This window comes from Paenibacillus bouchesdurhonensis (genome assembly GCF_900155685.1).
Lineage (GTDB): Bacteria > Bacillota > Bacilli > Paenibacillales > Paenibacillaceae > Fontibacillus > Fontibacillus bouchesdurhonensis.
Genome location: NZ_LT732548.1, coordinates 1,916,505 through 2,114,300 on the forward strand (window position 1 = coordinate 1,916,505; position 197,796 = coordinate 2,114,300).

144 protein-coding genes, 4 pseudogenes and 1 other annotated feature (1 of these 149 cut by a window edge) are annotated in these 197,796 nt (G+C 49.0%); of the genes and pseudogenes, 124 read left to right on the plus strand and 24 right to left on the minus strand.

Going from position 1 to position 197,796, the window contains the following annotated elements; genetic code table 11:
- From CZ379_RS12935 to CZ379_RS12980, 12 genes and pseudogenes are all read left to right on the plus strand, one after another.
- Positions 1-84, plus strand: the final stretch of a protein-coding gene (locus tag CZ379_RS12935; RefSeq protein WP_110931997.1) for a carbohydrate ABC transporter permease. 750 nt of this gene lie to the left of the window's left edge; only the last 84 of its 834 coding nucleotides appear in the window; the start codon falls outside the window, past its left edge; it ends in the stop codon at positions 82-84.
- A 478-nt stretch (positions 85-562) separates the two neighbouring features.
- On the plus strand, positions 563-1,945 hold the full coding sequence (locus CZ379_RS12940; protein ID WP_407668667.1) for an ABC transporter substrate-binding protein: 1,383 nt from the start codon (positions 563-565) through the stop codon (positions 1,943-1,945).
- A 120-nt stretch (positions 1,946-2,065) separates the two neighbouring features.
- Positions 2,066-2,953 carry a carbohydrate ABC transporter permease gene (locus tag CZ379_RS12945; protein WP_110931998.1) on the plus strand — a complete coding sequence of 296 codons (888 nt, stop codon included), beginning with the start codon at positions 2,066-2,068 and terminating at the stop codon, positions 2,951-2,953.
- A gap of 27 nt (positions 2,954-2,980) precedes the next feature.
- Positions 2,981-3,823: a carbohydrate ABC transporter permease gene (locus CZ379_RS12950; RefSeq protein ID WP_110931999.1), complete on the plus strand. Its 843-nt coding sequence runs from the start codon at positions 2,981-2,983 to the stop codon at positions 3,821-3,823.
- A 59-nt stretch (positions 3,824-3,882) separates the two neighbouring features.
- Positions 3,883-5,286, plus strand: a complete 1,404-nt coding sequence (locus CZ379_RS12955) for an arabinan endo-1,5-alpha-L-arabinosidase (RefSeq protein ID WP_110934359.1) — start codon at positions 3,883-3,885, stop codon at positions 5,284-5,286.
- A 46-nt stretch (positions 5,287-5,332) separates the two neighbouring features.
- Positions 5,333-6,301, plus strand: coding sequence for a glycoside hydrolase family 43 protein (locus CZ379_RS12960; protein ID WP_110932000.1), 969 nt, complete (start codon positions 5,333-5,335; stop codon positions 6,299-6,301).
- A gap of 64 nt (positions 6,302-6,365) precedes the next feature.
- Positions 6,366-7,853 (plus strand): alpha-N-arabinofuranosidase, encoded by a 1,488-nt coding sequence (locus CZ379_RS12965; RefSeq protein WP_110932001.1) that lies wholly within the window; start codon positions 6,366-6,368, stop codon positions 7,851-7,853.
- A gap of 230 nt (positions 7,854-8,083) precedes the next feature.
- Positions 8,084-8,620: pseudogene (locus CZ379_RS27170) on the plus strand (S-layer homology domain-containing protein); the annotation flags it as partial.
- An 813-nt stretch (positions 8,621-9,433) separates the two neighbouring features.
- Positions 9,434-11,833: pseudogene (locus CZ379_RS27175) on the plus strand (LamG-like jellyroll fold domain-containing protein); the annotation flags it as partial.
- A gap of 195 nt (positions 11,834-12,028) precedes the next feature.
- Positions 12,029-12,487, plus strand: a pseudogene (locus CZ379_RS27180) (LamG domain-containing protein); the annotation flags it as partial.
- Positions 12,488-12,909: 422 nt separating this feature from the next.
- Complete coding sequence (locus CZ379_RS12975) at positions 12,910-14,460, plus strand: response regulator transcription factor (RefSeq protein WP_110932003.1); 1,551 nt, start codon at positions 12,910-12,912, stop codon at positions 14,458-14,460.
- 504 nt (positions 14,461-14,964) lie between these two features.
- Entirely contained in the window at positions 14,965-17,805 is a 2,841-nt protein-coding gene (locus tag CZ379_RS12980; protein WP_110932004.1) for a glycoside hydrolase family 3 protein, read from the plus strand.
- Here the strand turns inward: CZ379_RS12980 and CZ379_RS12985 are convergent, their stop codons facing one another.
- Positions 17,806-18,708 carry an AraC family transcriptional regulator gene (locus CZ379_RS12985; protein ID WP_110932005.1) on the minus strand — a complete coding sequence of 301 codons (903 nt, stop codon included), beginning with the start codon at positions 18,706-18,708 and terminating at the stop codon, positions 17,806-17,808.
- Between the two features lie 134 nt (positions 18,709-18,842).
- On the opposite strand from CZ379_RS12985, the gene yicI reads away from it, so the two are divergent.
- The 8 genes from yicI (at position 18,843) to CZ379_RS13025 (ending at position 37,522) form a co-directional block, all read left to right on the plus strand.
- A complete protein-coding gene (gene yicI / locus CZ379_RS12990; RefSeq protein ID WP_110932006.1) occupies positions 18,843-21,164 on the plus strand; it encodes an alpha-xylosidase in 2,322 nt (773 codons plus the stop codon).
- Positions 21,165-21,564: 400 nt separating this feature from the next.
- On the plus strand, positions 21,565-23,352 hold the full coding sequence (locus CZ379_RS12995) for a sensor histidine kinase (protein ID WP_110932007.1): 1,788 nt from the start codon (positions 21,565-21,567) through the stop codon (positions 23,350-23,352).
- A gap of 117 nt (positions 23,353-23,469) precedes the next feature.
- On the plus strand, positions 23,470-24,450 hold the full coding sequence (locus CZ379_RS13000; protein ID WP_110932008.1) for an ABC transporter permease: 981 nt from the start codon (positions 23,470-23,472) through the stop codon (positions 24,448-24,450).
- Between the two features lie 14 nt (positions 24,451-24,464).
- On the plus strand, positions 24,465-25,364 hold the full coding sequence (locus CZ379_RS13005) for a carbohydrate ABC transporter permease (RefSeq protein WP_110932009.1): 900 nt from the start codon (positions 24,465-24,467) through the stop codon (positions 25,362-25,364).
- A 191-nt stretch (positions 25,365-25,555) separates the two neighbouring features.
- Positions 25,556-27,286 (plus strand): ABC transporter substrate-binding protein, encoded by a 1,731-nt coding sequence (locus CZ379_RS13010; RefSeq protein WP_110932010.1) that lies wholly within the window; start codon positions 25,556-25,558, stop codon positions 27,284-27,286.
- 111 nt (positions 27,287-27,397) lie between these two features.
- The gene (locus CZ379_RS13015) at positions 27,398-29,827 is read left to right on the plus strand and encodes a glycoside hydrolase family 95 protein (RefSeq protein WP_110932011.1); all 2,430 of its coding nucleotides are present in this window, start codon (positions 27,398-27,400) and stop codon (positions 29,825-29,827) included.
- A gap of 210 nt (positions 29,828-30,037) precedes the next feature.
- Complete coding sequence (locus CZ379_RS13020; protein ID WP_110932012.1) at positions 30,038-31,003, plus strand: M15 family metallopeptidase; 966 nt, start codon at positions 30,038-30,040, stop codon at positions 31,001-31,003.
- Positions 31,004-31,357: 354 nt separating this feature from the next.
- Positions 31,358-37,522 (plus strand): S-layer homology domain-containing protein, encoded by a 6,165-nt coding sequence (locus tag CZ379_RS13025; protein ID WP_110932013.1) that lies wholly within the window; start codon positions 31,358-31,360, stop codon positions 37,520-37,522.
- Positions 37,523-37,692: 170 nt separating this feature from the next.
- Here the strand turns inward: CZ379_RS13025 and CZ379_RS13030 are convergent, their stop codons facing one another.
- On the minus strand, positions 37,693-38,532 hold the full coding sequence (locus CZ379_RS13030; RefSeq protein WP_110932014.1) for an AraC family transcriptional regulator: 840 nt from the start codon (positions 38,530-38,532) through the stop codon (positions 37,693-37,695).
- Positions 38,533-38,659: 127 nt separating this feature from the next.
- Here CZ379_RS13030 and CZ379_RS13035 point away from each other — a divergent pair, with 127 nt between their 5' ends.
- On the plus strand, positions 38,660-40,696 hold the full coding sequence (locus CZ379_RS13035; RefSeq protein ID WP_110932015.1) for a beta-galactosidase: 2,037 nt from the start codon (positions 38,660-38,662) through the stop codon (positions 40,694-40,696).
- Between the two features lie 299 nt (positions 40,697-40,995).
- Here the strand turns inward: CZ379_RS13035 and CZ379_RS13040 are convergent, their stop codons facing one another.
- A complete protein-coding gene (locus tag CZ379_RS13040) occupies positions 40,996-42,069 on the minus strand; it encodes a M42 family metallopeptidase (protein WP_110932016.1) in 1,074 nt (357 codons plus the stop codon).
- 265 nt (positions 42,070-42,334) lie between these two features.
- Here CZ379_RS13040 and CZ379_RS26210 point away from each other — a divergent pair, with 265 nt between their 5' ends.
- The 36 genes and pseudogenes from CZ379_RS26210 to CZ379_RS13225 all read left to right on the plus strand — a co-directional run bounded on the left by CZ379_RS26210 (position 42,335) and on the right by CZ379_RS13225 (position 82,966).
- Positions 42,335-42,496 (plus strand): hypothetical protein, encoded by a 162-nt coding sequence (locus tag CZ379_RS26210; RefSeq protein WP_199925600.1) that lies wholly within the window; start codon positions 42,335-42,337, stop codon positions 42,494-42,496.
- Positions 42,497-42,597: 101 nt separating this feature from the next.
- Complete coding sequence (spoVAC, locus tag CZ379_RS13045) at positions 42,598-43,098, plus strand: stage V sporulation protein AC (protein ID WP_234404902.1); 501 nt, start codon at positions 42,598-42,600, stop codon at positions 43,096-43,098.
- A 2-nt stretch (positions 43,099-43,100) separates the two neighbouring features.
- Positions 43,101-44,123: a stage V sporulation protein AD gene (gene spoVAD, locus CZ379_RS13050; RefSeq protein WP_110932017.1), complete on the plus strand. Its 1,023-nt coding sequence runs from the start codon at positions 43,101-43,103 to the stop codon at positions 44,121-44,123.
- Positions 44,120-44,470 carry a stage V sporulation protein AE gene (spoVAE, locus tag CZ379_RS13055; protein ID WP_055107326.1) on the plus strand — a complete coding sequence of 117 codons (351 nt, stop codon included), beginning with the start codon at positions 44,120-44,122 and terminating at the stop codon, positions 44,468-44,470. Before spoVAD ends, spoVAE begins: the two co-directional genes overlap by 4 nt.
- Before the next feature lie 787 nt (positions 44,471-45,257).
- Positions 45,258-46,214: an AAA family ATPase gene (locus CZ379_RS13060; protein WP_110932018.1), complete on the plus strand. Its 957-nt coding sequence runs from the start codon at positions 45,258-45,260 to the stop codon at positions 46,212-46,214.
- Positions 46,215-46,218: 4 nt separating this feature from the next.
- On the plus strand, positions 46,219-47,469 hold the full coding sequence (locus CZ379_RS13065) for a DUF58 domain-containing protein (protein ID WP_110932019.1): 1,251 nt from the start codon (positions 46,219-46,221) through the stop codon (positions 47,467-47,469).
- Complete coding sequence (locus CZ379_RS13070) at positions 47,466-49,712, plus strand: DUF4129 domain-containing transglutaminase family protein (RefSeq protein ID WP_110932020.1); 2,247 nt, start codon at positions 47,466-47,468, stop codon at positions 49,710-49,712. Before CZ379_RS13065 ends, CZ379_RS13070 begins: the two co-directional genes overlap by 4 nt.
- Before the next feature lie 130 nt (positions 49,713-49,842).
- Positions 49,843-50,367, plus strand: coding sequence for a YqeG family HAD IIIA-type phosphatase (locus tag CZ379_RS13075; protein ID WP_110932021.1), 525 nt, complete (start codon positions 49,843-49,845; stop codon positions 50,365-50,367).
- Entirely contained in the window at positions 50,343-51,491 is a 1,149-nt protein-coding gene (gene yqeH / locus CZ379_RS13080; protein WP_110932022.1) for a ribosome biogenesis GTPase YqeH, read from the plus strand. The genes CZ379_RS13075 and yqeH overlap by 25 nt, the downstream gene beginning before the upstream one ends.
- 47 nt (positions 51,492-51,538) lie before the next feature.
- A complete protein-coding gene (aroE, locus tag CZ379_RS13085) occupies positions 51,539-52,408 on the plus strand; it encodes a shikimate dehydrogenase (protein WP_110932023.1) in 870 nt (289 codons plus the stop codon).
- Positions 52,409-52,474: 66 nt separating this feature from the next.
- Positions 52,475-52,765, plus strand: coding sequence for a ribosome assembly RNA-binding protein YhbY (gene yhbY / locus CZ379_RS13090; RefSeq protein ID WP_110932024.1), 291 nt, complete (start codon positions 52,475-52,477; stop codon positions 52,763-52,765).
- A gap of 21 nt (positions 52,766-52,786) precedes the next feature.
- Positions 52,787-53,380 carry a nicotinate-nucleotide adenylyltransferase gene (locus tag CZ379_RS13095; RefSeq protein WP_110932025.1) on the plus strand — a complete coding sequence of 198 codons (594 nt, stop codon included), beginning with the start codon at positions 52,787-52,789 and terminating at the stop codon, positions 53,378-53,380.
- Positions 53,364-53,939 carry a bis(5'-nucleosyl)-tetraphosphatase (symmetrical) YqeK gene (gene yqeK / locus CZ379_RS13100; protein ID WP_110932026.1) on the plus strand — a complete coding sequence of 192 codons (576 nt, stop codon included), beginning with the start codon at positions 53,364-53,366 and terminating at the stop codon, positions 53,937-53,939. Before CZ379_RS13095 ends, yqeK begins: the two co-directional genes overlap by 17 nt.
- A gap of 37 nt (positions 53,940-53,976) precedes the next feature.
- The gene (gene rsfS, locus CZ379_RS13105) at positions 53,977-54,324 is read left to right on the plus strand and encodes a ribosome silencing factor (RefSeq protein ID WP_110932027.1); all 348 of its coding nucleotides are present in this window, start codon (positions 53,977-53,979) and stop codon (positions 54,322-54,324) included.
- Positions 54,321-55,238 (plus strand): CvfB family protein, encoded by a 918-nt coding sequence (locus CZ379_RS13110; protein ID WP_110932028.1) that lies wholly within the window; start codon positions 54,321-54,323, stop codon positions 55,236-55,238. The genes rsfS and CZ379_RS13110 overlap by 4 nt, the downstream gene beginning before the upstream one ends.
- A 141-nt stretch (positions 55,239-55,379) precedes the next feature.
- Positions 55,380-56,153 (plus strand): class I SAM-dependent DNA methyltransferase, encoded by a 774-nt coding sequence (locus CZ379_RS13115; RefSeq protein WP_110932029.1) that lies wholly within the window; start codon positions 55,380-55,382, stop codon positions 56,151-56,153.
- Positions 56,154-57,515: 1,362 nt separating this feature from the next.
- On the plus strand, positions 57,516-58,817 hold the full coding sequence (locus CZ379_RS13130; RefSeq protein ID WP_110932030.1) for an extracellular solute-binding protein: 1,302 nt from the start codon (positions 57,516-57,518) through the stop codon (positions 58,815-58,817).
- Between the two features lie 116 nt (positions 58,818-58,933).
- A complete protein-coding gene (locus CZ379_RS13135) occupies positions 58,934-59,833 on the plus strand; it encodes a carbohydrate ABC transporter permease (protein ID WP_110932031.1) in 900 nt (299 codons plus the stop codon).
- Positions 59,830-60,669: a carbohydrate ABC transporter permease gene (locus tag CZ379_RS13140; protein ID WP_110932032.1), complete on the plus strand. Its 840-nt coding sequence runs from the start codon at positions 59,830-59,832 to the stop codon at positions 60,667-60,669. The genes CZ379_RS13135 and CZ379_RS13140 overlap by 4 nt, the downstream gene beginning before the upstream one ends.
- A gap of 127 nt (positions 60,670-60,796) precedes the next feature.
- Entirely contained in the window at positions 60,797-62,572 is a 1,776-nt protein-coding gene (locus CZ379_RS13145; RefSeq protein WP_234404903.1) for a family 43 glycosylhydrolase, read from the plus strand.
- A gap of 34 nt (positions 62,573-62,606) precedes the next feature.
- On the plus strand, positions 62,607-63,920 hold the full coding sequence (locus tag CZ379_RS13150) for an ABC transporter substrate-binding protein (protein WP_110932033.1): 1,314 nt from the start codon (positions 62,607-62,609) through the stop codon (positions 63,918-63,920).
- A gap of 9 nt (positions 63,921-63,929) precedes the next feature.
- Entirely contained in the window at positions 63,930-65,762 is a 1,833-nt protein-coding gene (locus CZ379_RS13155) for a cache domain-containing sensor histidine kinase (protein WP_110932034.1), read from the plus strand.
- Positions 65,763-65,784: 22 nt separating this feature from the next.
- Positions 65,785-67,419: a response regulator gene (locus CZ379_RS13160; protein WP_199925601.1), complete on the plus strand. Its 1,635-nt coding sequence runs from the start codon at positions 65,785-65,787 to the stop codon at positions 67,417-67,419.
- Positions 67,420-67,479: 60 nt separating this feature from the next.
- Positions 67,480-69,267, plus strand: coding sequence for a glycoside hydrolase family 2 protein (locus CZ379_RS13165; RefSeq protein WP_110932036.1), 1,788 nt, complete (start codon positions 67,480-67,482; stop codon positions 69,265-69,267).
- Between the two features lie 289 nt (positions 69,268-69,556).
- Positions 69,557-70,372, plus strand: a complete 816-nt coding sequence (locus CZ379_RS13170) for a sugar phosphate isomerase/epimerase family protein (protein WP_110932037.1) — start codon at positions 69,557-69,559, stop codon at positions 70,370-70,372.
- A gap of 211 nt (positions 70,373-70,583) precedes the next feature.
- Positions 70,584-70,772: a helix-turn-helix domain-containing protein gene (locus CZ379_RS13175; protein WP_110932038.1), complete on the plus strand. Its 189-nt coding sequence runs from the start codon at positions 70,584-70,586 to the stop codon at positions 70,770-70,772.
- Positions 70,773-70,865: 93 nt separating this feature from the next.
- Positions 70,866-72,590: a ribonuclease J1 gene (rnjA, locus tag CZ379_RS13180; protein WP_110932039.1), complete on the plus strand. Its 1,725-nt coding sequence runs from the start codon at positions 70,866-70,868 to the stop codon at positions 72,588-72,590.
- A gap of 188 nt (positions 72,591-72,778) precedes the next feature.
- Positions 72,779-73,963 carry a M20 family metallopeptidase gene (locus CZ379_RS13185; RefSeq protein ID WP_110932040.1) on the plus strand — a complete coding sequence of 395 codons (1,185 nt, stop codon included), beginning with the start codon at positions 72,779-72,781 and terminating at the stop codon, positions 73,961-73,963.
- A 4-nt stretch (positions 73,964-73,967) separates the two neighbouring features.
- Positions 73,968-74,177, plus strand: a pseudogene (locus tag CZ379_RS13190) (MFS transporter); the annotation flags it as partial.
- A 296-nt stretch (positions 74,178-74,473) separates the two neighbouring features.
- Entirely contained in the window at positions 74,474-75,850 is a 1,377-nt protein-coding gene (locus CZ379_RS13195) for a PTS transporter subunit EIIC (protein WP_110932041.1), read from the plus strand.
- Positions 75,851-76,027: 177 nt separating this feature from the next.
- Entirely contained in the window at positions 76,028-77,062 is a 1,035-nt protein-coding gene (locus CZ379_RS13200) for a LacI family DNA-binding transcriptional regulator (protein WP_110932042.1), read from the plus strand.
- Between the two features lie 12 nt (positions 77,063-77,074).
- The gene (locus tag CZ379_RS13205; protein ID WP_110932043.1) at positions 77,075-78,499 is read left to right on the plus strand and encodes a 6-phospho-beta-glucosidase; all 1,425 of its coding nucleotides are present in this window, start codon (positions 77,075-77,077) and stop codon (positions 78,497-78,499) included.
- Between the two features lie 29 nt (positions 78,500-78,528).
- Positions 78,529-80,409 (plus strand): oxidoreductase, encoded by a 1,881-nt coding sequence (locus CZ379_RS13210; protein ID WP_110932044.1) that lies wholly within the window; start codon positions 78,529-78,531, stop codon positions 80,407-80,409.
- A 41-nt stretch (positions 80,410-80,450) separates the two neighbouring features.
- Positions 80,451-80,945: a PTS sugar transporter subunit IIA gene (locus CZ379_RS13215; RefSeq protein WP_110932045.1), complete on the plus strand. Its 495-nt coding sequence runs from the start codon at positions 80,451-80,453 to the stop codon at positions 80,943-80,945.
- 219 nt (positions 80,946-81,164) lie between these two features.
- Positions 81,165-81,449, plus strand: a complete 285-nt coding sequence (locus tag CZ379_RS13220) for a helix-turn-helix domain-containing protein (protein ID WP_234404904.1) — start codon at positions 81,165-81,167, stop codon at positions 81,447-81,449.
- A 149-nt stretch (positions 81,450-81,598) separates the two neighbouring features.
- Positions 81,599-82,966 (plus strand): XRE family transcriptional regulator, encoded by a 1,368-nt coding sequence (locus CZ379_RS13225; protein WP_110932047.1) that lies wholly within the window; start codon positions 81,599-81,601, stop codon positions 82,964-82,966.
- A 207-nt stretch (positions 82,967-83,173) separates the two neighbouring features.
- On the opposite strand, the gene CZ379_RS13230 is transcribed toward CZ379_RS13225, so the two are convergent.
- Positions 83,174-84,031 carry an AraC family transcriptional regulator gene (locus tag CZ379_RS13230; RefSeq protein WP_110932048.1) on the minus strand — a complete coding sequence of 286 codons (858 nt, stop codon included), beginning with the start codon at positions 84,029-84,031 and terminating at the stop codon, positions 83,174-83,176.
- 255 nt (positions 84,032-84,286) lie between these two features.
- Here CZ379_RS13230 and CZ379_RS13235 point away from each other — a divergent pair, with 255 nt between their 5' ends.
- From CZ379_RS13235 to CZ379_RS13245, 3 genes are all read left to right on the plus strand, one after another.
- A complete protein-coding gene (locus tag CZ379_RS13235; RefSeq protein ID WP_234404905.1) occupies positions 84,287-86,566 on the plus strand; it encodes a glycoside hydrolase family 127 protein in 2,280 nt (759 codons plus the stop codon).
- Between the two features lie 728 nt (positions 86,567-87,294).
- On the plus strand, positions 87,295-88,791 hold the full coding sequence (locus CZ379_RS13240) for an alpha-N-arabinofuranosidase (protein ID WP_110932050.1): 1,497 nt from the start codon (positions 87,295-87,297) through the stop codon (positions 88,789-88,791).
- 6 nt (positions 88,792-88,797) lie between these two features.
- A complete protein-coding gene (locus tag CZ379_RS13245) occupies positions 88,798-89,085 on the plus strand; it encodes a hypothetical protein (protein ID WP_110932051.1) in 288 nt (95 codons plus the stop codon).
- A 201-nt stretch (positions 89,086-89,286) separates the two neighbouring features.
- Here CZ379_RS13245 and CZ379_RS13250 read toward each other — a convergent pair whose 3' ends face one another.
- The gene (locus CZ379_RS13250) at positions 89,287-90,189 is read right to left on the minus strand and encodes an ArsR/SmtB family transcription factor (protein WP_110932052.1); all 903 of its coding nucleotides are present in this window, start codon (positions 90,187-90,189) and stop codon (positions 89,287-89,289) included.
- Between the two features lie 276 nt (positions 90,190-90,465).
- On the opposite strand from CZ379_RS13250, the gene CZ379_RS13255 reads away from it, so the two are divergent.
- Positions 90,466-92,709 (plus strand): helix-turn-helix domain-containing protein, encoded by a 2,244-nt coding sequence (locus CZ379_RS13255; protein WP_110932053.1) that lies wholly within the window; start codon positions 90,466-90,468, stop codon positions 92,707-92,709.
- 111 nt (positions 92,710-92,820) lie between these two features.
- On the opposite strand, the gene CZ379_RS13260 is transcribed toward CZ379_RS13255, so the two are convergent.
- Positions 92,821-93,705, minus strand: a complete 885-nt coding sequence (locus CZ379_RS13260) for a carbohydrate ABC transporter permease (protein ID WP_110932054.1) — start codon at positions 93,703-93,705, stop codon at positions 92,821-92,823.
- Between the two features lie 407 nt (positions 93,706-94,112).
- Between CZ379_RS13260 and CZ379_RS13265 the strand changes: the two genes are divergently transcribed.
- The 5 genes from CZ379_RS13265 (at position 94,113) to CZ379_RS13285 (ending at position 100,934) form a co-directional block, all read left to right on the plus strand.
- Positions 94,113-95,018, plus strand: coding sequence for an ABC transporter permease (locus tag CZ379_RS13265; RefSeq protein ID WP_110934362.1), 906 nt, complete (start codon positions 94,113-94,115; stop codon positions 95,016-95,018).
- A 111-nt stretch (positions 95,019-95,129) separates the two neighbouring features.
- Positions 95,130-96,647, plus strand: a complete 1,518-nt coding sequence (locus CZ379_RS13270; protein WP_110932055.1) for an extracellular solute-binding protein — start codon at positions 95,130-95,132, stop codon at positions 96,645-96,647.
- Positions 96,648-96,748: 101 nt separating this feature from the next.
- Positions 96,749-97,861 (plus strand): glycoside hydrolase family 88/105 protein, encoded by a 1,113-nt coding sequence (locus CZ379_RS13275; protein ID WP_110932056.1) that lies wholly within the window; start codon positions 96,749-96,751, stop codon positions 97,859-97,861.
- Positions 97,862-97,901: 40 nt separating this feature from the next.
- Entirely contained in the window at positions 97,902-99,269 is a 1,368-nt protein-coding gene (locus tag CZ379_RS13280; protein ID WP_110934363.1) for a glycoside hydrolase family 28 protein, read from the plus strand.
- A gap of 81 nt (positions 99,270-99,350) precedes the next feature.
- Positions 99,351-100,934, plus strand: coding sequence for a glycoside hydrolase family 43 protein (locus CZ379_RS13285; RefSeq protein WP_234404906.1), 1,584 nt, complete (start codon positions 99,351-99,353; stop codon positions 100,932-100,934).
- Between the two features lie 131 nt (positions 100,935-101,065).
- On the opposite strand, the gene CZ379_RS13290 is transcribed toward CZ379_RS13285, so the two are convergent.
- The gene (locus CZ379_RS13290) at positions 101,066-101,911 is read right to left on the minus strand and encodes an AraC family transcriptional regulator (protein WP_110932057.1); all 846 of its coding nucleotides are present in this window, start codon (positions 101,909-101,911) and stop codon (positions 101,066-101,068) included.
- Positions 101,912-102,082: 171 nt separating this feature from the next.
- Here CZ379_RS13290 and CZ379_RS13295 point away from each other — a divergent pair, with 171 nt between their 5' ends.
- Positions 102,083-103,471 carry a family 4 glycosyl hydrolase gene (locus CZ379_RS13295; protein WP_110932058.1) on the plus strand — a complete coding sequence of 463 codons (1,389 nt, stop codon included), beginning with the start codon at positions 102,083-102,085 and terminating at the stop codon, positions 103,469-103,471.
- A 151-nt stretch (positions 103,472-103,622) separates the two neighbouring features.
- The gene (locus tag CZ379_RS13300; protein ID WP_110932059.1) at positions 103,623-104,777 is read left to right on the plus strand and encodes a glycoside hydrolase family protein; all 1,155 of its coding nucleotides are present in this window, start codon (positions 103,623-103,625) and stop codon (positions 104,775-104,777) included.
- A gap of 167 nt (positions 104,778-104,944) precedes the next feature.
- Here the strand turns inward: CZ379_RS13300 and CZ379_RS13305 are convergent, their stop codons facing one another.
- Positions 104,945-105,982 (minus strand): LacI family DNA-binding transcriptional regulator, encoded by a 1,038-nt coding sequence (locus CZ379_RS13305; RefSeq protein ID WP_199925602.1) that lies wholly within the window; start codon positions 105,980-105,982, stop codon positions 104,945-104,947.
- A 278-nt stretch (positions 105,983-106,260) separates the two neighbouring features.
- Here CZ379_RS13305 and CZ379_RS13310 point away from each other — a divergent pair, with 278 nt between their 5' ends.
- The 6 genes from CZ379_RS13310 to CZ379_RS13335 all read left to right on the plus strand — a co-directional run bounded on the left by CZ379_RS13310 (position 106,261) and on the right by CZ379_RS13335 (position 113,769).
- Positions 106,261-107,694, plus strand: coding sequence for an L-fucose/L-arabinose isomerase family protein (locus tag CZ379_RS13310; RefSeq protein WP_110932060.1), 1,434 nt, complete (start codon positions 106,261-106,263; stop codon positions 107,692-107,694).
- A gap of 24 nt (positions 107,695-107,718) precedes the next feature.
- Positions 107,719-108,570, plus strand: coding sequence for a transketolase (locus tag CZ379_RS13315; RefSeq protein ID WP_324616435.1), 852 nt, complete (start codon positions 107,719-107,721; stop codon positions 108,568-108,570).
- Positions 108,571-108,572: 2 nt separating this feature from the next.
- Positions 108,573-109,511, plus strand: coding sequence for a transketolase family protein (locus CZ379_RS13320; protein ID WP_110932062.1), 939 nt, complete (start codon positions 108,573-108,575; stop codon positions 109,509-109,511).
- A gap of 12 nt (positions 109,512-109,523) precedes the next feature.
- Positions 109,524-111,098, plus strand: coding sequence for a glycerol kinase GlpK (gene glpK / locus CZ379_RS13325; protein ID WP_110932063.1), 1,575 nt, complete (start codon positions 109,524-109,526; stop codon positions 111,096-111,098).
- A gap of 102 nt (positions 111,099-111,200) precedes the next feature.
- Positions 111,201-112,781: a glycoside hydrolase family 43 protein gene (locus tag CZ379_RS13330; protein WP_110932064.1), complete on the plus strand. Its 1,581-nt coding sequence runs from the start codon at positions 111,201-111,203 to the stop codon at positions 112,779-112,781.
- A 76-nt stretch (positions 112,782-112,857) separates the two neighbouring features.
- The gene (locus CZ379_RS13335; protein ID WP_110932065.1) at positions 112,858-113,769 is read left to right on the plus strand and encodes a nucleoside hydrolase; all 912 of its coding nucleotides are present in this window, start codon (positions 112,858-112,860) and stop codon (positions 113,767-113,769) included.
- A 66-nt stretch (positions 113,770-113,835) separates the two neighbouring features.
- Here CZ379_RS13335 and CZ379_RS13340 read toward each other — a convergent pair whose 3' ends face one another.
- The 4 genes from CZ379_RS13340 to CZ379_RS13355 are packed head-to-tail and all read right to left on the minus strand — an operon-like array spanning position 113,836 to position 117,703.
- Entirely contained in the window at positions 113,836-114,870 is a 1,035-nt protein-coding gene (locus CZ379_RS13340) for a Gfo/Idh/MocA family protein (protein WP_110932066.1), read from the minus strand.
- Position 114,871: 1 nt separating this feature from the next.
- A complete protein-coding gene (locus CZ379_RS13345) occupies positions 114,872-115,633 on the minus strand; it encodes a sugar phosphate isomerase/epimerase family protein (RefSeq protein ID WP_110932067.1) in 762 nt (253 codons plus the stop codon).
- A 44-nt stretch (positions 115,634-115,677) separates the two neighbouring features.
- The gene (locus tag CZ379_RS13350) at positions 115,678-116,841 is read right to left on the minus strand and encodes a Gfo/Idh/MocA family protein (RefSeq protein WP_110932068.1); all 1,164 of its coding nucleotides are present in this window, start codon (positions 116,839-116,841) and stop codon (positions 115,678-115,680) included.
- 13 nt (positions 116,842-116,854) lie between these two features.
- The gene (locus tag CZ379_RS13355) at positions 116,855-117,703 is read right to left on the minus strand and encodes a sugar phosphate isomerase/epimerase family protein (protein ID WP_110932069.1); all 849 of its coding nucleotides are present in this window, start codon (positions 117,701-117,703) and stop codon (positions 116,855-116,857) included.
- Between the two features lie 123 nt (positions 117,704-117,826).
- Between CZ379_RS13355 and CZ379_RS13360 the strand changes: the two genes are divergently transcribed.
- The 7 genes from CZ379_RS13360 to CZ379_RS13390 all read left to right on the plus strand — a co-directional run bounded on the left by CZ379_RS13360 (position 117,827) and on the right by CZ379_RS13390 (position 127,215).
- A complete protein-coding gene (locus tag CZ379_RS13360) occupies positions 117,827-118,678 on the plus strand; it encodes an AraC family transcriptional regulator (protein ID WP_110932070.1) in 852 nt (283 codons plus the stop codon).
- A 233-nt stretch (positions 118,679-118,911) separates the two neighbouring features.
- On the plus strand, positions 118,912-120,519 hold the full coding sequence (locus CZ379_RS13365; RefSeq protein ID WP_110932071.1) for a response regulator: 1,608 nt from the start codon (positions 118,912-118,914) through the stop codon (positions 120,517-120,519).
- 11 nt (positions 120,520-120,530) lie between these two features.
- Entirely contained in the window at positions 120,531-122,291 is a 1,761-nt protein-coding gene (locus tag CZ379_RS13370; RefSeq protein WP_110932072.1) for a cache domain-containing sensor histidine kinase, read from the plus strand.
- Positions 122,292-122,491: 200 nt separating this feature from the next.
- Positions 122,492-123,823 carry an ABC transporter substrate-binding protein gene (locus tag CZ379_RS13375; RefSeq protein ID WP_110932073.1) on the plus strand — a complete coding sequence of 444 codons (1,332 nt, stop codon included), beginning with the start codon at positions 122,492-122,494 and terminating at the stop codon, positions 123,821-123,823.
- A 76-nt stretch (positions 123,824-123,899) separates the two neighbouring features.
- Positions 123,900-124,826, plus strand: a complete 927-nt coding sequence (locus tag CZ379_RS13380; protein ID WP_110932074.1) for a carbohydrate ABC transporter permease — start codon at positions 123,900-123,902, stop codon at positions 124,824-124,826.
- Between the two features lies 1 nt (position 124,827).
- Positions 124,828-125,664 (plus strand): carbohydrate ABC transporter permease, encoded by an 837-nt coding sequence (locus tag CZ379_RS13385; protein WP_199925603.1) that lies wholly within the window; start codon positions 124,828-124,830, stop codon positions 125,662-125,664.
- Between the two features lie 96 nt (positions 125,665-125,760).
- A complete protein-coding gene (locus tag CZ379_RS13390; protein WP_110932075.1) occupies positions 125,761-127,215 on the plus strand; it encodes a glycosyl hydrolase family 28 protein in 1,455 nt (484 codons plus the stop codon).
- Positions 127,216-127,317: 102 nt separating this feature from the next.
- Here the strand turns inward: CZ379_RS13390 and kduD are convergent, their stop codons facing one another.
- Genes kduD through kduI form a run of 3 tightly spaced genes read right to left on the minus strand, consistent with a single transcriptional unit; the run spans position 127,318 to position 129,732 of the window.
- Positions 127,318-128,070: a 2-dehydro-3-deoxy-D-gluconate 5-dehydrogenase KduD gene (gene kduD, locus CZ379_RS13395; RefSeq protein WP_110932076.1), complete on the minus strand. Its 753-nt coding sequence runs from the start codon at positions 128,068-128,070 to the stop codon at positions 127,318-127,320.
- 24 nt (positions 128,071-128,094) lie between these two features.
- A complete protein-coding gene (locus CZ379_RS13400) occupies positions 128,095-128,865 on the minus strand; it encodes a DeoR/GlpR family DNA-binding transcription regulator (protein ID WP_110932077.1) in 771 nt (256 codons plus the stop codon).
- A gap of 33 nt (positions 128,866-128,898) precedes the next feature.
- Positions 128,899-129,732 carry a 5-dehydro-4-deoxy-D-glucuronate isomerase gene (gene kduI, locus CZ379_RS13405; RefSeq protein ID WP_110932078.1) on the minus strand — a complete coding sequence of 278 codons (834 nt, stop codon included), beginning with the start codon at positions 129,730-129,732 and terminating at the stop codon, positions 128,899-128,901.
- Between the two features lie 249 nt (positions 129,733-129,981).
- Between kduI and CZ379_RS13410 the strand changes: the two genes are divergently transcribed.
- Positions 129,982-131,637, plus strand: a complete 1,656-nt coding sequence (locus tag CZ379_RS13410; RefSeq protein WP_110932079.1) for a hypothetical protein — start codon at positions 129,982-129,984, stop codon at positions 131,635-131,637.
- Between the two features lie 77 nt (positions 131,638-131,714).
- Positions 131,715-131,970 (plus strand) — a binding site (T-box leader).
- 53 nt (positions 131,971-132,023) lie between these two features.
- Entirely contained in the window at positions 132,024-134,465 is a 2,442-nt protein-coding gene (leuS, locus tag CZ379_RS13415; protein WP_110932080.1) for a leucine--tRNA ligase, read from the plus strand.
- Positions 134,466-134,473: 8 nt separating this feature from the next.
- On the opposite strand, the gene comER is transcribed toward leuS, so the two are convergent.
- Positions 134,474-135,340: a late competence protein ComER gene (gene comER / locus CZ379_RS13420; RefSeq protein WP_110932081.1), complete on the minus strand. Its 867-nt coding sequence runs from the start codon at positions 135,338-135,340 to the stop codon at positions 134,474-134,476.
- Between the two features lie 110 nt (positions 135,341-135,450).
- Between comER and CZ379_RS13425 the strand changes: the two genes are divergently transcribed.
- The 6 genes from CZ379_RS13425 (at position 135,451) to holA (ending at position 142,657) form a co-directional block, all read left to right on the plus strand.
- Positions 135,451-136,059, plus strand: a complete 609-nt coding sequence (locus CZ379_RS13425; RefSeq protein ID WP_234404907.1) for a ComEA family DNA-binding protein — start codon at positions 135,451-135,453, stop codon at positions 136,057-136,059.
- Positions 136,060-136,073: 14 nt separating this feature from the next.
- The gene (locus CZ379_RS13430) at positions 136,074-136,592 is read left to right on the plus strand and encodes a deoxycytidylate deaminase (RefSeq protein ID WP_110932083.1); all 519 of its coding nucleotides are present in this window, start codon (positions 136,074-136,076) and stop codon (positions 136,590-136,592) included.
- A gap of 110 nt (positions 136,593-136,702) precedes the next feature.
- A complete protein-coding gene (locus tag CZ379_RS13435; RefSeq protein WP_110932084.1) occupies positions 136,703-139,360 on the plus strand; it encodes a ComEC/Rec2 family competence protein in 2,658 nt (885 codons plus the stop codon).
- Positions 139,361-139,520: 160 nt separating this feature from the next.
- On the plus strand, positions 139,521-140,069 hold the full coding sequence (locus CZ379_RS13440; RefSeq protein ID WP_110932085.1) for an RNA polymerase sigma factor: 549 nt from the start codon (positions 139,521-139,523) through the stop codon (positions 140,067-140,069).
- Positions 140,066-141,310 carry an anti-sigma factor family protein gene (locus CZ379_RS13445; RefSeq protein WP_110932086.1) on the plus strand — a complete coding sequence of 415 codons (1,245 nt, stop codon included), beginning with the start codon at positions 140,066-140,068 and terminating at the stop codon, positions 141,308-141,310. Before CZ379_RS13440 ends, CZ379_RS13445 begins: the two co-directional genes overlap by 4 nt.
- A gap of 327 nt (positions 141,311-141,637) precedes the next feature.
- Positions 141,638-142,657 carry a DNA polymerase III subunit delta gene (gene holA / locus CZ379_RS13450; protein ID WP_110932087.1) on the plus strand — a complete coding sequence of 340 codons (1,020 nt, stop codon included), beginning with the start codon at positions 141,638-141,640 and terminating at the stop codon, positions 142,655-142,657.
- A 90-nt stretch (positions 142,658-142,747) separates the two neighbouring features.
- Here the strand turns inward: holA and rpsT are convergent, their stop codons facing one another.
- Positions 142,748-143,020: a 30S ribosomal protein S20 gene (rpsT, locus tag CZ379_RS13455; RefSeq protein ID WP_110932088.1), complete on the minus strand. Its 273-nt coding sequence runs from the start codon at positions 143,018-143,020 to the stop codon at positions 142,748-142,750.
- A 173-nt stretch (positions 143,021-143,193) separates the two neighbouring features.
- On the opposite strand from rpsT, the gene gpr reads away from it, so the two are divergent.
- The 4 genes from gpr (at position 143,194) to CZ379_RS13475 (ending at position 147,447) form a co-directional block, all read left to right on the plus strand.
- Positions 143,194-144,207: a GPR endopeptidase gene (gpr, locus tag CZ379_RS13460; protein WP_110932089.1), complete on the plus strand. Its 1,014-nt coding sequence runs from the start codon at positions 143,194-143,196 to the stop codon at positions 144,205-144,207.
- 282 nt (positions 144,208-144,489) lie between these two features.
- Positions 144,490-145,770: a stage II sporulation protein P gene (locus CZ379_RS13465; protein WP_110932090.1), complete on the plus strand. Its 1,281-nt coding sequence runs from the start codon at positions 144,490-144,492 to the stop codon at positions 145,768-145,770.
- Positions 145,771-145,809: 39 nt separating this feature from the next.
- Positions 145,810-146,226, plus strand: a complete 417-nt coding sequence (locus CZ379_RS13470; RefSeq protein ID WP_110932091.1) for a hypothetical protein — start codon at positions 145,810-145,812, stop codon at positions 146,224-146,226.
- A 135-nt stretch (positions 146,227-146,361) separates the two neighbouring features.
- Positions 146,362-147,447, plus strand: coding sequence for a LacI family DNA-binding transcriptional regulator (locus CZ379_RS13475; protein ID WP_234404908.1), 1,086 nt, complete (start codon positions 146,362-146,364; stop codon positions 147,445-147,447).
- Between the two features lie 69 nt (positions 147,448-147,516).
- Here CZ379_RS13475 and CZ379_RS13480 read toward each other — a convergent pair whose 3' ends face one another.
- The 4 genes from CZ379_RS13480 to CZ379_RS13495 all read right to left on the minus strand — a co-directional run bounded on the left by CZ379_RS13480 (position 147,517) and on the right by CZ379_RS13495 (position 152,129).
- The gene (locus CZ379_RS13480) at positions 147,517-148,707 is read right to left on the minus strand and encodes a glycoside hydrolase family 130 protein (RefSeq protein WP_110932092.1); all 1,191 of its coding nucleotides are present in this window, start codon (positions 148,705-148,707) and stop codon (positions 147,517-147,519) included.
- A 22-nt stretch (positions 148,708-148,729) separates the two neighbouring features.
- Positions 148,730-149,869: an AGE family epimerase/isomerase gene (locus CZ379_RS13485; RefSeq protein ID WP_110934368.1), complete on the minus strand. Its 1,140-nt coding sequence runs from the start codon at positions 149,867-149,869 to the stop codon at positions 148,730-148,732.
- Positions 149,870-149,927: 58 nt separating this feature from the next.
- Positions 149,928-150,893: a glycoside hydrolase family 113 gene (locus CZ379_RS13490; protein WP_110932093.1), complete on the minus strand. Its 966-nt coding sequence runs from the start codon at positions 150,891-150,893 to the stop codon at positions 149,928-149,930.
- A 201-nt stretch (positions 150,894-151,094) separates the two neighbouring features.
- Positions 151,095-152,129, minus strand: coding sequence for a substrate-binding domain-containing protein (locus CZ379_RS13495; RefSeq protein WP_110934369.1), 1,035 nt, complete (start codon positions 152,127-152,129; stop codon positions 151,095-151,097).
- A gap of 372 nt (positions 152,130-152,501) precedes the next feature.
- Here CZ379_RS13495 and CZ379_RS13500 point away from each other — a divergent pair, with 372 nt between their 5' ends.
- The 18 genes from CZ379_RS13500 to CZ379_RS13585 all read left to right on the plus strand — a co-directional run bounded on the left by CZ379_RS13500 (position 152,502) and on the right by CZ379_RS13585 (position 178,088).
- Positions 152,502-153,836, plus strand: coding sequence for an ABC transporter substrate-binding protein (locus CZ379_RS13500; protein WP_110932094.1), 1,335 nt, complete (start codon positions 152,502-152,504; stop codon positions 153,834-153,836).
- 105 nt (positions 153,837-153,941) lie between these two features.
- Complete coding sequence (locus CZ379_RS13505) at positions 153,942-154,817, plus strand: carbohydrate ABC transporter permease (RefSeq protein WP_110932095.1); 876 nt, start codon at positions 153,942-153,944, stop codon at positions 154,815-154,817.
- 1 nt (position 154,818) lies between these two features.
- Positions 154,819-155,652: a carbohydrate ABC transporter permease gene (locus tag CZ379_RS13510; protein ID WP_110932096.1), complete on the plus strand. Its 834-nt coding sequence runs from the start codon at positions 154,819-154,821 to the stop codon at positions 155,650-155,652.
- Positions 155,653-155,688: 36 nt separating this feature from the next.
- Entirely contained in the window at positions 155,689-156,711 is a 1,023-nt protein-coding gene (locus CZ379_RS13515; protein ID WP_110932097.1) for a glycoside hydrolase family 130 protein, read from the plus strand.
- A gap of 131 nt (positions 156,712-156,842) precedes the next feature.
- Positions 156,843-157,802, plus strand: a complete 960-nt coding sequence (locus CZ379_RS13520) for an acetylxylan esterase (protein ID WP_110932098.1) — start codon at positions 156,843-156,845, stop codon at positions 157,800-157,802.
- Positions 157,803-158,100: 298 nt separating this feature from the next.
- The gene (locus CZ379_RS13525) at positions 158,101-162,876 is read left to right on the plus strand and encodes a glycosyl hydrolase (RefSeq protein WP_234404910.1); all 4,776 of its coding nucleotides are present in this window, start codon (positions 158,101-158,103) and stop codon (positions 162,874-162,876) included.
- A 252-nt stretch (positions 162,877-163,128) separates the two neighbouring features.
- Complete coding sequence (gene lepA / locus CZ379_RS13530; protein WP_110932099.1) at positions 163,129-164,946, plus strand: translation elongation factor 4; 1,818 nt, start codon at positions 163,129-163,131, stop codon at positions 164,944-164,946.
- Positions 164,947-165,092: 146 nt separating this feature from the next.
- Positions 165,093-166,292, plus strand: a complete 1,200-nt coding sequence (hemW, locus tag CZ379_RS13535; RefSeq protein ID WP_110934371.1) for a radical SAM family heme chaperone HemW — start codon at positions 165,093-165,095, stop codon at positions 166,290-166,292.
- A 70-nt stretch (positions 166,293-166,362) separates the two neighbouring features.
- Entirely contained in the window at positions 166,363-166,830 is a 468-nt protein-coding gene (locus tag CZ379_RS13540; protein WP_110932100.1) for an N-acetyltransferase, read from the plus strand.
- Between the two features lie 103 nt (positions 166,831-166,933).
- Positions 166,934-167,968 (plus strand): heat-inducible transcriptional repressor HrcA, encoded by a 1,035-nt coding sequence (hrcA, locus tag CZ379_RS13545; protein ID WP_110932101.1) that lies wholly within the window; start codon positions 166,934-166,936, stop codon positions 167,966-167,968.
- A gap of 49 nt (positions 167,969-168,017) precedes the next feature.
- Positions 168,018-168,635, plus strand: coding sequence for a nucleotide exchange factor GrpE (gene grpE / locus CZ379_RS13550; protein WP_234404911.1), 618 nt, complete (start codon positions 168,018-168,020; stop codon positions 168,633-168,635).
- Positions 168,636-168,704: 69 nt separating this feature from the next.
- Positions 168,705-170,552 carry a molecular chaperone DnaK gene (dnaK, locus tag CZ379_RS13555; protein ID WP_110932102.1) on the plus strand — a complete coding sequence of 616 codons (1,848 nt, stop codon included), beginning with the start codon at positions 168,705-168,707 and terminating at the stop codon, positions 170,550-170,552.
- Between the two features lie 149 nt (positions 170,553-170,701).
- Complete coding sequence (gene dnaJ / locus CZ379_RS13560) at positions 170,702-171,823, plus strand: molecular chaperone DnaJ (RefSeq protein WP_110932103.1); 1,122 nt, start codon at positions 170,702-170,704, stop codon at positions 171,821-171,823.
- Between the two features lie 651 nt (positions 171,824-172,474).
- Positions 172,475-173,587 carry a slipin family protein gene (locus CZ379_RS13565; protein WP_110934373.1) on the plus strand — a complete coding sequence of 371 codons (1,113 nt, stop codon included), beginning with the start codon at positions 172,475-172,477 and terminating at the stop codon, positions 173,585-173,587.
- 98 nt (positions 173,588-173,685) lie between these two features.
- Positions 173,686-175,317: a DcuS/MalK family sensor histidine kinase gene (dcuS, locus tag CZ379_RS13570; protein ID WP_234404912.1), complete on the plus strand. Its 1,632-nt coding sequence runs from the start codon at positions 173,686-173,688 to the stop codon at positions 175,315-175,317.
- Positions 175,314-176,027, plus strand: a complete 714-nt coding sequence (locus tag CZ379_RS13575) for a response regulator (protein ID WP_110932105.1) — start codon at positions 175,314-175,316, stop codon at positions 176,025-176,027. The genes dcuS and CZ379_RS13575 overlap by 4 nt, the downstream gene beginning before the upstream one ends.
- A 249-nt stretch (positions 176,028-176,276) precedes the next feature.
- Entirely contained in the window at positions 176,277-177,704 is a 1,428-nt protein-coding gene (locus CZ379_RS13580; RefSeq protein ID WP_110932106.1) for an FAD-dependent oxidoreductase, read from the plus strand.
- 33 nt (positions 177,705-177,737) lie between these two features.
- On the plus strand, positions 177,738-178,088 hold the full coding sequence (locus CZ379_RS13585) for an FMN-binding protein (RefSeq protein WP_110932107.1): 351 nt from the start codon (positions 177,738-177,740) through the stop codon (positions 178,086-178,088).
- A gap of 70 nt (positions 178,089-178,158) precedes the next feature.
- Here CZ379_RS13585 and CZ379_RS13590 read toward each other — a convergent pair whose 3' ends face one another.
- Positions 178,159-178,437: a YxcD family protein gene (locus CZ379_RS13590; RefSeq protein WP_110932108.1), complete on the minus strand. Its 279-nt coding sequence runs from the start codon at positions 178,435-178,437 to the stop codon at positions 178,159-178,161.
- 3 nt (positions 178,438-178,440) lie between these two features.
- A complete protein-coding gene (locus CZ379_RS13595; protein ID WP_110932109.1) occupies positions 178,441-178,905 on the minus strand; it encodes a hypothetical protein in 465 nt (154 codons plus the stop codon).
- 197 nt (positions 178,906-179,102) lie between these two features.
- Between CZ379_RS13595 and CZ379_RS13600 the strand changes: the two genes are divergently transcribed.
- The 8 genes from CZ379_RS13600 (at position 179,103) to CZ379_RS13635 (ending at position 185,507) form a co-directional block, all read left to right on the plus strand.
- Positions 179,103-179,471, plus strand: a complete 369-nt coding sequence (locus CZ379_RS13600; protein WP_110934374.1) for a hypothetical protein — start codon at positions 179,103-179,105, stop codon at positions 179,469-179,471.
- A 31-nt stretch (positions 179,472-179,502) separates the two neighbouring features.
- Entirely contained in the window at positions 179,503-179,670 is a 168-nt protein-coding gene (locus tag CZ379_RS13605; protein ID WP_110932110.1) for a YfhD family protein, read from the plus strand.
- A 175-nt stretch (positions 179,671-179,845) separates the two neighbouring features.
- The gene (locus tag CZ379_RS13610) at positions 179,846-180,973 is read left to right on the plus strand and encodes a Gfo/Idh/MocA family protein (protein ID WP_110932111.1); all 1,128 of its coding nucleotides are present in this window, start codon (positions 179,846-179,848) and stop codon (positions 180,971-180,973) included.
- Between the two features lie 85 nt (positions 180,974-181,058).
- Positions 181,059-182,024 (plus strand): 50S ribosomal protein L11 methyltransferase, encoded by a 966-nt coding sequence (prmA, locus tag CZ379_RS13615; RefSeq protein ID WP_110932112.1) that lies wholly within the window; start codon positions 181,059-181,061, stop codon positions 182,022-182,024.
- 6 nt (positions 182,025-182,030) lie between these two features.
- Complete coding sequence (locus tag CZ379_RS13620; RefSeq protein ID WP_110932113.1) at positions 182,031-182,714, plus strand: site-2 protease family protein; 684 nt, start codon at positions 182,031-182,033, stop codon at positions 182,712-182,714.
- A gap of 91 nt (positions 182,715-182,805) precedes the next feature.
- Positions 182,806-183,570 carry a 16S rRNA (uracil(1498)-N(3))-methyltransferase gene (locus CZ379_RS13625; protein ID WP_110932114.1) on the plus strand — a complete coding sequence of 255 codons (765 nt, stop codon included), beginning with the start codon at positions 182,806-182,808 and terminating at the stop codon, positions 183,568-183,570.
- A 3-nt stretch (positions 183,571-183,573) separates the two neighbouring features.
- The gene (gene mtaB, locus CZ379_RS13630) at positions 183,574-184,914 is read left to right on the plus strand and encodes a tRNA (N(6)-L-threonylcarbamoyladenosine(37)-C(2))-methylthiotransferase MtaB (protein WP_110932115.1); all 1,341 of its coding nucleotides are present in this window, start codon (positions 183,574-183,576) and stop codon (positions 184,912-184,914) included.
- Positions 184,915-185,075: 161 nt separating this feature from the next.
- The gene (locus CZ379_RS13635; protein WP_110932116.1) at positions 185,076-185,507 is read left to right on the plus strand and encodes an NUDIX hydrolase; all 432 of its coding nucleotides are present in this window, start codon (positions 185,076-185,078) and stop codon (positions 185,505-185,507) included.
- On the opposite strand, the gene CZ379_RS13640 is transcribed toward CZ379_RS13635, so the two are convergent.
- Positions 185,504-186,547: a Na/Pi cotransporter family protein gene (locus tag CZ379_RS13640; protein ID WP_110932117.1), complete on the minus strand. Its 1,044-nt coding sequence runs from the start codon at positions 186,545-186,547 to the stop codon at positions 185,504-185,506. The genes CZ379_RS13635 and CZ379_RS13640 overlap by 4 nt on opposite strands.
- Positions 186,548-186,708: 161 nt before the next feature.
- Here CZ379_RS13640 and CZ379_RS13645 point away from each other — a divergent pair, with 161 nt between their 5' ends.
- The 5 genes from CZ379_RS13645 to CZ379_RS13665 all read left to right on the plus strand — a co-directional run.
- Entirely contained in the window at positions 186,709-188,079 is a 1,371-nt protein-coding gene (locus tag CZ379_RS13645; RefSeq protein ID WP_110932118.1) for a class I SAM-dependent rRNA methyltransferase, read from the plus strand.
- Between the two features lie 258 nt (positions 188,080-188,337).
- Positions 188,338-191,862 carry a helicase-exonuclease AddAB subunit AddB gene (gene addB, locus CZ379_RS13650; RefSeq protein ID WP_110932119.1) on the plus strand — a complete coding sequence of 1,175 codons (3,525 nt, stop codon included), beginning with the start codon at positions 188,338-188,340 and terminating at the stop codon, positions 191,860-191,862.
- Positions 191,859-195,851, plus strand: a complete 3,993-nt coding sequence (addA, locus tag CZ379_RS13655; RefSeq protein WP_110932120.1) for a helicase-exonuclease AddAB subunit AddA — start codon at positions 191,859-191,861, stop codon at positions 195,849-195,851. The genes addB and addA overlap by 4 nt, the downstream gene beginning before the upstream one ends.
- Positions 195,852-195,889: 38 nt before the next feature.
- Positions 195,890-197,074, plus strand: coding sequence for an exonuclease SbcCD subunit D (locus CZ379_RS13660; RefSeq protein ID WP_110932121.1), 1,185 nt, complete (start codon positions 195,890-195,892; stop codon positions 197,072-197,074).
- A partial coding sequence (locus tag CZ379_RS13665; RefSeq protein WP_199925604.1) for an AAA family ATPase occupies positions 197,071-197,796 on the plus strand: 726 nt, incomplete at its 3' end. The genes CZ379_RS13660 and CZ379_RS13665, both read left to right, overlap by 4 nt.

Here is a 197,796-nt window from a genome sequence, read left to right on the forward strand (position 1 = left end):
TCGATTATTCCTATTTTCATTTTGTTTGTAGCTTTTCAAAAGTATTTTATTGATGGAATGACGGCTGGAGCGGTGAAGGGCTAATTATAAAATAAAATAAAAGAATGGCTGATCTCCTGATTTTTTCACAGCACCGATAGGTGCTTTTTCTTCATATTCCCTAAATTCAATATCCAAATTCCTTTTTTTTGTTTTACATAAGCATAAATAATTGATGTAAACAACGAATAAGAGCTATCAATTGCTATAGAAAAACCGCCTGCAGAATAAAAAAGGATAGTAAAATAATTCTATGTATTATATATTTATATAAAACTAATAACGAAATAACGGGGGTGAATCGATGGTTATAGGCTATTTATAGCCCGAAAAGGAATTAATTTTATAAAACTATAAAAAGATTTAGATTTTATTGTTTACATTCGTTCTCCTATATGTTATTTTATATTTGCAAGCGGATTCATTCAAGTCTTACAAAACCATTTTAAGTTTAATTAAAACTGGCAGCGGATTAACATTTATATTTCATATAGTGTTAAATCAATATTCATTAGGAGGGTTTATGGTGGTCAAGAAAAAAAGTTGGTTTATGCTAGTTTCGCTCATTTTCATCCTCTCTACCGTGTTAGCGGCCTGTGGAGGCAAAGAGAACAGTGAAGCAGGAAGCAGCAACGGGGGTTCCGGGAAAGCCACTGAGACGAAAGAACTGACATTTATGTACCGTGGGGGTACCGACGAGCAGAAAGCGTATACAGAAGTCGTCAAGAAATTTGAAGAGGATCATCCTGGCGTCAAAGTAAAAATGGTCGTTACAGCAGCAGACCAATATGCCACGAAGCTGAAAGCAGCGATCACGGGTAATAAGGTGCCTGACGTGTTCTATTTTGAATCGGGCGACTTGAAAGCTTACGTGAATAGCGGCATTCTTAGGAACCTCACGCCTTATCTGAACTATAGCGAAGACATTAATCTCGATAACATTTGGAAATACGGTGTGGACTTATACCGCTACGATGGAGAAATGGCTGGACAAGGCGATATTTATGGCATGCCGAAGGACGTTGGTCCATTCGCTTTAGGATATAACAAGACGATGTTTGAAAAAGAAGGAATTCCTTTCCCGGACAATGACGTTCCGATGACTTGGGATGAGTTCATCGAAGTCAATAAGAAGCTGACGAAGGATACTAATGGGGATGGAAAGATTGATCAATATGGGACAGGCTTTAACGTGAACTGGGTATTGCAGTCTTTAGTCTGGAGTAACGATGCGGACTGGATCGATGAGACCAAAACCACAGTAACGATCGATGATCCGAAATTTGCGGAAGCGCTGCAGTTCTTCGCTGACATGCAAAATGTTCATAAAATTACGCCTTCCGCTGAAGATGCGCAAACATTGGATACCTACCAACGCTGGATGAAAGGTGAGCTTGCTTTCTTCCCGGTAGGACCTTGGGATATGAGTACTTATGAAGGACTTCCGTTTGAATATGATCTAATGCCTTACCCTGCGGGTTCGACAGGCAAATCGGCCACTTGGATCGGATCGCTTGGAATCGGGGTTTCGGAGAAAACGAAGTATCCAGAAGAGGCAGTTGCACTAGTTAACTATTTGACGGCGTCGAAAGAAGGCATGGAAATGCTGGTCAACGCCAAGGTGCAAATTCCGAACCTGATTGATATGGCTGAGGAGTGGGCTGCGGATACTTCGACTAAACCGGCAAACAAACAGGAGTTCCTCGATATCGTTGGAGATTATGGCCGAGTGCTGCCGGGTCACTACACTTATAATGCCGAATGGTACAACTTGTTCTTTACAGATATTCAACCTGTGATTGACGGTAAAATGACGGCTGAGGAATATGTGAAGCAGCAGCAGCCGAAGATGCAGAAGCTTCTGGATAAAGCGATTGAACAGGAGCAAAAATCGAAGAATAAATAATGAATCTGCAAGTTTAGTATTGTATTAATCCAGTATGCAAAATGATGTTAGTCACTGAGGTTACTATACAAAGGGGCTAGCATCATTTTCATTCTGGCATCCGAAATAGAGGTGAACCGCATGAAAACCAAATCAAATCTCTATCGAAAAGAAAAATTATATGGATTGTTGTATGTTTCTCCTCCTGTTCTGGGCTTTCTGCTATTTACTTTGTTCCCTGTAGCGTATTCATTTTACGGTTCGTTTACGGATTGGGACGGTCTGGGGCAAATGGACTTCATTGGACTAAGCAACTTCAAGGATTTGCTCACGGATGAGCTGTTTCATAAGGCAAGCTTCAATACGATATATATGATGATCGGAATTCCGATTGGTATCCTACTAGCGCTGCTGCTTGCCCTCGGTCTAAATCGGGGCATCCCAGGAACGACAACGTTCCGGGTTATTTACTATGTACCGGTCATTTCTTCGCTGGCAGCGATTTCGATTATGTGGAGCTGGGCGTTCAACGGGGACTATGGACTAGTGAACCAATTCCTTGAGTTGTTCGGCATTAAAGGCCCTAACTGGCTGATGAACAAGCATACGGTCAAGCCTGCACTCATTATGATGACGGTATGGAAAGGCCTTGGCTACACGATGCTCTTGTATTTGGCCGCTCTGCAAAGCGTTCCGCGTTCCTATTATGAAGCGGCTGAACTGGACGGGGCTAACGGCTTCGCCGCCTTCCGTCATATTACTTGGCCGATGGTTAAACCGGTCACCTTTTTTATCGTAGTAACGAACATTATCGGAGGATCGCAAATTTTTACGGAAATCAACATTATGACTTCCACAGGGGGGCCGGAATATTCGTCGGCATCCGTCGTATTTTATATTTGGCAGAAGGCCTTTAGTAACCTGCAGATGGGTTATGCCTCCTCCATGGCAGTCGTTCTGGGCGTATTCATATTTATTGTGACCCTGATTCAATTCAAAATGAACGAAAAATCATCCTTTGATATTTGAGCATGAGGGAAAGGAGAGAATATGAATATGTCTCATTCGACTAGAATCAAACTGACGAACACGATCATTTTCATCGTCTTGGCGATCGGAGCCATCTTTATGATTGCACCGCTCCTATGGATGCTATCTACTTCTATTAAACAAAAAATGGACGTATTTGCTTTGCCTCCGGTGTGGATACCCAGCAATCCGCAGTGGGGCAAATATTTAGAAATATGGGAAGCTGGCCCGCTCCTTAGCGGGATTAAGAACAGCGTAATTATAGCGGTTTCGGTCACGGTTGTCGGTACATTCACCTCAAGCCTGGCTGCATTCTCGTTCGCTAAGCTTAGATTTCCAGGCAAGAATCAAATATTTCTTATGCTGCTGTCGGCTATGATGATTCCTTATCCCGCGGTGATGATTCCGCAATTTATGATGTTCTCTAAAGTGGGCTGGATTGATACGTTGCTTCCGCTTATCGTCCCTGGTTTATTTGGCAACATCATTATGATTTTTTTCTTGCGACAATATTTGATCAGTATCCCGAATGAGGTTATTGAAGCGGCCAAAATAGATGGCAGCTCTTACTTCCGACTGTTCTCGGTCATCACGTTTCCGCTGATTAAGCCGGCTGTGGCCGCTCAGCTTATTTTATGGTTTATGGGAATATGGAATGATTATTTGGCACCTATTATTTATTTGAGCTCTCCGGAAAAAATGACGTTGCAGCTTGTGATAGCCAACTTTAATGCAACGTATGCCATACAGACGGATTACCCGCTTATCATGGCGGCTTCCGTTATCGCTCTGCTGCCGGTGTTGATCATCTTCCTCGTGTTCCAGAAACAAATTATCGAGTCTGTCGCGATTTCTGGAGTCAAAGGATAAGCGGGGCTGCAAGGCGGTGTATTCATATGAAATTTCCAAAAAAGGCGGTGCTGCTAGGAATGTCCATATTATTGCTTGTCGGCGCAATGGGCTGTGCTGGAAAGGGGACGCCGCATCCGACATTTCCCGATCCCCCGGATGCAACGGCAATGTACGATACGTCTGTGCTTCACGCTGAGGAGAAATGGACGATCAATAATGCCCATGATCCAGGCATTATTAAGACAGATGACGGCTACTATGTATTCTCGACGGATGTGAAGGTCGGGGGCGAGCCAAGGCCAGGGGTGATGGTTCGCAAATCCAAGGATCTTGTTCACTGGCAGTGGGTCGACTATGCTCTGCCAGGTATTCCGGAAGAAGCGGGAGCTTGGTCTGGCGCGGTCAATCTATGGGCACCCGATGTCGTAAAGCACGGTGACGAATATCGGCTCTATTATTCCGCTTCCACGTTTGGCAGCAGGCAATCCATGATTGGCATGGCCACCTCTAAATCGATAGAAGGGCCTTGGGCGGATCAAGGGGCTGTGCTTAAAACGAGAAGCGAGGATGTGCTGAACGCCATCGATCCCAACATTATTACGGACGCCGAAGGGCGCATGTGGATGGTCTATGGTTCTTTCTTCGGAGGAATTCATATCATGGAGCTTGATCCCTCTACAGGAAAACCGATCGAAGAAGGATTCGGAAAGACATTAGCTGTGCGAGATCCTATCACCGAGGATGGAGCGGTTGAGGGTCCATATATTATCTATAACGAGAAATTCAAGAAATATTTTTTGTTCGTCTCCTATGACTCTTTATTCGAAGATTATAACGTGCGAGTCGCCCGTTCAGACAGCATTACAGGGCCTTATGTCGATTATAATGGCCGGGAAATGACAGATACGGAGTTCGAGCCGCAATATGAGGTCGGCAATAAAATTCTCGGCGGTTATAAATTCGGCGAGGATGAGGGATGGATTGCGCCTGGCCACAATTCCGTTCTTAAGGATGGTGACGATTATTATATCGTTCACCATGCCCGTGGAGAGGTAGATAAACATTGGTCATACCTTCACATCCGCAAAATTTTATGGACAGAGGACGGATGGCCAGTCGTTTCGCCGGAGAGATATGCCGGAGAGAAGGAGCAGGACATCCCGGAAGCGCTGATTGCCGGAGAATGGGAACGTATTGAGATTGATCCGTTTATCGATGGAATGGTAGAGTCCGACCCTCTTACCTTACATCCGAGTGGGAATCTGGAAGGCAGGCGTGGCAAGGGGACATGGACATTTGACGGACAGCGGACGCTGAGCCTCACCTGGAATGATGTTCAAGAAGGCGAAGGGCGTAATTGGAGTGTTCAACTGCTTCCTTCATGGGATTGGGAGAAAGGCATTCAAACACTAGTGTTTACCGGATTGGATGAACGTGGAATTTCAATCTGGGGCAAGCAAGAGGCCCATACAGAGAGCTGAGCTTGCCCCGGACTTAATAATATAATTCCAAAAGGAGAAACCAGAAATGACGACAAATCAGGAATTTATGAATCCAATTGTAGAGCAGAGGGCAGATCCTTGGGTTTATCGACATAGCGACGGATACTACTATTTCACTGCATCCGTCCCAGAATATGATCGTATCGAAATTCGCAGATCTCTAACTATTCAAGGTCTCGGGGAGGCAGAGCCTGTTGTCGCTTGGCGAAAATATGACACCGGACCGCTTAGCGCCAACATTTGGGCTCCAGAAATTCATTATATCCAAGGGAAATGGTATATCTACTTCGCTGCTGCGCGAACGACGGAGACCAAGGACGGGCTCTTCGATCACCGGATGTACGCGCTTGAGAACAGCTCTGCCAATCCGCTTGAAGGAACTTGGGTGGAGAAAGGGCAGGTTCGTACCCGTTGGGAATCTTTCGCTTTGGACGCAACGGTGTTCGAACACCGTGGAGACTTGTACTATGTCTGGGCGCAGAAGGATCCTGAAATAGACGGCAACTCGAATATGTACATTTCCAAAATGAGCAACCCATGGACGCTGACAGGGGAGCAGGCGATGATTTCTACACCGGAGTATGATTGGGAAATTATTGGCTTCAAGGTAAATGAAGGAGCCGCCATCTTAAAGCGCAACGGGAAAATTTTCATGAGCTATTCAGCGAGTGCCACGAATCACAATTACTGCATGGGTCTCTTGTACGCCGATGAAGATGCGGATCTGCTTGATCCGATGTCTTGGTCCAAATCCCCTGTTCCCGTCTTTCAAACGAATGAGGAGAATGGACAATACGGCCCAGGGCATAACAGCTTTACGGTTACGGAGGACGGACGTGATGTTATCGTCTACCATGCCCGCAATTATAAGGAGATTACAGGTGATCCACTCTATGATCCTAACCGGCATACACGCGCCCAAATCTTCCATTGGAACGAGGATGGGACGCCGAACTTTGGGGAACCCGTGCCGGACGCGCAGCGTACTCGCTAACGGATTGCCGTTCGGTTGTAAATTCGCTAAAGGACAATGATAAAAAGATCTGGAGGGCATCGCTTTGAAGAACAATGTGATCGTCAACGCGGATATTCGCAAAGGAACCATCAATAAGAACATTTACGGTCATTTCTCTGAGCATCTTGGCAGATGTATTTATGAGGGGATTTGGGTAGGGGAAGATTCCCCTATCCCCAATACGAAGGGAATTCGCAATGACGTTCTGGAAGCATTGAAGCAAATCAAAGTACCGGTTCTGCGCTGGCCGGGAGGCTGCTTCGCTGATGAGTATCACTGGAAGGACGGTGTCGGGCCTAGGGAAAACCGCAAGCGCATGGTGAATACGCATTGGGGCGGCGTGGTCGAGAATAACCATTTTGGAACCCATGAGTTCATGCTGCTTTGCGAATTGCTGGAATGCGAGCCGTATATTTGCGGCAACGTAGGAAGCGGAACGGTTCAGGAGATGTCGGAATGGGTCGAGTATATGACCTTTGACGGCGAATCTCCGATGGCGAACTGGAGAAGCGAGAATGGCCGGGAAGAGCCGTGGAAGCTGAAGTATTTTGGAGTGGGGAACGAAAACTGGGGTTGCGGCGGAAATATGCGCCCGGAATATTACGCTGATTTATATCGCCGTTATCAAACCTATGTACGCAATTACGGGGAGAACAAAATTTATAAAATTGCCGGCGGGGCGAACGTGGACGATTTCAACTGGACTGAAGTATTAATGAAGAATGCGGGCTGGCTCATGGACGGTTTAAGCCTGCACTATTATACGATCCCAGGGGACTTCTGGCTTGGTAAAGGATCGGCCCTCGATTTCCCGGAAGACGAGTGGTTCATCACGATGAAGAAAGCTCTTCATATGGATGAATTGATTAGCAAGCACAGCACGATCATGGATAAATATGATCCAGACAAACGCGTAGGCATGATCATTGACGAATGGGGCACCTGGTTCGATGTCGAGCCGGGAACGAATCCGGGATTCCTGTATCAGCAGAACACGATTCGAGATGCGCTGGTGGCCGGCTTGCACTTCAATATTTTCCATAATCACTGCGACCGCGTACAAATGACGAATATTGCCCAGACCGTCAACGTGCTGCAGGCGATGATCCTTACGGAAGGCGAGAAAATGATTCTGACGCCGACCTATCATGTGTTCGATATGTACAAAGTCCATCAGGATGCCGAACTGCTGGCCGTTGACTCGACGTTCGGCGAGTACGAATACAATGGCGAGAAGCTGCCGCAAGTCACAGTATCCGCTTCAAGAGATGGAGCTGGCAAAGTTCATATCAGCCTTTGCAATATTGATCATCAGCAGGAAGCCGTGCTTGACCTTGAGCTTCGCGGCATCGAAGCTGCCGGTGCGAAGGTCTCCGGAACGATCATCACGGCGGACAAGATGAATGCGCATAATACTTTTGAACAGCCTGAAGCTGTTAAGCCGGCGGAATTCACGGGGGCTGCCGTACAAGGCAATAAGCTGGCAATCAAGCTCCCGGCCATGTCTGTAGTTACGATTGCGGTAGAGTAATTGTTCATATAACCAAACGAGAACCGGCAGCGAGAGAGAGCACTATCATCATCTGACACGCTGTCGGTTCTCCTGTTTTGTCTGCTATGCCCGTTATTGCGGTTGTGTTTACGGTATTATCGATATCGTTCATGCATGCAACATGCTTAAATCATTTTAATGAGGGGGAAATCTACTTGAAGCGAACTTTTCGTAGGCTGTTGGCAATCCTATTGACCCTGGCTATGCTTATGCCTGTCACGGCCTTTGCCGATTACAGCGACTCCGCCAGTGCTGAAAGCGGGGCTAGCGCTATTAGCGATGTGAAGGGGCATTGGGCCGAACAGACATTTGCCGCCTGGCAGCAAAAAGGGCTGGTTCATGGCTATGGCGACGGGATTTTTAAGCCGAACCAGGCGATTACGAGAGCCGAATTTGTTGCACTGATCAATCATGTATTTCAGTTTTCGGAAATGAAGGAGATTACTTTTGCGGATATAAGCTCGGGACATCCATATTATTCGGAAATTCAGAAAGCGGTTTCAGCTGGACTTCTAAGCGGATATGAGGATGGAACGATCCGTCCCGGCGCTTTAATCACTAGGCAGGAAGCGGCTGTTGTACTCGCAAAAGCCTTTGAATTGAAGCTAACCGCCTCTGATTCGGTGCAGCTTCAGGATGCAGGCGAGCTTCCTGCGTGGAGCAAAGCGGCGGTAGCTGCGCTGTTGAACGAAGGGTATGTCAGCGGATATCCTGACCATACTTTCAGAGGCGGCAATTCCATGACGAGAGCCGAGGCACTGGTTATGCTGAGCAAGCTCTCCGGTGCGGTATTTAACCAAGCCGGCTCGTATTCAAACGGCATATATCAGAATGCGGTAATTAATCGTTCGGACATCGTTTTGAAGAATGTGACGATTCAAGGCAATTTATATTTAACGGAAGGAATTGCCGAGGGGGATGTAACGCTTGAAAATGTGAAGGTGCAGGGCAAAGTGTATGCTCACGGTGGCGGAGAGAATACGATCGCTTTTACCGATTCCGAGATTGGTCAAGTTATCGTAAATAAGCGAAACGGTCAAATTAGATTGGCTGCGAGGGGAAATACGAAGGTTCAGCAGGTCATTGCCCTGTCTGGTGTCAAGCTGGAGGAAGAAGCATTGGCCGATGGGGCTAAAGGGTTCATGCAAGTGATATTGGATGAGGCTTTAACTGCTGGCTCAAAGATCCGACTCGCTGGGGATTTCGATGAGGTGGAAGTTCGTTCGTTGTCTGGGGCTGACATTAGCCTGTTAAGAGGCCTGATCAAGAAGCTGGTTCTCCGTCAGCAAGCTGGACTGAATGTGGAGGAAGGCAGCGTGATCGAAGAAGTCGTCTTCCATATAGACAAGACGGTAGCTGTCAGCGGTAAAGGAAAGATTCATTCGGATGACAAAAGACTTGTTCGCAGCGACGAGGAGGAAACGAAATCCGGGTCTGGCGGCACAGGCGCTTCTGCGGGGTCAGGCTCAAGCTCGTCATCGGGCTCAAATCCGTCGCCAAGTCCGTCGCCAAACCCAAATCCAACACCGAACCCGTCTCCCAATCCTGAGCCTGGGGCAAAGCCGGCCTTTACCGAGGTATCGGTGCATGACCCATCAATTATCAAGGATGGAGACACCTATTACGTATTCGGCTCCCATATCGAGGCGGCCAAGTCCACCGATTTGATGAACTGGACTCGATTTACGAATGGCTATAGCACGCCGGATAATGTGATTTTTGGCGATCTATCCCAAAATTTAGCGGATTCGTTTGCCTGGGCCGGAGAGAATGATTCCGACAGTAAAGGCGGCTTTTCCGTCTGGGCTCCGGATGTCTTCTGGAATGAGCACTACGTAAATGAGGATGGGACTACGGGCGCTTATATGATGTATTACAGCGCCTCCTCCACATATATCCGTTCTGCGATCGGTTATGCGGTATCCCAAAATATCGAAGGGCCTTATGAGTATGTGGATACGATCATTTATTCCGGCTTCACGAGAAACGAAGCCTATGATGCGGATAGTCAGGTCAATAAGAAATGGGACAATACGAATATCCAGACGCTAATCGATGATGGCATCTTGGCGGAGATTAACCCGAATTGGTTTAGCAGCAACGGAGCCTACAATAACAGTATGTATCCAAATGCAATCGATGCGACATTGTTCACTGACCATGATGGCAGGCTTTGGATGACGTACGGCTCCTGGTCAGGCGGAATCTTCGTGCTTGAGCTGGATCCGCAGACAGGTCAGGCGATCTATCCGGAGCAGGATGGAAAGACGGCGGATGGACGGCTGATTGATCGCTATTTCGGTACCAAAATCGCGGGCGGTTATACAAAGTCAGGGGAAGGCCCGTATATTATTTATGACGAGAAATCCGGCTATTATTTCTTAAACGTAACCTATGGCTGGTTGGGAGCAGACGGCGGCTACAATATGAGATTGTTCAGGTCGACCGAGCCGGACGGTCCATATGTGGATGCGGCAGGCCAGAATGCGGTTCTTCCAGGCAATACGGACAACTCTCCCTACGGTATTAAAATGATCGGCAATTTCCTGTTCGAGCGGCAGGTTGGGGAGCCGGGAACGGGGATCGGCTATGGCTATGCATCGCCCGGGCATAATTCAGTGTTTTATGACGAGGAGACCGGGAAGTATTTCCTCTTGTTCCATACTCGTTTTCCGCAGAGAGGCGAAGTCCATGAGCTTCGCATCCACCAAATGTTCATGAATAAAGACAACTGGCTTGTAGTCGCTCCGGAGCGTTATGCTGGGGAGACGATAGAAGCGGTGAACGCCAATGACATCATTGGCGAATATAAATACGTGAATCATGAGCTGGCCTATTCCGGCAAGATTGTAAGTGCCGTGAATATCCAACTGAATGAGGACAAGACGATTACAGGTGATGTTACAGGAACATGGGAGCTGCAGAATGAGCACCAAGCTGTAGTTACCGTCGATGGAGTCCGCTTTGACGGAGTGTTCGTTCGTCAATGGGATGGGGCTCTGGAGCGTGAAACGATGACATTTACCGCCATTTCATCTGCTGGAGAGACCATTTGGGGCATTAGGCAGCCGGAAATGACGGATGAGCAAATTGTGGCAGCCGTACAAAGCGCCTTAGATCTTGGCGATACGAGCCGGGTGATGACTCACCTTGCGCTTCCTGCAAAAGGGGCTCGCGGCGCAGTCATTTCATGGCAAACCTCGGATGAGACTGTCATCACCGACAAAGGCGTTATCTCTCCGCCGGAGGTTGGCGAGTCGGATTTGACGGCTACCCTCACGGCAACCATTACGAAGGGGACGGCGACCGCAACCAAGACGTTCTCCATCGTGGTCATGCCGATCGACCCTGCGTATGGCTTGGCGGCACAGTACTCCTTTGAAGGGGATTTGAGCGACTCCAGCGGCAACTTTGGCACAGGTACGGTCACAGGCAACCGGATCGATAACAGCAGTGGCACAATAACCTATAGTGATGGGGTTACTGGAAAAGCTGCGGTGTTCGATGGGAATTCAGGCATTAAACTGCCGAACGGATTGATTTCTAGCGACCGTTATTCGGTATCGATGTGGTTGAATGTTGAGCAGCACACACAATTCTCTACTAGCTTCTTTGGCGCAAAAGCGGATGATAGCTGGATCAGCCTTGTGCCGCAGTCCTGGGATAACAACACGATGCTGTGGGCAGGCGAGGCGTGGTATGACGCGACGACCGGCTCGAGAATCCGTGCCAACGAATGGCACCATGTAGCCTTTACAGTGGATCGCGGAACGGTGAAGGTTTTTGTCGACGGCGTACAGAAATTTTCAGGTACAGGCTTTCCGAATGTATTTACGGATGAGCAAGGAACCTTCGGCCTAGGCGTGAATTGGTGGGATATCCCATTTAAAGGCATGATGGATGAGGTGCGGATTTATAACGTACCAATTACAGCCGAATTAGTGACTAAGCTGTCGCAGGAGCATCAGCCTGAGCAGGAAGAGATTGCTCCTGAACTAGTGGCTAAATTCTCTTTCGAGGACGACCTGCTGGATTCGGCGGGCAGCTTCGGGGCAGGAACGGTCATTGGCGATAAAATTGGCTCTCCGGCGGGTGGCGCAATTGGCTATGAAGCTGGTGTATCTGGAAAGGCAGCCGTCTTCGACGGCGCTTCGGGGGTTCTTCTTCCGAAAGGGTTGATTTCTAGCAACAGCTACTCTGTGACAATGTGGGTGTACGGGGAGGAGCTTGAAGCCTACACGCCAGCCTTCTTCGGAGCCCAGAACGGAGATAGCTGGATCAGTTTTCAGCCGAAGGGTCATGATGACGCTGACAACAGTTCCATGGTATGGTCGGGATCGGACTGGTATGATGCGGGAACCGGCGTGCAGACCATACCGAGAGAGTGGACGCATTTTGCGTTTACTGTCAACAAGGGCAATATCACCGTGTACGTGAATGGAGAAGCGAAATTTACGGGTACTGGCTTCCCGGATGTGTTCCTGGATGAACAGGGAACCTTTAGTTTGGGAGTGAACTGGTGGGATGCTCCGTTTAAGGGAATGATCGACGAGCTGCATATTTACAAAGGAGCGATTACGGCGGATGAAGTAGCGGCGCTGGCTTCTAGTTAGATTTATAACACAACTAGGCTGACCATAAGCAGATAAGCTCTGCGATGGGTCAGCCTTTTGTGCGTTTGGCAGCACAATTGCTAGGGAATCAAGACAGACAGCCTCTCCTGCTCAATTAACTTTTAGTGAAAATGGCATTTATAACTTATAAGACTTTATTGCCCAACAAAGTTACGTTAAGCCGTTCTCCTTACTGTAAATCAACGATGCAATCTAGATTCAGCTAATTATTCCCTGCGAAAGTTGAATAGTGAATATCAAAATAGTGCAACAAATGAACAGGATTATGTAGGCAAGTAAAAGTAATTGGGTATATGATTAATGAAAGCGCTTAAATTACGACTGTTATTTGTTATGACAGTTTATTTGTGTTGGAGATGCTGTGCGAGTATATATAAATAAATACAGGGGAGGAGTTCTGGATGATCGATGTGCTGATTGTCGACGATGAGCCCAAGCTGAGAGAAGGTCTTCGCACGTTTATCGATTGGGAAGATCTTGGTTACCGGGTGGTGGATACAGCGGCTAACGGAAATGAAGCTCTGGAGAAGTATGCCGTTTGCCAGCCAGAGCTGGTTATTGCCGATATAAGAATGCCAGGCATGGATGGGCTGCAGTTAATTGGGCGCCTTCGAGAGCAGAATCCTCTGCTACATATATTGATTTTAAGCGGTTACGCGGATTTTGATTATGCCAAGAAGGCAATTGCTCACCGGGCAGACGGTTATTTGCTGAAGCCTGTTGATGAAGATGAATTGGTAGAGTACCTTCATGGAATCAGGGCGGCCATTGAGGGCGAACGAGCCTCGGAGGAATGGCAGCATGCTGCTAAGGAATGGACGAGAGAAGCTTTGATTCAGCTTCTGTTGACGGAAACGGAGCATACATCGGAGGATCGTCGTCAGTTAAAGGAGAGGGCGGAAGAGCTCGGGGTATTGTGGAATAACTATCAGGTACTGCTAGTCGCTTTGCATGACGAGCTTACGGAATCCGTGCTTTATTTGCTGAGAAGAGCGTTGGTCGAGAGCATTGAGCTGGTTGATCGGGGCTGGGTGTTCGAGCATTATGGACAGGTCGGCGTACTGCTGAAGGAACCGCTTTTGGCTGTTGAGAGAGAAGGGGTATATCGCTCCATCGAAGCAGCGGTAGGAGAGACGGGAGTTGAGTTCACCGTAGCGCTGGGCTCCAAGGTCAGCTCATTAGATGAAATCGCCGATTCTTACAGCGTCGCACGCGAACTGATTAAACTGCATTTTTTTCTAGATGATGGGAAGCTGCTATGCGAGGAGGATGCGCATAGTGAGTATGAAGAGGGGTGCTCCGAGGTTCTCCCATCAGAAACTCTAGCCGATCAAATTTATTATGCCGTCGATATCGGGAATGCGAAAGCTGTGAAATCGCTAGTAAGGCAGGCAGGGCGCACCTTGGTTGTGGAAGGGTTTACGGAAGACGAAATCAAGCGCCGCTTCGTGGAAATTTTGACCTGTGTCATGGGCAAAGGCCTTAAACAGCATCCTGAGCTCCAGCAGCAAAGCAAGCAGTATTCGGACATGCTGGCAGGAATTTATCATCTGCGGAGCATACAGGCCCTTTATGATAAGACCGATTACTTCTTGCAGCAGATAATGACGCATTTGGGCGAGAATGATAAGCACCGCGAGGTAAAAATCATGCTCGACCTGATCGAACGAAATTACAGCGATAATCTGAAGCTGGAGACGCTGTCGGGCGTTCTAAACTACAATAGCGCATATTTGGGGAAGCTGTTCAAGAATGAGACGGGGGAATACTTCAATACCTATCTCGACAAGGTGCGGATTGAGAAAGCGAAATCTTATCTCGAAGACGGCCTCAAGGTTTACCAAGTGGCGGAGAAAGTCGGTTACACAAATGTGGATTATTTTCATTCAAAATTTAAAAAATATGTAGGCACATCTCCGTCCGCTTATCGCCGACATGCGAGCAGCGAGTGATCAGATGGCAGAACAGCAGGTCGGCATCCAAATAGGTAAGTAATCCATATATCACTTTCGCGTCTTTCCAAGCGTAACTTGGGAAGACTTTTTTTGTCCATACTTTTCTAGTACATAACTAACTGGATTCCTTGTAATAAAATGATACAGCCTGGCTCCGGGCCTGGAATTAACCGGATTTCTTGAAGCTAAAAATAGTATAAAGACTCTATAAGTTGAACAGTTATGTTTTAGATACTGTAAATACAGCTAATTTGAGAAGCTGTTCAAATGGATTGAAAATAAATACAGGAAATCCATTAAACTCAGCCGCTAGCATGGCAAGCATGTTTGGCACAAGTCTTCTTGATAGACGGCGAACTCGAACTAAGATTATTATATGAAAACATGACTAATATTCCGTGTATGAAGTCTTTATCGCGCAAGCTATGATGACAGTATGGGAGGACGGGGCAAAGTAGCCCAGCGTTTAAAAGCGCTTTCAACTATTGAAATCATACAGAAATGAGGTCATTCTACGTGGAGCAATATGTTAAATTTCCTTTTCAGAATCCAGACTTGCCGTTAGAGGAGCGGGTAAATGATCTAGTGTCCCGATTTACGCTGGAAGAGAAAATTCAATTGATGTGTCAGTACCAGGCAGAAATTCCCCGGCTTGGCGTAAAAAAATATAAGCATGGCACCGAGGGGGCACATGGCGTGGCTTGGCTTGGCGAAGCTACTGTGTTTCCGCAGAATACGGGCTTGGCCTGTACTTGGAACCCTGAGCTCATGCATGAAATCGGTGAAGTCATCGCGGATGAAGCGAGGGTATATTATCAGCGCGATCCGGCTATTAACGGTTTGACGATTTGGTCGCCAACGGTCGATATGGAACGCGACCCTAGATGGGGCAGAACGGAAGAGGCTTATGGCGAAGATCCATACCTGACTGGGCGCTTGGCCACGGAGCTTATCAAGGGAATGCAGGGGGATCATCCTTTCTATTATAAGACGGTTGCAACCTTGAAGCATTTCTATGGCAACAATAATGAAATTGATCGCGGCAGCGCTTCGGTTAGCATCGATCCGCGGAATAAGCGCGAGTACTATTTGAAAGCGTTTGAAGCACCGTTCCGTGAAGGGCGGGCAGGCTCGATGATGACCGCATATAACGGCGTCAATGGTACGCCTTGCAATCTCAATCATGAAGTCAACGACATTGTGAAGGGCGAATGGGGCATGGACGGCTTTGTCGTCGGTGATGCCGGAGACGTGCTTGGAACAGTTATGGATCATGGTTATATCGAGTCCTATGCAGAGGCGGTAGCGGGCTCGGTGAAAGCGGGCATCGACAGCATTACCGATGAGCAGGACATATCCTTTCAGGCGCTCCGCGATGCTCTGGAGCAGCAGCTTTTAAGCGAAGCCGACTTGGATCATGCGCTGCGAAATACGTTCCGGGTGCGTTTCCGTTTAGGAGAGTTCGACCCGGCTGAACGCAATCCTTACAGCAATGTACCTGAATCGAAGCTTTGCGCGCCTGAGCATGCGGCTCTATCGCTAAGAGCGGCGCGGGAGTCTGTCGTTCTGCTCAAGAATGAGGGTCTGCTGCCGCTCTCGAAGGAGAAGGGTTCGGTTGCTGTGATTGGACCGCTTGCTAATGAAGCCTATACGGATTGGTACAGCGGTACGCCCGCATACAAAATCACGCCGCTGCAAGGCGTTGCCGAGCAGGTAGGAATGAATCGCGTTCATTTCTCCAACGGAAATAACCGTGTTCGTCTTCGTTCGGCTGAGACTGGCAGCTATATATCGATTGCTTCAGACGGCGGAGAATTGAGAGCCGATGTTAAGAATGCGGACGAGGCGGAAATTTTCGAATGCACGGACTGGGGCTGGGACAATCTTACGCTGCGAGCGTTGAGCAGCGGAAAATTCGTCACCGAGCGCGAACACGAGCAGGGCGGAGGTCTTGCGGCATCTGCGGAGGAGGCTCGGGGCTGGTTCGTTAAAGAGGCATTCAGCTTCGCTAAAGGCGAGAAAGATGCGCTTGTGATGAAGTCCTGGGAAGGCAGGCCGATCATCGAGGACGAGAGTAAACGCCTGGTTGTGGCGGGAGAAGAGCAATCCGTGTTTGCCGGATTTTATGTTGAAGTGGTGCAGAACGGAGTGGAGGAGGCCGTGAAAACGGCGAAATCCGCAGATACTGCGATTGTTTTCGTCGGCAATAGCCCATTTATTAATGGAAAAGAAACAATCGATCGCCCCGACATTACGCTGCCGCATTCCCAGCAAGCTTTGATTCAAGCCGTGTATGCTGCTAACCCGAATACGGTCGTAGTCATCGTTGGCAGTTATCCGTTTGCCGTCAATTGGGAGAAGGAGCATATTCCCTCACTAATATTTACTTCGCATGCGGGCCAGGAGCTTGGACATGCCGTTGCAGACGTGCTGTTTGGAGAATACAACCCGGCGGGACGGCTTAATATGACTTGGTACAAATCAGCCTCCGAACTGCCGGACATCATGGATTATGACATCATTAAAGGGAAAAGAACTTATCAATATTTCGAGGGTGAAGTACTGTATCCGTTCGGTCATGGATTAAGCTATAGCGAGTTTGCATACAGCAATTTAAAATTGAGCGCCTCTGCTGTGTCCGCAGGCGATTCCGTAACAGTAACGGTTGATGTTCATAATACGGGGCAGTTGGATGGTGATGAAGTTGTACAGCTATACGTCCGGGCAGGCCAATCCCGGGTAGTACGGCCGCTTAAGACGCTAAGCGGATTCCGCCGCATGCATCTCGCGGCAGGCGAGAAGAGTACGGCAGCCTTCGAGCTCAGCAGCACGGATCTGGCGTTCTGGGATGTGACACGGGATCGTTACTGTGTAGAAAGCGGAACGTATACGTTGATGATCGGGCGTTCGGCGGGGGATATCGTGCTGGAGGCGACGCTTGAGGTCGATGGGGAACGCATTCCGCCGCGTACGGCCGCCGCACCGGTACGGGCGGTTAACTATGATAATTATGAGGGTGTCTTTGTAGATGAGTGCTGTGAAGGCGGAGAGAGCGTCGCCTGCTCGCAGGGCGACGGTTGGATCGCGTTCCATGACGTTGAATTCGGAAGCAAGGCCGAAGTTTTTGAAGCAAGAGTATCCGGGTCGATCAAAGGCGGGGAGATCGAGGTTGTTCTGGACAAAATGGACGGAACTGCCACAGCCGCATGCCGAGTACTGCCAACGGGAGGCGCGCAGGCATGGACGACAGTATCCGTCCCGGTTGAAGCCGTGTCCGGACGGCGGGATTTGTACCTGAAGCTCAAAGGCGACGTGCGAATAAGCTGGTTCCGGATCGTATAATTAACTGCTGATCGATTCGAGCAATCTTTTTCGGAATTCGGAAGGCGAGCAATTCATGGCCTTCCGGAATACCCGGATGAAGTAGCTGATATTGTCGTAACCGACTTCCAGCGCAATGTCGGATATTTTGCGGTCAGGCTCCCTGAGCAGTTCGACGGCTTGGCGAATCCGATAGGAGTTAATGTAATCCATCGGGGTTTGCCGGGTCATGGATTTAAAGAAACGGCAAAGCTGCCCTTCGCTCATGGGGATTAGCGCAGCTAATTCCGATAGACGTATTTGCTGGTCGTAGTTTTGCTGGATGTATAGGATAACTTTTTTTAGCCGCTCGATTTTGAATGAATCATTGCTGTTGCTTGTTGCACGGTTACACAATTGGTCGCGGCCCGCCATATCCGAAAGCATGAGGTAAAGATGCCCTTTGACAGAACCCTCAAATCCGGGAGTTCTCGCTTCGCAGCTGTTCATCATGGCTGTTAGATGCTGCAATAAGGACTTGCCGTAATCATGCTTCTCGGAGATATGACGGGGGAACGTGGCCTTTCTTTCTTGCAGGGGGAGAATTAAATTCTCCTGAACAGCGTCATAATAAGCACTGGATAGCATATTCGTTCCAAACACTAGGGTAAAGAAGGAGCAGCCCTGATCCCCATGAGCGTGCGCGGCATGAATATCACCGCCATCGATGAATACGGCTTCGCCTGCCCGCACGAGGAAATAATCGGTGTCAACCTGGAACAGCGTCTCTCCTTCCAGACAGTAGAAGAATTCAGCCTCTTCATGCCAGTGGCAATCGATGACGTGTTCGCCTGGGCCAAATTGGTACCAATAGGTGCCAAATGGCAATCTTTCGTCGCCATGGATTTTACTTTCCTTCAGAGAACGGCGCATTGCTTGATCCATTTCTCTCACCTCGTCAATTTTGTGTTATAAAATCATTATATTATGTTAGAAACGGGGGTTTTTTATCAGTATAATGCAAGTATAGAATGTTTTACGCAAGATTACAATGAATACAGAAAGGCGGTTCTTTAACGATGAAATTTACAGATGGTAACTGGTTGATTCGTGAAGGAATTACACTGTCTCCAGCAGTTCAAGCACATGATTTTTCGATTGCAGATCATAAACTGACGGCCTATGCATCAACAACTCCGATTCATGGCCGCGCTAATACGATTAACGGTCAATTGCTGACCATTCAGTTCCACTCCCCGCTGCCAGGCGTAATTGGCGTGAAACTGGTACATTTTGCTGGCACCGTGGATCACGGCCCTCATTTTGAGCTGGCTGGCGGCAACGGTGATCATGTTCAGATTAGTGAAAATGATGACTATGCCGAGCTGAAGAGCGGAAATCTGAGCGTTAGAGTGAACAAGGGGCCGCAATGGTCTGTTGACTTCTATCGGGGTTCCGAACGTATTACGGGCAGCGCGTTCAAATCCATGGCTCATGCTGAAGAAAGCGGCGGCGCCGTGTATATGCGTGAAGAGCTTGATCTTACGGTTGGCGAATATGTATATGGCCTCGGAGAGCGTTTCACTTCGTTCTTGAAGAACGGCCAAGTGGTAGATATTTGGAACAAGGACGGCGGCACAAGCTCGGAGCAAGCTTACAAGAACATTCCTTTTTATATTACGAACAAAGGGTATGGGGTATTTGTCAATGATCCGGGGGCTGTTTCCTTTGAAGTAGCATCGGAGAAGGTAAAGAAGGTACAATTCAGCGTTCCTGGCGAATCGCTCGAATATTTCGTAATTGACGGACCTGAGCCGAAAGAGGTTCTGAATAAATATACGGCGTTGACAGGCAAGCCGTCTTTGCCGCCTGCATGGACATTTGGTCTGTGGCTGACTACGTCGTTTACGACGAATTATGATGAAGCGACGGTTAACTCTTTTGTAGATGGTATGGCGGAGAGAGATTTGCCGCTGCACGTCTTCCACTTCGACTGCTTCTGGATGCGCGAATTCCACTGGACGGATTTCAAATGGGACGAGCGTACCTTCCCGGATCCAGAAGGAATGCTGAAGCGCCTTAAAGAGAAAGGGCTAAAAATTTGCGTATGGATTAACCCATATATCGCGCAACGCTCCGCTTTGTTTGAAGAGGGCAAGAAGCATGGCTATCTTGTGAAGAAGCCTAACGGCGACGTATGGCAGTGGAACCTATGGCAGCCGGGCATGGCGCTCGTTGACTTCACGAATCCTGATGCATGCGAATGGTTCGCCGGCTATCTGCGCGATCTCGTAGATATGGGCGTAGACAGCTTCAAGACGGACTTCGGTGAGCGGATTCCAACGGATGTCGTCTACCATGACGGATCTGATCCGGTGAAAATGCACAACTATTACACTCAACTGTACAATAAGGTTGTATTTGAAGTACTGGAAGAGAAGCTTGGCAAAAATGAAGCAGCCCTATTCGCCCGTTCGGCTACAGCTGGCGGACAGAAGTTCCCGGTTCACTGGGGCGGAGACTGCTATGCGGATTACGAGTCGATGGCAGAGAGCTTGAGAGGCGGATTGTCGCTTGGCGTGTCCGGCTTTGGCTTCTGGAGCCACGATATCGGCGGATTCGAGAATACGGCGCCTGTCGATGTATTCAAGCGCTGGCTCGCATTTGGCCTACTGTCCAGCCACAGCCGTCTGCATGGCAGCAGCTCGTATCGGGTGCCATGGGCTTATGACGAAGAAGCTGTTGATGTAACGCGCTTCTTTACGAAGCTGAAATGCCGTCTGATGCCGTACTTGTTCGACACGGCGGTCGAAGCTACGGAGCTTGGCGTACCGACTATGCGGGCGATGTTCTTGGAGTTCCCAGAAGATCCGGCAAGCGAAACGCTTGATCGCCAATACATGCTTGGTGATTCCGTACTAGTAGCTCCGGTATTCAGTAAGGAAGGGGATGTAACCTACTACCTGCCAGAAGGAAAGTGGACGCATCTCTTGACAGGCGAAACCATCGAAGGTGGAAAATGGCGCAAAGACAACTATGACTTCTTCAGTCTGCCGCTCTTTGTACGTCCGAACTCCATCCTGGCTCTGGGCGCCAACGATACTAAACCGGACTACGACTTCGCACAAGATGCAGACGTGAGATTGTATCAAATCGAAGACGGTGCGCAGGTATCGCGTAAGGTACGCAGCGTTAAAGGCGACACTGACCTGGAGATCGCAGTATCGCGTTCAGGCTCTACGCTTAGCATTGCGGCAGAAGGCGCAGGCAAGCCGTTCAGCATCAGTCTGCACGGAATGGGTGAAGCAGCCTCCGTTCAAGGCGGCCAGCTCAGCGCTGACGGCAGCATTGAAGTAAGTGCGTTCAGCGGCAAAACGGAAATTCAAGTTACCCTTAAATAAGTCGGGTTCAGGGATCGATTGGCTTGTTAGAATGATGATGAAATAGACTTAATGAGTTGGAACATAATGTGTTAGATAATAGCACGTATAGACATGTGGAAATATCCCCTATTTATAGGGGATATTTTCCGCTTTTTTAGCATTTTGGCGCAATATATCGTCTTTCAAGGCTGCTTTTCCGTAATATCTATAGTTTTTCTTCCAGTGGCAGACCGTTCCCTTTTAGTCATAGCCCGGCTTTGTCATAATAGAATAATAAGCTATAGCGCGGCCAGTAGGCCTAGGCGGTAGCTGTATCTTAATAGATATGTACAAATACCGGAAGGGGCTAGTCAAAATGATGGATGCTGAAAATAGAGATGCAAAGAAGCATTAGAAAATAAGGGGGTGGTGAATCATTATGGGAACCCAAATTGTGCGTTTATTGAATGATCTTAAGTTGAAGCACAAATTGCTGATTACTTATATCGTGGTCGTTATGCTTCCTGTTTTAATTATTGGGGGAGCGGTAACCGGTTATTTTCGGGCGCAGGCGATGGATCGGGCAATTAAGCAAACTACGAACGATGTGCAGAAAATTAAGAGCCAGCTGGCGACAATGCTTCGTGTGCCGACAGACATTTCCAATACGATTATGTTTGATAAAACGCTGCAGAGAATGGTAACTACGGAATACCCTAGCGTACTTGAACTAACCAAAGCCTATTTGGCATATGAAGATTTCAAGGATTACGTCAAGCTTTACCGAGAAATTTCTGCGATACGTTTTTATTACGACAATCCGACGCTCATCAACAATATGGAGCTTATTCCGCTAGAGGAAGCTAGCCGTTCAACTGTGTGGTATCAGAGGGCGATGCAAACGAAAAGCATAAACTGGTTCTATATTCATGATGAAGAGGATGTCCCTGTCCGCAAATTAAGTTTGGTGCGGCAAATTCCTTTTCCGGAGTACCGCTCGAGTGGAGTGCTGATGGTCGTGTTGGATCAGGAGGAATTAAACCGGATGCTGCGGCAGGAGCAGTTTGAGACACTGATCTTCGATGAGCAGGGATACATTATTGCCGGCAAAAATCCAAAGCTTGTAGGACAAAACATAAACGATCTGGATTATGGTATCGATTTGCATCAACAGGTGAACGGAGCGCACAAGATGGAGGTCAATGGCGAGCCATCCTATTTGGTTAGCGAGGATTTACTTCCGGAATCCAGCGTAAACGGCTTGAAGATTGTATCTGTCTTTACAACTGATGCCATTGTAAAGGGTGCCAATACCGTTAGTTTTTTGGGCCTGATTTTTGTAATGCTTGTATTGCTGATCGCTCTGCTGTTTGTTTATATCGTGTCATTTCTTATGACAAACCGATTGCTGCGTTTAAGCCGTCACTTTAATCGGCTGGCCTTAGGCGATCTCGCCGTCGTATCTTCCGTAGACGGAAATGATGAAATTGGGCAACTATCTCGACAGTTCAATTATATGGTTGAGAGCATCAAACTGCTGATGAATCAGGTTGTAGAGAAGACGGAGCAGAACAATTCCCTAGAAATCGCGCAAAGGGAAATTAAGCTGAAAATGCTGGCCAGTCAAATCAATCCGCATTTTCTGTTTAATGCGCTTGAATCGATTCGGATGAACGCCCATATGAAAGGCGAGAAGGAAATCGCTAATGTCGTTCGCCTGCTCGGGAAATTGATGCGTAAAAATCTGGAGGTAGGACGGGAGCAAATTACTTTGAAGGAAGAACTGGATATGGTTCGCTCCTATTTGGAAATCCAAAAGTTCCGCTACGAGGATCGATTGAATTATGAGTTAATGATTGATCGTAAATTAGAGGGGATTTACATGCCGCCCCTAATTATTCAGCCGCTCGTGGAAAATGCCGTTGTGCATGGAGTCGAGAATAAGGAAAGCGGAGTCAAGGTGAAGTTGATCATTCAGGCAGTGGGCGAGCATGCGGAAATTATGATCGAGGACGATGGGGTAGGGATGACTCTGGAACGACTCGAAGAAGTGAGGAATTCGCTTCAAGGATCGGAAGCAGGAGTGGATAATCGTATTGGCTTAAGCAATGTTCAGCAAAGACTCACAATGACCTTTGGTGAACAGCATGGTCTAAATATTTCCAGTAAATACAATAAAGGCACACAGATTTCTTTCACAATTCCCTTAAAAAGGGGACATATCTAATTATCGCTGGTGAATGTCTAATTTCTATATGGTTTTCTCTGAAATCTGTCGGGTATTACCTAACCTTCTTCTAGTTTATCTTTAATATATAGTCAGAAGGGGGGATTGGACAGACAAATGAAGACGCTCTCAGCGCAAGCCGATACTAGAAATGTAAGCGCAACCCCTGAACCGCCGAAAAAGCGGAAGAAAGGAATATGGCGAACAGTAGTACGGCAAAGATACCTTTATATGATGTCCGTACCATTCGTAATTTGGTTGTTTGTATTTAACTATTTACCGATCTGGGGCTGGACGATGGCATTCCAGAATTATAAACCGTCCAAGTCATTTTTTGATCAGGAGTGGGTCGGCTTAAAGCACTTTGTGGATCTATTCCAGGACGAGAGGTTTTACCTCGTTCTAAGAAATACGCTGGCGATGAGCGTGATGGGATTAATTGCGGGCTTCGTTATCCCAATCGCTTTTGCGATATTTCTGAACGAATTGCGGGGGAAATATTTTAAACGAACCGTCCAAACGATATCTTATTTACCTCACTTCGTCTCATGGGTCGTTGTGGCGGGGATTATTACAAAGATGCTCTCCATTGATGGAGGGATTGTCAACGAGATTTTGCTTGCACTTCATATTATAGATGAACCCATTCAATTCATGGCCCAGGGCAAATGGTTTTGGGGGATTGTAACCGTTTCCGACGTGTGGAAGGAGACCGGTTGGAACGCGATTATTTATTTAGCAGCGATCGCTGGAATTGACAGAGAGCTATACGAAGCAGCAAAGGTAGATGGTGCGGGTCGTTTCAGACAAATGTGGAATATTACTTTGCCGGGAATCCGGACAACCATTTCCGTATTGCTGATTATGTCGATCGGTCACTTGATCGGTATCGGCTTCGAGAAGCAGTTCCAGTTAAGCAACTCGCTCGTAACGGATTATTCGGAAGTTCTCGATTTGTATGCATTGAATTACGGTATTAACATCAGTCGGTTCTCTTATGGTACGGCAATAAGCATGTTTACTTCTGTAGTAAGTATCTTCCTGTTGCTTACAGCGAACGGTATCATGAAGAAAACAACAAAAGAAAGCATCATGTAGGGGGAGGAAATAAAATGGCAAGTAAAGCATTCGACTCCACCAAATCCGATCGAATCTTTGATGTTTTCAATTTTATAATCATGACGATGATTATGATCATCACGTTGTATCCATTTTTGAACGTGCTGGCGATATCGTTAAATGATTCTACGGATACGGTTCGTGGGGGTATCTATCTGTGGCCGCGTGAGTTCACCTTGGAGAATTACAAAACCATTTTCAGCTACAGCAGCTTGATTCAAGGCTTCAAAATTTCGATTTTGCGTACACTGTCAGGAACTGTTCTTGGCTTAATAAGCAGTTCGATGCTCGCGTATACACTGAGTCGGCAGGATTTTCAGTCAAGAAAATTTATCTCTACATTTCTTGCAATGACGATGTATGTTTCCGGCGGGTTAGTTCCGACTTACATGCTAATGCGGCATTTGGATCTTATCGGTACGTTCTGGATTTATATTTTGCCTGGCATTGTCAGCGCATTTAACGTCTTCGTTATCCGTTCTTTCATTGATGGCTTGCCTTATGCATTACAGGAGTCGGCAACGCTGGACGGAGCAAATGATTTCACGATTTTTTACAAGGTTATTCTCCCGCTTTGTAAGCCGGTATTGGCAACGATCGCATTGTTTCTTGCGGTGGGACAATGGAATTCCTGGTTTGATACCTACTTGTATAACGGTAACAAATCACATCTGACTACACTGCAGTTTGAGTTAATGAAGATTCTGCAGAGTACGAACCAAGGAGCTAACATGATTAATGCTAATGATATGGCGAATCAAATGGCTCAAGTATCTCCTGAATCGATCAAGATGGCGATTACTATAGTCGTTACATTACCAATCTTGTTTGTGTATCCTTTCCTGCAGCGTTACTTCGTGTCCGGTATGACGTTGGGTGCCGTCAAGGCATAAATGGTCTGGAAGTTCAATTCCGCCGCCTAATTCTGAAGCGGCGGAACTAAACTACGCAGCATAATCATCACTAGGAATAGACTCGAAAAATTTAAACTCGGCCATAGTCTGCTCATAACATTGGTATACGCAGGGGGATAACCTGTTATACAAATATAGCTTGTGATTATTACATGAGGGGGAAAGTAGAAATGAAATGGAAAAGTCCTAAGACGATAGCGGTACTTTTACTGGCAAGTACGATGCTGCTCAGCGCCTGCGGAAGCTCAGGCGGCGATGGCAAGAATGCAGGGAATGGTAATACGGGCAATACAAATCAAAGTAGTGAAGCGGCAAATGATACAAGTCCGATCACATTTACATTCTTTGGCGCAGATGCGAGTCCGAACTGGAATAACATGCAGGACGACATTGGTAAAGTGATTACCGAGAAAACAGGAGTAACAATCGACGCTGAATACGACGTCGGTAGCGGCGGCGGGGACAACAAGCTTGCCCTGATGACAGCAAGCGGCGACGTTCCGGATATGATTTTTGCAAAAGGCAACTTGTCCAGCCTGGTAGATGCTGGCCTTGTTATCGACATGGCTCCACTTATCGAAGAGCATGCTCCAAACATTAAGAAGATTTTTGGCGACAACATGAACCGTTTGAAATACAGCAATGAAGATCCTTCCATCTATTCCCTTACGACGAACATGGGGGTGGATCAGCAATCATTTGATGCTGGCGGAGGGTTTGAAATACAGCAACGTGTATTGAAGGAGCTTGGCTACCCGAAAATCCGTACGGTGAAGGACTTCGAGAATGCACTGAAGCAATATGTGGAGAAGCATCCGACAACGGATGGACAACCTACGATACCACTTACTTTAAATGCTGATGACTGGAGAATTATGATTACGGTTACAAATCCGGCATTCGCAGCAACAGGTGCGCCGGATGACGGCGAATACTATGTGGACCCGGAAACCTACGAGGCTAAGCTGCACTACAAACGTCCGGAAGAGAAAGAGTATTTCCGCTGGTTGAACCATATGTACAATGAAGGACTGCTTGATAAAGATACTTTCGTGCAAAAGGATGACCAGTACAAAGCAAAAATTGCCAGCGGACGTGTTCTCGGTCTAATCGACCAGGAGTGGGGATATCAAGATGCTGAAAACGCATTAAAAACAGCTGGCAAGGACGAATACACATATGCGCATTTCCCTGTAACATTGACTGAGGAGTATGTCGATCACTCCTTCCAATCAGCAGGTGTTGACGGTTATGGCATCAGTATTACAACTGCTTGTAAAGACCCGGTTCGTGCGATTAAATTCTTGGATTGGATGTCTTCTGAAGAAGGCCAAATTCTCAGAAACTGGGGAATTGAAGGAAAGCATTATACTGTAGATGCAGAGGGAACACGTATCATTCCAGATGAAATTATTCAAAGAAAAATTAACGACATGACGAATTTTACTAAGGAATCAGGCGTGGGATTGTACTTGATCTTCGGCGCTCGTTATGGTGACGGTGTAAAAGATTCAACAGACAACTACTATACAACGAATTTCCCTGAGCAAATCGTAGCTAACTATACACCGGCCGAGAAGGAGACATTGGAAGCTTACGGTGCGACAACCTGGAAGGATCTGTTCCCATCGGAGGATGATTTCCCGGCGAAAGAGTGGGGCGCACTGTACAACATGCCTGTTCCTACAGATGGCGACTACCAAATTATCTTCAAGAAAACGCAAGATATCGTTCGTAAGCGGATCCCGGAAGCCGTTCTGGCAAAACGTGAAAACTTCGACAAAATCTATGATGATTTCCTCGTCGAGCTGGATAAGGCTGGTGCGGAAAAAATGGAAGCCGAGTATACGGAGCTTGTTAAAGCAAGAGTGGCCCTGTTCACAGGCAAAGACATTAAATAATGGAGTAGTTTTCGATTGATAAATTTATGAAAACTGTATAGTTTGGATCAAGAAAAGGCCCGTATTTACTCGGGCCTTTTCCCTAAGTTTGCACATCTCGGAGGGGAGAAAATGAGCAGAGACAGCCAGTTCGGCAATGGGGATACAAAGCTGTGGTACAATCAGCCCGCCTCCCGTTGGGAAGAAGCACTTCCCGTCGGAAACGGAAGGCTCGGGGGGATGGTGTTTGGCGGGGAGCGCAGCGAACTGATTGCCTTGAATGAAGATACGCTGTGGTCAGGCTTTCCCCGCGACCAGCACAATTATGATGCGCTTCGTCATTTGCAGAGAGTACGCGAATTAATATTTGCAGGAGAATATAGAGAAGCGGAGCAACTGATCGAGGCGAAAATGCTGGGCAAGCGTACGGAGTCTTATCAGCCGCTAGGCAATTTGAAATTAGAGCATTTGGGTATTGGGGCGATCACGGATTATTATCGGGAACTGGATTTGGACACAGGCATTGCCACGGTGACATACCGTGCTGATGGTACTCGCTTTGTAAGAAAGGTATTTGTCAGTGCAGTAGATCAGGTGTTGGTTGTACATCTGACAGCAGAGGGGCAGAAGACGATCCAGCTAGGCATCGCTCTAGATTCTCTGCTCCTGCACAGCGTCGGCGGATGTGCTGAAGGGGACGGGCTTGTCATGCGTGGTCAGGCTCCGAGTCATATCGCTGACAATTATAGGGGAGATCATCCTCAGTCCATCCTTTATGAAGAAGGGCTCGGGTTGTCCTATGAAGTGCATCTGCGTGTGCTGCATGGCGGCGGGACTGTGATTGTACGGGATGATGATGGACAGCTAGAGGTCTCCGGCGCAAGCTCAGTAATGCTGTTGCTCGCAGCGGCGACCGATTTTGCCGGTTATGGCATCATGCCGGGTGTGGCCAAAGAAGTAAGCATTGCGGATAAATGCAAACAGCCGCTGCAAACCTCGCTTGAGCAAGAGTACGAAGCGCTGCTTCGCAATCATGTCGAGGATCATAGAAGCTTGTTCCGCCGGGTAGAGCTGAAATTGAACTCGGAATTGAAGCCGGTGTCTCAGCCTGAGCCGGGCACGATGCTGGAATCGAATAGGCTGGATAACAGCTTGTTGCCGACTGACGAACGTCTAAAGGGGTATCAGTCGGGTAAGCCCGATCCGATGCTGGAGGTACTGTATTTTCAATATGGCCGTTATTTATTAATGGCAAGCTCCAGGCCGGGCACGCAGCCAGCCCATTTGCAAGGAATATGGAATCCGCATATGCAGCCCCCTTGGAATAGCGATTACACGACGAACATTAATACCGAAATGAATTACTGGCCCGCGGAAATCTGTAATTTAAGCGAGCTGCACGAGCCCTTGTTCGACTTGATCCAGGACTTAAGCGAGACGGGAGCGCGGACGGCACGGATTCATTACGGCTGTCGCGGCTGGACCGCCCATCATAACGTGGACTTATGGAGGGCCGCTACGCCGTCGGACGGGGAGCCGAGCTGGGCGTTCTGGCCGATGGGCGGGGTATGGCTATGCCGGCATTTGTGGGAGCATTATGCATTTAATCTGGATAAAGAATTTTTAGCAGAAACGGCTTATCCATTAATGAAAGGCGCGGCCGAATTTTGTCTTGACTGGCTTGTTCCGGGGCCAGGCGGAGAGCTTGTCACTGTCCCTTCGACCTCCCCCGAGAATAAGTTTTTGACGAAGGAAGGGGAGCCTTGCAGTACATCCGCAGCTTCCACGATGGATCTGTATCTTATTCGGGAATTGTTCGAGCATTGCATGCAGGCAGCCGAGCATCTGGACATCGACAGAGAGTTTGTCCATAGGCTCGCTGAAGCATTAGAACGCATGGCCAAGCCTTCAATCGGCCCGGACGGACGATTGCGGGAATGGAGCAAGGATTACCAGGAAGCCGAGCCGGGGCATCGTCATGTATCGCATCTATACGGTCTGTATCCTGGCAGTGCCATCACGCCGACTCGCACGCCGGACTTTGCAGAGGCGGCAAGGAAATCACTGGAGAGCCGGATTACCCAGGGCGGGGGCCACACGGGCTGGAGCTGCGCCTGGCTGATCAATCTGTATGCGCGATTAAAAGACGGAAATGCAGCGTATCGTTTCGTGAATACCTTGTTGTCCCGTTCGACGTATCCGAATTTATTCGACGATCATCCGCCGTTCCAAATCGACGGCAATTTCGGCGGAGCGGCTGGAATTGCCGAGATGCTGCTTCAGAGCCACGAGGGGACGATTGAGCTGTTGCCTGCACTGCCTGAAGCTTGGCCGAGCGGCCGCTTCAGCGGCCTGAAAGCGAGGGGAGGCTTTACAGTTAGCGCGGCCTGGGAGAACAGCCGCCTGAAATCAGCTGACCTGACTTCCAGTGTGACAGGGTGGTGCTCAGTTCAGTATGCGGAGCCTTTAAGTGTTCAGGCGTCGGACGGAACCAGCGTGAGCACGGGGGGGCGTTTCTGGGCCGAAGCGGGTGAGACATACTTGATTCAACTACAGAACTAGGGGCATTATGACCGTTGGGTCGAGTGCTTGCTGGATCGGCCTGTTGACAACGGATATAAAAGGCTATACTATGCAGTCATCTAAGCAATAAGGAGTGTTACTGTTTCAATCTGGCACCACCAAATCCTTAAATGTAAGAGGAGCATATTCTCTATGCATTTACTGATCTTGGTGGTTTTCTTGTTTCCTAGGACGAAAGGGGGAGATCATATGAGCAGAAAATGGTTAACAATAGGCTTAGGCTTGGCAGCATTATTGGCAGTATTACTGGCAGGATGTTCATCTACTCTTAAGCTAGTAGACGAACAGAATTTATCTATCGAGGCAACATCTGAGGAAACGGGAGCAGGCGAGCACGCAGAGGAACAAGCGTTTTCTGGAGGGGCTGGAAGTTTGGAAACAGAGCAGGGCTCCGAGCAAGAGGAGAAGGAAGCTGAATCAGACCTTGTGGGCGATCAAGCAGAGATTGGGCAAATTTCCGAGCAGGAAGGGGAAGAGGCTGAGTCAGAAGCAGAGGCTGGTCAAGCAGGAGATCATCCGGCTGTCGAGATTGCGAAAGCGCGAAAGCTGCCCGAGGGTTTTGTTTATGTGGACGAGGTACTTAAGCATGCCTTCTATGAAATTCGCTATTATGGAGAATACAACTTTGTTGGACAGCCAATCGACGGCTATCATGCGCCGTTTGCTATTTTAAGTGAGCAAGCAGCAAATGCATTAAAAAAGGCAGAGCAGGCATTGGAGCCGCTTGGCTATGCCTTGCTCATTTATGATGCCTATCGTCCGCAAAAGGCGGTAGAGCATTTTGGTCAATGGGCGGCAGATGAGCGGGATGTTAAGATGAAGGAGGAATTCTATCCAGACATTGACAAGAAAAATGTGTTCAAGCTGGGCTATCTTTCACACCGATCAGGTCATTCGCGCGGCAGTACTGTTGACTTAACACTAGCTGATCAAGAAACAGGAGAGCCGCTTGACATGGGCGGAATACATGATTTCTTGGGCGAGATTTCTGCGCATGATGCAGCAGGCTTGACAGAAGCGCAGGCAGAGAATCGGTTGCTGTTGAAAGAAACGATGATGGCTGCCGGTTTTAAACCGTACCGTAAGGAATGGTGGCATTATACGTTGAACAACGAGCCGTATCCAAAGAAGTATTTTGATTTTGATGTGGAATAGCGAGCGATGCGCTCAATTTATAGAAGACAGTAGGCGGTGGCTGTTTAAGCTGCTGCCTTTTTTGCTGAAAAAATTTAATCCTTGAAAACGAACCATCAGCCTATGAATAGAAGCTGCCAGTGCAAGCTGCTTAAATAACCCGCATATAAGTCTTAAAAAACTTCATTCATCCTCAGTTAAGGCGATGTTAATCTTAGAACGAGCAAAAAACAAGGATTGAGGATAAGTGCTTAAGAAACGGAGAAATTGGAATCTATGCTGAAAATACTTAGGGGAGGCGATGTTGATTCAGAATTATGACTTTTTGAAAGATAAGATGTCGGTGAATAGAAAATAGTTCCATGGAGGTGCAGTATGAAAAGCACGATTAATTTTAACAATTTGTGGAAGCGCTTACTAATGATTTGTCTTGCCGCACTAATGCTTGTACCTTATGTGACCATACAACCCGTATCCGTTTCGGCTTCGCCTGGCAGTGATTATCAGGTTGAAATTTTTGAAAGTGAGAGCAATGGCTTTACTCATCCTGGCATTGGTGTAACTAAATCTATACTTGAGAACATGAGAACCCAGGTATTAGCGAAGAAGGAGCCGTGGTACTCCTATTATCAGGCTATGACGGTATCTTCCGCGGCTTCGAAGACGGTGACTTCAAGCAATGCCAGCTCTAGCGACCCTACGAAGCCAGCCTCATATGCGTTCAATAGCCAAGGCTTCAATTCAAGGTTTATTCAGGATGGATTGAAGGCGTATACACAGACGTTAATGTATGTGGTCACGAGTGAAGAAGTTTATCGTAAAAATGCAATGGAGATTATTCGTATTTGGTCTCAGATGGATCCAGATCAGTATGAGTATTTTAATGATGCTCATATCCATACCGGTATTCCGCTGAATCGAATGGTTACCGCCGCAGAAATTTTAAGATATACCAGTTTCCAGGATGAGTCACTGGCATGGACGGAAGAGGATACCGCCAATTTTACCAATAATCTAATTAACCCAGTGATTGAAACTTTTCAGCACGATAACAACCATTTTATGAACCAGCATCTTTATCCGCTTCTCGGTTCAATGGCAGGCTATATCTTTACAGATAATAGAGAAAGATACGATGAAGCTGTTGAATGGGCGACTGTCAATAAAACGGCGCTTAACCAAGGCTTCAACGGCTCGATTAAGCGTTTATTCCGCTTAGTTGAAACGAATGAGGCGACTGGAGAAGCATTGGATTCGCCAAGAGTTCAACATGTGGAGATGGGACGAGATCAGGCTCATGGCGCAGGTGATTTAACCAACGCAGCGATTTTGGCACGGATGTTTTATGCTCAGGGAACTAAAGTAGATCCGATAGAAGGTACAGTATCCGGGGAGGATCATGCTGTAGGATACTATGAATTTTTGGATGATCGTGTGCTGAAGGCTGCAGATTACTTTTGGCAGTTTATGCTAGGGCATGATACACCGTGGACACCTGTGGCACATTCGATTTTTCCGGACGGAGAAGTTAAAGGCATCTATTATAAAATTTCCGATTTATATAAGGGTAGAACTAATACGGCTCTGTTTTGGGATATGTATTACTACTACAAGTATGTAAGAGATGTGGATGTGGCGGAGGAGGCGCCGTATTTTTATGAAGCATTTGTGAAGCGGAATCCTTCCAATTATTACTATCAGGGCAACTTTACACAGGCTTGGGAAAGCGTGGACGGCGGCGGAGATTTTTGGCTTTATATTCCGCAGGAAGCCGAGGTGGAAGGGACACGATATTTGCCTAAAGAGCAAGATGCAGCATTTGTTGAGCTTGAAGAGCGGTATACCGCTTTTGATCAGAGCACACAGGTTACGCAGGATGCAGAAGTTTCGTATGTGGAGTTTAACTCCACTTCTGAGGGAAGTAAAATTGCTGTTCATAATCTTGCTTTTGGAAATCGAGGCAGTTCAAGCCTTGTCGGAGTGAAGTTTCGAAGCAATGGTCCGGCTGTATTGGAGCTGAGCACTGGCTTCAATGCTGAGCCGTATCATACATTAACCTTGCCAGATACACAAAATGAGTGGAGATATATGACCTTTGACATGGGAATCAGCCATGTTTCATACGGTCAACTGCATGGAGATTTCAGCTTGGTTTACATGAATGTAAAAGGCGAAGGCACGACAGTGGGAATTGATCACTTCCACGTCAAGGCAGGGGAACAGCTGACTCCGCCCATTTTTAATACTGGAAAGTCGGATTTAGCCATCGATGTGTTTGTCGGAGCGCCATTGCAGTTGGACTTCTCTGCGACCGATTCTGGTTCGTCGGATGCTTTGACGTATAACATGGCTGATCTTCCGAACGGAGCTTCATTAAATGCGAATACTGGAGAATTTTTGTGGCAGCCACTGCAATCCGGAAGCTACTCTTTTGTAGTAGAAGCATTTGATGGCACTACCCTAGAGACCAAGAATGTAACGATAACGGTAGCTGTTGATCGAGCCGCAGCAGTCGAAGCGATCCGTTCTCTGTATGATCCGAATATGCTTTATGAGACAGCATCACTCCGCTATTTTAATCAGGTGTTGTCTGAGACGGAGAACCAGCTAGAGATTGCTAATGATCAACAATTCGTAGAGCAGTTGAAGTCCTTGAAGGCAGCGGCCGAAAATCTTCAATGGCTTACTCCGCTGTTGAAGGATGGAAGCATGGATTATAGCCATATTGTCACCTCTACCTTTGGAGACTCCATCTCTCTTCTTGTGGATGACAATGATAATTCGTTTCCTGTCTACTCGTTGGCGCCGGATCTTTATCATGTTGTAGACTTTGGCCCCGATTATAAGGTTACAGCAGAAGCTTTCGGGTTTGAAGGCAGAATGAATTTTGATGATCGAATGGCTGGTACAACGGTTTATGCCTCCAATGACGGAGTTAACTGGACAAGAATAACACCAGGACAAACAGCATTTACTAGTGAAATGTCGATGATCGAGGTGGCAAAGGAATATCAAAATTCTCAATTTCGTATGTTCAAAATCCAGATGATTGATCCGCAGCCAGATGTTTTGCACGGCAAGATTTCCAATATGCTGGAGTTAAGCGAGTTTAGATTTTTCGGGCTGCGTCATGAGACGAATAATCAATTAGCATCTGTAGCAATTAGCTCTGAGCAGGGTGTTAAAGGAAGAATTGTAAAAGGCGATAACGTCAAGCTAACGTTTGAAGCGAAGGAAGAAATCAGTGATGTTCGAGTCATGATCCAGGGGCTGGAAGCGGGTACTCAGACTGAGGATAATATCCACTTTACCGCTGTTGCAGCAATGGGAGACGAGGCCGCAACCGGGACGATTGCATTCTCTATCGATTATTTGACCCATGATGGAGCAGCAGGGGACACGGCATATTTTACTACCGATGGCTCCAAGCTGTTTCTTGCTGACGAGTCGGATTTGCTCAGCGATATACTGGATAGGGCTAACCTTATCGACTCTACCGCTGGCAGAGCGGCAGCGGACACTTTGAAGCAGACAGGCTATTTATTTGACAATGATATCACCACCTTCTCCGACTATCGCTTTAATGGCGGTGGAGCGGGAGGTTATATTACCTTCGATTTTAAAGAAGGGAATGTGGTTGAACTAAGCAGCATAGATCTGCTTGCCAGACAGGATCAGTACTATACGAGAATACGTGGTACGGTAGTGCAAGGCTCTAACGATAACGCGACATGGACGACAATTAGCAGCGCAGCGTCCTCCATGGAAGAGTGGCAGCAATTGAAGATTACGGAACCAGGCTCATACAGATATATTCGTTTATACAATTCCAGCGGCTGGTTCGGCAATATGGCTGAAGTTAAGCTTTATGGTTCTGTTACATCTGTGAGCAAGCTTGAAACGGTATCGATCAGCTCGGAGCAAGGCCTGCGAAACAGAATTGTCTCGGGGGACACCGTTAAATTGTTGATTCAAGCGAAAGAAGCAATCAGCGATGTGCAAGTTATGATTCAAGGGCAGGAAGCTGTAGTCAGTACGGAGGATGGTGTGAACTATACAGCAACTGCTGTTATGGAGCAAGGAGTGCCAGCAGGACTGGTGAACTTCAACATTAACTATAGGCTGCAGGATGGAAGCGACGGTTTTCCGATTACATCTACAACGGATTTCTCTTCATTGATCCTTGTAGACGAGGCGAATGCCATTGACAATGTGACAAGCATTAGTGACTTAATCGATTCTACTACAGGCAGAACAGCAGCGGACACACTGAAGCAAGTAAACAATTTGTTTGATAGCAATGCAAGCACGAATTCGGATTTCCGTGCAGGCAGCAGTTCAGGCAGTGGCAGCTATATCATTTTTGACTTCAGGGATGGCAATGCTGTTCAACTATCCACTGTTGAATTGCTGGCCAGACAGGATCAGTATTTTACGAGAATAAAAGGAACGGTAGTCCAAGGTTCCAACGATAATGCAACATGGACAAACTTAACGGTTCCAGCAGCATCAACAATGGAATGGCAAACACTTTCTATCAGCGAGAGTGCACCGTACCGTTACATTCGGATATATAACTCTGGTGCATGGTTTGGCAATATGGCAGAGCTGCGTTTGCACAAATCAGAGCCGGTAGCATTGTTGAATTTGACGATCGCGCCAGAGACCGTTTCGTTAAAGGCGGGTGATACGCAAGCGCTGAGCGTCGCAGCGAACTACTCGGATGAAACGCAAGCAGATGTCACTGCAACCGCAAGCTACAGTACGAGCGATGAGGCCGTCGCGACGGTAAGTGAAGCTGGTGTGGTCACGGCGGTAGCAACAGGTACGGCGGTGATCACCGTAACGTATGAAGGCGAGAGCGAAACGGTAGATGTAACAGTAACGTCAGCACAGGAGCCAGAACCGGAGCCAGAGCCGATAATATTGGAAGGTTTGACGATCGCTCCAGATTCCGTTTCGTTAAGGGTTGGAAGTACGCAAGCGTTAAGTGTAACAGCTAACTATTCGGACGAAACACAAGCAGATGTAACGCCAACTGCAAGCTACAGCACGAGTAATGAGGCTGTGGCGACGGTCAATGAAACTGGCGTAGTAACAGCCTTATCAGCAGGCATATCGGTAATTACGGCGACGTATGAGGGCGAGAGCGCGACGGTAGGAGTGACGGTAGCGTTAGTGCTAGAGCCGGAACCAGAGCCAGAGCCGGTAATATTGGAAGGTTTGACGATCATGCCAGATTCCGTTTCGTTAGGAGTTGGAAGTACGCAAGCGTTGAACGTCACAGCGAACTACTCAGATGAAACACAAGCAGATGTAACGCCAACAGCAAGCTACAGTACGAGCAATGAGGCCGTGGCGACGGTCAATGAAGCTGGCGTAGTGACAGCCTTATCAACAGGCATATCGGTGATTACGGCGACGTATGAGGGCGAGAGCGCGACGGTAGGAGTGACGGTAGCGTTAGTGCTAGAGCCGGAACCAGAGCCAGAGCCAGAGCCGATAACATTGGAAGGTTTAACGGTAACCCCAGAGTCAGTATTGTTAAAGGCTGGAAGGACACAAACACTGAAAGTCACAGCAAACTATTCAGATGATACGCAAGCAGAGGTTACTGCAAGCGCAAGCTACACCACAAGCAACGGGGCCGTGGCAACGGTAAGCGAAGCTGGCGTAGTGAGAGCAGTGTCAGCAGGCACAGTAACGATTACAATAACTTTTGAAGGCAAGACCGAAACGGCAGAGGTAACGGTCATAGCTAACACAAGTGGCGGCAATACAGACAGCTCGGGAGGTAGCAACACGTCACAGCCAACAGAACCTGCTGCTCCAACGGAACCAGCAGAACCAGCAGAACCAACCCAGCCAGAAACAGCAGAGCCAGAAGCAACAAAGCCAGAACCATCCAAACCAGAAGCAGCAGCGCCAGCTGAACCAACGCCAGCACGCCCTGTGTTCAATGATAAAGTTGATCAGGCTTTTGTTCGAGCAATGGTTGAACGTGGGCAAAATGCTCCTGCCGTAAGCTTCAATGACGTGTCTCGATCATCTTGGAGCGCTACAGTAATTGAGCGGGCAGCTCGTATGGGCTTCGTGCTGGGCTTTACGGATGGTACGTTTAGACCAGATGCCAGTGTTACTAGAGCAGAGTTTGCAACAATGGTAGCTAAAGCTTTTGGACTAACACCCACAAGCAATGCGTTATTCTCAGACACACAAGAGCATTGGGCAGCGAAAGAGATTGCAGCATTGAAGGAGCAGGGCATCCTTGCGGGATATAGTGATGGCACATTCCGTCCTAGTCAGCAAATTACTCGTGCGGAAATGGTAGCAATTCTTGCTCGTTTAACGAATTATGTGCCAGCAGAATCATCCCTATTCTCTGATATTGAATCTAGCTGGGCAGCAGATGCGATTGATGCGTTTGCTGTGGCTGGAATCGTGTCAGGCAAGGGAGACGGTAAATTCGCCCCTGCTGATGCAGCATCTCGCGCGGAGGCTGTTGCGTTCATTGTTCGTCTACTAGATAAGTTGAACTAACCTTATATTTCTCTGCCTTATAGGCCCTTTAATCCATGGTTCAACTTATATATATATGCTATAGTTTAAAATTCAAAAATGCATCCGCTTATTTGCAAGACTGCCCAGAAGATGGAGATCCCCGTCTTCTGGGCCCTTTTTCCTTTTTAAAAGAAAATCGTCGCAACGAATTAAGAATACACTTTGCGAAAATGCTGTGGTGTCATACCGGTATTCTTGCGAAACGTAGCGACGAAATGGCTTGGATCTCGAAATCCGGTATGCTCCGCAATCGCGGCGACCGTTAGCTCAGAGCGTCCGGCCAGCAGTTCCTTTGCCTTGTGTATGCGCATCTGCACAAAATAGGCGTATGGCGACAGTCCAAAGGCTCGCTGAAATAATTTGCTTAATTGGCGTCCCGACATCTGAGCGATTTCAGCAAAATCATCTAGTCCGACATCGCTGTCGCTGAAGCTTTCCTCCATCCATTTTAATACGGGGATTAGCCTTTCAATATTGCGGGAAGTATACATCTGATTTATTTGACCGTATTTGCTCAGCATGCCCAAAAAACGATAGGCATCGATCGACGTTTCGAGTCCGAACATATCTGTGTCTGTATCGAGTCTGGCGAGCATATGACTCAGCAGGGTAACGAATGTTGAATCGGTATCAAGGCGGTATTGCGATGAAGTCTGCACGCCAAACGAAGATATAATTTGCGCAGCCGCCTCGCCGCCAAAGGTCAAATAATAGGTGCGCCATCCTTCTCCTGGAGAGGATGCTTCGTAGCTATGGGGCAGTCCAGGAGGCAGCAGCACTCCTGTCCCTTCGGTCAGCCTGATTGTTTCGTTGGCATAGTTGAGAGTGCCCTCGCCTTCCTCAGTTTGAATCCAATGATACTTCGGATAACCGTCTGGCCGCGCGATGGGCTCCTGTTCGGGATTGTAGCCGATGCTCTCTACGCTAATCGGCAGTCCGGAAGTGCCGGACGGCGAGAATACGAAGCGGCGCATCGCTTTTGTTGTCAATCGGATCACCTGCTTAAATAGAGTTCCATATTATTATATCCCTAATCAATATTATTATATATATAGCATCAAGCAAAGAGATTACAATGATAATATAATTATATTTCATTAAAGGATGTGTATCGCATTGATTAATGATAAACTACCGAAAATTTGGTATGGCGGAGACTATAATCCAGAGCAATGGGGACCGGAAGAGTGGAGCGAGGATGACCGCATGTTTAAGCTGGCGGGCATAGATGTGGCGACGATTAACGTGTTCGCCTGGGCTCTTCTGCAGCCGGATGAGGAAACCTACGACTTTTCGACTTTAGATGCAACGATGGATCGTTTATACAATAATGGCGTGTACGTCTGCCTGGGAACCAGCACGGCGGCTCACCCAGCTTGGATGGCCAAGAAATACCCAGATGTGACGCGCGTGGATGTACAGGGTAGAAAACGCAAGTTCGGCGGCAGACATAACTCCTGTCCAAACAGCCCGACCTACCGCAAGTATTCCGCCCTTATTGCCGGGAAGCTGGCCGAGCGCTACAAGGATCATCCGGCCCTGCTCATTTGGCACGTGTCAAATGAATACGGAGGCTACTGCTATTGCGATAACTGCGCCAAAGCTTTCCGCGTATGGCTCAAGAAGCGCTACAATACGATCGAGAACTTGAACAAGGCCTGGAATACACGTTTTTGGGGACATACGTTCTATGAATGGGATGAAGTCGTTCAGCCGAGTGAACTGAGTGAAGAGTGGGATGGAAATCGCACGAATTTCCAAGGGATTTCCCTAGATTACCGCAGATTTATGTCGGACAGCTTGCTGGAGTGCTACAAGCTGGAGCATGACGAGATCAGGAAGCATACCCCGAATATTCCGATCACGACGAATCTCATGGGAACCTATCCAGAGCTGGATTATTTCAAATGGGGCAAGGAAATGGACGTCGTCTCCTGGGACAACTATCCTTCCCTGGATACGCCGATCAGCTTCACGGCGATGAGTCATGATTTGATGCGCGGACTTCGCAGCGGTCAGCCGTTCATGCTAATGGAGCAGACACCAAGCCAGCAGAACTGGCAAGCGTATAACTCGCTGAAACGCCCGGGCGTTATGCGTCTGTGGAGCTATCAAGCCGTGGCGAGAGGCGCGGACACAGTAATGTTCTTCCAATTGCGCCGCTCGGCGGGAGCCTGCGAGAAATACCATGGCGCCGTCATTGAACATGTCGGACACGAGCATACACGTGTATTCCGGGAGTGTGCCGAACTTGGACGCGAGTTGCAGCAGCTGTCCGATAAACTGATTGATGCGAGGACGCAAGCCAAGGTAGCCATCGTCTACGATTGGGAGAACCGCTGGGCTACAGAGCTGTCAAGCGGGCCGACCGTAGCTTTGAAATATGTTGACGAAGTTCATAAATATTACGACGCACTTTTCAACCTGAACATTGAAGCCGATATGGTAAGCGTGGAAGAAGATTTCAGTAAATATGATCTTGTCATTGCTCCCGTGATGTACATGGTCAAACCCGGCTTCGCGAAAAAGGCTGAGAATTTTGTCTCCAAAGGCGGAACGTTCATAACAACCTTCTTCAGCGGCATTGTTAATGAGAATGATATTGTGACGCTTGGAGGTTATCCTGGAGAACTCCGCTCCCTGCTGGGCATTTGGGCCGAGGAGATTGATGCTCTGTTCCCGGATCAGAAGAACAGAATTGTTATGAAGCAGCCATGGGGAGAACTGCAAGGCGAGTATGATTGCGGTCTGCTCTGTGACCTGATTCATTCCGAAGGCGCGGAAGTTCTGGCCGAATACGGCGATGATTTCTATCAGGGCATGCCAGTGCTCACGAAGAATCAATTTGGCTCCGGTCAAGCTTATTATGTGGCCAGCAGCCCGGAAAAATCCTTCCTGCAGGGCTTCCTGTCCAATCTGTGCGCGGAGAAAGGGATTAAGCCTCTGGTCTCGGCTGGAGAGGGCGTAGAGTCTGCTCGCCGCGTAAAGAACGGGAATGCGTATCTATTCTTGCTCAACCATAATGCAAGCCCGGCAGAGGTGCAAATCGGTGAAGCCGAGCAGAAGGATCTTCTTACGAACGAGACGGTTAAAGGTACAGTTACAGTGCCGGCTCGCGGCGTAATGATCTTAGAGAGTGCTTATCAATCATAAATAACGGTGTCCGAAAAGGAACGTGCGGAGCTGTATGACTTATATCTCGCGCTCATTATGTATATTGAATGTGCATATCGACAGTACGCCGACCGGAATCATCAACAGTGGGCGTTCGAGCAATTACAGAATTGCTTGTCAAAGCTTCAGCGTTAAAATGTAAAGGCGACATGTGGAGAGCGGGCACACACCCTGCGTCTGTGACTCTGAATCAATTAGTCGGCGGAAGCCTAGCATATAGAAAAGTATCCAAAGGAAAGGCGCTTGCTCCATGGCAAGCGCCTGTTCAACTTATATCATCAGCTGTTTTCGAGAATCGTGTTCAACGTGCTGCGGTCTAGCCCTTGAACGAGCTTGATTAGCAGCTCTTTCGCTGCTGCGTAGTCGTCCGTATGAATGATCGAAGAGGAGGTATGGATATAGCGGGAGCATATGCCGATGACAGCGGATGGAACGCCAATGCCGCTTAAATGCACCTGCCCTGCGTCGGTGCCTCCTGGCGAGACGAAATATTGGTATTTGATGCGGTTCGTATCCGCCATGTCCTGCACATATTCGAGCAGGCCCCGGTGCGTTAGCATGGTCGGATCGTAAATACGCAGCAGTGTTCCCCCGCCGAGCTTGCCGAAAGCCCGCTTATCTCCGGTCATATCGTTTGCGGCACTGGCATCCAGGGCGAAGAAAATATCCGGCTGAATCAGATTGGCAGCCGTTCTAGCGCCGCGCAATCCTAGCTCCTCCTGTACGTTAGCTCCACAATATAGAGTGTTCGGGAGTTTCTTATCGTGCACCGCTTGCATCAGCTCAATGGCCAGCCCGACTCCATAGCGATTGTCCCAGGCTTTCGCCATGATTTTCTTCGGATTGGCCATTGGGGTAAATTCGCAAATTGGGACAATTTGCTGGCCTGGCCGAATGCCAAAGGATTCCGCTTCAGCGCGATCATCCGCTCCGATGTCGAGATACATCGTTTTAAGATCTACGGGCTTGTTGCGCGTGGCTTCATCCAATAGATGCGGCGGGGTAGACCCGACTACGCCGATAATCGTCCGTTCGGAGGTAATAATCTGCAGGCGCTGAGCCAACACCGCTTGGCTCCACCAGCCTCCGAGCGGTTGAAACGTGATCATGCCGCTGTCTGTAATGCCGGTGACCATGAACCCCACCTCGTCCATATGAGCGGCTACCATGATTTTAGGGCCCTGCTCATCTCCGCGAATAACACCGAACAGGCTGCCTAGCCGATCCTGTACAAATTCCTCCGTATATGCTGATAGCTTCTCCTTCAATAAAGCCCGAAGATTTTTTTCGAATCCTGGAGCTGCTGGAAATTCAGTTAATTGTTTGAATAGCGATCGTGTTTGTTCGTTCATCTTCTGTGTCTCTCCTTCCGTCTATATTTAGTATGAACCAGCTTTTCTGGATTGTCTATGCACCCTCACTTTTGGCAATGCATATATTGCATGAGAGCATGCTGGGAGTCATAGGGAGGCAAATGCGATGGAACGATATTCGAAGGACTGGCTATTGATTTGCTTATTGTTCATTTTGCTCGTTATTGTGCTTCAATATTTGTAGGATTCGCCAAGAAAACGATCACGGCATCGTAATCTCCTTGGTCAAAACGGCTGTAGGCGAATGCGAATAGGGAAACAGTTTCTACAGCCGGGTAAACATGCTGAAATATCGATCGGGGTTAGAGCCGCGTCCAACGGACGCGGCTCTTGGCGCTCGGCTCTTGGTACTCTGGAGCTTGATGCTCTGGAGTACTTGACGATATGGATGATTTACCAAACATAACAAGCGTTGATCTGGCGAATAATATGCGGCAAAGAATGAATTAACACGACAAATGGCTGTTTTTTTATATGATGCATAAATGTAGAAAGGAGGAATGGCGATTGCCTGCCAAGAGCAAATCTGGATCTAGAGTTAAGCTTAATTCCTTATCGATGAATGAGCAGGAGTACAAAGAGCTAGCCAAGCAGCACAGACCGAAGACGAATATCGTCGGAAACTGTCTCAAGGCCTTCCTAGTAGGCGGCACAATCTGCTTGATCGGCCAGTGCATTCAACAATTGTTCATGACATTTACCAAAATGACGTCCCAGGAGGCAAGCAGCCCTACTGTTGCCGTATTAATCATTATTTCCGTCGTTCTGACCTCGCTGGGGGTATACGATAAAATCGGACAATGGGCGGGAGCCGGGTCGGCGGTGCCTGTTACGGGCTTTGCGAACTCGATGTGCTCGTCGGCCATTGAATCTAAGGCGGAAGGAATCGTACTTGGTGTCGGCGCCAATATGTTCAAGTTGGCAGGTTCGGTTATTGTGTTCGGCGTAGTGGCTGCGTTTGCTGTAGGTGTCGTGCATGTCATTTTTGGATTGGGGGGCGTGCATTAGCAATGTTAATCGGCTCGCAAACCTGGAGGTTCGACTCTAAACCTGTCATCATCGGCGCGTCTGCAGTCGTTGGCCCTGAAGAAGGAGCTGGCCCGCTGTCGGCTGATTTCGACTTCAGCTATGACAATCTTGAAATTGACGAGAAAACGTGGGAGAAGGCTGAGCGCAAGCTGCTGGAGCACGCCTCCGCTCTAGCGCTTGTTCATGCCGGGATTTCCAGGGACGAGCTGCAGTTTTTTATCGGCGGGGACTTGATGAATCAAATCATTAGCACCACATTTGCAGCGAGAAAGATCGCGGTTCCTTATCTTGGCGTATTCGGAGCCTGCTCCACCTCTATGGAAAGCCTTGCCCTGGCTGCGCTTATTGTCGATTCAGGAGGGGCACAGTACGCGATGGCTGGAACCGCCAGCCATAACTGCACAGCGGAGAAACAGTTTCGTTATCCGACCGAATACGGCTCGCAGAAGCCGCCGACTGCACAATATACGATTACGGGCGCGGGTTGTGCCGTCGTATCTGCACAAGGCTCGGGGCCGAGAATCACCCATGCAACGATCGGAAAAATTCAGGATCTCGGCGTGAAAGACCCCTTTAACATGGGAGAAGCCATGGCTCCGGCTGCGGCAGATACGATCGTAGCCCATTTTCGCGATACCGGCCTTACCCCGTCTGATTACGATTTGATCGTTACAGGGGATCTGGCTTCCGTCGGACATGCCATTGTCAAGGATATGCTGAGCAAAGACGGACTATCCCTGGCTGGAACGGAATTTAACGACTGCGGCCTTATGATTTATGACCGGGAGAAGCAGCCTTATGTCTTGGCTGGAGGCAGCGGGTGCGGATGTTCTGCAGTAGTCGCTTACGGACATATTCTGAAAAAATTAAAGCAACGAGAGCTGAGCCGCGTGCTCGTTATTGCGACAGGAGCCTTATTGTCTCCCTTGTCTTATCAGCAGGGGGAGAGCATCCCCTGTATCGCACATGCGGTCGCTCTGGAAATGGAGGAAAGCGAAAAATGATATTTCTGTGGGCGTTTATCGTCGGAGGATTGTTCTGCGTCGTCGGACAATTAATGTTCGACGTGCTTAAGCTGACTCCGGCTCATACGATGAGTACATTAGTTGTGGTGGGTGCCGTTATGGATGCGTTTGGTTGGTATGATCCACTCGTTAAATTCGCAGGGGCAGGCGCCTCTGTTCCGATTACAAGCTTTGGAAATTCGCTCGTTCACGGCGCTTTGACCGAGCTGCAGAAGGATGGCTGGATCGGGGTTATTACCGGGATCTTTGAAGTCACCAGTGCCGGTATATCGGCAGCGATAATATTCTCATTCCTCGCAGCTCTTGTCGTTCGTCCAAGAGGATAAATTGTTAAGCAATTACAGCATTACCCTTGAAGTACTCCAGTTTGTGAGTGGTACACCCCGAAAGTCAGAGTAAAATCTAACTTTCGGGGGTATTTTTATAAAGGGGATTTGTAAATGCAACTTGCAGGAAATAGACATGGTGCAGGAAATATTGCATGAAATATCGTACGTGCAAGAAATATCGAAACGTACATGTGCGAAAGCTAATAACTGGATTTCATGTATTTAAATGATGCGATATATCACCGAACAAGCAATTAACTGGATTCGTTGTATTTATAAAGAAGCAATAGTATGAGTAACGGTGAAAATTAGACACTTGATGCACGGAATCCCTATTCTTCGGAAACTTTGCCCAGAGATTCAAATAGGTGCATGGAATCCATTTATATATCAGATTCGCATCCTTTTTCCGGCAAAGTTGTGTGTGAAGAGCAACAATGTGTATATATGCTTTACGGGTTGGTGAAAAATTACAACCAACAAACGCGCATACAGTAGGCACGGGGTTGCATACAACCAACAAATGTGCATACAGTCGCATGTGTAATCCATGGGCTGCTTCTATGCTCACTGCCAACTGTGTTCCAGCGGCCGACCGCGAATCCTGCCAGTCGCTGTATTTTGCGCGTTGACTGGCAGGCTGTCCACCGCTAGCCTAAAAAATCAAAACTTTAGAGCGACGCCGCGAGGCGTTTTTCTTATGTAGGCAGAGTGTACTTCCCCTCCCTGATTCATGTACAATAAGTATAAGTGTGACGAATTATGTCTGGGGAGGGAATTATTGATGCCCGTAAGAGAGCAATCGATACAAACGATGTCTGCTGTCCGAGCGAACCTAGAATCTTGCATATTGGGGAAAGAGTTCGAAATAACCCTTCTTCTCACTGCTCTTCTTGCTGGAGGCCATGTATTAATAGAGGATGTGCCTGGAACAGGGAAAACACAGCTGATTAAAGCGATGGCGAGATCTATGAGCGGAGACTATCGACGCATCCAGTGTAATCCTGACATTTTGCCGAGTGATATTACCGGTGTGTCCGTATTCCATCCGCATGAAGAACGTTTTGTATTTCGACCGGGACCGGTCATGACGAATATTTTGCTTGCGGACGAAATAAATCGAGCGACGACGAAGACGCAATCAGCCTTGCTTGAAGTGATGGAGGAACGCAGTGTAACTGCGGATGGACATACATATGAGCTCCCGCATCCATTTATGCTCTGTGCCACGCAAAATCCGATCGACTTCGAGGGAACCTACATGCTTCCGGAAGCTCAGCTTGACCGTTTTATGATGAAAATAGCGATGGGTTACCCGGATGCGGCGACGGAAAAAGCCATGCTGCAGTACCATACCAAAGGCCAGCCGGTCGATCAGCTTCAAGCGGTAACCACCATGGATGAAATCGCCGCTATTCAAGAAGAGATTCGCGATGTTTATCTGAGCGATGCCTTAAGTGATTATTTACTTAACATCGTACGCCGCACCCGGGAACATGATGCCGTCATCCTTGGGGCCAGTCCGCGGGCTACGCTTGCTTTTGTGATGGCGGTCAAAGCGTATGCCTTCCTGCATGAGCGGGATTACGTCATTCCCGATGATATCAAGATGCTAGCCACTTATGTATTGGGGCACCGGATTTTGCTTCGTCCGGAGGCTCGTCTTGGCAGCATGAGCTCCCAGCAGGTGCTTCAGCAAATTATTAATCAGGCGCATGTGCCCGTATCGTCGGTAGGTTAATACGATGCGCGCCCTGCTTAATACGTGGAAATCAGGCTTGCGTTCATGGAAGCTTTGGAGAGTGGCCTCATTATGGCTTATTTGTTTGCTCTATTTATTATTCCAAGGCGGGAAAACTTCATTTATGCTGTTCGCGATGGTTACCCTTCTTGTATGTTATTGGCTCCTTAGCGGCCTCGGTGGAATAAGGCAAGTCAAGGGAAGCAGAACCATGATGTCGCTGGAGGGAGAGCAGTTTCTGCTGCAGGCAGGGGAACAGGCGCAGATCAAGCTTCATCTGCGGCTTCCGCGGCTGATGCCACTGCCTTACATTATCGTTCGTGAGGTCATGAAACGTCATAACGGAGATTCTTGGGCCTTCGAGGATAGCGTCGTTCCTCAGGTGCGCGGCGAAGCGGTGCTCGTATATAACACCCCGCCGCTAGAACGGGGGAAATACGAATTTGTCGGTACGGAATGTACATCTGAGGATATTTTTGGATTAATGGAGCATCGAGGAACATTTCAGGCCAATGGACAATTTCGCGTGCTCCCAAGAACCGTATTTATCCCGAATTGGCAGCTCTATAGCCGAAATTCAAGACTGCCTGGACCGGAGACGGCCATATCCAATTCCCGCCGCGAAACAACGCAAATTAACGGGGTGCGCGATTACGTATATGGCGACCGGATCTCAAGAATTCATTGGAATGCTACAGCCAGGACTGGAACGTGGAAATCGAAGGAATTTGAGCATGAGTCCCTACCGAAGACCGTACTAGTCCTGGATGCGCACAAGATTGGCTACGCTAGTACGCAGCAGCTTGAATTAGCGGTATCCGTCACCGCCTCTTTACTGGAGTACGGGTCTCGGGAAAGGATCAGTATGGGGCTATGCACGCTGGGGAAAGAGCTTTGCAGATTTGCGCCAGCCGAAGGGTATATCGAGCGTCAGCAAATGATTCACCATTTGGTAGATATCGATGCGGACGGTTACGGGAGCCATAAACGCAGGCTGGAGGAGATACGTGAATTTTTCCCGGCAGGCTCTTTCTTTATATTGATCAGCCCGCTGGCGGATGAAACAGCGATGAGTATACTGAACTGGGCAAAGACCAGGCAGATGACGCCCTATCAAATCGAGATCGGGGCTTCGTCTCAAAGGGAAGCAACACGGTCGCATTGGCAGTCGGCCCTGCACAACCGGGGAATAAAAGCCGTTCATGTCGCCTCATTGCAGGATTTTCCCGCCGTGATGGGGGGAGGGCTGGCATGAACAGATCGATTAAGCAGGCTGAGCCGACATGGTACAGACTCTCCGTTATTGTTTGGATGATGATTATTGCCCTGCAGTGGATTGATTATACGGAGCCGATTTGGTTCCAGGAGACGACAGTTCTGGTGACGGCTACGTTGATTGCCGTTGCCTTATGCGAAGCCTTGCTGCATTTCCGACCATGGCTCAACTGGACGATCAAGGCTCTTGCTGCCGCAGTCATTCTTAGAATTGTTTTGGGCACTTATATTTATTATCCTTACGGCCCGATATTTCCGGATCAGGCTCGTCAATTATTAGCGTATGCATCGCCTTACATTTGGTTTTCCTTGGCCGCTTGGGGATTGTTCGATTTGTTGATCCGATTGCTGACCGACAGGGCCAGAGTCATGATTTTCCTGAGCTTCAATTTGCTCGCGTTCACGATACTGGACTCTTTTACTTCCTATTATCTATGGGGAAATGTGGCATGGCTCGTATTTGCCGGTCTTGGCTGGCTCGTGTGTCTCCACTTTCGCAAGTTTCAGTTGAAATATCCCCATGGGTGGGTGAAACTGCGCAAGGAACCGCTTAAAATTACGCTGAATATCGTAGTTATATTTGCTTCGGTGCTCCTGATCGGTGTCAGTATGCCTTCAGTATCACCTACTTTAACCGACCCGTACTCCGCCTGGAAAAAAAGAACCACTCCCGTGCAGGCTCCCGGGCCGGGAGCTATTTCGCCAAGCGAGGTAAGCGAAATTACGACACCGAAATCTCCGGAAGAGGTCTTGTCCGGTTACAGCCGAGACGATACCCGTTTAGGAGACGGGTTTGACTTCAGTTACAGCCCTGTCATGAATGTTACTTCGGATGTCCGCTCTTATTGGCGGGGGGAAACGCGCCGGATCTATACTGGTGCAGGCTGGGCTGACCTAAGCAAGGAAGGCCGGGATACGCATTTTTACGCGGGAGGAGCCCAGAGCGAACCATTGGTTAATCGCGAAGCGGGCAAGATACAGAACCGCAAGGTAGAGCAGATCGTGACGATGCAGACGGATCGTGCCTATCCAGTTCTGTTCGGGGGTTACTCCATCAGCAGTGTTGAGGTGCTGGATGTGGAAGAAGACGTACGGCCGCGCATGAACTGGGCAAGCGAGGAAGCGGAGCTCCATTGGAACGGCTTCCGTGGAGCTGAGCTGGGCTATAATTATCCGAAGCGGTACAAGGTCGTTGCTGAGATTCCGATCATTCCAGTGGAAGAATTAAGGCTAGCTGCCTATGACACGCTATATCCCTCCCGCCGCGTAGATAGCAAATACTTGCAAATCCCGTCGGGGTTTCCGGAAAGAGTGCGCAACCTGGCGGAGGAGGTAACAGCGGAGGGAAGCACTCCCTATGAGAAAATGGAGCTTCTGCAGGCGTATTTGAGGCAAAATTTCGAGTATACGAATAAGCCGGATCTGTCCCGAAAACAAAGCGATGATTTCGTCGATAGCTTTTTGTTCGAAATTAAACAGGGCTATTGCGATTACTATTCTACCTCTATGGTGATGATGGCTCGTTCATTGCAAATCCCCGCCAGATGGGTAAAAGGCTATGCACCGGGCAGCATGCCCAGCATCGAAACGCTTCAGCGTTTTCCGGAAATGGATAGCGGTTATAGAGTAAGCAACTCCGATGCTCATTCCTGGGCAGAACTGTACTTCGGCGAAGAGTATGGATGGATTCCGTTTGAAGCGACTCCAGGCTTCGATTCGGCGCTGCTGACGCCGGAAGAGGAAAGCACGGAGACATGGGCGGAGGAGTTGGAAGAGCAGGACGAGAGCAGCGAGGAAACATCCAGCATATTGGATGATGTTGATCCACGAACGCTGCGCTGGGTTTTTGGCGTATCGATTACTGTTCTTGCCTTGTCTGTTATTTATCTTTTTCGTTCAGAGCTGCACCTAGCGCTATTACGAATCCGTCTTGGGCGCAGTTTAACCTTAGGGGAGAAAATTTCCTTTGAAGTGCTCGGCGCGGTGCGGAAATTAAGACGTCATGGACTCTACAGAGAAGAGCATGAGACGATGAGGGAATCGTTCAGCCGCTGGGAAGTAAAGCAGCCGGAATTGTCGCACTTGCTTCGTCCTCTACTGGTTAGCTTCGAGAAAGCCAATTACAGCCCGGAAACCGTCAAGCCGGAAGATTGGCAGGGAGTAAAGGAGCTTTCCCGCAAACTATACAAAGCGGTGCGAGCTAGAAGGAATTCGAGGTTATAACAAGGAATTGTATCTTCTTCCGAAATGTCCCCGGGTGCGCTTGCAACGGGGGCGTTTTCTTTTTTAAAATATAAGGAAGTCGGGGGAAGATTGTGGTATAGTTTGTCGTATGAAACCGAGGTGAATGTATTTGTTTGAAAGATTTTTGCCGAAGCTTAGAGTAAACAGTGTTTTTGATATCGACTTGGAGAGTCTTTACGCGCAAGGGTACCGGGGAATCATTACAGACTTGGATAATACCCTCGTTGGAGCAAAGGCTCCATTAGCGACGCCCGAGCTCGTGGAATGGTTTGAAAAAGTGAAGAAATTCGGGTTTAAACTTGTCATTGTGTCAAACAATAATCTGGACAGGGTATCGAGGTTCGCTACCCCTTTGAATATTGAATTTGTGCATGCGGCGAGAAAGCCGTTAGGCGCTCCCTTCCATAGAGCACTAAGCATGATGGGACTAGCCCCTAAGGAGGCTATCGTTGTCGGCGATCAGTTGATGACCGATGTGTACGGGGGCAACCGTCTGGGGCTGTACACTGTACTGGTGCTGCCGATTGCCGTTACCGAAGAAGGCTTCGGTACCAGGTTTAACCGCCGGCTGGAACGAATCGTCAAGCGTCGGCTTCATAAGAGCGGATTATGGCTGGAGGAGGAAAGAAAGTGAGAGAGGAACAGGGCGTGTTAAACGCCGAACGCTGCAGCGGCTGCGGCATCAAACTGCAGAGTGAGCATAAGGATCAGCCGGGATACATTCCGGCGCAGGCGATCCAGAAAGAAATCGTGATTTGCCAGCGCTGCTTCCGGATCAAAAATTATAACGAATCCTCTTCTATTACAGTGGAGCAGGATGAGTTCTTGAGATTGCTGAGTCAAATCGGTGGCAAAGAGGCGCTGGTCATTCATATCGTGGATATTTTCGATTTTCAGGGCAGCATCATTTCCGGCTTGCAGCGGTTTGTGGGCAACAATCCCGTACTGTTGGCGGTGAATAAAATCGATCTGTTGCCGAAAGTGACCAACTGGAATAAAGTCCGAAACTGGGTGCAGAAGGAAGCGAAAGAAGCCGGCATCAAGGTAGAGGACATCATTCTGTGCAGCGCGAAGCAGAGCAGCGGGTTTGACCGGCTGCTGGATGCCGTAGCAGAGTACCGCGGCAATCGCGATGTATATGTGGTTGGCGCGACCAATGTAGGAAAGTCGACATTGATCAATCGGCTTATTCGCGATTACAGCGATTTGGATCAGGAGCTGACGGTTTCGCGTTATCCGGGAACAACGCTGGATATGGTACATATTCCATTGGATGATGGTCACTCTATCATAGATACGCCGGGAATTATGTACCCATCCCGTTACAGCGAGCTTGTGAGTCCGGAGGATTTAGGCGCGATACTGCCTGACAAGCCGCTTAAACCTGCCGTATATCAGTTGAATGAAGGGCAGAGCTTGTTTTTTGGCGGCTTTGGACGTTTTGACTTCATTCAAGGTGAACGTCAATCCTTCACTTGCTTCGTGAGCGGGCGAGCTCCGATTCATCGGACGAAACTGGAGAAAGCGGATGAGCTGTTCGAGACGCATGGCGGCGAGCTTTTGTCCCCGCCTGCTCGCGAAAATCTGCACAAGCTGCCAGCGTGGACGCGGCATGAATTTCGAATTCCAAAGAACAGCCGCTTAGATGTATTCATCTCAGGATTAGGCTGGATCAAAATCAATGGAGAGACGGGGGCTGTTGTTGCTGCCCATGCTCCAAAAGGCATCAAGGTCATGGTTCGTCCTTCGTTGATTTGACGCGAGTACGGGCGTGCGGAGGTTTGGATAAGGAGGTTGATTCAATAATGGGTAATGAGATGAAGGGGCGTGGCGAGCTGCCGTTGCTGTTTGGCGTCATGGGAGATCCGATAACCCAGACGAAATCTCCAGCCATGCATACTGCGGCGCTCCAGGCTGCAGGCCTCGAAGGCACCTATGTGCCGCTTCATGTGAAGAAGGAGCAGCTTGCGGATGCAATTAAGGGCATTGCTGCTCTAGGTTACCGCGGCGTCAATGTGACTGTGCCTCATAAAGTGGATGTCATGAATTATGTGGATGTAATTGATGAAGCGGCGAAGCAGATCGGCGCCGTCAACACCATCGTTAATGATGGCGGTATTCTTACCGGCTACAACACGGATGGGATCGGCTACATTCGGTCACTTAAGGAAGAAGCCGCCCCTGATTTGTCCGGCAAGCATGTGCTTGTTATTGGCTGTGGCGGGGCAGCGAGGGGCATTGTCTATGCATTGTTGCAGGAGAAGCCGGGGAAAGTAATCATCGCTAACCGCACGAGACAAAAGGCTCAGGAGCTTGCGGATGAATGGGTTCATTTGGGAGCTGTCAGCGCGTGCGGCATGGAGGAGCTGGCTGATACGATTCAGAAGAACCATATTGACATCGTCATTAATACGACCTCCGTTGGAATGTATCCAAATGCGGGCGAGCTGCCGATGCCAACCGAGCTTCTTATGCCTCATATGGTTGTGAGCGATCTGATCTATAATCCGCTAAAGACCGAGCTGCTGAGCAGGGCGGAGTCGATCGGCTGCCGCATTCATAACGGACTAGGCATGTTCGTGTATCAAGGCGCTTACGCCTTCGAATATTGGACGGGCCGTCCTGCACCAATTGAGGCGATGCGCACGGTTGTTTTAAACAGTTTACAGGTATGATGATTATTTTTATATCACTTATTTTAAATAGGCAGTACATTTGAATGCTAAGGGGTTTTGTATTTAATGCTTACGGGAAAACAAAAACGCTATCTGCGCAGCTTGGCGCACCATCTACAGCCGATTTTTCAAGTCGGGAAAGGCGGTACGAACGATCAGGTCATTCGCCATATTTCCGAAGCGCTGGAACGCCGTGAATTAATCAAGGTTTCGATTCTGAACAACAATCTGGACGACCCGCAGGAAATCGCCGCTGAGCTGGCTGAAGGTGCAAATGCAGAGCTAGTGCAGCTTATCGGCAGAACGATCGTGCTGTACAAGGAATCGCGGGATTATAAACAAATCGAGCTGCCTTAAGCTGAGCCTGGAGGGATAGGAATGAAGAAGGTCGGCATTATGGGAGGCGCATTTGATCCGATCCATCTCGGGCATCTGCTGGCTGCCGAAAGAGCCCGCGAGCAGTTCGATCTGGAGGAGATATGGTTCATGCCTTCGAATACGCCTCCTCATAAGCATCAATCCGGCGTCAGCGGAGAGCAGCGTCTTGCTATGGTGACCGAAGCGATCCGCAGCAATCCGGCGTTTAAGCCGCTGGACATCGAACTGCGCCGGGGCGGCGTTTCTTACACCGTTGACACGATCAAGGAGCTCCGGAAGCAGCATACCGATTTGGAGTTCTATTTCATTATAGGCGCGGATATGGTCAACTATCTTCCGAAGTGGGAAGGCATTGACGAACTGACAGAAATGTTGAATTTCATCGGTCTGCAGCGCCCGGGGAGCTTTTTGGAGCTAGATACATTACCGCCGTTCATACAAGATGCCGTTCATTTGGCGGAAATGCCTCTGGTCGATATTTCGTCCAGCATGATTCGGAGTCGTCTGATCGCAGGTCATTCCATCAGATATATGGTGCCGGATTCGGTGTATGATTATATGACGAGGAGCGGATTGTATGGACTTCACTCGTGAAGAATTAATGACTGCGGTATCCGGTCAAATGCCTGAGCGACGTTGGGGACATACGTTAGGTGTGATGGAATCCGCGGTTGCGCTCGCTCACCGCTACGACGAAGATCCGCAGCGGGCCGATTTAGCGGCGCTGCTGCATGATGTGGCTAAATATTGGCCGATCGATCAGCAAGAGGCCGTGATTCGCGATCATCAGCTCAATATGGAGCTGCTTGATTACGATAAACAGCTTCTTCACGCAGAGGTAGGCGCTTTTGTAGCGAAGGAGAAGTACGGAGTACAGGATTCCGGCGTGCTGGATGCGATTCGCTATCATACGTCGGGACGCATCGGGATGACTAAGCTGGACAAAATCATTTGCCTTGCCGACTACATTGAGCCGGGACGGGATTTTCCGGGCGTGGATCGCATTCGCGAGCTCGCTGAGCACAATCTGGAGGAGGCGCTCGTAGCAGGGCTGGATTCGACGATATCCTTCCTGATCGAGAAACGGAAGCGTATTTTTCCGATGACCGTATTGGCGCGTAATGATTTGATTGGGCAAATAAGCCGTAAATAAATCACCTATACAACAATAATTCGGGAGGTTCGTATGAATGCCAATTTCACCTAAACAATTGTTAGACCTTGCCGTACAAGCGGCAGATGAGAAAAAAGCAATGGACATCGTGGCGCTAGATTTGAAGGGAATTTCGCTCATTGCGGATTACTTTGTCATTTGTCACGGTAATTCGGATATACAAGTTCAATCCATAGCGACGGAAGTTCGCAAGCAGGTTCAGGAAGCCGGCGTGGACATTAAAGGAATCGAAGGCATGGATACTGCCCGCTGGGTGCTGATGGATCTTGGAGACGTGATTGTGCATATTTTCCATCGGGATGAACGGGAGTACTATAATATAGAGCGGCTTTGGTCAGATGCTAAAGTCGTGGAGACGGTATGAGTCTAATCGCTGGTACTGTCGTATCTTTGTCAATTGACCGTGAGGTGTCGCCTTATGGTTATTTTCTAACGAATGGCATGCAGGATGTGCTGCTGCATTATTCCGAGCTGACCCGTGAAGTGAAGCCCGGAGAGACGGTAGAGGTATTCCTGTTCTATGATACCGAAGACCGTCTAGCTGCAACGATGAAGAAGCCTTATTTAACGTTAGGCGAGCTTGCATTGCTGGAAGTGGCGGATGTTCATCCCCGTCTAGGCTGCTTCCTCGAAATGGGGCTTGGCCGTCAATTGTTGCTGCCGATTCGGGAGCTGCCGGAACTGCGCGAACTACATCCACAGGTGGGCGATACCGTCTACGTTATTATGGAGCATGACAAGCAGGGCCGATTGAAGGCCAAACTTGCCGGGGAGCAGGAGCTGGCTCCAAAAACATTTCATGCCCCGACGACGTGGAACAATGAGTGGACCGATGCTATTGTGTACAAGCCTTTGCAAATGGGCACCTTCGTTATCGTAGAAGGGGGCGTGCTTGGCTTCGGAGTGATCGGCATGATTCACTCTTCGGAACGAAGTCGAATGCTCCGGCTTGGGGAGCGGGTTAAGGTTCGAATCGCCCATATTCGTGAGGACGGGCGAGTCAATTTGTCCATGGCTCCGCGCAAGGAGATTGGGCGGAACGAGGATTCGGAGCGGATTTTGACGTATTTGCAGGAGCGTCCTGGCGGAGGCATGCCTTATTCGGATACGACGCCGCCGGATTTGATCAAGCAGCGGTTCGGGATCAGCAAGTCGGCGTTCAAGCGAGCGCTCGGCAAGCTGATGAAGGAAGGCAAGGTTACCCAGAAGGAAAATTGGACCTATTTGGTGAAGCCGGAATCGGATGAAGTTAGTGAGCGGGGTGCCAAGGGCGAGTAAGTGTAGCAAGCATTCATTTGGATGCAGCGGTATACAGAAATGGAATGGATCAATGTACGATACATTATTGTGAAGTTGCAGTATAGTCATCAATGAGCCAAGTAGCATCATTCAGTGGGTTGCAGAAAGTCAGGTGACAGCGTGTTATCTTATCGTAAATTTGCCTATGTGTATGACGAGTTGATGGAAGACATGCCTTACCCGGAGTGGCTTCGTTTTGCGCGAACTGCCTGGGAACGATTAGGCATGCCGCGAACGGTGGTCGAGCTCGGCTGCGGCACAGGGAGCATCACGATACCTCTAGTGAATTCAGGGTTTGAAGTGACAGGCATCGACCTGTCAGCGGATATGCTTGCTGTCGCCCGGCGCAAAATGGGGGGAACCTCGCAGGGCGTGCGATTGTTCCGCGAGGGCAGCGTTCGGTGGGTGCAGCAGGATATGAGAGATTGGGAGGTGCCGGAGCCGGTAGACTCCGTTATATCCTTTTGCGATTGTCTCAACTACCTGTTGGAGAAAGACGATATCATTCGAACGTTCCAAAGAACGTATAATGGGCTTAAACCCGGAGGAACCTTTTTGTTTGATGTTCATCATCCAAATACATTAAGACGTTATGATGAAGAACAGCCGTTCATTTACGACGAGCGTTCGGTATCCTATATTTGGACTTGCGAGCGCGATGCGGCAAGGGACGAAATTCAGCATTATTTATCCATCTTCGCCCGGGAGGAAGGCAGCGGCCCTGACATGTACCGGCGGTTTGAAGAGACGCATATTCAGCGGGCCTACGACCCGGTATGGATGAAGAGTGAACTGCTTCGCTGCGGCTTTCGGGAGGTTACGATCTATGCCGACTTCGAATGGGTTGAGGCGGTTGATGATGCCGCCCGTTTGTTCTATGTGGCTGTGAAATGACGATATGATGCGGAACCAGCCATACAGCAAATCATAAACAGGCCACCCCTAGGGATCCCTTTGGGGGCCTGTTTTAGTTTGTCAGTTAGATAAGTTGAACTATTGAATTCATGGTGGGGCAAGTACGAAAGATGTTTCTACGGTCACTGTTGCTCCTAGATTTTTAGGATTATGAAGATTCATAAAAGGTAAAAATCCAGTCACAAAGGCGACCACTACCGCATGCTCTCGCTGCAGCTTTCTTTCAGTTTCTTTGGAGTCATTTTCTACTTTGCCTACATCTGCATCCCATTCTTTAATTCCTCTTATATAGAAAAGTCTTAATGGTCGTGAGCGACGCTAAAATGATCTAATGGTTGCCAGCGAAGCTATTTGGGTAAAAATGAGGTTTGCAAAATGTAACGGTTGCCAGCGACGCTATTTCCTGTTTTTTCGTACGCAGAGGGGCTGTTTCGCCCAATTAAGCGCGCATACAACCGTTAGATAAGAAACCTGCGTTTTTTGGGTCGATTAAGCGCGAGGACAACCGTTAGCATAGCACTTGTGCGGGCAGGTCGCGTTCGTCCAAGGCTACCCCGTTGGTCAAGTATTGCTACCCCATTCAAGTACTGGTTTTTAGGTTAAGCCGGAAATCCTCCAGCTAGGTTCTCGTTATTCATAAACCGATGTTTTATATCGACATAATAGTAGGTCAAAAACAAAAAGGTCAACCGACGAGATGACTCCACGCTCGAAGGAACAAAACGAAGAGATAAAAAAACGATTAAGATTAAGTAAAAGACAGCCACGCCAAAAGGCCACAGCCGGGTAAAACCCTCCGACATGTTCATTGAAGTTGTGCCGGTTGTAGGAGCTTGGCATGATGAATAAGTGTGTTATCTAACACGCTGACGATTTTGCCGTTTGGGTAATGAGCAATCACCTTCTGAAGAAAGCACAAAAAAGTCTCTGCTGTGTATAGGGGCTTGTTATTCCGTGAGCATCTGCAATATCTCGTCTTGGTAACTTCGGGCATTTGCGGTCACTATTACTGGCTGATGTTCGCTTTATGGTTGAGTTTACGACGGATTTCTTAATTGTACTAGTATTTTGAACTATAGGCGCTTCTAGATCCATGAGATTCTCATGATTTAGAGGCGCCTTTGGCATTCCTAAAAAATTGACCCTACCACCTAAAGATATGACATGTTTTTGGTTTCCAATCCCCGATAAGATGAAATCAAGCAAGAGATTGAACATTTTGCATCAATAGCGCCAGAGCGACAACAGCTTTGGAGCACCAAGTGCAGCACCAGCATCCAGAGTATCAAGCAACAAGCATTGCAAGAAACAGGCAACTAAGACATTTAGGGGGTTAACAAGATGGGGAAAAAATTAAGAAAACCGGCAGCGCTGCTATTGTCACTATTTCTGGTTATCGGGCTTGCGGCTTGTGGCGGTAAGGATTCCAGCGGCGGAGGGAATTCTGCTGCGGTGAATGGCGGCGGGGAAGCTTCAGGCGGAAAAAGCCAGGCGAAAACCGATATTTTGTTCTGGAGTCCATTCTCTGGAGCGGACGGCCCGTTCATGAAGAAGATCGTAGATAAATATAACTCTTCTCAAGATCAATACAAGGTCAATTTCGTTATTCAACCGAACGGAGAGTACTACAAGCAGCTTGACGTTGCGCTCAGTACAGCGAAAGAACGTCCGGATCTCATGATCATGCACGTGGATAATGTACCGACTTACGTAGATAAAGATCAGTTGCAGCCGCTGGACGATATCGCTACTACTGCAGGAATCAGCAAAGGGGATTTCGCCGAAGCGCCGGTCGAATATTCTACGATCGATGGTAAATGGTATACCATACCTCTCGATATTCACCCGGTCATTATGTATTACAACAAAGATTTGTTTGAAAAAGCAGGCATAAGTGCCCCTCCAACCAATCGTGCTGAGTTTGAGGATGCTGTCGCTAAATTAACAGATAAAGACAATGGCGTGTATGGCTATGTGCTTCCTACGCTGTGGCCGCAGCAGTTCATTTTCCCATCCCTAGTATGGCAAAATGGCGGCGAGCTGTGGGATGGCAGTGACGTAGCCTACAATTCACCTGAAGCCGTAGAGATGGTGTCCTGGATGCGAAGCCTCGTTGATCAAGGTTATTCCCCGGGCAATGTTCAGCAGGATGGAGAAAACACCTTGTTCCTGCAAGGAAAAAACGCGATTCAATTCAACGGGCCTTGGATGAAATCGCAGTTTGATGAAGCAGGTTTGAATTATGGCGTGGCTTCAATTCCACAAATCGGAAATGTTAAAGCAGCAGCTTATGCCGGCTCTCATGGCTTCGTAATTCCTAAGGCATTAAGCGATGAGGCCAAGCTGGCAGGCATCGGCGACTTCTTGAAATATGTAGCAGATAACTCGATTGAATGGGCGGAATCCGGTCAAGCGCTAGCTTCCAAGAAAATGGTAGAAAGCGAGGAGTTCCAAAAGCTTGAAGTTCAGAGCAACATTGCCAAGGGCTTTGCGGATGTGCAATTTGCACCGAATGTACTCAACTGGGGAACGATCTCTGAGCCGATTTGGGGTGAACTGAACAATGCGCTGCTAGGCAAGAAAGAACCGCAAAAAGCCATGGACGATGCCGTAGCCAAATCACGGCAGGCCATGAAAAATTAACTACCCGAAGTGAAGTGAATTCAGAAGGAGACGGGAAATAGGCGGCAGCTGCTCTCTCGTCTCCTTCGATTTTCTAGGCAAATGAAGCAATGCCCCAGGGCGGGAGGGATTAATCTATGGTGAAAAGCTGGCACTCAAAATTAACGTCATCTTTGTTCGTGCTGCCGTATTTCATTTGTTTCGCTGCTTTCTTATTGTTTCCGATACTTTATGGCGTGTATATCAGCCTACACAACTTCGAGCTATTATCGCCGGAGCATGATTTTGTGGGCTTGAAGCATTACATCACCATTTTTACGCCGGGCACTTATTTGAACAGCTTGTTCTTTAACGGGCTATGGAACACGATCCAGTTCGTTATTTATTCCGTGCCGCTGTTAATCGTGGTCGGGCTCGGACTTGCAATGCTCCTACAGCATCTTCCGGGAAAAATTCGCGGCTTGTTCCGCACGTTTTATTTTTTGCCGTATGCACTATCCGCGTCGGTCATGTCGGTCATTTGGCTGATGATTTTTGATACCAACTCGGGTTTTTTAAACACCCTGCTGATGAAGCTGAATATTCCGGCGATTCCTTGGCTGACTGACCAGCCGTGGGCCTGGGTGTCGCTGATAACGACAACTTTATGGTGGACGATCGGCTTTAATATGATTATTTTCATTAATGCCTTAAATCAGGTGCCGGAAGATTTCTATGAGGCAGCCTCGCTGGACGGTGCAAATGCCTGGGATAAGTTCATTCACATTACGCTGCCAACTATCAAACCGGTGATGCTATTCGTGATGATCACGTCCACGATCGCTTCGTTTAACGTGTTCGCCCAACCGTTTTTGCTCACCCGCGGCGGCCCGGGAGACAGCACAAAGGTGCTGTTGATCAATGTGCTCGATCAGGCGTTCATTCGCAAGGAAATCGGCTCGGCTTCGGCAATGGCCATCTTAATGGCACTGCTCATTATGATCATATCGATTGTGCAATTCAGAATGACTTACGGTAAGAGGGGGGAAGAGTCATGAGCATGAAACGGATGAAGACGCTGCTGCTGGTTCTTCTTGCTTCGCTCATTGCCGTTGTATTCCTGCTGCCGCTCGTATGGATGATATCGACGTCCTTTAAGAATGATTTTGAAGCGTTGTCCGGCAAAATGAACTTTATTCCGCTTAAGCCGACTTTCGACAACTATATTAAAGGGTTCAGCGGAGAATTGATGAACGTTCCGATCCTGCAATGGATCACGAACTCGCTGATGGTCGGAATCGCGGGAACGGCGATCGTTCTGCTCATCGCTTCTATGGCAGCGTTTGCCTTAGCCAGATTGAAGGATCTTCCACTGCGCAGAACGCTGCTGTCCATGTTTATCGCTTCGCTGATGATTCCCGGCGTACTGACATTTTTGCCGATGTACATGGAATTTAATGCGCTAGGGCTGATCAATACGTACGCTGCGCTTATACTGCCGTACACGGCAGGCGCTTTCGGCGTGTTCTTGCTGTATCAGTTCTTTATTTCCTTTCCGAAGGACATTGAGGAGGCTGCCCGGATCGACGGGGCGAACAAGTGGAAGCTGTATACCCGCATCATGCTGCCGTCCTCGGTATCGATTATGGTGACGCTCCTTATTTTTACGTTTATGGGGATTTACAATGATTTTGTCTGGCCGCTCTATGCAACGACATCACCGGAGATGCGCACCATTACGGCAGGAATCGCCATGATGGCTCAAGGCAGCTATACCCAATCCTACGGCAAGCTGATGGCTATGACCGCAGCAGCTGCTATTCCGGTCGTTATCATTTTCATTCTGGGACAGCGTTCCTTCGTTAAGGCTATTACACAGTCTGCGATCAAGTGATCCAGTAACAAATCAATAGCAGGTCACTAACAAATGAACAGCTCAACCAAGCGCAAATCAGCAAGTCAAAGGATGAAGGAAATAAAGAAACTAAGGTTCGTTTAAAGCTGGTTATGAGGTGAAGTCCATGAGAGACAGCCGATTGCTGCGGAGACGCAGGATGATGTATATGGCGGCCTTGCTCTTAGGCATCGCCGTCATCGTTATAGTAGGAGTGATTACGATGAGAGAGACGGACAGCGGCATGGCGGACGGAAAATACAACGGACGCGGGGGTACGTTCAAAAATCCGCTGATCGAGATGGACACCCCCGATCCTAGCGTTGTATACAAGGATGGATATTATTACATGACGTTCACCCATAACGGAACAGATGTCATGGTCATGAAATCCCGAACGATTGATTTCAAGCAGGCGGAGAAGAAGGTGGTCTGGTACCCGCCGATTGGAACGATGTACTCGGCGAACCTCTGGGCCCCGGAAATCCAATATATCCGCGGAAAATGGTACATTTATTTCGCGGCGGACGACGGACAGAATGAGAATCACCGGATGTACGCGCTGGAAGCGGTCGGTGAAGACCCGCTTGGCGAATACGAATTCAAAGGGCAAATTACGGACGAGACAAATAAGTGGGCCATCGACGGCCTGGCGATGGAGCATGAAGGACAGTTGTATTTCGTCTGGTCTGGCTGGGAAGAGGACGTCAATGTTCGGCAGAACACGTATATTGCGCCGATGAGCGATCCTGTGACGATCAGCGGGCCGAGGGTGCTGCTGTCCTCGCCGGATCAGGAATGGGAAATGGCTGGCGGCCCGCCCTACATTCAGGAAGGTCAAGCGATTCTATACCGGAATGGCCGCGTATTTATCGTGTATTCCGGTGCAGGAAGCTGGACGCCGTTCTACAGTCTTGGCCTGCTGGCGCTGAAAGAGGGCGGCAGCCCGCTTCAGCCGGAGGACTGGGAGAGATCAACTGAGCCGCTCATGACGATGGACGAGACCGCCGGCGTGTATGGCCCGGGGCATAATTCTTTTGTCAAGTCGCCGGACGGCACGGAGGATTGGATCGTCTACCACGGCACGACGAGCCCTACCGACGGCTGGAATAATCGCAAGGCCCGGGCGCAGCGCATCAGCTGGAATGAGCAGGGACTGCCGGAGTTCGGCAAACCGCTGTCCTTGGAGACGGCAATACCGCTGCCGTCGGGATCGGGCGTTATCCGGGCCGAGCATGCTAATCGGGACGGAGACCGTATCAGCTTCGGAAAGGTTGCGGCAGCAGTCCCTGTGGAACTGCCCTTGTTAGTCCATTACAAGAACGAGACGGGCGCCTCTCATACACTTGAGGTGTGGGTGGACGATTTCCAAGCGGGGTCGTTAAAGCTGCCTGCAATCCCCTCGGACAAGGTGGGTTATGCCTACGGACGCATTCGACTAGAAGCGGGAGGCGGCGAGCTGGTTCTGAAGGCGGCTGGGGCCGGCATTACAGATGATATCTTAGGCCAAATCCAAGCGATCGAGCTGACGAGATATGAAGCGGAGGCAGCATCCTCCGGCCTTAAAGATGCGGCAAACACTGATTTGTCCGCCTCCGGCGAGGGTGTGATGAGGCTGACAAGTGAGCGGGGTTCGTCGGTGACCTTCCGGCCGATTCATGTCCCAGAAGCCGGCAAATATCGCTTGATCCTCGGCGTCTCCAATCCCGGGGAAGGGGAGCGAACCCTCGAGTTCAATGTCAATGGCAGCAAAGGAGCGAAGCTGGCAGTTCCAGCAACGGGACGAAATATTTTTACAGAAGTTGTGTTTGAAGGAAAGCTGCGAAGAGGTGATAATGAAATTACAATCAAAGGGGCTTCGGGTGATTTGAGCCTCGATTATATGGACATTATCGCGGATTAGATTGTAACTTTCTGCGTTGTTAGGAGACGTGAATATGAAGAGACATCACTGGAGTAAATACCGCAGCAGAGCAACGATTGGATTTATCTCATGGATCGTACTTTTGCTATTGCTGTCTGGATGTACGGGACAGAACTCGGGAACGGCGCCGATATCGAAGCCTTCTCATGTTGTTCGCTTGGAATACTGGACGCCATTTAGCGGCGGAGATAACCAATTCATGACTCAAATGGTGGAACTATTCAACGAGGAGCATCCTGAAATCCAGGTGATTCAGAAAAATTCGCGTCTTGACGACTACTATTCTCGCTTGAAAACAGCCGTATTGTCCGGCAATGCGCCCGACGTAGCTATCGTCCATTCAACGATTATGCCTCAGTTCGTTCAGAACGGATATGTGGAGAAGCTGACGACGGAGGCTAAAGATATCGGCATCGATTGGAAACGCTTTAATCCGAATATTCTCCGCTCGGTCATGTATGAGGATGAATATTACGGAGTACCGCTTGACACGCATGCTCTGGTCATGTATTACAACAAAAATTGGCTGTCCAAAGCAGGGGTGCTGGATGAGGCGGGAAGGCCGGTGATTCCGAAGGGAGCGGCCGGATTCAAGTCTTTCCTGGAGCAAATTCGACGGACGGTTCCGTCCGATATCGCTCCTCTTGCCCAGCCGAGCACGCGAATCGATTCGGTCTGGTTATGGTGGAGCTTGTATAACCAAATGGTGGATGGCGGGCAGTTCTACAGCGAAGACGGAACGGGGGTCGTGTTCAATAATTCTGCTTCTTTAACGGCACTGAGCTTCGTGAATGACCTGTACAAGGATGAACTGATTCCCCCCGATATCAACGATGCTTTCCAATTATTCTATGACGGAAAAGCGGCGGTGCTGATTACAGGCATGTGGGGAACGGGCGCTTTTGAGAAAACGCAGGGACTTCATTTCGGAGTCATTCCGATGCCGACATTATATGATCATCCCGCGGTGTGGGGAGATTCGCACAGCCTTTCCATTCCCAAGAAACGAGGGATGACGGAAGAGAAGAGAGAGGCGGTTCTGACTTTCGCGAACTGGATCGTAGGGCATGGTGATATGTGGGCCAAGGCAGGGCATGTTCCCAGCATGACCGAGCTCACAAGGTCTGAAGTGTTCAATGAACTCGAATATCGGAGCGATTATGCCGCTACCGCCAACTACGTTGCTTACTGGCCAAGAAACGCCAAACAGTGGAGCATTAACGAACGGATCATCAATGAATTCGAGAGAATGATCTACGGGTACCAAACGCCGGAGGAAGCGCTCGATGCAGCCGTTAAGAAAATCAATGCGGATTTGCGCAAGTGAGGGACAGCTATGATGAGACTACGACGAGCAATACAATGGCTCAGAAATTTGAAGCTGGCACAGAAATTGATCCTCATAAATTCCGTGCTGATCGTGATTCCGCTTGGAGCGCTTGGCGTCTATGCGTTTTCCAGCTTTCGGGGGACGCTTGAAACCAACGTAGGCGAATCCCAGCTGCAGACGATGAAGCAGGTTACGCTCAATATCGACACCTATATGGAGGAATTAAACCGATTGTCGCTGATGCCCTATCAGTATCAGGATATCCTCGATTATTTGGCATCGGAAAGAAAACCCGGCGCATCCCTTGGTTTGGAAGAAATCAGTTTGCTTAATAACTTCGTATCCAAGGTATTTCTGAATGGACGAATCGATATTATGGGCGTTTCGCTTTATGGCTCCAAAGGAGCGTCCTATGTCGTCATGCCGGAGAGCCAATATGTTACGACATATAAGCTGGATGAGGATGCGGAATGGATAAAGGAAGCACAGGGGCAGTTCGGAGAGCCGATCTTTCTGACGACCCATGAGCTGAAGTCTACGAGCGGCTCGGTCTACGAGGTATTTTCCATTGTAAGAGAGCTGCGCAGCTTTGATAGCGGGAAGCCGCTAGGCTATGTCGTGCTTGACGTCGATCCGGCGGTCGTAGGGCAAATTTTGGCACAGGTGCAGCTTGGGCGCAGGGAATCTCTTTATATTACGAATTCAAAAGGGGACCTCGTCATCCGCAAAGGCTCCGTTGTTCCAGAGGTTGACGGCGCGGTTACCCCGTTCCGCGGGGAAGGTGTGACTCATCTGGAGGCGGACGGCGAACGGTTGCTTGTCTCTTATGCCACGTCCGAGCTGACGCAGTGGACGACTGTCGGGGCTGTGCCGGTCTCCGAATTGATGCAGGACAGCCTGCAGGTTCGCAACTCGATTACGATTATGGGAATCATTTGCGTGGGGCTAGCGATGCTATTCTCGGTATTTACGGCATACCGGATTACGCTGCCGATCCGCAAACTGAGCCGTTTGATGAAAAAGGTAGAGAAGGGCCAGCTTGAGGTGGCCTTTCCTGTGAATCAATGGGATGAGGTAGGGCAGCTTGGGAGCGCATTCAATAAAATGGTGTCTCGATTAAGCGAGCTGGGCTACCTGCTCTATGAAACTGAAATTCGGGAGAAGGACGCGCAGATCGCTGCGCTGCAGAGCAAGATCAACCCCCATTTTCTCTACAATACGCTCGGATCGATCAGTATGTATGCCGAACTGGAGGGAAGCAAAGAAATTACAACGATGACGAATAACTTAAGCCGTATTCTGAGGTACTCTTTAAATGCCCACCAGTCAGGGGTCGTTCTGAAAGACGAGATCGAGCATATTCGGCGCTATATGGCGATTCAGAAGCTGCGTTACGATGAGCGGCTGCATTTCAAGCTCGAGATCGCAGCGGAGGCGTTGGACTGCGCCGTCATTCCGCTTATGATTCAGCCGATCGTTGAGAATTCCTTCAAGCATGGGCTGGACAAAGGGATAGGCGAGGGACGGATCTCCCTAACCGGAGAAATTCAAGAAGGGCTGCTAAGGCTGACTGTGGAGGATGACGGAATCGGCTTAACTACTACGCAGCTGGATCATATCCGGCGCCAGCTTGCCTATTCCCGCGATCTCGGCGGGGAGACGGGCAACGGACTTCTCAATGTGCATCGTCGCATTGTGCTTTGTTACGGCGAAAGATACGGCCTTACTATCGATAGTATGCCTTACCAAGGGGTTCGCGTCACCTTGGCGATCCCGGCCAAGCATATGTCAACGAATGAGGAGAATCAGGAATCGGCTGTTTTTCATTCCACATCATGAGCTAGCTAAGGAGGAACATCTTATGCCAAAAATTCTGATCGTCGATGATGAGAAGATATTTCGCAAGGGGCTGCGGGCTATGATTACGTCCTTAGATCCGGAATGGGAGGTCGTAGGCGACGCTTCCGACGGCTATGAGGCTCTGGATCGCGCAGAGGTGCTGCAGCCCGATGTTATATTAACCGATATCCGCATGCCGCGGATGGACGGCATTGCATTGCAGCGGGTCGTGAAGGAGCGGTTCCCGCAGATAGAATGTGTTGTAGTCAGCGGATATGAAGATTTTACTTATGCGCTCCAGTCGATGAGATACGGGGCCAAGGATTATTTAATGAAGCCGGTAGAGCGGAGCGAGCTGGGGCGGATTCTTGGCAAGCTGAAGGAGGAGACGGCTAAGCGGGGAAGCTCTTCGGCGGCGAGGTTTGATCGGGAGGAGAACGAGCTTATCCGCCGACATGTCAGCGAGTCCGTTATTGCGGGATTGATGCGGGGGAAGGTACAGCAGCATCATGTGGATTTGCTGCGCAAGATCGGCGTTGATTTCGATCAGCCTTATTATTGCTGTTTATTGATTAAGCTCGACAAGGGCTCCATAGGCTCAGAGCGGTATTTAAAGGCCGATCCCTCGTTGTTCCAGCTCTATATCCGCCAGTTCGTGCAGGAAATGGTCAACAGACGGATGAAGGGCTACAGCCTTGTCCTCTCTGATTCCGAGGTCGCAGCCATCGTCAATTTGAACAGCAATGACAGCCTTGAATTGATTGAACTGGCCGAGTCGATTCGTCGACAGATTACCTCATTATCGAATCTCACCGTAACGATCGGTGTCGGCCGGATGGCCGAAGGGGTCAACTCGATCTCGGACTCTTACCGGGATGCCGAAATCAGCCTGCTATACCGTTTGATCGTTGGGGGCGACAAGGTGCTTCATTATGATGCGATCCGCCGGGATCATGATTTATATCTTGAAGTCGATACCGAGTCCTGGGGAGAGATGGAGCGTGCCGTTCTGGAAGGACGGGCGGAGGAAGCCGCCAGACACGTGGAATCGGAGATCGGCAGATTGTGCCGGCAAGCGACGAGCCCTGAACTCATTTACCAGAAAATATGCAAGCTGCTCATCCATTTCTACGAAGCGGCCGAGAAGCTGAATTTGACTAAGGCATGGCTGAGCGAGCGCGATATTCGCAGCCTCATATTCGATGTGTGCTCGATAACGTCAAGCGAAGAGCTGATGATCGAATGCCGTATGTTGCTGACGGGGCTGGCTGGCTGTATCGCCGAGTCCAGGCTCGAAATCGAGCATGATCCGGTGGATCAGGCGCTGCAGTATTTGGATTCTAACTTCCATAAGCCAATTACATTGAACGAGGTAGCGGGGCAGGTGCATTTAAATCCGGCTTACTTCAGCTCATTGTTCAAGCAGCGTACAGGCACTACCTTCGTAGAACGATTGACGGCGATTCGGATTGAAGAGGCGAAGCGGCGGCTTATGGATACCGACGATATTATTGCGGCCATCGCCGAGGAGACCGGATTTCCGAATTTGCGACATTTTTACCGCGTGTTCAAGCGGGAGGCTAAGCTTTCCCCGAAGGATTACCGCCGGAGATTCCGCACTGGAATGCCGGATCAGCAATGCAGCGATCACGGATGACTGTATGGATTCTGGCATGACGCGATGAATATAACTTAAACTAACAGGAGGAATGAGTCAGTGACTAACATCCATAACAATAAATCGGTTCCGCGTGAGGAATACCCAAGACCGCAATTTGTTCGTGCTGATTGGCTGAATTTAAACGGGGAGTGGGAATTCTCCTTCGATGATGATCGAATCGGAGAGCAGGAAAAATGGTATGGGAATGATTTTCAGGCTCCATATCCGCATTCGATCATAGTTCCCTTTGTGTTCCAAAGCAAGCTGAGCGGTATCGGCAACCCGGAGTTCCACGATGTTGTATGGTATCGCCGAAGCTTCGATTTACCAGAAGCGTGGAGCGGTAAACGGATTGTGCTTCATTTCGGAGCGGTCGATTACCTAGCGAAGGTATGGGTTAACGGTCAACTGGCCGCGGTTCACGAAGGTGGGCACACGCCGTTCCAGGCCGACATTACGAGTTTACTCGTTGCCGGAGTCCAGACGATCACTGTCCGAGCGGAGGATTTCAGCAGGGACATCACGCTGCCGCGGGGCAAGCAGTATTGGCTGGAAGATTCGGCGAGTATTTTCTATACGCGAACTACGGGAATTTGGCAGACGGTGTGGCTTGAGCCCGTAGATCAGGTGCATCTGAAACGAGTCGCCCTAACTCCGGATATCGACCGGAATGAAATCCAAGTGCATACCTTTGCAAATGGCGTGCAGAACGAAAGCGAGTTGGAGCTCGAGGTCACGGTGTCTTTTCAAGGGGAACGGATTGCATGCGATCGCTACAAATTGCTTCGCCCGGAGGAGAAGCGCAGCATTCATCTCCATGATTTCGCGGAGCATGGGCTTGGACGGCAGTGGTCGCCGGAGCATCCGAATCTGTACGATATTTCGTTCAAGCTGGTTGTTGGCGACCGCGTATTGGATGAGGTGAACAGCTATTTCGGCATGCGGAAAGTGTCTATCGAAAATGGAAAGCTGTGCTTGAACAACCGCCCGTATTATCAACGGCTTGTATTGGATCAGGGATATTTTGAGGAAGGCATTCTCACCGCGCCAAGCGACGACGATTTGAAGCGGGACGTCGAGCTTGCCAAAGAAATGGGCTTCAATGGCGTGCGCAAGCATCAGAAGATGGAGGATCCTCGCTTCCTGTATTGGTGTGATCAAATCGGCATGCTTGTATGGGGCGAAGCTGCTAATGCCTATGCTTACTCCGAGAACTATGTGCGCCAGTTTACGAGCGAATGGCAGGAGATCATTCAGCGGGATTACAACCACCCTTGTATCGTAACCTGGGTACCGCTGAATGAGAGCTGGGGAATTCCGAATGTGCAGATTGATGCGAAGCAGCAGCAGCACGGCCTCGCCATGTATCATCTAACGAAGTCGCTTGATCAAACGCGGCCTGTCGTGTATAACGACGGCTGGGAGCATATGACGACGGATCTGGTGACCATCCATGATTATGAGAGCCGCCGCGAGATCCTGGAAGCCAGATACGAAACAGTAGAATCCACGCTTGAAGCCATGCCAGCGAATCGCCGCATCTTCGTGGGCGGAGCAGCTTATACCGGCCAGCCGATTCTTGTGACAGAATTCGGCGGCATTGCCTTCAAGGCGAGTGAATGGGAAGGCTGGGGATACTCAGGCGCGGATAGTGAAGAGGACTATATAGAACGGCTTAAGGATGTCGTTGAGCCGATGTATTCCTCTTCCGTAGTACAAGGTTTTTGCTATACTCAGCTGACGGATGTCGAGCAGGAAATTAACGGGCTTCTGACGTATAACAGACAGCCAAAAGCTCCATTAGAGCAAATTCGGCAAATTATTATGGGTGCCCGGCGGGATTGATTCTTTGGATTAAGCCAACTTAATAGGCGGGTTTGGAAGCTAGAGCTGGCGCAGGATTGAACTGCGCCAGCTTTTGTTGAATACCTGGCATAGTTGAAATCTGCAGGAAGCTTTATATGCTTAATAAATAGCTGTATAATTTAATTGGAGAATTTCCAAGTATCGCAAGTGAACAGAGCAAGCAGAGCATATCAATCATCGAGTAGTAGCGCTTGGCCTATTTCCGCCTTGTCGGATTCCAGTATCTTTACAGTCAGCCAGGAGCATACTTCAATCAAAGGAGAATATCATGAAAATTTCTGTTTTTTACAATCATGTTCTGACAGCGAGCGAACAAACAGGAATGAGCGTAGAGCAAGTGCTAAGTCGGGTGCGCGGGTTCGGCATCGAAGCGGTCGAGCTTGATCTTGATGAGGTTAAGCCAAATAAAGTTGAGATGAAGAAGCAGCTTCAGGGTGCGGACATTTCTGTGGCTTCCATGTATGCATTTTTTGATTTTGGCAAAGTTCCGGATGCTGAGCCTGGATTTCGTTTTATTGATACGGCCGAATATTTAGGCGCTGCTAAAGTACTGGTTATTCCTGGTTTCATTGATGAAAGGGAAGAAGCCAAGGAGCGGGAAATTGCCTTGAATCGTATGGTCGGCGTACTGCGGGATATGTGTGATTATGCCGAGCAGAAGAAAATAGTTGTTACGATGGAGGATTTTGACGACGCTCGCGCACCTTTCTCTTCCTCGGATGAATTGCTTTGGTTCATGGAGCAGGTTCCGAAGCTTCGCTGCACTTTCGATACAGGTAATTTTATTTATCGCGGGGAAAATGAATTAGATGCTTTCGAGAAGCTTAAGGATAAGATCGTTCATGTTCATTGCAAAGACCGTTCGCTGGACGCACAAAGCGGAGGAACGCCAAAAATAAGTACAAATGGAACAAAGTTATTCCCTTCTCCAGTAGGATATGGCTGTATTCCTATGGAGGAAATCATCCATCGGCTAATCGCTAGCGGTTACAGCGACACTATGGCGATCGAGCACTTCGATGCAGTGGATGAACTGGCCTATATGCAAAAATCAGCTGAATGGCTCGGGGACAGGCTGAACTAGTTGAGAACCATATTTTTGCAATAACCATAAACTACATCATAAAAAATAGTTGTCGAGAATTTCTCGACAGCTATTTTTTTTACCTGTTCAGCATAGGAGTCATTTCTAAATTGTTTCGCCCCTCGAATCGATTTGGAAAAATAATTAGTTATTATGAGTATAATTGAGTATAATTGAATACAAACCAATGTTCTATAGAGGAGATATTTCTATGGATTCGGAGATCGAGATCATGACGATAGCTCAGGTTGCAAATTATTTGCAGCTTAGTGAGGTAACAACCTATAAGATGGTGAACGAGGGAGTCATTCCGGCTTTTAAAATCGGCAGGCATTGGAGGGTCAAGAGGAGTGATCTGTTTGATCTGATTGAACGGTTGAAACATGGTGAAAAACTATAGAGAGTATCTAAATTATAGAGAGCCATACAATACTATCATAAAGTCCGGCCCGACAGGTGACCGGTATTTTGCAAGAGAGGAATTAAGCACATAATGAATGAAGAAGCTAGTAAAACTGCGAAGACTACGAAGACAGCGAAGACACAGCGCCGTCCTAAATCGTCTCCCCCGCCGGTTCGGATTTTTGCGTTGGGCGGCTTGGGAGAGATCGGTAAAAATATGTACGTTGTGGAGTACAAAAATGAACTTATCATCATCGATTCGGGCTTGAAATTCCCCGATTCGCGCCTATCCGGAATAGATTATATTATTCCCGATATGAGTTATCTGGTTGCCAACAAGCATAAAATCAAAGGTCTGTTTATTACACATGGACATGAGGATCATATTGGAGCTATTCCGTTTCTGCTGCGGCAGCTGCAAATCCCGATTTACGGAGGGCCGCTGACGATTGGCCTCGTTCGTGCCAAGCTGGAGGAATACCGCTTGCTCGGACAAGCCGAGCTGCATGTATTTCATGAGAACGACAGATATGCATTCCAGCATCTTGCCGTTCATTTCTTCAGAACGACGCACAGCATTCCTGACGCTTTTGGGATCGTCGTGGACACGCCATACGGCCCGGTCGTGCATACCGGGGATTTCAAGTTTGATTTCACACCGGAAGACAGGCCTGCCGATCTGTCCAAGATGGCCAGCGTCGGGAGTGAAGGTGTTCTGGCGCTGCTAGCCGACAGCACGAACAGCGAACGGGAAGGCTTTACTCCTTCCGAGCGCAAGGTCGGCAATGCGATTCTTGAATCGTTCCAGCAATGCGAGGGACGCATATTGTTCGCTACGTTTGCTTCCAACGTGCACCGCCTGCAGCAGGTAGTGGAGGCCGCGATGCAGTGCGACCGCAAAATCGCCGTCATTGGCCGGAGCATGGAGAAGGTATTTACAATCGGACAGGAGCTGGGATATATCCGGGTGCCCGATGGCATGCTCATCGACGTGAAGCATATTGACCGTTATGAGGATAACCGGGTGCTGATTGTCTGTACGGGCAGCCAGGGAGAGCCTAATGCCGCGCTGAGCCGAATCGCTTCCGGGGCGCATCGCTCCGTGCAAATTTACCCTGGGGATTCGGTTATATTCTCTTCGTCTCCGATTCCTGGCAACGAGCAGAACATTAATCGCAGCATCGATATGCTGATGCGGGCAGGCGCTAATGTCATTTACGGCTCGATCATTGATATCCATACTTCGGGTCATGGCAATCGGGAGGACTTGAAGCTCATGCTCAGCATCATCCGTCCGAAGTATTTCATTCCGATTCATGGGGAATACCGCATGCTGTTGGCTCACCGCGCTCTCGCGATGCAGACGGGGCTGTCGGAAGACCGCATCTTTGTCATGAATGTGGGGGACACATTGTCTGTGTATCGCAATCGCGCCAAGAAAGGCCGCTCAGTTCCATCCGGAGATGTCTTTATTAGCAATGGCGAGATGCGAACCTTTGAGGACGAGCTTGTGGAAGAGCGGGGCGAGCTGGCGCGAGAGGGCATCGTCATCGTCGTTATGACGATTGACGCTGAGACAGGCCAAATTTTGGCGGGTCCGGACATCGTGACTCGCGGCTTTGTCTACATGCAGGACGCGCGTCCGCTGCTGCGGCGAGCAGAAATGACGCTGAAGCGCAACCTGTCCAAGCAGGGGGAACGTCAAGAATACAATCGTTCGGATTGGGTGCGGTCGACACACCGGATCATGCGCAGATTTTTCATGAAGGAAGTAGGCCGAGCACCACATATCATGCCTTCTATTTTAGAAGTTTAAGTTATAAAAAGAGCCTTCCCGACAGGGAGGCTCTTTTTTGCTTGTCGATGGAAACGGAAAGAAGGAAAAAGCATTTCTTTTTTTATCCTGAGAGTTTCAGTAAAGAGTATGAAGATGACCATAATCAGGTAATATACATATAGCCAAAATGAAATTGCCTTACAGGAAAATGAAGGAGGCTACTCTATATGAAAGAGCAATTATTTCAAAGACTGCGTGAAAAAAAAGAGCAGATCATCGAAATTAGGCGTTATTTGCATGCCCATCCTGAGTTATCCTTTCACGAAGATAATACAGCTAGGTATATTGCTGATTTTTATGCCGGTAAGGATTGCGAAGTGCGAAACCATGTCGGCGGAAATGGAGTTGTCGTTACGATTGATAGCGGCAAACCTGGGAAAACAATTGCTATCCGCGCTGATTTTGATGCGCTTCCGATTATGGAGGAGACAGGCCTTCCCTTCGCTTCGCAGAACCCTGGTGTTATGCATGCCTGCGGCCATGATGGGCATACTGCTTACATGCTAATTCTGGGAGAGACCTTGATCGAAATGAAGGATGAACTCCGGGGAAGGGTTGTTATTTTGCATCAGCATGCGGAAGAAAAGCCGCCGGGCGGAGCAGTACAAATGATCAAGGACGGCTGCCTGGAGGGGGTCGATCATGTGTTTGGCATCCATGTCATGTCGACGATGGAGACGGGCAAAATATATTATCGCGAAGGAAATATACAAACCGGACGTGCTTATTTCAAAGTGAAAATAAACGGCAAGGGCGGACACGGATCCTCGCCTCATATGGCCAATGATGCGATCGTGGCCGGCAGCTATTTTGTTCAGGCTGTGCAAACGATTGTTAGTCGGCGCTTGAATCCGTTTGATGTAGCGTCGATTACAATCGGCTCCTTCGATGGCAAGGGAAGCTTCAATGTCATTAAAGATTCCGTTGAACTAGAAGGCGATGTAAGGGTAATGACGGAGGAAACCAGAGAGCTGGTTGAACAGGAAATTCGCCGCAAGCTGGAAGGATTGCAGGCCATGTCCGGAATCACATATGAACTGGATTACCAGAATGACTATCCGGTGCTTTTCAATGATCCGGAGTTGACGGAATTTGTAGCGGAGTCGTTAAAGAATAGTTCGATCCCTGGTGTGACGGGGGTGGAGCGATGCGAACCTCAGCCGCCGTCTGAGGATTTCGCCTACTATGCCCAAGAACGTCCAAGTGTATTTTTCTATGTTGGGGCGATGCCGGCAGACGGCAAATATTATCCTCATCACCATCCTAAATTTGATATTAATGAGGACTGTATGCTTATTGCCGCTGAAGCGATGGGAGCTGTAGTTATAGACTATCTAAGAGAGGACGACTAATTATATGGACACTCCATACCATGGCAGCAATAAGCTAATTCTCGGGATCGTATTCGGGGTAATTACATTTTGGCTGTTTGCTCAATCGATGGTTAACATTGTACCTGCCGTGCAGGCGGATCTGGGAATATCGCTTGATATTATTAATATCGCGATCAGTTTGACGGCTTTGTTTTCCGGAATATTAATCGTTGTTGCCGGAGGACTGGCCGATGTGAATCAAATTTTCGGCATCCACTTAGAGTAATATATAGATAGGCCTCAGGGTGTAAAAGATTAAGATTGTCCCAATCGTTATCGTTCGATGATGCTTTAAAACAATAATTTTTTGTGGAAACGGTTTATTGACAAGTCGATTTTTGTCGTATATACTTTGCGTGTAAGTTAATGCGACAGTCGCTTGCTGCATTTCTGAAACGTTTCAGTTCACGAAAGTTATTTTTTTTGGATATTTACTGTAACGTTTCAGTAAATGTCCGCACACTTAAAAAAGTTGCCGAGGTGACGAAGATGAGCAATAAAGAGCTCGCATCAGAAATTATTAAATTTGTAGGGGGAAAAAGCAATGTTTCGAACTTAATTCATTGTGCAACACGTTTGCGTTTTGAATTAAAAGAGGATTCTATCGCTGACCTGGAAAGGATTAAAGCACTGCCTAAGGTACTTGGCGTCATGCAAGCGCAAGGCACAACTATGGTTATCATCGGGCCGCTTGTAAACGAGGTGTACACCGAAATTGTAGAGCAGTTGGATCAGAATCAGGCAGACGGGCAGACCAGCGCTTCTACTCCACAGAAAGAAAACGGGAGTAAAAAATCATGGTTTGATAAACTGCTTGCGACCATTTCGGCTATTTTTACACCTTACATTCCCATTTTGGCTACTTCCGGGATTATCAAAGGGTTAATTGATATTTTGGCCCAATTCGATATTCTTCCCGCTACAAGCAATACTTATTTAATTTTGGCTGGTGCGGGCAATGCTTTAATCTACTTCTTCCCTATCCTGCTGGCTTTTACGGCGGCTCAAAAATTCGGCGCGAATCCTTATATCGGCGCGGCGATTGGTGCGGCTCTCATGGAGCCAAACATCACGGGAATTACGACGACAGGCAATGTTATCGACTTTTTAGGCATTCGTTTTACCGCAATGAACTTTTCTAGCACGGTCATCCCGATTATTTTGGCAATATGGGCTTATTCACATCTGGACAAATTACTAAAGAGATTTTTACCGAAAGCTTTGCAATTTATCTTCGTACCGCTGCTGTCCATGGTGATAATGGTTCCTTTAACATTAATGGTTTTCGGACCCGTTGGCGGATTTATGGCAAATATGATCGCGAATGGATACGAATTATTACTTCACTCCAACGATATTATCTTTAATGCGATTTTCGGTGCTTTGTTCATTTATGTCATCATGCTCGGTGTTCATTGGGTGATTCTGCCGCTTCAATTATCTTATCTTGCAGAGCACGGAATGGAGTATACCCTCGGCTCCGGCGGACTAGGAAACTATGCATTGCTTGGCGTATGTCTTGCCGTGCTGGTCATCTCTAAAAATAAAGAAGAGAGGGGCATCGCCAGTTCATCGGCCTTTGTCAATTTTCTATCGGGTGTTACAGAGCCAGGCTTGTATGGGGTTGTAATGAAGAATAAGAAATACTTTATATCCCTCTCGCTTGGTGGTTTGATCGGAGGCATCATCTTTGGAGCGACTGGCAGTTATATTACGAATTTTGCCTTTACCGGATTATTCGGACTTCCAGCCTTCCTGTCATCACCGACAGCCGTTACTTACTTCATCAGCGTTTTTGTAACACTAGCTGTATCCTTTATTACAACAATTCTTTTAAGCAAAAAAGGGTTCAAACTTAGGAAGTAAAGAAGTAATGCCTGTTCGAGTGAATGAATGAAGTTGGCAGCCGAAACGATATTCAACATTCGTTAGAGTATCTGAAGCGTTTGTCACTCTATTATCCCTATGCAGCAATAGTTAATTTCATTAAAACGTTCTATGATAGTATGAGTGCGGATAAATAGGCGTGAGGTGCAAAGTAAAATGGCAACTATAAAAGATATTGCTAAACTTTTGGGGATTTCAGTTTCGGCTGTCTCCATGGCTTTGAATGACAGTCCTGAAATAGGCGATAAAACGAAGAAAAGGGTAAGGGAAGCTGCAAAACAGTTGAACTATGTGAAAAACGGTACGGCGATCGATTTACAGCGGCAAAAAACGAATATTGTCCTGTTTATAACAGATAACCCAACCCGTCCTTATTTCACGGATTCTTTGCAGGTCGTACAAAATGAACTGATGATGAAAGATATCGACCTGGTCATTATTACTGCCAACAATAAGCATATAGGCACGGCGGAGCGATTTATTTCAGAGAATAGGGCAGACGCGGTGATCTGTATGTCAAAATTTATTCCCGACGATTTCGTCAATATGTATGCCAACAAGAATATGCCGATTTTTGTCCTCGGAAGAAAATCGGATTTAATAGCGAACGAATTTGTGGTAAATGTTGCCCTTGATTATGAGCGCGTCGGTGAGGATATTACAGAATATCTTATCCAGAGAGGACATCGGAAAATCGCATTTGTTAGGGGAAGCAAGACATCGGTTGGTACGAAATACCGGTATGAAGGATACTTGAGAAGCCTGAAAAGGTTCGGCCTGAAAGTTGAGAAGAACCTTATTTTTGAGGCGAATGGAAGCGACTATGACCAAGGATACCATACGACAGGCAAAATTATAGAAAAAATCATTTCCAAGCAAATTGATGCCATCTTTTACGCTACAGATGATTTGGCGGTTGGAGGCTTGCAAAAACTGCTGGAAAAGGGGATTTCCGTCCCGGATGATGTTTCGATTGTAGGCTATAACAATTATCCGATTTCTAAAATGGTTACTCCTCCGATCACGACAGTAGACCTGCACCAGCAGAAGATCATGAGAAGAGTCGCCAAAGCGTTGATCGGGATGATGGACGGGAGCAAGACGAAGGAAGATATCGTGAAAAGATTGCAGAAGGATGCGATTTTCCATTCAGAAATTATAGAAAGAGGTTCTGTGAAAAATAGAGAGTAGGGAGAGAACCATATGTTGAATCAGAAGCTGCCGGATGATTTTTTGTGGGGTGGGGCCGTATCTGCTAACCAATGCGAAGGGGCATGGGATATAGGCGGAAAAGGAATAAGCACGGCGGATGTGGCTGCCGCCGGAAAGCACGGCCAGGGTAGATTGTATACGGAAGGCATCGTTGAAGGCGTGTACTATCCGAATCATCAGGCCATTGATTTCTACAATCGCTATAAGGAAGATATTGCCTTGTTTTCAGAGATGGGATTCAAGTGCTTTAGAACAAGTATTCACTGGACAAGAATATTTCCGAATGGCGATGAGACAGAGGCGAACGAGGAAGGATTGGCGTTTTACGATCGGGTATTTGATGAGTGCTTAAAGCATGGAATTGAGCCGATCGTCACCATTTCTCACTATGAAACTCCATTGTATTTGGTTGAAAAATACGGTTCCTGGACAAACCGGAAAATGATCGATTTTTATGTAAAGCTGTGCAAAACCTTGTTCGAAAGATACGCTTCCAAAGTGAAATATTGGATGACCTTTAATGAAATAAACGTAATTACTCTAAACCCGATGATTGCTGCGGGAATCCGCACCGATAAGTATGACAATCCAGAGCAAATGATGTATCAGGCCGCCCATTACCAATTAGTGGCTAGTGCGAAAGCCGTTAAAATAGGCCGTGAAATCAATCCTGATTTCAAAATTGGCATGATGATGCTGTACCCACTATCTTATGCGGAAACATGTTCCCCAGAAGACAACCTGGAAAATATGCATAATATGGATCTTCACTACTATTTCTCCGATGTGCAAACCAGAGGCTATTATTCTCCGAAAGCACAAAAATTTCTGGAACGGAAACAAATCGCGTTGGATATCACGGCAGAGGACAAACTGGATCTGCTGGCTGGAACCGTTGATTACATCGGAATCAGCTATTATATGTCGCTTGTAACAAGTGCAAACCCGGAAAGGAAAATTAAAGTGAAGGGCAATATGCTTGAGGGTATTGTCAATCCTTATTTGGAAAAAAGCGACTGGGAATGGCAAATTGATGGAGTAGGCTTGCGGATCAGTTTAAATAACCTGTATGACCGGTATCAGTTGCCGATATTTATCGTGGAGAACGGTCTTGGCGCAGTTGACGAGAAGATCGAGGGCGCCATGATTCAGGATGACTACCGCATAGATTATCTCAGAGAACATATTGCCCATATGAAGGAAGCGATTTTGACAGATGGCGTAGATGTGATGGGTTATACCGTGTGGGGATGCATCGATCTCGTGAGTGCATCGACTGGGGAAATGAAAAAAAGATACGGCATGATTTATGTGGATCGTAATGACAAAGGTGAAGGAACCTTAAGGCGGGAACGGAAGAAGTCATTCCATTGGTATAAAAATGTGATTCTGTCGAATGGCAGTTCTTTGGATTAACTTCATATAGAGACAGAGGAGTGGTACACATGAAATTCCCCAATCTTTTCAAACCGATTAGAATCAAAAATGTAGTGTTCAATAACCGGATTATCGCGACCCCTGCGGGTCCATATCATGATAAAGCGATTGGCGGCGCTGGTGTGATCATTACGGGAAGCGTCAATGTTAGCAGGAAGAGAGCGAGCTACTCCCGGCCGGACGAGCCTTATGCTTTTGACAAATACCAAATAGAAGCCACGAGAAACCGCGTCATTATTGCCCACCAGGCCGGGGCCAAAGCTTCCTTGGAGCTGATTCACTCCGGACAATATGCGCGTGTCGACGATTACGCGATCGGTCCGATTGATATGGTCAGACAAGACGGGACCATCGTTAAAGCGATGGACGAGCAAATGATGGATGAGGTCGCAAACGATTGGGCGGAAACGGCTAGGCGGGCCAAAGAGACCGGTTTCGATCTGGTTATGCTTCATTTCGCGCACGGCTGGCTGCCTGCCGAGTTTCTCTCGCCGCTGTTTAATAAGCGGACAGACGAGTACGGCGGTTCCTTTGAAAACCGAATTAAATTTCCCAAAATGATCGTAGAGCGGGTTCGCCAGGCCGTCGGGCCAGATTTTATCGTGGATATGCGGATCAGCGCCTCTGAAGTTGTAGATGGTTCCATTGAATTCAAGGACGTTCTGGAATTTATCAAAATTATAGAAGACAAAATCGACATGGTTCATATCTCAGCGGGGCTTGACATCAACTACGAAGGAAATGTTCATATGGCTCCAACTATTTTTAAAGAGCATATGCCGAATGTGGAGTGGGCAGCCGAAGTGAAACGGAATGTCAGCATTCCAGTGACCGTTGTCGGGGCGATTATGAATCCGACCGAAGCCGAATCGATTATCGCCGAGGGAAAAGCTGATTTTGTAGCCTTAGGACGGCCGCTTATCGCCGACCCGTTCTGGCCCCAGAAAGCCAAAGAAGGCCGTGATGAGGATATAGTTCCTTGCCTGCGCTGCCAATATTGCTATCATATATCGACCGAGAGAAAAAATGTGGGCTGCTCCGTCAACCCTAGATATATGAGACCTGACCTCGTGCCCCTGGAACTGCCGAAGGCGAAGAAGCAAAGGAAGGTCGTGATCATCGGCGGCGGGCCAGCCGGGATGAAAGCCGCTCTCGTCGCGGATGAGCGGGGGCATGAAGTGATCCTGCTGGAAAAGGGAGATGCACTCGGTGGAGCGCTGCGTTATTCCGAATATGAAGAACTGAAAATTGACTTGTACAATTACATGAAATATCTTATCGTCCAGATGAATAAATCCAAGGTGAAGGTTCAATTGGGGGTAGAAGCGACACCGGAGCTGGTAAAAGGGCTCTCCCCGGATGCCATCATCATTGCGGTAGGCGCCCATCCATTCACGCCGCCGATTAAAGGAGTGGAACTGGATCATGTTTATGGCGCGCTGGATGTTTATACCCGAATGGATGAAGTGGGCCACGATGTGGTTCTCATCGGTGGCGGTTCTACTGGCTGCGAACTAGGCATCGAACTGGCGCGACAAGGGAAAAACGTTACGATTATGGAAGCGGGCGATATCCTGGCGAAGAACGGGAACATTCTATATCGCGTTGGACTAAGACAGACGATGGATAAAGAAAAGACCCTCCATTCCAAAATGAATGTCAAAATCAAGGAAATTACCGAAGAGGGCGTTGTCTATGAAGAAGCAGGAGAACAGAAGCACCATCCGGCTCAAACTGTAATTCTCTCAACGGGCATGAGAACTAATCCGAACTTGATTGATTCGTTCTACGGAATCGTTCCGGACACCTTTATCGTCGGGGATGCCAACAGACCGAGAAATGTGATGGATGCGACAAGAGAGGCCTACCTGATTGCCAAGAACCTCTAATCATAAATAGAAATTAAGCTGAGTATTATGGAGGCAATGTTATGTTTGGACGTAAAAAGAAGAATCCCCCCCAGGCTGTATTGGAAATTCCGGCGCCGTTGTCCGGCAAGATTATACCGTTGGAGCAGGTGCCGGATGAAGCCTTTTCCAGCAAGGCGATGGGTGAAGGCATAGCGGTTGAACCCGATGCAGGCAAGGTGTTTGCACCGTTTGCAGGGAAAATTGCACATATTATGGAGAAAAGCAAACATGCGGTTCTGCTGGAGCATGCTTCCGGCGCGCAGATTTTGATCCATGTCGGAGTGAATACCGTTTCACTCAAAGGCGAAGGCTTTACCGCCCATGTAAACAATGGAGACAAGGTCGAGAAAGGCCAGCTGCTGCTGGAATTCGATATCCCTGCTATTCAGCAGGCAGGATATCCCGTAATTACACCGGTCATTGTCCCGAATGGCCAGGAATCTGTCAACAAGGTTGAAGTTGTGTCGGAGATCGCAAATCCGCAGCAGGAGACCGTCATACGCATTTATTTCTAATACAAACTCCCCTTCGTCGAGGTTATCGCGAAGGGGAATTTGTTTACTGGTAGGAACAGAATCAAAGGAGTTTTTCATCATATAAATTGTAAATGACAGCTAAAATGTTATCAATCTTATCTTTTATTCATGGATTTACATCGGGCTTCATTGAAGCCCTTCTTGGGGAATGCTGGCGGTAGATCCGATACGATCGCGGAACGAGTTATGAGGTATTTAATGAAAAATACGGAGAGAGATTTTGATGCCCAGGCTTTAAGCAAACACTTGAATTTAAACTATAGCTACATCTCGTCCGCTTTTAAGAAGCAGACGGGTCAAAGTGTTATCGAAGCCCATACGAAGCTGCGAATAAATAAAGCCATTGAGCTAATGAAAAATAGCTCGTTGATCGTTTCTGAAATTAGTGACAAGCTAGGCTTCACGAATCCCTACTACTTCAGTAGGGTATTTAAAAAAAGTGTTGGGGGAATCGCCGACGTCTTATATGAAACAAATTTATAAGACATAAAGCTGAGAAGGGGCAATGTTTGAAAAAAATTAATTGACCACCAGTACATATTTTCGTATAATGTGTAAAAATATAGGAGGTGGATTCTTTGCTTTTTTCTAATATGTAACTTTATGTCGATACATAGGAAGGAGGAGCCTGAATGACGAATGGATCCACGATTCGTTCTGTAATTGAACAGGAACTAGAGCGTAGAGGTTACTCTTTGAGCAGTTTTTCCAGCCGCTCGGGAATAAATCGCGGGACACTCAGCGCCATTCTAAACGGAAACCCTCCCAAGCCCATTGCCATAAGCCAGCTGGATCTAATAACGGAAGCCTTAGAGTACCCTGAAGGCCACTATTATCCGTTGTATGTCGATGAATGCGTAGATTCAGATCAACCAAATCGGCGAAGACTCAAGGCATTCCTACTCCGTTGTGCGGAAGTGGGACAGAAGGAATGCATTCAAGAGGTGCTTAATTGCATTATAGAAAATTTGAACTATATTCCGATGATCTTTGATATTGGCGAGGAACTTTACGAGAAAGGGCTGCGTGAGGAATCCCGGCTATTCTACAATGTAGTGATCGAGAGCGAGAAGTACCAGCATTCCGAGCGGCTAGCCATCAGCCATTATCGAATTTTTCGGTTATCGTTGGGGGATGATACAGAGGCTAATCTGATTGCGGCTACACGATTTGAGCTTTACTTGCATCGATTACCTGAGGATTATCAATTGGACGGATTATTACATCTGACCAATGTTTATTTGACATTGCAAAAATGGGAATTGACTGAAATATATGCTGATGAGCTAATAAAGCTTGCAAAAGCGACATATAAAAATTATGAGAGAGCATTTAAACAATCTAAAGAGTTTCAGTTTAGAGCAGAGAGACATCTTGTCGTTTATTATGGACAAGGATATCTGTTAAAGGGCGTTTCATTACAGCTTCAAAGAAAATATGAAAATATGGAGGAGTATATAGCCGCTTATGCTGATTTAAGCTGGTTTATTGGGTTGAATGAATTAGGCAAGCACGAAGTTGAGAGATTTAAATTATTTGCTAAATTAAATATGTACAACTTACAGGTTTTACGGGGAGATCAATCAATAATCCCAGAATATATTAATTCAGTTAAGAAGTATCCTTATGAAATACTACCTAGCTTGCGGGCTATAGTTGAGGCATCAAATATGCATGGTTTTTTTATAGATGATGTGCTTGAACAGTTTGATATAGATACGGAGTTATATGATCAGATTGATAATTATTATAAACCAGAGGTAAGCAGGGATAGGTATTTGAGATTAAGCTACCAACTATCTTTATATTCTTTCAGAAAAAAGGATTATAAGGAAGGAATAGAGAAATCATTATATTCGCTTAAGTATGCTATTCTTCTTAAAAACCATTTTTATTTTATGAAAATAGTACCTTTATTTGAGCGATACAGATCATTTGCAACGGGGGAACAGCTCAAGGAATACGAAAAATTATTAGAGGAGGTGTTGAAGGATGCGTAATTGGTTTATGGCATTTATTATTGTCATTAGTTTAGGCTCCGGTTTACTGGGAGGGACTGTGAATTCATCCAATCCGATAAAACCATTCGAACATGGAGCAGGTACCTAGTTATTAATTAAGGTAAAACTGCGCATGAGCTAACAGAGCTACATAATCACAAAGCCAGCTAGCAGAGAATCTGCTAGCTGGCTTTGTGTTCTCGTATCTCACTTATAAAACAACAAACGATTCGCATAAGCGTTACGGTACTCGGTTGGGGTGAGGCCGGTCATTTGCTTGAACGATTTCATGAAATGATGGCTGTCATGATAGCTAAGCTGCATCGCAATTTCATGGATTGTTTGGTTCGTATCGGTGAGCAGAAAGGAGGCGGCTTCGATTTTTTGCTGCAAAATATATTGCTTCAACGATACTCCAGCGATGCTGGAGAACAGGTGGGACAAGTATTTCACGTTATAGCCGAAATGATCAGCGATCTGGGACACTTTGAGAGGCTCGTAACGATGCCATTGGATATAATCGACGATATCGTTGTAGAGCTGCAACTGCTTCAGCTTGCGATTGGGGCTTATTTCCTTGCGGAATAACTGGTTGTACAGCTCGCAGAGAATCGTCGTTGTCATGTAATTGCTTAGTGTTTGTTCCCGGTAGCTGCGCACGGCATCCTGGAGTTGCTTCATCAGGACGAGGATTTTGTCCGCGCTCCGCAGCGTACCTTTACGGGGAATGACGATGCTTCCGGCCTGATGTTCATGCTCGGTCGTAAGGCAAGTCTGTAAGTCAGCTGCTCCATTGAACGGGGTGAAATGCAACCAATAGAAGCTGCAATCCGAGGCCTGATATCCATACTGCTTCGCACGAGGAGGCATAAGCAGAAAGTCTCCTTCCTCCAGCACGTAACGCTCCTTTTCATCCGCAATATATAAAGAACCTTTGGTTTGCACGAATAACTCGTAATCCATTAGCACTCTGCTCATATGGATCCAATCCGGCGACGGTGAAGTGAATTTCCCTGTCATGATCATATTTAGCGGTTTTTCCACATTAAATAGATAGCCACTCATGCAAAGTATCCCCCTATAAATCTGACATTTTAACACTTGATTCTAAGTCGTTATTGACAGTTTTGAATTTTAATATGACGATAACTATCCACTTTAACAATATCATTAACGATATCACTTCTAAATGAATATTCCTACAGTAAAGATAAACACCTAACCTTTTTACATTGATTCGAACGTTTCGCTATTTACCCTAGCAACCCCAAAACGCTAATCTGGAGTTAGTCATTAATCTGAGGAAAAAGAGGGATGAAGATGGAGACGAACTTGAGACGTGATGTGCTTAAGGATTTTGGGTTGCAACGGGTTGTATTGACGGGGGATTATCATGTCAACGCTTTTGCCAAAGAGTTGCAATATTTGAACAGCTACGATGTAGACCGGCTGCTGGCCGGCTTCCGGGAGAACCGGGGCCTAGAGCCAAAGGCGCAGAAATATCCCGGCTGGGAGGATACAGAGATCCGCGGGCATACGCTGGGTCATTTTTTGACAGCGTGCTCGCAAGCCTATGAGAATACACAAGACGCAGCTCTGCTGGAGAAGCTGGAATATATGATGTCCGAGCTGGCGGAGTGTCAATTCGAGAGCGGGTATTTGTCGGCTTTTCCCGAGCAACTGATTGAAAATATTGAAATGAGGCAGCCTGCCTGGGTGCCTTGGTATACGATGCATAAGATCATCGCCGGATTGATCTCCGTTTATCATGCGACGGGCTCCCAAACGGCTTACGATACGGTGGTGAAGCTTGGGGATTGGGTCGCCTCGCGGACATCCCGCTGGAGCAATGAGCTTCAGGCTACCGTGCTGGCCGTGGAATACGGGGGAATGAATGACTGTCTCTACGATCTATACAAAATTTCCGGGGATGCGAAGCATCTGGATGCAGCCCATAAATTCGACGAGCTTCCTTTATTCGAAGCGATTCAGCAGGGCCGGGACATTTTGAGAGGCAAGCATGCCAACACGACGATCCCTAAGTTCCTGGGGGCGTTAAATCGCTATTTGGTGCTGGGAGAGAGCGAACGCTTCTATCTGGAAGCGGCGCAGAGCTTCTGGGATATGGTCGTGTACCATCACAGCTACATGACCGGCGGCAACAGTGAGTCCGAGCACTTCGGTGAGCCGGACATCCTGAACAGCAAGCGCTCCGATATTACCTGCGAGACGTGCAACAGCTACAATATGTTAAAGCTGACGCGTGAGCTATTCAAGCTGACTGGCGATGTGAAATACAGTGATTTCTATGAGCGAAATTACGTGAATGCGATATTGTCCTCACAGCATCCGGAAACGGGAATGACGATGTATTTTCAACCGATGGCAACCGGGTATTTTAAAATATACAGCTCGCCCTTTGAGCATTTCTGGTGCTGCACAGGTACGGGGATGGAGAGCTTTACGAAGCTCAATGACAGCATTTATTTTTACGCAGGGAACACGCTTTATATCAATCAATACGTTAGCTCCAAATTGAATTGGTCGGAGCAGGGAGTAAAGCTTACGCAGCGATCAGAAATTCCCGAGTCGGATGGGGTTGCGTTGACACTGGAAATTGAGGATGGCCGCAAAAAGTTGGATCTGCATCTGCGTATTCCTTATTGGGTTTCAGGCTCGATTGGGGTGAAGGTGAACGGTGAGGCAATTCAGTGGAGTACTGAAAAGCAACATATCGTAATCGATCGGGAATGGAGCCACGGTGACGTAATAACGCTGACGCTGCCCATGAAAGTCATCATCTCCCGGCTGCCGGACAACCAGAATGTCGTGGGCTTCCAATATGGGCCTATCGTGCTTAGCGCTGGGCTTGGTACGGAGGATATGACGCAGGCGGCAACCGGAATTATGGTAAGTGTGCCAACGCGAAAAATGCTCGTCAAGGACTTCATTATTCCCAGGGAAATGACGCCGGAAGAATGGTTAAGCAACATTGAGAACCATCTAGTAAAACGGGGCAATGAGCTCGCATTCGAGCTGCGAAACACGGACGAAGACGAACGGCTGGTGTTTACGCCGCATTACAGACAGCATCGCGAGCGGTATGGCATCTACTGGAACATCGTGGCTGCGGATTCCGATGAACTGAAGCAGCACTTGGAGCGGGGGCGGCAGGAGCAGCTTATTAGAGAGGCGACCATCGATAGTGTACAGGTCGGAAATGATCAATATGAGCTGGAGCACGGGATTAAAGGAGAAGAGACCTTTGGCGGCGCCTGGGATGGCCTGAATGGCCGGGTGGCTCATGTTGGAGGCTGGTTCAGCTACAAGCTGGCCGTGAGTCCGGAAGTAGACAATCTGCTGCAGGTGACGTACTTCTCCATTAATCATGACCGGGTAATGAATATTTACGCCAACGGCGAACTGCTGGCCAGCGAGAGAACACCGGTTGAGCGCAAACGTGAATTTTTCACCAAGCAGTATCCGATCCCAGCCGAGCTTCTTCAAGGAAAGCGGGAGATGGAGTTCAAGTTCGTCCCGGAAGGTGATCTGAACGGCATTTACGGCGTGCTTCGAACGATGAAACCAATTGAGGAATAGTAGCTTTAATCTAAAGGCGATTTTAGGGAGCTGAGGGCAGCTCGTTCTAAGGTCGCCTTTTTATATGGTGAGAATGACATTAAGTCGGTGAGATGGGGGGGAATTACTAGAAAGGCTATATAGTATAAGCGTTTAGCGCTTTGCTGCCTAAACCAACTGTATTTGCTGTATTTAATTCAGGGAGTCTGGTGCAGGATGTACAATTAACTGGATTTCTGGAGGTTATCACCAAAATATTTGGCTAGGAAGGCGATAAGGCGAGGTTTAAATGCATGAAATCCAGGTATTTCTCAAATCGGTCACATTGACCAATAAATAGTTGCAGAAATCCAGCTAGGTATAGGTCGATACAGCGCAGCGAGTGGGCACCTAACAGTAATCCGCTCAACTCAGTTATCATATGTCTCTACAGTAAAGAAGGGGCAGCGCATTAGCTGCACATTTATTTGAAAGTAACGACGGGTATCTTGTAATCGTTAAATTAATCGCAAAATATATCATGAAGCATAACGTTAAATTTATCGCGTAAATGATGTGCTTGAGGCCTGCGGCAGATGGCGGAAGAATTACCTTGGATCATTAGATGATTATAGCAAGAGGGAGCAACTTACCCACCGATTTTAGCATTTTACGACCGGTTGACGAACGATCGGGAATATGGCTATAATGTTTATGTAAGTATTAATTAATTAATATAAATATTAATGATTAGAAAGGCGGCTGTTCCCATGGCAAACCGTGCAGTACTTAACACTGATTTACGCAGAGGCACCATTAACCGCAATATTTACGGTCATTTCTCCGAACATTTGGGACGATGCATTTATGAAGGGATTTGGGTTGGCGAGGATTCCCCGATTCCGAATACGAACGGAATTAGAAACGATGTCGTGCAAGCGCTTAAGCAAATTAAAATTCCAGTGCTTCGCTGGCCTGGCGGTTGTTTCGCCGATGAATATCACTGGAAAGATGGCATCGGGCCTAAAGAAAACCGCAAAAGAATGGTTAATACACATTGGGGCGGCGTAGTAGAGAACAATCATTTCGGGACTCATGAATTTATGATGCTGTGCGATCTGCTCGAATGCGAACCGTATATTAACGGAAACGTAGGGAGTGGTACCGTCCAAGAAATGTCGGAATGGGTAGAATACCTGACCTTTGGCGGCGTATCGCCAATGTCTGAGCTGCGTCAGGCTAACGGACGCAAGGAACCGTGGAAGGTGACTTACTTCGGAGTCGGCAATGAGAACTGGGGCTGCGGCGGAAATATGCGCCCGGAATATTACGCGGATTTATATCGCCGCTATCAGACGTACGTCCGTAACTATGACGACAACAAAATTCACCGAATTGCCTGCGGGCCAAACGTAGACGATTATAACTGGATGGAAGTTCTGATGCGGGAAGCATCCCGGTTCATGGACTCTATTACATTGCACTACTATACGGTTCCAGGCGCTACCTGGGAGGATAAAGGGCCTGCTACAGGCTTTGAGACGGGCGAATGGTTCACGACGCTGGAGAAGGCGCTGCATATGGATGAGCTTATTACGAAGCATTGCGTAATTATGGATAAATACGATCCGGAGAAGCGCGTTGGCCTCATTGTCGACGAATGGGGAACGTGGTACAACGTTGAACCGGGCACTAATCCAGGCTTCTTGTATCAGCAAAACACGATTCGCGATGCACTGGTAGCCGGTCTAACCTTCAACATCTTCCATAAACATAACGAGCGTGTACAGATGGCGAATATTGCCCAGACGGTGAACGTGCTGCAGTCGGTTATTTTGACCGAAGGAGAGAAGATGGTGCTTACGCCTACATATCATGTGTTTGATATGTTCAAGGTACACCAGGATGCAGAGCGGATTGATCTGGAACTGGACGGCGGTAGCTATTGTTTTGATGGTCGGGAGATTCCAGCGGTTACCGCATCGGCGTCGATAAATGCCGACGGAGTAATTCATATCAGCCTGTGCAATACAAATCATGCCGAGAAGTCGATTGTTTCGGTCGATATTCGCGGCTCCAAAGGCCAGTCCTTCGAGATTGCAGGAACCGTGCTTAGCGGGGAAAGAATAGATGCGCACAACACGTTCGATGCCCCGGATACTGTAGCCCCTCAACCGTTCCGTGGCTTTACATTGGAGGGTGACCAGTTGACGGCCGAATTGCCGCCGATGTCTGTTACTGTCCTAGCGCTAACTCCAAAGGCATAGGCGGATATGGCATCGTCATCCTGCAAAGGCTGCCGGGAAGAATATAAAGTCACAGAGGAGCAGATCAAGCGTATCCTAGCCTCTTCGGCATTTGCTCCGGAGAAATGCGTGCCGGATGAAGTTTATGCACAGCGCTTAGAACTTTGCAGCACCTGTCCCAAGCTTCAAGACGGAGTAACCTGCCTCGTCTGTGGCTGCATCATTCCAGTAGTGGCCAAGCTGAAAGAGAGAGAGTGCGCCTTGCCGGGTCAAAGACGGTGGGGAGCTTACCGTGAAGGAGCGGCGTTAAGCTAATATACCAACTGAGTCATTTGCCTGCAAAATCAGAATCCCCGATCTTTATGATCGGGGATTTTTTCTATGAAAGCTGACTACTGAAACGCAACGCTATCTCGATGCTGCCACCGTCACAAGATTCGCACTGTCTCCATTCTGCATATCTGGCACTGGCATGAGCGGTATACCGAATTTTGAGCGATGATCATAAACTTGTCTTTAACGATAGTAGAGCTCAAAGATCAGATGCTCATTGTAATTGCCGAAGCCTTTGCCGAAGAGGGTCAAACCGCCAACATGTTCGGCGTCAGCCTCGACGGACAGCTTGAACGTCCATTGCTTATGAAGGATGTGGACATCTTTCAATGTAACGTCGGATAATTTCAATCCATCCATATATGTTCCTTCATGCGTAATGCGCAGCTTCTTGAGCAGTCCGTATTGATTGGTCTGATGATGCCACCAGCCAGGTGTATACTTGCCTCTCCTATCCCCGTAATCGCCAGGACTCGTCCAATAGCCTAGATGGACTCCGTTCAGACTGAACGTAATATCCGAGGGCCAATTATTATTCGTGTTTGGCGCTTCAGAAGCGATTTCCATCGTAATGACAAGCTCTTCGGGCTGCTGGCTCGATAATAAGAAATTAGGGATCTTATATTCGATAAACCCTTTGCCGAACCACAGAATACCGGCATTAGTCCGTTCCTGATCCCAGAAATGTCTAGGATCGTCAAAGCTGCCGATGATATGATCGACCGTAGCAAGACCGCATGTCGGTTCAATCACAAAGTCGGAGTAATGACCCACCGGAATTTCGGTGCGATGGTATTTATACTCATTTTCCTCCTTGCGGGGAATGACAATTTCGATGCTTTCGACGGCAAGGGAGCATATTTTTTGCAATCCATTTCGACCAGGAGCCATTTCACTGGAAATGAGGCCCGCGGCCTCTAGTTTGCGAACATGCATCGTCATAATGGCGCTGCTGAGCTGCAGCGCTTCAGCTAGTTCTTTAATATTCATAGGCTGCTCAGTGAGCAGGGTCAATATTTTTAGTCGTACAGCGCTGGATAACGCTTCATATACGGGAAGTGATTGTTCTGTAAGATTTAACTTCATTAGAGTTATGCCTCCATTATTTACTTTGTTTATATTTATGTTATATGATTAATGGTTCTGTTATTTAAATGTTCTATTTCTATTGTAGTTGATGCCGCCCAAATAGGAAAGCCTCTAATGGACCAGAACACCGGTCGAAGGCCTTCGATGAGGCTGCGGGCTATTTTTTGAATCGTTAGAAATCCCTATGTCCCGAACAGATTGTAAGCGCTATAATAGTATTTATCTGACCATTCAGCAGGTGAAATGATCAATATGGACTTAAGGAGTGGAGCAATGAGAAAGAGCAAGACTTTTTACAACGTTTTCATTCCTATTCTCGTCTTGAGTATCGGATTGGTTATCGGCTTTGGAAGCTATATTTATTCGTCTACGATTCGTTCGGTAGCCGATCGCGTGGGGGAGAGTCATCAAAGCTTAATTACGCAAATCAGGAACACATTGGAGCAGAAAATTCAAACGATCGAGTATGCTTTCAATACATACAGCACGACCAAATCCTTTCACGAAGTCATTAACAATCCGTTGACAGAGCGGGACTTTGAAACATATCGGGAATTGAATACCCAGCTGAATTATATTGCTACGATGGGATTGGATGGTGTCCAATATTCCTTGATTAGCCTGAATCAGAACTGGAGGATTTCAAACGGGTCGCTGTCCCTGCTATCGGAAGAGGAACGGGATGAGCTGTACGAACAATATATTGATAAAGCCAGCAAAGGACTGTATTGGGTGAAAACGGATGATGGCATCCGCTTCATTCATACGCTGCCGGTATCTTCCCAAGATAAACAAGCGATTGCTCTTTCGGATATTTCCCTGCAAACGTTAAATCACACGCTGCAGACGAAGCCGGAAACGTCCGTCTATATCCTGAATAAAGAGGGTGAACTGCTCTATTCTGCCCAAACGAAGACAGATATGCTGTCCGAACAGGATCTCCGTCTGATTAGCGAGCAAGTCGCAAACGAGCCGTTGACGGGTAAAATGACCGTCGAAATAGCGACAGGGGATTCCGTTATTGCTCTATACGCCAAGTCCGATTACAACAATTGGACTTATGTGACGCTTCTTGATCAGAAGGAAGTGAGCGAAGCCTTAGCGACCACGCGGTTCGGTCTGATCATTATGGCCATTGTGATTATGCTTCTGATGGTCATCCTGGCCTACCTGCTGTCTGTTTATTTGACCCGTCCGTATCGGAAAATTCAGAGCAGTCTCGCCGCAAGTCCCGAGCCGATGCTGAGGGATGAGGTGGACTGGATCATTAGATCGATCGATTCCATCGTATCGGAGAAGGAGAGCCTGGAGCATCTAATCGAGCTGGAGAAGCCTAAGCTGGAGACGCAATTTGTGCTTAATCTGCTTCAAAACCGGGTCACCCGGGAGGAAACGGAGAAGAGTCTGGAACGATTCGGTTATCCGATTACGAGCAGCACTCTCTTCGTCACGATGCTGATTCAATTGGACAGCTACGGCGAAGGACAGGTGTCGGACAAGGATGTGCTTTTGCTGGCCGTAAATAATCTGGTGCAGGAGATTGTCCCGGAGCCCGGAAGATTGCTGCCCGTTGTGCTTAACGAACGGACGCAAGCAACGGTGCTTCTCTTTGACAAAGGGGATGCCACCGATATGCGAAAGCAGATTCTGCAATATGCTAAGCTGCTCATTAAGTCTGCTAGAGAGTATTTAAAGTCCTCGATAAGCATAGGCATCAGCCTGCCTTATGACGACGCGCTGAACAGCAGAGAGGCTTGCGAGACGAGTTTGGAAGCTCTTTATCAGCGGCTGAACCTGGGGAAGGAATCGATCATTTTTTACGAGGATGTCTCAACGGGCATATCGGGGCCGATCCTGCTGCATTATCCAACAGAACTGGAGGCACAGCTGTTTGATGCTATTCGTTTGGGAGATGAGCAGGAGGTTTCGCGATCCTTATATCCGCTGCTTGCGGATATGATGAAGCACAGCTTGAACCCGATGAATCTTGAAGTGACGCTGATTCGCTTCGTAAACAATCTGATTCAGCTTGAGCAGCTGATCGGCGTGGAAATATTGCTTACCCCGAGCAACGCCAATCTGTATCATCGGCTGCTGGATACCCGGAATCCTGAAGAGATAGAACGAATCCTGGTGTACGAAGTCATCTATCCGATGGTCAGGAGCATGAAAGAAAAGACGAACCAGCAATTTCGTTCAATCGCCGATAAAATCGCTACCATTATTCGTACGGAATATGATCAGGATTTGTCCCTGGAGTCGATCAGCGAACGCCTTCATTATAGTCCCAATTATTTGAGCAGCATTTTCCGCAAAGAGTACGGCACTACGTTCAGTGAGTATGTGATGAATTACCGGCTGGAAATCGCCAAGAAGTGGCTCGTGGATACCGATATGACCATCAAGGATATCGCAGAACGCCTTCGTTATCAAAATTCTCAAAACTTCATCCGCTCTTTCCGGAAGAAAGAGCATGTTACGCCTGGGGCGTATCGCAAGATGAAATTGGAGCGCTAAAAAAAGTTCTGGCTTCGCATACCGATGCGTTGAGCCAGAACTTTTTTTGAAGATGATAGAATTAATCAGTTTCAGTGGAACTGAAGAGCTCTGTAATTTTTCTTATTAGGCTTAGCCTTTAACTGCTCCAAGCAGAGCGCCTTTCGTAAAGTGCTTCTGCACAAACGGGTAGGCGATCAGCATCGGAACGGTTGCGACGACAATGACCGCCATTTTGATCGTCTGGGCAGGAGGAACGATGTCTACCGCCGAATTATCGCCTTCCATGCCGCTGGAAACGATGACGATTTGGCGTAGAAGCACCTGCAGCGGCCATTTCTCAGAGTCGTTAAGATAAAGGATCGCATTCATGTACGTATTCCAATAATTCACGCCGTAGAACAAGGAGAGGGTTGCGATCGAAGGAAGGGCAAGCGGCAGCATGATTTTCCACAGGATGCGGAAGTCGTTGGCGCCGTCGATCTTTGCCGATTCTTCAAGACTCTCCGGAAGAGCCTGAAAGAAATTCCTCATGATGATCAGATTGAAGGCGTTAATCGCCGTCGGGATGATCAGCGACCAATACGAATCGATTAGTCCAACCGATTTAACGACGAGAAAGGTTGGAATCATTCCGCCGCTGAACAGCATCGAGAAGACGATGATAAAGTTAATTGTATTTCTTCCGGACAAATATTTGCGGGATAAGCCGTACGCCATCAACGCTGTAAGCACCATGCTGAAGGCTGTGCCAACGAGCGTTGTTCCAATGGACACGCCAAGTCCTTTGAAGATAGTCGGCGTTGAGAAGATAAAGCGATAAGCATCAAGCGAAAAAGTCGTCGGAAACAGGACGAACTTCTTCGAAACGATCTCCTGTGTTGATGCAAAGGAACTGGCAACGACATTCACGAAGGGCAGGAGGCACGCAAGCGCGAACAGGAGCAGAAGCGTATAATTTACAATGTTGAATATCCGGCTTCCTAGCGATTTTTTACTGAGTACAGATTTTGACATGGCAGGTATGATCCTCCTTGAATTATTAATCTCATATCCACCTTATCAAGCGGTAAATATTCCGTATATAATCATGTCCTATGGCATTAAAGAAGAGGAAAAAATATGAAACTTTGGATTCTGAGAAGGAAATAATCCTGATTTTAAATCGTAATCATTAGCTACGATCCCCCTTGTATCTCTATCTTGAATAGTAATCATCAGCTACATTTTCTCCTGTGTTTGTAGGGGGTTATGGGGTCGATGATAGCTAATGATTATATACGGAATATCGATTAGGGGCTATGCTTGGCTTCGAACACACGTTAACTGATCAAGGAGGTCGACAGCCGGTGAAGGAAGCAGATTCCACAGCCATTCCGTTACAAGGCAAACCACAGAGAAGATGGGAGCGAAAGAAAGTTGACATGCTTCATCATTTAAAGAGTTTAAGCAAAAATAAACTGTTATATTTGATGATTCTCCCGGGGTTTGTTTACTTTGTTATTTTCAAATATTTTCCGATGGGCGGCCTGATTATTTCCTTTCAGGATTATCAGCCGTATCAGGGCATCCAGGGCAGTCCGTGGGTCGGGTTCAAGCATTTTATCCGTTTGTTTACTGAACCCACCTTTGGGATGCTGCTGAGCAACACATTGATCCTGTTTGCGCTGGAGCTGATCATTTTCTTTCCGCTGCCTATCATTCTGGCCCTTATGTTGAATGAAGTCAGGCATAAAATGTTCAAAAATTCGATCCAGACGATGGTATATATTCCGCACTTCATGTCCTGGGTCATCATTGTATCCATTACGTACGTTTTTCTCAATGTGGATGGAGGCGTTATTAATGAAATCATAGCCGCCTTCGGAGGAAAAAAAATCAGCTTCCTGACATCCACGGAATGGCTTCGCCCCATGTACATTCTGCAAATTATATGGAAAGAGGCCGGATGGTCCACCATTATCTATTTGGCAGCGATTACCGTTGTCGATCCGCAGCTATATGAAGCATCCGAAATGGATGGAGCTAGCCGATTGCGAAAAACATGGCATGTTACGCTGCCAGCGATCCGCCCCGTGATCATCACTTTGCTGATCCTCAAAATCGGCAATACGCTCGAGCTTGGCTTCGAACATATGTATTTGCTTCTGAACTCGCTGAACCGGGAGGTCGGAGAAATTTTTGATACTTATATTTTCACGGCTGGCTTGAAGAACGGGCAGCTTAGCTTTAGTACAACCGTTGGCCTGTTTAAAGGCGTTGTCGGATTAATATTGGTCATGATCGCGAACAGGCTGGCCAAGAAATTCGGCGAAGACGGCGTTTATTAGAGGAGTAAACGAGTAACCGTACTTTGCTCTCTTATGAATTCTTGCTTCCGTTTATAGCGGAAGAGGAAGATAAATAGCCATACAAATAACAGGGAAAAAGGGGAAGAGCATATGAAACGAAATTTAGCAAAATTGGCAGCGCTTACGCTTTGCGGCAGCCTACTCCTGAGTGCATGCGGGGGAACGAAAACAGGCGCAAATCAAACCGGCGGTTCTGGCGCTGGCGACAGCAGAGCATCGATCAGTTGGTTGAATATTTTGCAGACCGCTTCGCCGCCTACAGATACCGTGCTTAACAAAATTGAAGAGGCGACGAATACCGATATCAAGTTCTCCTGGATTCCGGACGCGTCGAAGGAAGAACGGTTGAACACTTCTCTGGCTTCAGGCTCCCTGGCTGATATCGTAACCCTTACCATGCTGGATAACTCTTCGGTTCGCAACGCCTTGAAAGCCGGCGTATTCTGGGATGTCGGGCCTTACTTGGACGAATTTCCGAACCTAGCTGCCATCTCGCAGGATATGCGGAACTCGGCATCGATCGAAGGCAAGCTGTATGGCGTACCGCTTCAGAAGCAGATAGCGAGGAATGGGGTCGTCATCCGAAAGGACTGGCTGGACAAACTGGGTCTGCCGATTCCAAAAACGACGGATGAATTAATGGAGGTGGCCAAGGCATTCACAGAGCAGGACCCGGATGGAAACGGTGTAAAGGACACGACAGGCTTTATGGATCGCAGCGATCTCGTCTTCGGTGCATTTAAGACGCTTAGCTCCTACTTCGGCACACCAAGCGTCTGGAGTGTCAGTGAGGATGGGAAAGTCACGCCGGAATTCGAATCGGAAGGTTATATCAAGACGATGGATTACATGAAGGAGCTTTATGACAACGGATACATCAATCAGGATTTTGCCGTGACGGCCAAGACCGACCAGCAGCAAAATTTCGCCCAAGGTAAAGCAGGGATTTACGTAGGCGCCCTTTTCGATAGTAAAAATCTGTTGAATTTGGCCGCTGGAATTCAGGATGATATGGAACTCATTATGGTTAACGGCATTACGTCTACTGGCAAAGAAAGCGACAGAGCCATTTGGTCGACGTCCAATGGCGTCGGAGGCCTGCTGGCTTTCCCGAAATCCGAAGTGAAGGATGAAGAGGAGCTAAAAAGAGTGCTGAAATTCGTTAACGACTTGATGTCGGAGGAAGTATACGCACTAATGACTTACGGCATTGAAGACGTCCATTATTCGGTCGATGAGAACAAAGCCGTCACCATAAAGGATACAAGCCTTTGGCAGCAAGAAGTACAGCCGTTTGCGGGATCCCGTCCGAAGGAGAGCGGATTTGAAATTCATGACTCGGATCCGCTAAGAACAGAAGCCAATCGATTGATCGAGGAGAACGAGACCTTTGCGGTGCTTAATCCGATGTATTCTTTGGAGTCGCCCATGAATTCAAGTCAAGGCTCCGAGCTGCAAAAGACGATTACCGATGCCACCTACAAATATATTCTCGGCAAAACCGATTTGGATGGATTTAAGAAAGCTGTTGAGAGCTGGAGAAAAGCGGGAGGCGATACGATCATCGCTGAATATGAAGCCGCATATGATGCAGTTTATGGCAAGTAAGCAGCAGTATTACAGCGGATGAGGTCATGGATCGGACTGTTCCGTCCGCAGAACTGCCTGCTGGGGGAACAGTCCATTTTACAACAAGGAGGATGATCGGCATGAAACGGCCGAAATGGGCGGAACGAACCGCAAAGTCCATCATGGAACGCACGCCGAAGCTGTACCAGAAGGGCTATAACGGCAAATGGTCTTACGATTACGGGGTTATTTTGAAAGGCTTTGAACGGCTTTGGAGGGTAACAGGGGAAGAACGGTATTTTAAATATATACAGGACAATATGGACTACTTTATTCAGGAGGACGGTTCTGTAAAGGGCTACCGTCTAGACGAGCATAATATCGACCATTTGAACAACGGCAAATTGCTGTTCGTTCTGCACAAGGAAACCGGCGAGGAGAAATACAAGCGTGCGGCGGCTTTACTCAGGGAGCAGTTGAAGACGCATCCGCGCACATCGGAAGGGGCCTTTTGGCACAAGAAGATTTATCCTTATCAGATCTGGCTGGATGGACTGTACATGGGGGCTCCTTTTTATTTAGAGTTCTTGCTTACCTTCGAGAAGGGAGAGGATCTGAATGACGTTACAAAACAGTTCATTCTCTGTGAACAGCATACGAAGGACGGGAAGACGGGACTTCTCTACCACGCATGGGATGAACAGCGAGTGCAGCCGTGGTGCAGCCCGCAGACAGGGCAATCGCCGAATTTCTGGGGAAGATCGCTCGGCTGGTTCGTCATGGCGCTGGTTGACGTCCTGGAAATGCTGCCGGCGGATCATGGGGATTATCCGGAGCTGACGCGCATTCTAAACGATACGTTAACAGCGTTAAGAAGCTATCAGGATGCCGATTCGGGCGTATGGCACCAAGTTGTAGATGCGGGGAAGCGCAAAGGCAATTACTTGGAAGCCTCTGCTTCCAGCATGATCGTGTATGCGATGGCTAAAGGCGTCCGTCTCGGCCTGCTCGGATCGGACTGGCTGAAGACGCTGGATCGCGCCTATGCGGGCTTGATCTCGGAATTTGTACTGGAGACGAAGGAGGGCTGGGTCAATCTGAACAAAACCTGCCAGGTAGCTGGATTGGGCGGAGAAGACCGCCGCGATGGCACCTATGCGTATTACATCAGTGAACCGATCATAACGAATGATCAGAAGGGACTTGGCGCCTTCCTGCAGGCTTGTACGGAATATGAGTTTTTGGAGCGATAGGCGCATGGCGCAGCATTTATCTGATGAAGGAGACAAGAGCATGTTGTTTTTTAATATCGATGATTACGGTGCCAGCCCCAATAGCCCCGAGCTTTCGACAGAAGCGATTGCGTCTGCCATTGCTGCTGCAGCCGAGGCGGGGGGAGGTACGGTTTACGTGCCGCCGGGGGAATATCGTACAGGCGCTATTATGATGAGGAGCAACATTGAGCTTCATATAAGCCCGGGAGCTACGCTCTCCTTCAGCGACCATCCGGAGGATTATCCGACGGTAGATTCCTGCTGGGAAGGCGTGAAGCAGAAGGTGTATGCCTCGTGCATCTTCGGCAAGGATTTGGAGAATGTGTCCGTAACTGGCATGGGGAGGATTGAAGGGAACGGGCAAGCTTGGTGGGACAAGCACAGAAACCGCCGGGAGGAGCTTGCTTATCCTCGCCCTAAGCTGATCAGCTTTGACAGCTGCCGCCGGGTAACGCTGCGGGATGTTTCTTTGGCGAATTCGCCGAGCTGGACGGTTCATCCGGTTCGCTGCCAGGATGTGATGATCGATAATCTGTCGATCTTCAATCCCGCAGACTCGCCGAACACGGACGGCATCGACCCAGAGTCCTGTACGAACGTTCGCATCAGCAACTGCCAAATTGACGTCGGAGATGATTGCATCGCCATAAAAGCGGGGACGGAGGATACGAAGGGTCGCATTCCCTGCGAGAACATCACAATTACCAATTGTACGATGATTCATGGACATGGGGGCGTCGTGATCGGCAGCGAGATGAGCGGCGATGTCCGCAACGTGGTCATTTCCAATTGTGTGTTCAAGCAAACCGACCGCGGTATCCGCCTTAAATCCAGGCGCGGGCGAGGAGGAATCGTCGAGGATATCCGTGTGAGCAATATCGTCATGGAGGACGTGCTTTGCCCGTTTATCTTGAACTTGTACTATTTTTGCGGGCCGCGAGGCAAAGACAAGTATGTATGGGATAAGGAGCCGCATCCAGTTACAGAGGAGACGCCTTGCTTCCGCCGCATTCATTTCGCCAACATTACCGCACGAAGGGTGCATGCGGCAGCCGGGTTCCTGTATGGCCTCGCTGAGCAATATGTTGCGGAGGTAACCTTCGATCAGATCGATATTTCCATGGCCGAGGATGCGATCCCGGGTCAGCCTGCCATGATGGCGGGCATACCCGATATGAACAACCGCGGATTTTTCCTAGGAAACGTACGAGATATCCGCTTCCGCAACGTCACGGTCGAGAATCATGAAGGGCCGGCCTTCTATGTGGAGAACGGTGAGCGGGTGGATTTGGAGAATTGCGAATCCCGGAATACGAAGCAAGCTGAACAGTTGTTGGAGCAGGTCACCTTGCCTCCCGAGGAGAGCTTGGGAGGAACTGGTGTGTGATCTGAAATAAGGCTTTGATGAAGATTTTTGAGATCAAGCCATGGATGTTAAATCAAAATAGGTTTATGGAGGGGAGCCATCTTGATTTCGGATAACAGAATTACAGGAGTGATCCGCAACCCGGTACTGCGGGGCTTTAACCCGGACCCCTGTATTGTACGGGCCCAGGACACTTATTATATTGCCGTTTCATCGTTCGAATGGCTGCCAGGCGTTAGAGTGTACGAATCGGCCAACCTGGCGGAGTGGGAGCATTGCACGGATATTTTGACGAATCAGGTTCAACTGCAGGGAAATCCAAGGAATTGCAGCATTTGGGCGCCGCAGCTCAGCTATCATGACGGATTGTTCTATCTCATGTATACGGATGTCAAGAGTACCAAGCGGCCATTCAAGGATTGCCATAACTACTTGATTACGGCTAAATCCATCCACGGCCCTTGGTCGGAGCCGATTTATCTGAACAGCAGCGGCTTCGATCCGTCCCTGTTCCATGACGATGACGGCCGCAAGTGGCTGTTGAATGCACTGTGGGATTACCGCATTACGGAAGGCAATAAATCGAGCGGCATCGTCATTCAAGAGTACGATCCGAAGCAGCGGAAGCTGATTGGAGAGCCGCAGAAGCTGTTTGACTGCACCCCGCTGAAAAAAACGGAAGCCCCGCATATTTATAAGCGGAATGGCTGCTACTACCTCATCACTGCGGAAGGAGGCACAGGCAGCGGCCATGCGGTGACCGTAGCGCGATCCAAGGAACTGCTCGGGCCGTACGAAGTCGATCCGCTTAATCCGATGCTGACCTCTAGCGGGAAGCCTGAAGCGGAACTGCAATGCGCCGGTCACGGCAGCCTGGTGGAGACGCCCGAAGGCGAGTGGTACATGGCTCATCTGTGCACCCGTCCACTGGAAGGCCGGTATGCCATCCTGGGCAGGGAAACGGCGCTTCAACAGGTGCATTGGGATGAGGAAGGATGGCTTCGGTTGGCCAGCGGCGGCAACACGCCGCAAACGGAAGTGCCGCTGCCTAAAGGGGCGAGCCTCAAGGGAGAGATTCGGGCAGAATTTGAGGATGATTTCAACGGTACTAAACTGCATCCACGCTGGAATACGCTCCGCATGATGGCTGATGAAAGTTGGTGCTCGCTTTCCGAGCGCCCGGGCCGCTTGCGAATTCATGCAGGCGAATCCGCTCAGAGCTTGTTCAGCCACCATATCGTGGCCATCCGGCAAACGGATAAGTCCTTTCGGGCGGAGACGGCATTGGATCATGAGCCAACTCTGTATCTGCAAATGGCGGGGTTGATGCTGTATCTGAATGAGGACAATTATTGGTACGCCTACGTCACCCATGAAGAGGGACGAGGCAGGGTTCTGAGACTGCTGCGCTGCGAGCGGGACGAATTTTCCCTTGAGCCCGTCATGATTGATTTAAAGGAAGGGCTGCTTCACTTGGCTGTAGATGTATCTGGAGTCAACGGTCAGTTTTATTATCGATTGGGCGCATCGCAAGAGTGGCAGCCTGTCGGCGCATCGCAAAATATTAGCTTCCTGTCCGGCGGATTTACCGGTAATTTCATCGGCATCGCCGCCCACGATATGAATCGGTTTAAAGGCAGTCATGCCGATTTTCATTATTTTCGGTATGTGGGCCGGGATGAATAGACCGCCGGATTATGGCGGTCTGTGTGTAGACGGGCTTGATCGTTTGAGCGCATGAATGAATGAATGAATAGCGTCAAAAAGCCCTGAAATGCAGCAAAGCTGTCAGAGGACATGTCCTCTGACAGCTTTTTTTAATCAAACTTGGAAGGGGGGACGTTATAGTATTTTTTAAAAGCCTTTGAGAACGTAAAAGGATCGGGGTAGCCAAGAAGGCTGGCGATTTCCTGAATCGTATATTTCTTTAAGTTCAGGTAATCCCTCGCCCGGTTCATCTTAACCTGGTAAATATATTGTCCCGGAGTAATGCCTAAAGTCTTTTTGAAATAAGTGATGAAGTATTTCTCGGATATGCCGATAAGCTGGGCGAGCTCACTCATTTTAATCGATTTGTGCAGATGATTGTTAATATAACCGAATACCGGCTGCAGCACGTCCAAATTCCGCTCGGCTGTTTTTGGCATTCTCCCGCTCAGAAATGTGCCGGTATACCGCTCTTGTCCATAGAGTTCAATGATTTTGGCGATGACAGCAATCAGGCAAGCTTTTAAGTATAGACGGTTCCCAGGCAAGCTGCTTAACTGATTCGATTGCATAAAGGCTTTGCTAAACAGGACGGTTTCTTCCCGAATCAGCTCTTCCGGTATAATTCCCGAGAGCGGAAAGTCGCTCAGAATTCGCTGCTGCTTGCCGATTTCGAAGTCGAAATGCACGTAAATAAACTGACAGCCCTGATCGGTAGTAGAAGCTATATAAGGAATTCCCGGATAAAAAAAGACCACATCTCCCGGCCCGGCCTGATGTTCGATTCCATCGATACGAATCGTAACGATTCCGGATTGAACGAACCAAAGATCGTAGTCAATATGCGCCTTATGCTCGACCCACTTCCCGTCATGGGCGTGCTCAAAAACAGACTTCATTCGCAGCGAGATCAAATCCGACAATTCATTGAGAATTCCCATGTCCTTCATTTTCATATCCCGTATCATTCCTCTACCGTAAGACATATTTCAAATAATTATAATATACCATCGAAGTTTCCGCTCATAAATAATCAAACTATTTGACATGAACGTAAAACTATCTCATATTCTACTTTCGAAATCCGTCTTCTATAATGGGGTCATAACCCATAAGGAGGGCTTGATATGATAGATTCTAAAGTGCCACAACCGAAGATCGTCGTTATCGGGGCGGGAAGTTTATTCTTTGGGCGCCAATCGATTTGGCAAATGGTCGACTCTAAATATTTGAATCAAGGAACACTTGCTTTGGTAGATACGGACGAAGAAAAGCTGTCCAAGATGGTCAGGCTTGCTGAAATGGTTGTCAAGGAGAACAATGTGCCCCTTAAAGTGGAGGGCTCGATGAATCGGAGAGAGGTACTGAAGGGCGCTGATTTTGTCGTCCTCAGCTTTGCTGAGGATACTGTAAAATACCGCGGCATCGATTGCCAGGTAGCTTTAAAATATGGAATTCGTATGTGCTCCGGGGATACCATCGGCCCAGGCGGGATCTTCAGAGCCATGAGAGAGCTGCCAGTCATTATGGAATGCGCTAAAGACATCGAGGAGCTTTGTCCCGATGCGTGGGTCATTAATTATATCAATCCGTCTGCCGTCCATGGAATCGCTTTAAGCCGATATGCGCCGCAGCTGAAAACCTTCGCCCTTTGCGATAGCCACCATATGCCGCATAAGAAAGCTTACTATGCCATTCGGGCAGGCATCATTGAGGATATTAGTGAGTTCAATGGGGAAATCGATCGGAAATTTGATTTCCGCATAGCCGGCGTCAATCATTTCACCTGGCTGCTTAAGGCCGAGTATGATGGAAAGGATGTCATGCCCCAGGTAGCTGAGTCGATGAGAATATCGGCGGGAACGGAAAACGATGGCGGGGATACAGGTGCGAAGGCGCTTTATAACGATGCCATCACGTATGAGCTCTATAACATTTTCGGATATATTCCGACATGTACGGCCCACACGAAAGAATACGTCCGCTATTGGCAGGGACTGGGCAAGACGGAGGACGCCATTCCGCCTTTATCGATTTGGGAAACGGAAGACCGCTATCAACGCCATGAGGAGATGTGGGGGCAAGTGGATGACTTCCTTTCCGGAAAACGTCCGATCGCCGACTACATGAAATCATTCGGGCCCGACCATGCCACGGATATTATCGAAAATATGGTGGGCAATTTGGGCAAGCGGTTTTTTATTAATACGCTCAATAACGGGGCGGTGACGAACATGAATGACGACGCTTTCCTTGAATTGTTATGTGAGGTTAATATGGACGGAATCAAACCCCTGCACGTGGGTGAGATGCCGCGGGGAATTCGGGGCATGCAGGAGCTCGTGCTGGATACGCACGAACTAACTGCGGAGGCTGTTGTGGAACGAAGCTACGCGAAACTCAGAAGAGCGATGCTGACCGATCCGCTGGCAAATTCCATACATGACGCAGACTTGATGATTAAAGAGCTGTTGGAGCTAGAAAAGGAGATCATTCCGGGATATTGGTACGAGTAATGTGAGAAGCATGGGCGTGTTTCTAAAATACCTGCATAAGCGGCTTAAAAAACTTCATTCAATTCATGAAGTCGCGATGGTACGCTTGGAATAAGCAGAAAAACGGTTACCGTTTAAAATTAATTCCATGATGAAAGGCAGGAACAATCCCATGCTGAACGATACGGAACGGCAATGGCTGAACGGCGTCATCAAGAAACTGACACAGAAAATGGACTTAGTCAGCGAGCGTTCCCGGAACAAGATTCCTTATACGACGAATAACGGTGTGCACGACGACCGGAGCGCCCATAATCCTTCGGGCGATGACACAGACGGCATTTGCTGGTGGACCAACGGTTTCTGGGGAGGTATGCTATGGCTTATGCACCACGAGACCGGCAACGAGAAATACAAGGAGATCGCGCAGATTTCTGAAGCCAAGCTGGATCGGTGCTTCCAAGAATTTTACGGTTTGCATCATGACGTTGGATTTATGTGGCTGCCAACCAGCGTGGCGAATTACAAAGTGGCGGGAAGCGCGGAATCTCGGAAGCGGGCGCTCCATGCTGCAAATCTGCTGGCAGGCCGCTTCAATTTGGCAGGGGGCTTCATCCGAGCATGGAATGACCTGGAGGAAGGCGATACGAGGGGCTGGGCGATCATCGACTGCATGCTCAATATACCGCTTCTGTACTGGGCCACAGAAGAGACGGGGGATCCGCGATTCAAACAAATCGCAATGAGGCACGCGGATACTTCCATGCAGGCCTTCGTTCGCCCCGATGGCTCCGTCAATCACATTGTCGAATTCGATCCTTTTAACGGAGGAGTGGTAAGGACGCACGGCGGTCAGGGCTACGGGGAAGGCTCTTCCTGGACGCGCGGGCAGACCTGGGCTTTATACGGCTTCATGATGAGTTATATTCATACCGGAAAGGACGAGTATTTGCAGACGGCCAAGCGGGTTGCGAATTATTTTATGGCCAATATTCCAGAGGATGGCATCATCCCGGTCGATTTCAGACAGCCGGAGGAACCGAGGCTGATGGATGATACGGCGGCAGCGATTGCGGCGTGCGGATTCATCGAAATTGCCAAGGCCGTCGGCGGGCATGAAAGCCGCTCTTTTGTGGCGGCGGCGCTGAAGCTGCTGCGAACGCTCGACGAATCGCGGATCGATTGGTCGGCCGATACCGACCACTTCCTGTTAAACGGTACCGGGGCCTATCATAGCGATACACATCATCATGCGATTATTTACGGTGATTTTTACTTCATGGAAGCGATTTTCAAGCTGAAGGGCAACGATCTCTATTTGTGGTAGATAAAAAATGCCGAAGCTATGCCGAGGTGCTGGCCCGGCAGTAACAGGCTTATACTGGGTAACTGGATTGCTACGTTTAAAAGGACGGCCATTGGCCGTCCTTTTGTTCGTTGTTGTTCACCTTCGAGTTTTATACGGAAACCCATCGGCCTGTGCGGGACACCCCGCTATTCGATGCCGCTCGATGACCCGCGCGGAATAAATTGGGTATCCACCTTTACTTTCGTCTTCACCGGCTGAGGGGATTCAATCGACTGGACCATCAGGTCGACGGCGAGTTGCGCCATCCGTTCCTTCTCGACATGGACGGTTGACAGCTCCGGTGAGACGATCCGCGCTTCCGAGATATTATCAAATCCGACGACCGATACATCCTCCGGAATCCGGTAGTTGAGCTCGACTAACGTCTTGATGGCGCTGATGGCAATATAGTCGCACTCGCAGAAAAAGGCTGTCGGCATAGGTTTGCCAGAGGCCAGATAGGCCGATAGCTGACTCTTCAAATCCTCCTGCGAGGATAGAATCGTAGGAGCGACGGCAAAGAAGCTGTCCTCTGGAACCCCCAGTTGATGATCGCGAAGGGCAGCGAGGAAACCACGTTTGCGGTCTTCGAAATTATGAATCTTCACGTTCGAAGCGATGTAGCCGATATTGCGATGTCCTAACTCCGCCAGATGAGCGCCTGCCTGATATGCGCCCATGACATTATTGATTTCAATGAAGTGAACCGGAAGCGTCTCGTAGCAGGTATCGAGCACGACAAGTGGAGCAGTCAACTCATTCGCTATGGCTGCTATTTGTGCTTGACTTAGATTCGTTCCAAGCAGGATGACACCGTCGCTTCTTTTTTCCTCCACGATGGTTTTAATTTCCTCAACATAATGCTCCGGCTCTACCGAAGAGAACATGAGCGAATAACCGTAGCTCCGGCATCGTTCCTCGATGTATTGAATCAGCTCGCGAAAAAAGGGCTGTTGATAATATTGTTCAAGCACGATGCCGGAATTGGCAAATGCCAAAAAGAGTAACGTTTTGAGCGCCTGCTCGGGCGCTGCGGCTTTGGATTTAGGGGAATATCCGTGCTCTTTGGCGATTTGCAATATCCGTTCGCGTGTTTCCGCGCTGATGCCCTGCTTTCCGCTTAGCGCAAATGATACGGCCGCTTTGGAAACCCCAGCGATTTTGGCGATATCCTCCATTCTCACAGTTCAGAATCTCTCCATTCCCATTCAATTGTTTAGTAGGTTTAGTTTACACATCTCTAAAAAAATTATCAAGGATAAGATGAAGCTTAACTTAAATATTTAGTAATAATGACTTAACATTAACTAAAGTTCAGTTAATATCGTTGACTAATTCCTAAACTGGTGGTAATTTTAACTCATAACGATGGAATTGACTAAACCCTATCTATTTTAATTTAGTCAATAACCTCAGATTTGTTTAGTTTGTTTAGTTCGACAATACTTGAGGAGTGTGCCGGATGAAGAAATTGAAATTGGGATATGCCCCTACACGTCGTTTTACGTTCAGTGCGGAGGATGCGTTCAAGTACAAAGTAATGATTAAGGAGAAGATCCAAAGCTTTGGAATGGACTTCGAGCTTGTAGATCTCGAAGGAATCAATGAGGAAGGGCTGCTGTACGACGATCATATCGCCGCGGACAAAATTGTAGAGCGGTTCAAACGCGAAAATGTCGATGCCGTCTTTTTTCCGCATTGTAATTTCGGGACGGAGGATACGGTAGCGAGGGTAGGCAAAGCGTTGGGCAAGCCGGTGCTGCTGTGGGGGCCGCGCGACGAAGCACCGCTGGAGGACGGCATGCGCCTGCGCGATACGCAGTGCGGGCTGTTTGCGACCGGAAAGGTTCTGCGCCGTTTTAATGTGCCGTTTACGTATGTGACGAACAGCCGGGTAGATTCTCCGGTATTTGAGCGAGGATTTACGAATTTCGTAGCCGCGGCGAACGTGGTGAAGCAGTTCCGCAGTCTGCGAATTTTACAGATTGGCCCTAGACCGACATCGTTCTGGACGATGATGTGTAATGAAGGCGAATTGCTGGAACGGTTCGGCATTGAGCTTCATCCGATCACTTTGATCGATATTCAAAGAGCTTCAAAGCAGATCGAGAAAGGCAGCAGCTCGGAGTTGGCGGAAGCGATCGACTATATTAAAGCAAAGCTGGATTGGTCCGAGGTCACCGAGGAAGACGTTCGGCGGATTGCCGCTTTGAAGGTAGCGATGAAGCAGTACGCAGTGCAGAACGGATGCTCAGCTATTGCTATCCAATGCTGGTCGGCCTTGCAGGAGGCGATGGGCATCATGCCGTGCCTTGCCAATGCCATTCTGACCGATGAGCAAATTCCGGTGACGTGCGAGACCGATATCCACGGGGCGATCACCTCGGTCATGGTGCAGGCTGCGACGATGAATCAGCTGCCGACGTTTTTTGCCGACCTGACGGTTCGCCATCCAGAGAATGAAAACGGGGAGCTATTGTTCCATTGCGGCAACTTTCCGGTATCGCTGTCCGTGGAGGAGCGGCCGAAGCTAGGCCGGCATTTCCTGTTTGACGATCATTCCCCGGGGACGCATGAAGGCGAAATCAAAGGCGGCGGCATGACGCTGGCCAGATTCGATGGGGATCATGGGGAATATCAATTGTTCCTCGGCAAGGCTCGCGGCATTCAAGGGCCCTATACGCGCGGTTCTTACGTTTGGGTGGAAGTGAACGATTGGCCGTTATGGGAAGAAAAGCTGGTCAAAGGCCCTTATGTGCATCATTCGGTAGGCATACATGCCAACGTTATTCCGGCTTTATATGAGGCCTGCAATTATATTCCCGGCTTGACGGCGGATCCTGTCGATCCGACAGAACAGCAAATCCAAGCCTGGCTGCGCGGTTCGAATTTATAAAACATCATGAACAAGGAGGCGGCGGTGAAGATGGACATTATTGAATTGAAAGCGAAAGCAGCGCAAATACGCATGGATCTACTCCGGATGATTCATGGAGCCAAAGCGGGACATACCGGCGGATCACTAAGCAATACCGATATTTTGACGGCACTTTATTATCGAGTCATGAACCTTGATCCGGCTCGTCCGAAATGGGAGGATCGTGATCGTTTTATCGCCAGTAAAGGTCATGCGGTGGAATCCTTGTGGTGTATTTTGGCGGATAGAGGATTTTTCCCAAAAGAAGAATTAGAGACATTCTCACAGTTTGGTACGCGGCTCATCGGTCATCCGAACAATAAAGTGCCCGGAATCGAGATGAATACGGGAGCCCTGGGGCATGGCCTGGCGATCTCGGTGGGCATGGCGCTGGCCTCCAAGCGGGACGGACGCGGCTACCGGGTATTCTGCCTGATGGGCGATGGGGAGCAAGCGGAAGGCTCCGTATGGGAAGCGGCAATGGCGGGAGCTCATTACAAGCTCGATAATTTAGTCGGCATCATTGACCGGAATGGGCTGCAAATCAGCGGCTCCACGGAGGAGGTTATGGGACTCGATCCGCTGGACGAGAAATGGGCGGCATTTGGCTGGAACGTGATTTCGATCGACGGCAACGACATGGAGCAGCTGGTAGGTACATTGGAGGCGGCTCCGACCGTTCCAGGGAAGCCGACGCTCATCATTGCCAATACCGTGAAGGCGAAAGGCATTTCCTTTGCTGAAAATGTGCCGCATTGGCATCACCACGTACCAAGCGAAGAGGAGCTTGCACTGGCATTGGCAGAGCTGTCAGCGGTTCTGGCTGGCTATCAACAGGAAGGGCAGGTTCGATAACGATGGGGAACAACATTGCTAATCGTCAAGTCATTTGCGATACGCTGCTGGAGCTGGCACAGACGGATCGCGACATTATGGTGCTGGCCAGCGATTCCAGGGGCTCTGCGGCAATGGGGCCGTTCGCGCAGGCCTATCCAGAGCAATTCGTAGAGGTCGGCATCGCGGAGCAGAACATCGTCGGCATATCGGCGGGGCTGGCGCACAGCGGGAAAAAGCCGTTCGTTACTTCACCCGCCTGCTTCCTCTCGATGCGAAGCATCGAGCAGATTAAAGTAGATGTAGCCTATTCGGCAACGAACGTGAAGCTGATTGGCATCAGCGGCGGCATCAGCTACGGGGCGCTCGGAATGTCCCACCATTCCGTGCAGGATTTGGCGGTAACGCGGGCGATCCCCGGTCTTGCCGTCATTCTTCCGGCGGATCGTCATGAGACGAAGCGGATGACCGAGGCGCTCGTGAATTATGAGGGCGGCGTCTATGTTCGCATCGGGCGAAATCCGGTAGAGGATGTTTACGAATCTGCGGATTATGACTTCGTCATCGGCAAAGCCATTACGATGCGCGACGGCTCGGACATTACGCTGATCGCGGCGGGCGAGACAGTACGAGTTGCACTGGATGCCGAAGCGAAGCTGAAGGAAGCCGGAGTTTCCTGCCGGGTAATCAATATGCATACGATTAAGCCGCTGGATGAGGAGGCGATCATTAAGGCGGCACAGGAGACGGGGCATATTATTACGGTGGAGGAGCATAGCGTACACGGCGGCCTTGGGGCTGCGGTAGCAGAGGTCGTTGTACAGCATCATCCGGTGCCGCTTCGTCTGCTGGGCATTCCGGATGAACCGGCGATTGCCGGGAAAACGAAGGAAGTATTCGAACATTACGGGATCAGTGCGGAGAACATCAAGAACCTGGCGCTGGATATGCTGGGAAAATAGGAGCCAGGGGCGATGACGAACAAACAAGGACATTTGCTTACAATAGATCAGAGTACATCGGGAACGAAGGCGCTCATCATTGACTCGGCGGGGATTATCATTGCAAAAAGCTCGGTAGAGCATAAGCAATATTATCCCTCCCCCGGGTGGGTAGAGCATGATCCTATGGAAATTTACGAAAATGTGCTGCGCGCTTCCGAGGCCGTGCTTCAGCAGGCTGGCATCGAACCGAGCCGGCTTGCAGCCCTCACCCTGACGAATCAACGCGAAACGGCGGTAATGTGGGATCGGGCTACGGGGCTTCCGGTATGCAATGCCATTGTCTGGCAATGCCAGCGCACGGCAGAACGCTGCGAGGCGTTAAAGGCAGCGGGTTATGAGGAGATCGTAAGAGCGAAGACAGGGCTGATGCTTGATCCTTATTTCTCGGCGGCAAAATGGCGCTGGATGCTGGAGCAGGTGCCTTATATCGACCGCCTGCTGGAAGAGGGACGTTTACTGGCAGGCACGATGGACAGCTGGCTGCTCTGGAAGCTGAGCGGCGGAGCGGTTCATGCCACGGATTACACGAATGCGAGCCGAACGTCGCTGTTCAACATCCACGAGCTGCGCTGGGATACCGAGCTGTGCGAGCTGTTCGGCGTGCCGATCGAGCTTTTGCCTGAAGTGAAGTCATCCGATGCGGTATTCGGGGTAACCAATGCGAAGGATTCACAGCTGTTGTCCTACCCGGTACCGATTGCCGGGATTATCGGCGATTCGCAGGCCGCTTTGTTCGGACAGCACTGCTTCGAGACAGGCATGGCCAAAGCGACCTATGGCACGGGGACATCCGTGCTGATGAATATCGGCGAGAAGCCAGTCGCCGCAGAGAATGGCCTGGTGCTCGCGATCGGCTGGAGCATCGGCGGGAAAGTAACCTACGCCCTGGAAGCCGTCATTCGTACATCGGGGGACACAATCAAGTGGGTTCGCGATAACTTGGGCTTGTTCCATACTTTTGCCGAGCTGGAGGAGCTGCTGCTTCAGACGCATCATAATGAAGGCGTTTACCTTGTTCCGGCCTTTGTCGGGCTGGGCGCGCCGTACTGGGAGCCGCAGGCAAGGGCGATGATATCCGGGATGAGCCGGGGGACGGGCAGACCCCATATTATTCGGGCCGCGATAGAGAGCATTGCTTACCAGGTTCGGGACGCCATTGAGCTTATTGAAGAGGGGACGGGAATACCTCTTAAGATGCTCCGTGCCGATGGGGGAGCTTCCGACAACGCCACTCTAATGCAATTTCAGGCGGACATGCTGGGCTGCGGGGTATCCAAGTCGGATGTTGCTGAACTATCGGCTTTGGGCTCGGCTTATATGGGCGGGCTTGGCATTGGAATCTGGGATTCGCTCAGTGAAATTGCCAAGCAAATGCGAAAATACGAGATTTACATGCCTTTAATGGATCAGACGCACCGGGCGCAAAATTACGAGGGATGGAAGAGGGCGGTGGGAGCCGTGCTGCAAGACAGTGCCGCAGCTGACCATTCGACTATCGCCGAAGCTTCTGAAGCCGGTTCTAAAAAAAGCATACAATGCTCTTAAAAAGCAGCATACCTCCGCCCATTGCTCCATGATACAGTGAAACCAAGTGACATTAAGAATAGCTTAATGGATCAATGCGGTTTCACTGAAAGGAGCAAGCAAATGACGAGCATTATCAATCCTGTAATCCGGGGATTTAATCCGGACGCATCGATGATCCGCGTGGGGGAGGATTACTATCTTGCCACCTCTACCTTCGAATGGTTTCCGGGCGTGCAAATTCATCATTCCAAGGATCTGGTGCATTGGCGGCCTTTGACGCGTCCGCTAAGCCGCGTGTCTCAATTGGATCTGCTCGGAGCGCCAAGCTCTGGAGGAATCTGGGCGCCGGCGCTCACTTATGATCAAGGAACGTATTATTTAATGATTACGGACGTAAAAAGCCGTAAGGGCGTATTTAAGGATCTTCATAATTATTTGTTGACGGCTACAGATATTACGGGCCCTTGGTCAGAGCCGATATATTTAAATAGCAGCGGATTTGATCCGTATTTATTCCACGATGATGACGGGCGGAAGTGGCTGCTGAATATGAAATGGGATTTTCGCAAGGGAAAGGATCGGTTTGCCGGCGTAGTCATGCAGGAGTATTCGCCTGAAGAAGGGCGCCTTGTCGGCCCGGTTCAGACCATAGCGACAGGTACGGATATCGGCGTCAGCGAGGGGCCGAATATGTTCAAACGGGACGGCTGGTACTATCTTCTGCTCGCCGAAGGAGGAACAGGTTGGAACCACGCAGCGACCCTGGGTCGTTCCCGCCGTATCGAAGGGCCTTACGAGTATGACCCGGAATACCCGCTTATCACAACGGTGAACGATCCGGATTATCCGCTGCAAAAGGCTGGGCACGCCGCGATTGTCGAGACGCAAAACGGAGAATGGTATATGTCCTTCATTTGCGCACGCACTCTGCCGGGACGCAGGCTGTGCCCGCTTGGCCGGGAGACGGGCATGCAGAAGCTGGAATGGACGGAGGACGGCTGGCTGCGGATCGCCGGAGGCGGACGTTTGCCGCAGCTCGAGGTAGAGCTCCCCGATCTTCCGCTTCATCCTTTCCCGTCGTTTCCCGAGACGGATCATTTTGAGGCATCTGAGCTCGGTATTCAGTATCATACACTCCGAGTTCCGGCGGACGAAGAATGGCTTAGTCTCACAGAGCGTCCGGGATATTTGCGGCTTCGCGGCCGCGAATCGCTGTATTCCTGGTTCAGGCAGAGTATGGTGGCAAGAAGGCTGGAGCATTTCGTATGCGAGGTGGAGACCTGCGTCGAGTTCGAGCCGGAGCATTTCAATCAGATGGCTGGATTAACCTTATATTACGATGACCGCGACCATTTTTATTTGCGGGTCAGTCATGATGAAGCGATTGGCAAGCATGTGGCGCTGACATTATCAGATCAAGGCAATTATGATGAGCCGGAAGGCGCTGTCGTATCGGCGGAGGGCTGGAATCGGGTATATTTGAGAGCGAATATCGAATATGATGCGATTCAGTTCAGTTGTTCCCCGGATGGCATAAATTGGTTCCATGTCGGCAGTCCGCAGGATCTGGGGCAATTGGCTGATGAATATGAGGGCAAGCTTGGGTTCACGGGTACCTTTATCGGATTATGTGCTCAGGATTTGTCGGGAACGCAGCGGCATGCAGACTTCGATTACTTGCGCTATACGGGCAGGGAGTAGTCCGCCAAGGGCAAGTGGTTATGGATAAACAAGGCTAGCATGAAATCAAAATCCAGGTTAGGGAGATGAGATGGATATGAGTATGCCTTATGATGTGCCAGAACAGAAAAAGATTAGACTGATCATAAACACCGATACCAAATGTGAAGCTGATGACCAGTATGCCATCGTGCATGCGGTGCTGACGCCGAGATTTAAAATCAAAGGAATCATTGGCGCCCACTTCGGCACCCGCAGAGAGACGACGATGGAGGAATCTTATGCAGAAATTCGTCATGTGCTGAGTCTTATGGGATTGCAAGACCAGTTCGAGGTATATAAAGGAGCCCCGGTAAAAATTCCGGACACAAGCACGTCTGTACCTTCCGAGGGGGCGGAGATCATTATTCGCGAGGCGATGAAAGAGAATGAGCCGCCGTTATATGTCATTTTCCTCGGCCCTTTAACGGATTTGGCTTCGGCTTATTTGATGGAGCCGGCTATCGCTGGCCGTCTTACCGCGATTTGGATTGGCGGCGGCGCCTATCCCGAAGGAAGCCGGGAGTTCAACCTTAGCAACGATATCGATGCCGCTAACGTTGTGCTTCAATCCCCCATTCCGCTCTGGCAGGTGCCCAAAAACGTCTATGACATGGTGCGTGTCGGCCTGGCCGAGCTTGCGGTAAGAGTGAGGCCGCAGGGGGAGATCGGCAGATACTTGTACGAGCAGTTAATTCAGCACAACATGGATCACGGACATCAGGCGCATTGGCCAAAAGGCGAAATGTGGGTGCTGGGCGATTCTCCCGCGGTTGCGCTTCTGCTGGATGAGCATATGTTCGAGTACGATAACGTTGCTGCACCAAGGATCGATTCGCAGATGAGATATGTCCCCGGTCAAGAGGGGCGAACGATTCGCGTATATCGCAGCATCGATGCCCGGTTTACATTGGAGGATTTCTACGCCAAGCTGGCTTTATTTGCATTATCCGAGTCCGACAAAAAATAGGATGCTAAAGTAAAAAGCTGCCCCAAGTCTATACCAACTCTATAGACGAGGAGCAGCTTTTTCGTGTTAAAACAGCTCTACGGTTTGCCTGCTACGACTCCTAGAGGAAGCATAAATGGCATCAAGTAAGCCCATGGAATAGGCAGTTTCCTGCAGCGGGACGTAGCTGCCATCGCCGTAGGCAAGCTTCCGATAGAATTGGTCAATCAGCTTGGCATGGCCTTGCCCCCAATAGGATTTGCCGACGGCTGGCTGTTGATTCGCGCTGGACACATCGCTTTCCAGCCATTGAACATCCCCGCTGCTGACCAGCATAAGCTGGTTATCCATGTAGCGCAGCAAGCCTTTTTCCATATGCAATTCAATAAAAAAGGGACTGTTCTCGGAATGCCCGTTCGTAGCATAGAACATTCCGGCCTTGCCGTCCTTGTAATATAAAGTAGCTTCGGCGGTATCCTCGACCTCAATGATGCCCTGCAATATCCGCGTGTCGATATTTCCTTGAACCGCCTCAATCTCGCCTCCGAGATAGTAAAGCAAATCCAACATATGCACGGCTTGATTGATCAAGAGGCCGCCGCCTTCGGTTGCCCATTTGCCGCGCCAGGAGTCGGACTGGTAGTAGTCCGCCGTTCGCCTCCAGGTCAGGAATCCTTTAATGCCGAGCATTCGTCCAAGCGTTCCCTCCGCAATCAGCTCCTTCGCTTTCTCGATGGACGGGTTTAATCGATTTTGCAAAATCGCGCAGCAGGCCACGCCGGAAGCCGTCACTGCATCCGCTACCTTGCGTGCTTCAGCGACGTTCATGGCGACGGGCTTTTCCAGCACGATATGCTTTCCGGCCTCGGCGGCCTGAATGGCCATTTCTGCATGCAAATGATGCGGGGTGCATATATGCAGGCTGTGAACCGCCGGATCGGACAAGACCTGCTTGAAATCGGTGTATACCCGCCGCTCCTCCTTGCCAGCCAGCGTCTCGGCGCGCTCCTTCACAATATCGCATGCGCCGAACAGCTCGGAGGCCTCCGATTGCCTGACCGCTGCGGCATGAAGAGGGCCGATGGCTCCGCAGCCGACAATGACGGCATTTAGCCGGCTCATCTTAGGAGAACCCGAACTTTTGCAAATTGTTATAGCTGATGTTCAAGCTATCGAACGCGTCCGTCGGCCCGTCATCCCGCTCGATTAAATACCACTTGACTCCTGCCTCCTCGCAAGCCTGCAGAATTTCCGGCCAATGGAGATTGCCCTCCATAATTTCGGTCATGATCTGCTGTGAATCGATGATCGTCAGATCCTTCAGGTGGATGGCCTCAATTCTGTTCTTCAGCCTGCGGATCCAGGCGCTGGGATCGCCGCCGCCTACCTGTACCCAGTAAGTGTCCAGCGTAAACAGGAAGTTCTCTGGACTTGTCTGTTCAATGAGCATATCCATGCCGAGCTTCCCGTTGTAGCTTTGAAATTCCCAATGATGGTTATGATAGCTGAACTTTAGCCCGTTTTGCGCCAATTCATCGGCGATCGCCGAGAATTTCTTGGCGAAGGCGATGTAGCCCTCGGCGCTATGATACTCGGCAGGCAGTCCGCCCAGCCCCGCCAGCCCGCAGCCCAGCATATGATGATCGCGGATGACGCCATCCAGATCGTTGATAAATCGGTCATAAGGGATATGGGTGACCACAACTTTCAAACCATGGCCGCGGGCGATTGCCGCCAGCTCATCGACAGGAATATGCCAAATCGCGGATAGCTGAATCGTCGTATAGCCCATTTCTTTTATTTTCCGCAGCGTTTCATCAAATTCCTTTGCCGTTCCGGCAAAATTCCGAACCGTATATAATTGCGCGCCTAAAATTTTCTTCATTCACGAAACCTCCTTTTATGTGCTGCCTTCAGTTTCTATCCCGACTAATGCGTTCCCGACACATCGACGACCTTTTGGACGACGTTCTTTTTCACCGTGGAGCTCTTGATCTTCTCCTGCAGCAGCTCATAGAAATGCTCGTGATCAAAGCGATCAAGCTCTGCCCAGTCATCCGTCCAGGTTGAATAATGGATCGCATTCGAAATGAGCAGGCCGTGAATGCCCTCCTCCCCTGGTGCCAGCAGCTTTTCACCCTGCAAAATCGTCTTTGCGAAGTTTTTAAAAATGCCGATGTGCTGTTCACCGCCGTCCCCCGAGACGGGAATTTCACAGCGCCAGCATTCCGGCTTTCGGAACGGGTCTACGTTCATCCGATTGTGCTCTCGCTCCGAAATGCGGTTCCGGTCAAACGTGATGCGATTGTTCTCGACGACGATTTTGCCCATAACTCCGGAAATCTCAAGCCGATTCGTGCCTGGTGCCTCGCCCGTTGACGTGATATAGACACCCGTTGCTCCGTTTGGATATTCCAAATAAGCGGTTACGTCATCCTCTACCTCAATATCGTAATATTTGCCGAAGCTGCAGAAGGAGCGGATTCTGCGGGGCATGCCGAGCATCCACTGGAGCAAATCCAGGTTATGCGGGTTTTGGTTAATTAGCGTGCCGCCGCCCTCGCCCTCCCAAGTGGAGCGCCAGGAGCCGGAATCATGATAAGCCTGCGGACGGTACCAGTCCGTAATGATCCAGACGACTCGCTTAAGCTCGCCCAATTCGCCGCTTTGCACGAGTTCTCTCACTTTCTGGTACACGGGATTCGTCCGCTGATTGTACATGATGCCAAAAACCTTGTCGGACTGTTTCGCAGCCGTGTTCATCTCCAGCACCTGCTTTGTGTATACGCCGGCTGGCTTCTCGATGAGCACATGCAGCCCGCAGGTGAAGGCTTCAATCGCAAGCGAAGGATGATCATAATGGGGAACGGCGATTAAGACGGCATCGATCAGACCGCTTTCGTACATTTCTATCGCATGCTCGAATACGGCCACTCCCGGCAGATTATCCTGCGCCCAAGCCCTCCGCTCTGGGCTAGTGTCGCATACTGCGCCAAGCATCATGCCCGGTACCTTATGCTCCTTATGAATTTGCAAACTGTGGGACATGCCCATATTGCCAATGCCGATGATGCCGAGGCGTACATTTTTCATGGAATATCCTCCTCTAAATGTGGTCTAGAATCTCCAGCAACGATGAATGAGCTATTTTGAAGGTGTGTAGCCCGCTTGCGCCAAGCGTATCGGTCAACGGAGCTTGCTCCAGCTCAGCCAAGCCTTGAAAGCTGCCCAGATGCGGCTCCAGCGACAGGAAGCCATCATACCCGCGAGCCTTTAAGCTTCTAAGCACCTCCTTGATCCGCCCGTCGCCCATTCCTGCCGGAACATTGCTTCCGTCCCCCCGAGCATCCTTAATGTGTACATACCGGATATAAGGCTCCAGCAGCTCGAAGGCTGCTGGGTATACCTCACAGCCGCACTGAACAAAGTTGGCTGGATCGAAGGCGCTGGCGAAATGCGTTGACCGGCACGTTTGCATCAGGTCAAGGCAGCGCTCGGGGCTGTCGCCGTAAATATCCTTTTCGTTCTCGTGAAGGATCGTTAAGCCGCTGCCCTCGGCAGCTTCCAGAATAGCGCCGATTCGGTCGATAACCTCGTTCCGGTATAGGGCAGGATCGCTGCCCTCCGGCATATAGAAGCTGAAAATGCGCACAAATGGACTATTCAATGTGTTAGCGATTTCAAAAATCCTTTTGGCCATATCCAGATGAGGCCCAAAGTCATCCAAAATATTTATTTTGCCGATGGGAGAGCCGATGGAGGATACTTTAATGCCGTAATGATGGAGCGTGTTTTTCACCTCTGCAACTTCCTCTCCCGACAGAACGGAAATATTCTTTCCGTTCACTCCCCTGATTTCGATAAACTCGATGCCAAGTGAATTTAATCCTCGTAATTGTGTTCGAAAATCCGCATCGATTTCATCGGCAAAGCCTGAAATATAAAACTTGGCCATCCGTGGATCACCTCTTCTATGGATATTTCCTCTTGAATTTATCATTAATATTTTCAAAGTTCTTCCCGGAAATTGTTTGAAACTATGCTAATCTTGCTATATGTTTAGGGTGAGGTGATTTCGATGGCAGCAGGTCAGCAACCAAAATTTCATTATGCGGCTGCAGATAACTCATTTTTTTATCATCATGCTAGAGATGAGCAGCCCAATCCGCTAGACTATAAGCTCCATTATGAGAAGGGCTATGAAATTTTTATGTTCATCAACGGCGCAGGGAGCTTTACGATTGAGGGCAGCAAATACGACTTGGAGCCATACTCCATCCTGATGATGAATTCCAATGAGCTCCATGTCGTTAATATCGCTGAAAATCGGCCGTATGAGCGGATCGTTTTAAGCATGGATGCCAATTTTCTGCCTCCCTTTATGGCTGGCGGCATCGACTTCTTCCGTACGATCAAATTCCGCAAGCTCGGAGAAGATAATCAGTTAAGCGCAGAGATCGTTAGAGCAAGCGGACTGCTTGAATTATTCGATAAGCTGCGGAAGGCCTTGGAGCAGAGGAACCCCGAGCATGAGATGGTCGCGAAATGCATCATCGTGCAGATTTTATCGGCAATCAATGATCTGGCTAAAGCAGATTTGCCAAGCAGCAGCAAGCTGGGGGATGGCAAGGTCAGGGCTGTGTTGGAATATATTAATGCGAATTTGGAGGAGCAGCTTACGCTGGATGCGCTTTCGGAGAGATTTTTCGTCACGAAATATCATTTATGCCGTATTTTCAAGGAAACGACCGGATTTACGATCAATCAATATATCACTTATAAAAGAATTCATTTGGCTGATCAACTGATGATACAGGGCTTTACGCCCACCCAGGCTTGTTTCATGTCCGGGTTCAACGGTTATTCAAGCTTCTTCAAGGCCTATCGCAAGCTGACCGGAGGGACGCCGAGGAGCGGGAAGCCGCAATGATTAACACGGCCAAACTAAAGAAACTGCACATTGGCCTTAAAAAACTGCATTCCGGCTGTGAAGCATCATGTTAAAGTGGACTTAACAGGGTTTGGCTGTATCCATTTCCTGAAATTGTACGTCGAAATAAAATGGTAATTGTCGTTATTGTGGCATGTCGAAAGAACTCGTTGTTGTATAATGAAAGTGTGTTTTAGCAACCTCTTAGCCCGTGCAGAAGGAGGAAGATAGCAATGAACATTAGGGTGTTGTTGGCCGATGATGAACCGGTTATTTTGCGGGGATTGAAGAAGTTGATTTCATGGGAAGAGCTTGGGCTGACGATTGTTGGGGAGGCTAATGACGGAAACGAGCTGAGACAGCTCATTCAGACATGTGATCCAGATTTAATCATTAGCGATATTAGTATGCCTGGCTGCAGCGGCATCGATATCATTCGGGAAGTCCACGAAAAGAACCTGCAGGTCAAAGTGGTGTTTATTAGCGCCTATCAGGAATTTGCATATGCAAAACAGGCGATTCAATACGGGGCGCTCGAATATTTGGTCAAGCCGGTGATTAAGGCTCATTTGGAAGAAGTCGTAACAAAAGCAGCAGCGCTAATCCGTGAGGAGACAGAGGGTGAGCGGGCAAAGGAAATGCTCGATCATTATGAACGAAAGAATCGCACGGTAACGATCGAAGAACTGCTCGATAGCTTGACAGATGGCAATCGGAAAGCCGCCGCCGAGTTGATCCATTTGGGGGCTATCGCCATAAGTCGGTATACCACGGTATGCCTGTTGGAGACGGATGCGGATCTGAGCGGGACTTCGCGTTGGGAGGAACGGGAGCGCAAGCTGGTTCATTTCGCACTGAACAATATTATTAAGGAAACGATAGAAACTGCTGGAAATGCAATTATGTTTCATAAAGAAGGTCAATTTGGCATTCTGGTTCAGCACGAAACGCCGAGGGAGCCGATTCAGCTTGCGAAGGATCTGCATGAGAAGATCAATAGCTATTTGAAGCTGAAGGTATCCATCGGAATCGGCAGTGCGGTCTCCGACACCGAAGAAGCAGAGTATTCGTACCACACCGCATTGAAAGCGCTTAGAAGAAGGTATTTCGTCGGATTGAACCGGGTTATTGAAAATGATAGCCGGGATTCCGAAGCCTCTGAGTCCCCTGAATCTCCTGGCTACACCTTAATCGAGCTGCAAACGTCTTTGGTCAAGGCTTTGACCTCGCAGCAGAGAGAGCAGATTCCCGAGATAACGCAGCAATTGCTCAGCTTGATTAAGCAGCAAGCCGGCGGCAGCAAGAACGTGGCGGTTTCAAATGTTTATAACACGATTCTGGTGCTGGAACAGGAGATGTCCCATATCGGGATTTCGATAGATCGAATTCATCAGGAGCCTTCCTCGCTGCTTGATCGGCTATCTGGCTATTGCACATATGAGGGCGTGGAAAGGGAAGTCGAAGCCATCGTGCAGCAGATTTATGAGCAAATCGCCCATAAATTGACGAATAAGGAAGCCGTACAGCTAGGAGAGATCAAAGCTTATATCGAGGAGCATTACACGGAGAACATTACGCTGGACTCCATGGCCTCGCTGATCTATATGAACCCTTACTATTTCAGCAGCTTCTTCAAGAAGCATACAGGGCAGAATTTCAAGCAGTACTTGACGGAGGTACGCATGAAGCATGCGGTTCGCCTGCTGCTTGAGACCGATATGATGATTTACGAAATCTCCGACCGCGTAGGGTATAACAATGCCAGACATTTCAGCGACATGTTCAAGAAGATGTACGGCAAGCTGCCGCAGGAGTACAAGCAATCCGCTAAAGTCGAATAGGAGAACTGCGTATGCGCTTATGGGGCCGCAAGTTTACTAGTATATTTGTTAAATTTTCAGCGTCCTTTATTCTAGTTGGGCTTATTCCGCTGTTTGCCCTCAGCTTATTTTCGGTGAACATATTCACCGGATATGTAGAGCGGTATACGACCGGAAATTTGCAGCAAATGGTACTGTATATGAGCTACAATCTGAATTCGGCATTTAACCAATACAACGAAGTTTCCAAGCTGATGTATACCGGAAGGTATGAAGGGTACGTCGAGAGCTCGAGTCAAAACCAAGCTTACAATGTAAACGAACTGGAGCAAATCAACAGCATTCCGGTCGATTCTTTTTTGAAGACAGTGCTGTATAGCGATTCTTATATTAGCAGTGTTTTTTTTGTCCGCGAGAGCGATGGAAAGCTCTATTATCAAGAGAAGGAGAACAAGGGGCTGACCGCGGAGCTGCTTCCATATGAAGAATGGCGCCGGCAAATGAGCGGCACTCCTTCAAAGTTGGCGATATTTCCTACGCATTCCGATGGCTACTTTCCGACCTCTGATCGAAAGGTATTTACAATTGGCCGTAATTTAATCGATATTTCCGGCCGCGTTACGGCCGAACCAAAGGTTGTAGGCACTTTGTTCCTCGATGTAGATACAGTTATTTTTGATCAGTTCCTCAAAGAGCTGAATTTAGGAGAGAATGACGAACTATATTTGCTGGATGGGGAAGGCAATGTATATTTCAGCAATAAAGAGCTTTCTTCTGCGGATGGAAGACGGCTAGTATCCGGGTCGGATCAAGGGATGATGGTGATGTCGGAGCCCATCCCGTTTCTCGACGGCAGCTTGACGGCCCGCATTCATCGTGAATCGCTGTTTGAGCAGCTGTTTTCCGTGCGCATGACGATCTTTATCGCGATTGCTCTGTGCTCCATAGCCCTCATTATTATGGGAACCTGGTTCTCCAGGCGGCTGTCGGCTCCGATCCTTACTATGATGAGGCAAATGAGCAAGGTTGAGTCCGGAAATCTGAATACCCAGGTCGAAATTCAGAGCAATGACGAATTTGGCAGGCTCAGCTATAGCTTTAATCGAATGGTCGAGCGCCTGAAGGCGTATATCGATGAGGCTTACGTCGCCCAGATCAAGCAGAAGCAGACGGAACTGAACGCGCTAAAGAGCCAAATTCGTCCGCATTACCTGTACAATACGCTTGAAGTCATCCGAATGAATGCGGTAGACAAGGATCAGGATGAGGTGGCGGATATGATCCTGTCCCTTTCCAATCAATTGAAGTACGTCATCGATTACGGGGAAGAGAAGGTTAGCCTTCATAGCGAGCTGGAGCACTTGAAGGACTACTTCTATATTATTTCGGTTCGGTACGACAAGCGCTTTGAGCTTCATTGCAGCATAGAGCCGGAGGTGGAATTGAACTGGCAAATCCTAAAGCTGTCCCTTCAGCCTCTCGTGGAGAATGCCATCCAGCATGGCCTTAAGCAGAAAGGCAAAGGAACGGTAGGGCTGACGGTGGAGAAGCGAGATCAGACGCTTATCGTCACCGTGTATGACGATGGAATCGGGATGGATCAGAGTAAATTGGACAGCATCTACAAGGCGTTAAATGATCCCGAAGCACCGGGGAAAAACGTCGGTTTGAAAAATGTGCACGAACGGATCAAATCAGTATTCGGCGAGCAATACGGCCTGACGATTAACAGTAGGGAGCATGTCGGCACGTCTGTGCTGCTCACTTTTCCGATTACCGAGGACACAGCCTAACGCCCTTGGCGAACGGGAGCATAAGCCTCCCGTTCGCTTTTATTTTCTCATCTTAAAATTGCGCATATGGCGCTTAAAAAAGTTCATTCTAATCCGAAAATGGGGATGCTATGCTGTTATCAAGGGAAACGCTTACAGATGATGCGCACATCAGTTACCCGTTTCCGTTTAGAGGAAAAAAGGGGAGGTTATCTCAAACTATGTTTAGAAAAACATTACTGAAACTATCCGTACTATTATTGGTGGCAACGACGATACTGACCGCTTGCGGCGGCAACAATGCAGGCGGCAATACTGCTAACACGCCGGAAAATGGCGCTGCCGATAGTGCTAAGAAAGAGGTTGCATTTACGATTGGGTATGCTTCCGGCGACCCGGCGACGAAAAAAGCGATTGCCGATACGGTCAAAAAGTTTATGGAAGTGAACCCTCATATCAAAATAAAAGATTTGAGTGAAACGACGTCGTCTGCTTACCTGGATTGGCTGAAGACCAAAGATGCCGTAGGCGAATTTCCGGATTTGGTAGAAATGCGGGATACGGAAGTGTTCGCAGATGCAGGAAAAATCGTGGAGCTGCCTGCGGATTTGCTCGAATTGTTCGAAGCGCCTCCTGAAGTGGATGGGAAGGTGTGGAACGCACCGATGCAGGTTAATGCACCGCAAGGAATCATCTATAGCAAGAAAGCTTATGCCGATGTCGGAGTCACTGAACTGCCAAAAACCTATGACGAGTTTATCGAAATCCAGGAAAAGCTGAAAGCGACCGGAATTTCTCCGATTGTCGTAGGCGGCAAAGATATTTTCCATATGGGCTTCTGGGTCAATAAGTTCCTTATAGACGCTGTATACGCTGAAGATCCGGATTGGAACTCTAAGCGTACGGCGCAGCAGGCTAGCTTCACCGAGGACAAAGTAGTTCAAGCTATGACGGATTTTAAAGATCTGTTCCAAAAGTACGTTGACAAAGGCTGGTTGAGCACGGGAGATAACCAGACAGCTTCGATCCTCGTTAGCGGCAAGGCGGCGCAGCTGTTCTCCGGAACCTGGATGTTTACGCAAATTGCAGAGGCGGATCCTAATTTTGAATTCGGGTTCTACGCTATTCCTGACCGTGAAGGCAAAGTCAATGTGATTGGGCTGCCATCTCCAGCTGGCTGGTCGATTTCGACGGAAGCATCCAGTGATGCGGACAAAGTTGAAGCGATCAAGGAATTCATCCGTTTCTTCTTTGAGCCGGAGAATTACTCAAACTATTTGGCAAGCATTAACGCTATTCCCTCAACTAAAGCAGAAGTGACTTATGAGACAAGCGAGCAAATGCAGGTTGCGCTCGATCTGATTGCTGATCCGACTGTAAATAAATCCTTGGCAATCAACAATTGGTGGGGCGACAATTTAATACCGCCGCAATTCCGTAACTGGTACTATAAGCTGCTGCAGGAGCTTGTTGTCAAGGACGGAGACGTTGCGGACTACATGAAGCAAGCAGATACGGAATATGACAATCAAGTGAAAGCGAACGCTATGTAAAACAAATATGCTGAGGAGCGGAACCTCTTCGGGGGTTCCCTCTCTTCATAGGAGTATCGAGGGAGGGAGAGGAACTATGGCTACACCTAAAGTAACTGCAGAGGCATCGTTTGCTGCCATTAAAAAAAAGAAAAAGTGGCAGCCCTACGCATTATATTTCATCCTGCCATCATTTATATTGTACACCCTCTTCGTGATTGTTCCGACGCTAGGAAGTGTATATTACAGCTTCACCTCTTGGGATGGCATCAGCTCTGATGTTCGATTTATCGGACTAGCCAATTTCGTGGAAATTTGGAACAGTCCCAGGGTTCACAATGCATTAAAAAATACAATGGTATTAACGATCAGTCTCGTTATTCTTGAAAATATCGTCGCCATTCTCTTGGCGGTGCTCGTCGACAAAGTACGTTGGCTGAGCAAAATATTCAGAAGCATATTTTATTTTCCGACCCTGCTGAGCGGCATCGTCATGGGGTTCGTCTGGGCCATGATGCTCAACTACAACTTCGGTGTCGTCAATCAATTGTTGGATAAGCTTGGATTAGGCGCATTTGCTGTAGACTGGCTGGGCGATCCCAAATATGCCATGCTGGCCGTCATATTGTCTACCGTATGGAAGGGCGCAGGCTACTATATGATTATTTATCTCGCAGGGCTGCAGGGAATACCGCAAGAACTCAATGAAGCGGCAAGCATCGATGGAGCCAATGGCTGGCAGCAATTCCGGCATATCACCTTCCCGCTCCTGGCCGGATCGGTTACAGTATGTATGGTTCTAGCCATGATTAGCGCGCTGAAGATATTCGACCAAATCGCGGTTATGACCGATGGCGGTCCTGGTTTTGAGACCGAAACATTGACGTATCTCATCTATAAAGTAGGCTTCGGCGAATTGCGGCAAGGATTCGGCACCGCACTGGCGCTGGTATTGTTCTTCATCATATTGATCATTACCGTGTTCCAGGTGAAAGTCCTCCAGAAGAGGGAGGTTGAAATGTAAAATGACACTGAAAACACGAAAAACACTCATAAATCTCAGCATATTTCTGATTACGCTTATTATAGCCGTCATTTTCTTCTTTCCGATCTTCTTTAACATTATGTCGGCCTTTAAGAGTAATGCTGAAATTATGCGCGATGCGATCTCTTTTCCGAAGTCGTTATACTTGGACAGCTTCAAATACTTGCTGACGGAAACGAACTATCCCTTAGCCATCGTAAACAGCTTGATTCTGACCGTCGTTTCCATCCTGTTCCAGGTGCTCATTATTCCTATGGCAGGTTATGCGATCCAACGCAGAAATACGAGATGGACAAAATTTATGTTCGTTTACTTCTTGGCCGGGATGATGATTCCGTTCCAGGCTTATATGATCCCTTTGTTCAAGGAACTTAAAATACTCGGGCTCTATGGCAGTTTGGCAGGCCCAGTCATGATTTATATCGCCGGGGCAGTCGGCTTTGGCAGCCTGCTGTACTCCAGCTTCGTCAAAGGCATTCCGCTTGAAATCGAAGAAGCAGCTGAAATCGACGGCTGCTCCAAAGTAAGGACGTTCTGGATGATCGTATTCCCGCTTCTTGGGCCCGTTACGGCGAGCATGGTTGTGCTGAACGGACTCGGAATATGGAATGACTTCCTCATGCCGATGCTGGTGCTTCCGTCCGGCCAGCCGAAGACGATGGTTGTGGAAATCTATCGTTACATCGGTGAATTTTCTTCCCGCTGGGATATGATTTTTGCGGGGACGACGATGTCGGTTGTGCCAGTGCTCCTTGCGTTTATTTTTCTGCAAAAGTATTTCGTCAAAGGCATTGCCGCAGGGGCAACGAAAGGATAAAGACAAACATAGGATTATCGATTACAAACAGCCGGGGTATTTCTACTCCGGCTGTATTTCTTAAGTAAAATAACTATGAATTACTGGAGGATACAAATGAATAAGACCGTCATATATTCAGCACCTGAAGGAGCTGTTGCCTCGAAGGATTATCGCGTTCGTGTGCGGGCTAAGGATGGAGATTGGCAGGAACTGTTTCTATACGAGGTAAAAGTGGACATGCATCACGTTCGCCAGGCATCGATGGCTTATTTTGACCGCGAAGGCATCGTTGAAGTCGAAGTCGAATGCTTATTTGCCGACATACGTTCCGTGGTCATCCGCCCGCTCTCTGCACAAATAAAGGCAGACCCCAAGGGCGGGATCATCCGTTTTGTGGTCGATCGTTCCGTGAAATTATCGGTGGAGATCAATGGCGAGCGGTTCCGCAACCTGCATCTTTTTGCCGGAGAACCGGAACAGGATGCTCCCCAGCCGGACGATCCCGGCGTAGTCGTAATAGAGCGGCCGGGAAAAACGGCCATTCACCGTGCCGCGGATATTTTGAGACTGCTTAAGACGCCGCTAGACAGCTCGGGACAGGAGCCTGACATCCTATATTTTGCCCCGGGGCTGCATTATATCGAAGAGACGATACTGCGGATTCCTTCGGGGAAAACGGTGTATATTGCAGGCGGTGCCGTCGTTGTAGGCTCATTGGTTTGCGAACATGTACAGGATGTAACCATTAAAGGAAGAGGCGTGCTGTATTTATCGGAGTTTCACAGATACTCCGCTTTCCGCGGCATCCGCATCGGGTTCTCGCGCAATATCGAGGTTGAGGGGTTAATTCTCATAGACCCTCCTCACTACAGTATTTATATCGGGAAGTCGAGTCATATCCGAGTCCGTAATTTTAAATCATTCAGCACAAGGGGCTGGTCGGATGGCATCGACATGATGGCCAGTTCGGATATTGAGATTGACGATGTGTTCCTTCGTACCTCGGATGACTGTATTGCCATCTACGGAACCCGCTGGGACTACAATGGAGGCACAAGCCGCGTAAAGATCCGCAATTCGGTATTATGGGCTGATGTCGCGCACCCGTTAATGATTGGCACACATGGCGATTACAATAAGGACGGGGATACGATCGAAGATATCGTGTTCGAAAATTTGGATATTCTTGAACACCACGAGCCTCAAGAGAACTATTGGGGAGCGATGGCGATTAATGCGGGCGATAAGAATATTGTCCGCAACGTTCTATATGATGATATTCGCGTGGAGCCTTTTGAATTGGGACAATTGATCGATATTCGCGTGGTGCATAATCCCGATTATAACCCTGCGCCGGGCACAGGCATTGAGAATATTACATTTCGCAATGTCTGCTATACAGGGGATAACGTCAAGCCGAACCGGATTTACGGATTCGATCAAGACAGAGTTGTCGATGGAGTGACGTTCATTCGATTACAAATAAACGAGAAGACGATACTTCAGGCCGAGGAGGGGCAATTTCATATCAATGAGCATGCCCGCAATATTAAATTTTTGGGCGAATAATCATTAGAAAAGAGACATAAAGACTTGGATAAACCGTCTTTATGTCTCTTTTTAAATAGATCCTGTTATAGCTTTTCTTATCGCTAAGTAATATATAATTTATTATCTTGCCATCCAGCCGCCGTCTACGCAGAGAACGTGGCCGTTCAAGTAATCGGATGCCGAAGAGGCCAAGAACACTGCTGGGCCTTTCAGATCTTCTGGAGTTCCCCAGCGACCGGCAGGAATCCGATCCGTGATTGATGCGAAGCGGTTCTCGTCTGCACGAATTTGTGCCGTGTTATCTGTCGCCATGTAGCCGGGAGCAATTCCGTTAATCTGCAGCCCGCTATTCGCCCACTCGTTGGCGAATGCTTTGGTTAGCCCGGCTACGCCGTGTTTACTGGCTGTATAGCCCGGTACGTTAATTCCGCCTTGGTAGGAGAGCATGGAGCAAATGTTAATGATTTTGCCGCTTCCTCTTTCCAGCATATGACGGCCTGTGATTTGGGATAGCAGGAATACCGTGTTCAGGTTCAGGTCAATGACATCGAACCAATCCTTCTCACTATGATCTTTGGCTGGCGTTCGGCGAATAATGCCGGCATTGTTGACGAGAATGTCAATGTGGCCCGTAAGTTTAAGCGCTTCATCGAAGGTTTCCTGCAATTTGCTGTGATCGCTTAAGTCGACTTCGATGGCCGAAGCCTTTCTGCCCAAGCTCTCAATTTTCTTTACGGTCTCCTCGCTAGAGCTAACGGAGACGCAAACCACGTCTGCCCCTGCCTCGGCAAAGCCGATGGCGATGCCTTGTCCCAATCCGCCGGTAGTTCCTGTTACTAGAGCCGTTTTACCTGTTAAATCGAACAATTTCATGGGTTGGACTCTCCTTTTATCAAATTAGAAATTCTGATCGGTGCCGCACTCAATCGTGACTCCAGCGTTACTGTATTGTTGGGCGACTTCAGCTGGTAATCCACTATCGGTAATAATGCAGGTCAGCTCGCTAAGGGAAGCAAACGTCCGCAGTGCGGTTTGTCCGAATTTATGATGGTTAATAACGGCGATGACTTCACGGGCCGTCTCGATCAAGGCCCGCTTGAAGTCAATGAGATCTCCCGTATAAATTGATAGACCATGGTCGGGATGAATGCCTGTCGCCGAAATAAATGCTTTCTGAATGTTCAATTGTTGTATATATGAGGTGGCTTCCGGCCCGGCCAGCATGTTACGAACCCGATAGCCGCCGGGAACGACGAGACGTATGTTGTCCTTTGCGGCCAGTTCGCTGATGATGTACACGTCATTAGTAATGACGGTTAAAGGATCGTTACTGAGGCGGCGGGCGATTTCCAATGTAGTGCTTCCACCGTCTAGTGCTATGATGTCATTTGGCTCGATATGCTGCAGGGCTCTGTTTGCTATGTCGGTCTTCTCGTCCGCATGCTTCGTTAGAGGCTCCCTAGACGGGAGTATCCCGAATTGATCGCTTTGCGCAAGTATGGCACCGCCGTGAACGCGGACGATTAATCCCTGCTCCTCAAGCCGGGTCAAATCTTCACGAATCGTCTTGCCGGTAACGCCCAGCTTGTCGCTTAACTCCGCCACCGTAACCTCTTTGTTCGTCAGCAGAACCTCCATGATTTTCTCATGCCGTCTAATCGGACTCATACCATCTCAACTCTTCCGTAAATATTTATCTCTCTATCTTAAATCCTTCATGGCTACGGCGTCCATATCACTGTAGATTTTGTTATCGCCAGCCATGCCCCAGATAAACGTATAATTGCTTGTTCCCACACCGCTATGAATGGACCAGCTAGGCGAGATGACCGCCTCTTCGTTTCTCATCACGATATGGCGGGTTTCCGTCGGCTCGCCCATCAGATGGATAACGACCGAATCTTCAGGAAGGTCAAAGTACATATAAGCTTCCATCCGGCGCGGGTGAACGTGCGCTGGCATCGTATTCCACATGTTGCCTGTTTTAAGCTGTGTCATACCCATAACCAGCTGAGAGCTCTGAATGCCATCCGCATGGATAAAACGATGGATCGTGCGGTCGTTGGAATTTTGAATCGAGCCAAGTGCACTGGAATCTGCTTCGCCAAGCGTAGTCTTCGCTGTAGGGAACTCTTTGTGGGCTGGTACCGAGTTCAGATAGAATTTGGCTGGCTTGTCAGCATCCTTGCTTCTGAAAATAACCTCTTTGGAGCCCATTCCTACATACAAGCAGTCTTTTGTGTTCAGATCGTATTCCGTGCCATCTACGATAATGGTACCAGGGCCGCCTACGTTGATTGCTCCAATCTCTCGGCGCTCCAGGAAGAAGGATACGCCAAGCTCCTTCAGATCTGTTTCCAGCTTGACGTCTTGTTTCACGGGATAAGCACCGCCGATGATCAAGCGATCCTCGTGAGTCAAAACCAGCTCCAATTTGTCGGCCGTAAATAAAGTTGGAATATGAAATTCCTGACGAAGCCGATCCGTGTCGAATTGTTTTACTTCATTTGGGTGAGATGCATAACGTCTTTCCATTGTAAAAAAGCCTCCTCGTATAGTTCATTTAGGTTTAATATGTTCATATAGGTTCATATTAATCTGTTTATGTTTAATTTGCAAGCGATTTAATTATTTTGTTTTAGAAGGGAGAAGGACAGGACAAGATCTTAAAAATCTGCTGCAAAAACTTTAAAAGTCTGTGCTCGACAAGGAAAGCAAGATGTTATAATAATTAGATTAGGATGAAGCTTAGAGATCAATTTGGCATCGAGAGGAGAATTAATCATGTGTTCATATCGGAAAAGAATGAACGAAATCGTACGAAGTGTGGCGGTGAAAGCCTGGAACCAGCCATTGTTAACTAGCGGTTTATGGTTCCATGGCGATATTCGGGATAATTATTATTACGCATCCTACTTATTCGCAGCTGCTGTTAGTACTGCAGAGGCGCCATTGTTTGACCGTCTAGAGGCTAAACGGTTGGCTGAGGAAGTGCTGTGCCGGGTGCTCCAATGGCAGGAGACGAGCTCGGACAGCCCGATGTATGGGCATTGGCCGCTCAACCTGCATCCGGTTCCAGAGGAAGCTGCGCCCCATGAGCTGCCCGTAGAACTGATGGGGAGTCTGATGGTTTATTTTTATCATAACTACGCCGAGCATATGAGCAGCGAGTTGGCGGAGAGCTTTGAAACAGCATTAAGAAATGTATATGAGAGCAATTTCTATCGCAAGCCGCTTGTGCATTACGGTCATCATGAAGCAAAATTCACCGCGGCTAAGCTGATTTTTGGTCAAAGATATAACGATCAGGCTCTAGTCGAAGACGGGAGAAATTGCCTGCAGCGTACTTTTGAGCTCATTAAGCAGGAGGGGATGGCGGAATACGGTTCGCTGCCGTGGTTCTGGCATTGGGTGCAGGCGTTCACATGCGCCTTCGAGCTAATGGAGGATAAGGGAATTAAGGCGGAGTTAGCGGAAATGCTGGATCATCTATGGGGAGTAAGGGCGAGCTTATATTTAAAAGGCGCCTGGGTCGGCGCCCATTCCCGCGGCTGGCCGCATGACGCGCCAAAGGATGCCAACGTTCTGCATGATTATGTGCAGTTCGGTAATTTCACCCTCCCGGAAGAGATGCCGCGAACGGAATACGCTGGTCTTCTGTTCCGCGAGGCCCCGGAGAGCGCCCTGCGTATTGCGTTGGATCGCAAGCAGCCGTCCGAGGTGTGCAGTTCGATCATTAAAATGGTCGAGGGCGAAAGGCGAGTGTTGCATTCTTATGCTTATATCACCGATCAGTTCGCGGCAGGCGGGTTATGGGAGAGGGTCAAGGAATTCGACAACGAGCAGTTGCGCTGGCTGTTCAGTCTGCCAGTGCGCCATAGCGGGCTGGGCAATCAGCTGTACTTTTTTCACCCGGGAGAAGGATTCGATGAGTCTGGCTGTGATCCCCGCCATCAAAGCGAGTGGACGGAGGTGCTTTATCACCGGAATGTGGTCATGGCGCTCTATCCGCTGCCGGAAACGGTTCGCGACGAAGTGATCGGCGTTATCCCCGAAGGGGAATGGCTGCAGGAGCCAGAGGCATTGTATGGTAAAGTAGAAGACACTTATTTCGCTGTATACTTGAACGGGCCATATGAAATACGCAAGCAGGACGGCTATAGTCTTGTGGTGTGCCGCGGACGCAGGAGCGGGGTTGTAGTTGAAGCCGTTGGCGCTGCGGCGGCAAATGAAATCGGAATCTTTGAACTGGGGAAATTCGCCAGCAAGATGTCCCGAATGAAGCCCCGATTCATGCTGGACAGAGAATTTCAGGTCGATTACACGGGGATGCTAAGCGGTGAAGAGCTTAGTTTGCGTATAAAAAAGGATAGCGCCCCAGAAACGGTGATTGGCGGTCAAGCTGTTTGTTACGATCATTATAGCTCCCAGGTGCTTTAATCAGGATGCCGCGGGCTGAATAATCATTGACGGGGCCGATTCATTTTTATATAATGATTGGTAATCAAATTTGGATATTTAGAACTTTGAAGAGGAATAATAGTTTGGATTCTGCCACTCAGAGAGCCGGTGCTTGGTGCAAGCCGGTTGGAGAATGCAAATGAACTCGCCTCGGAGTTATGATGCAATGGGGCTGCACGGCGCTCAAGCTGTTGCACTCGTCTCGCGAACATCATCGTCTTGCCTGCGTTAAGGGTGTAAAGGGAGCGGAAGGCAAAGCATGCCGGCCGCTAACTAGGGTGGTACCACGGGAATACTCCTCTCGTCCCTAGCGATGATACGCTATGGATCGAGAGGTTTTTTTATATTGAAGGGAGTTTAAGAGCATGAGTAATAACAACCAATCTCACGATGTATACCGCGCTCAGGTGATTGAGCCGAAATGGCAGGCATACTGGGATGAACATCAAACCTTTAAAACCCGGGAAGAACCGGGCAAACCGAAATTCTATGCGCTCGATATGTTTCCGTATCCGTCCGGCGCGGGTCTTCATGTAGGCCATCCCGAAGGCTATACAGCGACGGATATCGTTTCGCGGTACAAGCGGATGCGCGGCTACAACGTGCTTCATCCGATGGGCTGGGATGCATTCGGTCTACCGGCTGAGCAGCATGCCCTTGATACGGGTGAGCATCCTCGCGATATTACAGTCAAGAATATTAACAACTTCCGGCGTCAGATTAAATCGCTTGGCTTTTCGTACGATTGGGATCGGGAAATCAGCACAACGGATCCGGAATATTATAAATGGACACAATGGATTTTTATTCAGCTCTATAAGAAGGGGCTGGCTTATGTTGCCGAGGTGCCTGTAAACTGGTGTCCGGCTCTAGGAACGGTTCTTGCCAATGAAGAGGTGATCGATGGCAAAAGTGAACGCGGGGATCACCCGGTCATCCGCAAGCCGATGCGGCAGTGGGTATTGAAGATTACGGAATATGCCGAGCGCCTGCTGGAAGACTTGGAGGAGCTGGATTGGTCAGAGAGCATCAAGGATATGCAGCGCAACTGGATCGGCAAGTCCGAGGGAGCGGAGGTCGGATTCCCAATCGAAGGAAGCGATGAGACGCTGACAGTGTTCACGACTCGTCCGGATACATTGTTCGGTGCCAGCTACGCCGTACTCGCGCCAGAACATGAATTGGTGGAGAAAATTACGACGGAAGGCCAGCGTGCCGCGATAGACCAATATCGGGAGCAAGCGGCTCGCAAGAGCGACCTGGAGCGTACGGACTTGGCAAAAGAGAAAACCGGCGTCTTTACGGGAGCGTATGCGATCAACCCGGTTAATGGAGAAAAGCTGCCGATTTGGATCGCGGATTATGTGCTTGCAGGGTATGGAACAGGCGCAATTATGGCCGTTCCGGGACACGATGAGCGAGATTATGAGTTCGCGAAGCAGTTCGGCCTATCGATCATCGAGGTCGTAGAAGGCGGCAATCTTGCAGAAGGAGCATATACAGGAGATGGCGCGCACGTCAACTCTGATTTCCTGAATGGCCTCCGCAACGAAGAAGCGATTAAGAAGATGATTGCTTGGCTTGAAGAGAACGGTAAGGGCAGCGGGAAAGTAAGCTACCGCCTGCGCGATTGGCTGTTCAGCCGTCAGCGGTATTGGGGAGAGCCGATCCCGATCCTGCATTTGGAGGACGGAACGATGAAGCCGGTACCGGAAGATCAGCTGCCGGTGCTTCTGCCGGAGGTCGATCATATCGAGCCTTCCGGCACGGGAGAATCACCGCTGGCTAACGTGACGGAATGGGTGAATACGACGGATCCCGAGACGGGCCTCCCGGCTCGACGCGAGACGAATACGATGCCGCAATGGGCGGGGAGCTGCTGGTACTACTTGCGGTACATCGATCCTCATAATGATAAGGAGCTCTGCTCAAAAGAAAAGGAGCAGGAGTGGATGCCGGTCGATCTGTACATCGGCGGAGCTGAGCATGCGGTGCTTCACTTGCTGTACGCTCGCTTCTGGCATAAGGTGTTGTACGATTTAGGCGTTGTGTCTACGAAAGAACCGTTCCAGAAGCTTGTCAACCAGGGGATGATTCTGGGAACGAATAACGAGAAAATGAGCAAGTCCCGTGGTAACGTCATTAATCCCGACGTCATCGTGAACGAGTATGGTGCGGATACGCTGCGCGTATATGAAATGTTTATGGGTCCGCTCGAAGCAACCAAACCATGGAATACAAGCGGAGTAGAAGGCACGCATCGATTCTTGTCCCGCATTTGGCGCTTGTTCATCGCCGAGGACGGAAGCTTGAATGCCAAAATCAACGATGGCGCAGGCTCGGATGAATTCAAACGCACCTGGCATAAGACGATCAAAAAAGTGACGGAAGATTTCGAGGCATTGCGCTTTAATACAGCGATCAGCCAGCTGATGATCTTCGTGAATGATGCTTATAAAACCGATTGTTTACCGAAAGCGGCTGCAGCCAATTTCGTGCAGCTGCTGTCCCCGCTGGCGCCGCATTTAGCGGAAGAGCTGTGGGAGCGTCTAGGTCATAACGAGAGCGTTACCTACGAGCCATGGCCAACTTATGACGAGGCTTGGATCGTTGAAGCTGAAGTGGAAATCGTCGTGCAGGTGAACGGCAAAATTGTGGATCGAACCAAAGTTGCCAAGGATCTTGACCAGGCGGCGCTGCAGGAGCACAGCATGGCACTGCCAAATGTGCAGCAGGCGATCGAAGGCAAAACGGTTCGTAAAGTAATTGCCGTTCCAGGGAAACTCGTAAACATTGTCGTAGGTTAAATTTTCGATCAAAACTCGGTATTTTGCTCTGTGGTGCCGGTTGCCTCAGGGGCGGCCGATTCGAACAGGACGGTCAGCCTCTCCAAGTCAGCCTCGTGCTTGCGCTGCGTAGCTTCGATTAGGCTTGGAAACACGCCCTGGAGCCGCTCTTCAAGAATAGCCAGCCCTTCGGCGGTCACTCCGCCGGGAACGGCTACTCGGCGCTGCAATTGTTCAGGAGTCAGGCCGCCCTCCGTTAGGAGCCTGCCTGTACCAAGCAGCATTTCAGCGCTAAGAATTAGAGCCTCCGGCATGCTGATGCCGGTCATCTGTGCTGCTGCTCTGGCCCATTGCTGGACGATGAAGGAGATGAAGGCGGGTCCGCAGCTCGAAATGTCAGAGGCGATTCTCGTCTCTGACTCCTTCATTGGAATCGGTCTGCTGATCGAGGACATGAGCTGTTCCAACAATAGCCGGTCTTCAGGCTGGACTCGCTCCCCATAAATGCAGAGCGAGGCTCCGCTATGTACGGTATGGGTAACGCTAGGAATGATCTTGGCGATTTTGGATGGGACTTGATTTTCCAGCATTGAGATAAGCACAGGGCTTGTAATGGATATGACCAGTTGCGACTCAAGGAGTACGCTGCGAATTTCCGCGATGACCTCCGGGAAGTGATGTGGCTTGACGCAAATAAATACGATATCGCTCCCTTGAGCAGCATCGGCATTGTTTGCTGAGACGTGAATGCCGGGATACCGCAATGCCAGCAGCTCGATTTTATCCTTGCTGCGGTTGCTCAGGTACAAGTTATGCGGATACAGTGCACCGGAACGCAGAAATGCTTCGATAAGCAGGCTTCCCATGGACCCCGTTCCGATGAATGCGACTTTCATCCTGATTCCCCCTTTCGTGCCTAAGCACAAAAATATTCGTCGTTTAAATATGTATGCATCTTGATTGGATCTTCATGACTTTTTGGACAGATTCTTTTGAGATTGGAGCGATGGAATTGAAACGGGAATACGTGATGACTGCGGTCATCTCAGCTGTCATAGGGGCTGGATTGATGCTGCTGGCGGTCGGCGGAAGCCGTCCTGCCGGCATTGAGGGATGGATGCCGGTCAACCCCGGGGTCGCTGCCGCGCTTGGCGGCAATGGGATCACGGAAGCAGCTACTGCCGCTGCAATTGAACCGATTGCGGCGGAGTCGGCTGGCCTGAATGGCTCTGGCGCCGGTAATCGCCCGGCTCAGCTAGAGGCAGAATCTGCTGTCTCCAATGCCGGCGCCGAGGCAGGCACACGTGCTGGGGAAGACGAGGGGGATCAGGCTGATCCAGCCAAAGGTGCGTCAGCCGGAGCTGTGGGCGGAATGACAGATGCGATACCGTCACAGACATCCGCCGAGCCATCGGAGGAGGCTGGCCTAGTGAGTGTCAACACGGCGAACAGCATGCAGCTTCAAACCATTCCGGGCATCGGCGAGAGGAAGGCGCAGGCGATCATAGATTACCGGAATCAACACGGATCTTTTAATTCCTTGAGTGACTTGAAGAAGGTGAAGGGCATCGGGGATAAAGTGTTCCAGAAAATGAAGCCTTATATCAGACTATAAGAGGAGAACTAAGGATGAGTCCAGATACACGCAAAGATTGGGATACGTATTTCATGGATATCGCCTACATGGTATCCACGAGATCACGTTGTAACCGGCGGCATGTGGGGGCTGTGCTTGTACAAGGGAAGAAGCTGCTCGGAACGGCATATAATGGCGCCCCGTCGGGAGTGCCTGACTGTTCGGAAGCAGGCTGCATGATCGCTGAGGAGTATGAAGTAGCGACAGTGGACGGTCAGGAAACAATGGTCAAAAAACAGCGCTGCGTACGAACCATTCATGCGGAGCAAAATCTACTGCTGTTTACCGACCGGATCGACCGGGAGGGCTCCAGTGTCTATGTGACCGATCAGCCATGCTGGACGTGCGCCAACATGCTGGCGAATAGCGGAATTACCGAAATCATTTACCACCGTCCTTATCCAAAGGATGCAGGCAAAGTTTTAGAGATGATGGGCCAGAAGGGAATTAGTTTCCGGCGCTTGGAATCATATCAGCCTCCGAAGGAAACGGATGGCCGGGTTGAAGATTAGAGCAAATAGATGAAGGAAGAACCTCGTCTGCTGCGGCAGATGGGGTTCTTTTTTTGTTGTCCAGTACAAGGAGGCATTTAGGGTGTTGACGTTTCTGAAAGGAGCTGCGTATGCGACATAGGCCATTAGTTGCTGCGGTTTGCTGCTGGATTGTCGGCAGCGGGCTGTCATATTTGTACGATGGCTCAGCTTTCTGGCTGAGCTGGATCGGGATATCCATGTTCGTTCCCTTGCTGGGGGTGATTTGCCGATGCCCATGGAGGAAGCTGCTCATTTTTTGGTTGATGTTCTCTCTCGGAGCCGTGTACTGGTCATATCATGATGGAAGGAATGAGAGCGTGCTCTCCGGCTTGATTGTAGGGGGGAGCTCTAGCTCATCGATGAGCTTCACCTCCGGGCAAACGCAGGTTCATGCCAAGGGCGTGCTATGGTCCGCCGTGGAGGTTGATGGTGACCGTGCGGATTTTACGATCCGCTTAAGCTCCGCCGCATTTCCGGCTCCGGAATCCAGCGTCCATGCCTCCGCTCCATATGAGACAGATGAGAATCATTCTGAAATGGTTCATGGAGAGAAATTAATGGTTCAGGTACGACTGGCTTCACTGGAGGAAATTGAAGTAGCGAAGAAGTGGCAGCGGGGACAGCAGGTGGAACTGGCCGGCAGCTTGGAAAGGCCAAATGTCGCCCGAAATTTTGGCGGATTTGATTACCGGCGCTATTTGCGAAGTCAACGCATCCATTGGATTTTGAAGGTACCGGGCACGTCATCCGTTCAGGTCGAGGATGACAGAAAAATTAGCCCGGCAGTGTTGATCGGAAAAGTCGATGCTGCCCGAATGCTGCTGGGAAATCGTATTGAGCACATGTTTCCAGGCTGGCAAGCGGGATATATGAAAGGCTTGTTGATCGGTTTTGTGAGTGAGCTGGAGCCGGATAAATACATGCAGTTCTCTCAGCTCGGGATGACGCATATTTTGGCCATTTCCGGCAGTCATGTTGCAATTAACGTAAGTTTAATTTTTGGATTGCTGCGCTTATGCCGAGTAAGTCGGGAAAACTCGTATCGCATCATATTCAGCTTCATTCCTGTTTATGTGCTCATTACGGGATTTTCACCTTCTGTTATTCGCTCAGGATTAATGACGATGATCGGCATATATTTAATGCGCCGGGGTCTGTTGAAGGACGGTTTAAACGTCCTGTCGGCGGCCGCTTTATTGATGCTGTTATGGGAGCCATATTTTATGCTTAATGTCAGCTTCCAGCTTTCTTTTATCGTGACGGCGGGCTTGATTCTGTTTGTTCCTTTGCTGATGCCGTATCTAAAGTGGCTGCCTGCCAAATTGGGCGGTGCCGTTGCGATTACCGTCGCTGCTCAAATCGTTTCTTTTCCACTTACGATCTATTATTTCAATCAATTCTCACTGTTATCTTTAGCCGCCAATATGCTGCTCGTTCCCCTCATCGGGATGATTGCATTGCCCGGCGGTACGGCGGCGCTCCTGCTAAGCGCACTTTGGCTTCCCCTCGGCGAGTGGCTGGCCTATCCTGTGAGGATTTTAAATACAGCTACTTTCATTGTGACAGAATGGTTGAATGCCCGCAGCGGATTTATGACTTATTGGAAATCTCCCTCGTTACTGTGGATTGCTGTATTTTATGCTGCTTTTTATTTGCTATTATACTGGAGACATCGCGACCGGATCGTGCGGGAGGCGGATCTGGCGGAAAACGATGATACACAGCCGCTCGGGCCATTGACGCAGAGCAGAGGGCCGAAGGACAGTTGCCGCAGGCAGTGGCGGAGATCTGTCAATATCCGCCCTCAACCTCGACAGCTTATACAGACAGCGCTTGCCGGCCTGCTGCTTGTCCAATTATATATAGGATATCAGCCTTTAAATACGAAGGGCAGGGGACATGTGCAGTTTATTGATGTTGGGCAAGGAGATTGTGCTCTTATCACTACTCCTAATGGAAGGAACCTGCTTATCGATGGGGGAGGCACTGTATCGTTTCGTAAACCGGAGGAGGCATGGCGGAATCGGCGCGAGCCCTTCGAGGTAGGAGCGAAGACAGTTGTCCCTTTATTAAAAAAGCGCGGAATCAACCGCTTGGATGCGGTCATTCTTACACATACCGATCAGGATCATGCCGGGGGACTGCAAGCGGTACTGGAGCAGTTTCCCGTAGATGCGCTGCTCATCAATGGAACGCTAAGTGATTCGGCAACGATCAAGAAGCTGATGTCTACGGCGCTTCATAAGCAAATTCCGATTTATGCGGCCAAGCAAGGGATGAGTTTGAAGGTAGATGCATCGACTAGGATACAAGTGCTATCGCCTGAAGCGGATGTTACCAGAAATGAGGGTATCCCTTATAGCAAAGAGCAGAACCATGAATCCATCGTATTTGCTTTACAAATGGCAGGAGCGGCGTTTTTATTTACCGGAGACATGGATGAAGCTGCCGAGCATCGTATATTGGAGGGGCTTAATCGCGAGTTCCAGCCTAAGATCGATGTCATGAAAATTGCCCATCACGGCAGTAAAACCTCGACCTCTCCGGAATGGCTGGAATATTGGCAGCCAGCTGCTGCCGTTATTTCAGCTGGAGCCTCCAACAGTTACGGCCATCCTCATCCAATCGTAGTAGAAAGGCTGAACTCCTTGACCAGTCCGATCTATCGAACGGATCAACAAGGGGAGGTGCAAATGGAAGTTAATAACGGCCGCATTCGCGTTCGTACCAAGCTGCCTTCCTCGTGATGACGGGCTTCGTTTTTTCTGGTATTCTTAGGTGAGATTCCGGCCTTTATATGAGAATGTAAAAACTTATTACTAGAAACTTCTAAAAATAATAGTAACAACATTGCAACATATCGCCAATCGATATCGTCTGTAAGGTTGCAAGGAAGGGGGAGCCTTTGTGGTGGAGCAGGAACTCATCAGAGCCGCTCAAACGGGCGATCGCGACGCTCTAATCACCCTATTGCGAGAAATAGAACATCAGGTATACCGTACGGCCTATTATATTTTGAATAATGAGCAGGATGCGCATGATGCAGCCCAGGAAGCACTGATCCGCATTTATACAAAGATTGAAACTTATGAGGAGAAGGCACAATTTAAGACCTGGGTGCAGCGGATTGTGACGAATATTTGCATCGACAAATTCCGTAGAAAAAAACCGACAGTATCGATCGAGGAGCACGAGATTGTGTTCGAAGGCAAGGATAATGTCGAGCGCGAAGTCATGTCAGGATATATTGCGGAGGATATCCGTGAAGCGATAGATCAGCTTCCGGAGCATCATCGCTCCGTCGTAGTTTTGAGATATTTACAGGAATTTTCGTATAACGAAATAGCTGAAAGCTTGAATTTGCCGCTGAATACGGTGAAATCCTATTTGTTCAGGGCAAGGCAGCAGCTTCAGCACTTACTCCAAGATTATCAGAAAGGTGGTGTGTCAGGATGAAATGCGCGGAGGCGGTGGAATGGATGCATCGGTATGTAGACCATGATTTGAATGACGAAGAGACCTCTCTCTTGTTTGATCATATCCGGGATTGCAGCGATTGTGCATATGAATTTGAACTTCTGAACGAGCTTTCTGCCAAGCTAAGTGAGCTTCCGGATGTCACCCCGCGCTTTAGCCTCGTTGATCGGATCATGCCGCAGTTGGATGAAATTGATCGGGCCCATCAGGAAGAGGGGAGTACATTAGAGGATGAGCATATTATCGGATCGGTAGCGGCATCCGCGGCAGCTAGCCCGCGAAGCGCACGGAGCCGACGTGATAAGCAAGCCTCGCAGCGCAGCCAAAACCGTAAAATTCGGACGGGTATTTTCGGAACGGTAGCTGCAGCGGTCATTTTGGGAATTTTCATTACGCAATATGAGCCGCGAACGATTCCTAATGCGGAGCTGTCGAAGGCTGACCAAAGCACAGAAATGAAAAGCTCATCCTCTGCCAACGAATTTCTGACGCGAAGCATGGATGATGCAACCGATAATGCATCTGGAATAAGAGATGGAGATGGATCGACCGGAAACTCAGGCGGGAATCCTGGAAGTGAGGCGGATATGAACGCCTTCACTCCGAATGAGGAACCGTCTTCTAAGCCATCTTCTGCGGGAGATGCTGATCCGGGAAAGAAGGCGTCTGAGGATAATAGCGTGACGAAGGGGGAAGGATCATCCCCGGCACCGGCGAATACGCCTGCCGAAGCTAGCGAAGGCGCAGTGGGCAGCCCGACAGGGGATGTTTCGCGCAGTACGGGAAACCATTCTACGCCGAAGGAGGGAACCCTCGAGGGGAGTCCAGACCAAGGAGAGCCTGCCCAGGACAATCCGCAGAGCGGCAGCGAACTGGGAGACCATCGAATGGACATGGCTCCGCTTGCTCCAGAAGCATCCGTATTTTCGCCAGATCCGAGGGAAGGTTATGGAATTGCGAGTATGCCGGAGGAATGGGACTCTCCAGATGGAATGCACCGCGCTGTTTTGCTGGGAAATCATCTGTACATTTACAAGGCGGACAATGAGGATGCGGAGCTTGTTGCAGATGAACCGGTGTCTGGCACATGGATTAAAGGGGAATGGTCCGGCGATGGCACGAAATTTAACTATGAGGCGGATGTGGACGGCAGTGTGACTAAGCATAGCCTAGAGGTCAAACCTTCAGCGAATGCGGAAAATTCTTCACAAAATCGATAAGAGAAGCACGATTTCAAGAGATATGGAATAGGTTAAGTATATAAGAGAGAATCAAAGAGAATTTGAAAGACCCTGATCGTCGTATGACCGCCGGCGGAAAAGTTTCTAGAGCTTTTCAGCCCGCGTTTATATAGATGCTCCGGGACAAAGGAACCTGCTGGCCCTGCGGCCAAAGGTTCCTTTGTTTGTTTGCCCGCAAATCAAGGCGGGCCGTTAATTGCATTTGGACTAAACCGGTAATTCACAGTATCATAGTAATATGATTGTTAATGGCGAACCAAAAAGGGGAATGCCAAGTAATTTGCGTGGGATGAGAGGGGAAGCCGAGTGGATACCAAGACGGCGATGAAAGAAATAAGACAGGGGCGCATATCCCCTTTATACCTATGTTATGGCACGGAAAAGTACCAAATCAATGAATTTATCGCTTTGCTGGAGAAGCAGGTCATTGACGAGGAACAGCGTGATTTTGCCATGGCAGCCTTTGACTTGGCGGAAACACCGATCGAGGCGGTTATCGAGGAAGCGGAGACATTGCCGTTTCTCGTACCTCGCAAGCTGATCGTCGTAAGGGATGCTTCTTTGTTTACGGCGGGAAAAGATAGTGGAAAAGTCGAGCATAAGCTGGAGTCCTTGACCGCTTATATGACGAATCCGGCGGAGCATAGCGTCATTGTGTTTGTCGTTCACGGGGAAAAGCTTGACGAGCGAAAGAAGATTGTGAAGGCGATCAAGGCGTCGGGAACCGTGCTTTCTTTTATGCCGCTTGGCGGTGGAGAGCTCGTGCAATGGGCCGTCAAGCAGGCGGAGAAACGGGGTTGCCGCCTGAGTCGTGAGGTTGCTGAGGCTTTAATCGCTGCCAGCGGCGTTCAAATGGCTGCCCTTGCCGTTGAATTGGATAAGTTATGTCTTTATGCCGGAAATGGGGGCGTTATCGACGAAGGGGCCATCAACCAGCTGGTGGCGCGAAGTACCGAGCAAAATGTATTCGCTATGGTGGAGTGCATTGCGAATCTTAAACTGGAGCAAGCGCTGGACATATTTTATGAACTGCTAAAACAACGCGAGGAACCGATTAAAATTGCGGCGTTGATCGCGCGTCAATTTCGGATTATGCTGCAGGTGAAGGAACTCGGGCGGCAAAGCTACTCGCAGCAGCAAATGGCCTCCCAGCTTGGACTGCATCCTTATGCGGTGAAAATTGCGGGTGAGCAGGCGCGGAGATTTGAGACGGCCAAGCTGCGCCAAGTACTGTCGGAGCTTGCGCAGCTGGACTACCGGATGAAGAGCGGCGGGATTGATAAGGTGCTGGGAATTGAACTGTTCCTCCTGAAGCTGGGAGCATAGTAGCTTGGGGTCATAATTTAAAACTGCACCAAAAAGACCTGAACAGAAATGTTCAGGTCTCTTTGAGCTTAAGTTTATAAATAACGACACTTACGCTTGGGACGTAAGGGCGTTCAATTTTTTAGCCAAGCGGGATTTCTTACGGGCAGCAGCATTTTTGTGGATCAAACCTTTAGTAACGGCTTTGTCCAATTTCTTAGCAGCTGCAGCAAAAGCTGTTTTAGCTGTTTCTACCTCATTGTTGCTCAGCGCAGTGTCGGCAGCTTTAACAACAGTACGCAAAGCGGACTTTTGCGAAGCGTTCAGAGCACGGCGTTTGTCGTTGGTTTTCACACGTTTAATAGCAGATTTAATGTTTGGCATTGCATTCACCTCCTGTAAAGCAAATATCATCCCAGATGATTCACAACTTAAAATATTTTATCACGCAGTTAGGTAAAATGCAATAAATTCATAGCAAAGAAAAGACGCCTGCATAATGTCTATCATCCTCCCGCACAATATATGATGATAACGGAAAGGGAGGTTTTCCTCATATGAATCTGGATTTACGGCAGTATTCGGTACGTACGGATTTGGCAGTGGAGTCTAAAGAGCTTGCGGAGACGGTTCATGGCGGACCGGTTTCCGGCATTCATGAAGAAGTTAAGGAACTGGACGGAATTAAAATTACCCGGCTGGATGTAGAGAATGAGCAGGCTTCGCGTCAAATAGGCCGCTTGGTCGGGCATTATGTCACTTTGGAGGTTCCAGGTCTTCGCAGTCATGACAGCGATCTTCAGGAGAGAGTAGCAGCAGCTTTTTCCGAGGAGTTCATTGCCTTTCTGGAGAAAATAGGCGTTCGAACTGGTGCGACCATTTTAATCGTCGGCCTGGGCAATTGGAATGTTACACCGGATGCCTTAGGGCCGCTTGTCGTCGAGAACATCGTAGTAACGCGGCATTATTTTGAGCTGGCGCCGGATCAAGTCGCTCCGGGCTACCGCAAGGTCAGTGCAATAGCACCAGGTGTACTTGGCATCACGGGGATTGAATCCAGCGAAATTGTGCAGGGTATTGTCGACCGTACGAAGCCGGACGTGATTATTGCGATCGATGCCTTGGCTTCGCGATCCTTGGAACGGGTTAATACGACGATTCAAATCGCAGATATCGGCATCCATCCAGGGTCAGGCATCGGCAATAAGCGCAAAGGATTAACGAAGGAAATTCTCGGCATCCCTTGTATTGCGATCGGCGTTCCAACGGTTTGCTATGCATCTACGATCGTTAATAACGTGTTCGATCTGATGAAGTCGCATTTTAACGGGGAAAACGGAAATGCGCAAAGCAATACGAAACAAATTATGGGATTGCTAACAGATCTCAGCGAGGGTGAGAGATTAGGATTGGTTAAGGAGGTACTTGAGCCGTTAGGACATGATCTTATCGTGACCCCAAAGGAGATTGATGAGTTCATTGAGGACATCGCTAATGTCATCGCCAGCGGACTGAATATTTCCCTGCATCAGGCGATAGATAAGGACAACGTCGCAGCGCATACTCATTAGCTCTTAGAGGGGAGTACGAGTCCAAAGGGCGTGTGGCTGGCCGCTGCGTGTGATGACAGCCCAGGCAGCCTTGCTGGTGTGGGAAGGCTGTCCCCGAGGATCGTGCTCCTTTTTGTATTTACGGCTGAATGGAGCAGAGGGATGATCCATTTCGATCCTATGAAGTTCGCAATCTAGCGAACTTTATTTTTTTGTGAGAATAAAGGTTCTACTTTTCCGGACAGGTTCATAGATTTCAATTATAGAAAGTGGCACCCGGCTAAAGGAGGGCTTCACAAAAAAATGAGACGGTTTAGAACTTGGAATGTCGGCCGAATGAGACAGAATCTGATGCGCGTGCTTGCTATGGGGCATACGTTTGTGCTGTTGTCAGTATTATCAGCGGTATTCTTCCTGTTGCTTGGTGTAGGGGGGATTGCGGAGAAACAGCTAAATACCTCTCCAGTCTCCTCTATGAAAGGATTAGCTTCCTCGTTATCAAGCCGATTCTTTATTAGCATGGTCGGTATGGAATTGCCTCATATGGTGCCTGATAAGGAGATGAGCTCCATATCAGGCAAGCAAATGACGAATTTTGTATTTCAGCTGCTTACGGACGTAAATCCGTCCGATCCCAAAAGCCTGGTAGCACGGGAAGTGCCGGGTCTGGGTGCGGACAGCCCGATTTTATTGCGGACAGGCTCAGGAAATAAGACAGTACAAGCTCCGGAGGATTATCACTCGGGAGCTGGTGCAGACGGAAGCAGTCCGGATCATCCGGAGCCAGACCATGCCGAAGAGCCCGATGCTGAGCCGATTAAACCATCAGCTCCTGAGCAAGACACTGCGGAAGATCAAGGCGAGCCCATTAAGCCAGGCAACAAAAATATTGTCATGATCTATCACTCGCACCCGCAGGAATCCTTTAACCCTGTATTGGGCATAGATTCTACGAATCCCAGCTCATCCAAAGATATGATGAACGTAGGCTTGGTTGGTGACGCTCTGGCCAGAGAGCTTGAACGTAAAGGCGTTGCAACATTGCATGCTTATGATAATTATGCAGCGACTGTGCAAAATTACAGCTACAATTACTCCTACAAATATTCTCGGCAGACCGTGAAGGAAGCGATGGCTCAAAATGGACAGCTGCAATATTTTATCGATATTCATCGGGATTCCCAACGGCATGAGAAGACAACGACGGAAATAAACGGTGCGTCCTATGCCCAGGTTTACTTCATTATCGGGCACGGGAATGAAAACTGGCGGGAGAATGAAGCCTTTGCCAGCTCCATCCATGAGCGGCTGGAGAAATCTTATCCCGGAATATCAAGGGGCATCTGGGGCAAGACTTCATCCCAAGGGAATGGCGAATACAATCAATCTCTTTCTCCTCAAAGCGTACTCATAGAAATTGGCGGGATCGATAACACCAAAGAAGAGCTGGAGCGTACCGCCGGTGTATTAGCCGGAATTATTGCGGATATTTATTGGGAAGGACAGGAGGCGGAGAAGGCAGGCACTTTAACTAAAGAGCAGCCGGGTAAGAAGGAAAATCAAAAGCAAGTCGCAGCGAAATAATAGAGCCGGGTAAATGCATTTTTCCAAGGGGGAGTCGCTTTGTCCAAAACGATGAAAAAGTCATTATTATACGGACTGTTGATCGTCATCGGTATTACATTTGGAATGCAGCTGGCGGAGTCGGGAACGAACCGGATTCATAGCTCTGCCCCTGCTCGAACAGACCAGTGGTTTGATCCAGCTCCATCAGAAGCCTCAGGGTATATGGACAAACGGGAGGCATTATGGGAGAGTAGGGCGGCGCAGATGTCGGCAGAATGGACAACGGCGGCAGCTGGATCAGACGCGACCCAGCCGGTGGGTACGGAGCGCTTGCAGACCCCGGACAGCCTGCTGCTGCCGCCGCCGGAGCAGGCGCCCGTAGACCGTTTTGCAGATAAGGCAGCTAATTTATTACAGCAGGTGTCACAACGCAGCATATATTGGGTAGCCTCTTTGTTTAATTCAGATGGATAGCCAACTGTGAAAGTTGAACTAACTCCGGAAACATTGATTTATGGATGGGAATAAATTTGTTATAATAAAGTTATATTTGTTATTGGCTCTATCAAACAAATTAACTATATGGAGTATGTCCGGAGGTAGTAATCATTGAAGAAGGTAACGATGCAGCAAATCGCCGATCATCTTGGCGTGTCTAAGTTTGTCGTCTCCAAAGCATTGTCCGGCAAGGGAGGCGTCAATGAAATGACGAAGGAGCGGGTCATTCAAGCAGCATCCCAACTCGGTTATTTCAACCAGAAGAATGGTTATGTGAAAAATGTAAGACCGAATGTAGGAACGGCTGCTGTTCCGCCGGGTAAGCAATCGGTTCTTGTCCTGATGCCCAATATCCGCTCTCAGAATAAAGAATCTCTCTACTGGGGCAAAGTATTGGAAGGGATATCGGATGAGTTGGAGGAGCAAAATCTTGGCATGATCATCGTATCGGAGCCGCGAAACGACGTCATGATGAATATCATTAACCCTGAAGGTATTCTCGGGATGATCGGGGTAGGTCAAATCGCCACCAATCTGCTGCTGGAGGTGCATCGCATCGGGTTGCCGATGGTGCTTGTTGACCACGAGGATAATCTAATTCCCGCAGACTCGATATTTGCGAACAACGTCGATGGAACCTATCGGATGGTTAATCACTTGATTGGACTCGGCCATAGAGACTTGTATTTTTTGGGCAACCTTAATTTTTCTAGGAGCTTCAGGGACAGATGGCTGGGTTTTCGGAGTGCATTGGAGGAGAACGGCCTCCATGTGCAAAGGCATGACGATCCAATGCTTCTTCTGGAAAGCGTAGAGACCGGAGGGTTCGATCAGGCTCTAAAGGACTGGCTTAGCGCTAGGAAGCAATCCAAGTCATTGGCCTTGCCGACAGCATTAGTGTGTGCAAATGACTCTATCGCGCTTCAGACGATTCGGGTATTGAGTGAGCTGGGGCTTAGCGTACCTGAGGATATCTCAGTGACCGGATTTGACAATATTGATGATGCTGCCCGGTTCGAGCCTGCGATTACAACGGTGAGTGTTCCGAAGGAGCAACTAGGCAGGCGCGCGGTCACGAAGCTGCTGGATCGGTTGACCGATGCGAACAGAGCCGTAGAGAAATGGCTTATCTCAGTAGAGCTGTTGTACCGGAATTCTGCCTCCAGTCCGCGTGAAGAGGCGAATGTATCATCTTAGACCGCTCCGATAAGCATGGATTAGACATAAAATGATAAAAACCTCGCCGATTCGGCAAGGTTTTTATTTCTATTGACCGTTTGCAGCTTCAAAGCGCTTGTTTTTATTAATCAGCTCGATTCTTTGCTCCACGCATGCATAGGAACGAAGCGGGTCTTCTGGCGTATGCAGCGCATAATCGACCAACTGATCGACGGTAGTCGTAGCTACGTGGATGCGTGTGTCGGAGGAGGCATAGTAGATATAGACTTCTCCGTTATCCCGAGCGATGACTCCGTTACAGAATACGACGTTAGAGACGTCCCCGACCCGTTCCTCGCCGTCCGGCGCGATTAAGTGGCCGCCTGGGCTGTGAGTAATGCGGTGAGGCTCATTCAAATCGGTTAAGAACGCGTAGAGTACATATCTTAATCCGGCAGCCGTATTTCGAACACCATGGGCGATGTGAAGCCAACCAGCATCCGTGCGAATTGGGGCTGGGCCCTGCCCGTTCTTCACCTCTTTGATCGTATGATAGTGACGCTCATCTACGATGATCTCTTCGTCAATGACCGCCTGCTCGATCGATTCGGACAGCCCCCAGCCGATCCCGCCGCCGGAACCTGCATCGATGAAGCCATCTTGTGGACGGGTATAGAAGGCGTATTTGCCATCGATAAACTCGGGATGCAGAACTACGTTGCGCTGCTGCGGCGACTTCGTCTTCAAATCGGGCAGACGCTCCCAGGTTGCAAGATCTTTTGTGCGGGCAATACCGCATTGGGCAATCGCGCTGGACAAGTCGCCTTTAGGCGCGTTTGGATCTTTGCGCTCTGTACAGAATAGGCCGTAAATCCAACCGTCCTCATGCTTCACAAGACGCATATCGTAGACGTTTACATCAGGCTCCTCCGTTTCCGGCAAGACGACCGGATGATCCCAGAAGCGGAATCCGTCCACGCCGCTCTCGCTCTCGGCGATAGCAAAAAAGGATTTGCGGTCGGCCCCTTCCACGCGAGCGACGAGATAGAACTTGCCATTAAGCTCAATTGCCCCTGGATTGAAGACGCAATTGACACCGATTCTTTCAGCGAAAAAGGGATTCGTCTCCGGGTTAAAGTCATATTTCCAAATTAATGGGGCATGCTCGGCGGTAAGTATAGGATAGCGATAGCGGTCGTAGACCCCATTACCGAATGGAACCTTCTCATTCGGACGAGTGATCAAGGATTCATACTTTTTTGTTAGTGCGGCTTTTCTTTCTGCAAATTTTGCGTTCATGTTTACTGCCTCCATTTATTAATTATTTGTTCAAACGGGCGATCATTTCCAGACATGCTCTTCCGTTATGATAAGGACATTTCCAGGCGCTGACCTTCGATTCATGGGTAATGGGGCTCCCGTCCTGACGTACGGCCCAGTGCCACTCCCCATGCACAGGATCGGAGATAAAGCGGCGAATGAACTGCCAGGATCCCTGAGCCGCCTTCAAAAATTTCGAGTCTGCCGTGAGTTGGTAAGCATTATAGAATCCGACCATAGCCTCGGCCTGCGGCCACCAATCTTTATTGGTATCGGTTAAGCCATGCTCATCCGCCTCATTCCACAGTCCGCCATCTTTGTCGACGCCTTTAGCAAGAACAGCTTCCGCCATAGCGATGGCAACTTGCTTGACGCGATCCAGCAGAGCGGGATTATCCTCCAGCACTTCTGCCGCCTCCACGAGAAGCCAGCTTCCTTCGATGTCATGGCCATAAGAAATATGAGTGCTCTTTACATTCCACTCCTCATCGAAGAAGAGATGAAAATGAGCGTTACCCGAATTGATGATGTAGTCCAGCGTAACCTCGATCAGCTCAGTCAGCTTCAGTTTTAGATGATCTGATTTCCATACCCGATACAGGTTGGTATAGGCTTCGAGCACGTGTAAATGGGTGTTCATCGATTTTTTCTCGTTCAAGTCCTTGTCGCTTAAGGTCAAATCATCGGTAACCTGCCAGTCGCGGGCGAGCGCCTCGATATAACCTTGATGGACGGTATCGTGGCTATGCTTCTCCAGCAGCTCGAATAATTGTACAGCCTGCTGCACAGGTTCAGGATGTCCAGAAGCGAGATGGTATTCGGACAGCGCATAAATGACAAAGGCCTGACCATACACCTGCTTTTTGTCCTGAATCGGCTGACCGGTATAATCGACCATCCAGTACAGTCCTCCGAATTCCCGATCCGTAAAAACATCTTGTAGATAAGCATAAGCTCTGTCGGCGATTTGCAAATATCCAGCATTCGGATAAATGCGATGGGCCGCTGAAAATGTCCATAGAATCCGGGCGTTCAGTACGAGGCTTTTGGCCGCCTTGCCATTGATTTTCCCGACATGATCCATTTCGCCGATAAATCCACCGTTGGTTTCATCCAGAGTTCGCTCCATCCAGAAGCGCATAATGTTATCGTTCAGCTCGGCTTCGATTTCTGCCAGCCAGGCAGCTGTGTTCGCTTGCTCAGTCAATGCTCATTCCCTCATTTCTTTTCTTGGACGTGTAATAATCGAAAATAACCGATTCTGCTTTTTTACCGTAAACGCAGTAGCCGTCCTCCGTTGCCGCTTCCTCACGAGCATACAGCTTGGCCGGCCAATCCCACAGCATGAAGCCCTGAATCCAATCCCGGCTGTCGCAAGCCTGGAACATCGCTTCGTAGAATTTGACCTGCTCATCCTGATCGGCAGTCCCGACGAGCGTCCAATCGTTAGGGATGGCCGCCGAGCCGCTGCGGCTAGGACATCCGGCTTCCATGAAGAAGAAAGGCTTGCCGTACGTCTGAACGACTTTCTCGATACGGTTCAGCTGTGATTCCCAATCATTTGCCGGATAATAGCCGCTGGAGGAAATGATGTCCAGGGCGTCCCACCAACCTACGTTATCCTCCTGATATTTATCGCAGTTATACGTAATAAGACCGGTGTATATTTTGCGAACCTCGGCAATCAGTTGGCGCCATTCGTTTTCCCGGCGATCTGTTTGTACCATTTCACAGCCGATACAAAGCATTTCGCATCCCGTTTCCTCAGCGATCCGGGCAAAATGAAGAATGTAGGCGCTATAAGAACGGAACCAATCCGACCATTTGGGCTCGCACGGAACATCCTTATCGAAAAAATTTATATGGGCACGCCAGGTGCCGTCAGCACAGTTCACAATCGGCTTTAAACAAACTTTCAACCCCAAGCCTCTTGCTTGTCGAATGGCCCATTTCACCTCGTCATCGGAGACCGTAGGTTCATCCCAGTAAGGGATCTCGGTCGAAAATGCGGTAGCTTGGAGTGCCGAGAAGGCGATAGCCGTCCAGTTGACAGCAGTAGTTCTAGCCATTTGCTCCATAGATTTTCTAGCTTCGTCATTTGCCCATGTTCCGCGAGCGCCCATAAATCCCCACGTCATCCCGGCGATGTATTCCGGCATAATCATCGTATCAGCCTCTCTTTGTTAGTAAGTGGTGGAGCATGCTCATTAGTTGAAATAAGCAGGTGATAAAAGGTCTTCTGTTAGATTTGTTAGCTAAATATTTATTTTGTTATATAACTAATTTATAGATGTTTTTGGCGAATAAATCAACTGTTAATTGTGGCGAAATAAAAAAATCCGCCTCTAGGGCGGATCAATTGGTATTTAAGAGTATGTTATTTTCGTAGGCTCAGTGCTTATCTCCCGTACCGATTGCCTATAAATGATGTTGCCCTGCACCATAACCCGGCCGAATCTGCGCTGTGGGTTTTCGATTTTATCCATAATGAATTTTACGGCCGATTTAGCCATTTGCTCGATATCCACTTCCAGCGTTGTAAGCTGTGGCGTAGTCAGCGTTGCATAAATATCGTTGTCAAAGCCGACGACGGAGCAGTCCTCAGGAATGCTGTAGCCCATCAGCTTCAGCTTATCCACCAGCAGATAGGCGATTTGGTCGCAGTTGCACACAAAGGCGGTCGGCAAAGGATCCGGAAGCGGAATGTCGACGAATTTTCCCTTCTCGTCCCGATCGTTCAAAATTAAGGCCTGATCCAGATGCATACCGTGTTCCAGCAAGGATTTATAGTATCCGAGAAAACGATCCTGGATGCTGCTGGTCGAGTAGATGTTCCCGACATAGGCAATTTTACGGTGACCGTTGCGAACCAAATAATTCGTCATCTCGTAAGCTCCATAGAAGTTATCGGTAACAATCGAATCGATATCCGCATGTTCATCGTAGAAATCGAGGAAGATTTTTGGAAGTTCCATATTCTGGACGGTCTCGATATATTTCTTGCTGATTTGGCCCAGTACGATAATGCCGTCTACCTTCTTTTCACTGTAGACTCTCGGAAAGTTCAACTGCTCCTCATCCTCATTGCTCAGGATGTTCAATATGCCGAAATAGCCGTATTGATCCAGGAGCAGCGAGATTTGCTGATACACACGCAAATAGAAGGAGTGAGACACCCCGGTGAACCTCTCTGGAATAAGCACGCCAATATTTTTGGATAGACCATCCTTAATGGATTTAGCGGCAGAGTTATAACGGTAACCCATTTCTCCAGCCAAGGCTTTAATCTTCTGTTTAAGTTCCTCGCTTACGCCTTCTTTATCGTTAAGTGCTTTGGATACCGTCACGCTGCTGACGCCAAGCTTATTTGCGATATCCCGCATCGTGATGTTGCTTTTCATGATTTCACCTGCCTTCAGCTCATACAAAGTTATAACTTTAAATACAACTACCTACAGGTAGTATACATTTATATTTTTTAAAGATAAAGAAAAGTTTATAAAAAGTTAATAATTAGCTAATCGTTAACCTAAAAAAATAAAGTAAAGTTTATTAAAGGATATGAGAACGCTGAGAGTTTAAGTATGTTCTTCAAGAAATTACTTATGATTCATCGGATGGTAGAAAAATGCCTAAAATGTTGGTCATATGATTGAAAACAGTGTATTGAACATAATTTAATAAAATTAAATGATTGACGAGTAAGCGTATTCAGTATAATATTTGAATTGTAAGTTACCGATAACTTAATTTATTAGAGAGGGGTTGCAAGTATGAAGAAACGCAAAGTGATAATGGGGTTAACGGCTTTAACGCTTGTACTGGGGCTGCTCGCAGGCTGCGGAAGTAAAAGTGACGGCGGGGCAACCAACGGCGGGACAAGCAGTGAGGGATCAACAAACGGCGGGGGAGTAAAAGGCGAGATTACCGTGATCACGCAAAGAACAGATATTGTGGATACGGTATTTAAAGAGTACGCCGCTGATTTTAACAAGGAATACCCAGATGTGAAAGTAAAGTTCCAAGCCCTTTCTGATTATGAAGGCCAAATTACGGTTCGGATGAGTTCCGATGATTATGGAGATGTCCTCCTGCTGCCAACGAGCATTCCACTCGTGGATACACCGCAGTTTTTTGAACCGCTTGGCGATCTGGAGGAGATGAGCAAGGAATACATCGGCCTGGAAGAGAGAGCCGTTGATGGAATAGCTTACGGAATTCCGACTGCGGTTAACTTTTCCGGTATTTTGTATAACAAGAAGGTGTTTGAAGACGCTGGAGTGACGACAGCACCTAGAACGCCGGAAGAATTCCTGACAGCGCTGAAAGCGATTAAGGAGAAAGGCGACGCCATTCCACTCTACACGAACTATGCTGACGGCTGGCCGTTGACGCAATGGGAGTCGGTGCTTACGACGGTTGCAGGCGATGTGGATTATGTGAACGTAACTCAGCCGAACACCGACGATAACTTTGTGCCTGGACAACCGCATTACGAATTATACAAAGTGATGTATGATGCCGCCGAACAAGGTCTGATTGAGAAAGATCCGACGACGACGAACTGGGAAGCGTCCAAGTCTGATCTTGCTAACGGTAAAATCGGTGCGATGGTGCTAGGTTCCTGGGCGATTGGGCAAGTGCAGGAGATGGCGGCCAATCCGGACGACATTGCTTACATGCCGTACCCTACGAATGCTACAGAGGTCATCATGCCATTGGCCGACGACTATACATTAGGCATTAACAAGCATAGCAAGAACAAGGAAGCTGCCAGAGCATGGATAGACTGGTTTATTAAGGAGTCAGGTTACCCAACTGAGATAGCGGGCGGAATGAGTCCGGTAGTGGGCGCTGCACTTCCAGAAACTCTTAAGCAATTCGAGGGCACGGATGTTAAGTTTGAACTGCAGACTCCGGCACAGCCAGGTCAAGAGGGCTGGGTTGACAAGATCGATAAAGATGCGGAAATCGGTCTATGGCAGCCTGACTTCAAGAAACGGATCATTGAAGCTGCGGTCGGCAATCGTAAAGAATCATTCGATGACATTATGAAAGAACTAAACGATGCATGGGTGAAGTCACGGGCAAAAGTAACGCAGCAATAAGCGATCCGGAAATCTTGCGGGTTGAAACAATAGGGGGAACGCATGAAAGTGCGTTTTCCTTCACTATCCGAAAAAAGACAGAAGCAAGACCTGGAGGTGTGAGTGGTGTTTGCAAACCTAAGCTACAAGACACAAAGACGAATCATAATAATCGCTTTCTCGCTGATTCCGGTCGTCTTATTATTTACGTTTGCTTATCTCCCTGTATTCAATATGTTCAAATACAGCTTTACGAACTGGAATGGTTATAGTAAAAGCTTCGATTACGTCGGATTTGAAAACTATAAAACGATTTTTACAAATCCAAAGTATTTTTCCGTCTTCAAGGTCAGTCTCTACTATTTTGGGGCGACCTTCGTACAGATGGGATTAGCCCTTTATTTTGCTACCATACTTAGCTTTAATGTACGCTTTAAAAATTTTTTTAAAGGGGTTTTATTTTTCCCTTACTTGCTTAACGGGGTAGCCATCGGTTTTATATTCCTGGTCTTCTTCCGGCCGGACGGTACGCTGGATACACTGCTTCAGGTTCTGGGACTAGGGCATTTATCGCAAGGGTGGCTATTGAATCCCAACATTATTAACATTTCGCTCGCAGGAGCGTCTTTGTGGAGGTATATGGGCTTCAACTTTATTATTTTCCTAGGCGCCATATCTTCCATCGGCAAAGACATTTACGAGGCCTCCGACATTGACGGGGCCAATCGCTGGCACCAATTCAAGCATATTATTCTGCCCAGTATCAAGCGAATATTGCAGCTTAACTTAATTTTGGCTATTAGCGGCGCAATCAGCGCATTTGATATTCCATATATCATGACCGGAGGATCTAACGGAAGTAACACCTTTGTTATTCAAACGGTCGACGTAGCATTTAAATACAGTAAGCTGGGTCTTGCTTCGGCCATGGCCGTCGTGCTGCTCATTATCGTCATTCTCGTGACACTGCTCCAGCGGTTTCTGATTAAGGGGGATGATTGATATGTACAAATTGAAATATGCAGCAGGCAGTACGTTTAAATACATTACTTTGTTTCTGGGCGCTTTCACGGCGCTATTACCGATTATCGTCGTATTCTTCTCATCATTAAAAACAAACGCTGAATATGGTGCGACCAGTCCGCTGGATCCGCCTCAAAATTGGACGTATTTCGCGAACTACACGAAGGCGTTTGTCGATGGGAAAATGCTACTTGGCTTTGGCAACACGATCTTTATTTTGATCATATCCATTGCCGGAGCTACGCTGATCGGATCAATGATTGCTTATGTACTCAGCCGTTTCAAGTTCCGTGGCAGCAAGCTGCTTATGGGAGCGTTTCTGCTGGCAACTTTAATTCCGAGTGTAACGACACAGGTTGCAACGTTTAGAATCATTGATGCGTTGGATTTGGTCAATACGCGATTTGCGCCAATTCTCCTTTATTTAGGAACGGACATTATCGCAGTTTATATTTTCTTGCAATTTTTGGATACCATCTCTGAATCATTGGATGAATCCGCGATGCTGGATGGGGCTTCCTATATTACGATTTTCTTCAAGATCGTATTGCCGCTGCTGGCCCCTGCGATTGTAACGGTCATTATTGTGAAGGGAGTCAACGTCTATAACGATTTCTATACTCCATTCCTCTATATGCCTGGTGAGAATTTGCAGGTCATATCCACTGCTTTGTTTAAGTTTAAAGGGCCTTATGGCTCACAGTGGGAGGTCATATGCGCGGCGATTATGATTACGATCATTCCTATTCTTGTCGTATTTCTCGCCTTGCAGAAATATATCTATAACGGTTTTGCGCAAGGTTCTGTGAAATAAATAAAATGATTATAGTTTTGGAAGGAGAATTATCTCATGACAGAGGTACGTATTATTGGAGAGAAATTAACAAACATGCCTTGGCAGGATAAGCCGGAGGGCGCAGTAGGTCCTGTATGGAGACATAGCGATAATCCCGTTATTCAGAGAAATCCGGCAAAAGGTATCGCTCGTATTTTTAATAGTGCTGTACTGCCCTTTGATGGACGCTTTGTCGGTGTATTCCGTGCAGAAACGATTAACGGCCGGCCTCATCTTCATCTTGGCTGGAGTGACGACGCATTGAACTGGTCGATCGAAGAAGAGCGCATTAATTTCGTGGATGAGAGCGGCAAGCCGTTTCAACCGAACTATGCTTACGACCCGCGTCTCGTAGAGGTGGAAGGGATTTATTACATTATTTGGTGTACGGATTTCTATGGCGCTGCGATTGGCGTAGCGAGAACGGATGATTTCAAAACGTTTGTACGCCTTGAAAATCCTTTTCTGCCGTTTAACCGCAATGGTGTGCTTTTCCCGCGTAAAATCAATGGCAACTTCATGATGCTCTCTCGTCCGAGTGATAGCGGACATACTCCGTTTGGGGATGTGTTCCTCAGTGAAAGCCCAGATTTCGTCTACTGGGGCAAGCATCGTCATGTGATGTCCAAAGGCGGTCAAGGCTGGTGGCAATCGGTGAAAATCGGCGGCGGGCCGGCTCCGATTGAGACGACCGAGGGCTGGCTTATGTTCTATCACGGTGTAACCGGCACTTGCAACGGACTCGTATATAGCATGGGAGCGGTTATTCTTGACCGCGATGAACCGTCCAAAGTCAAATATCGTTCCGCTAATTATGTGCTAACACCGGAGGAATGGTATGAGGAGCGAGGCTTTGTCAGCAATGTTATTTTCCCTTGTGCCACGCTGCATGACGCTGAAACCGGGCGGATTGCCATTTATTATGGTGCGGCAGATACCTATGTGGGCGTAGCGTATACGACGGTACAGGAAATTGTAGATTATGTGATCGCCACGAGTGAAGAAGTCGCTGACGATGCAGAAATCGGCGTCATGTAACTAAATTAAAAATCAAACCCGATCAGGTTCTCGATCATCTAGAGCATTTACAACGAATTAATCAGCAGAGGACGGATTTCTTCTTATACATAGATGAGATTCCGTCTTCTCATTTTAGGGGGCATCACATGATGGGGAATGACATGAGCTTAGTAGAATTGAAGCAATATGGGGGCAAAAGTCCAAGGCCTGCTGATTTTGACTCTTATTGGGAGCGTGCGCTGCGGGAGCTTGAAGCTCAGCCGCTCGAGTATGAATTGGTTCCCGCCGAATTCACTAGTCCATTGGCGGATTGCTATCATCTTTATTTTACCGGGGCAGGCGGGGCGAGGATTCACGCCAAATTTGTTAAACCGAAAAATTTGACTGGCAAGGGGCCGGGCATGGCGATGTTCCATGGCTATTCTTGCGATAGCGGCGATTGGTCGGATAAGGTGAATTATGCGGCACATGGCATTACGGTGCTGGCGATGGATTGCCGGGGCCAGGGGGGCTTGTCCGAAGACAACTTAACGGTAAAGGGGACGACGATCCGCGGACATGTTATTCGGGGGATTGATGACCCGAATCCCGATAAACTGTATTTTCGCAATGTCTTTCTGGATACGGTACAGACGGCTAGAATTCTTATGAATATGGAGCATATTGATCCTGAACGGATCGGCGTGCATGGCCTCTCGCAGGGCGGCGCGCTTGCAACGGCATGTGCCGCGCTTGAGCCCAGGGTCAAACTGGCGGTGCCTGTATACCCTTTTCTGGCCGATTACCGCAGAGCATGGGAGCTGGATATTACGACTTCGGCTTATGAAGAAATTCATTATTACTTCCGCTTCTTTGATCCGCATCATTTGCGCGAGGATGAATTTTTTACGAAGCTTGGCTATATCGATATTCAAAATCTTGCTGACAGAATTGAGGCTAAGGTGCTTTTCGTGACGGGGCTTGCAGATACGATCTGTCCGCCGTCCACGCAATTTGCGGTTTATAACAAAATTCGTTCTGAGAAGGAACTGCTAGTCTACCACGAATACGGGCATGAGTACTTGCCGTATTTAGGAGATCACACATTGCAGGCGTTTCTGAATTTGTAAGGGAGTCTTTAACGGCTGAGCTCGAGAAGTCGGATTGGGGTTCGACAGATGGCGAGTTGGTATAGCATGAGGACATGGCTAGGGTTGCGACGAAGGCGGCTTCTGCCTCTGCGAAAATTGCTGCTACCGTGGGAAGTGTAACGGGATGGATGCAGTGAGTCCTTCATCGGAGGCGGAACGGGGAGCCGCCTCCTTATCGTCTGGCCGGTTAGTGAGGATGCTGTTGTTTACGCTATGAATTTACGATTATATGAAAGCGGTATCAATTTTTATTACTATTCATATTAGGAGGGTAACCATGAGGTTATTTCGTTTGAAAGTGCGTCAGGGCTTTATTTCATTAATGATTATTTCTTTGGTTTTCTCGCTTGTTTTGCCAGGATTGGCGACAGCGGCTTCCTTGCCGGCTGCCGATCCACAAGGGCCTCAGCATTGGGCACAGAAGAGTATCGAGCGCTGGCAATCGAGCGGTATAGTAAAGGGGTATGAGGATGGATCATTGCGCCCTAATGATTTTGTAACTAGAGCAGAATTAGTCATGATGCTGAATAAGCTAGCCGGATATTACATGAAATCCGATCAGCAGTTCCAAGATGTTGCCTTGACAGCTTGGTATGCGGACGCGCTTTCCATTGCTCGACAGGCGGGATACTTCAAAGGTTTTCCTGACAATATGGCAAAGGCCGATGCTGCAGTAACTAGACAAGATGCTATGACTCTTATAGCTAAAGTATGGCTTGCCGAGTCAGATGGCGGACAGAGTGAGCTTAGTTTTAAGGATCAGCATGAGATTAAGCCCTATGCAAAGAATGCGGTTCAGGCGCTAAATGGCATTGTTTCCGGTTACCCTGATGGCACGTTTCGTCCAGATCAGCCAATGACTCGGGCTGAAGTTTTCATCTTATTCGACAAAATGATATCTGCTTACTATGCCGAAGAAGGCAGCTTTGAAGCAGGACATATTCAAGGTAACGCTGTTATCAATCGCAGCAATGTGACGTTAAAAAACACGACAGTAGAAGGCAGGCTGTATTTGACAGCTGGTATTGCCGATGGGGATGTCCTATTAGATGAAGTGGCTGTACAAGGCAAGACATACATTTCCGGTGGAGGCATTCACTCTATTACGGCACAAGATTCCAACCTCTCTAATGTCACTGTTAACCGTTTGGAAGGCAAGGTACGGCTGCTGGCTAAAGGAAGTTCAGCTATCCAACATATTCATGTTGACAGCGCTTCCATCATTGAACTGGAAAAGGGAGCTTCTGCGGCGGAAGTCGTCATTAATCAGCCATCGACCATTATTATTCATGAAGGAGCTTCGATTAGCAGCCTGTTGATTAGCAAAGATGCGCAAGGAACAGCTATTCAAGTGCAGGGCTCTATTGATCAGTTGGTTATTCAAGCCAAAGGGGTAACTGTAAATGGGCAGGAAGTAGCTCCTGGATCGTTCACGATTAAAGACGGAGTCATTGTCCCTTCGACTGCTTCATCAAACCATAACGGATCCGTAAGCTCAGGAGGCAGCAGTGGAGCGCCAGGTCTTCCCCCAAGCGATAATGGAACCGGGAATAATCCTGGCGCTCCGGTCATCGTGGATCTTGTAGATTCTCAGGCAAGCGCGGCTACACGTTCCCTGTTTGCTTACTTGCAGGACATTCGCGGCAAACAGATCCTGTTCGGTCATCAGCACGATACGACCGTATCTTTTGCAAGGACGGACAATAATGAAGTGCTATCCGACGTATATAACGCGGTAGGGGAATATCCGGCCGTGTTCGGCTGGGATACATTAAGCTTAGAAGGGCGTGAGAATCCGCCCGGAGTGGCCGGGGATTTACAGGCCAGCCGCGAAGGTGTGTCTGCGGCAATGAAGGATGCATATCAGCGCGGAGGCATAGTTACGCTAAGCACGCATCCGTACAATTTTGTAACCGGCGGTGACTTTAATGATACGAAAGGCTCGGTCGTGCCGCGTATTTTGCCGGGTGGGGATAAGAACGAGGAACTCAACGGGTATTTGGATATCATCGCCGAATTCGCCCACGGGTTGAAGGATGATAAGGGTAATTTGATTCCTGTGCTGTTCCGTCCTTTTCATGAGCAGAATGGAGGGTGGTTCTGGTGGGGGGCACAGACTACCTCGCCAAGCGACTATATTGAGCTGTATAGATACACTGTAGAATATTTAAGGGATATCAAAGGAGTTCGCAACTTCCTCTATGTATATTCCCCTAACGGAACGTTTGGCGGGCATGAGGCTACTTACTTAGCGACTTATCCAGGTGACGAGTATGTGGACGTGCTCGGCATGGATCAATATGACAACAAGCAGAGTCCAGGAACAGAGGGTTTTCTGAACGGATTGGTAAATGATCTCGGCATGATCTCCAAGCTGGCTGACCGCAAGGGGAAAATAGCTACTCTGTCCGAGTACGGCTACAGCGCGCAGGGGATGCATACAACAGGCAACGCAGATCTGGAATGGTTCACTAAAGTTTTGAATGCCATTAAAGCAGATCCGGAGGCAAGCCGCATCGCTTATATGCTGACTTGGGCCAATTTCAATTTGAATGGCAATTTATTCGTGCCTTATCATAATGCCCCGGGCTTAGGTGATCATGAGCTGCTGGATGATTTTATAGCGTTCTATAACGATCCGTATACAGCATTTGCAGGCGATGTAAAAAATGCATACAACCGAAATGTCCAAACCAAGATAAAACAACCGTATATGCATATCGTTGCTCCGACGAATCATAGCTCTATCAAGGAATCCCCGACAACGATCCGCGCTCGCGTGTTGAATACCGTGCCTTCACAAGTTGCCTATATAATAGAAGGAACTAATATTGAAGTTCCGATGCAGCTTGATGCAGATGGATATTATTCGGCTGTGTGGTCGCCGGATGCGGCGTTCAATGGCAAGACGGCTGACATTACTGTAAAAGTATACACAGTGGGCGATGCTGTTCTCGAACAGACGGTGACTGCGTTTGTTAAAGTAAACGAAATTTTGATGAAAGAGTACACATTTGAGCTTGCTGCAGAGGCTGATAGTATTCAGAACAACGGTACTTGGTCCGGACTAAACAATAATGACCAGTCGATTGAGCTAAAGCTGGAGCACGCTCAATTGGACGGGAACGGCAAGCTTCGGTTGAACGTGACTGGCTTGGAGGAGGGCGACTCGTGGCAGGAGCTGAAGCTGGAACTGAGCGATATCGCGTCACAAGTGTCCTTGCAGGCCGTCAGCCGGGTGCAGTTTGAGGCGCTGGTGCCGTTGGACGCCGGGGCAGCAGGGACGTTAAGAAGCGTCGTGCAGCTGCCGCCGGATTGGGATACAAAATACGGAATGACAACGACCGAACAGCAGCTTAGCGATTTGGAGGTCGTCACGGCAGAAGGGCAGGCTTATGGCCGTTATCACGTCCAAATCGATCTGAACAATCCGCAGAAATCAGCTGAAGCAACAGGACTTGCCATCTCGCTGGTCGGAAGTGCTCTGAATGGCGATCAATCTATTTTTATAGATAATCTGCGGCTTTATAGTGTATATGTGGAGGCGGAGACTGATCCGGCGCTCATTGATGACTTCGAATCCTACCAGGGCAGCAATGAGTTGTTGAGTCAGAAATTTATCTCTGCTGGAGATGCCACAAACGTGTCACTTACTGCAAGCCATAAGAGTGGCGGAAGCTATGCCATGAAATTTGAATATACGCTGGCTGGCAGCGGCTATGCCGGAAGAATAAAGAATCTAGGGCGCGATTGGTCTGATTATAATAAATTGAAGTTCTGGATGGTGCCGGATGGCAGCAACCAAGATCTAACTATTCAGTTGAAGGTGGACGGTGTGTATTTTGAGGCTTATCCTTCCCTGGCTTCTACGCAGGGGGAATGGGTTGAAATTCATTTTAATGAATTCGAAGTCGTTCATTGGGATACACCTAATTTAGGCAAGAAGCTGAATAAAATATCTCTGCAGAATGTTGAGCATTTTGCAATTTACGTGAATGCCGTAAACGGGGTTACGCTTACCAGCACGCTGTATTTCGACGATATTAAAGCCATAGATGACGGAACCGGAGGTGTTCCTAATGGGGGATCTGGACCTGGAAGCACGCCGGAGAAGGCCGGAATTCTCTATGACTTTGAGGAGGATGCAGGCGGTTGGGTTGTGGAGAGCAATAACGCGAATGCCGCATTCCCGGTAATTTCAGCGGACGAGGCTGCTAGCGGCTCGCACTCGTTAAGTTCGAATTTCTCTTTGACTGGAACGGATTTTGAGCTGGCGAAGAACGCTCCGCTGGACTTGTCTGCTGTGGATACTCTTCAGGCGAAGGTGAAGCTGTCAGCGGGCGCTTCTGCCAAAGCGCGTCTTTATGTGAAGACAGGCACGGCGTATGAATGGTTCGACAGCGGCGCTCCGATTCAAGTGGGGGCGGATAGCTTCGTTACGTTGAGCATGGATTTATCGACGGTGTCCAATCGGCATGCGGTGGTGGCCGTTGGCATAAAAATTGAAGATATCGCGGGCGCTGGCGGGACGGCAACGGTCTATTTGGATGAAGTCTCATTACTTGGCGGCCAAATAGTCCCTGAGTTTTATTATGGATTTGAGAGCTCGGAGGAAGGCTGGGCGATCAATAATGACGCTAACGGAAGCTACAATACGGCGTTAGCCGGCCAAGTGTCCGTGACAGATGCTGCCTATTCAGAGGGAGCCAAATCATTGAAGGCTGACTTCGTATTGAACGGAGGACAGTTCCAGCTTCGCAGCATGGATTCGGTCGATCTAAGCTCCTTCACCAAATTAAGTGCGGATCTGAAGCTGGGAACTCTTGCTCCTGGTGTCACTGCGGAGCTGTTCATCCAGACGGGTTCGGGCTGGGAGTGGGCAGCGACTAATCCGATCGGGCTGAATGGCACCGATTTCGTTACATTGACGCTTGATCTCAATGCGATTGCAGCCCGGAATCAGGTGATGGCTATCGGTGTGCAAATTATGACCCCGGCAGATGGGGCAGGAAGCCCTGTGGTGATCTATTTGGATCATGTCCGTGCAGAATGATAGCCAAGCAATCATGTGTGCCGTGCATAGGCGAATATACGGGTAGCGCATGTGCGTTTCGGTCATATTCTCTGGCACCAGGTAAGATATAGTGCGAAAGAGCCCCGATATCAGGTCAAGGATCCTGGTATCGGGGATTCTTTATGTATGGGAGAGCCTCCATATTTCCAACTAAAGCCAATATTGCTGAGGACTCCTATAACTGATATAATAAATTGATTATACTTCTAAGGATTTGTGGTGGGGGTAACAATGACAGATATTAGAGCAAGGCAAAAAAAGATTCGGAATTTCTGTATTATTGCACATATCGACCATGGCAAATCAACGTTGGCTGACCGGATTTTGGAATATACCGGAGCATTGACTTCACGGGAAATGCAGCAGCAGGTGCTTGATACGATGGATTTGGAGAGAGAACGCGGAATTACGATAAAGCTGCAGGCCGTACGTCTCTCTTACCGTGCAGATGACGGTGAAGAATATGTGCTTAATTTGATCGATACGCCAGGACACGTCGATTTCACGTATGAGGTATCCAGAAGCTTGGCAGCTTGTGAAGGGGCGCTTCTGGTCGTCGATGCGGCTCAGGGGATCGAAGCCCAAACGCTGGCTAACGTATACTTGGCATTGGATAACAATCTTGAGATTTTGCCGGTAATTAACAAGATCGATCTGCCCAGCGCTGATCCGGATCGTGTGAAGCAAGAGATTGAGGATGTAATCGGTCTGGATGCAAGCGAGGCCGTCCATGCTTCGGCGAAAGCCGGAATCGGCATACGTGAAATTATTGAACAGGTTGTACAGCAGGTTCCTGCGCCGACAGGAGACCCTGATGAGCCGCTTAAGGCGCTGATTTTTGACTCGCATTACGACCCTTATAAAGGTGTTATTGTGTATGTGCGCGTAATTAACGGACATATCAAAGCCGGTTCCAAAATCAAAATGATGGCGACCGGCAAGACGTTTGAGGTTATTGAGGTTGGCGCGTTTATGCCGCGGATGACGATGGTAGACGAACTGAATGTCGGGGATGTCGGATTTATTGTCGCAGGTATTAAGACAGTCGGCGATACGCAAGTCGGTGATACGATTACAGATGCGAAGAAACCAACGGCTGAACCGCTGCCTGGCTATCGCAAAATCAATCCGATGGTGTTCTGCGGTCTGTATCCGATCGACACATCGGATTATAATGACTTGCGCGAAGCGCTGGAGAAGCTGGAGTTGAATGATGCTTCACTGAGCTTTGAGCCGGAGACATCTAGCGCGCTTGGCTTCGGATTCCGCTGCGGATTCCTCGGCCTGCTCCATATGGACGTTATTCAAGAGCGCATTGAGCGTGAGTTCAATATTCCGCTGATTACGACTGCACCAAGCGTTATCTATAAAGTATCCCTGACGAATGGAGAAACGATCTCGATTGATAACCCGTCCAATTACCCGGAGGTTGGAAAGATCGATCACGTAGAAGAGCCTTATGTCAAGGCGTCTATTATCGTACCGAATGATTTTGTAGGAACCGTTATGGAGCTGTGCCAAGGCAAACGCGGTGAATTCATTAACATGGAATATTTAGATACGACCCGGGTCACGATCACGTATCAAATTCCACTATCCGAAATCGTATACGATTTCTTTGACCAACTGAAATCTAGTACGAAGGGTTATGCGTCCTTTGATTATGAGCTCTCAGGCTACCGCCAGTCGAACCTGGTCAAAATGGACATCCTCCTTAACGGGGAACAGGTCGATGCGCTGTCCTTCATCGTTCACAGAGAGCGGGCTTATCATCGTGGCCGGGCGATCTGTGAGAAGCTGCGCGAGCTTATTCCACGCCAAATGTTCGAGGTGCCGATCCAAGCTTCCGTAGGTACTAAGATTGTAGCGAGGGAAACGGTAAAGGCGATGCGCAAGAACGTCCTTGCGAAATGCTACGGCGGCGACATCTCCCGGAAGCGTAAATTGTTGGAGAAGCAAAAGGAAGGTAAGAAGCGCATGAAGCAGGTGGGTAACGTAGAGGTGCCGCAGGAGGCATTTATGGCGGTGCTGAAAATCGACGACAATTGATCGTCCTGTTGGACGCATATGCATAGCATAGGGATTAGAGAGGAAAGCCGGATGGCTTTCCTTTTTCCGTAATCTATGCGCAACAAATTAAAAAAGCAATTTCATGAACAAGAAAAGGGGGCACCACCGTGAGCCAACAACTGAAATTGGACGGACAGGAATGGCCTGGCTCCGCTCCACGGTCTAAGACGGCTCCCGAAGCCGTGTATATTCACATCCCGTTTTGCACGAATAAATGTTTTTATTGCGATTTCAATTCTTATGTTCTTAAGGATCAGCCGGTAATGGACTATTTGCGAGCGCTTGATCAGGAGATGGAACTGACCGTTCGTGAGACACCGCCAGGAGAGATTAAGAGCATTTTCGTAGGCGGCGGGACTCCCACTGTGCTGAAGCCGGATGAGATGGAGTTCTTCCTTTCGTCTGTTCGCCGTCATTTTCCGAATTGGGCAGCGGATATCGAATTCTCCATGGAGGCCAACCCCGGTACAACCGATAAAGATAAGCTAGCCGTTATGAAGGCAGGGGGCGTGAATCGCGTCAGCTTCGGCGTACAGGCGTTTCAGAATGAGCTGCTGAGCGGAATCGGGCGCATCCATAATACAGATGATGTGTACCGCAGTCTGGAGAATGCGAGAGCGGTAGGATTAAATAATCTATCCATCGACTTGATGTTCGGCTTGCCCAACCAGACTGTTGAAATGCTGGACTACAGTGTATCCAAAGCACAGGAGCTTGAGCTGCCGCATTATTCTATTTACAGCCTCAAAGTGGAAGAGAATACGTTATTTCATACGCTGTATCATAAGAATCAGCTCCCGCTTCCCGAGGAAGAGGATGAATTGAATATGTACCTGCTGTTAATGGAGCGAATGGAGAAGGCGGGTTACAAGCAGTACGAGATCAGCAATTTTGCTAAACCGGGTTTTGAGAGCCGGCATAACATTACTTATTGGCGGAACGAGGATTATTATGGCTTGGGCGCAGGCGCCCACGGATATGTGAATCGATATCGCCATGTCAACATTAAGGGCGTTAACCCATATAATGAAGCGACTAAGCAGGGACGGCCGATTCTGGATCGGTTCGAGATATCTCGCGAGGAAGCGATGGAGGATTTCGTCATGGTGGGTCTGCGCGTGCTAGAGGGAATTTCGGAGGAGCGCTTCCAGAGTCAGTTCGGGGCTTCGCTTGATGAAGTATTCGGGGATCAATTCAATAAAATGTTGAATGCCGGATTGCTGGAGAAGACAGCTTCGATTCCAGGCTATCGACTTAGCAAGAAGGGGATACTGTTTGGCAATGAGGTGTTTGCCGAATTTATAGGTGCCTTGGGCGGAAAATAATATATTGAACTTATATACGCTTTGTTGTATATTTATTCATAATATTGTACCGGATCGAGGAGGGATCAGCATGCCTGCTGTAGCTGTATGCAGAAGAGCAAAACTTGAAGATGTAGAGCCTCTATTTCAAATGATTGATGGGTATGCCCAGCGGGGGATTATGCTGCCGCGCTCGAGAGAGGTGCTAAACCGGCAGATTGACGACTTCGTGGTAACTGAAGTAGATGGCTTGGTTGTCGGATGCGGATCCCTATGCCGATTAGGCGAAGAACTCGTAGAAATCAGGTCGCTCGGCATTTCGGAGGGCTATAAAGGACGGGGACTCGGTTCGCTGCTCGTGGCGCAGTTGGTTGATGAAGCGAAGAGCCTAGGTATTCCCAAAGTTATGGCGCTCACTTATGAAGTTTCTTTTTTTCTGAAAAACGGGTTTGAGGTGGTGGAGAAGGACATTTTTCCGGAGAAAGTTTGGACGGATTGCATCCACTGCCCGAAGCAAAATGCCTGTGATGAAATAGCGGTGCTTAAGATACTGAACTGACTTGACAATCGTCTTGTCGGTTTGGTATTTTTGTATTAGCGATTAGCACTCGATATGAGTGAGTGCTAACGACACGGTCAAATGTAAAATAGGAGGGATTTTCATGTTAACGGAACGCCAGAGAATGATTTTAACAGCCATTGTAGATGATTATATTCGTTCGGCGGAACCGGTGGGATCCCGAAGCATTTCAAAACGGGGAGATGTCGGCTACAGTCCGGCAACGATTCGTAATGAAATGGCAGATTTAGAGGAGCTCGGATTTCTTGAGCAGCCTCATACATCAGCTGGCCGTATTCCTTCTCACAAAGGATACCGATATTATGTTGATCATATGATGCCCCTGAACCGATTGGCCTCGGATGAGCTGGGAACGATGAAATCATTTTTTGCCGAGAAGCTCAATGCAACGGAGCAGGTCATTCAGCACGCGGGCACGATTTTATCACATATGACGAACTACACCTCTATTTTGCTTGGGCCCGAAGTATTCCATACCTCCCTGCGTCATTTTCAGCTGCTGCCTCTAAATGAGACTACGGCAGTTGCCATTATTGTGACGAATACAGGCCAGGTAGAGAATAAGACGGTCTCTATTCCACCCGGCGTATCTATTTCCGAAATGGAGAAGGTCGTCAATCTGCTGAATCATAGACTGGCTGGAGTGCCGATCTATAAGCTGAAATCCGCCCTTTATAACGAAATCGGTCAAGAAATGCAGCGGCATATCGACCATTTTGAAGATTTGATGAAGGTGCTGGATGAGGCGCTGGATAGCGGTGGAACCGAAGGGCAGCGTCTGTTTCTTAGCGGAACTACGAATATGCTGACACAGCCTGAATTCCGGGATGTGGATAAAGTGAAGAGCATCCTTGACCTGTTGGAGGAGACACCAACCTTAATGAGGATGTTGACTTCTGCGCAGGCCGGGTCAGGCATTCAGGTGCGTATCGGTACAGAGAACAAACATGAAGCTTTTGCAAATTGCAGTTTGATTACAGCAACTTACGCCATTGAAGGCGGCGCTGTAGGCACGATCGGTATTTTGGGACCGACAAGAATGGAGTATGCCCGGGTCATGCGGATTTTGGATATGCTATCTAAGGATTTAACAGAATTCCTGTCCCGCTTACATTAATAATGAGCATGATAATTATGTTTTACCGCATGTTAAGGAGGTGAACATCTTGAAGGAACAAGAACCAGTTCAAGACAACATCAATACGAATGTAGAGGAAGAATTTGAAATGAATGATCATGTGAACCAAGAACATACAGCAGATGAGAACAGCATTCCTGAGGAGAACTCTGCAAGCGAGCGGGAGGCTTCCAAGGCAACTGCAGCTAAAGAGGGTAATGCAGAGCATGCGGCGCTCCGCGCTGAATTGGAAGAGCAGCAGCAAAGACTGCTGAGAGCGCAGGCGGATTTCGACAACTTCCGCAGGCGTACGCAGAAAGAGAAAGAAGAGCTTGGGAAGTACGCTTCCGCTAAACTGATTACCGAGCTGTTGCCAGTCATAGATAATTTCGAACGGGCTTTAGCCAGCGGCGAGCAGGGTACGGATGTCACTTCCTATGCCAAAGGTGTAGAAATGATCTTCCGTCAGCTTGAGGGCGTGCTTGGAGCCGAAGGCCTGAAGGCGATGGAGACCGTTGGAGAACAGTTCAATCCTGAATTTCATCAGGCGATTATGCAGGTGGAATCAGACGAATATGAAGAGGGCATCGTTGTCGAAGAGGTACAGAAAGGGTATATGTTGAAGGACAAGGTACTTCGTCCAGCGATGGTCAAAGTCAGCGGTTAATTCCAGCTGTTCATTTAAATTGATAATTACACACTTATGCAACAATCTATTAAGGAGGACATAACTTATATGAGCAAAGTAATTGGTATTGACTTAGGAACTACAAACTCTTGCGTAGCCGTTATGGAAGGCGGCGAAGCTGTCGTTATTCCTAACCCGGAAGGCGCGCGTACAACACCATCCGTAGTAGGCTTCAAGAAAGACGGCGAGCGCGTTGTCGGTGAGACGGCAAAGCGCCAGGCGATCACCAATCCGGATCGCACAATCATTTCTATTAAAAGACATATGGGTACTGATCATAAAGAAAGCATCGACAGCAAGGAAATGACGCCTCAGGAAATTTCGGCAATCATTCTGCAGAAGCTGAAATCCGATGCGGAGGCATATCTTGGCCAAACCGTAACCCAAGCCGTTATTACCGTTCCGGCCTATTTCAATGACAGCCAGCGTCAAGCGACGAAGGATGCTGGTAAAATCGCAGGTCTTGAAGTACTGCGTATCGTGAACGAGCCAACGGCGGCCGCTCTTGCTTACGGCATGGAAAAAGCGGAAGACCAAACGATTCTTGTATACGACCTCGGCGGTGGTACGTTTGACGTATCCATTCTTGAGCTTGGGGACGGCTTCTTCGAAGTTAAGGCGACAAGCGGGGACAACAGTCTGGGCGGCGACGACTTTGACCAAGTGATTATCGACTATCTGGTGGCTGAATTCAAGAAGGATCAAGGCATCGATCTTAGCAAGGATAAAGCTGCAGTACAGCGTCTCAAGGATGCGGCCGAGAAAGCGAAGAAGGAATTGTCCGGCGTGTTGACGACGACGATTTCCCTTCCGTTCATCACGGTAGCTGATGGCGTGCCGCAGCACTTGGAGATGAACCTGACCCGCGCTAAATTCGAAGAGCTGTCCGCAGACCTCGTAGAACGGACACTTGAACCAACTCGCCGCGCATTGAGCGACTCCGGCCTGACTCCTGCGGAGATCGACAAGGTTGTATTGGTCGGCGGCTCCACGCGGATTCCTGCCGTGCAAGAAGCGATCAAGAAATTGACAGGCAAGGAGCCGCATAAAGGCGTTAACCCGGATGAGGTTGTTGCGCTTGGTGCAGCCGTGCAAGCGGGCGTACTTACAGGCGATGTGAAAGACGTGGTATTGCTTGACGTAACACCGCTATCCCTCGGTATCGAAACCGCAGGCGGCGTGTTTACAAAAATGATCGAGCGCAACACAACGATCCCAACAAGCAAATCTCAAGTGTTCTCCACTTATGCGGACAATCAGCCAAGCGTTGAGATTCACGTTCTGCAAGGGGAGCGCGAGATGGCGGCAGGCAACAAAACGCTGGGACGCTTTATGCTTGGCGATATTCCACTCGCACCGCGCGGCGTACCGCAAATCGAAGTTACCTTTGACATCGACGCTAACGGAATCGTTAACGTATCGGCAACGGATAAAGGAACCGGCAAGAGCCAGAAAATCACGATCACCTCTTCCAGCGGTCTAAGCGAGGAAGAAGTAGAGAAAATGATGAAGGACGCCGAGCTTCATGCCGAAGAAGATAAGAAACGCAAAGAGCTTGTCGAAGCAAAAAATAACGGCGATCAGCTTATTTACAGCGTAGACAAGACGATCAAGGAACTTGGCGACAAAGTGGATGCTGCCGAGACAGACAAAGCGAACGAAGCCAAGGAAGAACTCAAGAAAGCGCTCGAAGGCGACAATCTTGACGAAATCAAAGCCGCTTCCGAGAAACTGACAGAAATCGTGCAGCAATTGTCTGTGAAGCTGTATGAGCAGGCTCAGGAGCAAGCAGGGCAAGCTGAAGGCGCTGATGGTGCTGCGGCAGGCGGCCCAGGCAAAGACAACGTCGTGGATGCAGAATACGAAGTTGTGGACGAAGACAAGAAACAAGACTAATCGCTGTACGTTAAGCGTTGGATAGAACAATACAATTGGTGAACCGGGAAGGTCAAAGCGCGGGGCATTCCGTGCTTTGACTTTCCTTTTGCCGGATAGAGGGTCTATCTGGCGTTGACCATAGCTATAGCAATAGTGGGGGTGGAAGGATGGCTGAAAAGCGCGATTATTATGAGGTGCTGGGGGTTGGCAAGAGCGCCTCGGACGATGATATTAAGAAAGCCTATCGCAAGCTGGCGCGTCAGTATCACCCTGACGTGAACAAGGCGCCGGATGCGGAGGATAAGTTTAAAGAAGTCAAAGAGGCCTACGATGTCCTTAGCGATTCGGGGAAACGTGCTCGCTACGACCAATATGGCCACATTGATCCGAACCAAGGGATGGGCGGTGGATTTTCCGGCGCGGATTTCGGCGGCTTCGGTGATATTTTCGATATGTTCTTTGGGGGCGGCGGTGGTCGTCGCGATCCAAACGCGCCGCAGCGCGGTAATGATCTGCAGTACACGATGACGATCGAGTTCAAAGAGGCTGTCTTTGGTAAAGAAAGCGACATTACGATTCCGCGTACGGAGAATTGTGATACATGCTTCGGCTCCGGTGCAAAACCGGGAACGAAGCCGGAGACTTGTTCCGTCTGCCGGGGCACAGGACAAGAGGAAGTGGTTCAGAATACGCCGTTCGGCCGTATGGTGAATCGCCGTGCTTGCAGCAATTGTTCGGGCAGAGGGCAGATCATTAAAGATAAATGTTCAACTTGTCAAGGCAGTGGCAAAGTGAAAAAGCAGCGTAAAATTCATGTCCGCATTCCAGCCGGGGTAGATGACGGCGCCCAACTGCGGATGACCGGCGAAGGGGAAGGCGGTTTGCGCGGCGGCCCAGCCGGGGATTTGTACATCGTTATTCGCGTGAAGTCGCATGACTTCTTCGAGCGTGAGGGCGATGATATTTACTGTGAAGTCCCGTTAACTTTTGCGCAAGCGGCGCTCGGGGACGAAATTGAAATTCCGACGCTGACTGAGAAGGTGAAGCTGAAAGTGCCGGCAGGCACCCAGACCGGTACCTATTTCCGCCTTAAAGGTAAGGGCGTTCCGCGGCTTCGCGGCATTGGACAGGGCGACCAGCATATCAAGGTTGTTGTTGTGACGCCAAGCAAACTGAGCGATGAGCAAAAAGACTTGCTGAGGCAATTTGCTGCAATGAACGGAGAGCATACGCATGAAAATGAGCAATCGTTCTTTGATCGGATGAAGCGGGCGTTCCGCGGAGACTGATCGATAGCGAAGCCAATCATGGAATGATTCACTGAGAGTGTATAGCTGAATATTCAAAGAATAAGCTTGACCGATGTCCGATCTCTTAAGGATGTCGGTCTTTTTTTTGCAGAAAATTTCCCGGTCGTAATACTTTCACCATGTTCGAACATCGATCAATAAGCGATGATAGCTGTGAGTTCATGCACAGGTGGTATTACCCAGGCAGGGATGTCCGATCATTCCGCAGTGCAGGCATAGAATACATGCTTGTATGCTGTATTGCCACAGGCATGGAATCTCCAATGCATGGGTTCGAATCCCTTATCCTAGAGAGGATTAGCTCAGTGGTAGAGCACTCGACTTTTAATCGAGCAAACATGTTAAAGAAGATGACCTTGTAGAGGGCTCCTCGGTGGCTTGTTGTGCACGCTGCAGCAGAAGCTTTGCAGCTTTGCAGATACCGGATTGAACGGACGCCATGCTGTCCGCCGGGGCAAAGTGAGTGGGCTGGCAGATGGCAAGCGAATCGACCGCCTTGCTCATGGATGCCGCGGCAGAAGCGAACGGCCGGTAATCCTTAAGCAGAGCTCCGCTAATGCCGCAGGGAGGAGTCCTCTCTATGAGGTCGCAAATCGAGCGGCCAATCCGCAAGGCAGGAGGAAAAATGAGATGTTCAAGAAAATTACGATACAAATGGGACAGCGCGGCTTACTACTCAAGAAGGGTACCTATGTGAAAATGCTTCAGCCAGGGACGTACCGTCTGACCACATTTGGGGGAACACATATCATCGTAATGGATACGGCGATGCCGTTTGAGATAGTGGGGAAGGATTTGCAGCTGTTTTTGCATGACGACAAGCTGAAGCAGGAGCTCGACATCGTTCACGTTTTGGATCATGAATATGTGCTCCATTATGAGGATGAGAGATTCAGCGGACTACTGAAGGCAGGAACGTACGCCTACTGGAACGTCTTGAAGCAGCATCGATTCGTTCATATCGATATTCGTCATCCGGAGCTGCCGGCCCAGGTCGATCCCGTCATTTTGCCAAAGCTGACAGGCTACTATCAAATGCTGGAGGTGGCGGAGCATGAAGCGGGGGTACTGTATTATAACCACGTCATGCAAAGAGAGCTTAAGCCGGGGAAGTATTACTTCTGGAGAGGGCCTGTTGCGGTATCCTTACAGAAGGTTGATTTAAGGCAGCAGCAGCTGGATATGACAGGACAGGAAATGATGACCGAGGACAAGGTGACGCTTAGATTGAACTTTGTGTGCCAATATAAGGTGGAGGCTCCGCTGCTGGTACTGGCCATCAAATCCTTTGAGGAACAAATTTATATTCAGCTTCAGCTGATTTTGCGTGAATATATTGGGACATTGAAGCTCGACGATTTATTGAAAATGAAGCAGGAAATCGCCGCTTTCGTAATGTCGCGTCTGCATGAGAAGGAACGGGAATATGGCATTCGTTTCGTGTCGGCAGGGGTAAAGGATATTATTTTGCCGGGGGATATTAAGGACATTTTGAATACCGTTCTTCTTGCTGAGAAAAAGGCGCAAGCCAACACGATTACCCGCCGCGAGGAGACGGCATCGACACGCAGCCTGCTTAATACCGCTAAGCTGATGGACGAGAACGAGACACTTTATCGCCTCAAAGAATTGGAGTTTCTGGAGAAGATCTGCGAGAAAATCGGTTCCATATCGTTGACAGGCGGAAGCAACCTGCTAGAGCAGCTTAACTTTCTATTGGGCAGCAAGGGGGCGGAAAAATAACACAGCGCAGCTTGTTAATACAGACCTTGTAAAAACTTCACAGCGCGAGAGCAGCTGACAGGGTAAAATACAACATGAGTTAGGAGCAGCAGGAGGGGATGGTCTTGAAGCGAAAACAAATATTCCGTCTGCAGACTACGATTACCCTGTTAGTGTGCCTTGTTCTCGCTTTCGTATTGTTGATTATATATATCATGTTCAGCGAGCAATTCAAAAATCAAACCAGGCGTAATCTGGAAGAGCGCGTCGTAGCGGTATCGCGAACGATGGCTCTTACGCCTTCTGTGCAGGAGGCGCTGCGCAATCCGCAAAGCTCATTCAATATTCAGCAGTATGCGAATAAGATCCGCCGGCTCAATGACGTTGAATTTGTAGTGGTGATCGACATGGAGGGCATTCGCAGATCCCACCCGGATGCGGAGCTGGTCGGAAAGCATGTCGCCGGAGGCGACGAGCAGCCGGTACTTCTGCGCGGGGAGCATAAAATATCAATCGCAGAAGGTACGCTGGGCACCTCCCTGCGGGCCTTCGTGCCGATTTTTGATGCGGAGGGCAGCCAGGTCGGAGCGGTTCTGACAGGAGTGTTGCTGGGGCGGATATCTGAAGAAGCATCTAGGAACCAATGGATTTTATACTGGGGGCTTGGGCTCGGAGGATGTATAGGTGCGGTCGGGGCGTATTTGCTTGCCCGCAAAATCAAACAAACGATTTACGATATGGAGCCATTCGAAATCGCCAAGCTGCTGAAGGAACGAAACGCGATGCTTCAATCGGCGAAAGAAGGAATAATAGCGGTAGACGAGCATTTGTCAATTACGCTGATCAATGAAGAAGGACGCCGATTGTTTAGGCAAGCGGGATTGCCTGCCAAGCTGGTGGATGAAGATATTCGGAGCATTTGGCCGAGCTTGGGGTGCGACAATATTTTGCAAACAGGCGAGTCTATTTCAGATGAAGAAGTAGAGCTAGGAGCAGTGATCGTACGCGTGAGCAGTGTACCTATTCTAGTGAACGGAGAAGTTGCTGGAGTCATTGCCACCTTTAGAGATAAGACGGAAATCCGGATGATGAATGAGCGATTATCAGGGCTGTCCTCCTATGCCGAAGCATTGCGGGCGCAAGCTCATGAATTCCGGAACAAGCTTCATGTCATCTATGGAATGGCTCATATGGCCTATTACGACCAACTGCAAGCATATATTTCGGAGACGCTCCAGACGCACGAGTCCGAAGTGGGAGCAGTTACAGAGCAAATTAGAGATCAGGTCATGGCTGGATTCATATTGGGGAAAATGAGCAGAGCCCGGGAGGCCGGCATTGACTTCGTGCTTCTGAAGCATAGTTTATTGCCGGAGCCTGGCAGCGGCGAAGTCATGCATCATTTAATAACGATATTGGGAAACTTGTTCGACAATGCCATAGAATCGCTGCAAGCCGATCATCTCGGCCCTGAAACTCCGCTGATCGAGCTCTCCCTTCGTTATGATCCATCCGCTGGCCAATTGCTCTGCTCTGTTAAAGATAATGGCAGCGGGATTCGCGAGGAAATCCAAGCCACGATATACGACAAGGGGTTTTCGACCAAAGGAGATGACCGGGGAATGGGACTTTATCTCGTTATGCTAAGGGTAAAAGAGCTGGGCGGAAAAATGGATTGCCTCTCTTTATGGGGAAAAGGGACTCAGTTTACCGTTAGCTTGCCATATGCTGTAAAGGATGCTGATATATGATCCGTGTGCTGATTGTTGAAGATGACCCGATGGTCGCGCAGTTTAATCGATGTTATTTGGAACAGGCTGGCGGATATCAATGCATCGGAGCGGCAGCTTCCGTTGACGAGGCTGAGATTTTATTAGAACGCGACAGGCCGCAGCTTATTTTACTGGATTTATTTATGCGGAAAAAAGGCGGTTTCGATCTGCTTAACAAAATACGCAGCAATGATGCGAATATTGATGTTATTGTTATATCTGCCGCCCGGGATCCGGAAAGTATTAAGAAGGCTCTGCAGTATGGCGCGGTTGATTATTTAATTAAGCCCTTTAACTTTTCAAGATTTAAAGCGGCGCTTGATAACTATCGTGAAACGTATTACCGCATGAATACACCGGATAGCATGAGCCAGGACGATCTGGATCAGCTCATTGGAAGATCTCCCGATAGAGGGAGGAATGCAGGCATGCAAAGCTTGCCCAAAGGCTTGACCCCAGGCACGCTGAAAATATTATGGGAAGCTATAGAGGGACATGGCCGCAGTTTTTCAACCGAAGAACTTGCGCAACTGTCGGGAATTTCACGTGTGTCCGTTCGCAAGTATCTTGCTTTCCTGCAGGAGATCGGAGTGCTGCAATCAGAGTTGATTTACGGGACAGGGGGAAGGCCAATGGATAAATTTTGGATTTTTCCGGATAAGTCCGAGGTGGTAGAGATATATTTTTAAATTATTATACTAAACGTTAAACCCTCATCATTTCTAAATGAAATGGCGGGGGTTTTTGCTGTTAGGACGGGTGTGGATATCGCTTGAATTTCATTCCACGGCGCAGGATTGTCTACTTACATTACTTAAATAACGATTTCAGTACTTACAAAATCTGTTCGAGAGACGGAAGCATATATACAATACTTATTATGTGAAAACATGCACAATACCAAATTGCTGCAACAACAAAATGAAGAGGGGAACAGCATGAAAACAAGACAAACAAAGAGTCTAGCGCTCACCATGGTGGCAGTTATGATGATGGCGCTCATCTTACCGGCTTGCGGAGGCAAGGCAGAATCTGCCGATATCGTAGTGATCGGAGGAGGCGGAGCAGGAATGTCCGCGGCCATCGAGGCGCATAATCAGGGGGCAAAGGTCGTTCTGCTGGAGAAAATGCCGATGCTTGGCGGAAACACGGCTCGAGCTGAAGGCGGGCTGAATGCTGCTGGCACGGAATATCAAAAGACGCAAGGGATTGAAGACAGCCCTGAGCTGCATTTCGAAGACACAATGAAAGGCGGCAAAAATGTAAATAACCCGGATCTCGTCAAGGTGTTGACAGACAACGCTGCGAAGTCGATCCAATTCCTGAAGGAGAACGGCGCCGAATTGTCGGAGGTCGGCAAAGCCGGAGGCTCCAGTGTTCCGCGCATTCATCGACCGCAGGGCGGGGAAGCGGCAGGTAATTTTATCGTAGTCGCTCTGAAGAAGAAATTGGAGGAATTGAATGTTGACGTTCGTCTGCAGCACAGCGTCACGGAAATTGTGACGGATAAGGATGGAAACGTAACTGGGGTCAAGGGTACGGACAAGGAAGGCAAAACGTTTGAAGTTCAAGCCAAGGCAGTTATTCTTGCGACGGGCGGATTTGGCGCTAATCTGGACATGGTCGTTAAATATAACTCTGATTTAGAAGGATTCGCTACGACGAATGCGCCTGGGGCACAGGGCGATGGCATTCAATTGGCTGAGGCTGTAGGAGCCAAGCTGGTGGATATGAACGAAATTCAAATTCATCCTACGACCATTCCGGGCGAAGGCGTCCTTATTACGGAAGGCGTCCGGGGAGACGGAGCGATCCTCGTGAACCAAGAAGGTATTCGGTTTACAAACGAGCTGCTTACAAGGGATGTTGTATCTAAGAACATTTTGGTTCAGACCGATAAAATCGCTTACTTGATCTTTAATGATGAGCTTCGTGGAACGCTGAAAGCAACGGATACGTATTTTGAAATGGGTCTCGTCCAAGAAGGGCAGACAATCGCTGAGCTGGCGGCCAAGATTGATGTCGATGCCGCTGTTCTGGAGGAAACTGTGAATCGTTACAGTCAATTTAAAGAGGCTGGCAGGGATGGAGATTTCCAACGCGACGATATGCGCCTCGATTTTACAAAGGGCAGCTATTATGCCATTAAGGTAACGCCAGGCATCCATCATACGATGGGCGGTGTGATGATTAATACCCAAGCACAAGTGCTGAGCGAAGCGGGCACTGCTATTCCAAACCTATATGCTGCGGGTGAGGTTACGGGCGGCGTTCACGGTGCTAACCGACTTGGCGGCAATGCGCTGGCCGATATTACCACATTCGGACGCGTTGCTGCTCAGGAAGCTGTGAAATCGCTCAAATAACAGGCATCAATAATGAGAAAAGGGGAGGAAACTATGCGCAGATCGGTAAAAAACGCAGGAGCAGCAACTATAGCTGCATTTCTTGTACTGGCTGGCTGCTCGGGTGGCGGGCAGTATATCGATGGGATTTATGAAGGAAGCGCCCAAGGGGCCAAAAGCGAGATTAAGGTCTCCGTTGAAGTAAAAGGAGCGAAGATCGATAAAATCGAAATTATTGAGCATGGCGAAACGCAAAGCATTGTAGATGCGGCCATAGAAACGACGATTCCGGAAATTATTAAGGAGCAGTCTACGGATGATATAGATGTCATTTCCGGTGCCTCCAAATCGAGCGAGGCTGTTGTTCAAGCGGTGGAAACCGCACTAAGCAACGCGAAGAAATAACCTCAACCATAACGAAGGGCACCCATATCGTCGTAACGATGGGGTGCCCTTACATAAGGTAGCAAGCTTATTATTGCCTAATGGCAGCTGTAATTTCCTCATCCAGCTCCAAGGTAATATCATCCTTAAATGCCCGAATACCGTACTCCTTGTATACATACTGCATGATCGCTTCAATAATATTCAACTCGATCAAGTAGCGGCTGCGTCCATTAGCCCACACCTCTCCGGTATAACCGGTATCTTCATCCCAGCTTAGCTCGACCTGGATATCGGTAGGACGCAAGCCGGTGCGATCTGCGGTGTGAATGCAAATTGCGTTAATGATTTCATCCATGCTGAGAATCATAGGTTAGTATCTTCCTCCGCGATTGTTGTAATCATCGTTGCGCGGGCCTTGATAGGTTTGCGGCTGCGGCTTCTTAAATCTACGGAAGAGGGCAATGGCTATTACGACGATCAAATAGATAGCGAACAGGTTAACGGCCAGGCCGAGCAATTCGCCAAAGAAACCCATGCCTCCAAACAGTCCACCGAATAGAAGTCCGGCCAATCCACCGACCATCATCCCCTTCATAAAGCTGCCACCGCCAAAAAATCCGGTTCTGTTGTTATTCATGCCGTTCGTGGTTGAAGTGGATTTGTTCGTCGTATTGGATTCCGATTTGTTCACCGTGCTTGATTTCTTCGGCGTATTGGTAAAGCTTCGTGGGCCGGATTTAAAGCCACCACCACGTCTGGCATCTGCGAAATCTGTAACCGTGAAAGCAAAGAATAGTGTGAATACCATAACGAGCAGCGTCATTTTTTTGAACATACCTAGAGTAAACCCTCCTACTTTAAATGTGTATTTATATAAGAGTATATACGAGTTGCCTTAATAATAGTTTCAATTTTTAAAAGAAAGAATCATTTGTATAAAGTGTCATCCAATATTGCATCCTACACAATAAGAAACTGCACCAAAAGCAGATTCAATACATGCCGCAGGTAGGCGAAGGCAGGTGTTCACTGTTGAGTGAAAAAAACATTCTCGCTTATTTCAAGAGCCCGGAAGAAGCGGAGGGTGCTGCTCGGAAGCTGCAGGCCCTTCGGGTTGTGGATTTGTCCATCGATCGCTTCAGCAAATATCCTGGGGAAGGCTATGATCCTTTAAATCCGATCGCCGGTAATATATCCAGCCTTGCGGAAATTACGCAGGACGGGGACATAACCAGCCCATCCGCAGGCATTCTGTCGGCGGCCGACCCGGCCGCAAGCGGAATGAGCCATGGAGGACAGGGAGGGCCGACAGGCCATGATATTCTGCTTACGGTCGTCGTAGACGAATCGAGTCATCATCAAGCCCTGCGCATCATTGAAGAAGCAGGCGGCATGACGTAATCGCAAATATCCGAAGGAGGAACAAAAGATCATGAGCGAGCATAAACAGGACGCAAAGCGCTCCTACTCAGCGAAGTTATCAAAATCCATTGGACATAACGAGGATGTAGAGTTTTCCGAGGAGTTGGCGGATCAAGAGGACTGGGAGGCGCTAGAACGCAGTGAGCGTGCAGATCGTCGCCAACAGCAACGCCGCTAACTGCGGCAATTAGGTTGACATTAGAGCAGAAGACATCGTTTTGCGGTCTTTTGCTCTTTTTTTTCATGGACTATATAACCAGCTTCATATCTTTTATAATTGACCGCTGCCAAATGGATTGACAGCAAGTTGTCCAGCCTTTTAACTTCAAAGCATACAGACAGGAGGATGCATAATGGACACGATCAAAATAGGCATCGTCGGCGCCGGACAAATCGGAAAGGCACATCTGGAGGAGTACATGAATATTCCTGGCGCGGCGATCATTGCCATATGCGATATAAATCTTGAGGAGGCTAAGCGTGTTGCGGCTAAGTACGGCGTATCCAATGTTTATGCGGATTACCGGGAAATGCTTCAACAGGAGGAGCTCGACGCCATCGACGTATGTCTTCATAACAATTATCATATGCCGGTAACAACGGAAGCTCTGGAGGCTGGCATACATGTGTATTGCGAGAAGCCGATCGCGGGCTCTTATGCGGATGGCCTGAAAATGGTAAAGACAGCCAAGGCTTGCGGCAAGCTGCTTCATATTCAATTAGCGCATCTCTATCATATCGAGACAAGAGCTGCCAAACAATTAATTGATGCGGGCAAGCTCGGCAAGCTATATCATGCTAGATCCACAGGTTTTCGGCGTCGCAACAGGCCTTATGTCGACGGCTACGGAACTGCGGCATTTACGAGGAAAGAAACCGCTGGCGGAGGAGCGTTATACGATATGGGGGTGTACCATATTGCCCGCATGCTGTATCTGCTGGGGAATCCGCAGGTAGAGCGGATTACAGGGCGCACGTATCAGGAAATGGCAATGGACGAGGAGCGCAGGCTTCGCTCCGGATTCGATGTCGAGGAGATGGCAGCCGGATTAGTCTGCCTGGAGGGCGGAATAACGCTGGATATTATCGAATCCTGGTCGCTGCAGCTCGGAGGTCTGGAGGGCAGTTCAATCGTCGGATCGGAAGGGGGGATCCGTTTGCCCGGAGCGGTGTCGGACAGAGAAGCGAATGGCTTCAGCTTCCATACGACTATCGCCGACTTGGATATGGATTGCACGGTGAATTTGGAGCGGGCCGATTGGCGCCAGCGGATGCTAAGTCCTTTTCCGAATGCCTATGCAACTTCCCAGCATCACTGGATTGCAGCTTTGCAGGGGCAGGTGCCGCTGCTGCCTACCGCAGATATCGCACTCAACACGATGTTGATTAGCGAAGGGTTATATTTGTCTCAACAATTGGAGCGTGAAGTAAGCGCGGAAGAGGTAGCGCGAGGCTCCAAATCCACTTCAATCGTCCTCTAGCCGCTTGTATAGCGGCTTTTTGTTTACCTTGATATTATATAGTACAATAAAGGGTATGCGTATGAACCGAGGAGGATAAAACAACATGATTTGGAAGGAAATAACTATAGATACAACAGAAGAAGCAGTAGAGATGATTACCAACTTTTTGCATGAAGCAGGAGCCGGCGGCGTAACCATTGAAGAATACGTGGATAACAACAAGCCTAGAGACACTTCCTTGGGACAATGGTTTGAAATTCCGCCCAATGATATCCCTGAGGGGGAAGCTAGAATAAGCGGTTATTTTCCGGACGGGACGGACATTGATTCGGTCATTGCTTCCGTGAAGGAACGAATTGCGGAGCTTGCCGGATATGATATCGATGCAGGCCGTGCGGATATAGCAGTGAAGGATGTAAGCGAGGACGACTGGGCGAATAACTGGAAGCAATACTTCAAGCCGCTCCGGGTGTCGGAGCGATTGACGATCAAGCCGACCTGGGAGGCGTATGTACCTGAGTCTGAAGAAGAGAAGATCATTGAGCTGGATCCGGGCATGGCCTTCGGAACGGGGACACATCCGACGACATCGCTTTGCCTCCGTACGCTCGAAGGTGTCATTCAACAAGGCGATGAGGTCATTGACGTCGGGACAGGCTCGGGGATACTTGCGATTGGCGCAAGCAAGCTGGGCGCATCTCATGTTCTTGCGTTGGACTTAGATCCGGTAGCTGTCTCCAGTGCTTTAGAGAATACGAGACTGAATGGTCTTGAGGATCGGATTACTGTTGTAGAGAGCGATCTGTTGTCCGTTTTGAAGCAAGAGTCGGCGGAGCTTAACGTCAAGCTTCCGGTTCGTGTTGTCGTTGCTAATATACTAGCGGAAATTATTTTGTTATTTGTCGATGATGTCTACCAGGCGCTGCAGCCGGGTGGCTATTATATTGCATCGGGCATTTATAAGAATAAAGAACAAGCCGTGGAGGAAGCGCTGCTTGCCGCGGGATTTGAGATCACGGAAACCGCCAGGGAAGAAGACTGGGTTGCTTTCGTGGCGAGAAAGAGGTAGCCATTCATGGATTTTTTAAATCAAATATTGCGAATTCCTTTGGATCAGCTGCCCTATTTTTTGATTACGCTGATCATTGCTTTTACCGTTCATGAGTTTTCCCATGCTTATTTTGCCAACAAGTTCGGCGATCCAACAGCGAGGCTGCAGGGACGGGTGACGCTTAACCCCGCTGTCCACTTCGATCTGCTCGGAGTGATTTTGCTTCTGATTGCAGGGTTCGGCTGGGCAAGGCCGGTACCCGTCAACCGGGACAATTTTGATAAGCCGCGGCAGATGGGGATTATTGTATCCGCGGCAGGCCCGCTCAGCAACTTGCTGCTCGGTTTTCTCGGAACGATGATTTATGTCGCTCTTTCCCAATTCGGCATTTTAAGCATGATCACGAACGAAATTTTGTTTAATGCCGTACATAATTTTTTCATCATTTTTAATATTATGAACTTCTTTCTGTTCCTATTCAATTTAGTGCCGCTGCCTCCGCTCGATGGTTACCGCCTGTTGGAGGATATTGTGCCTGACCACGTTAGAATTAAATTGAGGCAGGTTGAACAATGGTCTATTTTAATTTTCCTAGTCATTCTAATTATCCCGCCGCTTCGCAATATTACGATTGAACCTCTTTACACGGGAGCCAGAACGATTTTTTCCCAGTTTACCAGTTTCTTCATCATGCTGTTTGGCGGTTAAAATCCCCCTTTGATTCAGGGAATAAATACTGGAATCCATAATTCAAAAGTTGTATGATGTTCTTTGGTGAATAAGGTGAGGTTGATGATAAATGCAGCGTTATTTTATTGATCCCGAACAATTCGGGGACAAATTGGTAAGCATAACTGGCGAGGACGCTCGTCATATCGGCAAAGTGATGCGTTCCAAGCCTGAAGATAAGCTGATTGTCACTGACGGGAATGCGAGGGAAGCGCTTGTCGAGATTGTAGAGATCGAAGCACAGCAGGTGACTGCCCGCATCGTTGAAATGCTTGAAGCTTCCGGGGAGCCGCGTGTTCAGGTTACGGTGGCCCAGAGTCTGCCGAAAGGCGACAAGATGGAGATTGTGATCCAGAAATGCACGGAAATTGGCGCCGCGTCGTTCCAGCCTTTTATGTCGGAACGGACGGTGGTTCAATACGATCCAAAGAAAGAAGAGAAGCGAACGGCTCGCTGGCGTAAAATTGCCAAAGAAGCTGCCGAACAGGCTCATCGCAGCAAAATTCCAGCAATCGAAGCACCTGCGTCATGGAAGGAATTGCTGGCGAAGCTGCCTGAATACGACCTCGCTTGTGTATGCTATGAGAAGGAGCACGGCCAGCAGCTGCGGGACGTGCTGAAGCCTTTTGCCGAGCGCCTTGGGGCAGTTGCGCCTTCGCGGGTGATGATTGTGATCGGGCCTGAGGGCGGATTTACAGCGAGGGAGATTGAGCAATTAGAAGCGGCAGGGGCAGTGTCCATAGGCTTGGGCCGAAGAATATTTAGAACAGAGACGGCCGGAATGGCCGCCTTAACATGTATTATGTATGAAACTGGAGAAATGGGGGAGAGTTGAACAATGCCATCCGTTGCTTTTTACACACTTGGCTGCAAAGTCAACTTCTATGATACAGAAGCGATATGGCAGCTTTTCAAAAACGAAGGCTACGAGCAGGTCGATTTCGAACAGACTGCCGATGTATATCTCATAAATACTTGTACAGTCACCAATACAGGAGATAAAAAATCGCGGCAAATTATTCGCCGTGCAGTCCGCCGCAATCCCGATGCGATCGTTGCAGTTACCGGCTGCTACGCCCAGACGTCGCCAGCCGAAATATTGGACATCCCGGGGGTCGACCTCGTTATCGGCACGCAGGATCGCGAGAAGATTATGCCCCTGATCGGACAACTCCAGGAGCAGCGTCAACCTATTAATGCCGTACGCAACATTATGAAGACCCGTGAATTTGAAGAGTTGGACGTTCCCGACTTCGCAGACCGCACGCGCGCTTTTCTCAAAATCCAGGAAGGCTGCAATAATTTCTGTACGTTCTGTATTATTCCATGGTCGCGAGGCTTGTCCCGGAGCCGTGATCCGCAAAGCGTCGTGAATCAGGCAAGGCAGTTAGTTGCTGCCGGTTATAAGGAGATCGTACTGACTGGCATTCATACCGGAGGATATGGGGATGACCTTGAAAATTATCGTCTATCCGATCTGCTCTGGGAGCTGGACAAGGTTGATGGTTTGGAACGGGTACGAATCAGTTCGATTGAAGCGAGCCAAATCGATGAGAAAATGCTTGAAGTGTTGAAGAACTCCACTAAAATGTGCCGACATTTTCATATTCCGCTGCAAGCAGGCAGCAACGAAGTTCTTAAACGGATGAGACGTAAGTATACGATTGAAGAATTTGAGCAGAAGATCAAAATGATCCGTGAGTTCATGCCGGACGTGGCCATTACGACCGATATTATCGTCGGCTTCCCGGGGGAGACCGATGAGTTGTTCCGGGAGGGCTTCGAGGCGATTAAGCGCATCGGTTTCTCCGAGATGCACGTGTTCCCGTATTCCAAACGGACGGGCACACCAGCGGCACGGATGGAAGATCAGGTAGATGAGGAAGTGAAGCACGCGCGAGTGCATGAGCTGATAGATCTATCGGAAACGATGCAGTTGGCATATGCGCAAAAATTCGTCGGCGAAGTGCTGGACATTATTCCGGAGAAGGATGAAAAGGGATTGTCTGGCGAAGGGCACGCCACCGGACTTAGCGATAACTATCTACAGGTTCGCTTCGAGGCTCCAGGAGATTTGACCGGCAAAGTATGCCGGGTGAAGTTGACGGAAGCCGGCGTTAACACTTGCGAAGGCCAGCTCGTGCGCATTTTGGAGGATACTTCCAAAGCCTTGGCTTAAATTACGGAGGAAAATGCAGTGAACCATATATTTATCTTCAAGGATTTCACCCCGAAGGGGTGAAGTCCTTGTTGTCCATTTAGATGTTATCACGGTGTACAGGCAAGTTGAGAATTCCGTATTAACCAATGATGTTCTAGGAATAAGGAGGGGTCAATGTCATGCCGTCCACACAAATATCTGCAGGAGGCATTGTCTACCGCAAAGAAGCGGGACTACTGCAAATTCAGCTAATTACGGATCGATACGGTAAAATATCGTTTGCTAAAGGAAAACGGGAAAACGGAGAGACGATTGAACAAACCGCGCTCCGTGAAATCCATGAGGAAACCGGGATTGTCGGCCGAGTCGTCGAGCCCATCGATATTATAGCCTATACCTATCATCATCCCAACCTAGGAGATATCCAAAAAGAAGTACATTATTATCTTGTTGAGTGCGAGGGCGGCAGTCTGAGGCCGCAAACGGAAGAAATACGCAGTGTAGCCTGGTATGAACCGGAAGTCGCTTGGGAAAGACAATGCAATGCCGGTTACGATAATAATGATTTTATTTTGGAAAAGGCGTTAAAACTGCTAGGTATCCGCCTTTAATCACGCATTTTGGTGGAGGAAATCACCGCTGTCGGTGAGGTGGAACATTTTGGCGGACGGTGCGTTGGATTCCCCCATCTCGACCACACGGGCAAGTAGCAAAAAGGGAGTGCGAGCAAAGAACAGACGACGTTGAAAATCGTCTGCGTACGTGCGATTTGAGCCGCTGGATCGCTGCTCATCCAGGCTGCCGCCGTTTCCAGCCAAGGGATCAAAGGCATAAACAATAATGCGCCAAGAACGTTCAGGATTACATGGGACCAGGCGACAAAACGTCCCGACCGCGTACTGCCGATCGCTGCGATCAGCGGCGTAATGCATGTGCCTACATTGGAGCCGAGAACCATGGCGATACCGAACTCGATGGGCAGGGTGCCTGTAGCGACGAGCCCCATCGTCATCGCAATGACGGCAGCGCTGCTATGGATGAGGGCGGTGAGCAGCCCGCCTGCAATAGCTCCCCATAGGAGGCTGTCGTCCGCGTGCTCCAGCAGCCATGCGATTACGCCGCGCTGTTCCAGAGCGGGGCCGATCGATTGCATCCAGGTGATCGCGATCATGATCAGGCTGAAGCCGAATACAGCCAGCGAGCCGAATTGCAGCGGTCTTAACATTTGAGTCCAGCCGGCATTGGTTCGGTGGCGGGGAAGGGCCTCTTCGCTCATTACGGCAGCAGCCCAAACGATAAGAGAGCTGATCAGCAGCGGGATGCCTAGACGTGAAATATTTAGAGCGATCAATTCGGTCGTTAGGCAGGTTCCGACATTGCCGCCGAGAATGATGCCGAGTGTCCGTCCATACGATAGCAGCCCGGCATTAACAAGTCCGATCGTCATGACCGTAGCCGCCGTGCTGCTCTGCAATACGGCGGTTACGAACGAGCTGGACAGCAAGCCCGTCCACGGCGTGCGCGTTGAGCCTTGAAGCAGCTTGATTAATCTAGGGCCGGCCCAAGTCTGCAGCGCGGCCTCCATGATTTTCATGCCAAGCATAAACAAGGCAAAGCCAAATGTCGCCGGGAACACAATTTCGTGAAACATGAGCTCCCTCCTCTGATATAAAGCTGTACAAGTTACATATATGCCAAGCTTGCAGCTCTCATGCCCGAAGGCGGTGTTCCCTGCTTGGTTACCCAGGTAGGATCGCTGGCCGTATGCCTGAATCGAGGAGATGCTATTTAACAATAAGAGGAGTGGTCAGCTTGCCATCAATTATTTTGCAAAGAAGCCGTAAAAAGCGGCTTGAACAGGGTCATCCCTGGATTTTCAGCAATGAAATCGAGAGAGTCGAGGGCGAGCCGGAGCCGGGCAGCTTAGTCACTGTGTTGGATTGGAGAGGGAAATTTCTGGCGACAGGGTATTACAATCCTGCTTCGCAAATAACGGTACGGGTCGTATCCTATCAGCCACTGGAAGCGATGGATGTTGCTTTTTTTATGCAGCGTTTTGAGCAGTGCCTAGCCCATCGTAGAAGATTTGTGCATGAGGCTGCCTACCGGTTAGTGTATGGAGAGGCTGATTTTTTGCCGGGGCTTATTGTTGATCGCTTTGGTGATGTGCTCGTCGTTCAATTGCTTACGCTTGGAATGGATCGCTGCCGTGAAAGCATTGTGCAAGCTCTGGTGTCCGTTATTCAGCCCGCAGGCATTTATGAGCGAAGCGACGTATCCATCCGGGCGATGGAAGGTCTGGAAGAGATGAAGGGGCCGCTTTATGGCAATCCCCCGCAGCATGTGACGGTTACGGAGAATGGACTTTTGATCCAAGTGGATATTTGGCAGGGGCAGAAAACGGGGTACTTCTTTGACCAGCGCGAGAATCGTGCCTCTATCGAGCCTTTGATGATGGGCTGGGGAGAGCGGAGCGGCGTTACGTTGCAGCAGCAGCCGGTAGACGGCGGAGGCTTCCGCATGGTTCCGGTGAACCGGAAGGGCAAGGAGGTTACTTTCCCATATTGGGATGGAGCGACGGTGCTGGAATGCTTTTCCCACACGGGGAGCTTTACGCTGCATGCCTGCAAGTATGGGGCTAAGAAAGTGACCTGCCTCGATATTTCCGAGCACGCGATTCAAAGCGCCCGGGAGAATGTCAGGCTAAACGGCTTTGAAGATCGCGTGGAATTCGTCGTTGCCGACGCTTTCGAATATTTGCGCAGCCAGGTTAAGGGGCTGGACGAGCGTCGTGCGCGTGCTGTTGACGACGGGAAAATAGACACCTCGCTTCCGATGACGGCCAGCGGGGGGAGAACCTGGGATGTCGTTATACTCGATCCGCCAGCCTTCGCCAAGACGAAGGGGGCTGTTAAAGGGGCATGCAGAGGGTACAAAGACATTAACCTGCATGGACTGAAACTGGTCAACGAGGGGGGCTACTTGGTTACTGCGAGCTGCTCTTACCATATGAAACCGGAACTGTTCCTGCAAACGATCCAGGATGCTGCCATGGATGCCGGCAAGGTGTTGAGGCTGATTGAATGGCGTGCGGCCGGGAAAGACCACCCGCAAATTTTAGGCGTCAATGAAGGACACTATTTGAAATTTGCAATTTTTGAAGTGCGGACGAAGACGTTTTAATTCCTCGAACCAGTAATAAAAGGAAAATAAACTTTCTCAGCCAACAAGACTTCTGATTATTCAGAAGTCTTGTTGTATTATGCGACTTTTTTCATTAAAATAACAGAACATACATTCTTGTTCCTCGAGTGAAGTGTAGGATCGTTATGTTATAATGTAAATTAACAATTTGACCGTGAAAAAAGCTGTGGGTTCAATGCTTTTTTTCTTTCATAGAACATTAGTCTTAAGTCAATTACGCTGTATAGGAGGAGCTTCATGTCACTTCAATTTATCATCGGCCGTTCGGGAAGCGGCAAAAGCAGCTTGATATTAGAGCGAATTACCTCCATGCTGAGGTCGGATCCGAGCGGGCCTCCAATAATTCTAATTGCTCCAGAGCAGGGGACGTTCCAGATCGAGCGCGCGATTGTGCAGTCAGAACAACTTTCCGGTACCGTCAGAGCTCAAGTGCTGGGCTTTCACCGCCTAGCTCTACGGGTTATGCAGGAAACCGGCGGATCTGCACTAATACCAATAAGTGAAGAGGGCAAGAAGATGCTTCTTTACAAAATTATGCGCCGCCATCGGAAAGATTTGAAGCTATATAGGCAATCGGGCGATCAGCTCGGTTTAATCGACCGGATCAATTCCCTATATAGCGAGCTTAAGAAGCATGATGCTGATTTTTCATCGCTTGATAAATATGGGGAAATATTGGAGAAAACAGACGGCGAATCGCCGCTTCTAAAGGATAAGCTTCATGATTTAAGCATCATCTATCGCGAATTTGACCAGGAATTATCCAAGCTTTACATAGATGCTGAAGATCATGTCGTTAAATTGGCAGAGGGGGCTCCGAGTTCCTCTTATCTTCGCGGGGCTGACATATGGATCGACGGATTTCAGAGCTTCACCCCGCAAGAATATAAAGCTATCGGAGCGCTGATGTCGGTTGCTTCCTCCATGACTGTATCGCTTACATTAGATCGTCCTTATGATGACGGAGTTTTGCCGCATGAGCTGAACTTATTCCATGCTACGGCGATCACATACATGAAGCTGCGTGCGCTGGCTGAGGAATACGGAGTTGAATTGAAGGCGGCGGAGGTGCTCGATACCCGTCCTTTTCCCCGTTTCAGAGACAATATGACATTATCTCACCTGGAATTGGCTTATGAGCATCGGATTCCGTGGAAGGGAGCAGATCCGCCTGAGGATTTGTCCTCCTCCTTATCTCTTCACACTGCGAGCAGCCGGCGCACGGAGACGGAAGGAGCCGCGCGCGCCATGGTTGCTCTAGCCAGGGAGCAAGGAGCTAGATGGCGGGATATGGCTTTATTCGTCAGAAATTTGGAGGACTATGACCATCTTATCGGCCCCGTGTTCGAGGAATACGGCATTCCCTATTTTTTAGACCAGAAGCGGAGTGTGCTTTACCATCCCATGGTAGAGCTGATACGCGGAGCGATGGATGTTGTATTGAAATTTTGGAAGTATGAAGATGTATTTCGCTGTGTCAAAAGCGAGTTTCTGCTGCCCCTGGATGGCAGCTTGACGCGAAATCATATGGATCAGCTTGAAAATTATGTGTTGGCCAGCGGGATTCATGGTTATCGCTGGACCGATGGCCGCCCATGGAAAGGAGCACCCAGCCTGTCGCTGGAAGCCGCAGATCATCCTGCAGAGCAAGCGGGAAACGAGGCTATGCGTCTTCTGGAGCGCTGCCGAGAGGCGGTCGTAGCGCCGCTAGCTGCATTTGAGACAAGATTGAAGCGAAGCCGCAATGCCCGCGAAATGTGCACTGCAGTCTACAAATTGCTGGAGGATATTGAGGCTGCCCACCGTCTGGACAAGCTGGCCCATAAGGCTCAACGTAAGGGACTTCCGCAGGAAGCGATGGAACATCGCCAGTTGTGGAGCTCTGTCCTTGATCTGCTTGATCAGATTGTAGAAATGATGGGAGATGAGGAGCTAAGCTTCGACATATTTGCCGGAATCATGGAGACGGGCTTGCAGGATCTTAAGCTGTCGCTCGTTCCGCCTTCCTTGGACCAGGTGTTGATCGGAAGTACGGATCGGACGCGTTCCAGTCATGTCAAGCACTTATTCCTGCTCGGAATTAACGAAGGCATTATGCCTGCCAATATACAGGAAGAAGGCGTGTTAAGCGATCAGGAAAGGGTACGCCTCTCCGAAATCGGCATGGAGCTTGCTCCCGGTTTAACGCGAAGGCTGCTTGATGAGCGCTTTCTCATTTATGAAGCTTTATCGGCTGCCAGTCAATCGTTATGGCTCAGCTACCCACTGGCTGATGAAGACGGCAAGGCGCTGCTGCCCTCCGAAGTGATGCGGCATGTGAAGACGATTTTCCCAACTCTATCGGAGAAATTTGTCGCTGAAGCCCCGGTGGCCATTGATAACGAACAGCAGCAGCTGGAATATGTCAGCCGGCCAGCGCCGATCCTATCGCGGTTAATAGAACAATTGCGTCAATGGAGAACCGGCGAACCTATTTCACCGATATGGTGGAGTGTTCTGAGATGGTATAAGGATCAATCCGAGTGGGAAGGGAAGCTTACCCATCTGCTGGGCTCGCTCAATTACCGCAACCAGGTTCGCGGGCTTACGGCTGCTACGAGTCGCAGATTATACGGCAAGCGTCTTCGGACAAGCGTGTCGAGGATGGAGAAATTTTCGGCCTGCCCATTTTCGCATTTCGCGTCTCATGGCTTGAAACTGAAGGAACGGCAAATTTATCGTTTGAAGGCGCCGGACATCGGGCAGCTGTTTCATGCGGCGTTGAGTTCAATGGCGCTTACGTTTAAGGAGCAGAATCGCAGCTGGGGAAGCCTTACCGCAGAGCAATGTCTGGAAGAGGCGGCCATCGCTGTCGATCGGATTGCGCCGAAGCTTCAGGGGGAAATATTGCTAAGCTCCAATCGTTATGGATATATTTCTCGTAAGCTCAAAAATATTGTTGGACGCGCCTCAATCATCCTTGGTGAACAATCCAGAAGAGGCAGTTTTGAGCCGATCGGCTTGGAGCTGGATTTCGGACCGGGGCAAGCTTTGCCGCCGCTTACATTCGAGCTCTCAAACGGATGTGTGATGGAAATCGTGGGACGGATCGATCGCGTTGATGTGGCGGAGGGAGAACAGGGGATACTGCTTCGAGTCATCGATTATAAATCAAGCCAGACGGATTTAAAGCTGCACGAGGTCTATTACGGATTGTCGCTGCAAATGCTGACTTATCTCGACGTGCTGCTTACCTCGGCCGAGTCCTGGCTCGGAGAGCGCGCATTGCCGGCAGGCACGCTGTACTTCCATGTCCATAATCCGCTGCTGCAAAGCAGCAATGGCATGAGCCAAGAGCAGGCCGATTTGGAGATGCTCAAAAGATTTAAAATGAAGGGGCTATTGCTGGCGGATCGTGATGTCATCTCCAAGATGGACAATGTCCTCGACAAAGGATATTCCGATATTTTACCAGTTGCCGTCAAAGCGGACGGTGGCTTTTACAGCAGCGCTTCCGTTGCTACAGAGGAGCAGTGGTACAAGCTGTTGCGTTCGGTAAGACGGGCGATAACCGAAATTGGAACGAGAATTACGGACGGGGATGTACAGATTACACCCTATCGCATTGGAACAGAGACGGCATGCACCTACTGCGCCTTCAAGCCGGTTTGCCGCTTCGATGAATCGGTGGAGGGTGGCTCTTACCATCTGCTTAGCAAGCCTGGCAAGGATAAGCTATGGGCGATGTTTGAACAAAATGTTGGAGAGGAGGGGCAAGGATGAGTAAACCGAAGCCACAAGGCAGCTACTGGAGCGATGATCAGTGGAAAGCAATATCGCTGTCCGGCAGCAATATGTTGATCGCAGCAGCGGCAGGCTCCGGAAAAACGGCGGTGCTTGTAGAACGGATTATACAGAAGCTATGCAATACGGAGCATCCGCTCAGCGTCGACCGCCTGCTCGTCGCCACCTTTACGAAGGCGGCTGCTTCCGAAATGAGGCAGCGCATTCGGGAAGCGCTGGAGAAGGAGCTGGATCGGAATCCCGGGAATGAGCATTTAGGACGGCAGCTCGCGATGCTGGGCCGCGCTTCGATTACGACCCTTCACTCCTTCTGTATGGAAGTGATCCAGCGGTATTATACGTTGATTCCGCTTGACCCCGGCTTCCGCATCGCTTCCGAGAGCGAGACGGCTCTGCTTCGCCAGGAAGTGCTGGAAGAGTTGTTCGAGGAAAAGTATGCGACCGAGCCGGGAGGCAGCCCTTTTCTGCGCCTAGTTGATTGGTTTGGCGGGGAACGCAGCGACGATGCCGTATTCTCGCTTGTCCAGAGATTGTACGATTTCTCGCGAAGCCATCCCTGGCCGGACTATTGGCTGCAGCAGGCGGCGGGTGTATTTGCTGCTTCGAGTGTTGAGGATCTGGAGAAGAGCGTTTGGGTCAGCAGCATTTTGAGTGATACGAAGCTGACGCTGGAGGGAGCTGCGCAGCTGCTGCGCCAGGCTCAGATACTGGCCATGTCTCCCGGAGGCCCGCAGCCTTATGCGAGCACGCTGGAAGAAGACATCGCGATGGTTGAGCTCATGCTGGATCCCGTTAATGAAGGGCAGTGGTCTTCGCTGCACGGACAATTTGAGAACATTGTGTTCGGCAAGCTTAAGCCCTGCAAGAAGGATCAGACCGATCCCCTGCTGCAGGAGCGGGTTAAAGCGCTGCGCGAGGAAGCGAAGAAGACGATGACGGAGCTGCGAACCCAGTTGTTTGGACGCGCGCCAGAGACTTTCTTGGACGAAATGAATCAAATGGCTCCACTGATGGCCGAGCTGTCTTCATTCGTCACCTCCTTCGCTGAGCGATACCGGAAGGAGAAAGCGGCCAAGGGCTGGCTCGATTTCTCCGACTTGGAGCATTATTGCCTGCAAATATTACGTCACCCGGACTCGGCGCCGGATAAGGTTGTTCCTTCGGATGCCGCGCTTGAATATCAGCAGCAATTCGAAGAGGTGCTTCTCGATGAGTATCAGGATACGAACACGGTGCAGGAGGATATCGTGCGGCTTATTTCGCGCAGAGAGCCTGGCAACCGTTTTATGGTAGGCGACGTGAAGCAAAGTATATATAGATTCAGATTGGCTGAGCCAGGATTATTTCTGCAAAAATATCGGAGCTATGGCGACGATGGGGCGGCTGAAGGACTAAAAATTGATCTTGCCCGCAATTTCCGCAGCCGGCGTGAAGTGATTGAGGCGGTCAATTATTTGTTCCGCCAGGTCATGAATGAGCGGGTTGCGGAAATATCTTACGACTCGCGTTCAGAGCTCGTCTACGGGGAGGGCTTTCCCGATAATGCCGGGGAAGATTATCGTCCTGAGCTGCTTCTGATTGACCGGAGCGGAGATAAAGCTTTGGACGGCGAGGTGCCGAGATCCGAAGACGATGGGGATAGGTCATTGATCGAGGAGGAATTGGCCGATCTAGAGGCAGTGCGCCTGGAAGCTAGGGCAATTGCGGCCAAGATCCGGGAAATGCGCCAAAAGCCGCTGCGCATTTATGACAAGCACTTGAAGGGATTGCGGCCTGTGGAATACCGGGATATGGTCATACTGCTGCGTTCGACCTTAACCTGGGCTCCTGCCATGATGGAGGAGCTGAGAATGGAAGGGATACCGGCTTATGGAGAGGTGAGCCAGGGATATTTCGAGGCCTCTGAGGTCGAGACGATGTTGTCCCTGCTTCAAGTCATTGATAACCCGTTGCAGGATATTCCCCTAGCAGCCGTCCTTCGTTCGCCTCTTTACAGCCTGTCCGAGGAGGAACTGGCCGAAATTCGTCTGGCAGCCCCGAGGAGCAATTTCTATGAGGCTCTGCAGGCCTTTATCGCCCGGGACGAAACGGCTCCGGCACTGGAAGCTGCGGTCGGTGTAGAGGCCGAGGGAGCAGATGATATCGGAACGAAATTTGATAGACTTAAAGCTAGGCTAGTCGCTTGCACCGAGCAGCTAGAATCATGGCGAAATAGCGCTAGAGAAGGTGAACTGGGCGATCTCATTCGGGATATTTATCGGCAAACCGGATTTTTGGATTGGGTTGGAGGCTTGCCGGGGGGCGGTCAGCGACAAAACAATTTGCGAGCCTTGCTTGATCGAGCGAGGCAATTTGAGAAATCCTCCGCCTCGCGAGGGCTGTTTCGCTTCTTAAGATATATTACGAGGCTGCGGGAAAGCGGCGGCGATCTCGGAGCAGCGGCTTCTGCAGGCGAACAGGAAGACGCGGTAAGAATCATGACCATCCATAAAAGCAAGGGGCTGGAGTTCCCCGTTGTTTTTGTAGCGGGGCTGTCAAAAATGTTCAATCGGCAGGATTTGAATACGCCATTTTTAATGCATAAAGAAATGGGATACGGGCCGAAATTTGTAGATGAGGCTACGAGAGTGAGCTACCCTACGCTTCCAAACCTAGCGATTCGCCGCCGGGCGCAGCTCGAGCTGCTAGCAGAGGAGATCAGGGTTCTGTACGTAGCGCTCACAAGACCGAAAGACAAGCTCATTCTTATTTCTTCTGTCAAAGATTTGGCCAAGGCGATTGAAGCGTGGGGAAGCATTCTCGATAGCGGAGATGAACGGCTTCCAGACTACCTAATCGCTCGCGGGCGAAGTTATTTGGATTGGATCGGCCCTTCGCTTATCCGTCACCCAGCTGCCGGGCAGCTGCGGGAATACGCTGGATTGCCGAGTCCTGCTCCAGAATATGACGCCGGCAGCGCGCCGGATTGGGTTATCGGCTTCATCGCCGCCGAACAGTTCGTGACCGCTGGTGCGCAGGCAGCAGCAGCCAAGGCATGGGCACCGGAGGAGAAGGCGCTGCTGCAGACGCTGGTATCGGGCGGTCCTGTGCCCGTTAGGCCAGCGGAGAGCACGGAGCTGGATTATGCCGTTCGATCACGGCTGGATTGGCGTTACCCTCATGAGTGGGCCGGGCGCCTTTCGGCTAAAACCTCAGTCACGGAAATGAAGACGCTGCTGGCGTTGCAGGAAGAGCCGCCGTTGGATTGGCTTGCTGCGGAGGAAGCGCGCCTTGAACGGCGGAATATCCTCGAAGATAAAGTGGAGTACAAGCTGCACTTAAGACGTCCAAAATTTATGGAGGAGAAGCGGATGACGCCGACCGAACGGGGAACGGCCTATCATATGCTCATGCAGCATCTTCCATTTGACGGTGAGGCAAGCAAGGAAACGGTTCATCAAACGCTGCAGCAGTTAGTGGAGAAGCAGATCATGTCCCAGGAACAGAGCAGGGAAATGGATGCTGAACGGGTCGCCGGCTTTTTGCGAAGTCCGCTGGGCGCTTTGCTTCGTCAGGCTGACTGGATCAGGCGAGAGATGCCGTTTAGTTACGGCTTGTCCGCAGCAGAGGCATATCCGCGCTTTGCTTCTCCTGACACTGAGTTTGGTTATCACTCCAAGGCAACTGGAGAGCATGTTGTACCTGGGGAATCAGGAGGAATGGGGCAATCCCCTCTCCAACAGCTCGAAGAGGAAACCGTGCTTATTCAAGGAATCATCGACTGTTTATTTACAGTCGAGGACAAATTATATTTGCTGGATTATAAGAGTGACCGCGTTCTGGAGCATCTTGGCGGTGTGCCTGCTTTAGCGGAAACATATCGCTTTCAGCTTGAGCTGTATGCTAAGGCGATCGAACAGATCATGGGCCGCAAGGTGGATGAAAAGTGGCTGTACTTTTTTGATAACGGGGAAGCGGTCAAGTTGTAAATAGAGAAGTATCGTCAAATATAGAGGGGGAGCAGGCAATGCGTATTTTGCATACGGGAGACTGGCATCTAGGAAGGACGCTGGAAGGGCGCAGCCGATTTAAGGAACAGGAAATGTTCATGGATGAGCTGGTGCAGCTTTCGCACGATCAGCAAGTCGATATGATTTTGATGGCCGGGGATGTGTATGACAGCGTAAACCCACCGGCTGCTGCCGAAGGGCTGTTCTATGAAACTGTTGCCCGGCTGAATGATCAGGGCTGCCAGCTGGTCGTCATTGCCGGGAACCATGATCAGCCTGAACGCATTTCAGCTGTTTCTCCGCTTGTTTCGCAGCGTGGGATTACGCTTGTCGGCCTGCCTGCTTCCCGAAGTGTAACCGTGGATATAGCCCGCAGCGGGGAGCGAGCTGTCATTGCTGCCCTGCCTTACCCTTCGGAAGCGAGATTATCCGAGCTGCTGGCCGAGGACGGAGACGAGCGGGAGCTTCGCTTGGCGTACAGCGCCAAGGTCGGCAAACTTATGCGGCAACTTTCCGGGGAGTTTCGACCGGATACTGTAAACCTGGCGATGAGCCATATTTATGTACTTGGCGGGGTAGAATCGGATTCCGAGCGTCCCATCCAAGTCGGCGGCGCTTACACGGTAGACCCTTCGGCTCTTGATGTTGGAGCGCAGTATACGGCATTAGGGCATTTGCATCGCCCGCAGCTTGTCAAAGGCAACGGGCTGATCCGCTATAGCGGATCCCCGCTTGCTTACAGCTTCTCAGAGGCCGGACAAGCGAAATCCGTCATGCTGCTGGATGTGGCGCCCGGAGGGAATCCGGTAACGGAAGAGCTCCATTTGACCAGCGGCCGTCCTTTGGTGCGGTGGGCTTGCCGCGCTGGCTTGGAGGAAGCGCATCGCTGGCTTGAAGAGGGACGGGACAGGAATGCATTTATTGATCTTGAAATCAGTCTGACCGAAGCGATGTCGATGAGCGAAATTCAGGCGCTGCGCAAGGCGCATGAGGGAATAGTACATATCCGTCCGATTTATCCAGGACGCGATGAGGAGCAGGCGATTGCGGCGCGCGCCCAAATGCCGGTACACGAGTTATTTCGTAAATTTTATCAGCGGCAAAGCGGCGGGGCGGAGCCGGAGGAAGAGCTTGTAGAGCTGTTTATGTCGCTTGTAGCAGATGAAGAGGCCGCTGTTCAGGAAGAGGAGGAGGAGCTATGAAGCCGATATCGCTAAAGTTGTCCGGCCTGCAGAGTTACCGGAGCTTGCAGGAGATTGATTTTACGGCTCTCTGCGATACGGGGTTGTTCGGAATATTTGGCCCGACTGGAAGCGGGAAATCCACAATCCTCGATGCGATTACTCTAGCGATGTATGGCAAAGTAGGCCGTGCCTCGGGAGGAACGCAGGGAATTATGAACCATTCGGAGGATTCGCTGTTCGTGGCATTCACCTTTGAATTGGTATCGGCGCAGGGCGTGGAGCGCTACCGGGTAGAGCGCCGCTTCAAGCGGCAAAGCGATATTTCGGTGAGCAGCACGATTAGCCGATTCATCGAAATATTGCCCGAGGGCGAGAAGGTTGTAGCTGATAAGCTTGCTGATGTGACGCGTTGCGTCGAGGAGAAAATTGGGCTTAAGATGGATGATTTCACACGCGCCGTCGTTCTTCCCCAGGGTAAATTTGCCGAATTTCTCTCACTAAAGGGAGCGGAGCGAAGAGCTATGCTGCAGCGTCTGTTCCACTTAGAAAAATACGGTGATCTACTTGCTCAGAAATTGAGCCGCAAAGTGAAGGATAACGATCAAGCGTGCAAAGAGCTTATCGCGGAGCAGCAGGGGCTTGGCGACGCATCGGAGGCTGCGCTTCGCGAGGCGGAGGCTGCGCTGAAGGCGGCTGCAGCGATGGCCGAGACGCGCCGGCGCGAGCTTGACGACGCGCAG

What these genes read in the sequence shown, in the direction of transcription:
- CZ379_RS13495 (WP_110934369.1), bottom strand. Translation starts at nt 152,129, where the DNA reads ATGAAAAGCAACATCACGATGCGGGATATCGCAAATAAGCTTGGCGTC.
- CZ379_RS13320 (WP_110932062.1), top strand. Translation starts at nt 108,573, where the DNA reads ATGGGGAACAACATTGCTAATCGTCAAGTCATTTGCGATACGCTGCTG.
- CZ379_RS13640 (WP_110932117.1), bottom strand. Translation starts at nt 186,547, where the DNA reads ATGTTTCACGAAATTGTGTTCCCGGCGACATTTGGCTTTGCCTTGTTT.
- comER (WP_110932081.1), bottom strand. Translation starts at nt 135,340, where the DNA reads ATGAAAGTCGCATTCATCGGAACGGGGTCCATGGGAAGCCTGCTTATC.
- CZ379_RS13500 (WP_110932094.1), top strand. Translation starts at nt 152,502, where the DNA reads ATGAAGAAACGCAAAGTGATAATGGGGTTAACGGCTTTAACGCTTGTA.
- CZ379_RS13610 (WP_110932111.1), top strand. Translation starts at nt 179,846, where the DNA reads ATGGACACGATCAAAATAGGCATCGTCGGCGCCGGACAAATCGGAAAG.
- CZ379_RS13580 (WP_110932106.1), top strand. Translation starts at nt 176,277, where the DNA reads ATGAAAACAAGACAAACAAAGAGTCTAGCGCTCACCATGGTGGCAGTT.
- CZ379_RS13135 (WP_110932031.1), top strand. Translation starts at nt 58,934, where the DNA reads ATGGTGAAAAGCTGGCACTCAAAATTAACGTCATCTTTGTTCGTGCTG.
- CZ379_RS13200 (WP_110932042.1), top strand. Translation starts at nt 76,028, where the DNA reads ATGGCAACTATAAAAGATATTGCTAAACTTTTGGGGATTTCAGTTTCG.
- CZ379_RS13290 (WP_110932057.1), bottom strand. Translation starts at nt 101,911, where the DNA reads ATGAAAATGAAGGACATGGGAATTCTCAATGAATTGTCGGATTTGATC.
- CZ379_RS13060 (WP_110932018.1), top strand. Translation starts at nt 45,258, where the DNA reads ATGCCCGTAAGAGAGCAATCGATACAAACGATGTCTGCTGTCCGAGCG.
- CZ379_RS13620 (WP_110932113.1), top strand. Translation starts at nt 182,031, where the DNA reads ATGGATTTTTTAAATCAAATATTGCGAATTCCTTTGGATCAGCTGCCC.
- CZ379_RS13175 (WP_110932038.1), top strand. Translation starts at nt 70,584, where the DNA reads ATGGATTCGGAGATCGAGATCATGACGATAGCTCAGGTTGCAAATTAT.
- CZ379_RS13585 (WP_110932107.1), top strand. Translation starts at nt 177,738, where the DNA reads ATGCGCAGATCGGTAAAAAACGCAGGAGCAGCAACTATAGCTGCATTT.
- CZ379_RS12980 (WP_110932004.1), top strand. Translation starts at nt 14,965, where the DNA reads ATGAGGTCATTCTACGTGGAGCAATATGTTAAATTTCCTTTTCAGAAT.
- CZ379_RS13155 (WP_110932034.1), top strand. Translation starts at nt 63,930, where the DNA reads ATGATGAGACTACGACGAGCAATACAATGGCTCAGAAATTTGAAGCTG.
- yqeH (WP_110932022.1), top strand. Translation starts at nt 50,343, where the DNA reads ATGGCTGGAGGAGGAAAGAAAGTGAGAGAGGAACAGGGCGTGTTAAAC.
- CZ379_RS13565 (WP_110934373.1), top strand. Translation starts at nt 172,475, where the DNA reads ATGTTCAAGAAAATTACGATACAAATGGGACAGCGCGGCTTACTACTC.
- kduI (WP_110932078.1), bottom strand. Translation starts at nt 129,732, where the DNA reads ATGGAAAGACGTTATGCATCTCACCCAAATGAAGTAAAACAATTCGAC.
- CZ379_RS13245 (WP_110932051.1), top strand. Translation starts at nt 88,798, where the DNA reads ATGGCATCGTCATCCTGCAAAGGCTGCCGGGAAGAATATAAAGTCACA.
- CZ379_RS13480 (WP_110932092.1), bottom strand. Translation starts at nt 148,707, where the DNA reads ATGAACGCAAAATTTGCAGAAAGAAAAGCCGCACTAACAAAAAAGTAT.
- CZ379_RS13270 (WP_110932055.1), top strand. Translation starts at nt 95,130, where the DNA reads ATGAAACGAAATTTAGCAAAATTGGCAGCGCTTACGCTTTGCGGCAGC.
- CZ379_RS13445 (WP_110932086.1), top strand. Translation starts at nt 140,066, where the DNA reads ATGAAATGCGCGGAGGCGGTGGAATGGATGCATCGGTATGTAGACCAT.
- CZ379_RS13220 (WP_234404904.1), top strand. Translation starts at nt 81,165, where the DNA reads ATGAAAAATACGGAGAGAGATTTTGATGCCCAGGCTTTAAGCAAACAC.
- rnjA (WP_110932039.1), top strand. Translation starts at nt 70,866, where the DNA reads ATGAATGAAGAAGCTAGTAAAACTGCGAAGACTACGAAGACAGCGAAG.
- CZ379_RS13265 (WP_110934362.1), top strand. Translation starts at nt 94,113, where the DNA reads ATGCTTCATCATTTAAAGAGTTTAAGCAAAAATAAACTGTTATATTTG.
- CZ379_RS13525 (WP_234404910.1), top strand. Translation starts at nt 158,101, where the DNA reads ATGAGGTTATTTCGTTTGAAAGTGCGTCAGGGCTTTATTTCATTAATG.
- CZ379_RS12940 (WP_407668667.1), top strand. Translation starts at nt 563, where the DNA reads ATGGTGGTCAAGAAAAAAAGTTGGTTTATGCTAGTTTCGCTCATTTTC.
- CZ379_RS13110 (WP_110932028.1), top strand. Translation starts at nt 54,321, where the DNA reads ATGAGTCTAATCGCTGGTACTGTCGTATCTTTGTCAATTGACCGTGAG.
- CZ379_RS12945 (WP_110931998.1), top strand. Translation starts at nt 2,066, where the DNA reads ATGAAAACCAAATCAAATCTCTATCGAAAAGAAAAATTATATGGATTG.
- mtaB (WP_110932115.1), top strand. Translation starts at nt 183,574, where the DNA reads ATGCCATCCGTTGCTTTTTACACACTTGGCTGCAAAGTCAACTTCTAT.
- CZ379_RS13365 (WP_110932071.1), top strand. Translation starts at nt 118,912, where the DNA reads ATGAACATTAGGGTGTTGTTGGCCGATGATGAACCGGTTATTTTGCGG.
- CZ379_RS13515 (WP_110932097.1), top strand. Translation starts at nt 155,689, where the DNA reads ATGACAGAGGTACGTATTATTGGAGAGAAATTAACAAACATGCCTTGG.
- CZ379_RS13255 (WP_110932053.1), top strand. Translation starts at nt 90,466, where the DNA reads ATGAGAAAGAGCAAGACTTTTTACAACGTTTTCATTCCTATTCTCGTC.
- CZ379_RS13540 (WP_110932100.1), top strand. Translation starts at nt 166,363, where the DNA reads ATGCCTGCTGTAGCTGTATGCAGAAGAGCAAAACTTGAAGATGTAGAG.
- CZ379_RS13635 (WP_110932116.1), top strand. Translation starts at nt 185,076, where the DNA reads ATGCCGTCCACACAAATATCTGCAGGAGGCATTGTCTACCGCAAAGAA.
- lepA (WP_110932099.1), top strand. Translation starts at nt 163,129, where the DNA reads ATGACAGATATTAGAGCAAGGCAAAAAAAGATTCGGAATTTCTGTATT.
- CZ379_RS13370 (WP_110932072.1), top strand. Translation starts at nt 120,531, where the DNA reads ATGCGCTTATGGGGCCGCAAGTTTACTAGTATATTTGTTAAATTTTCA.
- CZ379_RS13625 (WP_110932114.1), top strand. Translation starts at nt 182,806, where the DNA reads ATGCAGCGTTATTTTATTGATCCCGAACAATTCGGGGACAAATTGGTA.
- CZ379_RS12960 (WP_110932000.1), top strand. Translation starts at nt 5,333, where the DNA reads ATGACGACAAATCAGGAATTTATGAATCCAATTGTAGAGCAGAGGGCA.
- CZ379_RS13160 (WP_199925601.1), top strand. Translation starts at nt 65,785, where the DNA reads ATGCCAAAAATTCTGATCGTCGATGATGAGAAGATATTTCGCAAGGGG.
- CZ379_RS13375 (WP_110932073.1), top strand. Translation starts at nt 122,492, where the DNA reads ATGTTTAGAAAAACATTACTGAAACTATCCGTACTATTATTGGTGGCA.
- CZ379_RS13065 (WP_110932019.1), top strand. Translation starts at nt 46,219, where the DNA reads ATGCGCGCCCTGCTTAATACGTGGAAATCAGGCTTGCGTTCATGGAAG.
- CZ379_RS13015 (WP_110932011.1), top strand. Translation starts at nt 27,398, where the DNA reads ATGAGCAGAGACAGCCAGTTCGGCAATGGGGATACAAAGCTGTGGTAC.
- CZ379_RS13590 (WP_110932108.1), bottom strand. Translation starts at nt 178,437, where the DNA reads ATGATTCTCAGCATGGATGAAATCATTAACGCAATTTGCATTCACACC.
- CZ379_RS13095 (WP_110932025.1), top strand. Translation starts at nt 52,787, where the DNA reads ATGAAGAAGGTCGGCATTATGGGAGGCGCATTTGATCCGATCCATCTC.
- rpsT (WP_110932088.1), bottom strand. Translation starts at nt 143,020, where the DNA reads ATGCCAAACATTAAATCTGCTATTAAACGTGTGAAAACCAACGACAAA.
- CZ379_RS13300 (WP_110932059.1), top strand. Translation starts at nt 103,623, where the DNA reads ATGCTGAACGATACGGAACGGCAATGGCTGAACGGCGTCATCAAGAAA.
- CZ379_RS13250 (WP_110932052.1), bottom strand. Translation starts at nt 90,189, where the DNA reads ATGAAGTTAAATCTTACAGAACAATCACTTCCCGTATATGAAGCGTTA.
- CZ379_RS13280 (WP_110934363.1), top strand. Translation starts at nt 97,902, where the DNA reads ATGTTGTTTTTTAATATCGATGATTACGGTGCCAGCCCCAATAGCCCC.
- CZ379_RS13140 (WP_110932032.1), top strand. Translation starts at nt 59,830, where the DNA reads ATGAGCATGAAACGGATGAAGACGCTGCTGCTGGTTCTTCTTGCTTCG.
- CZ379_RS13330 (WP_110932064.1), top strand. Translation starts at nt 111,201, where the DNA reads ATGACGAGCATTATCAATCCTGTAATCCGGGGATTTAATCCGGACGCA.
- CZ379_RS13575 (WP_110932105.1), top strand. Translation starts at nt 175,314, where the DNA reads ATGATCCGTGTGCTGATTGTTGAAGATGACCCGATGGTCGCGCAGTTT.
- CZ379_RS13360 (WP_110932070.1), top strand. Translation starts at nt 117,827, where the DNA reads ATGGCAGCAGGTCAGCAACCAAAATTTCATTATGCGGCTGCAGATAAC.
- CZ379_RS13510 (WP_110932096.1), top strand. Translation starts at nt 154,819, where the DNA reads ATGTACAAATTGAAATATGCAGCAGGCAGTACGTTTAAATACATTACT.
- CZ379_RS13070 (WP_110932020.1), top strand. Translation starts at nt 47,466, where the DNA reads ATGAACAGATCGATTAAGCAGGCTGAGCCGACATGGTACAGACTCTCC.
- CZ379_RS13275 (WP_110932056.1), top strand. Translation starts at nt 96,749, where the DNA reads ATGAAACGGCCGAAATGGGCGGAACGAACCGCAAAGTCCATCATGGAA.
- gpr (WP_110932089.1), top strand. Translation starts at nt 143,194, where the DNA reads ATGAATCTGGATTTACGGCAGTATTCGGTACGTACGGATTTGGCAGTG.
- CZ379_RS13385 (WP_199925603.1), top strand. Translation starts at nt 124,828, where the DNA reads ATGACACTGAAAACACGAAAAACACTCATAAATCTCAGCATATTTCTG.
- CZ379_RS13210 (WP_110932044.1), top strand. Translation starts at nt 78,529, where the DNA reads ATGAAATTCCCCAATCTTTTCAAACCGATTAGAATCAAAAATGTAGTG.
- CZ379_RS12955 (WP_110934359.1), top strand. Translation starts at nt 3,883, where the DNA reads ATGTCCATATTATTGCTTGTCGGCGCAATGGGCTGTGCTGGAAAGGGG.
- CZ379_RS13000 (WP_110932008.1), top strand. Translation starts at nt 23,470, where the DNA reads ATGAAGACGCTCTCAGCGCAAGCCGATACTAGAAATGTAAGCGCAACC.
- CZ379_RS13390 (WP_110932075.1), top strand. Translation starts at nt 125,761, where the DNA reads ATGAATAAGACCGTCATATATTCAGCACCTGAAGGAGCTGTTGCCTCG.
- CZ379_RS12985 (WP_110932005.1), bottom strand. Translation starts at nt 18,708, where the DNA reads ATGGATCAAGCAATGCGCCGTTCTCTGAAGGAAAGTAAAATCCATGGC.
- CZ379_RS13345 (WP_110932067.1), bottom strand. Translation starts at nt 115,633, where the DNA reads ATGAAGAAAATTTTAGGCGCGCAATTATATACGGTTCGGAATTTTGCC.
- yqeK (WP_110932026.1), top strand. Translation starts at nt 53,364, where the DNA reads ATGGACTTCACTCGTGAAGAATTAATGACTGCGGTATCCGGTCAAATG.
- spoVAD (WP_110932017.1), top strand. Translation starts at nt 43,101, where the DNA reads ATGTTAATCGGCTCGCAAACCTGGAGGTTCGACTCTAAACCTGTCATC.
- CZ379_RS13130 (WP_110932030.1), top strand. Translation starts at nt 57,516, where the DNA reads ATGGGGAAAAAATTAAGAAAACCGGCAGCGCTGCTATTGTCACTATTT.
- CZ379_RS13430 (WP_110932083.1), top strand. Translation starts at nt 136,074, where the DNA reads ATGAGTCCAGATACACGCAAAGATTGGGATACGTATTTCATGGATATC.
- hrcA (WP_110932101.1), top strand. Translation starts at nt 166,934, where the DNA reads ATGTTAACGGAACGCCAGAGAATGATTTTAACAGCCATTGTAGATGAT.
- CZ379_RS13145 (WP_234404903.1), top strand. Translation starts at nt 60,797, where the DNA reads ATGAGAGACAGCCGATTGCTGCGGAGACGCAGGATGATGTATATGGCG.
- addB (WP_110932119.1), top strand. Translation starts at nt 188,338, where the DNA reads ATGTCACTTCAATTTATCATCGGCCGTTCGGGAAGCGGCAAAAGCAGC.
- rsfS (WP_110932027.1), top strand. Translation starts at nt 53,977, where the DNA reads ATGCCAATTTCACCTAAACAATTGTTAGACCTTGCCGTACAAGCGGCA.
- dnaK (WP_110932102.1), top strand. Translation starts at nt 168,705, where the DNA reads ATGAGCAAAGTAATTGGTATTGACTTAGGAACTACAAACTCTTGCGTA.
- leuS (WP_110932080.1), top strand. Translation starts at nt 132,024, where the DNA reads ATGAGTAATAACAACCAATCTCACGATGTATACCGCGCTCAGGTGATT.
- CZ379_RS13215 (WP_110932045.1), top strand. Translation starts at nt 80,451, where the DNA reads ATGTTTGGACGTAAAAAGAAGAATCCCCCCCAGGCTGTATTGGAAATT.
- CZ379_RS13410 (WP_110932079.1), top strand. Translation starts at nt 129,982, where the DNA reads ATGTGTTCATATCGGAAAAGAATGAACGAAATCGTACGAAGTGTGGCG.
- CZ379_RS13230 (WP_110932048.1), bottom strand. Translation starts at nt 84,031, where the DNA reads ATGAGTGGCTATCTATTTAATGTGGAAAAACCGCTAAATATGATCATG.
- yhbY (WP_110932024.1), top strand. Translation starts at nt 52,475, where the DNA reads ATGCTTACGGGAAAACAAAAACGCTATCTGCGCAGCTTGGCGCACCAT.
- CZ379_RS13350 (WP_110932068.1), bottom strand. Translation starts at nt 116,841, where the DNA reads ATGAAAAATGTACGCCTCGGCATCATCGGCATTGGCAATATGGGCATG.
- CZ379_RS12995 (WP_110932007.1), top strand. Translation starts at nt 21,565, where the DNA reads ATGGGAACCCAAATTGTGCGTTTATTGAATGATCTTAAGTTGAAGCAC.
- CZ379_RS13355 (WP_110932069.1), bottom strand. Translation starts at nt 117,703, where the DNA reads ATGGCCAAGTTTTATATTTCAGGCTTTGCCGATGAAATCGATGCGGAT.
- CZ379_RS13025 (WP_110932013.1), top strand. Translation starts at nt 31,358, where the DNA reads ATGAAAAGCACGATTAATTTTAACAATTTGTGGAAGCGCTTACTAATG.
- CZ379_RS13150 (WP_110932033.1), top strand. Translation starts at nt 62,607, where the DNA reads ATGAAGAGACATCACTGGAGTAAATACCGCAGCAGAGCAACGATTGGA.
- CZ379_RS13335 (WP_110932065.1), top strand. Translation starts at nt 112,858, where the DNA reads ATGAGTATGCCTTATGATGTGCCAGAACAGAAAAAGATTAGACTGATC.
- CZ379_RS13235 (WP_234404905.1), top strand. Translation starts at nt 84,287, where the DNA reads ATGGAGACGAACTTGAGACGTGATGTGCTTAAGGATTTTGGGTTGCAA.
- CZ379_RS13660 (WP_110932121.1), top strand. Translation starts at nt 195,890, where the DNA reads ATGCGTATTTTGCATACGGGAGACTGGCATCTAGGAAGGACGCTGGAA.
- CZ379_RS13340 (WP_110932066.1), bottom strand. Translation starts at nt 114,870, where the DNA reads ATGAGCCGGCTAAATGCCGTCATTGTCGGCTGCGGAGCCATCGGCCCT.
- prmA (WP_110932112.1), top strand. Translation starts at nt 181,059, where the DNA reads ATGATTTGGAAGGAAATAACTATAGATACAACAGAAGAAGCAGTAGAG.
- CZ379_RS13605 (WP_110932110.1), top strand. Translation starts at nt 179,503, where the DNA reads ATGAGCGAGCATAAACAGGACGCAAAGCGCTCCTACTCAGCGAAGTTA.
- CZ379_RS13020 (WP_110932012.1), top strand. Translation starts at nt 30,038, where the DNA reads ATGAGCAGAAAATGGTTAACAATAGGCTTAGGCTTGGCAGCATTATTG.
- CZ379_RS13010 (WP_110932010.1), top strand. Translation starts at nt 25,556, where the DNA reads ATGAAATGGAAAAGTCCTAAGACGATAGCGGTACTTTTACTGGCAAGT.
- CZ379_RS13400 (WP_110932077.1), bottom strand. Translation starts at nt 128,865, where the DNA reads ATGAGTCCGATTAGACGGCATGAGAAAATCATGGAGGTTCTGCTGACG.
- CZ379_RS13310 (WP_110932060.1), top strand. Translation starts at nt 106,261, where the DNA reads ATGAAGAAATTGAAATTGGGATATGCCCCTACACGTCGTTTTACGTTC.
- CZ379_RS13040 (WP_110932016.1), bottom strand. Translation starts at nt 42,069, where the DNA reads ATGAACGAACAAACACGATCGCTATTCAAACAATTAACTGAATTTCCA.
- CZ379_RS13295 (WP_110932058.1), top strand. Translation starts at nt 102,083, where the DNA reads ATGATAGATTCTAAAGTGCCACAACCGAAGATCGTCGTTATCGGGGCG.
- yicI (WP_110932006.1), top strand. Translation starts at nt 18,843, where the DNA reads ATGAAATTTACAGATGGTAACTGGTTGATTCGTGAAGGAATTACACTG.
- CZ379_RS13170 (WP_110932037.1), top strand. Translation starts at nt 69,557, where the DNA reads ATGAAAATTTCTGTTTTTTACAATCATGTTCTGACAGCGAGCGAACAA.
- aroE (WP_110932023.1), top strand. Translation starts at nt 51,539, where the DNA reads ATGGGTAATGAGATGAAGGGGCGTGGCGAGCTGCCGTTGCTGTTTGGC.
- CZ379_RS13240 (WP_110932050.1), top strand. Translation starts at nt 87,295, where the DNA reads ATGGCAAACCGTGCAGTACTTAACACTGATTTACGCAGAGGCACCATT.
- CZ379_RS13485 (WP_110934368.1), bottom strand. Translation starts at nt 149,869, where the DNA reads ATGCGCTTCTGGATGGAGCGAACTCTGGATGAAACCAACGGTGGATTT.
- CZ379_RS13465 (WP_110932090.1), top strand. Translation starts at nt 144,490, where the DNA reads ATGAGACGGTTTAGAACTTGGAATGTCGGCCGAATGAGACAGAATCTG.
- dnaJ (WP_110932103.1), top strand. Translation starts at nt 170,702, where the DNA reads ATGGCTGAAAAGCGCGATTATTATGAGGTGCTGGGGGTTGGCAAGAGC.
- CZ379_RS13185 (WP_110932040.1), top strand. Translation starts at nt 72,779, where the DNA reads ATGAAAGAGCAATTATTTCAAAGACTGCGTGAAAAAAAAGAGCAGATC.
- CZ379_RS12950 (WP_110931999.1), top strand. Translation starts at nt 2,981, where the DNA reads ATGTCTCATTCGACTAGAATCAAACTGACGAACACGATCATTTTCATC.
- addA (WP_110932120.1), top strand. Translation starts at nt 191,859, where the DNA reads ATGAGTAAACCGAAGCCACAAGGCAGCTACTGGAGCGATGATCAGTGG.
- CZ379_RS13595 (WP_110932109.1), bottom strand. Translation starts at nt 178,905, where the DNA reads ATGTTCAAAAAAATGACGCTGCTCGTTATGGTATTCACACTATTCTTT.
- spoVAE (WP_055107326.1), top strand. Translation starts at nt 44,120, where the DNA reads ATGATATTTCTGTGGGCGTTTATCGTCGGAGGATTGTTCTGCGTCGTC.
- dcuS (WP_234404912.1), top strand. Translation starts at nt 173,686, where the DNA reads ATGGTCTTGAAGCGAAAACAAATATTCCGTCTGCAGACTACGATTACC.
- CZ379_RS13425 (WP_234404907.1), top strand. Translation starts at nt 135,451, where the DNA reads ATGGAATTGAAACGGGAATACGTGATGACTGCGGTCATCTCAGCTGTC.
- CZ379_RS13195 (WP_110932041.1), top strand. Translation starts at nt 74,474, where the DNA reads ATGAGCAATAAAGAGCTCGCATCAGAAATTATTAAATTTGTAGGGGGA.
- CZ379_RS13435 (WP_110932084.1), top strand. Translation starts at nt 136,703, where the DNA reads ATGCGACATAGGCCATTAGTTGCTGCGGTTTGCTGCTGGATTGTCGGC.
- CZ379_RS13520 (WP_110932098.1), top strand. Translation starts at nt 156,843, where the DNA reads ATGGGGAATGACATGAGCTTAGTAGAATTGAAGCAATATGGGGGCAAA.
- CZ379_RS12975 (WP_110932003.1), top strand. Translation starts at nt 12,910, where the DNA reads ATGATCGATGTGCTGATTGTCGACGATGAGCCCAAGCTGAGAGAAGGT.
- CZ379_RS13225 (WP_110932047.1), top strand. Translation starts at nt 81,599, where the DNA reads ATGACGAATGGATCCACGATTCGTTCTGTAATTGAACAGGAACTAGAG.
- CZ379_RS13490 (WP_110932093.1), bottom strand. Translation starts at nt 150,893, where the DNA reads ATGATTATGCCGGAATACATCGCCGGGATGACGTGGGGATTTATGGGC.
- CZ379_RS13205 (WP_110932043.1), top strand. Translation starts at nt 77,075, where the DNA reads ATGTTGAATCAGAAGCTGCCGGATGATTTTTTGTGGGGTGGGGCCGTA.
- CZ379_RS13005 (WP_110932009.1), top strand. Translation starts at nt 24,465, where the DNA reads ATGGCAAGTAAAGCATTCGACTCCACCAAATCCGATCGAATCTTTGAT.
- kduD (WP_110932076.1), bottom strand. Translation starts at nt 128,070, where the DNA reads ATGAAATTGTTCGATTTAACAGGTAAAACGGCTCTAGTAACAGGAACT.
- CZ379_RS13260 (WP_110932054.1), bottom strand. Translation starts at nt 93,705, where the DNA reads ATGTCAAAATCTGTACTCAGTAAAAAATCGCTAGGAAGCCGGATATTC.
- glpK (WP_110932063.1), top strand. Translation starts at nt 109,524, where the DNA reads ATGACGAACAAACAAGGACATTTGCTTACAATAGATCAGAGTACATCG.
- CZ379_RS26210 (WP_199925600.1), top strand. Translation starts at nt 42,335, where the DNA reads ATGCGAATAGGGAAACAGTTTCTACAGCCGGGTAAACATGCTGAAATA.
- CZ379_RS13380 (WP_110932074.1), top strand. Translation starts at nt 123,900, where the DNA reads ATGGCTACACCTAAAGTAACTGCAGAGGCATCGTTTGCTGCCATTAAA.